This is a genomic window from Oceanobacillus arenosus (assembly GCF_003369575.1).
Taxonomy (GTDB): Bacteria; Bacillota; Bacilli; order Bacillales; family Amphibacillaceae; genus Oceanobacillus; species Oceanobacillus arenosus.
Map to the genome: position 1 here is coordinate 57,672 of NZ_PIOC01000003.1, position 204,147 is coordinate 261,818.

179 protein-coding genes, 6 pseudogenes and 1 riboswitch (1 of these 186 cut by a window edge) are annotated in these 204,147 nt (G+C 37.0%); of the genes and pseudogenes, 51 read left to right on the forward strand and 134 right to left on the reverse strand.

Going from position 1 to position 204,147, the window contains the following annotated elements:
• Both lsrK and CWR48_RS02680 read left to right on the forward strand, forming a co-directional pair.
• On the forward strand, positions 1-378 hold the 3' portion of the coding sequence (gene lsrK / locus CWR48_RS02675; protein WP_115771661.1) for an autoinducer-2 kinase. Its footprint begins 1,170 nt before the window's first position; 378 of the gene's 1,548 nt are visible here — the last part of the coding sequence; the start codon falls outside the window, past its left edge; its stop codon occupies positions 376-378.
• Positions 379-401: 23 nt separating this feature from the next.
• Complete coding sequence (locus CWR48_RS02680) at positions 402-758, forward strand: cupin domain-containing protein (protein WP_115771502.1); 357 nt, start codon at positions 402-404, stop codon at positions 756-758.
• A 281-nt stretch (positions 759-1,039) separates the two neighbouring features.
• Here CWR48_RS02680 and CWR48_RS02685 read toward each other — a convergent pair.
• Positions 1,040-1,690 (reverse strand): annotated as a pseudogene (locus CWR48_RS02685) (FadR/GntR family transcriptional regulator); the annotation flags it as partial.
• Positions 1,691-1,903: 213 nt separating this feature from the next.
• On the opposite strand from CWR48_RS02685, the gene CWR48_RS02690 reads away from it, so the two are divergent.
• From CWR48_RS02690 to moaC, 3 genes are all read left to right on the forward strand, one after another.
• Positions 1,904-2,224, forward strand: coding sequence for a YflT domain-containing protein (locus CWR48_RS02690; RefSeq protein WP_115771504.1), 321 nt, complete (start codon positions 1,904-1,906; stop codon positions 2,222-2,224).
• Between the two features lie 508 nt (positions 2,225-2,732).
• Positions 2,733-3,587: a malate synthase gene (locus tag CWR48_RS02695; protein WP_115771505.1), complete on the forward strand. Its 855-nt coding sequence runs from the start codon at positions 2,733-2,735 to the stop codon at positions 3,585-3,587.
• A gap of 689 nt (positions 3,588-4,276) precedes the next feature.
• On the forward strand, positions 4,277-4,765 hold the full coding sequence (gene moaC, locus CWR48_RS02705) for a cyclic pyranopterin monophosphate synthase MoaC (RefSeq protein WP_115771507.1): 489 nt from the start codon (positions 4,277-4,279) through the stop codon (positions 4,763-4,765).
• A gap of 185 nt (positions 4,766-4,950) precedes the next feature.
• On the opposite strand, the gene CWR48_RS02710 is transcribed toward moaC, so the two are convergent.
• The 6 genes from CWR48_RS02710 to CWR48_RS02735 form a co-directional block, all read right to left on the reverse strand.
• A complete protein-coding gene (locus tag CWR48_RS02710; RefSeq protein WP_115771508.1) occupies positions 4,951-6,288 on the reverse strand; it encodes a 6-phospho-beta-glucosidase in 1,338 nt (445 codons plus the stop codon).
• A gap of 65 nt (positions 6,289-6,353) precedes the next feature.
• Positions 6,354-7,103: a chitin disaccharide deacetylase gene (gene chbG, locus CWR48_RS02715; RefSeq protein ID WP_115771509.1), complete on the reverse strand. Its 750-nt coding sequence runs from the start codon at positions 7,101-7,103 to the stop codon at positions 6,354-6,356.
• A 65-nt stretch (positions 7,104-7,168) separates the two neighbouring features.
• Positions 7,169-8,446 (reverse strand): PTS cellobiose transporter subunit IIC, encoded by a 1,278-nt coding sequence (gene celB / locus CWR48_RS02720; protein WP_115771510.1) that lies wholly within the window; start codon positions 8,444-8,446, stop codon positions 7,169-7,171.
• An 83-nt stretch (positions 8,447-8,529) separates the two neighbouring features.
• The gene (locus tag CWR48_RS02725) at positions 8,530-8,811 is read right to left on the reverse strand and encodes a PTS sugar transporter subunit IIA (protein WP_115771662.1); all 282 of its coding nucleotides are present in this window, start codon (positions 8,809-8,811) and stop codon (positions 8,530-8,532) included.
• Between the two features lie 47 nt (positions 8,812-8,858).
• Positions 8,859-9,188 (reverse strand): PTS sugar transporter subunit IIB, encoded by a 330-nt coding sequence (locus CWR48_RS02730; RefSeq protein WP_115771511.1) that lies wholly within the window; start codon positions 9,186-9,188, stop codon positions 8,859-8,861.
• A 182-nt stretch (positions 9,189-9,370) separates the two neighbouring features.
• On the reverse strand, positions 9,371-11,290 hold the full coding sequence (locus CWR48_RS02735) for a BglG family transcription antiterminator (RefSeq protein ID WP_115771512.1): 1,920 nt from the start codon (positions 11,288-11,290) through the stop codon (positions 9,371-9,373).
• A gap of 475 nt (positions 11,291-11,765) precedes the next feature.
• Here CWR48_RS02735 and CWR48_RS02740 point away from each other — a divergent pair, with 475 nt between their 5' ends.
• Complete coding sequence (locus CWR48_RS02740; protein WP_115771513.1) at positions 11,766-11,966, forward strand: cold-shock protein; 201 nt, start codon at positions 11,766-11,768, stop codon at positions 11,964-11,966.
• Positions 11,967-12,239: 273 nt separating this feature from the next.
• Positions 12,240-12,431: a hypothetical protein gene (locus CWR48_RS02745; protein ID WP_115771514.1), complete on the forward strand. Its 192-nt coding sequence runs from the start codon at positions 12,240-12,242 to the stop codon at positions 12,429-12,431.
• A 190-nt stretch (positions 12,432-12,621) separates the two neighbouring features.
• Here CWR48_RS02745 and ppc read toward each other — a convergent pair whose 3' ends face one another.
• From ppc to CWR48_RS02785, 9 genes are all read right to left on the reverse strand, one after another.
• Positions 12,622-15,372 (reverse strand): phosphoenolpyruvate carboxylase, encoded by a 2,751-nt coding sequence (ppc, locus tag CWR48_RS02750; protein WP_115771515.1) that lies wholly within the window; start codon positions 15,370-15,372, stop codon positions 12,622-12,624.
• Between the two features lie 149 nt (positions 15,373-15,521).
• Positions 15,522-17,093: an IS1182 family transposase gene (locus CWR48_RS02755; protein WP_115771516.1), complete on the reverse strand. Its 1,572-nt coding sequence runs from the start codon at positions 17,091-17,093 to the stop codon at positions 15,522-15,524.
• Between the two features lie 147 nt (positions 17,094-17,240).
• Positions 17,241-18,002, reverse strand: coding sequence for a transposase (locus CWR48_RS02760; RefSeq protein WP_115771517.1), 762 nt, complete (start codon positions 18,000-18,002; stop codon positions 17,241-17,243).
• The gene (locus CWR48_RS02765; protein WP_115771518.1) at positions 18,003-18,275 is read right to left on the reverse strand and encodes a hypothetical protein; all 273 of its coding nucleotides are present in this window, start codon (positions 18,273-18,275) and stop codon (positions 18,003-18,005) included.
• Positions 18,276-18,540: 265 nt separating this feature from the next.
• Positions 18,541-19,146: a glycerol-3-phosphate acyltransferase gene (locus CWR48_RS02770; protein ID WP_115771519.1), complete on the reverse strand. Its 606-nt coding sequence runs from the start codon at positions 19,144-19,146 to the stop codon at positions 18,541-18,543.
• A 243-nt stretch (positions 19,147-19,389) separates the two neighbouring features.
• Positions 19,390-20,031, reverse strand: coding sequence for a PAQR family membrane homeostasis protein TrhA (gene trhA / locus CWR48_RS02775; protein WP_115771520.1), 642 nt, complete (start codon positions 20,029-20,031; stop codon positions 19,390-19,392).
• Positions 20,032-20,248: 217 nt separating this feature from the next.
• The gene (locus tag CWR48_RS20675) at positions 20,249-20,620 is read right to left on the reverse strand and encodes a hypothetical protein (RefSeq protein WP_245976686.1); all 372 of its coding nucleotides are present in this window, start codon (positions 20,618-20,620) and stop codon (positions 20,249-20,251) included.
• A 27-nt stretch (positions 20,621-20,647) separates the two neighbouring features.
• A complete protein-coding gene (locus CWR48_RS02780; protein WP_245976687.1) occupies positions 20,648-21,511 on the reverse strand; it encodes an Rpn family recombination-promoting nuclease/putative transposase in 864 nt (287 codons plus the stop codon).
• A 487-nt stretch (positions 21,512-21,998) separates the two neighbouring features.
• The gene (locus CWR48_RS02785; RefSeq protein ID WP_115771521.1) at positions 21,999-22,391 is read right to left on the reverse strand and encodes a VOC family protein; all 393 of its coding nucleotides are present in this window, start codon (positions 22,389-22,391) and stop codon (positions 21,999-22,001) included.
• Positions 22,392-22,517: 126 nt separating this feature from the next.
• Here CWR48_RS02785 and CWR48_RS02790 point away from each other — a divergent pair, with 126 nt between their 5' ends.
• The 4 genes from CWR48_RS02790 (at position 22,518) to CWR48_RS02810 (ending at position 28,783) form a co-directional block, all read left to right on the forward strand.
• A complete protein-coding gene (locus tag CWR48_RS02790; protein ID WP_211316683.1) occupies positions 22,518-23,588 on the forward strand; it encodes a permease in 1,071 nt (356 codons plus the stop codon).
• A gap of 105 nt (positions 23,589-23,693) precedes the next feature.
• Complete coding sequence (gene selD / locus CWR48_RS02795) at positions 23,694-24,743, forward strand: selenide, water dikinase SelD (RefSeq protein ID WP_115771522.1); 1,050 nt, start codon at positions 23,694-23,696, stop codon at positions 24,741-24,743.
• 85 nt (positions 24,744-24,828) lie between these two features.
• A complete protein-coding gene (gene mnmH, locus CWR48_RS02800; protein WP_115771523.1) occupies positions 24,829-25,878 on the forward strand; it encodes a tRNA 2-selenouridine(34) synthase MnmH in 1,050 nt (349 codons plus the stop codon).
• 367 nt (positions 25,879-26,245) lie between these two features.
• Complete coding sequence (locus tag CWR48_RS02810) at positions 26,246-28,783, forward strand: EAL domain-containing protein (protein ID WP_115771525.1); 2,538 nt, start codon at positions 26,246-26,248, stop codon at positions 28,781-28,783.
• A gap of 1,146 nt (positions 28,784-29,929) precedes the next feature.
• Here the strand turns inward: CWR48_RS02810 and CWR48_RS02815 are convergent.
• The 3 genes from CWR48_RS02815 to CWR48_RS02825 all read right to left on the reverse strand — a co-directional run bounded on the left by CWR48_RS02815 (position 29,930) and on the right by CWR48_RS02825 (position 33,050).
• A complete protein-coding gene (locus CWR48_RS02815) occupies positions 29,930-31,249 on the reverse strand; it encodes an ABC transporter substrate-binding protein (protein ID WP_115771526.1) in 1,320 nt (439 codons plus the stop codon).
• Between the two features lie 41 nt (positions 31,250-31,290).
• Complete coding sequence (locus CWR48_RS02820; protein WP_115771665.1) at positions 31,291-32,079, reverse strand: carbohydrate ABC transporter permease; 789 nt, start codon at positions 32,077-32,079, stop codon at positions 31,291-31,293.
• Positions 32,080-32,150: 71 nt separating this feature from the next.
• Complete coding sequence (locus tag CWR48_RS02825) at positions 32,151-33,050, reverse strand: carbohydrate ABC transporter permease (protein WP_425453866.1); 900 nt, start codon at positions 33,048-33,050, stop codon at positions 32,151-32,153.
• Between the two features lie 255 nt (positions 33,051-33,305).
• Here CWR48_RS02825 and CWR48_RS02830 point away from each other — a divergent pair, with 255 nt between their 5' ends.
• The 4 genes and pseudogenes from CWR48_RS02830 (at position 33,306) to istB (ending at position 36,523) form a co-directional block, all read left to right on the forward strand.
• Positions 33,306-33,941 carry a YesL family protein gene (locus tag CWR48_RS02830; protein ID WP_115771527.1) on the forward strand — a complete coding sequence of 212 codons (636 nt, stop codon included), beginning with the start codon at positions 33,306-33,308 and terminating at the stop codon, positions 33,939-33,941.
• Between the two features lie 343 nt (positions 33,942-34,284).
• Positions 34,285-35,493: an IS21 family transposase gene (istA, locus tag CWR48_RS02835; RefSeq protein ID WP_245976688.1), complete on the forward strand. Its 1,209-nt coding sequence runs from the start codon at positions 34,285-34,287 to the stop codon at positions 35,491-35,493.
• The gene (locus CWR48_RS20680) at positions 35,460-35,789 is read left to right on the forward strand and encodes a hypothetical protein (RefSeq protein ID WP_245976689.1); all 330 of its coding nucleotides are present in this window, start codon (positions 35,460-35,462) and stop codon (positions 35,787-35,789) included. Before istA (CWR48_RS02835) ends, CWR48_RS20680 begins: the two co-directional genes overlap by 34 nt.
• A pseudogene (gene istB, locus CWR48_RS02840) lies at positions 35,779-36,523 on the forward strand (IS21-like element helper ATPase IstB). Before CWR48_RS20680 ends, istB begins: the two are co-directional and overlap by 11 nt.
• Positions 36,524-36,882: 359 nt before the next feature.
• Here istB and CWR48_RS02850 read toward each other — a convergent pair.
• From CWR48_RS02850 to CWR48_RS02935, 18 genes are all read right to left on the reverse strand, one after another.
• Entirely contained in the window at positions 36,883-38,538 is a 1,656-nt protein-coding gene (locus CWR48_RS02850) for a response regulator transcription factor (protein ID WP_115771529.1), read from the reverse strand.
• Positions 38,531-40,351: a sensor histidine kinase gene (locus tag CWR48_RS02855; RefSeq protein ID WP_115771530.1), complete on the reverse strand. Its 1,821-nt coding sequence runs from the start codon at positions 40,349-40,351 to the stop codon at positions 38,531-38,533. Before CWR48_RS02855 ends, CWR48_RS02850 begins: the two co-directional genes overlap by 8 nt.
• 241 nt (positions 40,352-40,592) lie before the next feature.
• Entirely contained in the window at positions 40,593-42,086 is a 1,494-nt protein-coding gene (locus tag CWR48_RS02860) for a sodium:solute symporter family protein (protein WP_115771531.1), read from the reverse strand.
• 29 nt (positions 42,087-42,115) lie between these two features.
• Positions 42,116-43,066 (reverse strand): sugar kinase, encoded by a 951-nt coding sequence (locus tag CWR48_RS02865; protein ID WP_245976690.1) that lies wholly within the window; start codon positions 43,064-43,066, stop codon positions 42,116-42,118.
• Positions 43,059-43,706, reverse strand: a complete 648-nt coding sequence (locus tag CWR48_RS02870) for a bifunctional 4-hydroxy-2-oxoglutarate aldolase/2-dehydro-3-deoxy-phosphogluconate aldolase (protein ID WP_115771533.1) — start codon at positions 43,704-43,706, stop codon at positions 43,059-43,061. The genes CWR48_RS02865 and CWR48_RS02870 overlap by 8 nt, the downstream gene beginning before the upstream one ends.
• Positions 43,707-43,727: 21 nt before the next feature.
• Positions 43,728-44,192: a RidA family protein gene (locus CWR48_RS02875; protein WP_115771534.1), complete on the reverse strand. Its 465-nt coding sequence runs from the start codon at positions 44,190-44,192 to the stop codon at positions 43,728-43,730.
• Positions 44,193-44,210: 18 nt separating this feature from the next.
• On the reverse strand, positions 44,211-45,833 hold the full coding sequence (locus CWR48_RS02880) for an N-acyl-D-amino-acid deacylase family protein (protein ID WP_115771535.1): 1,623 nt from the start codon (positions 45,831-45,833) through the stop codon (positions 44,211-44,213).
• 21 nt (positions 45,834-45,854) lie between these two features.
• The gene (locus CWR48_RS02885) at positions 45,855-46,943 is read right to left on the reverse strand and encodes an alanine racemase (RefSeq protein WP_245976691.1); all 1,089 of its coding nucleotides are present in this window, start codon (positions 46,941-46,943) and stop codon (positions 45,855-45,857) included.
• Positions 46,944-47,012: 69 nt separating this feature from the next.
• Positions 47,013-47,777: an IclR family transcriptional regulator gene (locus tag CWR48_RS02890; RefSeq protein ID WP_211316685.1), complete on the reverse strand. Its 765-nt coding sequence runs from the start codon at positions 47,775-47,777 to the stop codon at positions 47,013-47,015.
• 1,300 nt (positions 47,778-49,077) lie between these two features.
• Positions 49,078-49,275: a hypothetical protein gene (locus CWR48_RS02895; RefSeq protein WP_115771537.1), complete on the reverse strand. Its 198-nt coding sequence runs from the start codon at positions 49,273-49,275 to the stop codon at positions 49,078-49,080.
• Between the two features lie 193 nt (positions 49,276-49,468).
• The gene (locus CWR48_RS02900) at positions 49,469-49,774 is read right to left on the reverse strand and encodes a DUF960 domain-containing protein (RefSeq protein WP_115771538.1); all 306 of its coding nucleotides are present in this window, start codon (positions 49,772-49,774) and stop codon (positions 49,469-49,471) included.
• 13 nt (positions 49,775-49,787) lie between these two features.
• Positions 49,788-50,132 carry a hypothetical protein gene (locus CWR48_RS02905; RefSeq protein ID WP_115771539.1) on the reverse strand — a complete coding sequence of 115 codons (345 nt, stop codon included), beginning with the start codon at positions 50,130-50,132 and terminating at the stop codon, positions 49,788-49,790.
• A 20-nt stretch (positions 50,133-50,152) separates the two neighbouring features.
• Positions 50,153-51,022 carry a tyrosine-type recombinase/integrase gene (locus CWR48_RS02910; protein ID WP_115771540.1) on the reverse strand — a complete coding sequence of 290 codons (870 nt, stop codon included), beginning with the start codon at positions 51,020-51,022 and terminating at the stop codon, positions 50,153-50,155.
• Between the two features lie 397 nt (positions 51,023-51,419).
• Entirely contained in the window at positions 51,420-51,770 is a 351-nt protein-coding gene (locus CWR48_RS02915) for a hypothetical protein (protein ID WP_245976692.1), read from the reverse strand.
• Entirely contained in the window at positions 51,739-52,251 is a 513-nt protein-coding gene (gene radC, locus CWR48_RS02920; protein WP_115771541.1) for a RadC family protein, read from the reverse strand. Before radC ends, CWR48_RS02915 begins: the two co-directional genes overlap by 32 nt.
• Before the next feature lie 148 nt (positions 52,252-52,399).
• Positions 52,400-52,840, reverse strand: coding sequence for a hypothetical protein (locus CWR48_RS02925; protein ID WP_115771542.1), 441 nt, complete (start codon positions 52,838-52,840; stop codon positions 52,400-52,402).
• 142 nt (positions 52,841-52,982) lie between these two features.
• Positions 52,983-53,222, reverse strand: coding sequence for a hypothetical protein (locus CWR48_RS02930; protein ID WP_115771543.1), 240 nt, complete (start codon positions 53,220-53,222; stop codon positions 52,983-52,985).
• 96 nt (positions 53,223-53,318) lie between these two features.
• Positions 53,319-54,689: a flagellin N-terminal helical domain-containing protein gene (locus CWR48_RS02935; RefSeq protein WP_115771544.1), complete on the reverse strand. Its 1,371-nt coding sequence runs from the start codon at positions 54,687-54,689 to the stop codon at positions 53,319-53,321.
• 477 nt (positions 54,690-55,166) lie between these two features.
• Here CWR48_RS02935 and CWR48_RS02940 point away from each other — a divergent pair, with 477 nt between their 5' ends.
• Positions 55,167-57,362 (forward strand): dynamin family protein, encoded by a 2,196-nt coding sequence (locus CWR48_RS02940; RefSeq protein ID WP_115771545.1) that lies wholly within the window; start codon positions 55,167-55,169, stop codon positions 57,360-57,362.
• Between the two features lie 46 nt (positions 57,363-57,408).
• Here CWR48_RS02940 and CWR48_RS02945 read toward each other — a convergent pair whose 3' ends face one another.
• Positions 57,409-57,675 (reverse strand): hypothetical protein, encoded by a 267-nt coding sequence (locus CWR48_RS02945; protein WP_115771546.1) that lies wholly within the window; start codon positions 57,673-57,675, stop codon positions 57,409-57,411.
• Positions 57,676-58,108: 433 nt separating this feature from the next.
• Between CWR48_RS02945 and CWR48_RS02950 the strand changes: the two genes are divergently transcribed.
• The gene (locus CWR48_RS02950) at positions 58,109-58,243 is read left to right on the forward strand and encodes a helix-turn-helix domain-containing protein (RefSeq protein WP_115771547.1); all 135 of its coding nucleotides are present in this window, start codon (positions 58,109-58,111) and stop codon (positions 58,241-58,243) included.
• 284 nt (positions 58,244-58,527) lie between these two features.
• Here CWR48_RS02950 and CWR48_RS02955 read toward each other — a convergent pair whose 3' ends face one another.
• The 7 genes from CWR48_RS02955 to CWR48_RS02980 form a co-directional block, all read right to left on the reverse strand.
• Complete coding sequence (locus CWR48_RS02955) at positions 58,528-58,818, reverse strand: putative quinol monooxygenase (RefSeq protein WP_115771548.1); 291 nt, start codon at positions 58,816-58,818, stop codon at positions 58,528-58,530.
• Between the two features lie 213 nt (positions 58,819-59,031).
• Positions 59,032-60,093: an ABC transporter permease gene (locus tag CWR48_RS02960; protein WP_211316687.1), complete on the reverse strand. Its 1,062-nt coding sequence runs from the start codon at positions 60,091-60,093 to the stop codon at positions 59,032-59,034.
• Complete coding sequence (locus tag CWR48_RS02965) at positions 60,090-61,613, reverse strand: sugar ABC transporter ATP-binding protein (protein WP_115771549.1); 1,524 nt, start codon at positions 61,611-61,613, stop codon at positions 60,090-60,092. The genes CWR48_RS02960 and CWR48_RS02965 overlap by 4 nt, the downstream gene beginning before the upstream one ends.
• A gap of 408 nt (positions 61,614-62,021) precedes the next feature.
• Positions 62,022-62,999: an ABC transporter substrate-binding protein gene (locus tag CWR48_RS02970; protein ID WP_115771550.1), complete on the reverse strand. Its 978-nt coding sequence runs from the start codon at positions 62,997-62,999 to the stop codon at positions 62,022-62,024.
• A 180-nt stretch (positions 63,000-63,179) separates the two neighbouring features.
• Positions 63,180-63,632: a sugar phosphate isomerase/epimerase family protein gene (locus CWR48_RS20685; protein WP_245976693.1), complete on the reverse strand. Its 453-nt coding sequence runs from the start codon at positions 63,630-63,632 to the stop codon at positions 63,180-63,182.
• Entirely contained in the window at positions 63,626-63,985 is a 360-nt protein-coding gene (locus CWR48_RS20690) for a sugar phosphate isomerase/epimerase family protein (RefSeq protein WP_245976694.1), read from the reverse strand. The genes CWR48_RS20685 and CWR48_RS20690 overlap by 7 nt, the downstream gene beginning before the upstream one ends.
• Before the next feature lie 137 nt (positions 63,986-64,122).
• Entirely contained in the window at positions 64,123-65,148 is a 1,026-nt protein-coding gene (locus CWR48_RS02980) for a Gfo/Idh/MocA family protein (RefSeq protein WP_115771551.1), read from the reverse strand.
• Positions 65,149-65,556: 408 nt separating this feature from the next.
• Between CWR48_RS02980 and CWR48_RS20190 the strand changes: the two genes are divergently transcribed.
• The gene (locus tag CWR48_RS20190) at positions 65,557-65,808 is read left to right on the forward strand and encodes a hypothetical protein (protein ID WP_147294855.1); all 252 of its coding nucleotides are present in this window, start codon (positions 65,557-65,559) and stop codon (positions 65,806-65,808) included.
• Between the two features lie 15 nt (positions 65,809-65,823).
• On the opposite strand, the gene CWR48_RS02985 is transcribed toward CWR48_RS20190, so the two are convergent.
• Positions 65,824-66,699 carry a LysR family transcriptional regulator gene (locus CWR48_RS02985; protein WP_115771552.1) on the reverse strand — a complete coding sequence of 292 codons (876 nt, stop codon included), beginning with the start codon at positions 66,697-66,699 and terminating at the stop codon, positions 65,824-65,826.
• A 308-nt stretch (positions 66,700-67,007) separates the two neighbouring features.
• Between CWR48_RS02985 and CWR48_RS02990 the strand changes: the two genes are divergently transcribed.
• Entirely contained in the window at positions 67,008-68,219 is a 1,212-nt protein-coding gene (locus CWR48_RS02990) for an MFS transporter (RefSeq protein WP_115771553.1), read from the forward strand.
• Between the two features lie 253 nt (positions 68,220-68,472).
• Positions 68,473-69,186 carry a toxin regulator gene (locus tag CWR48_RS02995; RefSeq protein WP_115771554.1) on the forward strand — a complete coding sequence of 238 codons (714 nt, stop codon included), beginning with the start codon at positions 68,473-68,475 and terminating at the stop codon, positions 69,184-69,186.
• A gap of 444 nt (positions 69,187-69,630) precedes the next feature.
• Here the strand turns inward: CWR48_RS02995 and CWR48_RS03005 are convergent, their stop codons facing one another.
• From CWR48_RS03005 to CWR48_RS03025, 5 genes are all read right to left on the reverse strand, one after another.
• Positions 69,631-70,767 (reverse strand): Gfo/Idh/MocA family protein, encoded by a 1,137-nt coding sequence (locus CWR48_RS03005; protein WP_115771556.1) that lies wholly within the window; start codon positions 70,765-70,767, stop codon positions 69,631-69,633.
• A 14-nt stretch (positions 70,768-70,781) separates the two neighbouring features.
• Entirely contained in the window at positions 70,782-71,570 is a 789-nt protein-coding gene (locus CWR48_RS03010; RefSeq protein ID WP_115771557.1) for a VOC family protein, read from the reverse strand.
• 21 nt (positions 71,571-71,591) lie between these two features.
• Positions 71,592-72,770: a Gfo/Idh/MocA family protein gene (locus tag CWR48_RS03015; protein ID WP_170140676.1), complete on the reverse strand. Its 1,179-nt coding sequence runs from the start codon at positions 72,768-72,770 to the stop codon at positions 71,592-71,594.
• Between the two features lie 90 nt (positions 72,771-72,860).
• The gene (locus CWR48_RS03020) at positions 72,861-74,261 is read right to left on the reverse strand and encodes an MFS transporter (protein ID WP_115771559.1); all 1,401 of its coding nucleotides are present in this window, start codon (positions 74,259-74,261) and stop codon (positions 72,861-72,863) included.
• Between the two features lie 312 nt (positions 74,262-74,573).
• Positions 74,574-75,323, reverse strand: a complete 750-nt coding sequence (locus CWR48_RS03025) for a helix-turn-helix transcriptional regulator (RefSeq protein ID WP_170140677.1) — start codon at positions 75,321-75,323, stop codon at positions 74,574-74,576.
• Between the two features lie 1,062 nt (positions 75,324-76,385).
• On the opposite strand from CWR48_RS03025, the gene CWR48_RS03030 reads away from it, so the two are divergent.
• A complete protein-coding gene (locus CWR48_RS03030) occupies positions 76,386-77,000 on the forward strand; it encodes an acetate uptake transporter (RefSeq protein ID WP_115771561.1) in 615 nt (204 codons plus the stop codon).
• A gap of 504 nt (positions 77,001-77,504) precedes the next feature.
• Here the strand turns inward: CWR48_RS03030 and CWR48_RS03035 are convergent.
• From CWR48_RS03035 to CWR48_RS03075, 8 genes are all read right to left on the reverse strand, one after another.
• A complete protein-coding gene (locus CWR48_RS03035) occupies positions 77,505-78,140 on the reverse strand; it encodes a helix-turn-helix transcriptional regulator (RefSeq protein ID WP_115771562.1) in 636 nt (211 codons plus the stop codon).
• Positions 78,141-78,347: 207 nt separating this feature from the next.
• A complete protein-coding gene (locus CWR48_RS03040) occupies positions 78,348-80,105 on the reverse strand; it encodes a methyl-accepting chemotaxis protein (RefSeq protein WP_115771563.1) in 1,758 nt (585 codons plus the stop codon).
• A gap of 99 nt (positions 80,106-80,204) precedes the next feature.
• Positions 80,205-80,666 carry a chemotaxis protein CheX gene (locus CWR48_RS03045; RefSeq protein ID WP_115771564.1) on the reverse strand — a complete coding sequence of 154 codons (462 nt, stop codon included), beginning with the start codon at positions 80,664-80,666 and terminating at the stop codon, positions 80,205-80,207.
• 957 nt (positions 80,667-81,623) lie between these two features.
• Entirely contained in the window at positions 81,624-82,307 is a 684-nt protein-coding gene (locus tag CWR48_RS03055) for a dihydrolipoamide acetyltransferase family protein (RefSeq protein ID WP_115771566.1), read from the reverse strand.
• A gap of 12 nt (positions 82,308-82,319) precedes the next feature.
• Positions 82,320-82,565, reverse strand: coding sequence for a biotin/lipoyl-containing protein (locus tag CWR48_RS03060; RefSeq protein WP_115771567.1), 246 nt, complete (start codon positions 82,563-82,565; stop codon positions 82,320-82,322).
• Positions 82,566-82,571: 6 nt separating this feature from the next.
• The gene (locus CWR48_RS03065) at positions 82,572-83,555 is read right to left on the reverse strand and encodes an alpha-ketoacid dehydrogenase subunit beta (protein ID WP_115771568.1); all 984 of its coding nucleotides are present in this window, start codon (positions 83,553-83,555) and stop codon (positions 82,572-82,574) included.
• A 1-nt stretch (position 83,556) separates the two neighbouring features.
• Positions 83,557-84,561 (reverse strand): thiamine pyrophosphate-dependent dehydrogenase E1 component subunit alpha, encoded by a 1,005-nt coding sequence (locus tag CWR48_RS03070; protein ID WP_245976695.1) that lies wholly within the window; start codon positions 84,559-84,561, stop codon positions 83,557-83,559.
• Positions 84,562-85,222: 661 nt separating this feature from the next.
• Positions 85,223-87,385, reverse strand: coding sequence for a glycoside hydrolase family 3 protein (locus CWR48_RS03075; protein WP_115771569.1), 2,163 nt, complete (start codon positions 87,383-87,385; stop codon positions 85,223-85,225).
• Between the two features lie 1,257 nt (positions 87,386-88,642).
• On the opposite strand from CWR48_RS03075, the gene CWR48_RS03080 reads away from it, so the two are divergent.
• The 4 genes from CWR48_RS03080 to CWR48_RS03095 all read left to right on the forward strand — a co-directional run bounded on the left by CWR48_RS03080 (position 88,643) and on the right by CWR48_RS03095 (position 91,016).
• Complete coding sequence (locus CWR48_RS03080; RefSeq protein WP_115771570.1) at positions 88,643-89,209, forward strand: RNA polymerase sigma factor; 567 nt, start codon at positions 88,643-88,645, stop codon at positions 89,207-89,209.
• Positions 89,210-89,948: 739 nt separating this feature from the next.
• Positions 89,949-90,575, forward strand: coding sequence for a sigma-70 family RNA polymerase sigma factor (locus tag CWR48_RS03085; protein WP_170140678.1), 627 nt, complete (start codon positions 89,949-89,951; stop codon positions 90,573-90,575).
• Between the two features lie 4 nt (positions 90,576-90,579).
• Entirely contained in the window at positions 90,580-90,753 is a 174-nt protein-coding gene (locus CWR48_RS03090; protein ID WP_115771572.1) for a YvrJ family protein, read from the forward strand.
• Positions 90,750-91,016 carry a helix-turn-helix domain-containing protein gene (locus CWR48_RS03095; protein WP_115771573.1) on the forward strand — a complete coding sequence of 89 codons (267 nt, stop codon included), beginning with the start codon at positions 90,750-90,752 and terminating at the stop codon, positions 91,014-91,016. The genes CWR48_RS03090 and CWR48_RS03095 overlap by 4 nt, the downstream gene beginning before the upstream one ends.
• Positions 91,017-91,391: 375 nt before the next feature.
• Here the strand turns inward: CWR48_RS03095 and CWR48_RS03100 are convergent, their stop codons facing one another.
• Positions 91,392-92,696, reverse strand: coding sequence for a S8 family serine peptidase (locus tag CWR48_RS03100; RefSeq protein ID WP_115771574.1), 1,305 nt, complete (start codon positions 92,694-92,696; stop codon positions 91,392-91,394).
• Between the two features lie 299 nt (positions 92,697-92,995).
• Here CWR48_RS03100 and CWR48_RS03105 point away from each other — a divergent pair, with 299 nt between their 5' ends.
• Entirely contained in the window at positions 92,996-93,322 is a 327-nt protein-coding gene (locus CWR48_RS03105) for an OsmC family protein (protein ID WP_115771575.1), read from the forward strand.
• 171 nt (positions 93,323-93,493) lie between these two features.
• Here the strand turns inward: CWR48_RS03105 and CWR48_RS03110 are convergent.
• Together CWR48_RS03110 and CWR48_RS03115 are read right to left on the reverse strand one after the other, a co-directional pair.
• Positions 93,494-93,868: pseudogene (locus CWR48_RS03110) on the reverse strand (LacI family DNA-binding transcriptional regulator); the annotation flags it as partial.
• 365 nt (positions 93,869-94,233) lie between these two features.
• Complete coding sequence (locus CWR48_RS03115; RefSeq protein ID WP_115771577.1) at positions 94,234-95,022, reverse strand: uracil-DNA glycosylase family protein; 789 nt, start codon at positions 95,020-95,022, stop codon at positions 94,234-94,236.
• Positions 95,023-95,308: 286 nt separating this feature from the next.
• Positions 95,309-95,413, forward strand: a riboswitch (purine riboswitch).
• 163 nt (positions 95,414-95,576) lie between these two features.
• On the opposite strand from CWR48_RS03115, the gene CWR48_RS03120 reads away from it, so the two are divergent.
• A complete protein-coding gene (locus tag CWR48_RS03120) occupies positions 95,577-96,500 on the forward strand; it encodes a 5'-methylthioadenosine/S-adenosylhomocysteine nucleosidase (RefSeq protein WP_425453864.1) in 924 nt (307 codons plus the stop codon).
• A gap of 46 nt (positions 96,501-96,546) precedes the next feature.
• Here the strand turns inward: CWR48_RS03120 and CWR48_RS20695 are convergent, their stop codons facing one another.
• The 3 genes and pseudogenes from CWR48_RS20695 to CWR48_RS20195 form a co-directional block, all read right to left on the reverse strand.
• On the reverse strand, positions 96,547-96,753 hold the full coding sequence (locus tag CWR48_RS20695) for a hypothetical protein (RefSeq protein ID WP_245976696.1): 207 nt from the start codon (positions 96,751-96,753) through the stop codon (positions 96,547-96,549).
• A gap of 75 nt (positions 96,754-96,828) precedes the next feature.
• Positions 96,829-97,125: pseudogene (locus tag CWR48_RS03130) on the reverse strand (DnaD domain-containing protein); the annotation flags it as partial.
• Positions 97,126-97,244: 119 nt separating this feature from the next.
• Entirely contained in the window at positions 97,245-97,436 is a 192-nt protein-coding gene (locus tag CWR48_RS20195; RefSeq protein WP_147294856.1) for a hypothetical protein, read from the reverse strand.
• 55 nt (positions 97,437-97,491) lie between these two features.
• Between CWR48_RS20195 and CWR48_RS21145 the strand changes: the two genes are divergently transcribed.
• A complete protein-coding gene (locus CWR48_RS21145) occupies positions 97,492-97,851 on the forward strand; it encodes a sunset domain-containing protein (RefSeq protein WP_115771580.1) in 360 nt (119 codons plus the stop codon).
• 355 nt (positions 97,852-98,206) lie between these two features.
• On the opposite strand, the gene CWR48_RS03140 is transcribed toward CWR48_RS21145, so the two are convergent.
• The 4 genes from CWR48_RS03140 to CWR48_RS03155 form a co-directional block, all read right to left on the reverse strand.
• Positions 98,207-98,677, reverse strand: coding sequence for a carbonic anhydrase (locus CWR48_RS03140; RefSeq protein WP_147294857.1), 471 nt, complete (start codon positions 98,675-98,677; stop codon positions 98,207-98,209).
• Between the two features lie 78 nt (positions 98,678-98,755).
• Complete coding sequence (locus tag CWR48_RS03145; protein WP_115771582.1) at positions 98,756-99,121, reverse strand: Na-translocating system protein MpsC family protein; 366 nt, start codon at positions 99,119-99,121, stop codon at positions 98,756-98,758.
• A 236-nt stretch (positions 99,122-99,357) separates the two neighbouring features.
• On the reverse strand, positions 99,358-101,937 hold the full coding sequence (locus tag CWR48_RS03150; RefSeq protein ID WP_115771671.1) for a DUF2309 domain-containing protein: 2,580 nt from the start codon (positions 101,935-101,937) through the stop codon (positions 99,358-99,360).
• Positions 101,938-101,951: 14 nt separating this feature from the next.
• Positions 101,952-103,484 carry an NADH dehydrogenase subunit 5 gene (locus CWR48_RS03155; protein ID WP_115771583.1) on the reverse strand — a complete coding sequence of 511 codons (1,533 nt, stop codon included), beginning with the start codon at positions 103,482-103,484 and terminating at the stop codon, positions 101,952-101,954.
• Between the two features lie 429 nt (positions 103,485-103,913).
• Here CWR48_RS03155 and CWR48_RS03160 point away from each other — a divergent pair, with 429 nt between their 5' ends.
• The gene (locus CWR48_RS03160) at positions 103,914-104,246 is read left to right on the forward strand and encodes a TcaA NTF2-like domain-containing protein (protein WP_425453867.1); all 333 of its coding nucleotides are present in this window, start codon (positions 103,914-103,916) and stop codon (positions 104,244-104,246) included.
• Positions 104,247-104,915: 669 nt separating this feature from the next.
• On the opposite strand, the gene CWR48_RS03165 is transcribed toward CWR48_RS03160, so the two are convergent.
• Complete coding sequence (locus CWR48_RS03165; protein WP_425453868.1) at positions 104,916-109,001, reverse strand: S8 family serine peptidase; 4,086 nt, start codon at positions 108,999-109,001, stop codon at positions 104,916-104,918.
• A 907-nt stretch (positions 109,002-109,908) separates the two neighbouring features.
• Between CWR48_RS03165 and CWR48_RS03170 the strand changes: the two genes are divergently transcribed.
• Genes CWR48_RS03170 through CWR48_RS03175 form a run of 3 tightly spaced genes read left to right on the forward strand, consistent with a single transcriptional unit; the run spans position 109,909 to position 110,483 of the window.
• Entirely contained in the window at positions 109,909-110,115 is a 207-nt protein-coding gene (locus tag CWR48_RS03170; protein ID WP_115771586.1) for a sigma factor, read from the forward strand.
• A gap of 35 nt (positions 110,116-110,150) precedes the next feature.
• Complete coding sequence (locus tag CWR48_RS20285; RefSeq protein ID WP_170140679.1) at positions 110,151-110,321, forward strand: hypothetical protein; 171 nt, start codon at positions 110,151-110,153, stop codon at positions 110,319-110,321.
• A gap of 30 nt (positions 110,322-110,351) precedes the next feature.
• Complete coding sequence (locus CWR48_RS03175) at positions 110,352-110,483, forward strand: sigma factor-like helix-turn-helix DNA-binding protein (protein ID WP_115771587.1); 132 nt, start codon at positions 110,352-110,354, stop codon at positions 110,481-110,483.
• Positions 110,484-110,919: 436 nt separating this feature from the next.
• Here the strand turns inward: CWR48_RS03175 and CWR48_RS03180 are convergent, their stop codons facing one another.
• Genes CWR48_RS03180 through CWR48_RS03195 form a run of 4 tightly spaced genes read right to left on the reverse strand, consistent with a single transcriptional unit; the run spans position 110,920 to position 115,432 of the window.
• Positions 110,920-111,630, reverse strand: a complete 711-nt coding sequence (locus CWR48_RS03180) for a transaldolase (RefSeq protein ID WP_115771588.1) — start codon at positions 111,628-111,630, stop codon at positions 110,920-110,922.
• A 1-nt stretch (position 111,631) separates the two neighbouring features.
• Positions 111,632-113,038, reverse strand: coding sequence for a PTS ascorbate transporter subunit IIC (locus tag CWR48_RS03185; protein ID WP_115771589.1), 1,407 nt, complete (start codon positions 113,036-113,038; stop codon positions 111,632-111,634).
• A gap of 18 nt (positions 113,039-113,056) precedes the next feature.
• Entirely contained in the window at positions 113,057-113,341 is a 285-nt protein-coding gene (locus tag CWR48_RS03190) for a PTS sugar transporter subunit IIB (RefSeq protein WP_115771590.1), read from the reverse strand.
• Positions 113,342-113,359: 18 nt separating this feature from the next.
• Positions 113,360-115,432 (reverse strand): BglG family transcription antiterminator, encoded by a 2,073-nt coding sequence (locus CWR48_RS03195; protein WP_115771591.1) that lies wholly within the window; start codon positions 115,430-115,432, stop codon positions 113,360-113,362.
• A 579-nt stretch (positions 115,433-116,011) separates the two neighbouring features.
• On the opposite strand from CWR48_RS03195, the gene CWR48_RS21250 reads away from it, so the two are divergent.
• The 4 genes from CWR48_RS21250 (at position 116,012) to CWR48_RS03210 (ending at position 119,899) form a co-directional block, all read left to right on the forward strand.
• The gene (locus CWR48_RS21250) at positions 116,012-116,098 is read left to right on the forward strand and encodes a sunset domain-containing protein (protein WP_484213793.1); all 87 of its coding nucleotides are present in this window, start codon (positions 116,012-116,014) and stop codon (positions 116,096-116,098) included.
• A 570-nt stretch (positions 116,099-116,668) separates the two neighbouring features.
• Positions 116,669-117,397 carry a helix-turn-helix transcriptional regulator gene (locus CWR48_RS03200; RefSeq protein ID WP_115771592.1) on the forward strand — a complete coding sequence of 243 codons (729 nt, stop codon included), beginning with the start codon at positions 116,669-116,671 and terminating at the stop codon, positions 117,395-117,397.
• Positions 117,398-117,609: 212 nt separating this feature from the next.
• The gene (locus tag CWR48_RS03205; protein ID WP_115771593.1) at positions 117,610-118,983 is read left to right on the forward strand and encodes an MFS transporter; all 1,374 of its coding nucleotides are present in this window, start codon (positions 117,610-117,612) and stop codon (positions 118,981-118,983) included.
• A gap of 64 nt (positions 118,984-119,047) precedes the next feature.
• Positions 119,048-119,899: a creatininase family protein gene (locus CWR48_RS03210; RefSeq protein ID WP_115771594.1), complete on the forward strand. Its 852-nt coding sequence runs from the start codon at positions 119,048-119,050 to the stop codon at positions 119,897-119,899.
• Positions 119,900-120,337: 438 nt separating this feature from the next.
• Here CWR48_RS03210 and CWR48_RS03215 read toward each other — a convergent pair whose 3' ends face one another.
• From CWR48_RS03215 to CWR48_RS03265, 11 genes are all read right to left on the reverse strand, one after another.
• A complete protein-coding gene (locus CWR48_RS03215) occupies positions 120,338-121,324 on the reverse strand; it encodes a Gfo/Idh/MocA family protein (RefSeq protein WP_115771595.1) in 987 nt (328 codons plus the stop codon).
• Positions 121,324-122,181: a sugar phosphate isomerase/epimerase family protein gene (locus tag CWR48_RS03220; RefSeq protein WP_115771596.1), complete on the reverse strand. Its 858-nt coding sequence runs from the start codon at positions 122,179-122,181 to the stop codon at positions 121,324-121,326. Before CWR48_RS03220 ends, CWR48_RS03215 begins: the two co-directional genes overlap by 1 nt.
• Positions 122,182-122,265: 84 nt before the next feature.
• Positions 122,266-123,237, reverse strand: a complete 972-nt coding sequence (locus CWR48_RS03225; protein ID WP_115771597.1) for a Gfo/Idh/MocA family protein — start codon at positions 123,235-123,237, stop codon at positions 122,266-122,268.
• Positions 123,234-124,247: a Gfo/Idh/MocA family protein gene (locus CWR48_RS03230; protein ID WP_115771598.1), complete on the reverse strand. Its 1,014-nt coding sequence runs from the start codon at positions 124,245-124,247 to the stop codon at positions 123,234-123,236. Before CWR48_RS03230 ends, CWR48_RS03225 begins: the two co-directional genes overlap by 4 nt.
• Positions 124,248-124,266: 19 nt before the next feature.
• Positions 124,267-125,253, reverse strand: a complete 987-nt coding sequence (locus CWR48_RS03235; RefSeq protein ID WP_115771599.1) for an ROK family protein — start codon at positions 125,251-125,253, stop codon at positions 124,267-124,269.
• 40 nt (positions 125,254-125,293) lie between these two features.
• Positions 125,294-126,106: a carbohydrate ABC transporter permease gene (locus CWR48_RS03240; protein ID WP_115771600.1), complete on the reverse strand. Its 813-nt coding sequence runs from the start codon at positions 126,104-126,106 to the stop codon at positions 125,294-125,296.
• Between the two features lie 18 nt (positions 126,107-126,124).
• Positions 126,125-127,066, reverse strand: coding sequence for a carbohydrate ABC transporter permease (locus CWR48_RS03245; RefSeq protein ID WP_245976697.1), 942 nt, complete (start codon positions 127,064-127,066; stop codon positions 126,125-126,127).
• 75 nt (positions 127,067-127,141) lie between these two features.
• On the reverse strand, positions 127,142-128,401 hold the full coding sequence (locus tag CWR48_RS03250; RefSeq protein WP_115771602.1) for an ABC transporter substrate-binding protein: 1,260 nt from the start codon (positions 128,399-128,401) through the stop codon (positions 127,142-127,144).
• Positions 128,402-128,528: 127 nt separating this feature from the next.
• Positions 128,529-129,770 (reverse strand): ROK family transcriptional regulator, encoded by a 1,242-nt coding sequence (locus CWR48_RS03255; RefSeq protein WP_245976698.1) that lies wholly within the window; start codon positions 129,768-129,770, stop codon positions 128,529-128,531.
• A gap of 814 nt (positions 129,771-130,584) precedes the next feature.
• On the reverse strand, positions 130,585-131,541 hold the full coding sequence (locus tag CWR48_RS03260; RefSeq protein ID WP_115771603.1) for a DnaD domain-containing protein: 957 nt from the start codon (positions 131,539-131,541) through the stop codon (positions 130,585-130,587).
• 263 nt (positions 131,542-131,804) lie between these two features.
• Entirely contained in the window at positions 131,805-132,134 is a 330-nt protein-coding gene (locus CWR48_RS03265) for a hypothetical protein (protein ID WP_115771604.1), read from the reverse strand.
• 1,219 nt (positions 132,135-133,353) lie between these two features.
• On the opposite strand from CWR48_RS03265, the gene CWR48_RS03280 reads away from it, so the two are divergent.
• The 3 genes and pseudogenes from CWR48_RS03280 to CWR48_RS03290 all read left to right on the forward strand — a co-directional run.
• Entirely contained in the window at positions 133,354-133,596 is a 243-nt protein-coding gene (locus CWR48_RS03280) for a helix-turn-helix transcriptional regulator (RefSeq protein ID WP_245976707.1), read from the forward strand.
• Positions 133,597-133,685: 89 nt separating this feature from the next.
• The gene (locus CWR48_RS03285) at positions 133,686-134,174 is read left to right on the forward strand and encodes a competence protein ComK (protein WP_115771608.1); all 489 of its coding nucleotides are present in this window, start codon (positions 133,686-133,688) and stop codon (positions 134,172-134,174) included.
• 743 nt (positions 134,175-134,917) lie between these two features.
• A pseudogene (locus CWR48_RS03290) lies at positions 134,918-135,031 on the forward strand (excalibur calcium-binding domain-containing protein); the annotation flags it as partial.
• A gap of 694 nt (positions 135,032-135,725) precedes the next feature.
• On the opposite strand, the gene CWR48_RS03295 reads toward CWR48_RS03290, so the two are convergent.
• Positions 135,726-136,649, reverse strand: a complete 924-nt coding sequence (locus CWR48_RS03295; protein WP_115771609.1) for a J domain-containing protein — start codon at positions 136,647-136,649, stop codon at positions 135,726-135,728.
• Positions 136,650-137,126: 477 nt separating this feature from the next.
• Between CWR48_RS03295 and CWR48_RS03300 the strand changes: the two genes are divergently transcribed.
• Positions 137,127-137,525, forward strand: coding sequence for a hypothetical protein (locus tag CWR48_RS03300; RefSeq protein WP_115771610.1), 399 nt, complete (start codon positions 137,127-137,129; stop codon positions 137,523-137,525).
• A gap of 406 nt (positions 137,526-137,931) precedes the next feature.
• On the opposite strand, the gene CWR48_RS20290 is transcribed toward CWR48_RS03300, so the two are convergent.
• The 32 genes and pseudogenes from CWR48_RS20290 to CWR48_RS03445 form a co-directional block, all read right to left on the reverse strand.
• On the reverse strand, positions 137,932-138,075 hold the full coding sequence (locus tag CWR48_RS20290) for a hypothetical protein (protein WP_211316689.1): 144 nt from the start codon (positions 138,073-138,075) through the stop codon (positions 137,932-137,934).
• A gap of 523 nt (positions 138,076-138,598) precedes the next feature.
• Positions 138,599-138,916 carry a DUF2442 domain-containing protein gene (locus tag CWR48_RS03305; protein WP_115771611.1) on the reverse strand — a complete coding sequence of 106 codons (318 nt, stop codon included), beginning with the start codon at positions 138,914-138,916 and terminating at the stop codon, positions 138,599-138,601.
• Between the two features lie 12 nt (positions 138,917-138,928).
• Positions 138,929-139,195, reverse strand: a complete 267-nt coding sequence (locus CWR48_RS03310; RefSeq protein WP_115771612.1) for a DUF4160 domain-containing protein — start codon at positions 139,193-139,195, stop codon at positions 138,929-138,931.
• A 52-nt stretch (positions 139,196-139,247) separates the two neighbouring features.
• Positions 139,248-139,793 (reverse strand): transposase, encoded by a 546-nt coding sequence (locus CWR48_RS03315; protein WP_115771613.1) that lies wholly within the window; start codon positions 139,791-139,793, stop codon positions 139,248-139,250.
• Entirely contained in the window at positions 139,794-141,329 is a 1,536-nt protein-coding gene (locus tag CWR48_RS03320) for a YifB family Mg chelatase-like AAA ATPase (protein ID WP_115771614.1), read from the reverse strand.
• Between the two features lie 465 nt (positions 141,330-141,794).
• Positions 141,795-142,476 (reverse strand): annotated as a pseudogene (locus CWR48_RS03325) (ATP-binding protein).
• A gap of 1 nt (position 142,477) precedes the next feature.
• Positions 142,478-142,831: a hypothetical protein gene (locus CWR48_RS20700; RefSeq protein ID WP_245976699.1), complete on the reverse strand. Its 354-nt coding sequence runs from the start codon at positions 142,829-142,831 to the stop codon at positions 142,478-142,480.
• A 130-nt stretch (positions 142,832-142,961) separates the two neighbouring features.
• A complete protein-coding gene (istA, locus tag CWR48_RS20705) occupies positions 142,962-143,609 on the reverse strand; it encodes an IS21 family transposase (protein ID WP_245976700.1) in 648 nt (215 codons plus the stop codon).
• Positions 143,610-143,648: 39 nt separating this feature from the next.
• The gene (locus CWR48_RS20970) at positions 143,649-143,783 is read right to left on the reverse strand and encodes a hypothetical protein (RefSeq protein WP_281270236.1); all 135 of its coding nucleotides are present in this window, start codon (positions 143,781-143,783) and stop codon (positions 143,649-143,651) included.
• A gap of 1,409 nt (positions 143,784-145,192) precedes the next feature.
• Complete coding sequence (gene rfbB / locus CWR48_RS03335) at positions 145,193-146,212, reverse strand: dTDP-glucose 4,6-dehydratase (RefSeq protein WP_115771615.1); 1,020 nt, start codon at positions 146,210-146,212, stop codon at positions 145,193-145,195.
• Between the two features lie 39 nt (positions 146,213-146,251).
• On the reverse strand, positions 146,252-147,121 hold the full coding sequence (gene rfbA, locus CWR48_RS03340) for a glucose-1-phosphate thymidylyltransferase RfbA (RefSeq protein WP_115771616.1): 870 nt from the start codon (positions 147,119-147,121) through the stop codon (positions 146,252-146,254).
• Between the two features lie 10 nt (positions 147,122-147,131).
• On the reverse strand, positions 147,132-148,226 hold the full coding sequence (locus CWR48_RS03345; protein ID WP_115771617.1) for a DegT/DnrJ/EryC1/StrS family aminotransferase: 1,095 nt from the start codon (positions 148,224-148,226) through the stop codon (positions 147,132-147,134).
• 2 nt (positions 148,227-148,228) lie between these two features.
• Positions 148,229-148,792, reverse strand: coding sequence for an acyltransferase (locus tag CWR48_RS03350; RefSeq protein WP_115771618.1), 564 nt, complete (start codon positions 148,790-148,792; stop codon positions 148,229-148,231).
• A 94-nt stretch (positions 148,793-148,886) separates the two neighbouring features.
• Positions 148,887-150,338 carry a lipopolysaccharide biosynthesis protein gene (locus tag CWR48_RS03355; protein ID WP_115771619.1) on the reverse strand — a complete coding sequence of 484 codons (1,452 nt, stop codon included), beginning with the start codon at positions 150,336-150,338 and terminating at the stop codon, positions 148,887-148,889.
• Between the two features lie 39 nt (positions 150,339-150,377).
• Complete coding sequence (locus CWR48_RS03360; RefSeq protein WP_115771620.1) at positions 150,378-151,430, reverse strand: TDP-N-acetylfucosamine:lipid II N-acetylfucosaminyltransferase family protein; 1,053 nt, start codon at positions 151,428-151,430, stop codon at positions 150,378-150,380.
• Between the two features lie 56 nt (positions 151,431-151,486).
• A complete protein-coding gene (locus CWR48_RS03365) occupies positions 151,487-152,584 on the reverse strand; it encodes an EpsG family protein (protein WP_170140682.1) in 1,098 nt (365 codons plus the stop codon).
• Positions 152,585-152,775: 191 nt separating this feature from the next.
• On the reverse strand, positions 152,776-153,900 hold the full coding sequence (gene wecB, locus CWR48_RS03370) for a non-hydrolyzing UDP-N-acetylglucosamine 2-epimerase (RefSeq protein WP_115771622.1): 1,125 nt from the start codon (positions 153,898-153,900) through the stop codon (positions 152,776-152,778).
• 3 nt (positions 153,901-153,903) lie between these two features.
• Positions 153,904-155,013, reverse strand: coding sequence for a capsular polysaccharide biosynthesis protein CapF (locus tag CWR48_RS03375; RefSeq protein WP_115771673.1), 1,110 nt, complete (start codon positions 155,011-155,013; stop codon positions 153,904-153,906).
• Between the two features lie 16 nt (positions 155,014-155,029).
• Entirely contained in the window at positions 155,030-156,067 is a 1,038-nt protein-coding gene (locus tag CWR48_RS03380; RefSeq protein ID WP_115771623.1) for a polysaccharide biosynthesis protein, read from the reverse strand.
• A gap of 353 nt (positions 156,068-156,420) precedes the next feature.
• Complete coding sequence (locus CWR48_RS03385; protein ID WP_115771624.1) at positions 156,421-157,632, reverse strand: glycosyltransferase family 4 protein; 1,212 nt, start codon at positions 157,630-157,632, stop codon at positions 156,421-156,423.
• 901 nt (positions 157,633-158,533) lie between these two features.
• A complete protein-coding gene (locus tag CWR48_RS03390) occupies positions 158,534-159,715 on the reverse strand; it encodes a glycosyltransferase (protein WP_170140683.1) in 1,182 nt (393 codons plus the stop codon).
• Position 159,716: 1 nt separating this feature from the next.
• Entirely contained in the window at positions 159,717-160,691 is a 975-nt protein-coding gene (locus tag CWR48_RS03395) for an SDR family oxidoreductase (RefSeq protein WP_115771626.1), read from the reverse strand.
• Positions 160,692-160,693: 2 nt separating this feature from the next.
• Positions 160,694-162,082, reverse strand: coding sequence for a nucleotide sugar dehydrogenase (locus tag CWR48_RS03400; RefSeq protein ID WP_115771627.1), 1,389 nt, complete (start codon positions 162,080-162,082; stop codon positions 160,694-160,696).
• Between the two features lie 15 nt (positions 162,083-162,097).
• Entirely contained in the window at positions 162,098-163,207 is a 1,110-nt protein-coding gene (locus CWR48_RS03405) for a glycosyltransferase family 4 protein (RefSeq protein ID WP_115771628.1), read from the reverse strand.
• Between the two features lie 19 nt (positions 163,208-163,226).
• Entirely contained in the window at positions 163,227-164,180 is a 954-nt protein-coding gene (locus tag CWR48_RS03410) for an SDR family oxidoreductase (RefSeq protein WP_211316690.1), read from the reverse strand.
• On the reverse strand, positions 164,143-164,790 hold the full coding sequence (locus CWR48_RS03415; protein ID WP_115771629.1) for a sugar transferase: 648 nt from the start codon (positions 164,788-164,790) through the stop codon (positions 164,143-164,145). The genes CWR48_RS03410 and CWR48_RS03415 overlap by 38 nt, the downstream gene beginning before the upstream one ends.
• A gap of 17 nt (positions 164,791-164,807) precedes the next feature.
• Positions 164,808-165,332, reverse strand: coding sequence for a PglD-related sugar-binding protein (locus CWR48_RS03420; protein WP_115771630.1), 525 nt, complete (start codon positions 165,330-165,332; stop codon positions 164,808-164,810).
• A gap of 163 nt (positions 165,333-165,495) precedes the next feature.
• Entirely contained in the window at positions 165,496-166,380 is an 885-nt protein-coding gene (gene galU / locus CWR48_RS03425; RefSeq protein ID WP_115771631.1) for a UTP--glucose-1-phosphate uridylyltransferase GalU, read from the reverse strand.
• Between the two features lie 37 nt (positions 166,381-166,417).
• Positions 166,418-168,247: a polysaccharide biosynthesis protein gene (locus tag CWR48_RS03430; RefSeq protein ID WP_115771632.1), complete on the reverse strand. Its 1,830-nt coding sequence runs from the start codon at positions 168,245-168,247 to the stop codon at positions 166,418-166,420.
• 306 nt (positions 168,248-168,553) lie between these two features.
• Entirely contained in the window at positions 168,554-169,324 is a 771-nt protein-coding gene (locus CWR48_RS03435) for a tyrosine-protein phosphatase (RefSeq protein WP_115771633.1), read from the reverse strand.
• Between the two features lie 363 nt (positions 169,325-169,687).
• Positions 169,688-170,395 (reverse strand): CpsD/CapB family tyrosine-protein kinase, encoded by a 708-nt coding sequence (locus CWR48_RS03440; RefSeq protein WP_115771634.1) that lies wholly within the window; start codon positions 170,393-170,395, stop codon positions 169,688-169,690.
• On the reverse strand, positions 170,370-171,134 hold the full coding sequence (locus tag CWR48_RS03445) for a YveK family protein (RefSeq protein WP_115771635.1): 765 nt from the start codon (positions 171,132-171,134) through the stop codon (positions 170,370-170,372). The genes CWR48_RS03440 and CWR48_RS03445 overlap by 26 nt, the downstream gene beginning before the upstream one ends.
• A gap of 426 nt (positions 171,135-171,560) precedes the next feature.
• On the opposite strand from CWR48_RS03445, the gene CWR48_RS03450 reads away from it, so the two are divergent.
• Complete coding sequence (locus CWR48_RS03450; protein ID WP_211316692.1) at positions 171,561-172,631, forward strand: C40 family peptidase; 1,071 nt, start codon at positions 171,561-171,563, stop codon at positions 172,629-172,631.
• Positions 172,632-173,150: 519 nt separating this feature from the next.
• On the opposite strand, the gene CWR48_RS03455 is transcribed toward CWR48_RS03450, so the two are convergent.
• Entirely contained in the window at positions 173,151-174,104 is a 954-nt protein-coding gene (locus CWR48_RS03455) for a nuclease-related domain-containing protein (RefSeq protein ID WP_245976701.1), read from the reverse strand.
• 259 nt (positions 174,105-174,363) lie between these two features.
• Between CWR48_RS03455 and CWR48_RS03460 the strand changes: the two genes are divergently transcribed.
• Complete coding sequence (locus tag CWR48_RS03460; protein ID WP_115771637.1) at positions 174,364-174,672, forward strand: hypothetical protein; 309 nt, start codon at positions 174,364-174,366, stop codon at positions 174,670-174,672.
• 460 nt (positions 174,673-175,132) lie between these two features.
• On the opposite strand, the gene CWR48_RS03465 is transcribed toward CWR48_RS03460, so the two are convergent.
• Positions 175,133-176,047: a DMT family transporter gene (locus CWR48_RS03465; RefSeq protein WP_115771638.1), complete on the reverse strand. Its 915-nt coding sequence runs from the start codon at positions 176,045-176,047 to the stop codon at positions 175,133-175,135.
• A gap of 198 nt (positions 176,048-176,245) precedes the next feature.
• Between CWR48_RS03465 and CWR48_RS03470 the strand changes: the two genes are divergently transcribed.
• Complete coding sequence (locus tag CWR48_RS03470; RefSeq protein ID WP_115771639.1) at positions 176,246-176,638, forward strand: hypothetical protein; 393 nt, start codon at positions 176,246-176,248, stop codon at positions 176,636-176,638.
• A gap of 483 nt (positions 176,639-177,121) precedes the next feature.
• Here the strand turns inward: CWR48_RS03470 and CWR48_RS03480 are convergent, their stop codons facing one another.
• The 3 genes from CWR48_RS03480 to bglX all read right to left on the reverse strand — a co-directional run bounded on the left by CWR48_RS03480 (position 177,122) and on the right by bglX (position 183,597).
• On the reverse strand, positions 177,122-177,877 hold the full coding sequence (locus CWR48_RS03480) for a sugar phosphate isomerase/epimerase family protein (protein ID WP_115771641.1): 756 nt from the start codon (positions 177,875-177,877) through the stop codon (positions 177,122-177,124).
• 216 nt (positions 177,878-178,093) lie between these two features.
• A complete protein-coding gene (locus CWR48_RS03485) occupies positions 178,094-181,417 on the reverse strand; it encodes a GH36-type glycosyl hydrolase domain-containing protein (RefSeq protein WP_115771642.1) in 3,324 nt (1,107 codons plus the stop codon).
• Between the two features lie 14 nt (positions 181,418-181,431).
• Complete coding sequence (bglX, locus tag CWR48_RS03490) at positions 181,432-183,597, reverse strand: beta-glucosidase BglX (protein WP_115771643.1); 2,166 nt, start codon at positions 183,595-183,597, stop codon at positions 181,432-181,434.
• A 373-nt stretch (positions 183,598-183,970) separates the two neighbouring features.
• On the opposite strand from bglX, the gene CWR48_RS03495 reads away from it, so the two are divergent.
• The 7 genes from CWR48_RS03495 to CWR48_RS03525 all read left to right on the forward strand — a co-directional run bounded on the left by CWR48_RS03495 (position 183,971) and on the right by CWR48_RS03525 (position 189,651).
• Positions 183,971-185,221 carry a sugar ABC transporter substrate-binding protein gene (locus tag CWR48_RS03495; protein ID WP_115771676.1) on the forward strand — a complete coding sequence of 417 codons (1,251 nt, stop codon included), beginning with the start codon at positions 183,971-183,973 and terminating at the stop codon, positions 185,219-185,221.
• A 161-nt stretch (positions 185,222-185,382) separates the two neighbouring features.
• Positions 185,383-186,270, forward strand: coding sequence for a carbohydrate ABC transporter permease (locus CWR48_RS03500; RefSeq protein WP_115771644.1), 888 nt, complete (start codon positions 185,383-185,385; stop codon positions 186,268-186,270).
• Between the two features lie 11 nt (positions 186,271-186,281).
• Entirely contained in the window at positions 186,282-187,106 is an 825-nt protein-coding gene (locus CWR48_RS03505; protein ID WP_115771645.1) for a carbohydrate ABC transporter permease, read from the forward strand.
• A gap of 23 nt (positions 187,107-187,129) precedes the next feature.
• Complete coding sequence (locus tag CWR48_RS03510; RefSeq protein WP_115771646.1) at positions 187,130-187,906, forward strand: alpha/beta hydrolase; 777 nt, start codon at positions 187,130-187,132, stop codon at positions 187,904-187,906.
• A gap of 64 nt (positions 187,907-187,970) precedes the next feature.
• Complete coding sequence (locus CWR48_RS03515; RefSeq protein WP_115771647.1) at positions 187,971-188,969, forward strand: LacI family DNA-binding transcriptional regulator; 999 nt, start codon at positions 187,971-187,973, stop codon at positions 188,967-188,969.
• A 71-nt stretch (positions 188,970-189,040) separates the two neighbouring features.
• A complete protein-coding gene (locus CWR48_RS03520) occupies positions 189,041-189,394 on the forward strand; it encodes a hypothetical protein (protein WP_147294859.1) in 354 nt (117 codons plus the stop codon).
• Positions 189,395-189,468: 74 nt separating this feature from the next.
• A complete protein-coding gene (locus CWR48_RS03525; RefSeq protein ID WP_245976702.1) occupies positions 189,469-189,651 on the forward strand; it encodes a hypothetical protein in 183 nt (60 codons plus the stop codon).
• 129 nt (positions 189,652-189,780) lie between these two features.
• Here CWR48_RS03525 and CWR48_RS03530 read toward each other — a convergent pair whose 3' ends face one another.
• From CWR48_RS03530 to CWR48_RS03580, 11 genes are all read right to left on the reverse strand, one after another.
• A complete protein-coding gene (locus CWR48_RS03530; protein ID WP_115771649.1) occupies positions 189,781-190,602 on the reverse strand; it encodes a carbohydrate ABC transporter permease in 822 nt (273 codons plus the stop codon).
• 13 nt (positions 190,603-190,615) lie between these two features.
• A complete protein-coding gene (locus CWR48_RS03535; RefSeq protein WP_115771650.1) occupies positions 190,616-191,944 on the reverse strand; it encodes a carbohydrate ABC transporter permease in 1,329 nt (442 codons plus the stop codon).
• 208 nt (positions 191,945-192,152) lie between these two features.
• Positions 192,153-193,496, reverse strand: a complete 1,344-nt coding sequence (locus CWR48_RS03540; protein ID WP_115771651.1) for an ABC transporter substrate-binding protein — start codon at positions 193,494-193,496, stop codon at positions 192,153-192,155.
• A gap of 230 nt (positions 193,497-193,726) precedes the next feature.
• On the reverse strand, positions 193,727-194,482 hold the full coding sequence (locus tag CWR48_RS03545) for an SDR family oxidoreductase (RefSeq protein WP_115771678.1): 756 nt from the start codon (positions 194,480-194,482) through the stop codon (positions 193,727-193,729).
• Positions 194,483-194,530: 48 nt separating this feature from the next.
• A complete protein-coding gene (locus CWR48_RS03550; RefSeq protein WP_115771652.1) occupies positions 194,531-195,514 on the reverse strand; it encodes a LacI family DNA-binding transcriptional regulator in 984 nt (327 codons plus the stop codon).
• 366 nt (positions 195,515-195,880) lie between these two features.
• Entirely contained in the window at positions 195,881-196,633 is a 753-nt protein-coding gene (locus CWR48_RS03555) for a carbohydrate ABC transporter permease (RefSeq protein WP_425453869.1), read from the reverse strand.
• Positions 196,634-196,701: 68 nt separating this feature from the next.
• Positions 196,702-197,640: a carbohydrate ABC transporter permease gene (locus tag CWR48_RS03560; RefSeq protein ID WP_115771654.1), complete on the reverse strand. Its 939-nt coding sequence runs from the start codon at positions 197,638-197,640 to the stop codon at positions 196,702-196,704.
• Positions 197,641-197,716: 76 nt separating this feature from the next.
• Positions 197,717-199,024, reverse strand: coding sequence for an ABC transporter substrate-binding protein (locus CWR48_RS03565; RefSeq protein WP_245976703.1), 1,308 nt, complete (start codon positions 199,022-199,024; stop codon positions 197,717-197,719).
• Positions 199,025-199,126: 102 nt separating this feature from the next.
• On the reverse strand, positions 199,127-200,548 hold the full coding sequence (locus CWR48_RS03570; RefSeq protein WP_170140685.1) for a response regulator: 1,422 nt from the start codon (positions 200,546-200,548) through the stop codon (positions 199,127-199,129).
• A complete protein-coding gene (locus CWR48_RS03575; RefSeq protein WP_115771656.1) occupies positions 200,529-201,971 on the reverse strand; it encodes a sensor histidine kinase in 1,443 nt (480 codons plus the stop codon). Before CWR48_RS03575 ends, CWR48_RS03570 begins: the two co-directional genes overlap by 20 nt.
• Positions 201,968-202,954, reverse strand: a complete 987-nt coding sequence (locus tag CWR48_RS03580) for a sugar-binding protein (protein ID WP_245976704.1) — start codon at positions 202,952-202,954, stop codon at positions 201,968-201,970. The genes CWR48_RS03575 and CWR48_RS03580 overlap by 4 nt, the downstream gene beginning before the upstream one ends.
• Positions 202,955-203,229: 275 nt before the next feature.
• On the opposite strand from CWR48_RS03580, the gene yidA reads away from it, so the two are divergent.
• Complete coding sequence (yidA, locus tag CWR48_RS03585) at positions 203,230-204,054, forward strand: sugar-phosphatase (RefSeq protein ID WP_115771657.1); 825 nt, start codon at positions 203,230-203,232, stop codon at positions 204,052-204,054.
• The last annotated feature ends 93 nt before the right edge of the window (positions 204,055-204,147 follow it).

A 204,147-nucleotide genomic window follows, 5' to 3' on the forward strand; every position in this document is an offset into this window, starting at 1 on the left:
AAAGGAAATATTGATTTAGTAAGCGATATTACCAATACTTCTCCAGATACCATTATTTTTGCTGGCGGAGCTTCAAATAGTGATTTATGGTGCCAAATCATTGCTGATGTACTAAATAAAACCGTAAAGGTCCCAGTCGTCAAAGAATCCACTGCGTTAGGCGCAGCAATTTGCGCAGGCATTGGTGCCAAGGTTTACGCTAGCTTTGAGGATGCTATTTCTAAAGTTGTTACGTTCGAAAAGCAATATAAGCCAATCAAGGAAAATAATTTAATTTATAACCGCCTATATGAAAAGTGGGAGAAAGTATATAAAAATCAGCTCGATTTAGCTGATAAAGGTCTTACAGAGCATATGTGGCGTGCACCAGGGCTATAGCATATCAAGGGGGAGTGTTAAATATGACCATTATTAACGAAAATGATAAAGAATACAGATTCGGTGACAGCGGACCAAAATATTTACAAAAAGGTCCAAGAATGAATTTCGGTATTGTCGTATTAAAACCAGGGCAAGATTTTAATGCACATTTCCATAATATTATGGAAGAAAACTTCTATATAATGGAAGGAGAACTCGAAATTCATATCGGCGAAGAAATTTTCCATTGCAAAAAAGGTGATTTTATTCACGTTGAACCAAAAAAAGTCCACTACTTAATTAATAGAGGCGATACTGACTTTAAGGCAGCATTCATGTTATCACCTTACAAGGAAAATGATAAGGTTGAGGTGGAGTATAGGCCATATGGGGATTAAGCTGGGGCGGAAATTTCATGGATTGAATTTTTTATGTTGTTGGGATTTCTCACATGAACCTGTTTTAGCAGAGGATCGATTAAAGAGTCAGATTGGCAAATATACCTAAGTATGCTTTAGAACTTACACACTTTTTGACAAACTCCTTTTTCTGCATCATCTTTATTTTCTAACCAGATTAAACAGGGCTTCTCCACCTGAATAGAAGCCCTGTTTAATTTAAATTCAATGAGAACCTGGTACCATATCAATTTCATGTTTGGCTGCATGATTATCCAGTATTTTTTTCTTACATAGCTTAAATGATTATACATCTGCTTAAATGATTCATATGGATCTCTTTTTTTCAATGCTTCATAAATAGCTACGTGATGCTCAACTGTAATATCTGGTTCCCGGTAAGGGATCAAGCTATCCGTTCTTTCATGTGAGACCAAAAGGGAGTCAATCATCCCTTCAACAACTGGATTATTTGCGCTTTGTGCTATTAATCTATGGAATTCTTTATCAATCGAACCATATTCGCTATTTGGATTTTCTCTAATTCGATCAATAGTTTCTTTTAATTTTTCCAATTGTGCATCCGATATCTCTTCTGCCGCCATCGTCACAAGTCCTAACTCTAAAATCATACGCGCTTCAATGATAGCAGGAACATTGTTAATCGATAAAGCAAGCATTACTTTAAATGGACTACTACCAACGCGGTCGTTTACGAAAGTACCCCCTCGAGGTCTTCTAGTGATTATTCCCAATGATTCTAATGAACTAAGTGCCTCACGTAAAACGGGTCTACTTACATCTAACTGTTCCATTAAAGTCATTTCTGCAGGCAGTTTATCTCCAGGGTTCAGTTGTCCACTCATTAATAACTGAACAATTTGTTCTAACACTATATAGTAAATTATCAACAATAATGATATCCTTTGCATTTACAGATAACAACAGGACTATTTACCCGTCCTATCCTCTTGCAGTAATTGGGAATTTATTACTTGATTGAAAAAAGTGACTAGGCACCTATAACAAATTCCCTGCTTTTTTAGTAAGCCAATTTCTCCATGTTTCATTTTTTTACAAAAAGGTTATAGATAACTAAGAACAATGGATAAATATAAACCAACGAATATAGGAGGAATAAATGAATGGAAAATGTATATGTAGTTGAAAATGGTGTACAGGCGAAAGCAAAAATTGAACAATTAGCTGCACTTGGATATACGAAAGATGATATCTATCTTATTGCGCATGACAAAAAGCGTATGGATGACTTATCAGATGAGTTACATGTTAATGAGGTCGGTATTGAAGAAGAAGGTCTTTTTGATAAAATAGCGAATGTCTTCCGTAAACGAGGGGACGAGCTTCGTTCACAGTTCGAAAATCTTGGACTGACTCAGGCTGAAGCTGAGAAATATGAAGAAGAGCTTGATAACGGCCGTGTTGTGGTGATTGGGAAGAAATAGGTGTATGGATTGTAATATAAACTGTGAAAGTAGAGAGCGTACAACTCTTACTTCACAGTTTTTTTCTATGTTTAACTGAACGACATCCAAAAGATTATGATTAAAATCGGAATTTCAGTAACAAAAAATAACAATATATTTTACGTCACAATAAAGTAGTTGTCAATAGTAAATTTGAAATTTTTTCAAAAAAATGTTACAATATTACTACAGATATTTATTAAATCGTATTCCAAATACATTTGGTATCTTTTTGCAGATAGAATATGGATACGGTTTTTTTATCGTTTTATCAGATCAAAGGAACTGATGAAATTGGAAGTCAATGTAACGTGAACTTCAAATGCTGAAGGTCGCCTGTGAAGGGCATCACCTAGATAGGAGATAAGACGCTGTGAAGACTTCAGCTTTAAACTATTAGAGATCTTACCTTGAAATGCAAATGACTGGAGAAACAAAGACTCAAATAGAGTGAACAAGTTAAAGTATTACAGGGAGGACAGGAAAAATGAATCTAATCGATAAAAAGGTAACACACAAGCGCTTTGGTAACGGAAGAGTAGTAAAATATAATGACTCTTTCATAGAAATACATTTCGCAACGGAAAATAAAAAGTTTGTTTTCCCCGATGCATTCGGAGAACACCTAAAGCTGCATGATAAAAGTGCTGCCAATTCACTCGACGAAGTTATACAAAAAATGGAATTAGTACGCAAGAAGGAAGAACAGAAAAAAGAAGAAGAAATAACCCTACAACGTAAAGAACAGCAACGTCACTTGGAATATGAAAAACTAATGAAAAATCATAAACTTCATCCCAAATCACAAATAGTAGTTTGGTGTGACGAAGAAGAACAGAACAGTTTTTTTACAGAGTGGAAGGTTTTTACAGGCGCAATAAAAAGTGGTAATAACAAAGGAAAACCAAAAATTCCTAGCCGCGTGCACCAAAATAGTGCTTGCCTTTTAACCGCAAGAGATTCCAGCATGCCTGAAAAAGACAGACGTATCTTAGGTGTTTATATGGTGAATGAAGATTTTATCGGTAAATTTTGTGAAGATGGATACATTCCTGCTCATTCAGAATACAGACTAAAACTTACTGAACAAGAATCTGATAGGTTTCCTTTTTGGAAATATTATGTTAATGAAAAAACTCCTCATCAAATGACTTGGAATACTGGTAAACACCGTTATTTTGATAATGCGTGGATGGCTCAAATTTTGCTTGATATTGTTTCTTTGAAAAGTGACACACAGGAACAAGAACTGGCACAGAAATTTTTTGAACATTTTTGTAAAATGAATCAAATCCAGGAAGAAGCGTTAGCAAAGCCTAATGGCGCATTAATGCGTATTTAGTCCTCATGGTACGTGGGGACAGGCACCTTGGTCCACCAATAACGTAATCAATAGTGCTTTAAAAAAAACAAATAGATACTAAAATTTGTGTAGAGCTTGTTATATCAATAAACAGCTAGCATATTCGATCCCTACTATCCCCTTCAATATCGGGTCGATGTGACTGATATATAGCTTTATTTTCTTCTAATATTTGAGGCAATTATCAGGTGTTGTTTCAAGTGGTTGACCTGTCCACTACCCTATAATGCGGGAATTACTTAGCACTATGCTAGCACTGACTTTATTCAAGGGTGTGCGAAACGGACTAAAGTATAATAAAAATGACAGCGTGCTATTACACCCTTTCTATGCAATTACATGCTGCATTAAGAGCGGCTAACCTTTCATAGTTTACTTAGCAAAAAGTAACCTATCCTAAACTTTGACAGAGTGGAGGAAGGTTACTTTTTTCATGCTTGCTCCCCGCAAAATACCGTTATATTTGGAAATACGCCGATATTTTATGGAAACACGCTGATATTCGACAAACCCACATGCATTCAACCGAGCTGTCTCATCGCTTATTTCCCATTTTTCCCTATTGCTCCGATATTTCAACTGAGACATTTTACTCCCCCTTAAAATACCTCTATAATTAATGTAGGTACGATCGTTTAAAATGGACGAGCTAAAGAAAGGTGATCAGTTTGGCGGAATTCACGCATTTTAATGAACAGGCTAGAGCAAAAATGGTTGATATTACAGATAAAAAGGAAAGCGCACGTAGAGCAGTTGCCCATTCCAGTGTGCGGATGAGCAAAAATGTTTATGAAAATATTACAAAGCATCAGAATAAGAAGGGAGACGTGCTTGCGGTTGCACAGGTTGCGGGGATTATGGGCGCGAAGCAAACGCCAGCAATCATCCCAATGTGCCATCCTATCCCTTTAGGCGGTGTCAATTTATCTTTTGAATGGAAGATTATTGATGATGAGCATTATGAATTATTAATCGCTGCTGAAGTAAAGACCCTTGGCCATACAGGGGTGGAGATGGAGGCACTTACCGCCGCATCGATTGCAGCATTAACTGTATATGATATGTGCAAGGCTGTCGACAAGGCTATGATTATTGGACCTACCTACTTGCAAGAAAAAAGCGGCGGCAAAAACGGAGATTATATTAGGGAAGATTAATATGATGAATGTTCTTACATGAGGGTTCGGGGTTGCTCGATGTGGCAGCCGAGCCACTCGAACTGGCCCGGACTTCGCTCCAGGACATAGCTCTCCTATAATATGTACAGTAAAAAGACACCTCTAATCCCACAACTGAAATTAAAGATGCCTTTGAGCGCAAAACCTATTATAGAGCTCCTTCTCTATTTCCCATTAATCATAGTTTTCTTAAAAAATTGCGGTAAATAATCCTTATGTGCATCCATCATTTCATCAACGATTTGTTTTGCAATCGTATCAGAAGGTGTGAGTGGATTAATTGTTAATGCAAGAATTGCTGTATTATAATCTCCTGTTACCGCGGCTTCAGCGGATACTCGCTCAAATGTTTTAATTTGCTGAATGAGTCCGCGAATAGGTACTGGCAATTCTCCAACTGTAATCGGTTTCGGTCCATCCTTTGTAATGACACAGCTTATTTCAACAGCTGATTCATCTGGAATGCCTTCGATTGCACCACGATTCATTGTATTTACTGGCTGGATATCACGTTTATCATTATAAATGGAAGTTATCAATCGTACAGCAGCATCAGAGTAATAGGCGCCTCCACGCTCCTCCAATTGAGGTGGTTTAATAGCTAAATCCGGATTCTTATATAATTCAAATAGTTCCTTTTCAAGCTTTTGCACAACTTCAGCACGAGTTCCTTCAGCTTCAGCACTTTCCAAGGCTGCATCAACCATTTTCTGTGATTTGTAATAGTAGCTATGGTATGGGCAAGGTAATAGATTTAATGCCTGTAAAAACTCCGGCTCCCATCCTTGACCTTCAATATTTTTTACAAAACTGCTATTATGTGGATCTGTTAATTTTTCAATGACTTCTTTTTTTACACTGACCCCATCAACGTAAACATCTAAACCATAAACCATGTGATTTAGACCGGCAAAGTCAATGCGTACACGAGAATGATCAACATCTAATAATTTCGCTATCCCCATTTCCATTCCAATAGGAACATTGCAAAGTCCTACTACTTTTTTGATGTTTGAATAGCGCAGTACAGCCTCTGTTATCATCCCCGCAGGATTAGTAAAATTAATTAGCCATGCATTTGGACATAATTCTTCCATTTCTCCGCAAATATCAAGGATAACTGGAATAGTACGCAACCCTTTGAATAATCCACCCGCCCCATTTGTTTCCTGGCCAAGGACACCATATTTTAGAGGAATTCTCTCATCCTTTGCCCGTGCATCAAGCAGACCCACTCGGAATTGGGTTGTGACAAAATCAGCATCTTTTAACGCTTCTCTCCGATCGAGTGTTAAATGGATCTTAATTGGCAATCCCGCTTTTGCAACCATTCGTTTTGCTAAACTTCCGACAATCTCCAGTTTTTCTTTTCCTTCTTCTATATCAACTAACCATAATTCGGACAAAGGAAATTCATCGTATCGTTTAATAAACCCTTCAATGAGTTCCGGTGTGTAGCTGGATCCTCCGCCAATCGTTGCCACTTTTATATTTCTACTCATAATTAGTCCTCCTAGCAAGTTTTATTGATTAACTTAAATCCGCTGACAAAATCGATAATTTATTTTTACACATGTAACGTCTTTTTTAACTCCCTGTATGATACAAGCTCAATACCACGATTCAAAATTTCATGTTGAATCCGCTTATCCGTCAATATTGATAATTCTCTAGCACGTTGTAAGTTGTAGGAACTCCCCGTGAGCACTGGCTCATCAATATAGGCAGGATGTGCCATAATTTCTGTCGTATCAAATTGGTTTAACTTATCTAGTATTTTTATTATTGAATCTATCGTTAGGTCATCACCATAAAAACTTTCTTCAAAATACTCAACGATATTAAAGTGGGATTTCTTTATGTTATTTCTTAAATTACGAATTGGCAGATTGTATTTATTCGCCAATTTTTCCACTATCGGAAACACCTTTTCTTGACTGTGTATATGATGGTGACTATCAAGGTGCGTTGGCGTTAAATCATATGAAAGAAACTTTTCTATCTGACTTGTAAACTCTTTTTCTATATCATTGCTCCCGGCAAAGCTTAACACTTTATCAGATTTGTAAAACTTTCCCTCTGCGTCAATAAGCGAGCCAACATTATCATTAATTGGAAATCCACAATCTAAGACAAGATGAACTCCTACTCCAAGTTCAGGATTTTCTTTAGCAAGTTTTGCAGCATCGTCTGCACCCGGCATATTGGTCATCATTGTCGCCGATGTTACGATGCCATTTTTGTATGTTTCGATAATCCCAAGATTTACACCCTTCGAATAGCCAAAATCATCTGCATTGATAATTAACTTCGTCATATACTCACCCTCCTTTTTCTTTTTTAACTAAAAAGCATTTATAAAAATATTATTTTCTTTCTAAATTAAGAACTTGCTTCCTTTGTTGCTGCTGCTTCCTCTTCTTCAACCCTATGCTGTGCTCTGTCCGTGGATTTTACAAATGGATAGTATATCAATACCGTGACAAGTAATGTAATTACCTGGATTACGGCACCACTTATCTTTCCTCCTGTAGCCAAATAACCACTAATAATTGGTGGCATTGTCCACGGCACAACAATACCGACAGGCTTTGCTACTAAACCTGTAGCCATAGCAACATATGTAATAATCGCAGTTGCCATTGGGGCTAAAACGAAAGGAATGAGCAATTTAAAGTTTAATACGATCGGTAGGCCGAATAAAGCCGGTTCATTAATATTAAAGAGTCCTGGACCCATTGTAATACGTCCCATCGCCTTATTACTTTTTGCTTTCGTGAATAGCCATAAACAGATAACCAAACCAATTGTGGCACCACCGCCACCCATCCAAACAAAATTCATCATAAATTCATTCGTAATAATATTTGGCAGTTGCTCACCTGCTTGAAACGCTATTCGATTCGCATCGGTATTCTGAAGCCAAATAGGTTGAATTACTGGATTAATTGTATTTCCGCCATGGATACCGACAAACCAGAAAATTGAGTTCAATGCAACAATTACTAATGTTCCCCACAAGCTGCTGCCTAAAGCTCCAAGTGGTTTTCCTAACGTGTTGGTCAGCAACGCATGAATGTTTTCAACTCCTGTTAAGGTTAATAACAAATAAATTAAGCCCCAGCTCAATATAACCATGAACCCCGGCAGTAAAGCTGCAAACGATTTTTCTACAGCAACCGGCACACCTTTTGGCATCTTTATTGTGAAATTCTTCTCAACAAAAAACCTGAATATTTCGGTTGATATCAGCCCTACTAGAATTGCGACGAACAAGCCACTGCTTCCAACAAACGTATATGCTATTCCCGATCCTGCCTCTGCTATTAAATCTGGTGTAACAATAATAAAGGAGGATAAAGAAATAACCCCTGCAGCGACTCCATCAACCTCATAATCTTCCGCTAAACTATGCGCAATTCCAAAAGCAGCCACTAAAGCCATCAGTCCAAAGGATCCATTTACAATCTTATTAAAGATCGAGTTTAGACCTATCGATTCAAGCCAATCTGTATAACCCCCAATTGGTAAATTACCAAGGATCAGGAAAACAGATCCAATGATAATAAGAGGCATGGTTAGTAATATCCCATCTCTTAAAGCCCTTAAATGCCGTTGATTACCAATTTGTCCAGCGATCATTTCAATTCTCTCTAACAACTAAATCACCCCATATCTCAGTTTTTTACTTTACCTTTAAAAACTATAAATAATAAAGTTGCCATGTTTTCTAGTGTTTTTGGTTATTTACTTTTATATAACTCAATAAATTCATTTGCCAAATCACAGAATGTCATTGCGTTCATTAAATGATCCTGTGCATGAACCATTAGTAATGTCACTTCCACATTCTCACCGGAAGCTTCTTTCGATAATAAATTTGTTTGTGCATTATGTGCATTTTCTAATTCATTATTTGCTGCCTCCATTTTCCGGTCAGCAGCTTCCATGTCACCTTGTTTTGCCGCCTGTATTCCTTCCATTCCATAACTCTTTGCATTACCACTATGCAGAATCAGACCCATAATGTCCTCGATATTTTTTGGTTCTACCACGGGATATCTTCCTTTCGCTATAAACTTTCTTGCTTTAATTGCAGTGCAGACTCCAATACTTTCGCACCATCCACTTTTCCATAATCCTGCATATCAATGACATCAAGTACAGTATCGGTGTTGGCTAATTTTTTTTCATACTTTGCTTTCATGAAACGCACTTGTGGTCCAAGTAATAAGATATCTACATTTTCTTTAGCAAGGTACTTATTTGCTGCAGTTGAAGACATTGCCTGTATTTCAACTTCAGTTCCTTTTTCCTTTGCCGCTTCCTCCATATTTGTCATCAATAAGCTGGTACTCATTCCAGCTGAACACACTAATAAGATCTTTGTTTTCTCCACCATATATATCTCTCCATTCATCTTGTTTTACAATACATGTTCATCATAAAATGAAAGCGCTTTATTTTATAGTCACGTTTTTTCCGTTAAGCAACGGAAATCCTTGTTTTGATAACATCATATTCCTTATTAACAATTCAAAGGATCGTAAAATAGCCATAAGCCGGTTACTTACTTCTATCGGCTTATGGCTCTATTGGTTCTGTTAGTAATTCAATTACCTCCGCTACGGAGTCACTTTTAACTAACTGTTGCACAGTTGAATTACTCTTTACGAGGGCGACTAATTGTTCGTACATAATTTTTAAATCTTCATCAGTATCCTTATCTATATTTAATAAACAAACAAATTGAACCATGTTTTGATTATTCCAAGGTATAGGTTCTTTTAAGGTACAGATAGTCCAAAATGTTTTATTTGTTTGCGGGATTATCGGGTGTGGAATTGCAATGAAATTACCATAGTAGGTAGAGGACAATTCTTCCCTTTTCAATACTAATTCAGCATAATCCTCAGAAACCAGCTTCTGCTTTCCCAATTCATCACATAAAAATTGAATGACAGATTCACGATCCTTTAATTTTTGATGAATAAAAACTCTTGCTGGATCTATAAGAGTAAATAACGTATCTTTAAAAGTGCTAAACTGATATTTTATTCTCTCAATATCATTATCCTCCAGCAAAAGGTTTGTTGTAATTACTGGAATATTTAAATCCATGCTGACTGAAACCGTGCTTATGACAAAATCAATACCATCTAATGAATAGCGTGATAGTTTATAATGGCTGATAGTGTCAATAATCTCCATTTTATCTTTAAATAATTTTTGTAATTGGTAATATAAAAGTTTGGCGCTTCCCATTCCTGTAGCGCAAACAATTAACACCTTCTTTTTTGATATATCTTCCATTCTTTCAAGCGCTGCACCAATATACGTGGCAATATAGGATATTTCATGCTCACCTATCTTCTTATTAAGGTAATCCTCGATACATTTACTTGCAATAATTGCCCCCTCAAATGCAAATGGATATTTTGTCTTTATCTCGTTCAATAGGGGATTATGAATATTCATGCCATACTTCAACCTATTCATCACTGGACCAAGATGGGTCGACAATCCTTGGATGAATTCCAAATCATAATGGAAATCCCAATCATATACTTCTTTTAACTTTTCAATAATTTTATCTACTATTATACTTATTGTTGCAGATGAAATGCCATCTAATGTATACAGAAGTTTCGTACCTAATAAATGAGCTAAAATGTATTCCGACTCTGATGCAGGGAATTTTAATCCTGTAATGTCCTCCACCTTTTGTATAATATTATCCGCTACGTTTTTTGCAATTATATCATTAGCGGTCATGGAAATATTAAGTGGCTCAACAAAATAACCTTCCTCTATTCGCTTACATGCAATTGTTATATGAGTAGTCAAATTCCCCAATGTAAAATCTGATAATGTAAAATCATAGTTATTTACAGTATCAATGATCGTCTCTTTTATTTTCCTAAATAAATTAGCATCCAGGAAGTGGAAAAAATCCTCCACCTTACTAAATCCATTATTGTTATCCAAAGCCGAATTAGACAGGCATAATCTTTTATTATACTCATCACCTTCTACTTTTTTCCCGTAGTGCGGACGGCTGACATATGATAGATTAAATTGTTTCAGCTTTTTATATACCAACTTCAAATCATTTTTCAACGTAGTGCTTGATACAAAAAGTTCTTCCTGAAGTTTTTCCATCTTAATAAAATTGCCAACAAGTAACAAGCGTTGTAATATGTACCTTACTCTATTATCCTGAGACTCAAAATGATCCGATAATAAATCGTCTTGTTTAAATAACAAAGGAGATTTCTCCTGAAAAAGTAATTCATTGATTACTTTCAGTTGATATCCTTTCCCTCTGATTGAATTAATTTCAATACCGAATGAATTGCATTCATTTTTCATTTTATTGATTTCATTACGGATGGTTCGGTCGCTAACACTTAGATCTCTAGAAATCCACTCAGCTGTGACCGGCTCACTAGATTTAATTAACCGAATGATAATTTCTTTTTGTCGATTTGTAAGCGTTATCACTTTATTCCTCCTACTAACACTTGATAAGCTTCGGACTGCTTCTTATGATCTATTATACGATAAATTTATTTAAAAAGCCTGGAATATTTATTATAATCAGATGACTGTATACTCATACAGCAATCCAGATTCCAGCAGATCAAAAGGTTCAAATAGTAAGAAACAAATTTTTATTAGTGCAGCGAGACATCATGCCTGTCCCTCTATTCTCCGACAAAATATGACAAAATTCGAGGAGTGACTAGGCACCTTAAACACCCGTTAAAATCATTATCCATATTTAACCTGATAAATATTTAAATAAAAGGTATCTTTTTTTCTATCAAGTGTTATAATAAGATTAACTTATTGATGTTCGTTTTAGCAAAACAAGATATATGTAATAACTTTCTAGTGATTATCTTCGTCTTGAATTATTAATCTTGAACCACAAAAAGTAATAAACGTGCTATAAAGCACATGGAGGAATTTTTTTATGAGTAAAGGTACAGTAAAATGGTTTAATGCAGACAAAGGTTTCGGTTTTATCGAAGTTGAAGGTGGAGAAGATGTATTCGTTCATTTCTCAGCAATTCAAGGCGAAGGTTTCAAATCATTAGATGAAGGACAAGTAGTTACTTTTGATATTGAAGAAGGTAACCGCGGACCACAAGCAGCAAACGTTGAAAAAGCGTAAATAAACATTATGAAAGCTCTTCTCATACGAGAGGAGCTTTTTTACTTTTAATTTGTTCCGTAAACACGGAATTTCCTCTGTTAGCATAATTGATTATTGATCACTACTAAAAATCATAAAATTTATTTTTTAGGAGTGCTAAATTGTAGGTAAGTGATCGAGCAATGGTAGTAGAAGCAATTATAAGGAAGTACTTAAGGAAGTAATGCAATTACAAAGTATGAATGCTATACTTACTGAATAATTGGATACAAAAGGGAGTTAAAGTAGCAGATGAAATATTATACATCGCACATGAAAAAACTCGTTATGAACAATGAAGAATTACAAAAAAAGTTAAAAGAGATAATGAAAGAACATGATCTTGAGAAAAGCTTTGCGCTTAAGGCTTTGTACCATGCTGAAGTTGCTTCAGGTGGGAAATATCAGGAGGCATACCGGGAACTTGACTTGCCCAATAAATAAGTAGGTCATATTATCTGTAAACTTTAGTAAAGAATTCTCAATTTTATTGAGAAAGAATTGTATTTTAGAGCCGTCCAATTACACTAAGATTAATTTTTATTATTTTTAGGTTAAAAAAGACCGAGTGTTACTAACACTCGGTCTAAACTATGGAGATTTTTGGGGACGAAGTGCCTGTCCCCATGGTCCATCACCCTACATTAACCAACCCAGCTGCAACTCCATTAATTGTCAACAACACATCGGTCACCAGGTCTTCTGGTGGGTTTTCTGTTTCCCTTAATTTCCGAATCAAATCTACTTGCAGGAAATTAAGTGGATCGACGTATGGATTGCGAAGCTGCACAGACTCTTGTATATTTGGGGAATGGCTGAGTAACGCCTCATTGCCGGAGATTTGCAGTACCGCCTCTTTTGTCCGCTCATATTCATCAACAATATCTCCAAATATCCGTTTTGCAACTTTAGTGTCCTCAACTAATTCTAAATACTCCTTGGCACTAGTCATATCACCTGTAAGCAAGGCCTTTTGTAAATTGTTGATCGTTACTTGGAAGAATGGCCATTCTTTATACATCGTTTGTAGGATTTCTAAATTACCATCTTCCTCCGCAATGAAGGATTGCAAGCCACTGCCTGCTGCATACCAAGCAGGGATCATATGTCTGGATTGTGTCCAGGCAAATACCCAAGGAATCGCGCGCAAATCTTCAAAACGTTGACTGTTTTTCCTGCTCATCGGCCGTGAGCCTATATTTAGTGCATCTAATTCTGTTAGTGGTGTTGCCTGATGGAAATATGTCAGAAAGTCAGGATCGTCAAACACTAGCGATTGATATTTTTTCAAGGCCTTTTCTGACATAGCTTCCATTGCCAATTCCCATTCTGGTTTTCGCAGTTCTACCTTGTCAGGGACACTTGCAACTCGAACACTGGCCTCAAATAACGCGGAGGCTGCCTGCTCCAAGTTTCGATAAGCGATATCTTCGAGTAAATATCTGGAAGAAAGCACTTCTCCCTGTTCTGTGATTTTAACGCCATCTCCTAAAGTCTCCACTGGTTGTGAGAGAATACTCGTATTCAATGAACCGCCTCCACGGCCTAATGATCCACCACGTCCATGGAAAAATTTCAAACGAATCTCGTATTGCCTCGCCATGCGATGGATTTCTTTCTGGGCTTTAAATAGCTCCCAGTTTGCACTTAACGTACCGCCGTCTTTGCTCCCATCCGAATAACCCAGCATGATTTCCTGATGTCCGTCACGTGCTTCGAGCTGTTTTCGATAGACATCTGTTTCAAATAATACTCTCATGATTTCTGGTCCAGCTTTCAAGTCATCGATTGTTTCCAGTAAAGGTGCCACATCAAGATCACTTTCCACTGTTCCATCTGGATATAGACGATAAATTCCCGCTTCTTTAGCAAGTAATAAAACTTCCAGAACGTCACTTGGAGCCTCCGCCATGCTGATTAAATAGACCTCAATCGCACCCTTGCCAAATCTCTCATGGGCACGTTTAATCATTCTAAAAACATCCAGCATCTCCTTAGTCGCTTTAGAATATCGATCATTGGAAAGCAGCAATGGTCTAGGATCGTTCAAGACTTGAATTAATACTGTTTGTTTTTCTGCTTCTGTAAGAGCGGAATAATCATCTGTAACATGAACAGCATTTAAAATTTCATGAATTGCCGCTTCATGTTCTCTGCTATGGTTTCGGATGTCCAATGTTGCTAAATGGAATCCAAACATCTCGACTTGACGGATCAATTTACGAATGGCTTTCAACCTTTTAGTCCTTGGTAAATGTGCCTCTGCACTCGTAAGGATCTCTTTAAGATCTTCCACTAACTCTTCTTTATGTTGATAACCATGGGGAGATTTCCCTGTTGCACGCAGGCGTTTTAGAATCACTTTAAATTTACGGCGGTATACCTCCGACTTGGCACGCCATCCCTCACCCTCTTGTAAATAAGTGTTCTCCTCAACTTCCACCTTATCGATAAATTGTTGATCAATGGATCGACGCTCACTCGATTGGCTAAACCGTTTGAACAGCTCAACAAGGGACGTTTCATATTTCTTCAAAATCAATGCCTGTTGCATTTCTAATGCCTTCCAAGTGATTTCTGGTGTTACATACGGGTTCCCATCCCTGTCCCCACCAATCCAGGAGCCGAAACGGATAAAATTCGGTACATTCCAATCCTTCTCAGAAATTTGTTCCTCTAACTGCATCTCCAATTCCGAAAATATATCTGGCAATGTATCAAATAATGTATGTTCAAAATAATAGAGGCCATTTTTCACTTCATCCAATACTTCTGGTTTCTTATGTCTTAATTCATCGGTATGCCATAAAGCCGTAACCTCATTAAATAAGCTATCTTTTAAAGCAGCTCTTTCCTTCTGAGTGATTAACGGGTTGTCCAATTTTCGTAAGTTTTCCGATATTCTTTTTTGTATTCCCAGAACGGTCCGCTTCGTTGCCTCTGTTGGATGGGCCGTCATGATTAATTCAATGGATAAATCATCCAGCACATTCTGAATCTCATCATCTGTAAGGGAATATTCGCTTACCTTACTAACTGCTTTCTCCAGAGAAAAGGATTGACTTGTTCCCTCCTCAAGTAAATACTGGCGCCTGCGTCTGATGCGGTGATTTTGCTCCGCAACATTAATTAGATGAAAATAGATAGAGAAAGCACGAATCACCTGCTGACGCATCGGCGGTTTTAAATTGCTGATTTCTTTTTTAAGTGCCACATATGTCTCTTTATCGAATTTTTTACGAATGCTTTTTGTCATTTCTCGAATTATTTCGACTTTATCAAATAGCTCTTTACCACCATGGAGGACCAAAATTTCGCCTAAGATGTTGCCAAGCATGTTGACGTCTTTCTGCAATAAGTTATTACTTTCGATAGTTTCTATCATTTAATCCCCTCCTTCGATCTGATTCTACTATTATAGCATTTATACTAATATTTAATAAAGTCTAAAAGTTTCCGGGACACGAGCGGGACGCAGGGACAGGCACCGAGACCACTGAAAAACGCACCTTTTTTTAAGACAAATTTTTAGATTTAAGCACAAGTTTTCTGAAATCTAACATTTCCATCTTTTAATTTCAAAAAAATGACAATAAAATTGAAATGAGACACCTTATTAGAGGATAGTATTGCTGCTATCCTCTTTATGTTAACCGCAAATGCGGTTAATTTGGCTTGTAATTCCATACTTTTTAGATCGTACCCCTTGGCACGATCTAGCCCATGAAAATTCTTCATCTCGCCATTCTTCCATTCCTGACAAGACCTTTTCTTGTATTTTTCTCTAAATTCATCTGACTTTTGTTCCTGACTGTATCCGTAAAATTCTGGGGTGTTGATCCCTATCTCTAAAATTCTACCTACTGTTTTACCCGAGATACATTGCTCCCTTAAAGGGCAATTTCTACAGGTTTCCTTTTCAAAATAATATCTATAGGTTTCCTTTCCACTCTTCCTCTTTTTGTAGACTTTTCTTTCGGTTTTATTTCCCTGTGTGCAAAACCATTCATCAGAATCTTTATTATAACTGTATAAATCTTCATCAATCTTGTATGCCATTTCACTTACTGGTATGTATGGCGTGGCTCCAACTTCTTTTATTTTATCTAGTATCGGTCTTCTAAAATAGGCTTTATCACCATATACTTCACCTATTGTGACGCCGCTTTTCTTGGTTAATTCCAGTAACTCATCAAACTTCTTTCCGTCTACATATGCCCCATCACTAACGTGTACGGCTGTGATAATTCGGTCTTCAGTTGTTATCATAAATTCCGTTTTGTACCCAAAGAAGTGAGAAGTTTTACTTTTATGTCCAACTCTAGCGTCCTGATCCACAATGGAACGAACCCCTTTTTGTTCCATAAATTTAGGGTTCTCTAATATTTCCCTTGCATTATCTATTACTTCCTTTGTTTTTGGGCTGCTTTCTATGTGAATTTTTTCCTCCACTTTAGCGATGGTGCCCTCAAGATAGGACTTCATCACTGCTTTAGCTTCTTTATGATCTTCTATTTCTTTATATTTAGGAATTTCCTGATTTATTTCTACCGGAACTTCCCCGTTTTCTTTCTCCATGGTCTTAAATAGCTTACTTGCTAGACGTTTCATGACTCGTTCTGCCGTACATTTAAATGTATTCGCCTCTGTGTGTGTGCTGTCAATACTTATTCCTGTCCCTTTAATGATGCCTTTCTCTACACATTGGTGGAGAAATTCCGCCATAATTTCATCCATGGTTAAATAAGCTTGCCCATCAACTTTCTTTCCTAATTTATCTTTACGAAATTTTGTTAATAGACTAGGATGAGGTAAATCATCCTCTGGATTAATACCCAAAAAATACATATAAGCCAGGTTTAATGAAGCCTCCTCTATCACTCGTACATCAGATAAATTATAGAGATGCTGTAAAAGTAACAGCTTAACCATGAGCTCAGGTTCTTTAGCTGGCCGACCATATCTATCAGAATATGTTTTTCTTAGCATTTCATTAATAAAACTAAAGTCTAGTTCATCTCTAAGTATCTTCAGCGTATGATTTTCAGGAATTTTATTATATAATATAGAGTAGATGCTTAATTGCATATCTTTGTCTTTGAGCATAAGAATAACCCCCAGTTGGTAATAGTTTCTCGACAATTCTATTATACCAAATTTCGGGGGTTTTTCTTTTTTAAACTTATATTTTTTGAATCTTCAATCGGACTTTTTCAGTGGTCTCGGACAGGCACCTCGACCCAAGTACCTCAGTCAATCAACTCGTTGAATAACACTTCTAGATATTCCTGTTATCCTTGATAGTTGTCGCAGTGACACACCTTCCATCGTTTTAACCCTTGCTAATATTGCATTTCTATTTTCTTTGTCCATTTGCTGGAGGGTACTTTTATCGGGAATTCCTAGTTGAAATAACATTTTCCTTACCTCGTCATCGGATTTTCTAACTTTGATTATATCCTCCAAGCAATGATCATCATTAGGTTGCAGCATATATTCGATATACAAATCAATCGCTTTATTCCTATCCGGCGAAAATAATTGAAGCCCAAAATCGATATCTATCATAGTATCTTGTTGGAAATATTCGTTAATACTCGTCCATTTACTTGCAAAAACGTTATTTGTAAGTCCTGCCTTTACTGGGTTTTGATGAATGTATCGAAGAACTTTTAAAAAATATGCTCCATTCTCCACATTTTCACTCTTATACCTATCCTGGAATAAATGTCCGGAGCGCTCGTATTTCATATTATACCAATATACATAGCTGGAACTAATTCTCTTGATGGCTTCCGAAAGGCTCTCCCCCGTTTCCTTTAATAATAAATGAACATGATTATCCATCAAACAATAACTGTAAATCGAGTAATTACTTATCGATTTATACTTTATTAATGTTTCCAAAAGCCTTCTCTTATCCTCATCATCCTCGAAGATTATTTGTCGATTAATTCCTCTTAGCATGATATGGTAAATCCCGCTCCGGCTCTTCTTCCTTGGTTCCCTTGGCATCTACGCATCACCTCGCGGCGGAATACTCTGTGTAATTACCAATCGCCCTTTTTGCGTAAGAATAGTTTGCACACGCCCCTGGGAACAGCCTCCCATATTGCTCCATTGGTTATGTTCTTCCTTCCACTCAAGTCGGAAATTGGCCTGGCTAGCCTTCTTGTTTTCATTTGTACTTGTACTCCAGAAACTTTTGCTTGTCCAACTGCGCATCCTGTTTTCTTGTTTTCCTGTGAACTCCATACATTCTAGCAATCCCTGAGTTGCAATCGCCACCAATGTCTCCCCCTATTTCAGTTACGTAGATAGGTATAAGTTAATCGAAGCCTAATGCCTTTGTCAAAATCCCAAAATCTAAAAATCGAATGGAATCCAGTGAGCAATTTTCAATTTTATTAAGATGAAAATTGCATTTTAAAGATGATCAATCAAACTAAAATCGATTTTTAATATATTTTTAGGTAAAAAAAAGACCAAGTGTCTCAAAAACACTCAGTCTAAGCCATGGAAATAGTTTGGGTCGAGGTGCCTGTCCCCGCGGTCACCTTTTTGATAATTTTGTTTCTTCTTTATTGATAATTCGTTTAAAGTTATCGATGTGATTTGCGATAAAAAACATCGTTAGCAATACTGCAATATAAACCGGTCCTCTACCATAATAGAAGATTGTATAAATGATGAAAGAAAGATAGGCTGAAAATGTGCCAAAAACGAAATAATTGGTGACAAAAGAGATACATAAAAAAATGATAAATGCCATAATTGCAAATTTCCAATTAAGAAATAGTAAAAAACCTAAGAAGGATGCTGTTCCTTTTCCCCCATTAAAATGAAGCGTTACTGGATAAATATGTCCAAGTAAAACAAACAAAGCATTGACATAAAGTAACAATACTTGTAAGTCAAAATGTATGTCCGCATAAACTAATAATGAAGCTGTAATAACTAAAGATATAATGGCTTTAAATACATCGATAAAAGCGACAAGTACGCCTGATTTCCAACCCAAAAGTATAAAAGTATTTGTGGCACCAGCATTTTTAGAACCACTACTTTTTATATTAAATTGTTTGTATTTACCAATAATTTGGGCACCGTTAATACAACCGAGCAAATAACCGATTAACATAATACTGATAAAAAACATGTTGCTCCTCCCTCTATTTTTGCGAAATAAGATGGTAGTGTTTCACCACTACAAATTTTATTCCGTTTCTCCTGACCCTTTTACATTCATTGTAAATCATATATTCTGTTCATCATTCTGCATAGACCGTCTATTATTTTATATCATTTAATTTGCCGTTAAACTCTATACGCCAATTCATGTCACTAGAGACGAATCCTGTGAAATAATGACAGGAAATAAGTTTCATCCTAGTCTCTTCCGTTAAGGCAATAAATATAGTAAAACACAAAAATAATGACAAATCGTACCAATTAATACAAACAAATGCCAGACAAGATGATGATAACGAAAACCACGCCAAACGTAAAAAATCGCACCAACCGTATATAACAAACCACCAACAACTAGTAATACTACTCCATTAGGATCGAGGTTTTCGATAATTTGCCTCCAGCCGAGTACAACTATCCAGCCCATTAGTACATAGAGTAATGTAGAGGTAAGGAGAAACCTCTTGGTAAAAAATGCCTTGAAGACAATGCCACCAACTGCAATCCCCCAAACGATACCGAACATCGTCCAACCAAGTGTTCCTTGAATCACATGAAAAATAAATGGGGTATATGTTCCAGCAATGAATAAATAGATCGAGGAATGATCGAAAATCTCAAATAAATCCTTTGCCTTTCCTTGGGGAAGGGCGTGAACCATTGTAGAGGAAATGTATAGTAAGAGCATCGTGGTACCAAAAATCGTAAAACTAACAATATGCCAAGCCGTTCCATTTATAGCTGCAGCGGCGATTAATACCACTAAGCCTACTACACTAAATAATGCCCCGATTCCATGCGTAATTGCATTCGCAATTTCTTCACCTTTCGAAAAAACATGTGTATTTGCCACGATTATCATTCCCTATTTCAAATTTACTTTTCAAACTACTTCTGCTCGCTAAGTATACCAGAAAAGAAACGCGGCAGAGACGGAGGGACAGGCACCATGTCCGCAATCCATTTCATTCAATGGTAGACGATGTTGATGTCCCTTTGTCCTTCCTTTTTATTATTTCTTATGTCTTCCTTAATAAAAATTCTTCTAAGGTTGACTAAATAACTGCGTATTAAATGTTCATCTTTTGCTTTACTGATAAAACGTTTTCCTCATTCATTCCTGTTATTTCGACAATATCTCTCACTTCCGTACCACTTTTTAAAAGACTTTGTACGATTTCCTCTAGCTTTTGTTCTAACTCCTTTTCCTTTGCTTCGATTTTCGATTGTTTCTGCTCTACGAGTCGTTCTCTCTGCTCTACTACTTGTTCTTTCTGCTCTACAACCCGTTCTTTCTCCTCTACCTCACTTTCTTTCTGTTCTACAACCCGTTCTTTCTCCTCTACTTCACTTTCTTTCTGCTCTACAACCCGTTCTTTCTCTTCTACTTCACTTTCTTTTTGCCCTATCTCTCTTTTCTTCTTCTCAACCGCTTGCTTCATTAGCTCCAAGTGCCGCTGTGCTGCTTCCTAGTCAATCACTTCTTTCAACCGTGATTCATAGGCAACATATTGTTCATGTGTCATGCTTAGTTCTTCCCATCTGTGAATTGCAGATTTCAACTGTTCATCTTGCATTGCAATTTCCTCCAATTCTCTATAGATATCTTCATAAGCCCTGTGGTTTCTTCCATCGACCATTCCAAGCAAAAGTAGCCATCTTGCTAGCACGTCATTCCAAGGATCTAGTTTATCGTCTTTCCAATCCTTGATTAACTTCGCCATTTCGATAAAATGGAACTCTATCACATTTGTCAATTGAAATTTTTCCTCATCCTCATACAAATGGTATATTGTGTGAAAACGCGTGGTTTCTCCGAATAAATTAAAGTTCATAATATTAATTGCTATAACTGGTCTAAGTTCTTGATATGTCTTCCCTTTTTGCATCGTGCTTCTATATATGCCCGCCCAATAATAAATGGAGCGTTTGACCATATCGTATTTGTTCGTAAACTGAATCTCTACATTAATCTGTTCATCCGCATCTGTAGTAACTAATAAATCCATTCTCGACCGCTTATCACCATCAAATTCTCCGCCAGCTTCAGTATTGGAAAAGGAAATATCCTTAATCCGCTCCCGACCTGTTCGTTGCAAAATTGCATTTAAGAACACGACGGTAATTTCTTTATTCTTTTCATTGCCAAATAATTGTTTAAAGGCATAATCTACTTTCAAATCCATTAGTTTTTCCAGTGGAATTCGCTTCAGAATCTTGGTAATCCGAGTTTTTTCTGAATTGGGTTTAACATATTTGTTAGGTTTTTCCATTATGGTGTCATTTGTAGTATATTCTTGAGGGGTTTCTCTGACAATTTCCTTGAGTGGCATTGCAGCACATCCTTATTGGATTGTGATGTCATACAGGGGTGTATTTCTAAAAATAGTATATCAGAAGAATAAATGAAAACCAAATGTTCCCTAGCAATTACAAACGATAGATAAAGCTACAACTAATACGAATAGTTTAGCAATTGCTGTATTAAAATTGGAAAAGATGATCATCGGCATAGACTAATTTTTCAATTGTGAATTGATCGCTTTTAAAGTTTACTTTTGAGTAGATTTTACAGTTATAACAGTGCCTTGTGATAAAGTGAACCTTCATTCAGTGGGGGTTTTCTTCATCCCCAACTGAATGTTAGTTGAACAGAATCGGGATTTTTACTGGCTGTTGATCCCCCACTTACAATTCTTGATCTTCCTCAAATTTTTGAAGTGGGGGTCTTACAGCCAGTTAATTCGGGATAAAAATCAGGCGCCTTCCTCCTACGAGGACGACGCCTGATTAAGAAGAATATGTAAGTACTTTCCTCTCTTAGCTTCTCATATGTGGGGATTCAGGGTTCATCTCCATAAACTCAATCCAATTTCCATCCGGATCTAATACCCAAAACTGGTAGTTCAAAGCCATTCCTTGGGAAATTTCTACTTCTAAGGGGACTCCACTTTTCTTCAACTGATCCGCCGTTTCTTGGATATCATCTACCTCGAAACAGATATGTTCCGCTCTATCTCTAACACCCTCGGCACCTCCGTAAAATAATTCAATGAAACACCCATCAGCCACTTTCACATAAACAATCCACGGTTCACCACTTGGTTGATTTAATTCAAACGCCTTCTTAAAACCAAGCTTATTACAATAAAAATCCAATGAGCGTTCCATATCTACTACATGAAATCCTTTGTGATTAATTCCTTTAATCATTATCTATTCCTCCTTATACTTTTTCTTCTGCCTCCCTACTATTTTACTCTTTTTATTAACACTATGCCTCCAATCGCTCTCATCTTAATGCATAAAACTTATGATATAATAGAATGTATTTTTATTATGCAGGAGGTTATTATCATAGATACTATTATTAAACAACATTCACAAAAACATAAGAAAATGATTGGCTTTGTTGTTGCATTTATTCTTATAGCGGCTGTTGGATTACTTTATGTAAAATGGTGGCCATATTATAACAAATCCATAACAGCAATAAATACACATTCGATTGGGACTTCCATTTTAGGAGACCTTTCCAGTATAACTCCTTCATGGCAGGCTGCAATCGACTATGCCATTGTATATTTTCAATCTGTATGGAAAGCAGCAGTACTTGGTATTTTATTAGGTTCTTTGGTTCAAGTTTTAATACCTACGCAGTGGCTGTTAAAAGTACTTGGGAAAACAACATTTGGCAGTACGGCAATTGCCGGTATCGCATCGGTTCCTGGCATGATGTGTACTTGCTGTGCAGCACCCTTGGCTGTTGGGCTGCGCAAAAAGAATGTTTCCGTCGGATCAGCACTTGCATTCTGGATCGGGAATCCAATGCTTAATCCAGCAACACTCATTTTTATGACTTTCGTATTATCATGGAAATTCACAGTGATGCGTCTATTATTTGGTATCATTTTAACCTTTGGAGTCAGTTATTTAGCCAATCGGTTTGTAAAAGACACTAAGCCAATCGATATCAATAAGCTGGTTACAGAAATAGAGCCAGAAGGAAGTTTCCTATCAAGATGGTTGAAAAGCTTAGGTACAATGCTTCTTTATATTGTACCTGCATATATCTTGTCTGTTTTACTATTAGGAGCGGGACATGTCTGGTTATTTCCACACCTTGGTGAGTCGACAGCAAATAGTCTGATTGCAATCATTATTTTTGCGATTACCGGAATGCTGTTTGTTATCCCAACTGCTGCTGAGATCCCAATTATCCAGACATTTTTATCTCTAGGACTTGGCGGTGGACCTGCAGCAGCCTTACTGATTACATTGCCTGCAATCAGCCTGCCATCTTTATTAATCGTGTATAAGTCGTTTCCTAAAAAGGTATTACTATTTGTAAGTGCATCGGTAGTAATCCTCGGTATCATAAGTGGTTTAATAGGTAAAATAATTTTTTAATATAGGCAGCCTCGACTAAGTTATTTTCCAGGTTGAAGAAATGCAATTTTCTATCCAGTGTTCTATAATATTTAATATAGAAACAAAAAGAAAGGTCGGATAAAAATGACAGATACTACGAATGTAAAGCTAACATCATACACATCCAAGGGTGGGTGTGGCTGTAAAATCGGACCTGCTGACTTGGCGAAAGTGTTAAGGGAATTACCACCCGCGACTCCAAACCCAAATCTTCTAGTAGGTCTGGAAACAGGCGATGATGCAGGCGTCTATAAACTAACAGATGAACTGGCAATGGTACAGACAGTTGACTTTTTCACACCTATCGTTGATGACCCATATGACTTTGGACAGGTTGCAGCTGCAAATGCGATTAGTGATATTTATGCTATGGGCGGTAAGCCGTTAACAGCTTTAAATATTGTTGCATTCCCAATTCATACATTGGAAAAGCAAGTATTAGCGGAAATTCTTCGCGGTGCGGGTGATAAACTGAAAGAAGCTGGAGTTTCGCTTGTTGGCGGCCACTCAATCGATGACCAAGAGCCTAAATTCGGGTTAGCTGTGACAGGTATTGTCCATCCTGATAAAGTACGGACAAATGCCGGCGCTAAACCTGGCGACAAGCTGATTTTAACAAAACCAATTGGAGTTGGCATCACAACAACCTCCATTAAGCGCGGTATCGTAACGGATGAGGAAATTAAGCGAGTCACAACTGTTATGTCAACGCTGAATAAAACAGCTGCAGAGATGATGGAACCCTTTAATGTACATTCATGTACGGATGTGACTGGATTTGGCTTGCTTGGACATGCTTCGGAAATGGCAAAAGGAAGCAATGCAGGCATTCGCATTTATCAAGAACAAGTTCCAGTACTGCCGAGAGTAAGAGAGCTTGCTGAAGCAGGTGCTGTACCTGGTGGAACGAAGAATAATTTTGCACATCTTCAAGGTGATGTTACCTTCAAACAATCGATGGACCAAATCGATCAATACATTCTCTGTGATGCAGTTACATCCGGTGGGCTTCTGATAGCTATCCCTAATGAAGAAGCTGACGAACTGTTGACCAATCTAAAAAATGCTGGTGTTGAAGCTGCATTAATTGGGGAAGTAACAGAAGAAAACCCTGGCCACATTCATGTTTTATAATATTTAAAAGTACATGTGCAATCAGTAAAAAATCGGCAACCTGCCGATTTTTTACGTTCAGGCAATTTGAAAGGTGGAAAACTGCATGTTTCAGGATATTTCAATCGACGATTTAATCGTATTAAAAAATAAAGGAGAATTAACGGTTATTGATGTCCGTTCTCCGTCTGAATATAAAGATGCTACCATCCCAGGCAGTATCAACATTCCTTTTTTCAATGATGAGGAAAGAGCGGAAGTTGGAACAATTTACAAGCAAGTGAGTCCGCAAGCAGCAAAAGACAGAGGCCTGGAAATCGTTTCTGCCAAATTACCCGATTTCATCAAGAAATTTAGAAAGCTGGAAGGTAATAAAGCTGTATTCTGTTGGCGTGGCGGGATGCGCAGCAGAACTACAGCTACCGTGCTTGCCCTAATGGGAATAAAAGCATTTCGGCTCGATGGCGGCTATCGCAGCTTTCGGCACTGGGTTGTAGACAAGCTGGAAAATACCGAATGGCGGAAAGAAGCAATCGTGTTAAACGGATATACGGGATCGGGCAAGACATTGATATTGCAGCAGCTGCATGAGGCAGGCTATCCTGTTATCGATTTTGAAGGGCTGGCAAATCATAGAGGTTCTAATTTCGGCCAAATCGGATTGGACCCAAACAACCAGAAAAAGTTCGATGGATTGTTGATTGAAGATTTAATCCGGCTAAAAGATTCTTCATATGTCCTTTTTGAAGGTGAAAGCCGGCGAATTGGTAAAGTAGCGCTCCCTAATTTTATTATGGAGATGAAAGATAAGGGGACCCAACTAATTATCGAAATGCCTATTGAAGAAAGAATGATTCATATTCTCGATGATTATCATCCTTGGGAGCATCAAGAGGAGTGTATCGAAGCTTTTGCCCGGGTTAAAAAACGGATTCATACACCAATCGCAGCGCAAATCGAATCCGATTTAAAGTCAGGAAACTTTTCTGAAGCGGTAGGACTTCTGCTTGAATACTACTATGATCCCCTTTATGACCATACAGCAATGCAGATTCCAGCAGATCAAAAAATTCGAATAAAGGCAGATAATATCGACGAAGCAGTTGAATCATTGAAAAAATATCTGGATGTGAAACAGCAAACGAAGCAGATATAGCTGGTGGAGAGCGGGAATGGTAAGGGATTTTTTATTAGTGGTGGTGCTGAGATACTTCAAGGGCAGAGCAAATATGATGCTGCATTAGATAGATTTAACATATGTAGCATTATGAGTTGAGATTTCCGTAATTGGCTCCATCATTGCCTTTTAACGCCCCACTTTTTATTTATTCGCTCCACCTCAATGCTCATACAATTTCCAAGCTGCATACATGTAACTGGGGTCAGACCCTGTAATCCCCCTTGTCCCTTTAGATCTATTTCCCCAATCCCCTTTTTTCCATAATTCGACAAAATATGGTAAAATAGGCCTAATTGATTATTGAGAATTTTATTCGCCAAAAAAATCACGCGGAGGTATCAAATTGCTTGCCAATTTCAATAAAAAGAAAAAATTACAGGCTTATTTAGAGCAAGAAATGCATTCCTACCAAGAAATCTTCGAGAACTCGCCTGACATCCTGCTCTTTGTTGTGGACCTTAAGGGAGTGATTGTAAACGTCCATGGAGGAATTATCCGATTATTGGGCGTGGATGTAGACGAAATCGTCGGAAAAAAATACCGTAGCTATATTTACAAGGAAGACGTTAAGATAGTAAAAGATTATTTTACTAAAGTATGGAATGGAGAAACACTATATGTCAAATATCGAGTTACGAATAAAATAGGCGATATCATTCCTATCGATGTAACACTAACACCTATTCAACTAGAGGATCGTGAAGTCATCGGTTTTTATGGATTAACGCATGATATTTCCACCGAACGACATTTGAAGCAAGAAAATTTAAAGTTACAGGAAAGACTTAAATCAATCATTCATCATGCACACGAAATCATTGGCATCCTAGATTCTGAAGGAAAATTCATCTTTGAGAGCCCATCCATTGAATCTTCTCTTGGTTATAAAGTGGCGGAAATTACGGGGCAGAAAAGTTTTGACTTTGTCCATCCCGACGACTTGCCTACGGTGATGAGAAAGTTTGATGAAATTCTCAATCGACCGAATACCCCGTTTACTATAGAGCTTCGCTTAAGACATAAAATAGGGGAATGGCGCGATTTTACGGTCGTTTGCACCAATTTGCTTGAAAACCCAAATGTAAACGGGATTGTTTGTAACCTCCAAGACATTACGGAAATAAAAAGACAAGCGCTCGAAATTCAGTATATGGCATATCATGATTACTTAACTAAATTACCTAATCGTCGTGCTTTTGAAGACAGGCTGGACCTTGAAAGTCGGCTGGCCAATGTGGACGGACGAAAATTTGCTGTTCTGATTTTCAATTTAGACGGGTTTAAGTTTTTAAATGACACTTTCGGGCATGATATTGGCGATCTGCTATTAATGGAAGTTGCAAGAAAGGTAAATAGTGCACTTCATAACGATATAGAAATGATGGCAAGAATTGGCGGTGATGAGTTTGCTATATTAATGACTAACTTGCACGCTATCGATCATATTGAAAAAATAGCTAAAGCAGTATTACATGTATTTGAGAAATCATTTAAAGTGAAGGATTATCAGCTTTATCTAACAGCAAGTATCGGTATTAGTATTTATCCTGAATCTGGGGAGGACGCAGCTTCTCTCATGAAGAATGCAGGTGTTGCCGTGTATCTCGCAGAAAAAGCAGGTCATAATACATATGAGATTATTTCACCAACCGCAAATGTTGAGACCTACAAATTATTTTCTTTACGAAATGAGCTTCGACATGCGTTTCACAATGATCAATTCCTTGTCTATTATCAACCGATAATGCATGCAGAGACAAATGAAATTGACGCTGTAGAGGCACTCGTTCGTTGGAATCATCCGATTTGGGGAATCGTTTTGCCGAATGAATTTATTCCACTCGCAGAAGAGTCAGGGTTAATCATTGAGATTGGCGAATGGGTATTGAAGACTGCTTGTAAGAAATTGCGGTCTTGGCATGATGCTGGATACATGGTAAAAGCATCTGTTAACCTTTCTTTGATTCAATTTTCACAAATAGATTTGATTGACATAATTACAAGTACTTTACAAGAAAATGACCTCGATCCGAAATGGTTAACGCTTGAGATTACCGAAACCGCGATGTTAGAACAAAAAGAGAAAGTGTTGAAGAAGATTGCTCAAATACGTGCGTTAGGTATCCAAATCTCACTTGATGATTTTGGAGCAGGATTTGCTTCATTTAAAAACTTAAAAGACATCAAACCAGATATCTTGAAAATAGATAAATCCTTAGTGAAGGACATTCCTTCCGAGCAGGACAGTACCGAAATTGTAGCTTCCATTATTCAATTGGCCCATCGGTTGTCCATACAAGTGGTAGCGGAAGGCATTGAAACAAAAGAGCAGAAAGAATTACTATTAAAATTGGAATGCGAGAGAATGCAAGGGTATCTATTTAGTAAACCTGTTTCAGAAGAAAATATCGAGAAAGTATTAGAAAGAACTATAAATACAGAGATAGACCCATTACCTTTCCAAGAGCAAAGAGCCTATTTCCGACTTGATTTACAATATCCGCTGGAAGCACTGATGACCATTTCAGAGTTGAATGGAAAGAAAGTACAATTAGGATACACGAAAGTCTTATTTGAAAATTTAGGTCCAGGTGGATTACGTTTTTTATCAAATATCAAACTTCCCGTAAGTTCGGATATACTAATAAAGTTCCAAACAACCCTTACCGATGAAGACTTAACCTTTTACGGAACAATCGTCCATGAATCAGAGCTAGATGGGTTAAATCGATATGGTGTTGAATTCATTATGGATGAACAAGAAAGGGGAAACCTGATTACAAAGTTCAATCAGCTGCAAGTACAGTTAAAGAAGAGCCCCCTTTTGCCAGGATCCCCATTCGTGACAGAGGATGTGTTTACTTACTTTAAGCAGTTGTAAGTGAATTTACGTAACATAGGATTCTAAATTAGAACTATAATTATATAGGAGAAAATCGTAAATCAACCAGTTATTTCTTGGTTGATTTCTTTTTGGTGCTAGGGAATCGGGAGGAAAATCATAAATGGTTAAAGCCTATCTAATTGAACTGGTTCCAATTTTGGAGAGCACATGAAAAAGTTGGGGTGACCACTCCCCCTTCAAACCGTATGAATAATACTTTTGAGATACAAGATTGTGGTAGTGATCTGATCCAACATTACTTCATTTATTTCCGCAAAACCATCGTTCACAATCTAGTTTGATATTTTCAACTCCATCTTCTATAGTGTCTAACTTTATCTTTAGACTTTGGAGATAGTTATCTATCTCTTGTAATAGTTCTTCCAAAATAACCACCTCAGACGAGCATTATAAACTAAAATGAATAATTATGCATCATCCAACTGATTTATCGTTATATTTTGTAAAACTATAAATGATTCGGACTTTTACTTTTGCTATATCTTTAGTATGTTATTTAGTATTATTTGATTCAATTTCAATAATCTTTGTGCTGTGTATTTGTCCAAATCCATATCCTTGTGATATTGTCTATGCCTATATATTATTTGAAAATAAACGGAGGGACAGGACCATTTCTGCAATCCATTTAGTATTTAATTCAATGGTAGACTGTACCTGTCCCTCTGTCCTTATTAAAACCCCTTCTATTCATTTGCAGTGCGCTGAAAAAAAAGGACAATTGTATTTTCAATCGAATAGAGTAATTCTAATGCACTATTCGAAGTAGTATCATGATAAGCGTCAAAAATGAAATACTGGATTTAGTTGGAGTGAAAGAAGTAGAGATTCCATCTTCACTACTTAGTTGGAAAAAAACGGATATATCTGCAACATAGATTGATAATTTGTTAATCGTAGGAGCACTTTTTTTATGTTTGATCATCGCTGCAGAAAGACAAGTTTGCTCCACCCTTTCCATCTTTTTGACCCATTTCGGACAAGAAATTGATCCATCGCCATAAGAGAGCCACTATCGAATATGATAGTGGCTTAAGATGATTATTGATGTAATCCGTTCCGTTCGTTCCTTCATGGATACTTTTCCATCAATGAATATATTTTAAGAATCTACTTAATATATTACTGATTTGCATTAATAATAGCTTGAACTTTTTCTTTTGCATTTGATAAAGTCGTTTCCAAATCTTGCTCTCCCAACAAGTACAATTCTACCTCAGCATAGTAAGCCTCCTGCGCTTCTGTAATATATGGTTTGGGAACATTTACCTCGGAAGGAAGAGAATTTTCCAGGGTATATAATAGTGACTCTAAATCAACAGCTTCTGGGTTTATAGTATCTGAGACTAAATCTTCGACTACTTCCGTTAAATTAGCTTTGTTCCAAGATGGGAGATTTTTTCCTTGTACTATCATTCCCTCAGTTGTCATCCATCTGATAAATTGATATGCTTCCTCTTTATATTCTGAGTTCTTTGCTATACCAAATATATCACTACCTGTATAGTTGTGGTTTATATCATCTTTCTTATTCTTTGGCCAAGGTGCCCATGCCATGTTCATTTCTGGTGTGAATGCTCCCCATTCAGTAATCATATAACTACCAGTTGGCACCATGCTTACTGATTCTGAGAAAAACTGTTGTCGATAGTCAAGCTTCTGAGAAAGAATTTCCGCCAAAGGCACTGAAGAGCCATCTACTTGTTCCATATCATATCGTAGTTTTAATCCTTCTTCTATCAGAGGGTCATCCATATTAGATGAACCATCTTTATTAAGAATTGAAATGTTTTCAGATTTACCCATTAATTTTGGAACATCATAGATTCCTAGAGATGTATGGAAGTATGATCCATACCTTTTGGAAGCACCTTCTCCTTTTGTTAACTTCTTCGCATAATCTTTATATTCATCCCAAGTCCAATCCGTTGGAACTGGTAATCCTACCTCATCCAAATGATCTTTGTTAAGTAATACTAAACGCGAACTTCGTTTACCTGGTAACCCATAATAGGATCCATCTATTTCGTAACTAGGACTACTATACTCCTCCTGTATATTTAGGTTTTCTTTTTCAATGAAAGAATCTAATGGTGCTACTAAACCTGCCTGCACCCGCTGCATAAGTTCTCTATCATTTGCAAATATAAAAACATCCAATTGTTCACCAGAAGAAGCTAGCAAATCTAATTTTTTCATATAATCAGCAGGATTCAAATTTTCAACTAAAGGTATAGATTCTATATTTACCTCTGGATGTTCTGCTTCATATGTTGCAATAACTTCATCCCAGTTTCCAGCTTCTTCAGTGTACCAGTGATGGAATTTCAAGGTTATCTGATCTCCTGATTCTTCGTTGCTTGCATTTGAAGCATTTGAACATCCCGCTACCAAAAGTAGAAATAAAGTACTTAACAAAAACACCTTCCATTTGCTTTTCATTTCTTTTCCCCCTAACTTATTTAACTTTTAATTTATACATTTTATCCTTTTACTCCACCTAATTGAATACCATCAATAACCTGTTTTTGTCCCAACATAAACACAATCAGCAAAGGTATAATTGCCGAAACGGATGCTGCCATCATTAAAGAATAAATAGATCCGTGTACATCAGCAAACTGAGCAATACCTAATTGTAGTGTGTAAAGCGATTCAGACCGTAAGAAAATTAGTGGGGTCTGATAATCATTCCATGTCCAAATAAATCGTAGAATTGCATAGGTTGCAATTGCAGGTCGGACTAGCGGAAGTGCAATATGAAAAAAAGTTCTAAAATGTCCTGCACCATCAATTTTTGCAGATTCTATTATTTCATTATTGATTCCTAAAAAAAACTGTCTGAGCATAAATGTTCCAAATACACTAAAGCTATTTAATAGTATTAATCCTAGATGTGAATCAAATAAATCTACCCAACTGTAAAATAGAAACTGTGGTACAAGTAATGACTGTGAGGGAATCATATAAGTTGCTAGAACGATTAAAAAAATAATATCTCTCCCTTTAAATTTAATCTTGGCAAAAGCATATGCCGCTAAACTAGAGACGGTTACAGAAGTTAATGTAGTTAATACAGTTACTTTAATTGAATTCCAGTAGTATAATAGAAAGGGTTTTTCGCCAAACCAAACTTCTGAATAATTGGTTATTGCATTCCAGGTATTTGGAATCCAATCAATTGGAAAAGATAATACATCTTCTTCTAATTTAAAGGATGCGGAAATCATCCAAATAAAGGGTGATATAAACACGATGCCACAAACCGCCATAATTACGGTTATAATTAATTTCCTAATGTCAATATTTCTTACATGTTCCAATTACCTTTCCCTCCTTTCAATTAATAGTTAACCCATTTTTTCTGCACAGTCCATTGTAAAAATGTAATTAGCAGGACTAAGACTAACAATATTAAAGCTATTGCTGAAGAGTAACCTGTTTTCAATTCAACAAACGCTTCTTGATAAAGATAAAATACCGGTACAGATGTTGAATTTGCCGGACCTCCATTTGTCAACACAATAATCAAATCGAATACCTTAAAAGTACTAATAAACCCTGTGACTAACAGAAAAAAAGTTGTCGGTGAAACAAGAGGTACTGTGATTTTCCTAAATTTATACCATGATGAAGCCCCGTCCATCTCTGCAGCTTCATAGAGTTCTTTTGGTATATTTTGAAGCCCTGCTAAATAAATAATTAATTGAAATCCAATGTTTGTCCAAATTAAAATTATCATTACGGAAGGAAGTGCATAACTTATATCTGCAATCCAGCCTGGAGGACTTTCTACTCCGAGTGACATTAACAATTGATTAACGGGACCAAAGGTTGGGTGAAACAGGACTTGGAATACAATCGCAATCGCTACCACACTTGAAATATATGGCATAAAATAGATAACCTTAAAAAAGTCTTTAAAATAAACATGGTTATTTATAACGACTGCGAGAATTAAAGATACTAATAGACCAAAAGGAACGACTAAGAGCAAAATAAAGTTGTTTATTAGAGATTTTATAAATATTTCATCATTAAATAATGTCCTGAAATTTTCCATCCCAATAAAATTAAAATCCCCGATCCCCGTTATAAAATTCCAATCAGTAAAACTTAAAAAGATTGTAGCAAGAATTGGAATAATAACTAAAGTGGTAGTCCCAATTAACATAGGCGCTAAAAAAATATAACCAGCTATAGTTTCTCGCCATCCCTCAAATTTAGGTCTTTTATTTCTAATTGGACTTTTATTAGATCCTACGATTGTTACCGTTTTCAATTCCTTGATATCACGTGCTTCTATTACTTCACTTGCTTCTTTTATTTCAATCACCCCTTTTCTTTTCTTTTTACCATTATATTCTTAGTGGTTGCCAGTAACAATGAACTATTTTTACTTAATTGGAAATATTTTTACTTATTAATGAAATTTATTGTTTATAGACATTATTTAAGTGTAGAATCAGAGTATCTACAAGCCTAAGGAGTGAGGAAAATGCCAATCAATAGATTCAGTGCATTTGTTTATAAAATATCAGATTGGATTATGAAATTAGTTCTAGTTAATATATTATGGATTTTACTCTCTTTATTCGGTCTACTCATTTTTGGTTTTTTTCCAGCAACGATTGCTATGTTCTCCGTTATTCGGTCACTAAGTAAGAAAGAAGAAATATCCATTTTTAAAAAATTTTTGTATGTTTATAAACAAGAATTTCTAAATAGTAATCTCATGGGATCTATTATCATATTAGTCACAATCATTTTTTATTTAGATATACGTTTTGTCCAGGAAATAAATAATGAGATTTTCCAGTTATTATACTACCCATTAGTTATTTTAAATTTAATTTTTTATTTAATCGTTTTGTACATCTTTCCAACGTATGTACAATACGACTCAAAAATAATTCAACTCTTTAAAAATGCCTTTCTAATCATGATCATGAACCCACTAATAACTATTGTTATGCTATCAAGTTCCGTTGTCTTATTATTTGCTATAGTTTTCTTTCCTGCAATCATACTATTTTTTAGTGGAAGTATCTTTGCTTTATTTATTATGTCGGCTGCTACTACTGCTTTTGAGAAAGTAGAACAAAAAAAGGTTGAGTTTCATTCAAGAAGTTAAATAAATTCCACCTACTAATGCAGGTGGAATTTATTTTCTGCTTACGAAAGATGTCAGCATTACGTTATCGAAAAATAGTCTTATGTCCATCTGTAACAGGCTATGAAAAACAGTTTTTCCGAATTAATTTTAAGTAGGCATTTACGCAATGCTGGGATTATGAAAGAACTTGGCTTTTCATGCCTTACTATTTTTATGTTTATAGCCATCCAATTGAACCAGTGATGCCATCTTTTTGATCCACCTCTGCCATGAATTTAATCCATTAAAGACAGAACTGATCCACCCTCCTATATAATGAAGGAGCACATTGGTGCAAATTTATTATATAGGAGGTTTTTTTGTGGTTAAGTATCGAGAAATCTTAAGGCTTCATTCACAGGAAGTCACACAAAGGGGGATAGCTTCAAGCTGTGGTCATTCGAGGAACACGATTAGAGAACTAATTCGAAGGGCAGAGGAGAAAAATATTCAGTGGCCATTTGAAAAGGACATGACAGATGTAGACCTACAAATGATTTTATTTCCTGAGAAAAAAATATCTTCCGACCATCATCGGAAACCTGATGGAGAGTATATTCACAAAGAATTGGCGAAATCAGGGGTAACACTATCTCTTTTATGGGACGAGTATTCCTTACAGTGTAGGGAAACTGATGAAATTCCATACAGTTATCGGCAGTTCTGTAGGTTCTACAATGAGTATGCAAGAAAAACAAAAGCAACAATGCATCTTACAAATAACTTAACAGGAGAAGATATTCCTGTTTATATTTTCGTTTCTGCGTTGCCATGTAGTCAATATGCGTATGTGGAAGGTTTTTTATCCATGGATGTAGAGAGTTGGATTACAGCTCATATTCACGCTTTTGAATTTTATGGGGGAGTTACAAGAATTATTGTTCCTGATAATTTAAAGACTGGAGTGACAAAATCGTCCCGTACCGATCCTATTATTAACGTTAGCTACCAAGAGATGGCTGAATATTACCAGACTACAATTATCCCAGCACGTGTACGTCATCCCAAAGACAAACCAAGTGTAGAAGGAAATGTCGGTCATATATCAACTTGGATTATCGCTTCCCTTCGTCACGAGAAATTCTTTTCACTATCAGAGCTAAATAAGGCAATTAAAGAAAAGTTAGATGTGGTAAATACAAAATCTTTTCAGAAGAAAAGTGGGAGTAGACAGGAGACATTTTTAAAAGAAGAAAAATTCGCATTGATGTCCCTGCCTAATTCACCATATGAGATTGCAAGCTGGGCAAAGACAGTTGTCCAGCTTGACTATCATATAAAAATTGATAATAATTATTACTCTGTTCCCTATGATTATATCAAATGTGTGGTAGACGTTCGAGTAACGAGAAATATAATCGAAGCATTTTATAAGAATATACGGATTGCTTCACATAAAAGGTCTACTAGGACGGAAGGAGACTACAATACCCTTCCTGATCACATGCCCAGAGACCATAGAAAGTATGCAGAATTTGATAAGGATTATATTTTAGAGTGGGAGCGACCGCCGGTCCATCCACCTTATTAACGATTGAAAGAATCCTAGAATCTTATTCAGTAGAAAAACAAGGACTAAAGTCCACATATGGATTAATGAAGCTTGCGGATAAATACTCTATCGAGCGCATAGAGAAAGCATGCGAGAGAGTATTCTCTTATACGCCAAGACCAAAGCTAAAAAGTATACAGACAATATTAAAAACAGGACATGATAAATTACCATTAGAAAACAGAGAAAAAGAATCTAGCACACGAAAAAATGATAGCGCATACGGATTCACTCGTGGAGCTGATTATTATGGAGGAAACGATAATGACAACTGATAATACGTTAACGAAGTTAAATGAAATGAGAATGTCTGCGATGGCAGAAACATTTAGAGAGCAATTGAGAAATCCAGAATATCAAGAACTGCCTTTTGAAGATCGATTTGGATTACTGGTTGATATCGAGTGGTCCAGAAGACAAAAACAATAAACTTGATCGCCTAATAAAATCAGCTGAATTACGTGATACACAGGCATGTATCGAGAATATCGAATATCATCCGGATCGAAAGTTGGATAAAACACAAATCTTACGCTTAGCAACTGGTAATTATATTGAAGAGCATCATAACATTATATTAATGGGTGCTTCTGGAAATGGAAAAACGTATTTAGCCTGTGCATTTGGCATCGCTGCATGTCGTCAATTTTATAAAGTGAAATATATTCGATTACCAGACTTATTGGACGAATTGGCAATCGCAAGAGGGGAAGGAACTTACAGAAAGGTTATGAAAAAGTACAAGAACCTAAACTTACTTATCTTAGATGAGTGGCTATTAATTCCGTTAAAAGAGACAGAAGCAAGAGATCTTCTTGAAATTGTAGAAACACGCCATCAGGTAGGGTCAACTATCTTCTGTTCTCAATTTGATCCCCGTGGATGGCATGATAAGATTGGCGAAGGTACACTAGCAGACGCCATTCTGGATCGAATTGTACACGATTCTCATAATATACTTATTGATGGAAAAGTTTCAATGAGAGAACGAAACGGATTGCATCAATAATACTCTTGAGCCACTATCAAAATATGATAGTGGCTCAGTTTTGGCATAAGTGGATCATTTTCTTGTCCGGGTTGGGTCAAAAAGATGGCAAAGGTGAATCTAACCTATGTCCTTCTTCATTTTAAACTATATCAACAAACTTATGAAATTAGATGATTTATATAAATTAGTGCGACCTATCCTTCAAAAGAAGAATGTTTTAGAGTCTATTCAAGTACACCTGTTTATCTTTAAAGGATTCATCTTGCTCTTAAAAGGTGTCGACAAAGTTTCTACTTCTTTTTTCCTAGCTTTATATTTTGACTTATCAGATCCCCATCCTATCATTATAATTCGGTAGGATTTTTTACTATATACGTTTATCGTTTTTTCAAAGCATCTGCTTTACTATCCAAATTAGTTTCTCCATCTAATGCATAAAATTTATATTCGGTCGGGGAAATTCCAAACTGCTTTTTAAACGTCTTAAAAAAATAACTTTTCGAATCGAATCCTAACATCTCAGATATTTCTCCCATGGTTACATTAGAACTATCTATTAACTCTTTTGCTCTTTCCATCTTTGATTTAATGACAAAATCAATAAAATTTTCATTTGTATCTTTTTTATAAAGTCTACTAAAATAACTTGGATGTAAATATAAATAATTAGCTACGTCCTTTAAACTAATCTTTTTGTCCAAATTCATTAAAACATAATTTTGAGCTTTAACAATTTCAGTTCTCCTAGATACCTTATCTATATCCTCTATCTTCTTGATAATCTTTATTAAAGCTGATTTCAGGGTCTCTTCAATTTGAAAGATTGTCTCTGCCTTTGTAATAAAATCTTCCGCTACTGAAATTGAATATTTGGGCTCGAAATTCTGTATGGAGTTGAACTTTAAACTAAGATCCAATAAAAGTTTCAACATCCATTCTCTTACAGTATTTGGATGAAACTTATGTTCATTTATAAATGTTACCCATTTATGAATCGTATTCTCAATACCATAAGTATTTCTCTGAACCATTTGTGTTCGAAGTTCTTCAAAAGCATTTGCGTAATATATGAATATATTTTCAGAAGAATAGCTGAGTTTTTCCAGTTTTACGATTGATGCATCTTCCATATAAAACCTTTGTTCAGCCATGTTTATCATCATTTTTAATTGTTCTCTAATACCTTCAGTAATTTTACACTCATTTCCAACAATACTTGTAATACTTATGTTCATCTTATCTTGTAAACTGTGTAGAATTTCTTTAATAGATTTCGCTACTTCCTGAAAGTGATTATGATTATTTACCATGAAATAAGAATCAGAATAGAAAATAAAAAACATTGATTCCTTATAAAATATGCTAAAGTTTTTTCTAGTTCCTTTAAGCGTATCACTAACAATATTATCGATTCTTAACTTTAATATTTCATCTGAACTATAAACATTTCTAATTTCTTCATACCTGTCAATAAAACAAATGACAGGAATACATATACTGAAATTTATATCTAATCCTATTTCACTTCCCTCCTGTTTCTTCCATATACTTTCTTCGTCCTGCTTATTTTCTAATACCCAATCTAAAAATCTGCTTTTAAGCGTAAGAAGATTTTTCTTTTTTAGAATTTCCATTTGATTTTTCATTTCTTTTTCTCTATCCAGTTTCTCTTTTAATTTAATTAGCAAATTTATAATTTTATCAGATTCCATAGATTCTTTTAAAATATAATCATATGCATCCAGTTTTAGTGCTTGTTGAGCATATGTAAAATCATCATGACAGGATAAAATGACAGAATAAATATTTGGATTAAGTCCTTTAATATGTCGGATTAAATTTATCCCATCCATAATAGGCATTCCAATATCAGTAATTACAAGATCTACCATTTCAGATTTAATGTATGTTAAAGCTTGTTCTCCATCTTGAAATTTTCCGGAAATAGAAAATCCTAATTTTTCCCATGGAACCATTTGTGTTAAATATTCTAATACTAAATAGTCATCGTCTACAAGCATTATTTTATACATTTCTTAACACTCCCTGTATCCTAGGAATATAGAACTTTATCTCAGTTCCCTTATTTTGTTGACTATCAATCTCCATACGGAATTCTTTTCCATAGGTCATTAATAATCTCTGATAAACATTACTTATCCCTATTCCATTAAATGACGCTTTATTTTTACTTTGGCTAATTGCGTTAATACTTGACAGATTTCTTCTAATTTCGTGTAGTTTTCCATCATCTATTCCTTTTCCATTATCTTTAATACTAATTAACATTATGTTCTCTTCTAGCCATGAAGTTATAGTAATGGTTCCACCTTTTTGATTAAACCCATGTATAATAGCGTTTTCAATCAGAGGCTGCAGAAACAACCTTGGTATTTCTAACATTAATGTATCAGAAGCTAAATTACTGGATATTTCAACATGACCATTGCGTCTAAAATTCATTAATTGTACATAATGATCGACAATTTCAATTTCCTCGTATAATGGAATAAATTCGTTATTCCTGTTTATTGTCTTACGTAAAAGCGAAGATAGAGATTGTATTAATCTTGCACTATCCTTATCACCATTCATTGTTATTTTTAGCCGTAGTGAATTCAAAATATTAAATAAAAAATGTGGGTTAATTTGTGCCTGGAGCATCTCCAATTCTGCTTTCCGTTTACTTTTTTCTTCAGCTTTTATTTGAAAAATCATTTCTTCTATCTCATCAAGCATATTATCAAAGGATTGTGCCAATAACTCAATATCTCCTTCTCCTTTAATATTGGAACGAACTTGTAAATTTCCTTGCTCTACTTTATTTGTAACATGCCGAAGCGTACTTATTGGATTAGTTAATTTTCTAACCAAAAATATAAGGATAATTAAGAATATAGAAGAAAAAACAAATAGCATAACTAAAGTAGAACGCGTAATGGTATTTATTCTTCCAACTGTTTCTTTATAAGGAACTAAACTAACTAGATTCCAATCAGCTGATGACAATGGATAACTAACTAAAAAATATTCTATATTTTTGTAATCGACTACATGATAACTAGGCCGGTTATTGTCAACTAGATCTTTATATTGAAATTCCCTCTGAATTTCTTGTTCATTTTGACTGGAAAGAATCATTCCATTAGAATCGATAAGCTTAAATTCTTGTTTCTCATTTGAAACAAATTGATTCAATATATTGCTGATTTCTCTTTCCCCTATACTGATAATGGTATACGCGTTTGTATTACTTGTTAACTTTAGAGACTTTGTAATAGAAATAAAATAAGGATACTGGGCTTTTACTGATTCAATATAACTCGGATGAGTACCAATCCAATTAGTTTTGTAATAGTAGGAATTATCCGATTTATTTATCCACTTTGAATCAAGTAAATTTGTAAAGTCATGATTATTTTTCGGGTAATTCGTGTAAGCGAAACCATTTTCCATAATAATTGTGATATAAAATGGTGATAATAAATAGGTTATATCATCTAAAATATCAGATATTTTAATATACTTCATTTTATTTATATCAGTAACGGTATTATTATTGTTATGAAGGTTTACATTTTCCTTCAAAATTAAATTGATTTTATCATCAAACTGAATAAAATTTGATACATACAATAAATCATCTAAATAATTGGTGATATTTAAATCTAATAATCTTAAAGTATTTTCTATTTCATCGACTGCTCTATTCTCAAGTTCATCTTTTGTATTGAAGTTAGATAATAAAACTGTAATAACTGAGGGTAGGATTACACAGATTACTGCTGATATTATTAAACGCCATCTTAAAGATATGCCTCTATATTTTTTTATAAACCTTTTCATACCTCCAACTCCTTAATCCATGTTTATTAAACTAGAGGAAGGTAATTTTCTATATTTTATCACAATTTTTTATTTTAAAATAATATTGATAAAATAATATATATATGATTCCCTGGATTACTAACAAATACAAAAACGCTCGAAGAAAATGAACTTGATCTCTTCCAGCGTTTCAAGTAATAGTACGATTTAAACTGTTCCTTGTATTTCAATTAAAAAGTGCTTTATTGGACCGCCACTTTTACATAACAACTTGCTTACTATTGTCATTGTTATTTGCTGAAGATTCGTTTGTAACAGCACGTTCTCTTTCTAATATTTCTAGAGCTTCTTCCCTTGATATTTTATTTCTAGGTGTTACTAGACTTACAATTACTCCTAATAATAACGCTCCTATCAAGGATGGGATAATTGGATTCCCCCAATATGCTTTAAGAGCCTCATTAAATAATATCGTAAATGAAATTGCTGATCCACCAATGATACATGCAATTCCTCCTTGCCATGTTGCGCGAGGCCAAAACTTTCCAAGGATAGTTGCTACAAATAGCCCTGACATCACTGTTGAGACAAAGTTAGAAATATAGTCGATGATACTAGATGAACCAATTGTAAATAAAAACGCAATTAATAATGTTAGCACCAATCCAATTCTTGAATATTTTACCAAATTTTCTTTTTTAGGATTTTTCCCCATGAATACAGGATACACATCCTCTAGTAATATAGCTACACCTGCAATGTAATCAGAGCTTCCTGATGACATAGTTGCACTTAATCCTGCTGTTAAAATTATTGCTCCAATCCAAACTGGGAAAACTTCTGTAGCTAAATATGGAAATGCATACCCTGATTCTAACTCAGGGTTCATTATATGTGCTGACATCCCTATAACTGAGGGGAAAAATGAAAATATTGCGAACAATATACCTGATATCAGGAATCCTTTTTTGACGACGGATATACTCGAACTTGAATAAATTCGATGACGATATGAAGGTGTTGCTAAAACTCCGACAGCGATGACTATTGCTAAAGATAGGGCTGGAATTATACCCATTATGTCAACACCTAGAAATGATACCATTTCTGTAGGTAATTGATTACTAATTTCTGAGAACCCCCCGATTTTTGTAACTGCAAGGATAGTTAGAAAGATAAAACCGAGGAATAAAATAACTCCCTGTATTGTGTCTGTAACGACAACAGCCATATAACCACCTATGATTGTAAAGATTGCGAATCCGCAAGCAGTCAGGATTTTAGAAATAGTAGGGTCTAAACCAGTTATCCATGTTAAATATAAACTTCCTCCTAAAATATGAGCACCAAGCCAACCTATTGAGGCAACATATAATAAAATGGCCGTAAGTCCTTTAACAAGTTTATTAGCACCGTAATAAAAACTCATTTCCTCTGAATATGTTACGAAATTATACTTACGGACATCTGCGAAAAGGTAGAGCAGTAAGAACATACCAATGGAACCACCTACTCCATATAGAGCACCTGCCCAACCGTTACTATACGCGAATCCAACAGCTCCCATACTCGAGCCAGTTCCAACTAATGTAGCTACCGAAGTTCCAACTAATAATGGTAAGGATAACCCTCTTCCCCCCATTAAGAAATCTTCACCATTTTTTACTTTTCGAGATACGGCAATTCCAATTAATACAAGCATTAATATAAAAGATATGAATACTCCCAAATATATCCCCTGATTTTGAATCACATTAAATCACTCCTTTGTATTAATTAACTTTATCTACTCTTTACAGGTGTATTTTCTATCATTTTCAATGAAGGTAATGTTTCCCAGTCACCTTTTTCTTGGATGACTATAGAACCAAGCTTATTTCCCCTTGATAACGCTACCATTAATGAGAAATTAGTAGGATCGTCAGCAACAATTGAAAGGAACCCTGTTGCAAATGCATCACCAGCACCAACTGTATCAACTATGTTATTCGTTTTCTCACCTGGTACCATATAAGCATCCCCCTCTTTGCTCATTCCAAATGCCCCTTCTTCCCCTAGTTTTATTGCAACTGTCGCTGGACCCATGCTAATAAATTCCTTTGCTAACTGTTCAACAGGTTTGTCCCCGAGTAAAAACTTTGCTTCTTCTATACCAGGTAAGAAAATATCACTTAATGGAACTAGACTTAATAATGCTTCCCTTGAATTTTCTTCTGTCCACAATTTATGGCGAATATTGGGGTCAAAAGAAATAGTTAATCCAAGTGACTTAGCAACCTTCATACACTCTCTAGTAAACGACAATGTATTGATTCCTAGAGCCGGAGTTATTCCACTCATATGAAGTATCCGGGAATCTTCAAACCAGTCCTTTTTCACATGTTTTGGTTCCCATTTACTAGATGCAGAACCCTTCCTGTAATAAAAGACTTCTGGGTCACCAAACCGATTCATATCCTTAAAAAATACAGAGGTAAAATCAGATTCATCTCGTATTACTTTTGATAGATCAATATTTTCACTTGTTAATGTAGAGATAACCATATCACCAAAAGGATCTTTACCAAGTCTTCCAATCCATCGAGTATTTTTACCTAAACGGGATAACCCAATGGCTACATTGGATTCAGCACCAGCGATAGTCTTTGAAAACAAAGAGGTATACTTTAATGGTCTATTTTCAAATGGATAAAACAAAACCATTGTTTCGCCAATTGTTACAATATCAATCATGGAGGAGTCCCCCATAGGTAATGGTTTTTACAAACTGCTCGGCCAATTTTTCCAAATCCTCAAATTTATTATTTTCTATCAATTTTAGTTGTACCAATTGACCCCCTACACCTATAGCATCCGCTCCAGCTTCAAAGTATGTTTCTAAGTTCTCTATATTTATTCCACCTGTAGCAATAATTGGTATATTATCTAATGGAGCTTTTATATCCTTAATATACTGAGGCCCTAGCGTTCCGGCTGGATAGAGTTTAACTGCTTTTGCACCTGCATTCCAAGCATTTACCATTTCAGTTGGTGTCATTACCCCCGGCCAAACATCAATATTGTGTTTGTTTGCATAACTTATTACTGATGTATCAAGATTAGGAGAAATCAAAAATTGTGCCCCAGCTTCTACAGCCTCTTCAGCCATTTCCTTATTTAATACTGTTCCTGCACCTATAAATACATCATCTTGATCGTAAATATTTCTAATCTGATAAATAGATTCCAAAGCCTTTTCACTATTCATCGTTATTTCTAATAGTTTAATCCCCCCATCAGTGAGTGCTTGAGCAGTAGGTATAACTTTACTTGATGGTACATTTCTTAATATTGCGATAATTTTTTCTTCTAATAGCGTATCAAATAAATTCAAAGCGCTCCCTCCTTAAGGATTTTAGTTTTCTATTTCCACAATCATTTCAATTTCAACTGGCGTATTAAAAGGTAATTCATTTGATGAAATTGCCGATCTTGCATGTCTTCCCTTTCCTCCAAATACTTGTACTAGCAGTTCAGATGCACCATTAATAACATATGGTTGTTCAACAAATCCGTCTGCAGAATTCACAAATGCTAGTAATTTTACAACTTGTTTTACTCTATCGAGATCTCCTAGCTCACTTTTTAAAACACTTAACAAATTTATCATAACTTGTCGAGAAGCTACGTATCCTTCTTCTAAAGTTAAATCGCTTCCAACTTTACCCTTATAAATTAATTCGCCATTTTTTCGACAATCATTACCTGATGTGAAAAGTAAATTATTTACAATCTTTGCAGGTACATATTCTGCAGCTGGTTGCGGTGGATTATCTAATGTAATTCCTAACTCTTCCAATCTCTTTTCTATTTTACTCATTTTTTATTCCTCCTCTTATTAATGATGTAGTCTATGTTTTACACAGCTACATGACAGTCGACTTGTTTTAATCATCTCTCCATTAGATGTCTTTAAATTAACTTTATTCTCAATTGCTTTTACTCCATTTATAAATACATTTGAAATTCCATTCGGGTATTGTATTGGATTTTCAAAGGTTGCTAAGTCATTGATAGTTTCTTGATTAAATATAGTAATATCTGCTTTATAACCCGGAATAAGCAGTCCTCTCTTGCCTAACTTAAATCGTTGTACAGGAAATGACGTTACTTTTCTTACTGCTTGTTCTAATGTTAATGTTTTCATTTCTTTTACATATTTAGAGAATAGTCTTGGAAAGGAACCATACGTCCGAGGATGTGGATTACCAACCTCACAGCCCAAACTATCGGAGATTATAAGTGAATAATCCCATTTTATAACCTTTTCTACATCTTTACTTAACATATGATAATACACAATAGATACATTTCCTTCTTCTTCAAGCAGTAAATCTAATGCTGTATCAATTGGATCATTTCCAGTAATGTTACTAATATCTAAAATGCTCATTCCCTCAATTTGCGGATTATTTGAAGCATTAGATACCACTACATTATTCCATCCGGTCGATACTACAAGATTATCCCAATCCTCTTGTTCTTCACTAACCTCTTCTTTAATTCGCTCTCTTAACGTTTTGTCACGTATACGTTCGATACAAGCTTGAATCCCTCCCTCCAATGACCAAGGGGGTAATAGCGTAGTTAACGAGGTAGAGCCGGCGTCATAAGGATAGACATCACAGGTAATATCCATTCCTCTTGCTCTTGCATCTTCAATAATAGAAATTGCTTCAAATACACCGCCCCAGTTTCTCTTCCCTGCTGCTTTTAAATGACTGACCTGCAGGGAAACTCCACTTCTTTCCGCAATCCAAATTACTTCTTCAATTGAAGGTATGAGGTTATTTCCTTCCCCCCTAATGTGGGTTGCTAATATACCATCATGTTTTGGTAAGACACTACAAAGTTCTGCAATTTCCTCCTTTGTGGCATATCTTCCAGGTGAGTATAGCAAACCAATAGATAATCCTATCGCACCAGTCTGCATACCTTCTTCTAAAATACTTTTCATTTTGGCCATTTCTTCTTTAGTTGGTGGGCGATTTTCAAAACCCATGACCGCTATTCGTAAAGCACCATGTGCAACATATGTTGCTATGTTTTCTGATATACTAGACTTATTTATAGTCTCTATATATTCTCCCACCGTTGTCCAAGGCCACTCCCAATCTGTATTTCCTATAATTGGTTCGACATATTCCTTTAATAGTGAACCATTTTCCTTATAAAATGGAGCTGGTGCTAACCCGCAGTTTCCTACCACTTCACTAGTTACTCCCTGCTGTAACTTAATATCAAAATGCGGATCTTTTAAGACTAATAAATCTGAATGAGAGTGACCATCTATAAATCCTGGAGATACAATTTGTCCTTTAGCATCAACAACTTCTCTGGATTCAATATCGAACGTTCCTATGTGTGTAATAACTCCATCTTTAATACCTACGCTTCCAAAAAACCACGGATTTCCAGTTCCATCAACTATACGCCCATTTTTAATTATAGTATCAAGCATAGTATTTACCCCTAACTCTCTTTATTGTAATTTTCCGCGAGCCAGTACCTCATAACGTTCAAATGTATTATCTTTTTCCTTCATAAAAATGAAATTGTGTAAATTAATAGTAGTACAAATGTGGTTAGGAATTATTTCTAAGGTATCTCCGACTTCAATAGGTGAATCACCTTCAATGTGGAGCATACCATGTTCCTCTGTAAGCCTTTCCAAAATAATGTTAGGATGACCGACAACTTTACCAAAACCTTTTAAGTAAATAGGGGCTTGATTTGGTTGAACATCTGTAGCAAAGGTTTTGCTCCCACCATCAATAATGGCTCTATTTTTTGTTGGTCTGCTTATTACAGTTACTTTAACAACCGCTGCACATTCTTCTTCGGTACAACATCCATACTTTTCTTGCATTGCATCATAAAACACATAGGTTCCAGGTCTTATTTCTGTGACACCTGGGACTGTTGCAGCTGAGGCAGATGTTGAGGTGGATCCTACACTAACATCATCAATTGATAATCCAGCTTTTCTTAATTGATCAGCCAACTTTACCATCATTTCCCCTTCTTCAATTCCCGCCTCAACAAAATTGAGAGTTGGACTTCCATTGAGGACTGGCCCCCTGAAAGTATATATGCCGGATATTTCTAAGTTTCTATATGTTGAAATTTCTTTAGCTATATCTTTCACATTTTCATAAGGAATACCAGTTCTTTCTAAACCTGAATCCACCTCTAATCTAATTTCCAACGTAATGTTATTTTCCACTGCTAATTCTGACAATCTCTTTGCCCCTACCAAACTATCAACACCTAATATGAGTTTCACTCTTTTACTAAGTTCAATAGCCTTCTGAATTTTTTCTTTGGTTACTATTGGATAAGCAATAAAGATATTTTGAATGCCATTGTCTGCCATTACCTCTGCTTCACTAATCTTTGCTACTGTAATTCCAATCGCCCCTGATGCGAGTTGTTCTTTAGCAATATAAGGCAGTTTATGTGTTTTAATATGAGGGCGAATATTTACCTTATTTTCTCTTGCAATTCCACTCATACTCCGAATGTTTTTTAGAAGTTTAGTTTTATCAATAATTACCGCAGGCGTATCCAATTAGATCTCTCCCTTATTTTTAATTGTTCGTGTATATGAACATTGCTCATAAGATAGTGTTTAAAAACTTCAGTAAAGTTGATGTACTTTGTATCCAAATCTTCTTGATAATTCCATTGCAGCATTTATTAAATGAACGGAATACTCTTTAGCATTCTCTTCCTGCATACGAGTTACTAATCCCGCTACACTTATTGCTGCAATTGGCTGATTCAAATGATCATAAATTGGAGCTGCTATACAATATACATCTTCCTCTCTCTCCCGATTATCTACCGCATATCCTCTTTTCCTTGTTTGACTAATATTTTCCATTAAACTATTAAAACTATTAATACTATTATCATTGACTGGCTTAAACTTAATATCTCTCGTTATTTCTGTAACCATTTCATCAGGATAAGCCGCTAAGATTGCTTTACCCAAACCTGTTAAGTACATGGGAAGTCGAGTTCCAAGAGAAGCCGTTGTTCGGATTGATGATAATCCCTCAACCTTATCCAAATATATTATTTCCTCTTTTGATGGAACAGCTAAAAACGAGGTTTCTCCTGTGAGTTTTACAAGTTTCTCTAAATATGGGCGTGTATCCTTAATTAAATCGGTATTGTTTAGATAAGATGTACCTACCTCGAATAGCTTAATTCCTGGCTTGTATTTTTTTACATTTTCGTCAAATTCTAGGAATCCTTTAATAACCATGGTTTCAAGTATTTCATATATACTACTTTTCGGAGCACTTAACTCCTGACTTACCGTGGAAACAGAAATAGGTTCATTTACAGTTGCAAAAAGTGATAATATATCCATCACACGCGATGCTGTTTTATTCATTTTCAAGACATTCACCTCTGTTTTGTTCGTATATGTGAACGTTGTTCGCATTTTTATTTGACTTTATCTTATATTATTTTTAAAATACTGTCAATTAGTTTTTTGACTTTTATTTTAATTCAATTTAAATATCTAAACTTAAAAAGATGGCTAATGCTTGATTTGATTCAGACGATGTGAACTCGAAATTTATTTAAATCTTATAATTAGTAGTATTTTAATTAATCTTATACCAGTGGATCAATAACCCTTTACAATATACTTAGAGATTATATTATGTATTTTCTTGTCACATTTTGTCATTTCTATCAACTTGTAGAGGGATATTGTGGTCATACAGCAGTAATTGCGCAGTAAGGAACATGTAGAATCAATGGCTCTCTTCCAGGATGGTCAGATAGGCTTGATCAATTGAATCAAAAAGGGATATATTGTGGTTTCCACAGCTAGTGATGTTGTACATATATTTTTAATACCAGATTACGTGTAGCTTTCAATCATTTAGCTCATCCTTATTTCTTAAAAATATTAAATCTAGTATTATAACTAGATTAATTAGAAAGGACCCTAGCAAAGCCAGGATCCCTCTCAAATCTAATATTATTGTAATAACTGTAAAACACCTTGTGGTTGTTGGTTGGCTTGCTTCGCCACTATGTCTTTCGAGCATAGAATAGACTATATCTTCACCCTTATAACTTTGTAAGGGGCTGGGCACTTCGAATGATGAACGTTTCATCACCCTACGAATCTCATTGCCATGGCATTCGCTTTAGGCAGTGCATTCTAGTCGTTGAACCTTCGCCAGGTTTTCACCACAGACGCTTGGCTGCTGATTATCCATTGTTTCATTGTTTTGTTTTTCAAACCATCACGTCTGCCGTTTCCAGCTACGTTGTGGTACAAAACACTTTAGTAAGTTCCAGCAATTCACCCAGTTATGATCTAACCCGTTACCAGATTAGACGCCCTTCCATCAAATTACTGAAGAAGTTGTAATACGCCTTAAGGCATTTGCTGGGATTAAGCTAACATAGATTGTGCCGCTTGTGAAAGGATGTTGTTCTTAGCGGTGTGCTTCTGACCGTAGCATTCTGACGGGAATCCCACCGCTGTATGTTACGACCTTGCTTGGTCGCACTTACAGGCACCCAAACCTAGTTTCAAATAAATCCCACCTAAAATGTAGACGGGATTTATTTGAATCTTAACTCAACAAGACTTCCTAATTTAGCAATTTAACGCTTTAATGCCGTGGGGGTCTGACCCCAGCATTCTAGATGAATGGTTGGGGTTTTTCTCAGATGACTCCATGCTTTTCCAAAAGATCGGAAACTGCTCTGTTGACAAATTTCTTGACACTAATTCCATTGCTTTTCAACCACATAACTTTCTCGTAAAGTTCTGGTTCTAAATAAGTTGTGATTCGTTTGCTTGTCTTCTTATTAGCTTGTTTCAACAATGCTTGCATTTCCTTTGGCACCGTTTCATTTTCCATTTTGTTTGCTCCTTCATTTCTTCCCTAATTAATTGTTTACAATGAAGTAGCTTTTTTAAGAGATAACTTTGTCTACTCAACTCCTACTTCCGTTTCACAATAATCGCCAACACTACTTCTGTCACTCCTATTAAAATCTCCTTAATGAGTTCCTTATTATGCTCTTGCATCCTATTCATTCCATCCTTTCTTACTAGTAATCCGATGGAAAAAGCATCATCTGATTCTTCCCATCATCGATGCACCACACTTTTTCTGTGATTGGATTGGTACTTTTTAGTGTAATACTCCATTTCTGTTCCCGTTCTGGCACTTCTTGACGATGAACAATCATTTGCTTTCCGTCTAGCACGCTTAGTTCAAACACCTGGAGATAGTCTAGTTTCGACCCTTGGCTTTTCAATTCATCGATTAAGTGCCACAAGAGTAGCTGGATTTCAATATGCAGTTCATCGGCAATTGCTCTAGTCATATATCGCTTACCTGTAGATTCAAACATGCTGGACCTCCTATTAATTTGCTAGCCATGTTTCGATTATTTCCGTGAACGTACCTTTGAGAAAATACACGATATTCATCTGATGGTCTTGCATGATACCAATGCGATAGTACTCCTTTTCTACTTCAATAAATTCAACTTGCTCAATCAGACCGAACAACCAATGTTTGTCATCAGATTCATTCAAATGGTACAAACAGGCATGGGTAGGCAATGAGAAAGTATCCAATGTTTTACCTTCTCCCTCAGCTTCGAACATGCCTACAAATTGTTGCTTGATTTCTTCTATATATAAAGCAGGTAAATTTTCTGTTTGCTTTAATGCTTTTATATCTGCGAAGGTTTGAATACGCCTCATTTCTTTGCATCCTCCCTTTATTAGAGTTTTTCTACTGCTTCTTTCTTTTCTTCTCTCGTTGTTTGAATATAGAATTTAGTAGTAATATTCACTGAATAATGACCTGCGAGCTTACTTACTGTGATGAGATCGACTCCTTTCTTGATGAGTCTGGTGCAAAAGGTGTGACGAAACAGGTGCGGGTGCAATAGGAAACCGATTTCTTTTGAAATATTTGCCAACCACCCCCGAACGGCATCTCGATGCATCTTTTTCCCGCGCTGACTCAGAAGCAAATACGGGCTGTCGCTGAAAACAGACTCGGAACGCTCTTCCTTGCGATAGGTCTGAATCAAACGTAGGACATCTTCCCGAAGCCCGATTTCTCGGTGCTTTCCGCCTTTTCCAACGACTTGAAGTGTACTAGTCAACGTGTCAATGTCTGCCAACTTTATTCCTACTAATTCACTCACTCGAACACCTGTGTAGAGCAATAGGTACACAATCAATTTATTTCTTTGGCTCACTTTGCTTTGATTTTCTACAAAGAATAAGACTTGTTCCACCTGTTCATCGGATAATGCAGTTACTTCCCCTTCACTACCAGCAGCAATAAGTATCCGATCTCGTTTCAATTGGATATACGATTCATCTACTATTCCTTTGGTTCGTAGAAAATCGTTGTAAACTTTCAGGCTATTTACCTTCTTATTGATCGTGGAAACAGCATAGTTCTGCTTTATCAGATATTCTTTGTATCGTACAAATGAAAAACGAGATAGGACTGTTTGGTCGTTTGACCGTTTCTGCAAGTAGCTTTGGAATCCTTTGATGTCTGTTACATAGGACTCAATCGTTTTTGGGGCTTTTCCTTCTTCTAATAGCCATTGGGCAAATGATTCTATTTCCATTGGTGATACCTCTCCTATCCTTGTAAAATGGCATGAAAAATAGCCATTGACTCTACTTAGACGTCAATAGCTGTTTGAAAACTTTCCTTATATTTAATCTTCCTATTTTTCCTGGGTATTGCCTTTGCGTGTTTCTGTATCTTTTCAGAAGGATATCTCTCCAAACACGAAAAGGGCTATTGATGTTTAATATTACACACCAATAGCCCTTTTATTTTTCTAGCTTATTCATTTTTCAACCCACCTATCTCAGCTCACGACAGTTATATAATAATGACGTGAGTATTTTCTTGTGAAAAGCATCTTGCTTCTATGTCAGTATTCACTTTTATGAAATTGCATCATACCATCATTAGTAATGTCGTGAGATTACTTGAAGTATTGTCATGAGTTTCTGTTAATCTACGTATATTTCGTATGCAATTGCTTTTCCATCTTTAAGCCAAATTTCATACAATAGTATTCTTGTATTTTCTTCGATTACGATTCCAGCAATCCATTGTTTATCCTTTTGATCCACATACAAATAAGATTGTAAGAGCAACGGATTTGGCAACTGTTTCAGGTGTTCAACTGGAATAAGTGAATCATCGATGTCCTCATGGGTGAATCGATGAGCTTCATAGCTTACATTTTCTCTTGGGACAATCATCTGAAATAACTTTTTCATCCTATCTATAAACCATCTTTCATCATATACACTGTTGCCCTCATTATTAGATGTACCCTTGTTCTTTAAGTGAAACAAAGCTATCATCTCCCATCACGATATGGTCTAATAGTTCAATCCCCATCACATTGCCTGCTTCCTTCAATCTACGTGTAACCTGGATATCCTCTTGACTAGGATCTGCCTGTCCCGACGGATGATTATGCCCGACTAAAATTGAAGCTGCATTTGATAGAATAGCTGGCTTCATCACTTCCCTCGGATGAACAAGGCTTGCATTTAAACTACCAATATGACAGATATTAATGGATGTCGGCTGATTCTTCGTATCTAAGCAGATGACAATAAAGTACTCCCGATCAACATCGCCTAGGAATTTCTTCAACAAATCATACCCATCTTCTGGACTACAAACTGAGCGATTCTTGTACAACATACTCGATTCCTTCACTAATCTTAGACTAACGATATCTACTCGTTTTGCAGGCTTTCGCTTCCCTTCCACCTCCCTCACTTGCAACAATTCAAGTTGTTCTTCATTTGATTCGTACTTTTTCATACAATTTTCCTCCCCAAATTAAAATAACCCTAATTCCACAATGGGAATTAGGGCTATATAGTTGATTCGGGATTATAATATATATTTACTACTTTATTTAAAACTGTTGTAAATAAAGTAAACTCGTTTTGATATCTCGATATATTGCTTATTGAATTAATAATGGCAACAATTCTTCCATCAATCTCTTAATATCTTCACTTGCTTCATTAAATAAATTCGACTTTTCCTCATGAGCTTTTTGAGATGACTGCTCCTGTACAGAACTCAAATCCTCTTCATTGTATGATGCTGGATTCTTGTTTGTCAGGTCAATAGCATAATTTTGTTCATTAAACATAACTAAATTATTAATAGGTGAATCCTCTTCAATTAAATTTAATACTTCCTCTATAAGACGAGAACCTTCTAACAAGTCACTAAGTTCATGAATAATATCGAGAAATTCGTCAAATAATTTTGAAGATATATAAGGATCATGATTCAGAAATTTATCTTCAGGTAATGGAAAGTCCGCGATTGAGTAAAAGCCTTCTTCTAATTTTTCATATACATCTTGTAATTTTGATAGAGCACTATAAAGCGCCATAAAATCATCTCCTAAGCGATAAGTTATTCCTAGTTCAACAGATAAAGAAAGGCGTATCTAATGATGATATTATCCAACATAGACAGTTACAACAGTTGAACCGTTTCCCACCTAACATCAAGGAAACATATATCGATTTCCTTTAATGCACAACACCTTTCAATTGCTTTTCTAATGATTGAATTTCACTTTTCAGTTCATTCAATTGAAAATTCAGCCTCTCAATTTCAAACGAAGTAAGTTCATCTTCACGAGCATATTCAGCTATCTTTTTCATTTCATGTAGTTTCACTTCTATTTTTTCTAAAATAGAATCCCGTTCCCTACACCAGTGGAGCTGTTCTTCAAGTAACTTTTTATACTCTTGTTGTTTTTTTGTCAATGGTATCTCCCAAATTAAGAATTAGTATCTAGTATTTGTAAATGTTGTTAAAGAAAAGGACCCTAGTAAAACTAGAGTCCCGATACAAATCTATAATTATTGAAGTAATTGTAAAACACCTTGTGGTTGTTGGTTAGCTTGAGCAAGCATTGATTGTGCCGCTTGTGAAAGGATGTTGTTCTTAGTGAATTCCATCATTTCTTTCGCCATATCAACGTCACGGATACGGGATTCTGCAGCAGTTAAGTTCTCTGCAGATGTACCTAGGTTATTGATAGTATGATCTAAACGGTTTTGATATGCACCAAGTTTGGAACGTTCTGCTGATACCGTTTCAATTGCATTATTAATAGTTTCGATTGAATTACTTGCATTTGATGCATTTGAAACATCGATATTACTGATACCCAAAGCCCCTGCACGCATATCCTGAATAGAAACACTCATTGTTTGGCCTTTGTTCGCACCAATCTGAAATTCCAGGCTATTATCTGCAATAGTTAACTCAAATGTATCATCATCTGCTGTACCCGATGTATCTATAACAGTACCATCTAAGGCACCACCTTGAAGTGTTACAACGCCACCTTTTTTATCATCCTCTATTACTGCAGTAACACCTGCTGGTAGATTTGTTGAAACACTAGCATTAACTCCAGCACTTTCAGCTCCTACAGCTGCAGCTGCTGTACCTGTCGCTGTTAAGGTATAACCAGAACCATAATCATTGGCTTCAAAAGTTATACCAGTACCAGATACAGTAGCGGTAAATCCAATTTCTGCTGATTTCTTATTTATAGCCGCTGCCATGTCTGCTGCACTCGTACCTTTTGCAAAAGTAAAATCAACATCATTTAAGATAAGGTTTGTTTCTCCAGCATTTGTAACAGCTCCAGCAATATCAGCACCTACTGCAACAGTAGTTTTAGTTGCTGCTGTATCTACAGTAATATCTGAATACGTACCACTTATCGCAAGCTCTCCTGTTTTTTGTACTGCCACTAAGTTACCTGTAGCAGTTGAATCCGTATTCAAAGCGTTCTTACCAGATTCGCCGTTTAATACTTTTTTAGTATTAAATTCTGTATTGTTACCAATACGATCAACCTCTTCTATTAACTGATTGATTTCCTTTTGAATCTCTCCACGGTCTGAATCATTTAAAGTATCATTAGTTGCTTGAACTGACAATTCACGCATACGTTGAAGGATATCATGTGTTTCGTTTAAAGCACCTTCAGCAGTTTGTATCAATGAATTTGCATCCTGTGCATTTGTAGAAGCTTGTTCCAACCCACGAATCTGCCCACGCATTTTCTCAGAAATTGCTAGACCTGCTGCATCGTCCTTTGCACCATTGATACGAAGACCTGAAGAAAGTTTCTCCAATGAATTTGCTGTTGCGTTTTGGTTTGCTCCTAATTGGCGATGTGCGTTAAGAGCAGAAATATTGTGATTGATAATCATTTTTCCTTACCTCCATGTAAGTGTATTTTATTTTTTGCAGGTCACATCCTTGTGTCCCACATCTATAACAACTCTAATTTAGAGTTATTAACAAATTGTCGTGCAGCTCTCCTAAGAGAATTTTGTAATCTTTCTGAGAATACACTAATAAATCTATGTAACCCTCAGACTTATTGAAAATCTCTCACCATCCAGATTGGTAATACATTACTTATATCGGCAGATTTCGATAATGTTTAACGTTTTTTAGAAATTATTTAGTAGATTATTTATTATCATGTTCCAACAAGTAGTTCAAGAAACCGAGCATTAATTTATTAACAGCGTCTCTTCCCTTTAAATATATATAACGGTAATTTTTCTACATTTTCAAAAATAACCCTTGACTTCCTCACAAATTCTCCTTAAATTTAATATAGTGGAAACAACTAAATGTTTTCCGTTTATTAATTCCCAAAACCCACAGGAGGTAATACAATGGAATTTGACTTAAGACACTTCAGAGAAGAAATTTTACATCAATCACAAACGGAATTTGCTAATCTAATGGAAAAATCTCAAAATACAATCTCTAGATGGGAGAAAGAACCAAAAAGTATAACGCTTGATATCCTTGATGAAATAGCTCGGAAAACGGGATATTCTGTTATTGATTTACTAAATATCGAGAATGTTGTCCGGAAACCTTGGAAATGTGATAGTTCTAAAGCAAAAGGTCTTGCTGATTTAAAACAAGAACTCTTGCAATATGTAGCTAGATTAAAAAATCAAAATAGGAACGTGAAAACACAAAGCTTAAATTATGATAATTACTTAACTAAATTGAGAAACATCTATCGTAATACTTTAAATAGAATACATAAACCAACCATTGCCTTTTTAGGTAATAGCGATGTAGGAAAGTCTACATTAATTAATTCGATTATTGGACATGACGTGCTACCAGCTGGATGGACACCAATTACTTCTTTATCTATCTATGTAAAGCATATAGAAGATAAACCTACTTGGTTAGGCGATGATTCAGCAATTGTAGTTTCCAGCCCAATTGAAGGAAAGCCAATTAAAGTTGATTGGTTGTCGGATGAAAAATATTATCAGGAAAGTCGTATCGAATCAGGGAGCAATGCGATATTAGAAAAGTACGGTAGCCGTGAAGGCAAAATGTATCAAGATAAATATATGGATGCTGAGGCTGCAGTGGTCTATGTAGATGCACCAATATTGAAACTTTGTACGTTATTAGATTTACCGGGATTTGGAACATCCGATGATGTAAGAGATGACTTAAAAGCATCAGAAGGAAAAGAAAATGCCGATATCTATGTTTACATGTCATTGGCAAATGCATTTATGCGTGGAACAGATATTACCTACCTTAAAGATATATTGGATCGAATGATACCATTTGAAAATGGGAAAAATGGCTTAGAACCTTTGGCGAATCTCTTTGTCGTTGCAAGTCAAGCACATGTTGTGTCATCCGAACCGAGCGAAGAACTAAATAAAATTCTCCTTAATGGTGCAGACCGGATGAATAGAGTATTACCAGAAAACTATTGGGAAGGCAGGTCTATATACACTGGAGTCGATTATTATCAAAAAATGCTTGTTGAACGTTTCTTTACATTCTCACGTGATAGTAAAGCCTTGTCTAGTGAATTCATGACAGCATTAATTGGTTTGTTAGAAACTTGGCCTACTAAGTTACATGAGGAAATTTCAGATGAATTAGATCAAACAACGAACATATTTAATGAGGAATTAGAAAGTGAAATTATATCGCTTCGGTCCTTTCGTGAAAATAAAGAAAAGGCAGTAGAATATTATGAAGAGCTAAAAAGTGAAAAACAAGCTGTTTACAAGAAAAGTGAGGAATTTGTTCATAACTTAGAAGAAAAGCTAAATTTGTATAAGAGGCAATCCATCGTAGATTTTAAAGAAGCATATGACAAAACCATGAATGAAGACTCCATCGTTTCTATTATTGATCGGAAAGATTTTAAAAATCGCAAGAAAGATAAAGAAGAATTGCAAAATTACTTGAATAACACGTTGAAACAAAAATTGGACAATATTTGTCACCAATATGCCAATGAATTGTCCAACTATCTGAATGATCAACTTGAGAAGTTAAATGTTGCTTCATTTAATGGTCGGGGAAACTTTGACTTCAAGCGAGCCTTCGTTTCAACTCTAGCAGGTCTATCAACATATGGTGCATTAACCGCATATGTAGGAACTCTTGGCAATTTGGGTGGTTACATTCTAGTAACAAAAGCTGTAGGAGTTTTATCCACTTTAGGAATTTCTGTTGGTGGCGGAGCAGCTGCAACCACCTTTGTTGCTGCTATCGGGGGGCCGATTACGATAATAATCGGAGTGGCAGTTCTCACAGGCTTAGCAGCTGCCGTATTAACCGGTAGAAATTGGAAGAGTAAATATGCAGAACGGACAGTTAAGGCATATAAAGATAGTAATGTCAGAGATAGTTATTCCGATGCATTAGAAAATTGGTGGCATGAAACAGAAAAAGCCGTCGATAAAGATAGAATGACAGCAAATTATGAAGCTCAACTTGCTGAAGCAAAAGAGAAAGCCAATTATAATGAAGAAGAATGCTTGGACTTAGAAAATGCATTAACTCTTTTGAAGGGCCATTTATATAACTAGGTAGACGTAGGACCGAGGGGACAGGCACCTCGGTCCTATTGCCCTACTAATCCTGAACCGGGAAACCTGTCCCCACGATCCGTTTCCCTCGAGGCATGTCAATTAAATGCATTCGGATTGAATAATTGAAGTAAGTTGAAAGCATGCCTTCATATGGTTGGAATTTTTTGTAAGCAATCCATAACATATACAATCTAGTAACATAAAAATCCTGATCAAGGTCATCCATATGTAGCTTGTAAATATGATACTGAATTCTCCTCTCATTTTGTTCATACATTTCCTCAAATGATACAAAATCTACCCTTTCCATTGTTCTCCTCATTTCTATAAAGTGATATTTATCTTGAAACCCCATTCAGTAAGGTTTTACCGCCCAGTAACCACCTTTAGGCAATGTAACAATGCATTCAATTTCTATTGATTTAGCTTCCAACGCTGCAACTGCGAATTTCCTGTAATTTCTTTTCTCTTGGTGGAAAATTTGTTTGAAGGCTTCTTTAAGTGTATTTGTAAATGAAGTCGGTTAAAGTTTTGTGGATGAAATTATTAATATGCTTTTTGACCCATGTCTATTCTACTATATATAGAATGATAATAGTGTGATTATTCGTTTTATTGAACATACATATTGTGTGTTTTTCGTTTTATTAATCACTTAATAATAAAAAGCACACGTTTTGTATGCTTTTAATATTTAACACACATTTTGTGTTAAATTCTCCCGAAATGGGGAGGTTTTGATAATGGAAAGCTTTGGAAGACGATTAGAAAATCTACGAGAAAAAAATGGCTATTCAAAAAAAGAAGTCAGCATTAAACTTGGTTATTCTGAAAATACTTATGGAAACTATGAAAGGGGGATAGAAATCCAACACTAGAGACCATCAGAGAAATCGCGGACTTATACCATGTATAAACTGACTATCTTCTCCGCGGCGAAGAATATCATGTGCTTGATGAATCTATAACGAACTACGAGAAGGTACATAACCTCCTCAACTTATTTAAGAAATCTGGAATTAACAACCCATATATTTTACAGCTTGAAAAATGGCCCATCTTGAATGAAGCAGATTTTAAACTACTTACCGATCATTTTGAAACGGTTGTCCACAATGCTAAGTTGAGAAAATAAAAGGGACAACACTGTCCCTTAATGTTTCTAATATTTCACTTCTCTATAAAGGTTGATTTCTGTACTTTCTCGTAGTTCACGAAGTTTTGGAACAATGTTCAAGACGTGTTCGCTTTTATTGTGTTGATTTAACGCCTCTTCATCTACCCATTCTTCAATATTTGTAAGGATAGATGAATCATTGATATCCTCATTTAGAGTGTACATGATACATCCCTTTTCTTTTCTAGTTTCTTTCACAACTTCTCTAGCTAAATTTAAATATTCTTCAATATCTACACCTGGTTTTAATTTTGCCTTACAAACAACTCTAATCATTTTATTAGCCCCTTTTCTATTTTTTCATATAGTCTCACATTGAATCTTATAATCCCATCAAGCCCTTTCTATTCCGATGAGCTCTTAATATTACTTTACCATATATCAATACATTAACTGCAAATAATAAGAGGCCAATGGAAATATCCCATTAACCTCCTACTCGCCTCACCTTGGATAGCACATCTGTCCTTCCATGCCTATATCCATTCTTCAAACACTTTTCTCTTTCCTCTGCAACAACACCGCAACAATTACAATTATCCCTTTGAATGCCTCTCTTAAGTATGGTGGTACTCCGAATAGGTTTAGTAGGTTATTCATTACTGCAATAATAAGCATTCCGTATACAGTTCCAAGGATAAATCCTCGTCCACCAAGCATATTGGTTCCACCGACAACGGCTGCTGCAATGGCGTCCATTTCCATTCCTCTTCCGGCGTTGGAAAAGTCCATGGAGCCGATCCGTGACACTTGAATTATAGCCGCAATCGAAACAAGAAGTCCCATCAATGCATATACACGAAGCTTCACTTTATTTACATTAATACCAGAAAGCTTTGCGGCTCTTTCATTTGATCCAACCGCAATAATTTGTCTTCCAAAAGTCGTTCGCTTCGACACATAATACAGAATAGCAGCAATGACAGCCCAATAGAAGATTGGCATAATCATTAAATTTCCAATTTTAAAGCTAGATATCTGTAAAAATTCCATTGGTACGGAAGTGTTGTACCCTTGCGCAAAATGCTGCGTCACACTTCTAAATATCATCATCGCGCCTAATGTTACGATAAATGGCGGAACATTCCCCTTTGTAATGGTCACACCAATAAGTGCACCTAATAAATACCCTAATCCGATCACTAGAATAATAGTAAGAATGATGGCAGGAACTCCGGATATACCGATTGCACCTAGAATTCCTGCACTTCCTGTATCCATGAGATACATTGCAAATGCCCCAGTAATAACCAACGTGGAACCGACGGCCAAGTCAATTCCCCCTGTCATAATGACAAAGGTCATACCTAATGCAACAATTCCGACACCAGCGTTGTTGCGTAGAATATTAATCCAGTTACTTGTCCAAGACTGGAACCATTCACCAACGGAATTATAATCAAATCCTAATGTCAAGGTTTGTAAAATAACCATAATTATAAGGGCAATTAAAATACTAAATAAGGGGTCGTTTGACCATTTATATTTAAAGCCTTCTATAAATGTTTTCTTTTCTTTTATAGGGGGGGTATTCTCCAACTCAGGTTTCATAATGGCTGTCCACTCCTCTCCAAGTCAAGCTCTCCACCAGTAGCCAGGCTCATAATAGAGTGCTCATTCATCATTTTATCTTGAACCTCACCCTGAATAACCCCGTGATACATGACTAGTGCTCGGTCACATACGCGGATAATTTCCTGTGCTTCACTGGATAGTACAATGATGGCAATATTCTCTTCCGCAAGTTTTAAAATGATATCGTAAATATCTTCTTTCGCACCCACATCAACACCCTGCGTGGGATTATCTAAGATTAGGATTTTGGGATTAGAAGCTAACCATTTCGCCAGGACAACCTTCTGCTGGTTTCCTCCAGAAAGACTTGTAATGCTATCCGTAAGCACACCCATCTTTAATCTTAACGAACCCCGCTGCTCCTCAAATTTCTGCCAATGCTTATCCGTGTTAATAACCCCACGCTTTGAAAACATCGGCCATGTAACAATTGAGGCATTCTCAATAATATTCATATCCTTAATAATTCCATTCTCTTTTCGGTTTCGAGGAAGATATGCAATTCCTTCCTTAAGAGCCTGGTATGTACTCTTAATTTTTACTTCCGTGCCGTTTAAGTAAATTTTTCCAGATGGAAGTTTTTCCGCACCAAAGATTGCCTGAAAAAGCTCGCTCCGACCATCTCCAAGAAGACCAGTCACACCAACAATTTCACCCATTTTAATGGAAAAGTTAATATCTCGGAAATTCTTCTGATCGGTCAGTCCTTCCACTCTTAATACTTCTTCCCCAATTTCTTCCTCTACTTCTCTCTCTCTTCTTAATGACTCTGTTCTCACGTCGTAACCTACCATATAACTGGCCAAATCCTTTGTTGTAACCTCGCTTACATTTCCCTCCGCTGCCAAATTGCCATCCCGAAGCACGAGGTATCGATTGCAAATCTGCATAACCTCATTTAATTTATGGGAGATAAAAATAATCCCAACATTATGCTCTTTCATCGTTTCCATCATCTTAAAAACCCGCTTAATCTCGGAATCGGTTAACGATGTGGTGGGCTCATCCATAATTATGATTGATGCATTCGTCATCATCGCTCGACAGATTTCAACAATTTGTTTATAGGATGAATCTAGATCACGAACCATTTTTCCAGGGTCCAAATCCACATTCATTCGTTCAAACATATCTGCCGTTTTATCATGCATTTGCTTTAGGTCAAGGCTTCCTCGCTTCGTTTTAATTTCCCGACCGAGGAACATATTTTCATAAATAGGTAGATCATTGATTAAATTCAGTTCCTGATGAATAAATGCAATTCCTGCTTCTAGTGACTGTGCAGGTATTTCGAAGCTTACCTTTTTGCCATCCACTAAAATCGCGCCTGAATCCATTTGATGAACGCCACCGAGAATATTCATTAATGTAGATTTACCTGCTCCATTTTCTCCGAGCAATGCGCAGATCTCACCGCCCTGGATAGAAAAGGACACATCTTTGATAACATCATTACTGCCAAAAGACTTTCGTATATTCTCCATCTCAATTTTCATGTAATCACATCCATACTTTGTAATAGAGCGCCTTGTTTAGGAAATCGAGTTATAAAGTGAAACTTCATTAAGTGGGGGTAATATCCACCCCCACTTAATGTTAGTTGAACAGAATCGGGATTTTATCTTGCTGTTGATCCCCCCACTTACAATTCTTGATTTTTCTCGAATTCTTTTCGTTAAGGGTCTTACAGCAAGTTAATTCGGGAGAAATAAATTACATTAGAAAAGAAGAGGCTAGAGCACCAGCCATAACCCCTCTTTTTCATCATGATTCTTTGACATTGCTTAACTTTTAATGGCTATTGCACAAATGCGTTACCAGTTCAGGCAACTTTGGGTTTATACCGTTCAACTTGGCACTAAGAAGTAGGAATTCGCGAACCACCCCATGCGCCACCTCCCAGTTTAGTACGGTGATCCTTCATCCAGGAATTCTTCATGGTTGTCTCGGTCTACTACTGTTGTTGGGATAATGGTTTCTGCATCTACTTCTTCGCCTTCTAGTAAATCAACGGCAATATCGACTGCATCTTTAACCATAGCTGGGCTGTATAGTGCAGATTGAATCCAGATATCTTCGTTTTCTGGCATCATTTTGAAGTATTCTTGCATACCGCCACCGCCAGTCACGACTTGAATGTCCGTTCTTCCTGCTTCACTTATTGCTTGAAGAGCGCCAATTGACGTTTCATCATCCAATGAATATACGGCATCAATATGATCCATACTTGTTAAAATATCAGCAAAGTCTGTCAAGCCATCTTCTCTTGTAAATTGTGTAGCATAAGTATGAAGGGTCATGTCTGGTGCAATTTCTGCCATCGTGTCAACAAAGCCACTCGTTCGCAACTCAGAAACAGAACCGGATGATGGTACTTCCAAGATTACAACTTCACCTTCCGTACCAATCTTATCTACAACATACTTAGCCCCTTGAACTCCCATATCGTAGTTGTCACCTGCAACTCGGTACACGCCGTCGACATCAATAGCGATATCAAAGTTTACAACTTCAATTCCTTCATCCAACGCATGTTGAATGGGAACCTCCATCCCTTCCCATTGTGGGAATGCAACAATCGCTTCTGCCCCCCAAGTAATTAAGTCATCCAGCTGTGAAGTCATTTCGGCAGCATTGGTACTTGTATAAATTTGGTATTCTATTTTATCGGATAATTCTTTCGCACGAGATTCTGCATGATAGGCAACCGCTGCAACCCAACCATGTGTAACAGCTGGTGCCAGAATACCAACTTTGTACTTATCACCGGAATCACTTTCTCCACCACCCCCACCAGAAGTGTCATCCGAACCACTACATGCAGCCAACACCAGAACCATAGCCAATACAAGGAAAACAAATAGTTTATCAAGCTTTTTCAATCAAAAAACCCCCTTATTTTTTAACAGTCAATTTTAACAAAATCATGAAACCATAGTTAGATTTTCTCTCCAATCAGTATGAGCGCTTTCATTCCATTATTATTACAGAACCTGTACTTCACGCCCTGTTTTTAACGATGTTTCAATGTTTTGGAGTAATTTGATTATGTATCTACTTTCTCAACCGAGTATGCTCTTAAGATAGTTGAAGGATCTTTTCACAGATTTGTTTACTTCGCTTAGACCACTGGGACCATCTGGTGTAAATTCAATTTCCACACTAATCGGACCCTTATAATCCCTACTCTCAAGGATGTTAAAAATTCGATTGAAATCGAGATTTCCATCACCAATCGCTGGAAAATTCCATTTGTGATTAGCCCCTAGCTTATCTTTTAAATGGATAAATTCAATATCATTCACACAAATCTCTAAGTCTTCATACGGTAGAATGTCTCCGTATAAGATAACATTGGCGGTATCATAATTAATCTTGACTCGGTTGTTTAAGACCTGGACTAGTTTTTTCAATGAAAGACCAGTTGCAAAATTATTACCATGTGTCTCCAGTGTTAGTGTTTTCCCCATCTCCTCACACTTTATAAGAACAGGCTCTAAATTCTTTGCTAACACCTTTTCATCTTCAATAACATCGGAATCATTATGCGCATCACCTGTTGCGGTAAAACATATTGGCAATCAAAAAAAGTAGCTAAATCGATGCTTTTGATTAAGTTAGTGATTCCTTCTTCTCTCATGAGATTACTATGTGAACCAATTCCAACACAGGTCATCCCATATTCGTTTAGTAAAATTTTAATCTCTTGTAGCTCATCTTCTGACATATCTGGTAAAACATGTGCCGTATGACCCTTCACGGCAGCTAACTCAATTTGAGTAAATCCAGCCTCATTGGCCCCTTTCACAGCATCCTCTAAGGAAAAACCATGATAGGTATTCGAATTGATCGCAAGCTGATGAAACATGCCAAACCTCCCATCCAATTTGTAAGGGATTACAGAAAATAGGAATTCTATTTGAAATCGTCTACGGTAATTATTAGAATCCGTAACTAGTATCTTAAAAGGAAACCATCTAAAAAATTATTAAGAATATTAATTCGTTACTTTGTCCCTAATACTTCAATGCCAAGCATTTTTTCCACTACTTTCAAAGATGCAATGGCCTCGCTACTTGTTACAGGAGGCAACTTGTCATTTATAATACAATCAATAAAAGCATCGATAACACCTGTACTTGTTTGATTGTCATTCGTTTGGATTGATTCCAATTCGTAGGTAATCTTAGAACCATCGTTCATTTCAATAATGAGCTGCGAATCATCTTGATGATAGATTTTGATAATACCCTTTTGGCAGTAGATGGTCGTAGAATTATCTTCTTTCCCGTAATAGGTCCAGGAAAAGGATGCTGTTCCCAATCGGCCTTTCCTCGTTTTTAATATAGAAACGACATTGTCACAAACCTCAATCGGTTTTCCACGCACATCTACCTTATCAAGCGTACCATGAAAAGTATGCAGATCCTCAATTTGGTCATCTAATAAGTAATGGATTAAATCAATTTTATGAATGCCCAAATCACCGGCAACGCCAAAGGGCGAGCGCTCCTTGTTAAAGAACCAGGTAGCATTCGATTTTGTAACTCCCCAACCTTCTGGGCCTTGATGACCGAAAGTTGTCTTAAAAGTGAGCACTTCACCGAGCTCTTTCTTTTCTAGAATTTCCTTTGCTTTTTGGTGCACTTTTGTAAAACGTTGATTATGGTCAACCATTAATTTCTTCCCCGATTTTCGTTCTGCCCGGGCGATTTCCTCCGCATGCTTCACACTCATCGCTATTGGCTTTTCACATAAAACGTGCTTCCCACTTAACAGTGCTTTTGATGTATAGATATGATGCGCCTCATTAGAGGAACAATCACTAATGGCAACAATGGTCGGGTCCATTAACAAATCTTCCAGCTTTTCAGCCACACGCCCGCCAAATTCTGCTGCTAGGCTTTGTGCTCTCTCGATATTTCGATCATAAAAGACGATTTGATCGACAAAAGGATTGGCTTTATACTCTGGGGCATGACGATATCGGGTAATCGATCCACATCCGATAATTCCTACATTAAACCCCATAACGTAAACCTCCTTTCTATGTGATTCCTACTTTCAATATAAAGTGAAACTTCATTCAGTGGGGGTCTTATTGCCCGTTACATGCGGGATAAAAGTAAAATTTAATTGTAAACGATTACATTTATTATTATAAAAGGCGGTGAATTCTTTGTCAATTTAATTTTTTGATAATTTTAAAAATGGGAGTTTTCCTTATTATTTGGTTTAATATATATGCAGGGTTATTACGAAAAATGACGAACAATGGAAAACGATATCAAAGAAGCCCAAAAAAGTATGCAAATTGGAACCATACATGCTTGGGTGATAGGGCTCTAACGAGATTCTGTACTCTACCTTAGAATTATGCGCTCCAATTACAGGCGGACAAAGGGACAGGCACCTCATCTCTATCGTTGAGCTAGGCTGATGCTGTCGCTCGATTCGGAGCTTCGGCCGCTCGACTCTCATGTGCTGTCGCTCGATTTAGAGCTTCCGTCGCTCGACTTTCCTGTGCTGTCGCTCGATTTAGTGCTTCGGCCGCTCGACTTTCATGTGCTGTCGCTCGATTCGGAGCTTCGGCCGCTCGACTTTCATGTGCTGTCGCTCGATTTGTGCTTTGGCCGCTCGACTTTCATGTGCTGTCGCTCAACACTCCATTCTCCCGCCATCAAAAAATAATCAAACTCCCCTCTCCTAATCAAACAATTCCTTTGTTATTTCAATAAACAACTGAACGGCACGAGATGCCCCCTTTAATGAGGGCAAGCCTAGGGCAATATGTCTGTAATAATCCTTTGTTTCTATTGGCCGAATGTTCGCCTTGGGATAGGAAAGATTTTTCAATGAGAGCTCAGGCAGGATCAGCACCCCTAATCCTTCTTTTATCATCCCTAATGATGTGTTGAGATTAGAGGTGTTGTATTTCTCGTTTATAGAAATGTTTTGTTTCCTCATTAAGTCGATAATATTTGCCTCATATCCCCCATTCGATATGATCAGGGGCTCGTTTTCTAAATCTGAAAGACGTACCTCTTTTTGCTTTAGCAAGCGATGGCCATCAGGTAGCATCACAAGATAGCGATCCTTTACAAGTGGAATCGTATGTAACTCGCGGCACGGAAGAACAACAAAACCGATATCAATTTCCCGAGATGTTAACCATTCGATGATTTCCTCTTGCGAACCCTCTTTAAAAGTCAGCGACACATTCGGCCGTTTTTGTTGAAAGGTTTTAATAATTTTTGGTAAAAAGTGTGCTGTTACGCTAGGAAAGGTGGCAATTCGAATGGTTCCAGCGACAATTCCTTTTTCTGAAGAAACCTCTTGGTTCATTTTTTCAAGGCTAAGCAAAATATTTCTTATTTGGAATAGAACACGTTTTCCAATATCCGTTACGATTAATTCTTTTCCTCGTTCCCGAACTAATAGAGTAACTCCTAATTCTGATTCCAATGATGAAATCGCATGGCTGACTGCTGGCTGCGACATATGCAATTCTTTAGCCGCTTTTGTAAAACTTCCTTCATCAATAACCTTTACAAAGATTTCAAATTGAGTAATGGTCGGCATAACTAATTACTTATCTCCTTCATAAATAACATCTATTTTATTTATTAGTAACAGTATTGTATCATAAAGGTTATGCCAATTATATGTTCGTAGTAATTTATCCCGCATGTAACGGGGAGTAAGGCCCTCACCTTAAAAGTCGAGGATGCAAGAAGTTTAAGTGAGACAAACTCCCCGTAAATGCCCGATTCTGTTCAACTAACAATCAGTGGGGGATGGAACCCCCCCACTGATTGAAGTTTCACTTTATTAAAAGTTGCTACAACCCTTATTAGTATGGGCAAAAATAAAAAGGAGTGGTTAGAAAAGTGACACGACCAAAGTTATGGACAAAAGACTTTATTATGGTTTGTTTAACAAACTTATTTCTTAGTATGAACTTTTATTTACTCATGGTTATTTTCTCTGAATATGCAGTAAAGAAGTTTGATGCACCTGCAAGTCTGGCAGGACTTGCTTCAAGTATTTTTATTCTCGGAACCCTCTGTTCCCGCCCGTTAGCTGGGAAATATCTTGATGTCATCGGCAGAAGAAAACTGCTGTACTCATCGATCGCTGTGTTTATCGTAACGACGCTTCTTTACTTAGTAATCAACAATTTAGCGCTATTATTAGTGAACCGTTTTATTCATGGTGCAGCATTAGGAGTTGCCGCTACAGTTATAGCCACCGTTATGACAAGCTCGATTCCACGCGAGCGAGGTGGCGAAGGAATTGGTTATTTTTCTATGAGTGTGACCATTGCTACAGCAGTTGGTCCATTTCTCGCTTTACTAATTGTTCAGCATTCAGGCTATAACATGGCCTTTTTAATGTGCGTCTTTTTCGCCGTTATTGGAATGGTACTCGCGTTAGCTTTGAAGGTAGATAATGTAAAAATATCGAAAGAGCAAGCGGAGAGCTTAAAAGGATTTAGACTTAGTGATTTCTTTGAATTTAGTGGCATTTCCATGGCGATATTGATGGTTATATTAGGATTTGCTTATTCAAGTGTAATGACATTTATATCTTCCTATGCAAATGAAGTGAATTTGACAGAAGCCGCAAGTTTCTTCTTTCTCGTATATGCTGTGTTCCTGTTAGCATCCAGACCCTTTACAGGAAAACGGTTTGATATAAAAGGGGAAAATTCAGTTGTTTATCCATGTATGTTTTTATTTTTAATCGGATTACTTATCCTTAGTCAAGCCCAGCATGGCATCATTCTTTTACTATCAGGAGCTTTGATTGGGATTGGATATGGTACCACAATGTCTTGCATTCAAACCATTATGGTTAAGAAAGCACCGCCACATCGCATCGGCTTAGCGAATTCAACTTTCTTTGTTTCATTTGATTTAGGTATGGGTGTTGGGCCATTCGTATTAGGATCTGTGCTTCCGGCATTAGGCTTTAAAGGAATGTACGTAAGCATGGCTGTGCTTGTTCTCCTTTGTATTATTTATTACTTCTTAGCACACGGAAAAAAAGTCAAGCTTTTGCAAAAGAGTGTACAAACCGAACAGCAAACTGTCGAATGATAGAAGGTAAATTTAAGAACATTCTTAGAAAGGCTGTCTAAACAAGTGGGTCATCCGCTTCTTAGACAGTCTTTTTCTTTTTTCAATATAGAGCTAATTTTAATAGTTCTATATACCTTACAATTAAGATATTTTTAGTTCTAATTAAATACAAGTATTTCCAAGTTGATACTATAATCCTACATTTCCATATAATTTTATAGTATAATAGTCATGGTATTTATTACTAATATTACTAAGGAGAGAAAATAAATTGACATTTAGTTGGAAAAGTAAAAAACTATGGGTACTTGTAATTGTTATTATATTATTATTTATATTCTTAATAAGTACTACAAGCACAGCGAAACAGAAGGATACAGAGATTGATTCAAAGAACGAGGAATTAACTGATTTAAAAAAGGAACTAAAAGAGAATGAAAAAACAATTGCTGACATGGACTCTAAAATAGTGACATTAGAGGAAAGGGTGGCTGAGGCTAAGCCTTGGTTCGACTTGTCAGAGAAAGAACAACAAAGAAAAATAGAGGAAGAAAAGGCTAAAGAAGAGGCAGAAAAGGCTGCTGCTCAAGCAGAAGCAAAGAAAAAGGAAGAAGAGGAAGCTAAGAAGATAGCAGAAGCTGAGAAAAAGGCAGAAGAAGAAGCTAAAAAGGGATATGAAACAGGAATTACTTTTGATCAACTAGCTAGAACTCCTGATGATTATATCGGTAAAAAAGTTAAATTCTATGGTAAAGTAGTACAAGTTATTGAAGATGATATTTCAACGCAAATACGATTTGCAGTGGATGATAATTATGATACTATCCTATTAGGTGAATTTGACTCAAGTATTGTGGAATCTAGAATTCTAGAAGATGACTACATTACAATTATGGGCTTATCAGGTGGATTAATATCTTACGAATCTACAATGGGCGGGAACATCACGATTCCAAGTGTACTTATTGAGAAAGTGGAGCAATAGAATACTTATAATATGGAATGTATGAGGAAAAGGACGAGATCTGTCTTTTTCCTCATTTTGATTACTGTGAATGGATTTTACTTATCTGGTGTGAGTTTAGAATGTTGCAATGGAGAGATTCATAGTACTGCACTTATTAAATCTAAAATATAATAGGATGCCATCGGGGGACCGAGGGATAGATACCATAACCGCAATACATTTAATTCAATGGTAGATAATGTACCCGTACCTTTGTCCTGTCCCCCTTTTTATCCACTCTATTCGACAAAAGGAGCTAAAACCACTTGGAGGTAAATCTGTCGCTCTTTCAAACTGCGTAGTAGGGGTCTGACCCCAAAATCCTTTTTTCAGACAAGCACCTAGCTCTAAAGTAAATTCCCCATAAAAAAACTGCACCAACAATTGTTCGATCGTGTCCATCAATTGGAGGTGCAGTTCACCCTATACGTTTATTTGAGTTTTCGAGTTGTTTATCTGTTTTTGCAAATGTTCGTGGAATAAATCCTCGTCTATCGGCAGATTTACCCAATTATCCGTCCATGTTGATAATAGCATAGAATTGGAAAGCATGAGACTCTTAATTCCCTCTTCTCCAGAAGCAATTAGCTCTGTCCCATTCGCAATGGCATCAACCCAATTCGTAATGATGCCATCCCAATTATGTGCGTCCGTATCACCTTCAACTGGAATATCAATTTTTCTAATTTCCGGCTGATCAAAGCTGTTGCCCTTGAAGGTTTTGCTAAATTCTGACGCCGGCACACTCAATCGCCAAAGAGTGATTTTGCCATCCTCTACTACAATTTTTCCAAGGTCACCATTTATTTCCAATCGATTCGTTCCCGGGGCTTCTCCTGTTGACGTTACAAAAAGCCCTGTCGCCCCATTTTCATATTCCACATAGGCCGTTACGTCATCTTCCACTTCAATATTATGGTATTTACCGAATTTGCAAAAAGCTCGTACCCGTTTCGGCATCATTCCGATCACCCATTGCCAAAGGTCTAGCTGATGGGGATCCTGATTGATAAGTACCCCACCCCCTTCACCTGCCCATGTAGCACGCCAGCCTGCGGAATCATAGTAGCTTTGTGCACGGAACCAATTCGTGATGATCCAAGTGGTTCTTGTGATTTCACCCAGTTCTCCGGAGGAAATTAACTCCCTTAACTTGATAAACAAAGGGTTTAATCGTTGATTGAACATCATACTAAACACTTTCCCAGAAGCAACAGCTGCTTCGTTCATGAGACGTACTTCCTTCGTATAAACCCCTGCAGGCTTCTCAACTAATACATGTAAATCATGTTTGAATGCTTGGATCGCAATTTCAGTATGGAAAGGATGCGGCGTAGCAATGATAACGCCATCAATCATATTCGAATTAAAAAATTGTTCTTCATCTGTAAATAGCTTGACATTCTCACCTAAATTCTCTTTCACCCATTGCTCCTTATCCTGATTTCTATCATATACCGCCGTCAACTCTGCTCCCGGTATAGCATTATTTGCTAAACTAACTGCATGCCTACAACCAATAAATCCAAGTCCAATTATCCCAATGCGCACCTTATTCATCTTGTAATACCTCCTTAAATTTCCTGTAAATTCTTACGGTCCACTAATTCGATTTTTTCCCCGTCCGGACCGCTAAATTTCGCAGTCAGTCCACCACCGAACGCAGCTGTTTTCGGGTAATCAGGATCAAATTCAACGCCTTGTTTTGTCAGTTTCTCTGTCATGGCATTCACATCATCAACTCGAAGCGCGATGTGTAAAATACGATCTCCTTCAACCTTTGACTTTCCTAAATGCATCAATTCTAGATTCTCCAATCCCTTATGAAGATGGGAGAAGGTTACATCGTAATCTTCCACATACTTACGGCTTAAAGAATTCATGGAAATATGCTGCGTATAAAATTGTTCAGATGCTTCTAAGTCATCCGCTAGAATCGAAATATGGTCAAAGTCTCGGATGTCCCCATCTACTATAGTAGGAATACGTAATGTACTTTCCCGTTCAATCAGCTCTACTTTAACGCCACTAGGATCTGCTACAAAACAAATTTTTCCATTTCCGGATGCAGCCTTTTTAGGTGCCTCTATAGAACTGTAACCTGCTTGAATAAGCCTTTGGTAATCCTCATCAATACTGTCTGACATAAACGCAACATGCTCATAGCCGAATTTTGGCGCCTTATCTCCCAAATCGACAATCTCTATCATTCCATTTGCAATTTGTAAATACACCAACCGGACAGGAACTCCTGGTACGGAATAATCAAATACATTCTTAGCACCCAAATACTTTTCGTAAAAATCAACTGTCTTTTCGGCATCCCGCACAAACATTCCTACATGATTAAGTTCATAGATCATAATCTTTATCTCTCCCTTATATTAACTATTTATTTTTGAAAAAACCTCAATTCTGCTCCCTGAGGCAGCAGATAGATAAGAAGAATAAATCACTTCCACCACTTCACGTGCTAATGGAAGTCCGGATAGTGGTTCTCTATCCTCTACGATACATTCCATAAAATCCTGTATTTCGTGATGATATCCCTTTTCCCATTCATCATCAATACTCGCATAATTCCAACCTGCTTTGGTCGCTAATTTTTCTGTAATAAATTCATTTCCGAATACATTCTCGTCTGGCGCATACGTCATAAGAGAATCGTTCTGGTTCATATTGCATTTGAGTACGGAGTTAGAAGTGTGAATTTCAACGACATTTTTTACTCCTCCCAGTACTTCGAAAGAGGCCGTGACAATTGCTTTTGTTCCATCTGTAAATGTCAATATGCTGCTCGCCCAGGTTTCGACATCGACCCAATCTGCTACTAACCATGGGTCCAAGTTATTTCTCATAAATCCAAGTTCCGTTGAAACGGATTTAACGTGAATAGGTACACCATATTTTCGCTTTCCCTCTTCATGCTTCAGGTGAATCGCAGCTGCTACCGGGTGTGCCCCCAAAAGGAGTAATGAACCCCCTCCAGAAGTTTCCACTCTCTTCGATGCTTTCGCATGCGAACCGCTGTGACTTTGCTCAGCCCGAATATCAAGGATCGTGCCTCCCGATTCCCATAACAACCGCTTAGCTTTAGAGATAACAGGTGCATACACCCAGTTTTCAGCATACATAAACTTAACCTCGTTTTCCCCCACTGCTCGAAAAACGTCATCAGATGATTTCATTACCTCTTGTAGAGCGCGAACCGCATATGCCTCATCACTAACATTTGATTGACTTGGTTTTTCAAAGAATCCTGTCAACGGCTTTTCACAAATAATATGTTTTTTAGAGCGTGCCGCAGCGATAGCTAGTGTTGCATGCTGATGATTCGGAACACACAAGTCTACAACATCGATATCAGGATTGGCTAATAATTCTTCCACACTTTGGTATACTTGTGGAATGTTATGTTCAGCAGCAAATTTTACTGCATTTTCCTGATTATGTGACGTAACGGCAATAACTTGAACATCAATTCCACGTACTTGCTTGTACGACTTCATATGGAACGCAGCTGCAAACCCACTTCCAATCATTCCAACTCGAACTTTTTTCATGGAATCTTTCGCCCCCTCCTTTTCCACCATAGTAAATCAGTATTGAATTTAATCTAACGCATACCACCATTCATGAATACATTGCGATCATCATATGGCGTCAACACTCTCGTCGGATTGTTTCAATACTGAATCCCTTCTCTCCCCAAGAGTTTTATACATTTCATCAGTCTTTTTATTATTTAGGTTAAAAATCAATCCAACACCAATAAGAATAAATACAAATGCAATTATCGGCACTAAGATATAAATTCTTACGATATTTTCAGCTACTTCTACTGTTTGTGATTGTGCTCCTGTTACAAATCCTGCTAGTCCAAGTCCATAGCTAGATATAGCAGCACCAAACCCCATTCCTAATTTTCTAGAGAAAGAGTATATAGAATACAAAGTTCCATCATAACGTTTTCCAGATTGAAGTTCTGTATAATCCAAACAGTCCGTTACTAATGCCCAAACCATCATTGTAAATACGAATGAACCAATAGTCGCGATATTGTACAATGCAATGAAAACGTAAACATTTTCGGCGAAAAAGAATAAAAGTGAACTTGTTGCTATTAAGCTAAATGCAGCAGAGATAATGACTAATTTCTTTTTTCCAAACTTTGCTACAAGTTTTGGAACACAGGCAAATAATATCAGCGTAATTATGATACTGGCAACCGAGTTAATTCCAAAGGCACCTGGCATTTTATAATATTCCGCAAAAACAATTGCGGCAAATTGGCTTGCACCACCAAGGATTGCTAGTGCTCCGATTGAAGCAACCATTATCCCAATTAAGGGTCTATTTTTCATTGCTGCTTTTAATGCATCCTTTAACTTATAATCAGACTTTGCACCATCAGGCTTATCATCACGAATACGTTCTATCGTTAATGTGGTTAGTCCTTTATAAGATAAAAGAGAAAATGCAGCAAATACAATCGCTACTATAAGGAAAGCACCAGGTATTACATTTCTATCCGAATCGTAAACAAATAATGGGACAAAGGCAAGAAATCCAAACGCAACTATATACCCACCAAGTGCACGAGCTCGCGATAGTTTTGTACGTTCAATAGGGTCATCCGAAATAACTGCAGCAAGAGATCCATAAGGAATGGAGTCAGCAGTGTAAGCAATTCCAAAAAAGATATAAACAGCAACAACCCAGATATGAATTAAAGTTGAATTCAAGTTAGATACATCAACAAACGATAGTATCAGAGAAGCAGCCAATAACCATTTTGAAATACTAATATACGGAAGAAACTTATCACCGCTTTTACCAATTTTCCAACGGTCTGGAATTGTCCCCATAATTACATCGGTAAAAGCATCGAAAATACGAGCCACCAAAAATAACGTACCCATAAAATAAGGGCTGACACCTAATACATAAATGCAAAAGACTAGGAAAAATGCACCAATATATTGGTTAACCAAACCTCCACCGATATCTCCTAACATATAACCAATTTGATCTCTAGCACCAAACTTTTTCACGACCACCCCTCCAATTAATTTAAAGATAAGTTGATAAACTCCTTTAATGCTTTTAAAGCTAGGGGTACTTTCTTCCCTCCCTTTTGTGAACCGCTTTCATATCGATTGAAACTTCTATACTAAATAAAACTTGTTGTTAGGTTAGAATTGTAAGCGCTTTATTTAGTACCTAAATATAGTATACAATGTTAACAAAAAAGGTTTTATAATATAATTGCGTTCTTTTTAATGGAAACTTGCACATTTCTTTTTCCAAAGAAAAAAGCACATAAACAAACTTATGCGCTTAAAATTTTTCCTTTTGGGTAAAAATTAGTTATTCTTTTTTATCCTTTTAAATTCTACCGGAGTTATTCCTTCTATCTTTTTGAAAAGTGTAGAAAAATATTGGGAATTTCTAAAGCCAACCATAATCGAAATGTCAGTCATTGAAAGATTGGAGGATACCATTAGTTCTTTAGCTTTTTCTATTCTTTTATGATTTCGGTATTTACTAATGGTTGTTCCCTTTTCTTTTTTAAACTCACGCATTAAATGAGAAGGGTTAATATGTAATTCCCATGCTATTCCTTCAATTGAAATTTCCTCAGCAAAATTCAGCTCTAAATATTTTTCAGCCCTCTCTACTATGCTTAGGTTTTCACTTCTTGTTATTCGGATTGTTGGGTCAGTATATTCTTCTAGCATTTTCAAATGAATTTCTTCGAATTGAGAGCTGTTCTCTGCTTGTTCAATCATAATAGCATATTTTTCAGAAATTAAGTGGGTTTGAAATGGACTTAATCCTCCGTTTTCAGCTTCACAGCTGTATAGTGTATTAAGCGATAATATAATATTTTTATAGGCACGAACCTTATTTTCGACTCTTTTAAGAATGTTTAATTCATCTTTACCCAGTATTTCAAACATCAATTGCCCTTTTTCCTTTACGGTATCCAAATCACCTTGCTGTATACCACGCTGTAACTCTCTCCTTATTTTATGTTGAAATCTAATAAATTCAGGTGTAAGATCTTTAGAATTTAACTGTGCTTCTGGATTAGTATGACTCTGGACTTCCATCTCAAATTCACCTTCCATGATTTGCTTTATTTAACCATCTTCGAATCAATATGTAACTGTGGTATTCATAATTACTTTTCAAAAGGTTCAATATCTTATAAGCATCAAATAGCATCCACTTGCTCTTAGAATCTGTTGTAAATTTTCTTCTTTTTCTGGACAAAGTAGATTCTCCTCGCCAGTTATCTATTATTCTACATGCCCTCAATTTTATTGTCCAACTAAGTTGGAATGCGTATGAGAAATATCAGCCAGATAAAGGTCCACTTTCCACATTCTTCAACTTCACGATTCGCCACCGCATGGTTTACTAGAGCTATCCTGCTAGACAAAAAACAGACTCAATTGAGCCTGTTTTTTGTCTAATATTTATTTTGCGATAGTACCACCGTCAATAACTAGTTCCGACTCTGTCATAAAGTGAAACTTCATTAAGTGGGGGTCTTACAGCCAGTTAATTCGGGATAAAACGAGACTCCTCGGATGCCAAGAATAAAACACGTAAGCAATATCAATAGGATCCGCCATGAATCCTAACGGTATCGTTTTTTGCATCGCCTTTACAAAGTCTTAATCGACTGATTTCAACATAGGTGTTACGAACGGCACCAGGGGGAAGAGAGTTTACACGAATATATCATATTCCGCTACGTTTGTTGCTGTTACTTTTAATAATGCACGGGTAGCACCTTTTGAGGTTTGATATGCTGCGATAGAAGAAATACTAATGAAGAACTACTACCATTTTTTTCATTTCAAATTTATTGGGGTCTGACACCCAGCAATCACTGGTTTTAACTTTACCTTACAAACAACTCTAATCATTTAATTAGCCCCTTTTCTATTATTTAATATAGACCCACATTGAAACTTATTTGCTGCTGTCCCATCAAGCCCTTTCTATTCCGATGAACTCTTAATATTACTTTACCATATATCAATGCATTAACTGCAAATAATCACATGCTCTGTCCTACCCATATTATCGAATTCTCCTAGACAAACAAGATAATCTTATGTATCTTTATAAAGGCATATCATCTAGGAGGAAATAGACATTATATGAACAATCAAAATCATACTTCAATAAAAATTTTGGCAGCTGATCCATCTGCCTTGGGGCTGTTTGGTTTAGCAATGGTTACACTTGTAGCCTCATCGCAAAAATTAGGATGGACAGAGGGTACGGCTTTAATATTGCCGTGGGCTTTCTTTTTAGGTGGCCTTGCACAAATAATTGCAGGCTTATTAGATTCGAAGCATAATAATGTATTTGGTGCAACCGCATTTACTGCATATGGACTGTTTTGGTTCGGTGTTGGAACAACGTGGATGATACAAATGGGTGCTTTCGGTGAGACCTTGCTTGCAAACGCGGATTCGAAACAGCTCGGTGTTGCATTTGTCGGTTACTTAATCTTCAGCTTGTTTATGACGGTCGGTGCAATGGAAACGCACAAAGTACTATTTTTTATTTTCGTGTGCATTGATTTCTTATTTATCGGATTGTCCTTAAGTTCATTTAATATCATGTACGAGTTTTCACATATGCTTACCGCAATCGCTGAATTGCTCGTTGCTTTGTTTTCATTTTATGGTGCAGCTGCATCCCTATTAAACACACATTTCGGGAAAGTGACATTACCAGTAGGAAAACCATTCGGCATATTTAAGTAAAAAACACCTTCCCGTCTCTGTTAGTTTTTAAATATGGTGATTGCCATTATAAAAATCCATTTCCTGAAGTATTACACTCTATTTTTTGCTTATTATTTGCACGCAAAAAGAGGCTAACTGCTTAAAATCCAAGATAGCCAGAAAATCTGTAAGAATGGTATACTGGTAGCAAGGTAAAAAAATTACGTTAAATCCTAAGAGTTGTTTCTTATCCTTTCAAATAGTATGCCCTTGTCTGTTATTTATTTGAATTCAAAGGCAGAAGTTAATAATTGCAGTTGATTGGAAGTATTAAACTTTCATATCAGTAAAAAGAACTATATCTTAACACATTATACAAAAATGGTAATTTTGAGTGTTTTAAAATAAATAGAAAAATTCAAATATTTTTACCCAATGATTAAAAAAGCCAGTAGATAGGGAACGATCATGTTCCTTATCTACTAGCTTATCTTCTTGTCACCTTAAGTTAGATACTGAATTTGAAATATGGTGAAATTAATATCATCTTAATATATAGCCATTCTTGATAGCCAGCACGATAGCACCTGTTCGATCATTTACCTTTAATTTTCGTAATAGAGATGATACATGGTTTTTAACAGTTGCTTCAGATATGAAAAAATGAGACCCAATATCCTTGTTGCTATATCCTTTTGAAATTTCCTCCAACACTTCCCACTCACGATTGGTTAACACCCCTTTTGGTCTATAGGGTACCGGATGTAGTAGGTTCAAAAACTCCTGATGAAGCACTCTGATTAGCTTAGGATGAACATATATGTCGCCGTTTTCAATGAGATTAATTGCTGAAATGATATCATCAATTTCCATATCTGATAGAAAGTAACCATCTACTTCTAATTTGAATAGTTCCGTTAATTGCATTTCATCCGTTTTGGAAAGAATTAACCCAATTTTAACGTTAGAATTCGAGTAATATTCTATCAACTTATGTACATCAATATTGTTAGTGATTTCTATTAGTACAAGAGCACTTTCTGATCTATATTTTTCATTATATAAATAGCTAATCATTGATGGCTCTATTAGTGTTATTTTGTAGTTAAGTAATTTATTCCTTATTATTCTTCTATCTTTCTGTGTTTCCTGTTCTTTAATAATTGTTAACGTACTCAAAACGGTCCATCCCCTATGTAACAGTATTTCTAATTATATAAAATGGAAAAAAAGGTAATATCTGACATGGATTTTTCCACAACAATTTATCTTACATCTATCAAATACAAAATTCAATGCAGAACCACAAGCGGTCCACAGGGACAGGCAGAGGCCACTGAAAAAAGCACCTTTTTTCAGTGGCCTCGCCTGTCCCCTTGTCCATAACTACAGTTTAAATACCCTTACCAATCCATTCAACTCTTCTGCTAATTTTGCAAGTTGTTCCGAACTTCCAGCTACCTCTTCCATAATGCTGCTTGTCTGCTCGGAAGATGCTGATGTTTCTTCAATTCCTGCAGCAGACTCTTCAGATATGGATGCAATCTCTTCTATGGATCCATTCATCTCTTGTGCATTAGCAGCAAGTTCAGATAAGTTTTCTGATATAGCTGTAATACTATTTACCATTTCTGTTACAGCTTCACTTATATTGCCAAAAGTCTTACCAGTAGTTTCTATTTGTGCCGTTCCTAATTGAACCTCTTTATATCCACCTTGTAATGAATCTGTTACTAGGTTCGTTTCTCTTTGGATATTTGTAACAATGTCTGTTATGTCGGTTACTGAATCAGATACCTTTTCCGCTAGTTTTCGTACCTCATCAGCCACAACAGCAAATCCTTTTCCATGTTCACCAGCCCTTGCAGCTTCAATTGCAGCATTTAGTGAAAGAAGGTTTGTTTGATCGGCAACATCTTTAATAACCGTTACTAAATTAGAAATTTCCTCCGACTGTTTATCTAAACCTTGTACCTTTTGTACAGACTCTTGTACGATTTGATCGATTCTTTCCATTTGTTGAATGGATTTATTCATCAACTCTGAACCATCTTTTGTCATGCTTAAGACAATCTTCGAATTATCTCCTATACGTTCCCCATTTTCATTTGCCTCTTGTACTTTCGTAGTAAACGAACTCATAACAGATGCTAAATCAGTTGTGCTATTTGCCTGCGTCTCAGAACCAGCTGCTAATTCCTGCATGGTTGATGCAACTTGTTCGGATCCAGATTTAACTTCATTCGCTGATTGCGTCAATTCTTCACTTTGACTATTAAGCGTCTCTGAAGTATTGGAAACATTCAAGATGACTTTCTTCAAGTTACCTTGCAGAAGATTCAATGCATCTCCAAGTTGAGCCGTTTCATCTTTGGTTTTGATATGAATTTCATTTTGGGTTAAATCACCATGTGCAAGATGGCCCATATGTTCGGTTACCATTTTAATTGGTTTAGAAATTTTGTTAGCAAATAACCAAACAATTAGTATACCAACAAGTAATGTAATTCCAGCTACAATTAGGATTATGTTTAATAATTCACTTGCTGGTTGATTAAATTCCATCATATAAGTACCAGCGCTGACTACCCAATCCCATTCGGGAAAATAACTAGAATAAACACCTTTTTCTGCTATTTGGTTTTTATTATTAGGGAGAGGGTATTCATAGAATGTAAATCCTCCACCACTCATTCCTTTGTCAATATACTCTTGCACGAATTTATTTCCCTTTGAATCTACAAGTTCCCAGGAATTATCCCCTTCATTACTAGGATTAACAACAGAAAGTCCATCACTTGCATTAACAAATATGTACCCATTTCCACCAAGGTCAATATTTGGATTAATTGGACGTGTTCCATCTTCATTCTTCTCGCCTAACACTATTTTCCTTACATTTTCTTGCGCTTCTTCCAATGGCATATTCCCTTTTTCAACCTCTACATTATATGCTTCGATTATTTCAAGGGTAAATTCTACACTGTTTTTTAAATTCTTTTTACCAACTTCATCCAAACTAGTTTTGCTATATTGATAGCTAACAATTCCTATTATCAACATTGGTACAATCAATAGAAGAATCGATATGCAAATAAGTTTTGCTTTGATGGATGAATTAATTTTAAGTGATTTAAATTTCATTATGTTAACACCTTTCCTCAGTGGTTTATGAATCTATTTTTTTGGTATTCTTATAGAACTTTATCCAATCCTTCTTTAATTCTTTCTGCTGTTGATTTATCAATTAAGTAGTAAATAGATATCCATTCCACCGATATTATCGAACTCGGCAGTCATTTGAATCGCTCTTTCATAACCTGATAATGTAGTGTTCCCCTGTAAAATTGTTGGGGCCGTTATATCTGTTTGAATGCCATTCTCTACTATGGTGGTGGATATTCTACCTGCAAGCATATTGCCTAATTCACCACTAAATGATGATAGCATTTCACCCTCTATAGGCATGCCAAACATCGCTTCTCCAATAGTACTAAAAACAACTGCATCACCAGTTAAAATTAAACTGCCCTTTATATCTCCTGTGACTCCAATCAATACTCCAAATTGAAGCTTTAAGCGCTTGCCTAATAAATGTGGTTCACTCATTTGATAATTAATCGGTACTATCGACTTTAAGGATTCAGATGTTCCATTCAATACATCTGTAATGGTTCTGTTTCTTTCATTAATCGCTATAGTCAATTTATAGACTCCTTCTTTTATTATTTCAATCAACTTTTATCCGTATTTATTTCGTAATTCAGCAAAATTAGTACCTCGACTACTGACACTAAACAGCGTTTTCGCAGGATATTAATTAAGCCAAAAGAACTGGTATATATTACCTAACTTAACTTATATCGGTTTCTTTTTTTGGCATTCAAGCGAATAATGAAATGAAGTAATATTATAATTATTGAATCCGTATGCATAGCCTTTATGATAAAATAGGCTCTCACCCATAAGTGGCAAAGGGACCGCCTGGACTGACACCAGGATTTAATATACCTAAACAAGGAATGAAAAAAGCACTCGGACGATGAATCTCTTAGCATAATAAAAAATCCGCTACTCATGATTAGAGTGACGGACACGCAATTAAAGCTATTCTACGATGGAAAGTATTTATATTGAGTGGATGCACTCTTTTGCAATCTACTCTTTTTTCAGCTCAAAGTTTTCTGGGACCATTAGTTCCCATCTATTTCGTGATCGTTCTAATACACCTTCAACTTGAACAACGTTACCATCCCTGTGTGTATCACACGCTATTTTATAATGTTCAGTATCTAATGGAACATTAACCTTAATATTTTTATTATTGCTTCTGCTGAAATAATAATTTCTTCTGACTAAGGATTTATTGATTACAGCCATCCGATTGAACCAGTTGCGCCATCTTTTTGATCCACCTTTGCCATGAATTAGGCAGGAGTAACTTTATCTCTTTTATGGGACGAGCATCCCTAGATGACTATGGGGTCTAACACCGGAATTTTATTTCAAAAAGTAACAAAGATCATCGCCTTGTCGAATAGAAGGGTTTAGTCTGTCCTTACGAGGAGGAAATAACGGATCAAAGGATTAAGCCGCTCGTTCCAAATAATCATACTGGAACGAACGGCTCTTTTAACCTAAGCAAACGAAACTATTAGCAACCTATCCTTTAGATCCCATCAGACTCTCTGGACGATGAAGAATTGTTTCCAATTCCTGTAAAAACGCTGCACCTGGTGCTCCATCGACAGCCCTGTGGTCGATTGTCAGCGATAAATGTATTACGGGAACAATTTGTACATTATCATCTACAACTCTTGGTAATTTTTGAATTCTACCAATACCAAGTAATGCTACTTGTGGCTGATTTAATATTGGTGTAAATCCATCAATTGGATACATTCCTAAATTGGAGATGGTAAACGTCCCAGAAGTGACTTCCTCTGCTGTTACTTCCCCTGAAAACGTACGACTTATTAAATCCTTTCTATCGTCCGCCAATTTTTCAATGCTCTTTTGTTCAGTATTTTGGATTACAGGTACCATTAATCCATCTTCTAGTGCAACTGCCAAACCAATATTGGTGTTCGACCATTGCTGAATCGAATTATCAATCATTGTTGCATTCAACGCCGGATGTTTTTTAAGTGCCATTGAAGATGCCTTTACAAAAAGATCTGTATAAGATACACTTTGCTTTTGCTTAAATGCTACTAGTTCAGGAATTTCAATTGTTGAATGCAGTGTTAATTGAGCAGTTGTGGCTAAACTTTCATGCATTCTTCTTGCAATTGTTTTGCGCATTCCTTTTACTTTAATTGTCTTCGGCTGAATGGCTTCATTCATATTATCCCACCACTATTCTCTAGTTTCGATTGTCGCAATAACATCTCCTACATCGACTGTTTCGTCTTCCTCTTTTTCCAAGGTTTTAACGGTACCTGATGCCGGTGCTGTTACGGTAAAAGATGCTTTTGCTGCATCTACTTCAACTATTTCCTGGCCTTTTTCTACTGCATCCCCTACTTCAACTAGCCATTCGACAATATCCCCATCCGTCATACTTGCTCCTTGTTGAGGAAGTTTTACTTCAACCAGTTTCATATTCCATCACCCATTCTGTTTTTGTTTAATAAGGCTTAAAATCGTGCTCTGAATTTGATCCTTACCTGGTAAAACAGACATTTCAATTACTTTACTGTAAGGAACTGGAACTTGCGGACGTGTAACGCGTTTAATTGGTGCTTTTAATGATTCAAATGCTTCGTCTGCCACAATGGCTGCAACTTCGGAAGCAAAGCTGCAAAACCGGTACCCATCATCGACAACAACAAGATGACCTGTTTTTTCAACTGATTTCAAAATGGTATCCGTATCAAGTGGGAATAGTGTACGTGGATCAACTACTTCCACAGATATTCCTTCTTTTTCAAGGTTTTTAGCGACTTTAACCGCCTCGTTTACAAGGTGACCAACCGCAACGACGGTAACATCTGTACCTTCATGTTTAATATCTGCCTCACCAAGAGGGATTGTGTATTCTTCATCCGGTACCTCGCCACGTACTCCATAACAAGCACCTGGTTCATAAATAACCACTGGGTCATCTTCACGAATGGCTTGTTTAATTAACCCTTTCGCATCATATGGAGTTGCTGGAACGACAACCTTCATACCCATGTGAATAAGTTGGGCATACGTGCTATCGGAGTGCTGAGCAGCCATCCCTCCACCACCGCCTGATGCCACGATTCGAACCGTTAGCGGTATATTGACTTGTCCACCTGTCATATATCTCAATTTTCCAGCCTGATTAACAAGTTGCTCCATCGTCAAATATTGCAATGAGTTAATATCATTCTCGATGATTGGTCTTAATCCGGCCATTGCTGCTCCTACACCAAGACCAGTATAACCAAGCTCTGATAAAGGAGTATCAATAACACGTTTTTTACCATAATCTTTAACCATACCAACAGTTGTCCCACTCATTCCAGCCTCAACATCTAATCCCATCACAAAGACATTTGGATCTCTGTCCATTTCTTCCCTCATTGCAGCCTCGACAGCTTGGATGTATCTGATTTTAGCCATGTTAAGCCCATCCTTTCACTGGCATCGTTTTGTGTTCAACTGCATAAGCATCCTCAAGAGCTGCTTCTAATGTTGGACGTGGTGACTCTTTCATAAACACAACCCCATCTTCAATAATTTCATGGACTTTTGCTTCCATTTCAGCAAATTCAACTTCATCTACACCTTCTTCAACCAAATGCCTTTTCAACCTTTCAATCGGATCATTTTGGCGATGGCTTTCGATTTCTTCATCCGTACGATATGGTTTTTTCAGTACATGAGGTTCTCCTGCAAAGTGACCGAAGTATCGATATGTCTTACATTCAATTAATGTTGGTCCCTCACCATTTCGTGCGCGCTGAACCGCTTCCTTTGCTGCTTCCCTTACAGCAAAAACATCCATTCCATCTACAACGATGCTAGGTATTCCATAGCCTTTTCCCCGTTCAGCAATATTTTCGACACTTGTACTATCTTTAGCATTAAAGCTCACAGCGTATTGGTTATTTTCACAAACAAAAATGAGTGGAAGCTTCCAAATGGCAGCCATGTTCATCGATTCATGTACTGCACCTTCATTTGAAGCACCTTCACCAAAGTAAGTAATCGTTACATTGTCATTTCCTTTAAAGTTATTTGCAAATGCAGCTCCTAAAGCAATCGGAACACCTTGCCCAACCATGCCATTCGTTCCATAAATTCCAAGATCAAGAGATGTGATATGCATGGATCCACCTTTGCCTTTACAATAGCCCGTTGTTCGCCCACCTAATTCAGCCATCATGAGATTAACATCCCCACCCTTAGCCAGTACATGACCGTGACCACGATGATTACTCGTGATTGCATCATCTTTTCTAATGACTGAAGATATTCCTACAGCAACAGCTTCTTGACCAATATATTGATGGACTTCCCCCGTTACTTCCCCTTCATCAACAAGTGTAGCCGCCCGTTCATCAAAACGACGAATCATTAACATACCCTCAAGCAAATTCCTTTTTTCCTCTAGAGATAATGTCAATTTCCTTCCACTCCCTTTTACTGAATTTTTTTCGTCATACGAGACGTATAGAATAGAATATGAAGTTGTCCAAAACCTGGTATCATTCTTTATTCAATGTCGCCCTCAATAATAAGAATATGGTAGATTAGTAGAATATATGCCTACTTCTTATTAGATTATTTCGTATGAGGAAGGACCACAGGGACAGGCACCATGTCCTATGTCACTTTAGGCATATAAACAATGATGTTGCGTAGTGCTGGTCCTGGCACCAGGATTTAATATACCTAACACCGAACGTAAAAAAGCATGAGAACCGCACCCATGCTTCATCTTATTTACCGATTTCTATTTGTAATCTTTTTATTGTTTCCTCTGGTAGATTGGTGGCCTCCTGAACTTTTTCTAATGACACATCAAGTCTAATTAGATTCTTGACAACTTTTATCATCGCCTTTTTTGTTGCTTTGTCTTCAATTTCCTTCTAATAAGTAATCATTAATCCACCAACCTGTCCGCACGTCCTTATGGAGCATATCTTACAAATAATTCTGCTCCACCTCATTAGCACTTACACAGTCCATTTCAGATGACGCTCCTTCTACCAGTGAAACGGCTGAAATCAGGGATAGAAGTGCAACCGCAAATAAAAAAAGTACAGGGGACAGCCCCCGTACCTTTAATTCGCTGCTTGTTTTGGTTTTCCAGGTTTTCCTTTGCCCTTCTCATATGAAAGGCCGAAATCATAACCGTAAGCATCGCCATGTTTATTTACATAAACATAGGATGGATCTTCATCGTAACCAGGAACATCCCCTGCTTCGTTTTCAACAGCTTCCATATTTGCTGGAATTGTAAATGGCATTTTACCTGTTGGATTATATTTACCACGGATAACATCCACAACAGCCTCTGGTTTTACATTAAAGGTGCTTAATACAGCTGCTGCATTTGGCTCAATATCTTCAATAAGCCATGGGCTTGTCATGTTTATTGCAAGAATTGTTGGAACCGCATCTTGAATTGCATTGATTCGGTCAATATCATGAATTCCTGTTTCTGGTCCTACTTTAATTTTTGGAGAAGCAGTCGATGTACTAGGTCTCACCCATACAAAAGCATGTGTTGCTTCATCAATATTATCTGTAATTTTAATCGACTTATCGTATTCTCTTATAGTCTTTTTAAGTCCGTTTGTAATGTTTTCAGAATTATTTGCTGCGAAAACCTCTACATAAAGCTTCACATCTTTGATTTCTTTATTTTCCAAAGGTAATAGATTATCATCGTTTCGTAATAGAACAACAGATTGACGATGAGCTTGGTCTACTTTCTTCTGTGTCTTTTTATCGTTTACTACTTTACTTGCTTTCTTAGGATCTACATAAGGATCTTCAAATAAACCAAGTTGCATCATTTCTGTTAATAGACGATTGATAGATACATTCACACTTGCCTCTTCTACTAATCCATTATTTACTGCATTGATTAGGTAAGTTGGATCTGCTTCACCTGAGAAAATGTCTACTCCCGCATTAATGCCATATGCAATTCTTTCTTCCCTAGTTAAATCCTCTACACCCCAAGGCATGGACGTCGTAATACCGGTGTCTGTATTGATATATCCTTTAAATCCTAACTCTCCACGCAAATAGTCAGTAATAAGCGCTCGATTGTATGCAAATCCAACTTCTTCAAATTGTTCTGTTTCACTATACCATGGTAATCCTTGATCAACACTAAACTCATTACTCGGATATGCATAATAAGGCATAATAGACGCAGTTCCAGCTTCTATAGCTGCCAGAAATGGCGGAATATGATATTTTTCAAGACTTCCCTCTGTTGGATATGGATTGAAGTTACCATTTAAATAATGTGGGTCCTTTCCATCATCTCGAGCACCACCACCAGGGAAATGCTTCGTAGTTAGAGAAACACTATTTTTACTAAGATTATCACCTTGGTACCCTTTTACAACGGCATATATCATATCTGCCGCTAGGTCTGGATGTTCACCAAATGTTCCACTTGTTCTTCCCCAAAGTGGGTCTGTGATCACATCAGCCATATACATATAACCCTTATGAATACCTGTAGCTCTCCATTCCTTTGCTGCATTTTCTGCAAATTCTTTTACCATTTTCGTATCACGGGATGCCGCAAGACCCAATTCTCCTGGCCAGGCGGAGAATACTCCCGAAGACTCCGAGAATCCGAAAGCTAAATTATCATTTATATGATTACGTGGATTCGAAGTTATTACAGCTGGAATCCCTAATCTTGAACTTTCTGCAACTTCCTGAATTTGATTTAACCAACCTGCAAGTTCATCAGCTGGTGGATTTTCGCGTAAGATAAAGTGACGCAAATTACGATCTAATATTCCTTCCGAAGTACCAGACGCATCAAGAACAGGTTCATCAAATTCATAGTTTGGATCACCGGGTTGTGCCCAATTATTCGTCTTTGACCATACGTCCGATTCACATAATTTATCGTACTGTTCATTGTATTCCGTACAGCTTGCTCTATCAGCACTATAATGAGAGGAAATAAACATTAATCCAGCCTTTTCCTCCAAAGTCATTTTAGAAATTAAGTCATCCACACGTTCTTCGACAGGTAATCTCCAGTCTTCATATGAATCTAATTCTCCATTACCATTTAAATCTCTATATTTATTCCCATTGATTTCTAAAATATCATGTATTCTAGATTCTACTGCTGGCGGATTCTTTACTTTCTTGTCTGCAGCAAATACTGGCTGCAGTGCAAATGGAATGGCTAAAATGAATACTAATAATAAAAACAATACTTTTCTCATACGTTTTTTCTTCATCTTAATCTTTACCTCCTCAAACTGATTTATTTTAAGCGCTTACAAAATGAACAACCAATTACAGCATCCACCTCCAATGCCATTTTTCCTAATTTGTTCACTGAACAAACTAAGAATATAGTACAAGTATATCACAAAAGAAATCGATCACAATATAATTTTCCAATAATTATAAAAATAGAGAATAGTATCTATTTTTATAATAACAGTCGCACTGAAGTAGGTAATTGGTTATATGAATGGATATACGGAAGAAGGGGACAGAGGGATAGGCATCTGAAGTGCACCCTCCTTTTAACTTAAACTTTGTGTGCTGACATTGGAATCCACTTTACTTGAGCCTAGTCTTCAAAAAAAAAATCACACTGTGCCCGTCCTCTTCTTCTCTTTTGTTTTACTTTCGTTTCTGTTTAAGTATGTTCCACAATTGGTCCAGTCATTAGTCTACGAATTGGTCCAGAGATGGTCCGGATTTTGGTCCGCCGATTGGTCCGGTCTGGTAGAGAAACCAGCGCTGCATATGACTTTATAAGTTTATCGTTCTCTCCAACCTAATGGATGCCTGCAAACTTTCGTGTACATTAATTTTCTAATCAGGTGCTCGCCCTCTTACTTCCATGCTATCGCTTATGAACCCACACATTACCAACAATGCACCTATATCCAACTGCGCCGCTTTGATAATCTACCACAATTTGGCGAATTCTGTCTGCCGGCCGGATGATGCATCATCCAAGTGAGCCAAAATAAGTATTCACCCAAAATCATGTAATCGATTAATTGCTTTCATCGCAACCCCTCCACCTTTTCTGCACTTTTCTAACTGCCAATGAGAAACCAATCTTACAAATAATCCGTAAATGACAAAACGAATTCAACCGCCATTCTTTCCCGCCAATATTTTTCCACCTATATACTAAAGATCCTTTCATAGCTACAATCGAAATAAGAGGGTAAAAGGTGGTGTTTTCAGTTGAATTGGATTTCGGTTTCCTAGAGGGCAGGGCCACTACTCAAAATTTCCTCAACAGTAGAATGATAAGCGATCGTCCGTGCTCTTTTTACACATCATAATAATACATTCTCAAATTGTCCTTTACATACAGGAACGAATGTTCTATATTGAATTTATAATGATTTGCGATTTAACATATTTACTGTCGATTTTTATTTTTATTTCAGTTTTCCACACCCCCTTTTTACAATTTGCTTCGATTGTAGGTATAAAGAAGTTTATTTATGAGGAGTGACATGTTCATGGAAAAAAACACGTTTACATTTGAAGAGATTTTTGAGCAGAATGAACGCAGAATTCATTACTACCTTCACAAATTAAAGATCCGGGATCCGCATCAGGAATTTTATCAGGAAGGAATGATTGCAATGTGGAATGCGTATGAGAAATATCAGCCAGACAAAGGTCCACTTTCAACATTCTTCAACTTTACGATTCGCCACCACTTAATTGATATTGTTCGCAAAGATAGTAGAAGACAAGAAATGGAGGTACTGGCGCCAAAAGAAGAGGACACCGCATTTGAAGCGGAAGTGTATCATAAGGCAAGTACTCCCGTTTCACCTGGGATAAATACTACCGAGCATATCCCCAGTGATCTGGAGTTATGGCTCCGTGTAAAGGAACTACTCACTGAAAAGCAATGGAAATGGGTGCAGTACTATATTATTGAGGATATGTCATTAAAAGATATTGCAGCGCAGGAAGGTGTTTCGATCGAAGCAGTAAAAAGCTGGGCCAAGGAGGCAAAAAGGAGGCTGCGGAATGTGGAGTTTGAGAAGATATTAGTGGAGGGAGAGTATCTGTAGAGTCTGGGTAGAGAAAATGATTTTCTTTTGGTTAAGATATGGAATTGATTACTCCCCGTAAAGTATCGGTCGATTTCTATAAGTGTAATTCTAGTTCTTGTTGCGTTAATTTACTCAACTTGATTTCTTCCTAAAATGATCTATTTTACTTGAACATCCCTATAAATAGGAAGGTATTCTGCACAACAAAATATAACAGCCTAGTTATTCTTTACATAAGAATGGCTAGGTTTTCTTAATTATTTAATTTCAATCATTGATAGAAGTAACGATAGAACCGTAGATTTATAATTTCAAGAAAGTTGCAATATAAACCGATTTTCCTTATCCATCTTAATTTTATTATCTAGAACTAAGCTACTTATGATTTTCTACGAGTAGATACATCCATTGCTAAGGACTGCCTTTTCTATCTAATGGATTGTAAAATTTTCAGGCACCATAGGCGCAGTTACTTCTACTTACTTGTCCAGTAAATAAGCTGTTTTTATCTCTTTTTCATATTCCCTCCGTATATACCTTTGTTATCCAGTATGTTTAGCTTAGTTACATTTTCCTAACTTCACTTAAAAGGATCATTAAATGTCCCGAATAACTACTAAGTCGACAAGATATTCAATATTTGGAATATATTGATATATTCAGAAATACCAATTATAATATATGATAATAATGTTCCTTAAGGTTGTATCATCGCTATTAATTTTGCCTTTATTAAATAGAAAGGAGGGAAAATTTGGTGAAAAAAAATACAAGCCCTGATGCTCAACAATGTGAATACGAGTGGGCCAAAAAGTTTGTTGATGAAAATCAGTTGATTTTTCAAAACAAACTAATCCGATCATTTTTACTGAAGAAGAAAAATTGTTATCTTTTGGATCAGTCCATCCGTTACTCAACATCAGACACGAATAAGGCCTTGGATAAGGCATTCAAGGACCATCTTGCTGAGATAAGATTAATTAGTCAATTATCTAATGATTTGGGGAGGCATGCCATTCGTTATGATCAGAAATTTAACTTGTATAGAAAGTGGCAATCACTAATTTTAGACCAACCAGTTCAAATTGATGCGGCAAACACCACATCGAAAGTGGATCGTATTGCAGATGTTAATGCTACATCTGTTGATGAGGAAGCATTAGAAAATGATCAACATTTGGAAAGTAAAATTGAAAATCCTGTTCTTTATCATGCTATTCGTTCCCTCACACCAAGACAGAAGTATATTTTAGAAGCATCGTATCTTTTTAATATGACAGATACAGAAATAGCTACTAAAGAAGGTGTCTCCCAACAAACCATTTCAAAAACAAGAAAAAAAGCGTTAAGTAACCTCAAAAAACAACTATTAACCGAGGAGTGAAAATATGAATGAGATTTCTGTTCTTTCTGATGTTATTCAATTAATGGAAAATGTCGGATTCCCGGTAGTAGTAACTTTAATTTTATTAATCCGTTATGAATTTAGAATGGAACGTTTAGAAAAACTTTCAAAGAAGTTATCGGATACTATTAATGAATTAAGGAGGGATATTTCATGACTCGACTCATTGAATTAATGAAAAAGGTTCAAAAACATCATGATATCGAATCATTGGAAACTGTTCTTAATTTATTTGAGCCTAAAATTAGAGCCTCTTTAAAGCAAACTTCCCCTCAAGAACAAGACGACTTATATCAGGAACTTAAAATCAAAGTAATAGAGATAGTAAGAAAATATGACTACAGTAACACTTATGGTTTTTGGGAATTCACAGATAAACTAAAAGAACAAAACTCCTTGGAGTATACTGAATCAAAGTAACATCCTAAAAAACCGTATAAATTTTACTTTCTTTTAAGAAAAGGAATATACTACTATTCTTTTAATAAAAATTAATTTATTCATTTTTGACTATGCAGTACAGCTGTTTCCTTACTTTAGGAAACGGCTACATATTACTAGAGAAAACGAGTTTAAATCACCTTCGACTCCCTCCACTTCTTCAAGTGGGGGGAGAAAGCCACCTAATGCCTCTCTTTATTTTACTTGCTGTATTTGTATCTTAATGTTGTACAAGCACTCACTTATCACCTTCTACAAATTTCATCCCGTCAATAAAAATCTTGGGAAAATCACTCCAACTAAAAAAATCACCATAAGAAAAGGGAGAACCTTTTGTTCTCCCTTTTCTTGAACTTAGCTTTCCACTGCTTCGGTTGGCATTTGCAGCTGATAATTTTTTGCCATCTCCACGGCACTTACTGCTTCAAGATATCCCCATATATCATCAAGTGTTGGATGGGAACTCGTTTGTAGGATGCTCTTTATATCATTTGGACTGAGATTAGGATTGGCTTCCAGCATAAGAGCAATGATTCCGGCACAAATTGGCGTTGCCATAGAAGTACCGGACAATTGGATATAATTGTCATCGATAATCATCTCTGGTAATTGTGATTCAATTGCCGACCCTGGAGCTAACAAGGAGATAATATTTGTACCTGGTGCATAAATATCCGGCTTTATCAACGAATCAATTGTAGGACCTCTACTCGAATAATCTGCTATAAGATCATCTGTACGATCTAACGTGTTCAGATCATCAGCCGATCCAACCGTTATGATAAAAGGATTAATTGCCGGGGTACTAATCGTTGCTGCAGCAGGACCACTATTCCCAGCAGCAGTACATACAACAATTCCCTGATGCCACGCCTTTTGTGCAGCTAATGACAATGGATCATCCCTGAAAGATTCATAGGCAGGGGCTCCGAGCGAAAGGGAGATTATCCGTATATTATGCTCTTCTTTATGATCCATACACCATTCCAGACCTTCAATAATCGTTGATAGTCTACCACTGCCTTGTTCATCTAAAACCTTTAATCCAATGATAGAAGCTTCTAGTGCTGGACCAGTATACTTTCCATTGGAGAGATTTCCATTTCCAGCTGCATCACCAGCACAATGTGTTCCGTGCCCATTATCATCATACGGTTCAGTTTTCCCATTTATAAAATCATGAAAAGCTATAATTCTATTTGTTGGAGTTGTTAAGTCTTCATGTAGATGGATACCTGTATCGATTACTGCAATCGTAACGCCTTTTCCAGTTAAATTAAGCTGCTCTCGCACTTTGACAGCCCCTATTTGCTCAGAGGCAATATCTAGAAAGGAAGTTACTATCCGGTCGTAAAAAATCCGATCTACTGCTTCATGGTCTTTAATCTGTTTGATTGTATCAGGTGTTAAATGGCCCTTCACACCATTTATACTGTGTAGTTCTTTACTAAGTTTGTTATGGGAGTCAAAATTACATGCTTTTAGGAGATCGTCTTTTTTGTCTTGGTCACAAGTCTTTTTCAAATAAACGATAATGGGGATTTCAGTGTTGCTAGATACACTCGGGTTTACTTTTCTAGAATTCCGTAATTGTTCCACTAAGCCAGGGTCTAGTTTACCTTCAGTAGCTTCAAACCATACTTTTTTTCGATTACTCATTTTACTCCTCCTTTTATAATAATCTATCTCACTCAATAGACTATCAATTAAAAATAATTAAACAATCCAACAATATAACTATTTCAAGGGTGAACCAAAGTTTTTTGTGAACCCTTCTCTATACTGGGAAGGGATTAAATTTATAAAAAAACTAAATGAGAATGGAAGAAATTTTAAACGCCTATTACCACAGTTAGTGCGACAACGCTTTTAAAAGAAAGTGTATTAGTGGAAGTAGAAGCTAGAGGACACAAGGTTATTATAGATGAACAAGAGAATTAGGTGGTACAGAAAATGGGATGAATCCAGTAGAGCTACTACTTTCTTCTTTAGGTGCATGCCAGTCTATCGGTACTAGAACTTATGCTAAAAAATTTGAGATTAATATTCAAAACTTTTGGGTTGAATTAGAGGGTGATATTGATTTGGATGGATTCCTTGGCAAATCAGATGTACGGCCAAGTTTCTCTGATATTAGAAAGTTCCATATAGAAACAGATGCCTCTGAAGAGAAGGTCCAAAAATACAAGGAATTTATTGAAGCTCATTGCCCTGTTGGGGATACAATCGCAAATCAGTTTAATTTAGTCTCTTCAAAGGTAGTAGTTGAAAATCCTGATATATAGAATTTGAATAGATAGTTCTAAAAAAGTTCAGTCCTCTACCACTAATACGCTTAGCTCTATAGACGAATTATTTCATGATTAGAAAACTTATAAAAAGAAAAAAATCCGAACGAGTTCAAATTCTAATTAAAGAATTTGAACTCGTTCGGAAAGCATCTCACTATGAGCCCCATTAATCGAAGCAACAATACCGACGACATTATGTTGTACAAACGTCTCAATGTAATCTATTTCCTGTTCCAGATACTCATCTGTATTCCCAATTAATAAACTGTAACCTTTTTCTCGGAGATAGTCCTCTACTCCCCTAGACAATTGTGGGAAAAATGGGTTCGTTATGTCAGGAAGTATTAAACCAATTAATTTAGACTTTTTCTTGTAAAGCGATCTTGCTATTTCATTCGGTTTATAATTTAATTTCTGCATCGCATGCAATACTTTTTTTCTTGTATCCTCATGCGCATATCCGCTATTATTCAATACTCGAGATACCGTCGCAGCTGAAACTCCAGCCTTTTTTGCAACATCTCGAATCTTTGCCGACAAAATTCGATTGTGGGATTTATTTGGTGAATAACTCTTTTATTGCAAAAGGTGTCGCTCCTTGGATTTTATCGAATGTTAAAAGTTGATGGGGATAGGTAATTTCCACATTTGTTTTCCCTGCTTAGCTCAATATAGTAGAAGTCTACAACTGAGGCATTAACATTAAACTACCATCTGCTATAACAGGTGGTAGTTTATTAATGGAATTACATCTTGTCCTTTATTTAGACTACTTGATGAAATGCATGACTGTAAATTATTTGCTAACCTAAATGTGCACATGCTTGGCGCTTCTTAAAAATAGACCAAATGTTTGTTTAAGACATGGAATTATAGGGAACGCGGTGCCTGTCCCCTCGTCCCTCTCAAATGCGAGGCAGGGAACCAAATTCAAGATTTCTACTCTTACTCTTCTTAAAATAAGCTTCCAATTGCTCAATCATAGAATCCTTGTTTTCACTAAATTGTTTATGTCGATGGCCATTGCCTCCTGATGGATGAGGAAAACCATTAAGAATTGAATTGGATTCAATATAATTACTCTCAGCAAGGTAATTTAATACTTTGGATACATTAACCCCCAGCGGAATTATTAACGGATTATCCATTGATTTTAGCTCTGCTGCAAAGTAATTAATAACATATTTTTTGAGCAGTTCTGTTTTTAACATATTTGGAGTCGAACCACTGTAATTCTTCCCTCTATAGAAAACCGGATAAGGGAGTAATGATGTGGTTTGCACCAAGTTGCTCGCTGTAGAAAAAAGCTCATTTGTTGATAAAAGGCCTAAATGTTTATGTAATTGTAATTCATCCAACATCATAATAAGATTTTTTCTCATTGGACCTTGGAAACTTGAATTATTTTTTACTTCCCTTAGGATTTCTTCATTATCTGTTAATTGATCTTTAGCATTAATGACAGTTGAATAGGATTGTTTCATTTGAAAAAGTCCGGGGGTAATGCCAACAATCACTACTTTCGCTTGTTCATTAACATATTCAAAAGGTGCGTAATATATTTCCAGCGGTTTTTTCTCATCTTTCTCCAGTAAAAATGCCTCGCTTAACAATACATCATCCTCCAATGGAGTTGACAGCGAAAAAATTTGCTCTTTATACATATTGAATTTTGAATAGCCTGCAATACTCATTTATATATATCCTCCGTTACAGAATTATTGATTTTTCTATAAGACTAATCATACCATAACGCACAAGGGCTTAAGTGGTATCCAGCCTAACTATCCCAAACATCCCTATTGTAAATACGCAGCAGCCTTCATCCCAATAAAGTATGATTTTTAAACTAATTCAATAGTTTTTTTAGAATAAATCATACTTTTTGTCCATAAACACGAACAATTATAACCATAAATCGAATTAATGTTCATTTTCTATTGATTATCTATTATTTCTTTGTTATATTATCAAAGTATTAATTAATAAAATAGCATTACTCGTATATTCTCGGTAATATGGTCTGAGCGTCTCTACCTGGTTCCCAATAAAAAGAACCAGACTACGGGTTGAAGTATTAGGATGGTTGTTTTTCAATGAAAGCAATTCTCACCTAATGATAATTTAGCATCTGCTTTATTCGCATGCTTTGACTTTGTAGGTCTGGAAGGTAGAAAACATTCTACATATTCTTGACCTTTTTATTATGAGAAAAATGAGTGTATGAAACACCTGGGAGGAAAACAGAATGAAAGAAGCGGTTTTAAAAAGAAAGAATCGAAAAAAAGTACCTTTTACTGTATTCATTATTGGACTATTATTATTCGTGATGGCAGGATGCGGTTCTGCTGCTAAGTCTGAAAGTACATCAGGAGATAAACCGACAACAGCAGAGGAAATTTCACAACGACCTATAATTGTTCAAGGACCAATGCCAATAGAGGCTGAGGAATTTGCAGGAAGATTAGAAAATGTGAAAGAAGAAACATCCGGCAATTTTGTATTTTACATTGGAACTTTAGAGGATTATCCGGTTATTGTTACTAAAACCGGAAAGGGAATGGAAAACGCTGCAGCTGCTACAGCAATAGCTATAGAAAAATACAATCCAATTGCGATCATCAATCAAGGTACATCTGGTGGTCATGACCCTGATTTAAATGTATTTGATATCGTATTAGGTGAGAGAACAATTAATATTGGTGCATTAAAAACAGGTCAAAGAGAAAAAAATGAAGGAATTGCTCCAACAGAATGGATACCGATGGACTTAATGGCTTCAGAAGGAAGTGCTGGGGAAGATCCAAATGCTGAGAAAGCCCGTTACTACGAAGGTGACAAGGACCTGCTAGCTGCTGCCAATGCAGTTAAAGACACCTATACAAAAGGTAAAATTGTCGAAGGAACAATTGGTTCTGCCGATTTTTGGAATAATGAATTAGACCGTATCAATTGGTTCCATACTAACTTTGGTACATCTGTTGAAGAAATGGAAGGCGCGGCAGTAGCACAAATCGCTGAAGCCTATGATGTACCATTCCTCGGTATAAGAGTACTATCCAATAACAAAGTTAATGGCGGGGAATACAATCCAAATACAGCAGCAGCCAATCAAGAATATGTATATGAAGTAGTTAAGCAATACATATCTACTTTACCGAACGAAAAATAATTGAAATAATACTGCGAAAAAAACGAACAAATTCTATTTCTAGTTGTTAAACTGACCCCCTAAAGTTGGACAGTAAAAAAAAGTCTAACCTGGGGGTTTTATATTGGTAAGAATATATTCCCGCCATCAACTCACCCAGCTCCCGCTTCATCTCCTCCAAATCCAAAAATTCTTTCCTATCCTCCGCCCGATTTACTGAAGACAACTGTTCATGCTTCTGCTCCCTGAACCACTCCGGAACAACCTCATCCACACGAGTCCTCCCACGTGGAGAACTCCTCTTCTTCCGCCCCTGCTGATTTCGAAATGCCACCTCCTCAGCCATAGCATTTTCAACTGTCTTGAATCCCTTCTTTACCCAAGCCTGTAAAATGCTTTTAAAATAACTCCAACTAGGCTTATTGCGCTACAATGCACGTTTCATCGCCTCTATAACGAGGGATTCACCAATATCATCTACCCACTGCAACAGCGATTCTGCCACGTATGGGCTAACCAATCCAATATTTTCTTGATAAAACGAGATTGCATCTGCAGCCTCAGCTGTTTTGTCTTGTTTCTTTTTATTTTCATTTTGTTTATGTTTAATTAATGTGCCCGTATTGGAGTCTATTTGCTGGTTCACAGGCTGGTCTTGAAGTTGGTTCGAAGTATGGTTCTGTGGCTAGGTCTCGAGGTGGCCCATAGCTCGGCCCTTTCCACTAGTCTGGGGATTATCAGTTGCTTGCTCTAGCGCTTGTGCATTTATGTAACCCGTATGATAATCGTCATCGTTCGCCAACTGTACCATCCGGTAAAGTGGGCCTGATTATTCGGCCTGGATTTATAATCAATATATCCCTTCTCCGTAAGTTCTGTCCGTGCACGTTTGAAGGAGCTCTCCTTTAATCCAGATTTCAATCGTAATACGGTTGCAGCAACCGTGAATTGCTCCACCCATCTTGCCTAGTTATTCATGTGCATCAGCATATGCCACAGTGTAAAGGAAGCTTTGCAGAAAAGTGTTGATTCCATTGAAGATGAAAAAGAAACCTTCATAGTTCAAATTGATCAATTAGAAAACGAAAAGACGGCATTGCAAAAGGAAGTAGACGAGCTAGAAAAAACTGCTAGCATTGCCGCTACAACAACAACTACGCAAAGTGAGGCAGCAAAGGTTAGTAGTAATAGTACAAGTTCTAGTAGTGCCCCAGATACTTCTCAAAGCACTGGAGAGTGTGATATCAAGGGTAGTGTTAATGGAATTTATCATGTTCCGGGAAGTAGGTATTATAATCAGACGAAGAATGTTGTTCAGTGGTTCTGTTCTACTGGTGAGACCGAGGGGGCAGGGTATAGGGCGCCAAAGTAGGATAAAGAGTGTTTACTAGATAATAAAGTGATAGTTATTCGTTCGAGGAGGAGTGACTATCACTTGTTGTATATCAATTAAGCAACAGCGCATGACATGGAGGGATAGGAATGAACTATGTCCGAAATCCATATGATTCAATGAGGACGAGGTGCCTGTCCCTGTGGTCCTTTTTGGGTGGAAAAAATGATTTTCTTTTGGTTTAAGATATGGACAGAGCGACGGTTCTCTGTCCTAAATTATTCCCCATTGGTAGTGGAGACGAGGTGCCTGTCCCTGTGGTTCTTTCAGAGTTTAGGCTGCCAAACTGACATTTAAAAGACTTTCCCATAAGTACTTTTTCAAAAACAAATCTTTAAATATCTCTATTTAAAAGGAGTTTGCTGTTCTTTTTATCAGGATAAAGTTTATTAACGACTACTTCAGATGGCATCAATGGATGTTCTCGAATAATCTTAGTATTACTTTCTATTTTATTATCTAGTGATTTACCTATTAACCATTCACTTATATCGTTTTCGCTAGATTTTGTTATCTCGGTTGAATCAAATGCTTTTATTTTCTGTTGCAGTTCTTTGTTCTGAGATAGGCTGCTATATATGTTATTTGTGTATTCTATGTCGTCCTCAGCTACATAGATTTCCTGAACCCCTTCCAGATACACCGAAATCAGGATATCCTTCATTAAATCATCGAATGGATGTAATATTTCCGGATGGAATCGTTGTAAAATAATGATATTCTTCGGATCAATATGTTTGATTTCTTTTTTGATAAGCTGTTCCATTTCAGGATTCGTTCCAATTACAAATAACATTTTCTTCATTTCGTTAATTTCCAAAATAATCACCTCTAAATCTAATTGTTTTGACGTTTATAAGCTCCATTTGATAAAAACATCAAGTCAGGATAATTTGCTTTGTAAATCTTCTTTCAGTTTAAATACCATTACTCGTTCTCCTGTCTTTGTGCTTATATCAGTATAGAAACTTAACACTTCTATTCCTGTATGTGTGAATACAATTTCTTTTATTTGGTCTATACCGGATTCCACCAAACTATTTCGGTACTCTTTCACGGACAATAATTTCGTATTATCATCACATAGTGAATACTCTGCTTCGGTTAAAATCCCTTGTAATGACACAATTATCATGTCTCTTAAAATATCCGTTTTAACAGCAATGGACCCACGCCCAAGGAAAGTTTTTTCCCATTGTGTTAACGATTTACTGATTTCTGCTTCTATTGACCCTTTTGAGTTATTCATCCTATTTCCCTACTCTCTAATGTCTTCCTAGTTCCGCATTTATTCATTTGATAATTCCTACGTAAATTACATGATTAAAGTTTACCCCGAATTAACTTGCTGTAAGACCCTTAACGAAAAAAGTTCGAGAAAAGTTAAGATTTGTAAGTGGAGATCAACAGCAAGTCAAAATCCCGATTCTGTTCAACTAACATTCAGTGGGGGATGAAGAACCCCCTACTGAATGAAGTTTCACTTTATGACCAGCTCTCCCAGTTTCCATCTGGATCAATAGATGCAAGCCTAATCCAGCCATTTTGAACTTTTTGCTGGAATTCGGGAGTTTGATCCAACAATCTTTTGATATATTCTTTTGGTGCTTGAATAACCACTAATAAACGCAAGGGTTCGTGGTAGATCTCTGTATCGGACCACATCACAGACTGCCAAGGCAGTCCGGTTAAAAGATCACTGCTGTTTCCCTGCATGACTCCAATACCAGCTGTTACGGTTTGAGTCGTTTTATTTCCACTGCCATAATAATCAGGTGCCACCGTAGAAGCATAATACTGCAGGTTGATCCATTGGCAAACCGTTGCTGGCCCTTTGATAATATTAGTTAGTATATCCCCTCTACTGTCTTTTTCCCAATTATAATTTTGAAGAAAAACTCTTCCCTCTAGATTGGTTCCTTTTGTAAGTTCACGTTTCCCAATAATAAACGCAGCATTACGGGCCAATCCCCATTCTGGTCGAACCTCACTCCAATCTTCACTGCGACGCATCGCTTCGTCCCTTGGGGTGGAATGCGAATCGATGCTTGGTAATTTAGGAATTCGTTTCGCATTTGCCTTCTCGCTAACTTTTGGCAAAATAGTTTGGATCTGATCAAAAGCTTTTTTCGCATGATTCGAAAGCTCTGGAACGTAAAGCCAGCGTATTTCATCAAGTGAAGTAATGTGCTCCGCTGCTGCAAACACCGTATCTTCTGGAATCGAAATACCATCTTTTCTTAAGTTTTGCCTTACCATTGGAAGATTACATAACGTTGCCAATACCCGAGCATTGAATCCGCTTGAAGCACCACCACAAGCGCCACAGTCCAGTGATGATGCATATGGATTATTAATACTATGACTTCCATGGCCACAAATTACCACCAATGGGGCAAAGCGCTCTGTAAGTCCCATTGTTTCCAAGGCTGTACGCACATAGTACACTTTCTCCTCATCAGTAAATCCAATGGGCAGCTCATCACCGGAGTGGTGTTCATGATCTAGTGTGAACTCGGTCTCAGGTTTACTTAACCCTTTTTCTCTCAAACGTTGCAGGGCATAGCCAGTACGTCGTGGCAAAAAACTGCGTGCTAATGTTTGCAGCGTAAGCCATGGACCACTAATTTCTGGGAGCATTAAGCTGGATAGCAAATTATGCTTCATCACTTGAAAGGTGGAGTTTGACAATCCAGCAGCTTGTTTCCGCCTAAGATACGGATTTAATTCGGACTCTGGTAGTGTTTCTTTTACCTTTAATTTTGGCTGATTCATTACAGGCAAAGAGTTATGGCTGTGGTTACTGCCAAGTTTACAGGTTTCCATTGGCAATCCAAAAAATCCCGCCGTCCCAAATGTTTCAAAAGCACCTGCTTTTTCAAGCTCATTCCTGAAAGGCTCAGAACGTACATCAAGACAAAATGCCAATTGTGCTATCGTATCAGCTTCGTTATTTTGTCCTTCCTGATTTGTTATAACCTTCTCTTTTAAATTCGTTTCATACGTTTTCTCCCAGGCTTCAAGCCAAATCTTATGTTGGACAATCTCATCAAACCGATAAGCGAGTGTTAACCGCGCTTTTTGTTCAGTAAACGAAATCTGTGACCATTCGTTTAATGGCATATCCCCCCAATCGGCCCATGATACAAGGAGTGTTTCAAGTAGTGCTTCATTCTCCTCATTTGGTAAAGGAAGGGATGGCTTGATTAAAATACATTCCATTGTTATTCGGACGGCCAGATATTGCATAAGCAACGATTTATGATTTTTTGCTTTTTGGGAATGCCAAAGCATCATGCCTGCCCATCCTGGTAAAGCAAGTAAATGTGCTTCCAGATAGCCTTTTATATCCGAGTTAGGAACTTCTAGTATTTCCAATGCTTGCACCAACGCTTGATCCGCCTCTTTAGGCAACCCTTTCAGCTTTTTACGAATAGAACGATTCAAGGCGGGATCTTTTGGTACAAGTTTTCTCCATGCTTGATAGAAGCCTTCTTCACGAAGAGGCATGGACCACACTGCTTGTGACTCATCTAAGAACAACTTACACCACTTGATCATATGACGGTCCAGTTCATCCGCTATCCTACTGTCGCCTAACTTTTCTAAGACTTGAGAATAGGCACGAACTGAATGGTTGCTGGCAATCTGTGGTAACCAGTTGCTCAGTCTTTTACTCAAGGTTTTCCATTCCGTTCTATTTAAAGCTTTCGAAGGCTTCTTTTCTTGTAAAAGAAGGGACCAGCAGTATCGCTCTTGAACATCCTGTGGAATATCAAGAGATTGGCCATGAAGCCATTGCCCAAGAATTTCCCCAAGGAAGTTTAAATTAATCTCACCTTGGTTCCGGGCTGTATGTATCATGGAATCACTTGGCATAATATTGATATTAGATAAATCCTTCAGGAAACGAGCTGTCTTTTCAAACGATTGGTTTTCCAGCCCGTCCCAAGGATTTCGTGCGGCAAACGTATGGATTGGACCATATGGAGCAATCACTTTACTCGCTGATTCAACCACTTTATTTATATCAAACTTAATACTTTCATAGACCTGTGCGTTCATTTCAAGTGTACTCTTCAACTGAATGGACCCCCTTTAGATAGAAAACGCGTCAAATAGTTAGGATGATTTTCCACCATTTTGTCGTTCGGTTCACCTAATCGTACGAGCCATAGATACATTATGGCGTATCCTTTTGACGTACGATGATGAGCGAACCACATACCGATTACACTGCCAGCTAATAATACCAACAGAAGCAAAATACTCCATGGAGTGATTGGTTGGGTAGTTAGATGAATGACTCCTCCTAATAAATCACCGAACGTTTTATGGATGATAATGAATAGGAATGCTGTAACCATGAATACGGATATACCGACAATGCGTCCAACGTGGCCATTTCTATAACTAACGAGTTGATTCCAAGCTAATGTCAGGGACCAGCCTAAAATAACGGCACTTATTAAGTGATATCCTCCTTCTGGAGAGGTTAGCCAATAGCCAATTCCTGCCAGTACACCTAAAACAACACCCATCAATAACCCGCTAACATTCAGTTTCTCTTTTCGAAAGGCTGGTTCGTGATAAGAAATGGCACTCCCGGCCTTTAAGAATAAAGTAGATTTGAAAAAACCATGTAATACAGCATGTGTAATCGCGGCTGAATAAGCACCTAATGCACATTGAATCAGCATAAATCCCATTTGCGCAATCGTTGAACCAACTAGCTGTCTTTTATAATCAACCTGAACGAGCATTATTCCTGTTCCTATTAGGACAGAAATACTAGAAAGGATCAATAAAATTACCTGTGCAACATTTCCATCAAACAATGGTGCGAAAAGTGTTAATAAAATCCCACCAGCATTCACGATTCCAGCATGCATCACAGCGGAAATTGGAGTTGGTGTTACAACTGAATTTAACAACCAGCGCTGGAATGGCCACTGGGCTGCCGGAATGATTACCGATGCAATTAAAAGCAGGTTGATCCCAAGTTTTTCCCATGAAGCTAGTTGGGAAAGATTGCCTTCCGTTAGTGCAATGGATAACTGCCAGGTACCAGTAGCCTGTGTTACCCAGAGGATTGCCACAAATAAGAAAAGCCAGCTAAGTGCTAATACACGTCCACTTAATCGTGCAGCTTTTCTAGTAACCTCCCAATCTCGGTTCAGTTTAATAAGTATTGTCAATCCCAAAAGTGTCATACCCCAAAAGGCAAGCAATAAACGTAAATCATTACTAATCCAGGCAAGCGAATCTGCAATTGTTGTTAGGGTAAGCAACATAAAATACAGTCGATACCTGCGATCACCAAGTAAATAATTTATCGAATATCGCTGGACAATGAGACCAATTGTCAGAACAAAGAATACTATAAGCCAAGATAGTCCATCAAAACGCCAAGGTCCTAAAATCACTCCCTCATTGTTTATAAAAAGCCCAATGAAAGCAATTATTGGTGGTAAAGCAAGAATACCTATATGAAATTTTATATATTTTAAAGGAACCTTTGGGTGCAACAGGAATATGGCACTAATGATAGCAAGTAATAATGATATAAAAAATGCAATCTGATGTATTGGAAAATCTAATAAGTCTAGCATTTTATTGTCCTCCGTTAATATAGTTTCAATAGGATAAACAAAAAAAGCCGACAATTTTAGCATACATAGTTTAAAAAACCATATATGGTGTAAAATTGTCGGCTTACTTTTAACTAACCTATATCCAAGTTTTTAAAAGTCTACCTATATAAAATTGAATGTAATATTTTTACATATTAAATAAAACCATTAATCTAGTAAACTTTCTTTTTCATTTAACCAAGTATTCGGTTGGCCTTACGCTAAAGAAATGTTATAAATAAAATAATACCCATTTTCTTTCATTCTGTCAATAATTGGTTCGGTGCCAGTGACAACTTTACTGCAACGAAAACATTGGAAGGTTCGTAGCAATTATATAAGGCTTCAAAGAGTTCTGGATCAGTAAAAAGTGAAGCTAAAGCATCAAGTACAGCATCAATCAGTGACATTGAGGAAGTTACATTATATTATATTTATAAACTGGTCGAAGCTATTAATGCAAATGATTACGAGATTGTCCGTCCATATATTAAGGATGGAAGTGCACTAAATGATATGCAAGAAGAACTCGTTGATCGATTAAATGAATGTGGAATGACACAAAAGGTAATTGACGCCTCCATATTCAACATAGAAGAAAAAGATAATCAATGGATCGTAACAACGAATGAAACTATCAAGCTAATTTATAAAAGCGGCGAAGAAGAAACAAAGGGTTATTCTTGGGATTACACAGTCGAGCAAAGCGAAGATGGTACTGTTCTAGTAGATATGGAATAAGGAAAGTGAATAATCGTGACCATCCGTCAGAGTGGGTGGTCACGATTTTTGTATCCGTTATACTCGATTACTTCCGGAAATTCCCGTTAAATCTTCGTATTATACTGATCCAGGGGTACTCGAAGCAAGGTCACTGGATTAAATAGTATTGAATATTTATATGTTTTATAATGCTCACGAAAGTTACAGTTTGTGGAACTTTATGAGATTTCAAGAATGAAGATATTGTTTGAAAAGCAGGGGGAATTGGACCCATAGTATTCCTTCTTACTTATATTTGGCAAGATAACAGAAGGTTTATTAAATATCAGTTACGTTACAATTTAACCCATTTGTTGATTTACTGAATTCAGAGTATTAGCTGATTTTGATGGTAGAATATCACTATTACCTTGATTAATTGGACTACTAATTTCATATCTGTTACTGTAGGCCTATCTGTACTCTGTTCCAACTATAAATCAATTTAATTCAAACCATCTTTCAAATTTAGAGTTCCACACCCTTTTAAATAGTGTCTATTTGTTCATTGTGGTCGTCGTATATTCTTCCACATCCACTCATGTAAAATCTGATTCACATTCCACATAAACAAACCACACCCCGAATTGTTAATCCCCCTAACAATTGAAGGTGCAGTTCCCTAAACTCTATTTCTACATTATTACCCTACCACGGCAACAGCTTTCTTAACGCATTCTCAACATCTTTATTTACAGCCACTTCTCCACCAAAGATGGATAGGCTATCAGCTTTTTGTTTCTTAATATAGTTTGATAGTGTAGCTGGAACTTGGTTATGAACGAGTAAGATTGTACTGTCATCCTTCGCTGCAAGTACTGCTCCAGTCAATGCATCCGCATAGTTTTTACCTGTTGCTACATACAAGTGCTTGCTTGCTACTCCGAAATATTCAGAGATTGCAATATTTGTGTCATAGCGGCTGTGACCACTTAATCGAGTAGTTTTCGGAAGCTGTTTTTCAACATTCTTCGATACTGCAACTTCTCCACCAACTACAATTGTTTCCTTTGCACCAAGCTGTTTGATTTTAGCTTTGGTTGCATCTGGAAGCTTATTCGATTGTGTTAATAGAATTGGCAGACCATTCTTCGCAGCATGTGATGCTACCGACAATGCATCTGGGAAATCCATTCCATTTGCTACTACTACTTTACTAGTGCCCTTAGGTGCTACTTCAGCAGCAATTAATGCAGCTGTATCGAATCGTGAATGCCCAGAAATCCGTCGTACGTTAAGCCCAGATTTTTCCAGCGCATTTGAAACATTCTTACTTACAGCTACCTCTCCACCTAAAATCACGATATTTTTAGCACCGAGCCTCTTAATCTCTGTGAGTGTATTATCCCAGAGTTTATTACCAGGTGTCATTAGAATTGGAGCTTCTAACTTATGCGCAAGTGGTACACCTGCTAATGCATCGGCAAAATTATCTCCACGTGTGACAATTACCGTATTTGCAGATGTCCAGCCCCGCTCGCTAATTTCGATTGCTGTGTCATATCTGGAATACCCAGATATACGATCTAGCTGTGCTTGAACAACTACTTTCGTCACTTGACTCACATTTCCCGCTTTATCTGTCGCTGTTACAACTATTTCCATACCTGCTGTTTGCTTGGCAATTTTTATTTCAAATGTGCCATCCGCTTTTGCAGTCGCAGTTCCAATTTCTTTCCCGGATACTTTCGCTATAACTGTTGAACCGGATTCTGCTTTCCCTGTTAGTACCGTTGATTGATCAGTTACCACATCAACTACTGGGGCTTTTGGTACTGTTTTATCCGCTACAACCACTTTCGCCGCCTGACTCACATTTCCTGCTTTATCTGTCGCTGTTACTGTTATTTCATTTTTACCATTTTTAAGTGTGATTGATTTTGAATAATGTCCATTTGATACAGTTGCTGCCTGACCATTTACTTTAACAGAATCGAGATGATCGTCTGAAACAATTCCTCCAATCGTCACTGTTTCCTTATTCGTTTCAAAACCATCTTGAGGATTGTCGATTGTTAATACAGGTGCATGTGTATCCAATGTAATGTTAACTGGTGCTGAGTTAATTTTGTTTGATACTGCTTTAATTTCATTTTGTCCTTCTTTTAGCTTCGTTGGAATAGAAAAATTACCATTTCCATCAGCCATCGCAGTCTCAGCCTTTACACCATTATTCATTAATTGAACGGTTGCTCCAGCACTTGTCTTTCCCTTAACTGTTATATCTGCCTTATTTGTTAATAGTCCATCTGCTGGAGAAGTAATAACGGATGGTGCTTCTGATTCATAATCGATACGTACACGAATCATTGCATTTCCTTCTTCAATCGGAGTCGATACGAAATCTCCTCCTAAGTAATCATACGTTCTTCCCCAATTATAGCCATTGTCATCTATTGCTAATCCAGGCGCATTTTCAAAAGGCGATGTTTGCACATATACCATATAAAAATCGCCGTCTACTTTAATATTCTGATCCCGTAAATCAACAACTGTCCATTCAGCTGAACTTCTTTTTGCTGTTGCGTTGATTGGACCAGCAAGCTTTTTACCTGGGAATCCATTTGGACCTGTCGCATCCCATACTTCCACCGCAAATGCTGTACCACCTGGGTATGGCCAGTAGGAGTCATAGAATTGGAAAACACCTTCTGTTATAATTGCCGAATCTTTACCCGGTGCCAATGACATTTTCACTGCCCAGCCGTTTCCTGCATCATAGAATGCACGAGCATCTTCAATTGTTCCATCATCATAACCGATTTCTCCACCTGGTACAGTGTAAACTGGCTCAAGCTCAACATTTAATTCTCTATTTCCTTTAATTGAAACTTTTATCTCCTGATCATGGAATCCAGGTGCCATTACTTTTAATGTGTATGTGCCATCATATCCAGTAAGGCTATATTTACCATTGGCATCCGTTTGAATTGGTTCGACGTTTGCATCTTCCACAAGTAGAAGGGTTGCACCTTCTATTGCTTCATCCGTTCTCTGGTTTGTTACTTTTCCAGAAACCGTTCCCTTTGGATTCTCTGCTAATGCGAAATTTGCCTTAACCGTTTGATTCTTTTCAATTGTTACTGATTGTGCTTTCGATTGATATCCATAAGCCTCTGCCATAACAGTATATTTTCCTGGTTTATGTGGCAAAGAATAGGTTCCATCAGCTGGATTCGTATTTACAGAACTGCCAGTTTCAACGACGTTAATCGTTGCACTTAAAGGTTGAGCGTTATTGCCTTCTTTTGTTACTTTTCCTTCAATTTTGCTATAATTTACAGCCACTTTAGAAACTGCTTCAAATGCGTTAATTAGTCCGTATCCAAATCCATTATTTGGTGAATTCGGATATACTGCATTTGTTAATGGTGTTGCTGTATCCTTGATAGCCTGTTCAATTTCATCAACGCTTAGCCTATTATCAGCGGATAATATTAACGCTACGACACCCGATACGGCAGGACCTGCCATCGATGTCCCATTCCATCCGCTTTCATATCTCCCGCCAGGTACAGATGATCTAATATTTACTCCTGGGGCCGATATATCTGGTTTGATTTCATCATATGGTGCGGGGCCAGTTGATGAAAAGGATGCTAAATTATTATTGTAGTCAACTGCTCCGGTTGCAAATGATTCCGGATAGTTTGCAGGTACAGCAATCGTTCCAGGTCCTTCATTACCAGCTGAGAACTCTGGAAAAATCCCTGCTGCTCTCCATGCAATAACAGCTTCCCGGTACCACTCATTAAATCCTGCACTGCCGCTCCATGAATTATTCACAATGTCTGGAGCCTTACTTACATCCCCTCCTGGAGCCAATACCCACTCGGCAGCCCGTAAAGCTTCTGTTGAAGACCCTGAACCATTAACATTCAGCATTTTCACACCAATCCACTGTGCACCAGGTGCTACTCCAATCTTGTTCGATCCGTCTGGCTCACTGCCTAGAATTGTTCCAGTCACATGTGTTCCATGTTGGTTATCGTCATATGGTACAGACCTGCCTGCAGTTGCATCATACCAGCTGTATCTGTGGTCAACATCTCCTGTTTCTGGATTGTATCCGCGATATTTTCCTTTTAATGCTGGATGATTCCAGTCAACACCAGAATCAAGAACAGCAACAACGACACCTGAACCATCAATTCCCATATTCCAAACATCTGGGGCACCAACGTGTGACACATTCTGTTCAACCCCATCGCTATTCGCAATTGAAGCTACCGACTCTACTTTATCAACGGAATTCAATTGAATGCGTTCATTCGGTAAGATTGCTTCAACTTCTTCAAAGCTTGCTACTTTTTCTGCAACCTCTTTCGTCGCTAAAACTGCTATCCCATTTACAATATGAAAAGATTGAATATCTTCCGCATTCCCTTTTTCAACTTCCTGTTCAAGATATTCATTTACATTCTGCTGCGATTTCTGTGCAGTTGCTTTTAATTCAGAAATGACGGCAGAACGCTGTGCATATTCCTGTTTAAATGCAGATAAACTTGCTTTTTTTGCACTTTCTTTTGCTTCTTTGGCAACCTTTTGTGCGTCTGCCTTTTCCTTAAATTTAATGATAAAGGATACTTTATTATTATCCTCGAATACACTTGCTAACTGCTTACTTACTTTTGCTTCTACTACCTCTTTGTTATCATTTAACGAAGAATATAATTCACTGGTTGATTGTGATTGTGCGTGTACCAAACCAGGTGTGATTAATGAAAATATCATTAAAAATGATAACAAGATACTATATGTACGTATACTCCATTGTTTAAGCTTTGCTTTACTCAACTTTATTCCCCCTGCTCTTATTTGTTGTAAACTTCAATAAAAACTAAATCCCCCGTTCATGTGAATCATGTAATTTTTTGGCAATCATGATTATGTACCTCGAATTCTAACTCTATCGAATACAAAAAGAATTGATAGAGTTACTGAATAACTTGAAGTAATCTTTTTAACCTTATTGGATTTTTATAAAAAATTACAATAATATCATACTATATATCTATCTTTTTAGAAATATATACTACTTAAGAATTACTTTTTCTTTAAATTGGAATTATTAGATTAGAGGGTAGATCGAGTGTTGAATTGTAATATTTACCTAATAATGTCGGTAAAAGTTAAATATCTTGACGGTCTGTAATGATTTTAGTCAGGAAACCCACAGTCAAATTAGTTCGAGGGTATTTTCCTTCCTATACTAAAAGCCTTTTTATAGATACAATCGAAATAACAGAGATGAAAAAGGCTATTTTAGGCTGGTTCGGATTTTAATTTATATAGAATACAAATCTGCTATTCTTTATATTTTCTTTCATTTGAAGGTCAAGCGATTTGTCCATGGTCTTTTCCCACTAAATAAAGAAATACCCACATTTATCCTTCACAAAGTAGAACAAATGTCTCGTATTTAACTTATAAAATTTTTGTTTTAACAAGTTTTATGTCGATTTTTAATTAAAGTTTCTTATTTTACACCCCCTTTTGTAATTTGCTTCGACTGTAAGTATAAAGAAGTTCATTTAGCAGGTAGAGAAGTATATATACTTCCTCACCGCAACTTTATACCTAGTGCTGCCACCTAAACATCATTACAACAACTAAGCTTTCTTAAAAGGAGTGACTATTAATGACAAAAAATACGTTTACCTTTGAAGATTTTTTCCAGCAGAATGAGCGCAGAATTCATTACTACCTTCACAAATTAAACATCCGAGATCCACATCAGGAATTTTTCCAAGAGAGAATGATCGCAATGTGGAATGCATACGAAAACTACGAGCCAGATAAAGGTCCACTATCCACCTACTTCAACTTCACGATTCGCATCGCTTAATTGATCTTATTTGAAAAGAAAATAGAAGACTGGAAATGTTGCAGCTTCCCCAGCACGAGGAAGAAGCTGCAGTTGAAGCAGAAGTGTATCATAAGACAAACGCTTCTAGCTTACATGAGCGAAATACTTCCGTGCAAAACACCAATGATCTGGATAACCATGATCATTGGCAGCTCGTAAAGGCACTACTATCTGAAAAACAATGAAAATGGGTGCAGTACTATATTATTGGAGAGATGTCGTTGAAAGAAATTGCTCAGCAAGAGGGTGTTTCTTATGAAGCAGTGAAGAGCTGGGCGAAAGAGGCGAGGAAGCGGCTGCGGAGGGTGGATTGGGGGAAGTTGTTGGCTGAGGGAGAGTGTCCTTAGGGATTGGGTGTAGTTTAAATTGACCGGTGGGTTCTCTCTCTATCCCTAATATCCCACCAATGATTGCTACTAACCATTTATAAAAGTATAAAGACCTTACCTAACGAAAATAGCTGCTAGAAACTTAAACGAGCTGTTTCTAGCAGTTATTTTCAAAATGAAAATCTTACGTAATTTCTCGCTTTATTAATGAGACTGAGACAACGATATGAATCTTTTCTCTTCCTTCTTCTTTATTTATTAAATACAGGAGAGTTAATTCTGCTTGATATCCTTTATAGCTCATTTGAGCACTTTTTAACATGTAATAAAATATTTGAATCTCTTCAATCAAGATTATACGAAACTTTAACCTTAGAAAAAGTACAGTTATTTTGTATCCAGAAAAGGAAATCCAATCACATCAACTTAAGTGACTGGATTTCTTTATAGAAGATTATATGATAGAAAACCCTAATTCTTTACTATCTTTACTAAACATTTGAACCGTTTCTAAAGAAATTTGCTCCAAACTTTTCCCTACATTTGGTAATTTATTCAATATTTCCGGTGTGCATGTAATAATGTCACATTCACATTCTTCTGCCTGGAAAATATTTAACAATTCTCTCGAACTAGCCCATAATAATTCAGTTCCTTTTTTTTGTTTACAAACTTGTGCAGCTTCTTTCATAAGAGGGATAGGATCTATTCCAGAATCTGCAATTCTACCTGCAAAGACCGAAACAATATTGTTTGTACCCTCAGCAAATACAGATACAGTTTCCCTAACTTGTTCTATTGTTAAAATTGCGGTAACATTAAGCGAAATTCCCTGTTCTGACAAACTTTGTATTAAAGGAAGGGATGATTCTCCAATTGAATTACTAATCGGGATTTTCACATAAACATTTTCTCCCCAACTGGCAATCTTTTCAGCTTCCTTCTTCATAATTTCGAAGTCATCCGAAAAAACCTCAAATGATATTGGCATATCCGGAATTTGATTAATTGCCTGTTTAGCAAACGTTTCATACTCTGTGATACCTGCTTTTTTCATTAAACTTGGGTTTGTAGTGAAGCCCTTTATCGTTCCTCTCTCGTATACATCAACCATTTCTTCAATAACTGCACCATCTGCATATAATTTAACTCGTAAATTTTCCATATTAAGCTCCCTTTACTTTTGAATTTTCTTCGGCTTCAGTAGTATAATTATTTAATGCTGCTGATTTAGTTTTTACAAAGTTAGGAATAACGAGTGCTAATAGAACGATAAGCAATATTGCATAGATACCAGCCATATTTAGTGCGTTACCTGCTTGGCCTATTAAAATTCCAAGCACTGTAAAGTCGAAATCACCAAAGGTTGTGTTAGCAAATCCTAACTCTCCTAACACTGGAAGCAACATGGCAGGTAGGAATGTTATCGCTAAACCGTTTACAAAAGAGCCAATGATTGCTCCTCTCCTTCCACCTGTCGCATTTCCGTATATTCCAGCAGTGGCACCACAGAAAAAGTGTGGAACAAGACCTGGAATGATTAGTACTCCACCTGCAAACCCGAGGACAAGCATCCCTATCACACCACCAATAAAACTACAGACAAAACCGATGATTACTGCTGTTTGTGCATAGGTGAAAAATACAGCACAGTCAACAGCCGGAACAGCATTTGGAATAATCTTTGTTGCAATTCCCTGAAATGCTGGTATTAGATCTGCTAGAATCATACGAACCCCAGCGTAAACAATAGCAACCCCAACTGCAAATTTCAAACCAGCCATTGCAGCAAATAAGAATGGTGAAGTTCCATTAGATAATGTCGATACGAATTCCGGTCCAGCAACAATTGCTGATATTACATAGAAGAAAATCATAGTAATTGCAGTTGCAATCGTTGTGTTTCTTAAGAAACTCCATTTTTCTGGTATATCGATATTCTCTGTATTATCACTTGGGTTACCCACCTTGGACCCTACCCAGGCTGATAAATAGTAACCTAGACTTCCAAAGTGTCCCATAGCAACTTCATCACCATCAGTAACCTTTAATGTGTACTTTTGCCCTATTGCAGGTGAAATTGCACTCCAAGCACCAAGTAAGAACCCTCCTATGATAATAAGTTGAGCACCCTCTAAACCAGTTGCTCCTAATACTGCAGAAAGTAAACATGCCATAAAGAAACTATGATGTCCCGTTAAAAAGACATATTTATATTTTGTAAAGCGAGCAATAACAATGTTTAAAACTAATCCAAGAACTAGAATTGACATTGTTTCCACACCCAAAAGCTCTTGGGCTGCAGCTACAACTGCTTCATTATTAGGGACGACTCCTTGTATATTAAAACCATGTTCTATCATTAGCCCAAGTGGAGCTAAATTTTCAACGATAAAAGCTGCTCCAGCACTTAACATGATATAACCGAGTATCGGACCTAACGTACCCGTTAATATTTTATGTCCAGGGCTTTTCAATGCAACTAAACCAACTAATGACATAAGACCAATTAGAAGAGCTGGCTCTGATAAAATGTCTTTTAAAAATTCTAAAGTTCCCGTTAAAAACTCCATTTAACATTTCCCCCTTATTTATTTCTGACTTGCCGCTTCTTTTAACGTTTCTAATACATCTTCCTGTATTTTTTTCTTATTAATATAACTACGGACAACCGCCACTTTCTGCTTTTCGTCAAATTGCGAAGCCAATTCTTTAACAGTTACGATTAGATCACATTTTTGACCTAAAGCAGCATTGAAATCCGAAGACTCTATTGATGCACGAATTCCATTTTCTCTACAAATTTCTTCAACCTTCATTTTTAACATGAGACTACTGCCTATCCCATTTCCACAAACTGTTATTATACTTAGCATGAAAATTCCTCCTCTATCTTAATGACTAAATTCTTCTATAAATGGAATAATCTCTTCCTTACTGTTAACCCCTATTATTTGATTAACAATTGATTCATCTTCAAGTAATTCAGACAACTGACTAAGTGCTTTTAGATGCATTTCATTATCTATCGCTGCAATAACAAAAATTAAATTTACATCTTTTTCTTTATCTTCTTTTGAAAAAGGAACAGGATTATTTATCTTTAAGAGACTCATGCCAATTTTATTAACACCATCTTCTGGACGTGCATGAGGAATGGCCACTTTTGGCGCTAATACAATGTAAGGTCCAATATTTTCGACATTTTCAATCATAGCATCAACGTATTTTTCCTCAATTGATTTGTTATTCAATAACGGCTTAGCGGCAACTCTAATTGCTTCATGCCAATCATTCACTGCTTCCGTCAGCTGAATTGTTTCACTAGTTAGTAAATCATTTAACATTGGCTTAATCCTCCCCAAATCTTTGACGGTCGATCCCGTTAAAATATCATTTACTGCCTGATATAATGCTTTTTCATTATGAATTGTTGTAAACTGCTTTATTGCTTTCATGAGTTCATTTACTTTTGGTAATTGCAAATGTTTTTGATATAGCAAAATATTGACTTCCTGAATAATTTTTGATTTGTCTAACGCAGTTAAAATCGGTGAAACGATAATCAATGGTTTATCTGTCTTAATTGTTATGGTAGAAATAATAAAATCGATTTCCATTTCCGAAGTATTTTGATACTCACGCGGTGATGTAACTTTAACAACCTCTACTTCGGGGATTAAATTTTCCATTTGTTTTTTGAGCATATAAGAAGTGCTTACACCATTCGGACATATGATGATACACCTTTTTCTCCTATATTTTAGTCCCTGATTTTTTATAAAGGCACCAAAATGAACTGTAATATACCCAATTTCATCCTCTGTTATTGGGACCATTAATAGTTCCTCAAGTCGATTTAATGATTTCTTTACTAATACAAATAAATCAAAATACTCCTGCTTTATTTTCTCTAAATGGGGATTCGTGATAGGTATATTGAATTTCATCCGGTAATAAGCCGGCTTCAAATGCAAAAATAAAGCTATTTTCGCATCATCACTATTTGTAAAAGTGACACAAGCCAGTTTCTCAAAATCGGATATTATTTGATCAATAATGCTATATAAATCACTACTGTCATCATTGGTAAACATTCTCTCATGATAACTCGTATTGAGACCCAATAAATGCATAGATAAATAATAGATTTCGTCGTTAGGAACAGGGAATGATAAATTTTTCATCAACTTCTGTGAAGCAAGATAGGCATCTGAATTTCTAAGTGCATTTATTATTTCACTGGAAAGTAAGCAACCATTGCCATTCTGCATTCTAAAAGTTAGGAAAAGAAAGAAGATGGTTAACTCCAATAACTGATTATCAACAAATGAAACATCTAAATCTCTTTCGGCTTCGATCATCATGGAATAAGTAGTTTTATAGATACTTTGAAATTCGCCTGCACCACTCTGGTCATCATATACTTGCTCTAGTAATTGAACACCATTTGGAAGTTGAAGAATATGCGAAACATACTTAAAAGCAACTGAACGAATATTAACCTCATTTCCTGATAGATTGTATCCATCTTGACGGTTGTAAGTAAGTTCAATATCATTCGTATCAATTTCCTCTTTTAAAAGCTGTATATCGGATAAAACTGTATTCCTGCTCATTTTTATTAAGTTAGTAAAATGGTTAACTGAGAGATAATCATTTTTGGCAAAAATCTTTATAAAAATGAGCCTTATTCTATCGTCCTGGGATGGTAAATAGCTGAACATATCTACCTCAGGGAGCAATTCATAGATCTTTGATCGTACTTCTGGGTTCACAACTATACCCTGTTCACGAACATTTTCTATAGTAGGGAGATTATTACTATCCAACCAGTCATTAATTTTTTCGAGGTCGTAACTAACTTGTCTTCTTGTACAATTAAGTTTCGTAATGAGCTGATTAATTGTAATGATTCTGTTGGATAAAATAACATTTAGTAAATTAGCGGCCCGCTGGTTTAACATTACTTTATTCCCCCTTAGTTACATTATATGTTTTTTTATCAATGATAGCGCTTTCTATTAAACCTATTTTCGTAACCTTACTTGAACAAAATTGGGTTCAACATGTTTAGTAACTAGAAATTTGAACAAATAATATCTAGTCCTCACTTATAACCAGACATTAACTGAAAAAATTTTATATTAATTATAAAGTAATAATGAAGAATTGCAATCAGAATTTGATGAACTACACACACGATTGACGGGCTGAATAACCAGATTACAACGGCTATTAAAGAAAAAGGAAACTTTGCAGAAAAATTTCAATTCCATTGAAGTTGAAATTGAAACGTTCGTAGTTCAAATTAAATAATTAGAAGACGATATAACAGCACTACAAAAGGAAGGAGATGAACTTGAAAAAACTACTAGCGGTGCTGCTGCAACTAAACCTCAGAGCGAAAAGCAAGCGTTAGTAGTAATTATAAAAATATTAGGAATTCTAGTAGTAGTAGTACAGAGAGCCCAGCTTCGAAATCTATCACAAGTTCGAGTGCCAGTAGTACCCCTGACACTACTCAAAGCACTGCTGAATATGATATTAAGGGTAGTGTCAATGGGATTTTTCATGTTCCTGGGAGCAGATATTATAATCAGACAAAGACTGTTGCTCAGTGGTTCTGTTAAACTGATGATGCCGAGGGAGCTGGGTATAGGGCTTCCAATTAAGAAGATATATAAGTAAGAAGGCTCTAAAGTCTAATTAATTGGGAGTGTAAACTAAACTGTGTAAGTAAGAGAGCGTACGGCTCTTACTTCGCAGTCTATTTTTTTATTGTTAGAATAAATATATAACGATTGGGAGGTTATTCTATTGACTAAGTCAAAGCGAGATCAGAAGTCAGCTGAACTAGCGAAACCAATTCTAGAAAACTACCAACCAGAGAATCAATGGGATTAACTCTCATTAATTCTTGCAGCTTTTAGCTATTATTACTTATCGCTTTAAATTGGTAAGAATAGGCATTAGCAATTCCGACTACTTCTAAAACATCTTTGATAAACTAATTGCAAATGAAAAACCCCACAGCTTATTAATATATTAATCTTTAGGAGTTTTCGTTCATTTGTAGGCCGCATGTTCCACATCTACCTTCATTGTAAAATCATTGCTTTATCGCCTTAAGGCGGTAAAGGTCTGACCCATTGACACAAAAGTCACGAAGATACGGGTAATAATAGAAGGAGAATCCATCTATGGAAGTGAATAGCAGCTCCATGAATCAAAGAATTGAACGAGATCATCAAATTAGAGAAGCTTTTCTTCAAGCAATCCTAACTTGTGATACAAATGAAATTGACTATTATAAGCAGGAAATATTGAAGGTCTTGAAAAATGATACCTTGAATATTTTTAAACGCGTACCTGGGAACATGCTCCGTTCCTATAAAAATTTCCTGCTATCACATAATACCCTTTATAGTTATAGTGCTGAAAAAGGGGGGCTCAGCGCTGCGAAGTCCCACTTTATTTCGGAAAAATATGCAATTATGATTGAGCATACCGACCAAATTTCTAAACTTGATATGATTCATCTGAACATGATTGATGAATATGGAGACCCCTCCATTCGTTATGACAAAATAACTAATCCAAGTATTGCGGATAAAGCTATTCATTATATTGAGACAAACTTTGCTGAAGAGTTTCTGATTGAAGAGATGGCACATGATTTACACGTCCACCCATCCCACCTCATGCGTTCATTTAAGAAAGAGAAAGGGACTACAATTAGCCATTGGCGAAATCAAAAGCGAATTAAAGAAGCAAAGGGACTTCTTATTCATTCAAATCTTTCGATGACAGATATTGCCATTATGGTTGGATTTAATAACTCTCAGTATTTTTCTAAAATATTTAAGAAAGAAGAAGGAGTTACGCCTAAAGCCTTCAGGAAAGCACATTCAAACAGTTTGGAGGAATAGGTTGTTTTGCGTCTTGATTTCCTTTTTAATATAAAAATGCAATCTTAGTATAAAAATAGGATATTTTAGAACAAAACTATTGTAAGCATTTACATTAAAATAATCATATACCGTGATTTAAACGCTTTCATATTTCTAGCATATTACTTTGTATACAAAACAAAGAAATAACACGCATAGATAGAAGAAGTCTATTAACAGGAGGGGTTAAGATGAAACAGAGAAAGTTTGGTGTACGAGACCAGGTTGGCTACGCTTTAGGAGATATTGGAGGTAGCTTTGTTAATTTATATATAGGAGGTTTCTTTCTATTATTTGCAACCTCTGTATTAGGGGTAAGCCCATACTTCATGGGGACATTATTTTTAGTAGCCAGGATCTTTGATGCGTTTACCGATGTTATTATGGGAACCATTCCAGACCGCTTTAAAATCGGGAAAAGTGGGGACAAGTTCTTACCATATATTAAAATATCCAAATGGTTCTTAGCGGCATCAGTATTGTTAGCGTTTGCTGATGTATCAAGTTGGAGTTCAGCGGCGACACATGTTTGGGTAGTATTTGTTTACTTATTTTACGGCATTGCTTATACTGCTGATTCGATTCCTTATGGATCACTTGCAGCGGTTATTACGCAAGATCCAATTGAACGTACAAAATTATCGCGTGCACGTGCAGTTGGCGGGATGATTGTTGGAATTGGGGCCCTCTCTTTCGTGCCAATGTTTATCTATGATAGTAATGGAGCAATTATTTCTGATGCATTCTTCATTATCTCGATTATCTTTGCAATTTGTTCATTGTTTGCATACACAGGTCTGGTGAAGCTTTCAACGGAACGTGTGAGAGATGACAATCCAACAGGTAAGAAAATAGACTATAAATTTAAAGACGCTTTAACAGCAGCAATGAAAAACAGACAATTAATCGGGATGATGGTTGCTTCTGTTGGTTCGTTAATTGTTATCAATGGAGTAAACCAATTGGCCCCTATTGTATTTGCAGAGTACTTCGGCAGTCCAAGTGCCTTTGCGATTAACTCGTTCGTACAAATGGGGATTACGTTAATCTTATTCCTTATCATACCAAAATTAGTAAAATCATTTGGAAAGCGTAATCTAGTGATTGTAACATCGGTATTTAGTATCATTTCAATGGCATTCCTCACCTTGATGACAATTGAAAACGTTTATCTTTATATTGCGGTCTATAATATTGGAATGATAGCGAACAGTGTCTTTGTTATGATTGTATGGGCACTTGTAGCAGATGCTATGGATTATACCGAGTTGCAAACTGGAAAACGGTATGACGGAACGCTTTTTTCGATTTATTCCTTCTCCCGTAAATTCGGTATGGGGATTGGATCTGCATTAGGTAGTTATTCCCTTGGTTGGGTAGGATATGCTACTGGAGCTGCTTCACAATCACAACAAGTAGCAGAAGGAGTTCTTCGTATGTATAATGGCTTGCCAATTATCGCATTTGCATTAATGTTGATCGGTTTATTGTTCATCTTTAACTTAAACGGTAAGAAGACAAATGCGATGTATGAAGAGCTAGAATTAAGAAGAAAAGTATCATAATTCATTTACTGGAGGAATCTACTACTTGGATTCCTCTAGTATCAATTAGATAGGAGAGATAAACATGCGTACAAGATTTTTATCAAAACTAACAAATGGGGAAGTAGAAGAGTATCTAGATAGAAATGATCTTATCTTTGTTCCAGTCGGCGTAACAGAAACGCATGGCGCATTGCCACTAGATTCAGAAACGGTTCTGGCAGAAGCGTTTGCACTAAAAATGGCGGAGGCTGCGGATGGATTAGTTCTTCACAATCTCCCATATTTCTTTGCAGGGGCAACTCCTACTGGGCGTGGGACAGTACAAATGACAACAAGAGACGGTGCAGCATACTTAGATCGAATTGCACAGTCATTACTTAATCAAGGATTCAGACGACAAGTTTATGTTACTTTACATGGACCTGCATATTTAACAATTAGTCCAATGATTCGCGACTTTTTCGACCGTACCAAAGCACCTATTCTTTATATGGACTTAATGGTGACGATTGGTACCTTGAAAGATTTATCGTTTAACTTCTTTGAGAAGTTCAATGATATGGCAATAGGCTCGTATGATATTTTAGGTAGATTGGAAGATGTTCCACTTAACGTACCTGAGTCCAATTCTGTTAGCTATGATGTGGAAAAAGTAATGAAGGCAAATGCGGACAATCCAGCATCGCTCCTTGGAAAATATGCGTTGCAATCAGGTGCGGTTGGCTATTATTTTGACCATGCTTCCGACCACTTATATACGCCACAACTGAAAACAGCAGATGAACGTAATTACTATGCCAAATCTGGTGTCGCTGCAATCAATGAAATTATCAAGGGGTTAGATGTGGCTACGGTTGTTAAACAATTGAGCGATTTGGATGAATATACGCAAAATGTTAGTATGAAGCGATATGGGGAATGGCTTCCGAAATAATGCTTAAGGGACGGTGAATAATACCGTTCCTTTTTATTAGCTACTTCTATCATAGACAGTGAGTGTAGTGAGGGTCTGACCCCAGTTCTTCAAAAGAAAAAGCAATTAAATTTGCAGAAGAACCCCTAGATAATGACAATCTTGTGTTCAGTATCGTTGGTGAGATTCATAAAGATTCTGATGGTCAAGTTTTTTATTCATCGAAAGCACAAAGTCAATATTTAATTGATAACGGCGGAAGTGGTACAGTCGGATTTTATTATGTATATCAAAATGGAGACGTTGTCGAGTCAGAACCGAGATAGACATAATGTAATAGCACCCCTATAATCAGTATATCAAAGCGTAGTACTTAACGTTCATAAAGTTAAGTACTACGCTTTTTTAGATTTTTTTAATTACAACATATATTTAGTGATATGTGCACACGAAGAAGCATTATGAGTTTTCTTTAGCGTGATCTTTTAATCTAATTACTTTTTCTTTCTTCTGAGATTCATTGGTCAAAAGCGTAACTCTCAGAGTTTCAAGACCATTTTCATAGTCTGATAGAATAAGGTCTTTATTATTCGTACGAACCGCTTCAATAAAAGCATTATCTTGTCCTTTATAAAAATCTACTTTTGAACGATAAGTTATGATACCGTCTTCCTCTACAATGGTCAAGTCGGCTCCATCAAAGGACAGGCGGAATTTATCACCAAGCAGTTCTACCCCCATACGATGATCTGTTTGAATAAAAGAAGCATCAAGATGGCCTACTGCTCCAGATTCCATTAAAAAGTTTACTGATGTCACATCCGGGATATCAATATTTGGAATTCCTTTAGACACAAGCAGATTCATATTTGCATGCACTTTTGCAATGTCTCCTGCCAGGAATCGGATGAAATCAACGATATGTGTCGCTTGCTCGACCAGCTGCCCTCCTGATTTTTTCTTCTCTCTATACCACGGAGTACTTACAAAGGATGTGAGATAATGCCCCCGGATCATAGCAATTCTTTTATCCTTTAGATATTCTTTTGCTATCTTAACGGTATCTATATACCTCAGACAATAGCCTGTTGCACAAAGCACACCTGCGTCTCTTATGACCTTTAGCTTCCTTTCAACAGTGGCCATCTCAAGCCCAATCGGCTTCTCCACCATTAAATGGATGCCAAGCTGGGCTGCTTTTTCTTCTATATCACCATGTGCGAAAGGAGGGACACAAATAAAAAGCGCATGCAGCTTCTCTTCCTTAAGCATAAGATCTGCATCTGTATAATGAGCAGCACCGTATGTTTCACCTGCACGAATTGCACTGTCTTCAATAATATCGCAAACTGCTGCAATGGTCGCATTTTCATTAGCTGCTATATTTTTCATGTGGATAGAAGCTACTCCACCAACACCTACAAAACCAACTTTTACCTTTTGCATCACTTTGTGACCCCATCTTTGCTCAAATATTCTTTACCATACTTTATTACTCTTTCCATATGATTTGCCGTATCAAAGGCCAGTGAACCAGGATCAATAAGATGTGGGCTCAGTTCAGCTGTAATCGTATCGTCATATCCTATTTCTACCAGCGCTTTGTATACTTTCTTCCAATTAACATCACCCGCCAATAAAGGTACAAAACCAGTAATGTTACCGACAGCAGCGCTGAAGTCTTTTACATGCACCTTCTTAATCCGTTTGCCTAATATCCAAATCCATTGTTCCGGGTAGCCAAACTGCAGTACATTTCCAACATCGAAATATGCACCCACATAATCGGAATTCAGCTCATCGATATACCGTGCCATTTCAAGAGGGGATAATAAAAATTTGTTCCAGACATTTTCTATGCCGATATGCACACGATTCTCTTCCGCGAAAGGTATAATTTTCTTTAATACTTCCTGGCTGCGGTTATAACAGTCGACATATGTAGTATTTTCATCCACTACACCAGGGACAACAAGGATTGTATCCACATTCATTACTGCTGCCAATTCAATTTGTTTCTCCACTATTTTTCTCCCTTGCTCCCGTACATTCTCACTTGAATCAGAAAGAGGGGATTCCCATAATAATGAGGTGGAAAGACTTCGTAATTTCAAATGGTATGATGATGCAAGCTTGACAATCGCCTTAGCCTCTTCTGCTGTTGTATTCATCGTCAAACCAACATCACCATCAGGATTCAAATTTAGTTCAACAGCATGAAATCCTGCATCACGGCTGTATTCAAATACCTTTTCAAGCGAAGTTCCTTCTGGATAGCACCACTGATTAATTCCTTTTAACATAAACATTCACTCCTTAATAAGGTACCTTTAACTTTAATTATTATACGAAATAAACCAACAAGGAGACCGAAGCCTCCTTGCCATTTAATTCACTTTTACTGGTTCCTGCTTCTTAGATGACTCATATGCAGCAATAGCTACAGATAAAGCTTTTAGCCCGTCTTCACCAGTAATGGAAGGTGTTTTTCCTTCGCGTACACTGGTGATAAAATCTTCAACCAAAGCCTTATCCATGTCGTCACCCCAGAAATTCCACCGTGCACCATCTTTATTATAAACATTTACTTTTTGCTCAAATGCGTCAACAGTAAGCGTTCCACTAGTTCCAACAATCTCCAGTGTTACATCTCCCCAGGTAGGATAGTTTTCATTTCTTGACCAGCTGCAGTCCAATGTTGCAAACATATTATTATCAAATTCCATCGTCAGCAGCCCGCAGTCATCGATATCATAATCCGAAATCAGGTTTCCGACTTCTGCATACACTTCTTTTACTTCAGCGCCAGTGTACCAGCGAATAATGTCGACTACATGGACCGTATGATCGATTACTGCTCCTCCGCCGGATTTTGCTGGGTCAACAAACCATCCCCCAGGATTTGTACCGCGGTTTGTGCCCTTGACTGCTACAATATTCCCTAGCTGTCCGCTTTCGATTATCTGCTTCGCCTTAACAACTGGTGTGTTAAATCTGACAGGGAATGCTGTCTGCAATATCACATTCTGTTCCTTACATACATCAATGATTTTCTTGGCATCTTCAATTGTATGTGCCAATGGTTTTTCACACAAAATATGTTTGCCTTTTTTTGCTGCAGCAACTACATGCTCATAGTGTCTGCTGTTCTCAGAGCTGATGATTACTGCGTCAATCGGTTGATCCAGTAGATCTTCATAATCTTGAAAGTATTCTGTATTGAACTGGGAAGAAACCTTTTTCCCACGTTCTTCATTCTCATCCGCTATTCCAGCAATTTCTACTCCATCCAATTGAGTTAATGCATCTGCATAACTGAACGCATGGCTATGCGCAAAACTTATCATTCCGATTTTCATTGGACAGCCTCCTTTTCCATCGTCCCTTGTAATACGACGGCTTTTCCTGTTTCAATCGATTCAAGTGCGGCAAGTGAGATTTCCATTGCTTTATATGCATCTTCTGCAGATACAATCGGTTTAGTATCTGTGTTAATGCAGTTAATGAAGTGCTGCAGTTCTGTGAAATATGGATTGTTTTTCATAGGGCTTTCAGGAACAGCAACCCCTCCGCTTGATACAGATTCTTTCTTGCTTGCTACAACTGGAGCAACTTTCGCACTATCATATTCGATAATGCCTTCCTTGCCAGCTATTTCAAATCTTGTTGAGAATCCTTGATGTGCCCAAGTCCCCTCCACATGTGCAATTGCCCCGCTCTCAAAGCGCAATGTGACTAACGCATATTCAAGTTTTTCAAAAACTCTGGTTCTGCTGCTTTTTGCATAAACACGTTCTACTTCTCCGAAACACCATCTTAAGAAATCAAAATCATGGATGATCATATCTAAAACCAGTCCACCGCTACTATTGAAATCTGAGTACCAGTCATTGGAGGCAATTGGAAAACCTCCGCCCCTAGTCGTGCGGATAACTGCCGGATTTCCTATTTTCCCTTCATCAACAACTTGCTTCGCCCTTACATATTCCGGGAAAAACCTGACCACATGACCGACGAATAATTTTACTCCTTTATCTTGGCAATAATGAATCATATCTCTCGCATCTGAAAGCGATCGTGCTAACGGTTTCTCACAGATGACATGTCGATTTTCATCAGCTGCCTTCATGACATATTCTTTATGTACCGGTGTCGGCACACAAACAGATACCACATCGATTGACATAAGGTTTCCTACTGCTTCTTCATATGTTTGGAATGCTTTTGTCCCTAATTTTTCTGCCAAGTCCCTTGCTTTAGCCAAATTAGTATCTACAATACCCACCAATGTTACATCTTCCATTTTCACATAGGCAGCTGCATGGGTACTTCCCATTGTCCCTGCCCCGATAACTAGCGTATTTAGCATGGTCAACTCTCCTTATAATTTATTTATTCATTGTCAGTTGCTCTTCTCTATTCAGATAGAACAGACCTGTAGCACCGATCACACCTGCTTTGTTGCCAAGTACTGACTTTTTGATTTCAACCTTTTCAACCATTTTTGCTATTCCATATTTAGCAACCGTTTCTTTTATGGAAGGTAGAATAAACGCAGACATATTCATAACTCCGCCGCCAAAAACAACGGCTTCCGTGTTGAATAAATGTATCAGACTGACCACTCCCATTCCTAAATATTCTCCCGCCTCCTTCAGCAATTGAATAGAAAATACATCACCTTGTTTTGCAGCTGTGGCGACTTCTTTGTTCGTGACAACCAAACCTTTTTCAATAATAGGAAGCAAGCTGCTGGTTTCACCGTTTTTTAGAAGCTGGTTCGCTCGCATATTAATTGCACTGCCTGATGCGTATTTTTCTAAACAGCCTCTGTTTCCGCATTCACATAATATACCGTCATGACTGATGGTAATATGCCCGAATTCTCCAGCACTGTCATTAATTCCTGTCATTAATTGCCCATTGCTGATAATGCCTGAACCAACACCAGTACTGACAGTAATATAAATAACATTTTGTTTTCCCTTACCAGCACCCCATATCCATTCTCCAATAGCTGCTGCGTTTGCATCATTAGAGAGTTTGACCGGTAATTGAAAATTGCCTTCCAGTATGGTTCCAATCGGGAAATTTTCCAGCCCAATATTTTTCGCATAATGGATAATTTTTTGTTCGGAATCAATAATTCCAGCGCTCGCTACGCCAATACCCATAATTCTGCTTCTGTCAGCTACTGTTTCTGCTAGCAGGCTGTTTATGGCAAATATAATGTTGGCAGTTGTATCACTTTGTTTCCCAGTGGATGTCTTACACTCAAATTCACCAAGTATTTCTCCCTCTCTGGATATAAGGGCTGCAAGTATTTTTGTTCCTCCTAAATCCAGCCCAATAGCTAAATCCTTTGATTCTTCCATCTAATTCCTCTCCCCTAAAACATATGCAGTTATTTTTCTTTTACCTTCTGACTCCCTGCAGTGCGATACCAGTAACAAGATGTTTTTGCAGGAAGATAAACATGATAAGCATTGGAATCGTAGACATTACCGCACCAGCCATAAGCAATGGATAGTCAGTTGAGTATTGCCCCTGAAAAGCCGCTATTCCAACAGACAATACCCGCATATCCTCTGAGCTTGTCATGATAAGCGGCCATAAAAAGTCATTCCATGACGCGAGGATGGTGAAGATTCCCAGTGCAATCAACGCAGGAGTTGCATTAGGAAGGATTATCCTCCAGTAGATGCCGAAAAATGAGCAGCCATCCATTGTGGCAGCTTCATCCAGCTCTTTCGGAATGCCCATAAAGAACTGTCTCAATAGAAATACTCCGAAAGCACTGAACATTCCCGGGACGATTAACGCATAGAAAGTATCAATCCATCCAAGCTGCGTCAAAATGCCATAGTTTGGAATTAAGATAACCTGCATTGGAACCATCAAAACAGACAGAATCAAAATGAAAATCGTGTTCTTTCCCGGAAAGTTCATCCTAGCAAAAGCAAATGCCGCCAGCGAACATAAAAATAACTGAACCAGAGTCCGACCTAAAGTCAAGAATATCGTATTCGCATAATATTTTAAAAAATCTACACTTGCGAAGACATTAAGATAGTTTTCAAACTTGAACTCCTCTGGGAAAATCGTCGGAGGTACTTGCATGGTTTCTGAAAATGATTTCAGAGACGTTAGGATCATCCATATGAATGGGACAATCATGATAACAGCACCGACGATCAGCAACATATGATTGGCTAGTTTTGTTTTCATCTTTGATCACCCTCCATTTTAACCATCATAATGAACCCACTTCTTTTGTAAAACAAACTGAACAATCGTGATTGCTAAGATTGCTATGAACAATAAGAATGCCTGCGCAGATGCTATCCCCATTTGTGAATATTCAAAACCATACTCATAAACAGCATATACAACCGTTCGCAATGGTTCCAGCAGTGCAGTACTGTCGCCAATCATGATGAAAATAAGGTCAAACACCTGCAGGGAACTAATCATACCTGTGATGAAGACGAAGAATAATGTTGGTGTAATCAATGGCAATGTAATGCTGAAAAATTGTCTAACTTTTGTGGCACCATCAATTTGTGCGGCTTCATAATATGTTTTTGAAACACCTTGAAGACCAGCAAGAATCAAAATGACATTATTTCCGACAGTCATCCAGACATATACTAGAATTACTGAAAACAGTGCAATATTTGGGTCAAACAACCAAGAAGGCTGAGGAAGATTAAAAACTCCCAATACATAATTAATTAATCCGTAATCTGTATTGTAAAGCCACTTCCAAACCATTCCGACAGCAACAGGCATCGTTACAACTGGAAGGAAATACAAGGTTCGGTAAAAAACCATTCCTTTAATTTTTTGGTTGAGCATTATAGCTATAACTGTCGCAAAACCAGCAGATAATGGTACTGATACTGCGGTGAATATGAGTGTATTCATTATTGCACGGATAAATGACGAATCCTGAAACAATGTGATGACATTTTCCAGTCCGACGTATGTAGGTGCAGTCATCCCATCCCATCTTGTAAATGATAATAGAAAGGATGCAACTGCAGGAAACATATAAAATGTAGCAAGCCCTAAGAGTGTTGGTGCAATGAATAAATAGGCCCAGAGTGCTTCACGACTGAACTTTTTCTTTTTACTTTTGACTATTGTATTACTTTTACTTTTATTTGAAACGGTTACAGTACTCAAGTCTACCTCTCCTTCCATAAAAGTATGGAGTGTCTTTCCCTTTACTAAAGGGAAAGAGCATTCTCAAACAATTTATCAATCACTGTTCTCTTCTTCTAAAATCTTATTCATACCTTCTGCAATTCGGTCCAAAGCTTCATCAATCGAAGTGCCTTCCAGGAATGCACTTTGGACTTCTTTCGTTTCAATATCCTGCCATTCTGTCGTACGCTCTGAGATTGGGTATGCTACACCACCATTTTCCTGTGCATTAAGGAAAACTTGTAGATCCAATGATGGAACTGAGTCCAGCCAGATTTCACCAGTGCTTTGCATTGCAGGGATAGAGAAGCCTGACTCTGCAATATCTGTATTTGCTTGTTCACTTGTAAGACTCTTCATTAAATCCCAAGCCAAATCTTCATTTTCCACTTTGTCGTTCATTGCCCAGCCAATTCCATGTACAATAGATGCTTCCTGCTTTCCTTTCGGCAAAGGGGCAACTGCTAATTTATCTCCTAATGCTTCGTGGAGTTCCGGAGTATTAACTGAAATTGCTGGAAGCATTGCAAGCTTGTTAGACATGAACAGCTGCTTGGATTCTGTTTCAATCTGATTCTGTGTAGAAGGGGAAATTCCCTTGTCAATCAAATTCTTTAGAAATGCAAAGGCTTCTTTAGCCTCAGGAGAATCGAAGCCTGATTTCGTTTTGTCTTCACTAATAACATAACCACCAGCCTGATGAATTAAGTTATAATACCCTTGTTGGTTTACCGTTGTATGTGCAGCATAGCCGAATACACCTTCATCCGGATTTGTCAGTTTTGCACCCTCGGTTTCAATATCTTCCCAAGTCCATGATTCATCAGGATAATCTATACCTGCATCGTCAAATAATTGCTTGTTGTAATAAAGACCGACGGAATCTGTGAAATAAGGAGCTGCATATAGTTCTTCTTCCATTGAGTAAAGATCTACTACAGCTGGAAGATAAGCATCTTTATTAAACTCCTCATCTTCTTTGATGAATGGTTCTAAGCTTTTGATCAACCCGTCTGTGGAGTATTTGTAAAAATTCGGACCGTTCATCCAAAATACGTCAGGACCACTTCCCCCGCCTAAGCTTGTCTTCAACTTAGTCCAATAGTTAGCATAAGGAGTATACGTTACTTTAACTTCAACATCTGGATGCTTCTCTTTAAATGCTTCAATAGAAGCGTTCACTGTGCTCTTTACGTTTTCATCCCAAAGTGCAACTTCCAGCACTTGTTTATTAGAACCTGAACTACTGCTGCTGCACGCTGCCAGAAAAATTGCCAGCATGATGATAAAAACACCTGATACTAATTTTTTCATAATGACCTCCTGATAAATGTTGGATTTTATTTCTTAGTGAATTCTGTGATGTGGTAATAACCTGATCTGGCCGGGTTGTTGCTATTCTTTTAATATCCACATCACCTCCTAATGATTTTTCATTGGACTACATCATCTGAAACTTGAACTTACCATGAAGTATTACTGCCGCAGCACCAAGCAATTCAAACTCAGAACCAAGGGATGTGCTCTGAATATTAACTTGATCCCTGAGAGTAGGTATCACTTTACGCACTACTTTTTCATTAATAGCATCCAAAAATAATGGGTTATCCTGGACAATTTCTCCACTCAAAATAATTACTTCCGGATTAAAAAAGTGAATCGTATTTGTAATAGCAATCGATAAATAATTCAAAATATCTTCCATGATTTCCCATGCTAAATCATCCTGCCGATTGACAGCCTCTACGAATATATCTGGCTTTAACCTGGTCAAATCCCCCGACACCATTTCTTTTATAACTGTATCCCTGTTTTGCGATATGATAGCGGTTACAATTCTAGAATAAATTGCAGGCCAATTGACGTAATTCTCCAGACAGCCCCTATTTCCGCAGCTGCATTTTAGTCCGCCATCTACTATTGTCGTATGCCCCATCTCACCAGAGCTGCCAAGGAACCCCCGATAAATGGAACCATTCACCATCATCCCGGAACCCACACCTTCACCAATCGTTATATAAAGGATGTCTTTATATTTACTGAATAGGCCAAAGTAATTTTCTGCCAAAACAAATGCATTGGCATCGTTATCGAGAAATACAGGAAGGTTTGTTTTCTCCTCTATTAATTTCTTTAAAGGAATTCCGTAGAGATTCAGCTTCGTATTATATGTAATCACTCCATTTTCAGCGTCCACAATACCTGGTGAAATAATGGAAATTCCCTGACAATAATCTAAATCGGCTTTTTGCATCAGAAATTGATCTACTACATCTAAAATGAGTTCAATGATCTCATGTCCTTTCAGCTGGTTAGTAGGATGGACTACCTTCTTCAGTATCTTCCCCTCCAGATTCATGTCAGCAATTCTGATGTAAGAGTTTGTAATAGATACTCCAATAATAGAATGGGTATCCGGATTAAACCGGAGCAAGACCGGTTTTCTTCCACCACTTGAAGTTCCTACACCATCTTCGTAAACAAGACCTTCACTGATTATTTCAGAAACAGCTGAAGTTACTGTTGTAGGGCTAATATTTATTAATTTTGCGATTTCACTTCTGGAGATCGGTCCATTTTTTCGGATTGTATCTAAAATGATTGATCTATTTAATTCCTGAATCAGCTTTAAATCTCCGGTTCTTTGTTTTAGCATCATGTAACCTCTCTCTGGTTCTTTCACTTTCTTTCTCCAGTGGTTTTATTAAGTTTGTTCAATAATCCTTCGCAACGAAGTAAAACCGACTTCGCTTCATAGAATTTAGGCAATTTTTTATGTAAATCAACTGCCAAGATGATGAAATAATAATATTTATACCTAGACTTTTTCGAATCACCTTGATAAGCATAATAGTTTAATTATTTTGTTTTGTAAACCCTTTCTTTAGAAAAAGTTAAAATTTTTCAAATTTTCGTCTTAGTCAACTGTCCACTTTATTTTTGCAGCCATATTCCCCTCTTACATGGTTACTATTTCACTAAGGGAACAATTAACAATTAAAACTCAACCATATCACAGTTAATTTCTACTCCAAATGTGTGATTTAATAATTCGCTTTCATATATTAACGAACTGACCGAAACTAATAAACCCGCCAAGCCATTACAGCTCAGCGGGTAATAAAATTATTATCACAGATTGCTGGAATATTTATCATTGATTGTGTCCTCTTTTTTCTACACTATTCGGCAAAAGGCGCTAAAATCCTTCTTTTACCTAGATATACTTAATCCAGTTAATCAGTCATTTGCGCCAACTGCTGATCTATTGAATTCAAAGCATCATCTTTTTGTTCCAGCAATATCACTATGACCTTGGTTGTTTTAACCACTAAGTGTGAATCCGCTACTGTAGGCCTATCTGTACTCTGTTCCAACTGTTAATCAATTGAATTCAGACTATTTATTAAAACTAGGAGATTACTCCATTTTAATAACCCCTGCATTAATCATCTTCTAGTACCTTCTCATAGAATCCGCTATTTTTGCTCAATCTCCTACCTCACCGCCATCATCTCCCTCAACTCCCGCTTCATCTCCTCCAAATCCAAAAACCCATTCTTCCCTTCCTCCGCCAGACTTCCCACAATCAACTGCTCATTCCCACGCTTCCGCTCCTCAAACCACTCCGGAACAATCTCATCCCTACCTTGCCTTCCCGATGCAGATCCCCACTCCTTCTTCCGCTGCCCCCGTTGATTCCGAAACGCCACATCCTCAGCCATTGCATCATCAACCGTCACAATTCCTTTCTTCACCCATGCCTGTAAAATGCTTTTAACATAACCCCAACTAGGCTTGTTTCGCTCCAATGCACGTTTCATTGCCTCTATAACCAGAGCTTCACCAATATCACGCACCCATTGCAACAGCGATTCCGCCACGTATGGGCTAACCAAGCCAATATTATCTTGATAAAACGCAATTGTATCTTCAGCTGCAACTACTTCATCTTGTTTCTGTTTATTTTCTTTTTGTTTAAGTTTAATTAATGTGCCCATATTTGGGCTCGCCTGCTGGTCCGCAAACGGCTTCTGAGGTTGGTCCGGAGTTTGGTTTTTAGGATGGTTCTCGTGGTGGTCCATTACTCGGTCTCCTTGATTAGTCTGAGGCTCTTCCACCAGTTGATCCACAATTAGATCATTTATATAACCCGCATGATAACCCTCATCATTCGCCATCTGCACCATCCGATAAACTGGTGCTTGATTATTCGGGCGCGACTTATAATCAATATATCCCTTCTCCTTCAACTCTATCCGAGCGCGCTTGAAGGAGCTTTCCTTTAATCCAGATTTCAAACGTAATACGGTTGCAGCAACAGTGAATTGCTCCACCCATCTTGCTTTGTTATTCATATGCATTAGCGTATGCCATAGGGTGACTGCCGATGCAGATAGAGGTTCCATTTCAATTCGATCATAAAATGCGTTGATTTCTTTAATGTAATTCATCGTTCAAACCCTTTCTTTTTATAAAATTTGTCCATTCATTCTAGTCAATCTTATGAAGCTAGTACTCTTGTTAAAATTACCACTTGGGATATTCACTTCTAAAGTGGGGTAAAGTTAATCGCTCGCCTAGATAGGTACTCCTTTTCTGTGCCTCACTTCCGGATTATGCGCTCTAATTAACATTTAAGCGCTCCGTTACGCCGCCTGAGAGCTCCTACTTCCTACTTGAACGCTGCTCCTCCCCCACTCCTGAATGCTCCAACTCAATCCTCCAACTTCTCCCCCCGCAACTCAATCAACCGCTCCCGAATCACATAATTAAAATATGTAGCAAGCAGCCCCCTATTCGGCTCATATTTCTTATAGGCAATCCACATCGCAGATAATCCTTCCATATAATACTTCCAATCAGTATCATAGATGCCAAGCTTCTGCATGTGGTAATGCATTCGATTCTCATTCTGTTTGAAAAACGCCTCGAAGGTTTGCTCCATATCCTTTTCCTTCGCACTCTCCTGGCTCTTCTTCTCACCCGGCACCCCAGAATTTGCTTCCACAACCCTACGCCTATCCTGCTCATCACGATACTCCATACTCTAGCCCCTCCTATTCATTTTCTGCCCGATAAAATAGATCTTCATTAACAATGGACAAATTTATCATATGGAAATACGACGAAATTATCATCCAGACCAACTTGAAGCTCAAAGGCTAAAACACCATTTCTATCAAGAATTCACTTTCAAAATTCCAAAATCACCATCAAAAATCAAATTTTCAACTAATAAACGAAATGTTAGGCATATTTCCAAAGTCTTACGAACAACCAAATCCATAAAAAAGCAGTAAACAGTCCTAAGCAAAGGATCTATTTACTGCCAGCATCTTCCTATTAACGATGATTCCCCCACAATATCCGCCCAAACAAAAGAATCGTGTAAATGTTAGCGATTCCATTTTTTCCATTCAGAAAACCTTTAACCATTAGTACCGTAAAAAGTCTACCCCGCCTACAATGTAGACACACGCCCGAGCTAGCCTATGGAGAATTTCACCCATTTTTCTCATAGAGGCGAACGGGAGCGTTTCCCTTCATTCGCTTCCTGTTCTTCAATTATAGATATCATTCACATCCCCCGACCTCACCGACAAAAACGCATACTTTTTCACAAACCCAGCATATGTTCCAATATCTTTTATTGGATAAATCCATTGCTCATCCACGCAGGTAGCATGTATGACTGTATTGCATATGTCTAGATTCACAATATCCTTTTTCCTGAAGAAACGACTGCATTTTGGACATCTTATCATTTCCATTTGTCTCGATCATCCTTTATTCCGAATTAACTTGCTGTAAGACCCTTAACGAAAAGAATTCGAGAAAAAATCAAGAATCGTAAGTAGCGGATCAACAGCAAGTAAAATCCCAATTTTGTTCAACTTTATTAGAATCATAGCCTCGAAATTGATATTCCCTACAAATATACCCCATTTGATTACAGCATTTACATAACACGATCCCTTCAGAAAGATTATATGAAAAATCATCTTTCATTTCCTATACCTAACTTCCCGCATATCCATCTAATATTAGATTTTCTATCAAGAATAATGTCGGGTTTTCACGAAAATATGACTGAAAACCCTGTTTTCGATATTTTTCTTAAAGTTAGCACATATTTACTATCGATTTCAAACTATTATATCTTAATATTCAGATTTAATAAGCATTTGGGTGGCATTCGACGGTGTAACTCCTTTTTCCTGAACTTGATAATGATTGAAAAAGGATGAATTCAAGTGAATGAAATGAATAGAAGTAGAATGTTCAAAGTAATGGGTGAAAACATAAGAAACCATCGGATGAAACAACTTCAAACAATTGAAGAACTAGCAGAAAAGGCTAATCTAGATGATAAAAACCTAGGGGAGATTGAACGTGGTAAAGGTTTTCATATTTCTACTTGCTATCAGATATCAAGAGCACTAGGTATTACTGTAGAAGACATATTTGCTGGGGTCGATGAAGTCCTTACTACCGATGATGAGTAAGATAATAACCCTTCTTATAGAGTAAAATAACTGGTTGTTCTCATTATACAAAAAGAATCCATGACCCCTTAAAGGAGTACTGAGTTAAGATGCAAAGTATTTTATCAGAGTATACCATTACCGACAGGACAATGGCATTGCTCCCTGCCAAGCATCATGAATACGATACGATCGTGTTCGAGCAGAACAATAAGCTATATGTTAAGAAAACACCAATGCAGCTAATTAAGCAGGCATGTCTCGAACATTATTCTACCTATGAGGGAAGACGAGAGGCAGTGAAGCATCATACTGGATTTAGACGGAAGATTCCACTCCCGATAAATCCAGAACAATGCCTCTATGCTTTTCCCACACATTCTACTACTGATTACGAATGTTGCTGGATATTCTATCATCATGTTCTTTACATAAAAGCCTTTCAAAGCGATACGAATCCTAATATTAAATCAATGAATACTTTCAAAGACTTTCAACAAGTTCCAATTAATGTTTCAAGTTACATATTACATAAGCAAATGCAACGAACATTAACGATTATAGGCAGGAATTATATTCGTGTAAATAACTTAACATAATCGAGCGAATCAAAATAATCCTAGATTAAACGCTCCTAAGATTCGTATATTGCAAAAATATACTTAACCATTGATTCTACTTTAGAGGTATCAACGGTGAATATAAATATGTGTCAGCCTATTTTCAATATAAGGGGGAAATAACAAATGATTTTTATCGAATTGTTAGGCTTCATTGCTATTATTTTTTCGCTTTTCTATCTCGCTTTTCACTTTATAAAAAAAGGAAAAGACAAAGAAAGAAGGCTTTCCAAGAAAATGTTTTATCCTACTTTAATCGGCGGCCTCGTCGTGCTCATTTTTGGATCCATTTTATACGATACAAGTTTTGAAGCTCAACTAGCTGATAGTGTAGAACAAAATGAAAGCCTGACCGCTGATAATGATACGTTGAAATCAGAAAATCAAGAACTCACACAAGACGTTTCAGATCTTGAATCTGATATAGAAGAAATGACGACAAAGGTTACGGAATATGAAGGCAAAGTAGAATCACTAGAAGAAGAAAAAGCCGCATTTAACACAGAAGAGGACTCATTGAACGAAGAAATTGCTGCTTTAACAGAAACCAATACCAATCTAGAAGACGAAGTGGCTAGTCTAGAATCAAATCTGGAATCCACGGAAGCAAAATTAGCAAGCGCAGAAGCAAACATCGGGCGTACAAGCGAGAGTAGTTCTACTAGTGGTAACTCAACTCTGGATCAAGTTCAAGCGACCAGGCTACATCAAGCCCGAATGTATATTATGCAAATTGCACAGCAGCAAGAGCTGCTGGAGCTGCTCCTGTTCGGATTGGTGATCCTGGTTATGCTAGTCATTTGGACAGGGATGGCGATGGGGTTGGCTGTGAGTAGGTTTTTAGTATATATTTAATAGCTTGCTTAAATGGATTTATATTAGACTGGCTTTACTCGTGCGGTAGGACGAACCGTTTATCGTAAAGCAGTATTTTATTTGATAACTTAGAGAGAGCATCGTTAGATTTCCGCTTATAGATCTTTCTATAAATAAATTTAAAAGGGGACAATGTTATTTCCAAAACCCTGATGTATCAAATGTATGGAAGATATCATTTTTATAAAAATAGAAGCTGCAAGTATCAATGGATCTAACTCTCAGTGATACTTACAGCATCTTAATATTATACTTTATCGCTTTAAAGTGGTAGAAGACAGGCATCAGCATTTCTGATTACTTCCTCTTACTGTTGCTGCCCTTTCTGAGCAAGACGGACCGATTCTCATTTTGCTCTTATTCGAATTGATATGGTTTAATAAAGTTACACCTATAACCTGGTACAGGAATTAGCCGCTTTCAGTTTCGAAAAACACAAGAACTTGTTGATTTTTTAGTAAGACTTCTGGAGATGAGTGATTTGGAGATGTTGATGGTTTTGAATCTCTTGCCCGGCGCCAACAATTCCAGAAGAATGTCGCGGACTAAATAGAACTAAATGAAGTTTATACAAAAGCCCATCTACAATTGCAGGCAGACTTTTGTGTATGCTTACTAATATGGAGCAAATTCATCGTCGCTCTATTTTCACAACTAACTTGCAAAATACTGCTGTAAATTGTCGTATGCCATGTTTATTTTTTTCATCTGGTCTTCTGTATTATGGTGTAAATCTGGGTGATATTTTCTTGCTAGGGTGCGATATTGTTTTCTGATTATGGCAATGTCTGTCGTATCATTAGGTAGTTCCAAAATGGAAAGCCATTCCTCTACTTCATAAATATGACTTTTCGCTAAATAATTATTGTTCAATAAGTAGTTACTAATTTTGTTTATAACGATATCTCTAAACCGTTTATATGTATCCTCAAAATTATATTTATAGTCTTTTGCGACTGTAATATAGTCTTCTTCAAATTCGATTATTACCTTATTTCGTGTAAGCATATTAAAGGCAATTACATCTATCAATATCCCACTTATTGTATCATACGTTATTTGCCTAATTGGATAGTTTTCAAGCTGTACCATGATAAAGCAAACAGTTCTGCTGACATGAATGTCGTTTATACTTATGGATTGAATGGATTCAATGAAATCTCCATTATAATCTACTGGTTTATAAAGATCGCCATTTATATGAAATATCGCAGGCACAATGCGTTTATCTTTAGAGATTACTAATCTAATAGAAACCTTTGTATTCTCATCCTTAAATTCTAGAGTACCATCATAAAAAGAGTAAAAATATCTTTCAGTTAAAATATCATACGATTTCATAGGGCCCTTTATACGAAGTCTTGTTTCTGGATTATAAAATCCTCTATCGAACGTCCCATCGCAATCATAATCTATACCATCCAGATAGGATTGAAAATCATCATTGGAATGGTTATTATTACTAGAACGATTACTACGTTCATTTTCATTATTACTGCCTTGACTTTGACCTGATTGATTATCGGATATATAACCGACAATAATAAACACAAGTAATAAAATAATAAAAAAACTCATTTAGGCTCCACCTCTCCTCAAAGTAGAAATTTTATAACCAATATAAGTAAATATACCTATTATTATAATGGTAACTATGATATTATCAATATAAAATTATTAAAATAGAGGAATATTTTGCCTGTCTGAATAAAATTAATTGTAGAAAATTAATTTTATTCATAGATAAATAATGAAAAGATACATGAGGGGAAGTTATTTTATTGAAAATAAATGCAGTAAACCAAATGTTAAATATTATCTTTGCACCTTTAATTTTATGGATTTACCATATATCTTTAATAGGACATCGAAAACTAATACAAATTGGATCTACTGATGGTATATTTGTTATTTGTTCCCATGTATTTTGGGGATCATTATTTATTCAATATATCTACCCTAATTCAGTTTTTCTGTCTGAATATAACTTCTGGACAGTTAACTTTAATTTTTGTATCTAATGCTGTTTTACTACTCATTTTAGGAAACCGTTATATGAATGAATATGCCAAAAGAAGGAAACAAGATTTCTGGAATAATGTAAAGAAAACCTCTAAAGAAAATGACCAAAAAGAGCAATCAATTGGCGAAGCAATAAGAGATACTTCTTTTATTTTGGACTCAGCCATATTAAGTTTCATATTCCTATTCATTGGTCTTGGCTTGCTGCTTACTCCCATAATAATTTTATTCCTTAATCTTTCAACTGATTCTGAATTGACCATTGCGCCCATGATAATAATGCTGTTAATAGGCATCCTTATCTTGCTAATTACATATTCAAAAACAAAAAAACTTGAAGATCAAGACAATTTTAATAAAGCTTCTTATGACCATCATGCTAGTAAAAAGCCATTTTTACTAATTAAAATATTTATGGACTTATTTAAATAACTTGACTCTAGCAACAAAAACATCATCATATTTTGCTGAATATGACGATGTTTTTGTTATGTTTTCACGTAAAAGGAATGGCACCCCACTTTTGTGGTATTGATAGTAAACAGACCATGATAACTCAGAGAGAGCATCGTTAAATTTTCTCTTATAGATCTTTCCATAAATAAATTTAATAAGGACAAGGTTTTCTCCAAAATCCTAATGTATCAAATGTATAGAAAATATTATCTTTTTAAAAATAGAAGCTGCAAGAATCAATAGGACTACTCTCATCGATACTTACAGCTTCTAAATATTACACTTTATCGCTTTATTATTGTATTATACAAGTCAAAACGTAGTGGGGGTCTGACCCATTGGCCTTACGTGATGTCATTTAATTCTCCTCTACTTCGAATAACTAATAACTCTCACTTAGTTCCTTACTAACTGTCAATTCTTTAATTAATTTCTGAATTAATTCTTCTGCAGTTTGAATTTTGTTGCTTTCTGTATCATCAATCATTTGCTTTAAGACTTTAGTGTATTTCTCTTGCTCTCCCAAGTTCATTGCCACCTTTGAATATTCTCTACTAATCACATTATCTAATTATATAGTACTATATCATGGGAATGAATATATCGCCGTCGAATATTGTCAAATTTCCCATTTTTATTGCAAATTATTTAGTGTGCTTTTTCAAAGTTACCAAAAGAAAATAGTATCTATTATAAGAATGCAACGTTATTATTTGAGTAATCTTCTGAACGTCAACGTGAATTACAAAGGAATGGACACTTCGAAAAATAAATATAGAAAAGTGTACGAATGCTAGGTTACCAAGGATGCTTTAATCTAGAATGAATACAACGTTTCAACAATAACTGATAATTAACAACCAACAACTAATTAACTTTAGCACATTAACGTAGTGGTATTAGGTATCAGAATATTAAACGAACGTTCGTTATAAACCGATCGTTTTTGAATAAAAAAATATCCGTTCGTAAAAGTGCGCTTTAACGAACGGTTTATCACTGGTTCAGAAATTTTCGCTGATGCTATTTCCTGACACAATGTTCAAGGTTCATACTATTTCTCGCTCAATAAAATCAGAGAAATCGCTATTATCTTTGACAGCGTTAATAAGGTTTTTAACGTGCACAACATCCACACCATTTTGATATAAGTTATCTGGATCAAGCTCCAATTCGCCTGGCCAGGATACGGTTTGTAATTCTTTATCTACAAAAACTTTTTCAAAAAAGGTCTGATCTTTTAGATTTTCTAATACACCTTTCATGATAGGGTTAATATTCGTAAATTTACGAGTTTGATCATCAAATTCAATTAATAACCAACCTTTTAGGCCTGGTACAACACTAACTTTACTCACTAAAGCCATTACTTACACCTCCTAATATAGAGGGGGAATTTTATTTGGCCTGCGTTTAGCCATACAGTCATCCCACACTTTAATAATATCACTTCTATTTATCTCAAGCCATTTAAAAACATCTTTTTCCTTCGAACTTGGTAAAGGCACGTTTCCCTTCAAATATGTACCACCATAAATATCTATCCTTGTATTTATTTCATTATATATGATATGAAAATGCGGTGGATTATGATCATTATAATATATTACAAACGTCATACCACCAAATTGACTTATTCTGGGCAATTTGTTCACCACCTTAGAGTTTGGTCAAATGACACTAAAATAAATCACATTCTTAGTTTCTTACGGTCTCTCCCTCGACAAACATCCGATATTTCTCCTTCACCGGCTCTGAAAAATAAGATAATATCTTCTTTGTTGTCACATGCGGATTACCTTCTCCTGTCACATATGCTCCGTAACTGCTCCAGCGATAGTCTTTAGGAAAACTCACCATTTCCGCTTCGACTGGATTCAAATGGATATACCTGCTCACTTCCAGTTGATAGTCTTTCGTTTCGATGATCTCTGCTCCGTAGCGACCTTGAAAAACATGTCCTACTAGTCGGTGGCGTTTATTGAAATTCAGTGCATATCTTGAGTTCAACATTTTCATAATATGTCTGATATGATGATTGGTGGTTTCCAATTGAAGATGAATATGGTTTGTCATGAGACAGTAGGCGTGAAGGTGAAAGGGATAATAGAAACGGGTTTCTTCCAGTAATTCTAAATAAACTTTTCGGTCAATATCATCATAGAAGATAGCGGATCTGCGGTTTCCGCGGCTAGTAATATGATACATGGCACCTGGGTACCATATGCGCAGTTTCCTAGACAATTATCTCACCATTCCTTTCTTTGCGTTTCCTGTTTGTACACGTCTCATCGTTACTGCTTCCCAAATAGCTTCATTCGTTATATTTTCCTCCCCACTTAAATCAGATATGGTACGTGCCAAACGGAGTATTTTCATCTGTACCCTTGTACTCCAATTATACTTACTCGTCCATTGTTGCATCATTTTCTCTTGTTCATCATTTAATTCCGTACAAGCAAGCAGCCTTTCATTTGCCACGATTGCATTCGTAACTTCGCTTCCGAAGCGCTTATATTGCCTTTCCCTTGCTGCAATAACACGTTCGCGAATAACTTTAGATGTTTCATTTGTTTCAGTTGACTCACTGTCGAGTGAAACGGTGTCCAACTTAAGTAAAATATCCATTCGATCCTGAATGGGACCGGATACCCGATTGCTATACGCGGTAATCTGCTTTGGTGTGCATGTACAATAAAAATGTCGAGAGCCTAAATAACCACACGGACAAGGATTCATCGCACCAAGCAGTAGAAATTGCGCCGGATACGTGACAGTCGAGGCAGCACGACTAATCATAACGACTCCTGTTTCCATCGGTTGCCTAAGCATGTCCAAGGTTCGCTTTGGAAATTCTGCCATTTCATCAAGAAAGAGTACACCACGATGGGCAAGCGATACTTCCCCTGGTTTCGGATTGGCGCCACCGCCAATTAACGAAACAGCGGATGCTGAATGATGCGGATCACGGAATGGTGGGGTAAGGAAATCTACTTTTGTCACACCAGCCAACTGATAAATACTCATCACCTCAAACCGACCCTCCTGTTTTAAAGCAGGCAGTATCGATGGAAATGTTTCTGCAAGCAGACTTTTCCCACATCCTGGCGGCCCAGTCATTAAAACATTATGACCGCGCGCTGCAGAAATTTCGAGTGCACGTTTCGCTTGTTTGTGTCCAAGTACATGTTGGAAATCTTTGTCATATGTGGGGGTTATTTCTTCTGTGGAATCTGAGGATGAAAAAAATGAAGTAGAAAAGGCAGTTAATTGACCCGAAAATGAATCGATAACTTCTTGAAGCGTTTCTGCAAAACGAAACTCAATTCCTTCTATGGACTGTAAAGGAAAGTCAGGCATCGGAGGTAAATATAAAATCTTTATCTTTTCCTTCTTCGCAGCAACAACTGCAGGCAGCATTCCAGCTACAGGTTTAATCGAACCATCCAATGACAAGACACCTAAAAATGCAGCATCAGCAGGAATTGCATGCCGAATCTCCCCTGCTTCTTTCATGATACCGATTGCCATCGCCAAATCAAATATCGGACTGTTTTTCTTCTGCTCTGCTGGAGACAAATTAATGATAATCTTTTTATCTGGAATCTGACAATCATTTGCATATAAAGCTGCCATCACGCGATCCTTTGACTCCTTGACAGACGCATCCGGTAAACCAACAATACTAACCCCCTCCACTCCAGGAATCAACTGAACCTCAACTTGAACACGATACCCCTCCATCCCCTTCAAACCGATACTTGTTACAACAGTTGCCATCACTTCACATCCTTTAACCTGAATTAATTTATTGTTAGATAAAAGATAAGCCATTTTCAGAGCGAAGTCAAGAACATAAGTTCGTAATAAGAGAATAAGAAAAGTAATTATCAGAGATAATTTTGTATTAAAATGAAGATATCTAGAAATTGCAAAGGATCAAAATGAAAAAATAAACGAATAAGGTTATAGTGAATTTCAATTTTAACTTTTTTAAATCATTCAGAAACCACTATGTCAAGCCAAATCATATATAAGTTGATACATGAAAAACCATCCTTTTGTTCAGTTTCCAAAGGATGGTTCAAACTAGTATGAATACAACATTTAAATAATAACCTACAATTAACAATCAACCACTGTGCACTTTAGCACATTAATGTAGTGGGGGTCTGACACCAAATTCCTTAAAAGGTTAGAAGATTGCAATGAAAAAGTTAGAACTTTGCCAGCCCTTATATTTTATTATGATTGTTGGTTCGAAAGCGCATGTGTGAAGCGATAACTATCTCCAGTAAAGCTTAAAATGTGTGCGTGGTGAATCACCCGATCCACTAATGCAGCTGTCAAACGTGCATCTGCAAATATTCTATTCCATTGACTAAATTCTAAATTGGATGTAATCATATCAATTGGAATAATAATTCAGCGCCTTCCATGCTGAATGGGACATATCCCATCTCGTCTAAAATAACCATATCTACTTTTTTAAACCTGTTGCGTAAGGATTGGAACCTTCCTTCTCTCCAAGACTTTTCAAGTAGTTCCACCAAATCAGCCACTCGGTAGAAACGAACTTCATATCCATTTCTACTGTTACGAGATGAGACTTCCCAGTCCCAGGTGCGCCTGCTAAAATTAGATTCTCTTTTTTATCGATAAAATATAGAGATTCGAGACTTTCTTTATCCAATTGTGGTGGAAAACGTATATGTTCACTCCATTGATACCCATCTAATTCTTTCTCATTCATGAATTTCTCCTTTTTGATTAGACGCTCTCCTTTAGCTACCTCTCTATGTTCTAATTCCTGTTGTAATAGGGCTACGATTTACTGCTCGGGATTCTCGAAGGAAACCTGCTCATATATATCTGCGACATATGCTAAACGCAACGATTTACATTTCTCTCTAATCAAATTAGACATGCTATACTTCCTCTCCTTTCAACGAATGATTTAATGGTCGGAGGGAGTCATAGATACTCCAATTGACATTATAAGGACGTGCAATCGAATCATGAAATGATTCATTTCCATTTTCTTTTTTATCTACTGATAACAGTTCATAGAAGCGCTCATCTATTTTTTGCATACTATATTTTATTATTAAACTCATTAACCAATCGACACGTTCTTTTCTGAGTTTCATTGACTCACTATTCAAATGATGGGCGATTCTTCCTGGAAGATGTGGGAAGTATCGAGAATAGGTAATTGATCTTGGTTTCCTCATCCAATTTTTCAAAATGGATTGCCATGGGATTTCTCTCGAGCGATTCATATATGGTCTCGGTCCCTTAGAAAGTACTTCTCCTTGCGGAGAGACACTTTAAAATCATCCCAGTACTTAATTACATACAATTGTGTATAGTGATAACTATTCGGTATGTGGATTTCCTTTCCATCAATCTTTACCTCACCATATTTATTAGCTGAAGCCATTGTTTTATTAAATACTGGATATTCTGTTTAGGTAATGCGAGACCATATTTCTTTTCTTCCTCTATTAAATCAGCGATAATAATTTCCTTTTTATAATGCCGCCTTAAATGATCATCCTGACAATGTTTCAACAGTAGATCACGTAAGTGAGTTATATCCTGAACAACGGGAGACGGCGTAAAGAAATTATATCGAACGTAACCAACCTTGTTTTCTACATGTCCTTTTTCGTTTCCCTTCCTAGGATTACAGGCCTGTGGTTCAAATCCATAGTGATTCGCAAAGCGTTGAAAATCCTCTGTAAAAATGGTCTCCTGACCACGACCTCTAGCCTTTACAACCGCAGCTGATAGATTATCTAACCATAGTTTCCTCGGAACAAAACCGGCTTGGGCAAAAAGTATTTTAATACCTTCCAAAAAGCACTCCTGATTTTCTGCTGGTAACGGTGTTACGAAGCCCCCATTACTGAAGGGCAAGCTCAATATCAAACAATGGATATCTTTTACTTTCCCATCTTGCACAACTTCTGTAACTCCAAAATCTATCTGTGCTTCAGCCGGGGGATGTGTTAGCCTATCAAATTCTTCTTTTATTGTGTCAGCTCCATCTATCATTCTATCTTTCCAATCAGCGATAAAGTTACAAACAGTTCGCTAAGAACCTAAGAACCCTAATTGTTGTAATTGTTCAAATATATTCTTATTGTTCCTTCGCAATTTCTTTTTAAGTGCTTGATTCTCCATTAGCCAGTCGGATACAATTTCTCCCCACTTTTCTTCATACATCATACCCTTTTTAACAGGTGTTATTTCCTCGGGTAATTGATCTTCATCCGCGTGTTTCTTAACGGTTTTCCAAGCAAAACCGGTTCGTTTTACTATTTATTATTACGTAAATTTTTGATATGATTAATTTCAGGCATTGCTAGCATCCTTTCACTTACCTCCACCATTGATTGTTTAGTCACTATTAACGGTAGGGTATTTCGTTAGGGCTGGCATGCCTTTTTATTTGTACAACCTTCTAACATTTGGGTTGCAATACTCTGTACTTTTATTATGCATTATACAACTATCCAATAAAACAGCTAAAGTCACTTAAAGAGTTAGCTGAGATAGCTAATCTAGATAAGAGAAATCTAAGGTATATTAAGCTTGGTGATAAAGGTTTTCATATTGTTTCTTGTTATAGGATATCACGAGCACTTGGTGTTAATATGGAAAACATATTTACTGGGTAAATAAAGAGCTGTCTACCAATGACAAATAAAGGAATAATTTTTCTTACAGAGCTTTTCCCATATCCTCAGGGTCCCACATAAGCATGTGATGGAACAGAAAAAAGTAGACCTATTTTGAATTGTTATGGCCATCGGTACTACGAAGAAAACAAAGGAATTTACACGATCCTATTCCAGCTTTTCTAGGTGTTATATCATTCGACGACACAATAAAAGCACTGACAGGGATTCTTTCTGTCATTATTGTCGAAAAGGGGCACGATTAACCATGATCTCTATCTCCTTTCTTCTATCCCTTCACCGTATCATCTGGTAGACCAACAATATTCACACCCTCCCTCTGGTAGCAATTGAACTTTCACTTGAGTATAATAGGCCATTCCTTTTAAACCAATAGACCGTACAATCGTTGCCACCCTTTATCGCTTTTTTATATAAGATAATGTATTAGAAAAGGAAAAACAGAACCCACGTTCGTTTATTCCGCTATTTTAATCCGAAGTTTTATTGTGGGGAGGATCTTACCTTGGCATTCCCTGGAACGATAATTCTTTTAACATCGCCATAAAATTTGAAGGCATAATGTGAATTGGAGCTGTTCCCAACAATCCCCTATTCTCTTCTTGCCATTTTAAGAGAATAGAGATATTGAATTTCTATACAGACCAGCACATCAGCCCTTCTAATTTGAGTTTTCGAAGCTCAATCCTTCAACTTGCTTGACTTTCGGCTATTACCAACTTACGCTTAAATACTTGAATCATCACTGGCCTTCAAGACCCGCTACGAGCGAATGGCTAGTTCTTGAGCGGCAAATAACCCACTATATGTTGCGCTCCATGTTCATCACATAGTCTTACCCCATAGATCTCTGTTCGTAGACTGTAGATTTAATGGTGTTTTTCCTTAAATGTATTTTTCTGTTAATTTCCCAAAAAATTCTTTTCAAAATAACACTTAAACGTTATATTGCTTCTCAAAATAATTCTGATAATCACCGCTAATAATTCGCTCCCACCATTCTTTATTATCAAGATACCACTGTATAGTTTGAGCTATTCCAGTTTCAAACGTATATGTTGGCTTCCAACCTAATTGCTCTAACTTAGTTGGATCAATAGCATATCGCTTATCATGCCCTAAACGATCTTTAACAAATTCAATTAAGTCTTCTGACTTACCTAATGCACTAATAATCGTTTTAACCACTTCTAAATTTGTTCGTTCATTATGTCCACCCACATTATAAACTTCACCATTTCCCCCCTCATGCATCACTAAATCAATTGCAGCACAATGGTCAAGAACATGTAACCAATCACGTATGTTTTTCCCATCCCCGTATACAGGAACCTTTTCATCATTTAACACTCGTGAGATTGTTAATGGTATTAGTTTTTCTGGAAAATGATATGGTCCATAGTTATTGGAACAACGAGTGATGTTAACTGGTAAACCATATGTTTCATGATATGAACGAACTAATAAATCTGAAGAGGCTTTACTTGCACTGTATGGGCTATTCGGCTGTAGTGGTGTATCTTCTGTGAAAAAATTTGTAGGATCAAAATCTAATTCTCCATATACTTCATCTGTAGATACATGAACAAACTTATCTATATCAATTTGTTTGGATGCATCTAGTAATACTTGAGTCCCTAAAACATTTGTCCGAACGAATACCTCCGGATCAGTAATGGAGCGGTCCACATGGCTTTCCGCAGCGAAGTGAACAACAAAATCAAAATTTTCCTTTTCAAACAAAGAATTTACAGCTTCACGGTCAACAATATCTACTTTTATGAAATGGTAATTTTCTTTTGACTCAATACTACTATGTTTCGTTAAATCGCCAGCATAAGTTAATAGATCCAAATTATAGATATCATATTCAGGGTATTTATCCACCATGTACTGAACAAAGTTACCGCCTATAAAGCCTGATCCACCAGTAACTAGTACTTTCTTATTTGACATTTATTTCACCTCTAATTTTATCTTATTCTTATTTTAACCCTAGATATTATTTGCAACATCTAATAAATATTTGCCGTAAGCGGTTTTTAATAAAGGTTGTGCTAAGTCTATTAATTGTTCTTTAGTAATATACTCTTTTCTATAAGCAATTTCTTCAATACATGCTATGTATAGTCCTTGTCGTTTTTGAATTGCTTCTACAAAGTTTGATGCCTCTAACAATGACTCATGAACACCTGTATCTAGCCAGGCTAGTCCACGACCTAAAATCTCTACCTTTAAGCGACCTTTTTTTAAGTAGTGATTAATAACTGAAGTAATCTCTTTCTCACCACGTTCAGATGGTTTAACATTTTTTGCAATCGCAACTACTTCATTGTCAAAGAAATATAATCCTGGTACGGCAAATGAAGATTTGGGATTCTCTGGTTTTTCTTCAATTGAAATAGCATTATTATTTTCATCAACTTCAACTACACCGTAAGCACGTGGATCATTGACATAGCATCCAAAAATGATACCACCTTCTTGTAAAGTTGCTGCTCTTTTTAACCTATTTCCGAAATCCGAGCCATAAAAAATATTATCACCTAGAACTAAAGCCACTGATGAATCTCCAATAAAATCTTCACCTATTACAAATGCTTCAGCTAAGCCATTGGGTTCCTCTTGTATCGCAAATTCTAATTTCATACCTAACTTACTTCCGTCCCCTAATAATTCCTGAAATACCACTATATCTCTAGGTGTAGAAATTATTAATATTTCCTTAATTCCCGCAAGCATTAATACTGATAACGGATAATAGATCATAGGTTTATCATAAACCGGTAATATTTGTTTTGATACTGCTTTTGTCAATGGATAAAGCCTTGTCCCGGAACCCCCAGCCAAAATAATTCCTTTCATGGTATACCTCCTACTTTTTTATGATTTCGCAGATTCTTTCAACTTCTTCCAAAGATAGATCCGAAAATAAAGGTAATGTTAATACTCTATCGGCTATATAACTTGCAATCGGTGTTTCTTGAATCTTAAAGGAATCCTGATAGCAAATAAACTCACTAGTTAATGGATAAAAATATTTCCTTGCATATATATTCTCATTACTAAGTTTCTCTAACACTACGTCTCTGTTATATTTGTAATCATCAAATACTACAGGAAAGTATGCATAATTGCTATTAATCCCGTCTTGTGGTTCGGAGAGTTTAATTCCTTTAATATCACCTAATAGTTCAATATATTTCTTAAAAACCTTTTTTCTTTTTTCTATTTCTTCATCCACATAATTAAGATTACATAGTCCCATAGCCGCTTGGAATTCATTCATTTTAGCATTACCAGCGACATAGTCAATTGATCCTTGACTGGTGATACCAAAGTTCTTAAGTACGTTTAAAGTATCTTTTAAGTCAGAATCTTTGAAGGCTATTGCTCCACCTTCAATTGTATTAAAGACTTTTGTGGCATGAAAACTAAACATAGAAGCATCTCCATAATTTGCAACGCTTTCTCCATTAACAGTAACTCCAAAAGCATGTGCTGCATCATAAATAACTTTGAGATTATGTTTTTTTGCAATTCTTTCTATCTCATTTACATTGCAAATATTACCGTAAACATGTACAGGAATAATTGCAGAAGTCTTCTCCGTTATCAATTCTTCAATAGATTCTGTTTGTATTGTGTAATCTTCAGGATTGATATCACAGAATACTGGTGTTAGCCCTTTTCTGACAATAGCATGTGTTGTAGATGCAAAAGTAAATGGAGTGGTAATTACCTCACCAGTTAATTCAAGAGCCTCAATAGCTATTTCTAATGCTAAATGTCCGTTGGTAAACAAAGACACATTAGGAACCATTAAATAATCTCTTAGTTGTTTTTCTAATTGGTTATGTTTTATCCCCATGTTAGTCAACCAATGGCTATCCCATAAATCTCTTATTTCTTCAATATACTCCTCAAACATTGGCATGGATGAGCGAGTAACTTGTATTGGATTTTTCATTATTATAAGAGCTCCTTCTTAAATTTTTCTTCCAAGAGAAGTAAGTTTTTACTTCTTTCTTTAATTTTTCTAAATGGGATACCTGCATTAATACTCCAAGGCTCCGAACTTTTATTAATAAGGGTCATTGCACCAAATGAACTTCCTTCTCTCAATCTCACTCCTGGTAAAATTACAGACCCCGCCCCTATTATTACATGCTTTTCAATTATAACTTTTTCACTTTGGATATTTTTATATTTATCTGGAATCATGGGATTAGTCATTGTTTCACCGGAATAATCATCACTTATTGAATATATCGCTATTTTAGAGGATATGTTTGCATAATCACTAATTTCTATACCATTTTCCCCGCCATATAGAGCAGTATGAGCCGCAATATGAATATAATTTCCAATGGTAATTTTTCCACTTAGAATACAGAAATCGTCGATTCGAACATTGTCTCCAATTATCATATTATTGGCCCCATAGATTGATGCTTTTTTACTTATGAAGACATTATCTCCTAGATATGCAAATCGTAATTCATTTAATTCAGCATAAGTATAAAAACTGTTCAATTTTATCATTCCTTTATAATGTTTTTCGCTTTAGTTTAACCGAAAAATTAATGGTATTATCAGTTCATATTTTACTAGATAACCTAAAAATTAACTAATTTTTCCTTTTGAGAATTTCCTTTGCCGTACTAATTAGATAATTATAACATTCAAGTCTAAATAGTTTCGCTAACCCAATGTAAATAATTACTCCAAAAAATATTTGTAATAACAGAGTTAACAAAGTCCCTAGTTCAAAAAACTTAATAATATATACTAATATCCCCATCACTAAAGATAAAATTAAAGATGGAACTATGTCTTTGAATTGCTCAGGAATAGAATAATTAATTATCTTAGAATTCGGAAAAGCATTAATAAAAGTTGATATTATACTAGTAATTAAAACTCCTATAGCGATCGCGTAGACGCCAAATGGTATACTTATTCCTAAAATTATCAAACCAACGATTTTTTTAATAATTTCTAGCTTTAAAAATACATCGCTACGTCCAAGTGCATTAACAGCTTGCAAATTAGCTGTATGAATTGGCCATAATGCGAAAGAGACACAAAAAATCTGTAGAAATGGAACTGCTGGTAACCATTTATCTGTCAATACAATTTTAATTAACGGCTCAGCAGCAATAGCCATTCCAACCATCATTGGAAAAACTATAAAAGAACTTGTAACTACAGATCTTCTAACAATAACCTTGAATTTCTTTTTGTTATCCTGATAAGATGACAAAGTTGGAAGCATTACTGATTGAATAGATCCATCTATATTACTAACAATGAGTTTTGGAAATTGTTCTCCTCTATTATAAAATCCTAATGTTGCAGAATCATACATTCTTCCAACAAATAAACTTTGTAAGTTTTTGTATAGTATATCTATTAAATTGGAAACTAATAGTTTCCAACCAAATGAAAAAAGACTTTTAACTCTTTCTATTGAGAAAGTTAATTTTGGACGCCAATTAACTGTAAACCATAAAATTACCATTATAGATAACTGATTTGATAATTGTTGTCCTACTAAAGCCCAAACACCATAATTATTATATGCCATTCCTATGCCCACTATAGCAGAAATAATAACGGCCCCCAAACTACTAGTAAATAATTTTTTGAATTGCATATTTCTAGAAATAACTGCAATTTGTATAGAATTGAATGCTCCAAAGAAGAGGATGATCGATAAAACTCTAAGAACAGAAGTTAATTCTGTTTCCCCAAAAAAAGAAGCTATAAATGGTGCAGTAAAAAAAAGAATTATATATAATATACCTGCCACCAATAAACTTAAATAGAAGACTGAAGAAAAATCAACTTCATCTGCATCTTTTTTTTGAATAAGTGCCATATTAAATCCACTTTGAACAAAAATTCCAGCAATAGAAATAAAAATTGTTACTAGTACAATTAAACCAAATTCTTCTGGTAAAAGAATACGAGCTAGCACAATAGTCACAATAAATTGAATCCCTTGTGTTCCACCTCGCTCTAATAGTTTCCATAAAAGAGAAGTAATAACATCTTTTTTTGTTACTTCATGTCCCATTCAATAAACTTCCTTTTGAGCAATATATTATTTTTCGTTCTAATCATTAAAAATTGGTTCCCAAATACTTACAAAATAATCTTCACTAAAAACTTTAGTAATTTTCTTTTGATTGTTTACACCAGTTGAATATGCGAATTCGTTAAAATTAAACTTTTCAATTGCCAAGAAATCATTCATTTCAATATTAAACTTTTCTTTAAAATGTAGCCACATTGACGTATCAGATCTAATAAAAACCTTTTTATTCAAATACAAAAGTGCATAGATATTCCCTAATGCTTGCTGCCTGTCATTATTGAAGATTGCAATATCAATATTATTAAGATAATTGCTATATTCTTTTGAAGGTAGAAATTCGGTTAAAGGAATAAACTTATCCCCAAAGATTCTTTTCCCTTCCTCAATTATTAAATTTACATAAGTTTTATTTCCGGCATATGATAAGGGTACATAAATAATTATGTTTTTTTCTCTAAAACGTGCTAATTTGTTTAACGCTTCAAGATGATTATTTGTTGGATCTGCAGAATTTCCAATCTGTATAATCAGTTGCTCTTTTTTTCTTTCACTTAGTGGAAGGGTGTCTAAATTTTTTTTTGATATTGGAGTTATATAAGCTCCATGATGATACATTCCCTTTACACCATACCATTTTTTTGCGAGATCATAGTCTCCCTTAACTAGAGTCACTATGTGTCCAAATCTTTTAATTATAAATGCTCTTAAAAATTCCTTTGATTTGGCCTTTATGCTTTCACGTGCTTTATTATAGTCATATAAGTCTTTACCCCAAATAATCCAATAACATTTTTTTAGTAACCATGGCTGTAAAAATAATATTACCATAATCTTCGGACTAAATAGGCTATGTAAAAATATCCGATCAGCTTGATTCAAATATCTTAATAATAGTATAAAATCGAAAGGTTGGCTGTAAAAGTATTTAGTATTTTTAGATTTGCTTTCAATTACAGTATTTAAAGTTGGAATAACTGCGAACTGATGTTGTTTTAAATTAAAGTATTTATTTACGAAGTTTATATAGGGTTCAGTAAACTTATCATTATTTAAAATGTGAAGGTTTTTCATGATTTTCTCCCTTAAAGTGTATTAAACGTTACCTAAATCTAATAATATTTAGCTTATCAATATATAATAAGAACTATATTATAGGCAATTAAATAGTATATAAATAAAAGAAATACGTATATCTGATTTCTTTGCTTAGAATAACTAATTATATAATACATTAAGAGAAAGTTACCAATAGATAAAAGAAAGTCCATACGATAACCCGCAATTAATGATCCAGTTGACATAAGAAAGACCGATATTAAAGTCCCCATGATTTGTGCTTTTAACAAAATAGAAATAAAATTATCTTTCACATTCATTAATAATTTCAAACCAAAAAGGGCAATTAAAATATTTAACACCACTGGCATAATCATCATGAAATTAAGTAAAGTATCTTTAATTATATTTTCTGATGAAAACTCGCTACTGACATAAAGTTGTGCTTTTTCAATAAATGCAAATTCGCTATCTGTAAAAATAGGTATGCCATTTGAAAGTGCACCTTTTAATAATGTCCCAGATAGAAATGCCACAATTAAAAAAAAGAGATATCTTTTAGTGGTCCACTTAATTTTAAAGAATGGCAAGATAGCGAAAATAACTAAACTAGAATAGTGAAAAATACTTGCCAATCCAACATTTAATAAAGTGCGCAATTTTTTCCTTTGTGCAATTGCTAATAATGCAGATAAATATAGTGCAGCAGCAAAAAAGTGCCTTATTATATCCATTGGTCCTTTAAGAAGGTATGCAAGAAGAAATAAAGTATAAATTAATAAAATGTTCTTTATTTCCGCTTTATTCACAACATAAATTATAAGAAAGATTGGAATCAAAAAAAACACAAAAAACATAGCTCGATAATCTAATGATAACGACTTTAATATTGAAATTATTAACAAAAAACCAGGTTCATATCGAGAACTAAATAATTCTAAAAAACTATATTGTGAAAAATTTATTATGTCCTGGTTTATAAATATTCGCTGATAAGAAGTCGTATCTGTACCAATTGATCGAATAGAAGCAATTATTGACAAGGGTAATAGGCTAACAATCACAATTGAATATTTTACATATTTATTAAAATGTGATTCAAAGGGTACTAACAAGGCTATTAATATAATAATAGAAATTATTACTAGATAGTTAACTTCTGTGGTCAAACAAACACCTTCTTCAAATAAAAATATATGTATAAAGTGAGTAATTCGTTATTAGTTTATAATTGGAGTAACTACTCCCTTCTACATATAGAAAACCATTGAATATTCTTACTTATATTAAAAATTCCTTTGTAAGTATTCTTATGGTTTTAGAGGTAGTGGTAATTGTGATACGGTTAATATTCACACTATTATAATTTCCAGACTACTCTGTTCACATAATCGGTATATGATAAAATAATTCTTAAGACTTTTTCTGAAACATTAGGCATACTGTAGTCTCGAACTAACCTTAAAGTTTTACTTTCCTGAGATTCCAAAACTTCTAGTCCCTGTAATATTCTTTCCTTTCCTAATCCAACCATCATAACTGCAGCTTCTTCCATGGCTTCTGGTCTTTCATGGGCTTGTCTTATATTAAGCGCTCTAAATCCAAGAATAGAAGATTCTTCACTAATCGTTCCACTGTCACTAAGAACTGCTTTCGCTTTTATTTGAAGTTTCACATAATCATTAAACCCTAAAGGTTTCATAGTTTTAACTAATTGATTGAACTTTATTCCTTTAGCTTCAATCATTTTTCTAGTTCTAGGATGTGTACTTATAATAATTGGCAGATTATACTTCTCAGCAATTGCGTTTAAACTATCAACTAAATCTAAAAAGTTAGTATCTGAATTAATATTTTCCTCTCTATGAGCTGATACTACAAAGTAGTTTCCTTCTTCTAATCCTAACCTATCTAATACAACTGATTTCTCTATATCATCTTTTCTAGAGTTTAGAACCTCGAACATAGGGCTTCCTGTTTTAATCACTCTATCAGATGGGAGTCCTTCTCTAAGAAGATATTCTCTTGCAATATCACTATAGGTCAAGTTGATATCAGCTGTATGATCAACAATTTTTCTATTTGTTTCTTCCGGTACTCTTTGATCAAAACAACGATTACCGGCTTCCATATGGAATATAGGGATATGTTTTCTCTTTGCTGCAATGGCACATAAACAGCTATTTGTATCACCAAGTACTAAAATAGCATCTGGTTTTACTTCTTCCATAATAGGATCTATTTTAATTAAAATATTCCCAATAGTTTCTACTGCTGTTCCCGTAGCTGCGTTAAGAAAATAATCTGGTTTTTTCAATTTAAAATCCTTAAAGAATACTTCATTTAATTCGTAATCATAATTTTGCCCTGTATGAACAAGAATATGTTCAATAGCATTTGATGCATCTAATTTATTTATTACAGCTGATAGTCTTATTATCTCTGGTCTTGTACCAACTACCGTCATGACATTTAACTTCTTCATTAATTATACCTCCACGAAATAAGTATCTGGCTTTTCTGGATCAAAGCATTCATTTGCCCACATTACAGTTACGAGGTCATTTTCTCCTATATTTACAATAGAGTGTGTATATCCAGTAGGAATATCGACAACCTGTAATTTTCCACCACTTACTCTATATTCGGAGATTTCTTCTGAATCTATCTTTCTAAAGCGAATCAGACCTTCTCCACTTACAACTAAGAATTTTTCATTTTTAGTATGATGCCAATGGTTTCCTTTAGTAATTCCAGGTTTTGAGACATTTATAGAAACTTGCCCTCTTTCAGCAGTTCTCATAAATTCTGTAAATGAACCTCTATGGTCAGTATTCATTTTAAGGTCATAAGAAAACTTATCTTCTGGTAAGAAGCTTAAATAAGTACTATAAAGTTTCTTAGTTAGAGCATCTTCCATATCAGGAATACTTAAATCCGTTCTGCTTTTTTTGAAGCTTTTTATTAAATCTGCAAGCTCTCCAAGTTTAATATTATGTGTCACGGGAACAAAACAATATTGTTCTGTTCTCGTTGGTTCTCCCACTAGGGCACTCATAAACTCCTCTAATACATCATCTATATAACAAAGGTTTAGTTCTGCATCTGGGTTATTTACTTGGATATCTAAATCTCTAGCTATATTATGACAATATGTAGCTACTACAGTATTATAGTTTGGTTTACTCCACTTACCAAATAAGTTTGGCAGACGGTATACATATACTTTTGAGCCCGATTCCTTGGAATAATCAAATAACAAATCCTCCCCAGCCTTCTTACTTTGTCCATAAGGATTATTTCTTTCAGCTTGAATTGAGGAAGTAATAAGAACAGGAGCATTATTGTTATGTTTCTTTAATAGTTCTAGTAAATGTGCAGTTAAATCAAAATTATCTCTCATAAATTCAGCTTCATCTTTTGGTCTATTGACTCCAGCTAAATGAAAGACAAAATCACATTCTTTTGTATAATCTTCAAGTAATGAAGAATCGCTTTCTCTAGTAAACGTCAATATTTCATGGTAACCTTTATTTTCCAGTTCAACGATGAGATTTTTCCCTACAAATCCATTTGCACCTGTAACAAGAATTTTCATCAGTCCATCCCACCTTTTAATTAATTGTGTGATTCTTTTCATTCCATTCTTTTAATTCCTTTTGCACATATTCTAATTCAATTAATTTTCGTTTAATTTGTTCAACAGTTAGAATTTCTGTATTATCCGAATTATACTCTTCTACTGAGGTGAGATTTTCATCGCCATCTGCAAAATACTTATCATAGTTAAGGTCTCTTTGATCTGCAGGAACTCTATAGAAACCTGGTAAGTCTTCTGCCTTTACATATTCTTCTTTTGTAAGAAGTGTTTCGTAACGTTTTTCTCCATGACGAGTGCCAATGATTTTAATTTCATTCTCAGCATTAAATAGTTCTTTAACGGCTTGTGCTAGGTCACCAATTGTACTAGCTGGCGATTTTTGAACCATGATATCTCCTGCAGCAGCATTTTCGAAAGCAAATACTACTAATTCAACTGCCTCTTCTAGACTCATAAGAAATCTTGTCATATTTGGATCAGTAACAGTTAAAGGTTTTCCATTTTTAATTTGTTCAATAAATAATGGAATAACTGATCCACGTGAAGCCATAACATTTCCGTATCTCGTCCCACAAATAAGTGTCTTATCTGGATTAACTGTTTTTGATTTAGCAACAAATACTTTCTCCATCATTGCTTTTGAAATTCCCATTGCATTTATTGGATAGGCGGCCTTATCTGTAGAAAGACAAATCACCTTTTTCACACCATATTCTATTGCTGCAGTTAATACATTATCTGTGCCATTGATATTTGTTTTTACAGCCTCCATCGGAAAAAACTCACAAGAAGGTACTTGTTTTAGTGCTGCTGCATGAAATATGTAGTCAACGCCGTGCATCGCATTTTTCACACTTGCAAGATCTCTTACGTTACCAAGATAAAATTTGATTTTATCGTTGTTATATTTTCTTCTCATATCATCTTGTTTTTTTTCATCACGAGAAAATATACGGATCTCATTTATATCTGTATCAAGGAATCTTTCCATTACTGCATTACCAAAAGAACCTGTTCCACCAGTTATAAGCAAAGTTTTATTATTAAACATAGAAACATCTCCCTTTTTAGGTCCTTGATATAATAGAAATTTTACTTTAGTATTTCAGTCTAAATCTATGTTCCTTCAATAGCTGATAATTTGTTTGACTTAATTTTACTGATATCACTCTAATATCATTCTTCAAAGGTGAAATTACATCTAGACTGAAGAAAAATTCTATTTATACAAACTAGCATTATAAAAATCATATTTTTCTATTAAAAACTTAATCATACTTAGTTAATAGCGAGTAATCCATATTTTTCAGATTTAAATTATCTCTCATACCAAACCTACTTTTTCATAAACATCAATAATAAATAGTTTCACCGTGGATTACCTTTTTACACAAATTAATCTATCTATAATAAATCGTTAATTTCTTTTAACAATGCAGTCATTGCATATTCTTTTGTATGGTTTTTAATTGTGCATTGATAATTGGAAAGACCTAATTCTTCAAGATATTGTTTATTGTTTTTTAATTTTAAAATTTTCCAAGCCAACTCTCTTGAATTATTGGGTTGAAAAGTTAATCCATTTACTCCATTTTGTACAAATTCACTTATGTGAGGATAGTCAGCTATAATAACTGGCTTTTTTTGTACTCCAATTTCGAAAACTGGTCTTGCTTGATGTGGTTGCTTCATTGGAAGAATTAATATGTCACTTGCTCCAAAAGCTTTTGAAATGTTAGGTTGAACACCTATAAATTCAACTTTTTTTTCTAGTCCATTTTGAATAATGTATTGCTTAATAGATTTCGAAAATAAAATAGACTTTCTATGTTTAACTATATTAGGTAATGACTTATAACTTTGATATTGAATATCCCCCAAGTCTTTACCAGCTATAATTAGCTTAATATCTTCATTTTTCAGATGCTTCATAGCTCTTAGAGCGATATCAATACCCTTTAATTCGTTTATCCCACCGACAAATAATACATTAAAATAATTAGAAGAAATATTAAACTTCTCACATGCCGCAACTTTTCCTAACTCATCTTTATAATTATTAATTTCCAAGACATTTTTTGAAACGACTTTCCTAGCCTTTTTTAATCCAGATTCTTGTAAATCATAATTAGAGATAAATGATACTAAACTAAAGTCCTCTAACATATCTTTCATGAATCTATTCATATTACTTTTTGGATTACCAAGAATTGTTTCTCTAACAAAACAAACCGATTTTACGTTATTTTTTTTAAAAAGTTTCCCCATCCAACACAGAACCTTTGAATTAACAATTACTAGATCCGGCTTTTCCTTTCTAATTATTCTATTCCAGTAATTTATCTGAAATATCGAATGTAGTGCATGGTACCAAAATCGAGGTTTAAATAAGTTATTGCCTCCACTATAATAAGTTAGTTTACCTAATCTAAATGGAAATACTTTCGGGTTTAACCCCTTATCTTTTAGAAAATTCAAAAATTCAGGCGGATCATCGGTAATATAACCAACAACCTCGTATTTCTCCTCTAATACCTTCCAAATATTATAAAAGCTTACGCTTGCTCCTCCTATTAATCCAGAGTGATGTATCATTAATATTTTTTTTTTCTTCAAAATTTATCCCTACTCCCAAAATAATTTATAGATATCAATGCCTAAGCTACCTCCTGGTATGGAAATTAGAAATTAAAGGAGTGGAAAAAATAACACATGAACTTTTGCAGCAATTTGTAAATCTCTTTTTTACCCCATGTATAATATCAAGGGTAAGAATTGTGTTATGAAACATAAAGTAGTATGTTATTCTTCCAATAATGACCATTTTTAAAGCCAAAGAATAACAAAATATGAATTCTCCATTGTGTTTCTTTTCAATTCCTTTTGGCCAAAAAAGCAAATACGTTATCCATGGATGTCCTTCTTAAAGGTCATCAAAAAAAGTAATAACTAAGGGATTTACACTAATATTTGGTTCTATATCTAAGTACTTACGCTTAGATAACTTTCAGGACTAATGTACGTTATCAGCAAGAATATTCATTTTCTAAATAAGAAAAGTACACAAGTAATACCGTTAACGATAAAGCCTTGTTTCTAATAAGGAAAACTACCAAAAATATTATCACAGAGTTATAAAAGAATACTTGACTATAGCAAGAGTAAGAAAAGGCGAATTTTTATTTTGAGTTAGATAAATAAAAGCAAATGTAGGTAACTATATAGCTATCGTCTGTCTTAAACACGGCATAGTCATAGTAAATAAACCAAGGGTAACAAATAATTATTTTATTTCTCCAGAATTTGAAATAATTTAGAAATGGCAAATATAACAATAAAAGTAATAATAACTCCATAGATTGGCACCAACTGTTACATTTCTTAGCACAATAACTAAGAACAACACCAGCAATAAGAATATAAACTGTCCTAGACCCAAGTTTTTTTTACAGAGCTCCTGACAAACCCCAATATAAAATTAAACCTATATATCCATACAACTTTACCACCAAAATCTCTATAATATATATCGAAAATCATCTATCCAATTTTCCGGATCAAAAGTCTTTTCTTTTAAACAATACTCTTTCATTTCCCTTTTACTTTCTTTATCTATTGAAAGTATCTTAAAGAAAATATCCTCATCACGATTTTCCTTTTTTATATCTATGAAAAAACCGTTTTTCCCTTCTACTAGATAATCGACAAGATCACTTGTTTTAGTAGTTATTACTGGGACACCTAAACTGATACTCTCAGCAAACTTTGTAGGAAAACCTGCCATTGTTGTTCTATTTTCATCTCTAATTAATATAGAAAAATCTGCATTAGATATAATATTTTGCACCTCTCTATTAGTACGTCTCCCGTGAAAGAAAATATAGTTTTCCATCTTCTCAATAATAAAAGTATCCTCTGGTAAAACCTCTATATATTGTTTTTTTGTAATTCCATATATATCAAATCTAAACTTGATCCCTTTTTTATAAGATTGGTATAATAATTTTATTGCAATATCCAATCTATCTTTTGCTGAATTTCTTTTCTTCAATCGTTTTCCTAGCCTAAATGGGACTCCTGCATAAATTAGTTTGGTGACTTCATTTTCTATATATTTTGATTTGCTTTGTTTCTTTCTACTAACAATAGTTGGAATAACAATAGCAGGTTTATTCTTGTAGTAATTACGCAAATATTTGCTTACAACAATTAATGAATCTACTCTATTGTTTATAATTTTCATACGTAGTGCAGTGTCAAAATATTTTAAAATACGAAATGCAATATTCCCCTCACTCTTTCCATACCATTCAGTACAATCAGATATTATCTTAATTTTATTTTTTCTACAATATTTCCTTATTTTTTCAAATGCAAGGGATTGGTAATTATAGCAAATTACCGCCTCAATATTATTATACATTTCAACAACCTTTAAAAAGTGATCTATACTTACTAAATGATTAAACCATTGCTTGTTTGATCTAGGATATGGTACTTGGTAAGATGTAAATCCTTCTATTTCCTGCCGTGTATTTATTATATTTTTACTAGTATTGATATCCTTGTCAATTCCAATAAATACTATAGAGTATCCTAGTTTTCTTAATAGCTTTGCGTTTGACATTACTCTATGCGCCGCTGCATTCTTATCAGGTAGTTCAAATCCGCCAATATAAATTATGGTGCCTTTAGACATATTAAAGATTCTCCTTATACCACTCAATTGCTGCTGCAATTCCTCTTTCAAAACTCCATGTCGGTTCATATTTAAGCATTTCTTTCGCCTTACTAATATCAGCATTACTGTGCTTGATATCCCCTTTACGATTAGGCCCGAAAATTGGTTCGATATCTTTTCCTAATGCATTACATAAAATATCATACATATCGATTAGATATTTCCTACCACCATAAGCAATATTATAGGCCTGTCCTGAGGCTTCATGAGATGCCAAACATGCCTTCAAGTTAGCTTCAATTACATTTTCAATATATGTAAAATCCCGACTTTGCTTACCATCTCCATTGATAGTTGGTTGCTCATCATTTAATAGTTGTTTAATAAACTTTGGAATAACTGCTGCATAGGCGCCCTCAGGATTTTGCCTTCTACCAAATACGTTGAAATAACGTAGCCCATAAGTATCAAGACCGTATAATTTGGTATATAATTTTCCATATTCCTCGTCTACCCTTTTTGTTAGAGCATAAGGTGACAATAGATTACCTTCTCTACCTTCTTGCTTAGGAAGATTAGGCTCGTCACCATAAACAGATGAACTTGAAGCATAAACGAATTTCTTCACACCACTTTGTCTAGCAGCTTCCATCATGTTTAATGTTCCTTTGATATTTACCTCTTCATAAAACAAAGGCATTTCAATACTTCTTGGAACGCTACCCCAAGCTGCTTGATTTAATACGTAATCGACACCTTCACAAGCCTTCATGCATGTGTCTAAATCACGAATATCTCCTTCTATAAATTCATAATTAGGATTATCTATAAACTCTTCAACATTTTCCCTTTTTCCAGTTGAAAGATTATCTAACCCTTTAACTTTATAACCAAGTTTAAGTATAGCTTCTACCAAATTAGAACCAATAAAACCTGCCGATCCAGTAACTAGGAATTTACTTCCAACTGGAAATGTAATATTTTCATATCCCATTATTATAACCTCCAATATGCCAATCCAGCATCCTCTGCTTCTTTTCTATTAAACATCCCTTTAAGATCAATCAGTACATTATCTTTTCTTTCGCTTTCAGTCACTTTTTCAAAGTCAATTGTTGCAGCTACCTCTTTCATAGCATCTACATTATTACTTTCTGTTGATTTAAACATCTTTTTAACATCTTCCAGTTGAATTGCTCTAAACTCGTTGTGCGGAACAGCAAAGATAGCTGCATCAATTTCTTTTATATCTTCCACTTCACTTAGGTAAATTCCATAATTACGCCTTAAATCTTCTTTATCAGCTGTAGGATCTACTACCTTTACTTCTACACCATACTCTTCTAATTCTTTAATCACATCTACTACTTTTGTATTTCGAACATCTGGAGTATTTTCTTTAAATGTAACACCAAAGAGAGCTACTTTTGCACCATTTATTTGTTTATTTGTCTTGATCATTTGTTTTACAGTATTCTCAGCTACATATTTACCCATATCATCATTTATCTTTCTTCCTGAAAGAATGATTTGCGAATGATACCCCATTTGTTCAGCTTTGTACGTTAGGTAGTATGGATCTACCCCTATACAATGACCACCAACTAGTCCAGGTGAAAAGTTAAGGAAGTTCCATTTTGTTCCAGCTGCTTCAAGTACTGCTTTTGTATCAATTCCCATTTTATTAAATATAATGGATAGCTCATTCATAAACGCAATGTTAATATCACGTTGAGAATTTTCAATAACCTTTGCAGCTTCAGCGACTCTGATGGTTTCTGCCTTATAGACACCAGCTTCAACAACTAATTCATATACTTTTGAAATAATATCTAAAGCTTCATCGTCCTGACCAGATACAACCTTTGTTATTGTCTCAAGTCTATGAACTTTATCACCAGGATTTATTCTTTCAGGTGAATAGCCAACTTTAAAGTCTACGCCACACTTCAGTCCTGACTCCTTTTCTAAAATTGGAACACAGATGTCTTCAGTTACACCGGGATATACTGTAGATTCAAAAACAACTATCGATCCTTTTGTTAAGTTTTTACCTAGAGTTCGACTCGCAGATTCCACTGGTGTTAAATCAGGTGTATGATCATCTCTAACTGGCGTAGGTACTGCCACAATATGAAACTTAGCTTCCTTAAGTTTTGATTCATCCGAAGTGAATTGAACTGTTGTATTCTTGATTATCTCATTTCCAACTTCTTTTGTTGGATCTATTCCATTTTTATAAAGTTCGATTTTCTGTTTATTTATATCAAATCCAATTACGTCAACTTTTTTAGCAAAAGCAACTGCAATCGGCATACCAACATAACCTAGTCCTACTAATGAAATTTTCTCTTGTCTATTAACAATCTGCTCATATAAATTCATATCAAAATCTCCTCTTTATATTAATCCCATTATCTGCATAATAGATTTATTGATAATATTTACATCATATTTTTCTCTTGCAATTCTTGCACTTTCTTTGCCCATGTCTATACGTAGTTCATTACTAGAAATCAATTCTTCCATCCTAATGGTCAATCCTTGTATATCTTTTACTTTTACCAAAAAACCATTTAACTTGTCAGTAACTGTCTCTCTACAACCGGGCGCGTCACTCGTAATAATTGACCTTCCCATTGCCATAGCTTCTAGTACAGTTTTAGGGGTACCTTCATGATAAGATGGCAATACGAAAGTACTACATTGTGATATAAAAGGTCTAACATCACTTTGCTCACCAAAATACTCAATGACTCCGCTGTTTATATAAGGTTGCAATTCGTCTGACCTAAGAGCAGAAGGATTACTATCATACGGCCCTACTAGTAAGCAACGAGCCTCTGGATATTTAGCTTTAACATCTTTACAAGCTTCCAAATACTCCATTATTCCTTTATCTTTAATTAGTCTTCCGATAAAAAGAAAAGATGGACTCGAAGGTAAAGGGGTTGGTTTAAACTTTTCAAGATTGACTCCAGATCCATCAATAATTGCAGTTTTATCTTCTTTTATTAGACCATTTGATATAAATTCACATTTATCATCCTGATTCTGAAAAATCACCTTTTTGCTACATTTACAAGCAAGTCGATATTCTATTTTCATTATTGTCTTTACTATTTTATTTTTAAAACCATCTCCCCTAAATATCGAACCCAGTCCTGCAATCAAAGAATAAACCTCAGAAATACTATTTAATTTTGCAGCTATACTCCCATAAACAACCGTTTTAGCTTGATACGCAAATATTTTATCAGGTTTTTCCTTTTTCATAAACTTATATAGAGTTCTAAATGTCTTTAAATCTTTTAATGGATTGACACCATTTCGATCAACGTTTAGCTGTCTATAATCAATATTATGTTCCTTAAATTGACTTTTCCAGTTTTCTTCTGGCTCGGATCCAAGTGCAATAACTGTATGGCCTTCTTTTATAAAGTCCTTCATCATATCCATACGAAACCAAAACAATGATGATGTATGGCTTGAAAGTATAGCTATTTTCATTTTATTACTCCTACTCATATTAACTATTTTGGTGTTTTTCTATATACTCCTGAACTTCTATTTGTATTCCTTTTTCAAAAGTCATAGGGCTATAACCGAAATCAATAGTCGCTTCTTTGTGGGAGTAATTTCTGTCCTCTCCCATTCTTTGGACTTTCTCTATGTAATCAACTTTTCCTAACGAAAGAGCTTTTATTACTTTTGCCATCACAACACCTAAGCCTATTGGGACATTTAAGAATACTGTTTTTTTATTTAATTCCTTGCTTATTATCTTGTAAGCATCGATCATTTTTAATGGCTTTTCCCCTGATAAATCATAGTTTTTTCCATTTGTTTCTTTTGGTGACATTAATACAGTGAAAAATGCCTTTCCTAGATCTCTAGCATTTACTGGTTGAATCAAACTGTTTCCACCATTAATAACAGGCATAATTCTAAGTTTATCTACCAATTTAATAAACTTGCTCATATTTCTATCACAGAGATCACCATAAATCATAGAGGGTCTCACAATTGTTATCTCTAAAGAATTTTTAGAGTCACTTTTTAGTTCATTTATTTCTTGCTCTATTTTCTTATAACCTTCAGATGCATGTTTGAATTCTGAATAGATTCCTGTAGTATGCACTAATATCGCTCTTTTTACATTTCTTTTAATAGCAGCCCTTACTATCAGTGATGAGTGATGAATATTATAGATATGCAATACCGTTTTAACTCCATCCATCGCTTTATCAATAAATTCCACATCATCTAAATCCCCAACAACTTTTTCTATATTTAGTCCACTGTTGTCTAATAGTGAAGTATTAGAAGTATTCCTTACAATGCACCGAATTGGCCCTTCATATTTATTATTAATAAGTTCCTGTAAGAAGTATTTCCCTGTATGACCAGTGATTCCTGTGACTAAAAGCATTTCAACACCTCTACTACTGTTTATATTTTCCTGAAGAAGAACGCGGTTCATTGGTACCTGCTATTTCCTTTTTTGCACTAGTTCCACCTTCGACAACTCCATCACTTTTTAAGACACTAATTACAGTCCCAAAGAAACATTTAGTGTCCATCCAAAAACTTATCTTTTCAACATATTCCCCGTCTAACTTTGCCTTTATTTCAATAGGAAGTTCATCTCTACCATTAATCTGCGCCCACCCAGTCAAGCCAGGCGGAACATTATTTGCGCCAAATTTATCACGTTCGTCAATTAAATCGAACTGATTCCATAATGCCGGTCTTGGTCCAATAATGCTCATTTGACCAACAAAGATATTCCAAATCTGTGGAAGTTCATCAAGTGATGTCTTTCTCAAGAACTTGCCCATTTTGGTAATATATTGATCGGGGTTCCCCAATAAATGGGTAGGAGTGTCTTTAGGTGTATCAATTCTCATAGTCCGGAATTTCAATATATTGAAATGCGACTTATTAAGTCCGACACGCTTTTGCTTAAATAACACTGGACCTTTTGAATCGAGTTTAATAGCAATAATAAGAATTAAAAAAACAGGTGATAATACAATAATTCCAATTAATGAAAGAATGATATCTATCAATCTCTTTATTCTCATGTACATTCTTTTCACACTCCAACCTAGAAACTGTATTGCTCTAATTTCTTTTCATTAGAATAAATCATTCCTGCATCTAACTTCGCTTTTCTTTCTACACTGGAATTTGCCATAACAATTGCTCCTGAATTTATATGGGATCCCTCACCAATGTAACTATCGTGGTCTACTAATGCACCAATACTAATAATAGATACCATCTTTACTATTGAATTATTATTAATAACTGCTTTTGGACATACTATAGAACCTATTTCCACACTTGCAGAAGGGCTTATATAAGCAGTAGGATGGATCAATACTGGCACTTGGTAGCCGACATCTATTAAACTATTTATCCAATTCATTCTTTGTTCATTGTTACCAAAAGCAACAAAACCATATGGATAATTTTTTGTGTGTTTCTTGTAATCTTCACATTTGCCAATAGCTAATTGGGAGTTATCATCTAGGAAATCAATATTATTAAAACAACCTAATACTTCTGCTGTTTCCTTAACTACTCTTCCGTGACCACCGGCGCCCAATATAAGTAAATTATTATTCAAGTTATTCAACTCCAATTTATACTTCACGTACTTATTTATAGTTTAGTACTTAAGCAAAGGAAGTGGGGGGAAGCTGTCACGTTAATCAGGGACTAATTAAAATCATACCTTTCCAGCAAAGCTAAGTATTCCAAGGAGTTGAAAACTTTCGCTCAACAATCTACTATTTCACTTGTAATTTTGCCTGTTCAATTGTTTCTTCCAAGTATTTGAGTAATTCTTCCTTAATCTCCTCATTTTCCAACGCCATATCCACGGTAGTCTTAACAAATCCTAATTTCTCCCCAACATCATATCGCTTACCTTCAAAATCATAAGCATACACTCTTTGAGTAGAATTCAACTTCTGAATTGCATCCGTCAACTGAATCTCTCCACCAGCACCAGTTTCTTGATTCTCTAGGTACTCAAAAATCTCTGGAGTAAGAATATAACGCCCCATAATGGCTAAATTAGACGGAGCAGTACCTTGTTCAGGCTTCTCGACAAAATTACTAACCTGATAACGTCTACCTTCAATCGTACTTGGGTCAATAATTCCGTAGCGATGTGTTTCTTCGCTTGGTACTTGTTGCACACCAATCACCGATGACTCCGTTTCCTCATACTGCTCAATCAATTGCTTTAGACAAGGCTTTTCTGCTTGGACAATATCATCACCAAGTAGTACTGCAAATGGTTCATCACCAATAAATTTACGCGCACACCAAACGGCATGTCCTAACCCTTTTGGCTCTTTTTGGCGAATATAGTGAATTTCAACTTTCGACGATTGATTAATCTTATCAAGTAATTCAAATTTTCCCTTTGCTCTTAAATTTTCTTCTAATTCAAAGTTTTTGTCAAAATGGTCTTCAATTGCACGTTTTCCTTTACCAGTAACGATAATAATATCTTCAATTCCAGATTCAATTGCTTCTTCCACAATATATTCAATCGTTGGTCGATCAACAATTGGTAACATCTCTTTTGGCATTGCTTTTGTTGCTGGCAAAAAGCGCGTTCCCAAACCAGCCGCAGGAATAATTGCCTTTTTTATAGTCTTCATTAATATCCCCCCCAATAATAGTTATTTAGTACCTAAATTATGAACCGTGAACTGATAATAATGTTCTTTCCATATAAACAATTCCCATCAAAGCTTCTTTAAGTTGAACTGCGTCATACCTCTCAAAACTATCAATCAGGTTAATAATCAACGCTGAATCAACTTCAACTGTCCTACCAACATAAATCTTCTCATAAACCTCACCTGGTAGGACCTCATTCTCATTCAACAGTTCTTCAAACATCTTCTCACCAGGTCGAATTCCACTATATTTAATTGGAATCTCATCTTCCGTATATCCTGATAGTTTTATAAGATTCTTGGCTAGGTCAGCAATTTTCACTGGTTCACCCATATCAAGTACAAATATTTCTCCACCCTTTGCAAGCGTTCCGGCCTGAATAACCAATCTAGATGCTTCTGGAATCGTCATAAAGTAGCGCGTCATATCTGGATGGGTTACCGTAACAGGTCCACCTTTTTCAATTTGCTTCTTAAACAATGGAATAACACTACCACGACTACCAAGCACATTACCAAATCGAACAGCGACAAATTTCGTCTTGCTTCTACTTGCCAAGTCCTGAACAACCATCTCAGCAACACGTTTTGTTGCCCCCATCACGTTCGTCGGGTTCACAGCTTTATCGGTCGACACCATAACAAACGTTTTTACACCAAATGCATCTGCAGCTTCTGCGACATTTCTTGTACCGATAATATTGTTTTTTACTGCTTCATGTGGATTATATTCCATTAACGGTACATGCTTATGTGCTGCGGCATGATAAATAATTGCCGGTTTATGCTTATCGACAATCCCAAATATCCGATCACGATCTTGAACATCGCCGATAATTGGCATAATTTCTGTTTCTGTGTCACCGTATTTTTGTTTCAATTCCATATCAATGGAATAAATGCTATATTCCCCGTGTCCTACTAGTAATATTTTCCTAGGTGAGAAACGCATCAGCTGACGACAGATTTCTGATCCAATCGATCCACCTGCACCAGTTACCATTACCGTATTTCCTGTCACATAATCGGATATTGCATCGATATCGAGTTTTACAGGTTCACGCCCGAGTAAATCCTCAACCTCAACATTTTTCAGATTGCTGACCGATACTTTTCCAGTCATTAAATCCTCAATTTTCGGAATCATTTGCACTTTTGCATTCGTCTTATTACATTCTGTGACAATTTTCTCTAATGCTCCATTATGTAAAGAAGGAATTGCAATAACGATATGGTCTATTTTCATTTTTTCGACTATTTGTGGGATATCTTTCACCATTCCAACAACAGAAAGATTATATAATTGCATTTTTTGTTTGGAAAGATCATCATCGACAAACGCCACTGGCAATAGCTCATCATTGTTATGATCATTTTGCAGCTGTCTAGCAATCATTGCCCCAGCCGAACCTGCACCAACAATTAAAGTGCGTTTTTGATCTATTGGATTTTTAATATAGTGATCACGGAAGATTCGCCATATGAAGCGCGAGCCACCTATTAGTAAAATATGAAGTAGCCATGTCACAAGTAATGCACGACTATATACAGAGAAACCATTTATGAGGTATTGTACAATTCCAGCAGAGATAATCGAAAGTGTTACTGCTTTAACAATTGCAACCAATTCTCCCACACTTGCATACGCCCAAACCTTGTTGTACAGCTTGTAAACAAAAGCAAAAATATGATGAAAGATTAATAGTGCTACTGCGCTGATGATTAATGCATCTGTTTGAAGCATATCTACTTGTGGATAGACAATCCATGATGCAATAAAGATTGCTGTACTAACAATCAGAGAATCTAGTAAAATTAATAATGTTAATCTTCTTCGGTAACTCAAGTTTTTCGCTCCTTTCTGGCGTATCTAGTATTTTTTATTATGTATTATTAAGAATAACTTCATCTAGCTGAAAGGAATATTCTGCATACAGCTTTACATCACTTTTATAAAAAAGTCATATCTTGTCTTTTCCTAAAGCCAATTCTTGTAAATACACAATAGCATTCGCACGATTGCGAATGTTTAGCTACCCGCCCCCGACTGTACGCCTTAAAGTGTATTCTTTTCCACTATGAATACACTTTAAGACGTACAATTTAATGTACATATCTTCAACCATGATTAGATACCTAGTAGGGATAAGGTTTAAAATAGTCCTAAAAACTTTTTCTTTTTCTTTCTAATAGACGACGGTTCAAATCGATTCACATTTTGATTGTCGATTAGCAGTTGACTATTCTCCATAAACATGTAGAAATAATCCGTTCCAAATTCACTTTTCACTTCACGAAGTGCTTCTTGCATAACAAATCCGCGCGACGTCGTATTATGTGCATCTGAAGCAATAAAATGTGTCTGATTTGCCTCAATTAACTGATGGGAGAAGGTTTGAATGTTCTTCCCAAACTTTCCTATGATACTCGCTGCCGTAACTTGAGTTAAGGCACCATTTCTAACAAACTCATACAGCTTGTTTGGATGCTCAATCAGTTCTTGATTTCGCTCTGGATGAACAATAATCGGTGTATAGCCGGCTACTTGAAGATCAAATAGCATTTGACTCGAATAGCGTGGGACATGTGCAGATGGGAATTCAACAAATAGATATTTCGTATCATTTAATGATAGTAATTCGCCGTTATTGATATCCTCTACCATATCCCCGTTAATTCTCGTTTCTTGACCTGGTAATACATGAAGCGGAATATCTTCTCTTACCAATAATTCATTTAATATAGCTACATCTTGAATAATACTTCCTCGTTTATTATCATACTTGCCGTTTCTATGGTGAGGGGTTGCAATTATAGTAGTTATACCCTGTGATACGGCCTTTCTCGCCATATCAAGGCTATCCTCTTCAGTCTGTGCCCCATCATCGATGCCAGGCAGAATATGCGAATGGATATCTATCATAATACATACTTCCTCTCTTTTTTACTTTACTCGTATTCTATTATGATATGGTTGATAATCAAACATATTATAACAGAATACGGGCAGTTATTCACTTATACACATGTTAAATTTCATTACTAATTTATGGCATGCTCTTTTAAGTCAATAATAAGTAGATAATTGATCGAATGGTGTATTTTTAGTTTGAAAACTTAGTTACCACCATGCCTTTCCGTGACAGTCTTAGTTGCACTTATGTAGTAAGAGAGTTGTTATACTTTCTTACCTACTAAAATAACTTTCTATCTTGTTATTCCCCACTTAAAACGTACATAAAAGAAAACCCCCTAAGTAAAGCTTTGCAAGGGGGTTATTATTATCCTAGTTATTGCCGTAGTAATAGTAATAGTTCGACGAAGATTTCTCACGTCCATTTAGTACGGTACCTAGTAATTTCGCCTTTGCTGGTTCAAGCGCTTCTTTTGCTTTCTTCGCCGCTTCGAGATCGGTATGTTTACTACGAACAACTAAAATAGAACCATCCACAATATTCGCCAAAATTTGCGCATCTGTTACAGCCAATACTGGTGGTGTATCAAAAATAACGACATCGTACGTCTTCTTTGCATCTATTAAAAAGTTTTCCATTTTTTTTGATGCTAATAATTCCGCTGGGTTCGGTGGAATTGGTCCACATGAAATAACATCGAGATTCTCTACATTTGTTCGATTTACTGTCTCATCGATTGTATGCTCCCCTACAAGAATATTACTTAAACCCCGTAAATTATCTAAGCGGAACGTATAATGTACGGTTGGTTTTCTTAAGTCTGCATCAATAAGTAATACTCTCTTACCAGTTTGTGCATAAACAACCGCTAGATTGGCAACGGTTGTCGACTTCCCTTCTGCTGGACCAGATGAAGTAACAAGTAGTGAATTAATCTCATTATCAACAGAAGAGAATTGAACATTCGTACGGATTGTGCGATATTGCTCAGAGATAGGAGATTTTGGATTCATTTGTGTTATTAAATGCCTGAATTTATTTGTCGTATTGCCTTTAGATTGTTTTCCTTTGCGCGCCATCTATTCCACTCCTTCTCATTTGTTTCGATTGGAACGAAAATTGATTTTCTTGTACATCTTCGTCACTAACTCTAGAAATCACTCCAAGTACAGGTAAGCCGAGTTTCTTCTCTACGTCATCTTCAGTTGTGATTGAGTTATCTAGGTATTCAAGTAAGAATGCTAGTCCAACACCAACCATGATTCCTAGAACTATTGCTATTGCAATGTTTAAAATTGGATTCGGTGCAACTGGTTTCGGATTTGGACTTAATTGAGCTACTGTTAATATATTGACGTTATTCACATTCATAAGTTCTGGAATTTCATTTTGGAAGATTCCGACCGTTGAGTTCGCAATTTTCACTGCTTGTGCAGGATCTTCATCTGTCGCTGTAACTGTCACGACTTGAGAATTCTCAGCGCTGGAAACAGCAATTTTTTCACTTAGTGTTCCAACTGAGTATTCGAGATTTAATTCTTCAATAACTTTATCTAAAATAGCGGGTGTTTTTATGATGACATTATAAGTATTGATTAATTGCAGGTCTGTTTGGATATTTCCTGTATTTAATTGTGCATTAGGATCTTGTATCTCCTGGTTAACGATAAATTGTGAACTTGCTTCATATGTCGGTGTCAAGACAAAATAGCTGATCACCGCAGCAATAATCGCAGCACCAAGTGTAAGAGCTGAGATAAGTAGGAGACGCTTCTTAATTACCTCGAATATCTCTTTCAAGGATATTGTTTCTTCCATGATGTTGTAACCTCCGGATTCATTGTTATTCTTCTGAAAGCACCAAACAATTAAACTCGTTCACTACTTCAGATTACATTATGGAATTATAACATAATAGTTTATGAATGTGGTGGTGAATTTTGTAAGTCTTTGTACATTTGTAAGAAAATAAGGTGAATTAAATTGATAGGATACTAGATAGGGTATTGAGTTTTCTATAGGTGAAAAGTTGTGTTTTTATTGAATTAACACACTTATCCCATGATTAATTTTTGTATTTGTAGGTACGGTTCTTAGAAACTATGAATCCCTTATATTGGTTACATTACAAATATATTACAAATTATCCAATCATCTATCATAAAACTACTGGAAAGGATATAATAGTTTATAATTTGCAAATCTTATAGACTATATGACAATATATTTAGGGGGACTTTTACATTGGCCAACAAGAAAGTTATGATGTCGGTTACTGCAAGTGCGGCAATTGCAGCAGCAATCTTCAGTGCAGAAGAAGCAGAAGCAGCTTCATATAAGGTACAGAGTGGGGATTCATTATGGTCCATCGCCCAGAAACATCAAACATCCGTTTCTAACTTAAAATCAGTGAATAAATTAACATCTGATGTAATTTTTCCTAATCAAGTATTGGAAACAGGCATGAATGCTGTTACACAGCCCAAGAAGTCAAATCCAGGCACATCGACACCTACTACAAATCAAACTACATATACAGTAAAAGCTGGTGACACACTTAGCGGTATCGCCTCAAAACATAAAATTACACTATCCAACTTGATGAGCTGGAACGGATTAAACACAACATTGATCTATCCTGGAAATGTGTTAAAGGTAAGTAATTCAGGAAATAGTAGTACGCCAACTACGCCTTCTCAACCACAAACACCAGCAAAGACTCCGGCGGACAATGGCAGCGGCACAGTTTACACAGTTAAATCTGGCGACACACTTTCACGCATTGGCTCACAATATGGTGTAAGTGTTGCTAACTTGAAACAATGGAACGGACTTTCTTCAGATTTAATATATATCGGACAGAAGCTAAGCATCGGCGCAGGCAATAGTGGCAGCGCACCTGCAAAAACACCAGCTGTCGAAACACCTAAATCACCACAAGCTGATGTCGGCTACAATGTGGACAATCTTATCAGCACAGCAAAAAGCTTTAATGGCACGAAATACGTATGGGGCGGCTCTTCGCCAGCAGGATTCGACTGCAGCGGATTCATCTACTACGTATACAAACAAGCAGGCATGAACATCAGCCGCACATCCGCAGCAGGATTCTTTGATCGCTCATACTATGTAAACTCACCACAAGCAGGAGACCTTGTATTCTTCTCAGGAACATATAAAGCAGGCATCTCCCACATGGGAATTTACTTAGGAAACGACCAATTCATCCATGCAGGATCTGATGGAGTGGAGATTACGAGTGTAAGTAACTCTTATTGGAAGAGTCATTTTGATAGTTATAAGCGGTTTTATTAAATTGTAGTTAATTAATGAAGATAGCACTCCAGCTTCGCTGGAGTGCTATCTTTTTTTGGTTTGGGTGCGGGGGATTGCCCGATTTCGCATGGGATCGCTCGATTTAGCTCGGACGTCGCTCGATTCAGTGCGGGACTCGCTCGATTTAGCCCGTGACTCACTCGATTCGGCGCGGGCCTCGCTCGATTTAGCTCGGGATCGCTCGATTTTGCGTGGGACTCACTCGATTCGGCTCGGGGCTCGCTCGATTTCGCCCGGGACTCGCTCGGTTTGGCTCGGGCATCGCTCGATTTTGCTGGAGCCTCGCTCGATTTTGCCCGTGCATCGCTCGATTTCGCCCGGGACTCACTCGATTCGGCTCGGGGATCGCTCGATTTCGCCCGGGACTCGCTCGGTTTGGCTCGGGCATCGCTCGATTTTGCTGGAGCCTCGCTCGATTCAGCTCGGGCTTCGCTCGATTTGGCGCGGGGATCGCTCGATCCACCCCTGCTCCATTCTCATATCATTAGCATGTTAAAATTACATCTCTTTCCTCTCCCACCATCTTCTCTTACTATTAAAAAATAAATTAGAGCTTTTCAATATTCGCGTTGCAGTGTTCCTGGAATCTAATTTTAACCATTGCATGCATTCCGTATTTGTAATCCACGGCTTGATCAGTAGGAAGTAATCTTCTAATGCGGCTTTATGTGCTGCGGCATATTTCTTTTGACATTTATGACATATCCAACCGCTATGAACTCGCTCGATACCAAGCGATCCACACTCTGGACATTGTACCCCTGTCAATAAATTACTAGGTGTTATTTTGTGTTGCGCAAAAATGTCCAAATCAAATTCCGTACATTCCTTCATTATCATGTAGCCAATTTTCTGATGTTGTACTTTTTCACTTGCAGCTAATCGTTCCTCAATTTCCATTATTTTCTTAGGAATCATTGCTGCATGTGCAACTATTTCAGCAACTTCCTGCTGATTGCCAATTACTTTGATAATCGTACTTGGTTCACTAATTGCGACGAAATAATAAATTGGAAGGTTTGGGGAGGAATGATCGTGTAGCCAGTTTTGGAGTTTGTCATGTTGGAGTTCAACCTGTGTGATGGGGTAAGCAAATCCAGTTTCTTTTTCACCATCATGGCGAATCAATTGTTTGAGGATATGATCGAAAGTAATGGTGCCATGGTAATTTTTAGCTTCGACAATATAAATTGCATGTGGGGATATGATAAGATCATCCATCTGAAAAGTCTGTCCGTCCGCTCCTAAACAAACGTCCTGGAGAATCGTATACTTTTGGGCAAGCCCGCTAAGATAATATCCAACCCTAATCTCACCTTTATAGCCTCTCATACGCCGATTGAATTCCTGATTTGCATCCAGCCAAGTGGGGGAATTAATCATTAATCGCGGTAACAATGCTTCGTATTTTTTTAATAGAAGTGGCTTTGCTAGTTTTTTTACGATCATCATTTGGCTCCTTTTTTTAGATTAATAGATATCTCCTGAACATTGTATAACAAGTCGCCTCAAAATTCAAAATAGGTAAATTTAATTTTAAATGAATAATTATCTTTAAAAACACGATTACTAGTTCAATTATTAATTTTCATTAAAATCTATGGTATGCAAAAAGGAAAAATAGCGGTATTTTTACTATTTTTCTAAAAATAATGTCAAATTATGTACCGATGATTCCGTGTTATAATGGAACCACAAGGAGGTGATTGAAATGGAAAAGGAAGATCAGATTATTGGGATGTTGGGGCAAATATTAGGAAAGCTAGATGAACACAGTCAAAAGCTTGATAACCACAGTACCCAACTAGAAGAACATGGACAAATCCTATCTGCACTCCGTACAGGTCAAGAGCATTTAAAAGCAGAAATTGATGGGATGAAATTGTCCAATGCTAAGGAATTTGGTGGTTTAAAAGAAGAAATGAGTATTCTATCAACAAATCAAGAACTATTGCGCAATGATACATGGGAAAATAAAGTTGACATACACCGAATACAAAAAACAATGGGCATGAAATAGAATGTAGCGTTCATGCACAATCCACAGTAACCTTCATAGAATCTTTCTACTAAAAAACTACATCTTACAACTACACGAAACAAAGTAATCACCTTTAGAAGAGATGATTACTTTATTTTTCTTAACAGTTATTTTCTTAATTAATAATTATATGTTATACGGATTTAGCTTTAGAGCTGTTCTCGCTCGATTTGGCTGGAGCACCGCTCGGTTTTGCATTCCTCCCGCTCGATTCAGAAGGCGCGTCGCTCGGTTTAGCTTCCCTCTCGCTTGATTCAGCCCCGGCGTCGCTCGGTTTAGCTTTCCTCCCGCTCGATTCAGCCCCGGCGTCGCTCGGTTTAGCTTTCCTCCCGCTCGATTCAGCCTAGGCGCCGCTCGATTCCAACCGGTTCTCGCTCGAATCCCGCTTGGCTTCTCATTAGAATTTGCTGGCTATTCATTAATTAATGAATAGATTTCATCAATCTTTCCCACTATTTATCGCAATAATCCCTACTGCAACGAGCGCAATCGCACCGACAATATACAGGTTAATACTCTCACCAGGGATAAACATCGCGGACAATAACGCTCCGGATACGGGAGTGATAAATTTATAAATGGCAATTTCACCGGCTTTATTATATTTCAAAATCGAGTACCAGAGTGCGAATGCGACAGCTGATAGGAGTGCGGAGTAGATGAATAGTCCCCAGCCTAGAGGCGTGAAGCTCATTGCATTTTCGCCTAGCTGCGGCAGACCGATGAGAAGCATTACTGCTGCACCGATGGACAGCTGCCAGCCGGTTAATGTGAATGGGTGGATTCCGACGGCGAGTTCCTTCGCCATGATCGTTGCGATGGCGGCTGCTACTGCGGATAGAATCATGAATCCTTCCCCATTTAACTGGAAGCTTAACTCAAGTCCTTGTCCCCAGTTTGCTACGATAATCCCCGCAAATCCAGCAATTAGTCCAATCGCCTTTTTCCAGTTCATTCGATCATTTTTATAGAAGAAGTGGGCTAAGATTACAACAAAAAATGTGCCCGCGGAGGATAGGATTGCCCCCTGCATTCCCGTTACATTCGCAAGTCCGTTATAAAAGAAGTAATATTGCACGGTCGTTTGGAAGATTCCTAATAAAATTAATACTGGAATTTGCCTGCGTGTGACGAGTAGGCGTTTTGGGTTCGTTATGACAAGGCCTGCCAAAATAATAATTCCCGCCAGGAGGAAACGCATCCCCGCTAATACCATTTTTGCAACCGTGTCATCCGGTGCCATTTGTAATTCCTCATAGCTTATTTTCAGAACAGGAAATGCACTGCCCCATAATATCGAACAAAAAATGGCAATTAAAATAACTGTCCATTTTTTCTCATAAATACTTTTCAAAACATGTCAGCTCCTAAACTATTTCATACGACGTAAATTGCAATACGCCAAAGGAGATTATACTATATTTATTGATTAGGACCAAATGAAGCGAACCTTCATCCTACGAGGACTTCCTTATATATCAAATATTTCCCTTGTAATAATCCTCTCCACCTAACAATAAAATTTATAAACAAGCTTTTTTGGAGGGATATTATGAGCAGTGCTAAGCTGATTACGGCTGAAATGATTGCCAGGTACCATGACCTTAATAAACTGAAGAAAGAAATCGATTCGGAAATGAGTCAATTAAAGAAACAATTTCACGCCTATTTCGACGCACAAGTGGGAGCCAACACAAAAGGGGAAGTCACGGATGGTGGCTTCAAGCTGCAACGACAAATTCGGAAGGTTGAGAAATTCGCGGACGACCTGACCGTTGCAAGATTAGAAGAGTTGAATATGAATGAACTAATTTATATTGAAAAGAAAGCCGATGACGAGAAAATCAACGCAGCCATTAGTCTTGGCCTGTTGAGTGAAGAAGATATTAGCGATTGCCGAGTGAGTAGCTTTTCCGGGGTGATATCAGTGAGGGAGATAGTTTAGGCTGGAGGGTGTGGGCTGTCGCTCGATTTCGGGCGGGCGTCGCTCGATTTGGCTCAGGGGTCGCTCGATTTAGCCCGGGTCTCGCTCGTTTTAGGCCACGCATCGCTCGATTTGGCTCGAACCTCGCTCGATTTGCCCGAGCCCCATTCGATTCAGCTCGGGCTGTCGCTCGACCTGGCGCGGGGCTCGCTCGATTTGGCGCGGGCGTCGCTCGACCTGGCGCGGGGCTCGCTCGATTTGGCGCGGGCGTCGCTCGTTTCGGCTCAAGGGTCGCTCGATTTACCTTGGGCATCGCTCGATTCACCCCACGCATCGCTCGTTCCCGCCCACGCCCCACTCGGCCGGCATTTCAAGCTAAAATATCCCCCTATAACTAAAACAAATAGTCTAGATACATCGCTGCATCTAGACTATGAATCACAATAATTACATTTTCACTCGAAATCCCTCTGTTTGTGCGGTAATTCTTCCTTTATTGCCACATTACCTTTTTCCAATATTTCTAATTGCCTTCACGTTTTCAGCGGCGCTTTCAAGTGGATCTTTCGTAAAATGTTCCTGTTCAACAATGAACCATTTGACACCAACTTCATTTCCTTTTTTCATATAGGTAGCTAGCGGTAGTGTGCCTGTTCCAAGTTCGGTGGATATTGGTTGTGCGTCTACTATTTTCATATCCTTAATATGCAATGATACACACCGGTCCGCATACTTCTCAATAACCGCTATTGGATCATGTCCTGCATAGGAAGCCCAAAAGCAATCCAATTCCATTTTCAGATAGTTGGCGTCAGTATTTTCGTATAGGATATCAAAGCCTGTTTTACTGTCAAATCGCTCAAACTCAAAGTCATGGTTATGATAGCCTAGTGAAAACCCAGCCGCACGCACTTTCTGGCCGATGCCATTCAGCAGTTCCGCTGTTCGTTTGTAATCATCAACTGTTGTTCTTCTATTTTCTTGCAAATACGGAACGATAAGGAGATCATTCCCAATTGTTTCATGATATTTCAATGTTTCATCAAGCTGATTTTCCAGTAGTTCCAGCTGAACATGAGCACCGGCAGCTTTAATGCCTGCTTCCGCCATTGTCTCCTTAACCTCTTCGGCAGAATAGTTCCCGAAGCCAGCAAACTGTGCCCCTGTATAGCCCATTTCAGCTACTTTTCTTATCAACTGTAACAAATCCTGTTCAGCAGCATCTTTAATTGACCAAAACTGTAACCCAACATTTTCCATATTAACTCCCCCAATCGTATATTTTTATCCCGTATGTAACGGCTAGTAAGACCTCCACTGAATGAAGTTTCACTTTACTATTAATAGAGTAATTCGCTACAAGTCTTTAAATCCCTTTTTCATTGAGCGGGTGCCTGTCACTTCCCGAATTTTGTCGAATCCCCCCTCACATTAATGGAGAGGAAATCATTTTCGCAGGCACTCTAACGTACACCCCTACATATAAATCTCTATTCTATTACCCTCTTTTTCCAATCGTTGTTCCAATTCTTTCGCCGCGATGATGAATCCTCCATCTCGATATGGATTGGATGTTGTTTCAGTTGCTATTTCAGCACCATTGATAACGATTTGCCTTTTCTCTCCAGTTAAATGATAGATGAATGTCACGGGATAATTCATAAATGTATATGCAAATTCTAATCCATCTAAATCGTTTGGCAATATCGGATCGATCACTAAGTTTCCTAAATGCCTGCGAATTCCTAAGGCATTTGAGATTAGTTGATTCATATAAATTCCTGGGCCGCTTGAATAAATACGCCAGCCGCCTTTGACTGCAACAGACCCATCACGTAATTTATCAAACTGTTCCTGTGCCTCATAACGCGTATTAAATTTACCATCGGAACTACTAAAATATGCATTGCTTTGGCGGATTTCTGCATTTGGAACAGCCTCTTGAATACGTATCGGATTAATGACTTCTAGTCCTTTCCATACTTCATCGGCATTTCCCATTTTTGCCATTGCTTCAACAAAACGAATATGTGCATGCACATATTGCAGGCCGACTTCTCTTCCGAAGTTTGCTGCTTGTTCTGCACGTTTGAAGTGGGTACTTATTCCACCAGCATAATTGGCAGGGCGATTCATTAGACGAACCCCGTCCGGGAAATATAGATGGTCTTTAATAATTTGCAGATGATGTTTCGCCTGTTCTTTGGTAAAGAGCTCACTAATAATACTTTGCTGCATTGGCAATAATCGATATTGAATTCCTGTTTTTTCATCTGTTGGGTGCAGCATAAATTCTATATTATCCGTACTCTCCATATAAACGAATCCTGGAATAACGTCTGATGAAAGAATATAGTGATTAAAGTCCGCTTTAATATTGTCCGCAATTTGCTTCAGCTCTGAAGCTACTTTTTCATCAGCCCCAGTTAATAGGCTTGCCATTTTATTCATTGCTTCATATGTTAATGCGACCGTCCAGCTGCTGATCATATATTTCTTAAGATTTGCATTTGCAGGCTGCAGCGTATCATCCCAATCCCCATCACCATATGCAGACAATGCAGTATGATGGAGAAAATGTTCTTTAATATAGGCAATTTCCTTTTTTATATGATCGAGTAGGGTTGCTTTCTCTTCCGTAAAATTGAAACTCTCATGATCTGTATATGGTAGCATTTCTTCTAAAATGGTGAAATCCTGTGTTGCTTCCAGATAGTCACTGATTAGTTTAAGCGGCCAGACGATGATGTCTCCATGGCTGTCAGCCTGCTGCACATTGTTGTATTGATCAAACATAAACCATTGTGGCCAGTTTCCGTTATGTTCATATTGATGTGTGAACACGGTTTTAATAATTTCCCGGACCGTTTCATCATGGCCGGTAGCCATAAAGTACTCTGCTGGGCCTTGACTGACATCACGTGTTCCCCATGCAGCACCACTATATTGCTCGAGTCCGTGTGGTACCGAGAAATGCACCAGCATATTATGCGTATACCACCAGGCAATTGCATTTACTTTATTAAGGCTTCCTGGATCAGAAGTACCCGCTAATGTAAATCCTTGCATCACATTGCGGTAGTATTCACGGTAACGTTCAATCTCCTGTTGCGAATCTTTCTGTTCAACGGAACTGAAATCGTTATAAAGAGAACCTTGAATGGTTAAGGACCATTTGGGTGTTTCCGCAATGTCTAACACAACTAATGAAGCTGGGTTATGTGCTACCTGTTGCGCATTGTCAATTTTCATTTGCGCTCCATTAATCTCCATACGGTAGGCTAGGTCAGGATATGTGTCTGCACTGTCCGCATGTGCATCCGCTGTGAAGGTGATGCTGTTTTCATTTACTTTAAAACCGAATGGCACTTTGTATTCCTCATTGTTCATCGTTATCTGATTTGTAAGCCTGTAGCGGTAGGATTTTCCTTTTTCAGAGGAAACATGTAAATGAATCTCTGGTGTATCAACGGTTGTGAAATTCGTAATGATTAACACATCATCTTCCAGTTTGTAATACCAGCGCGCATAATTAAACCCCATCTCAAACATAGAAGCCATCGTTAGCAGATGATATTTATCCTCTATTTCAATATAAATGCGCTGTCCCGATGTTTTCATCACATTTAATGGATTTCTGGCGTTTGTCATCACCTTATTCATATTCGTATTGCCAATCGATATTTGTGCATTGAATAAGCCATACATGTAACTATTCGTTGTTATTGTATCTTCCCTTACATGATGATTGTTTCCGCTCATTAAAATATGCCCATGTGACCGTTCGACGAAATCTTCTTTTTTCTTTAAAGCCACATGTTCGTATGTATTTGTAAAAAAGGAAAGCAATGCTCGATCATGACGTTCTTCCAATAAACGCTCCGGAAAGCGTGCATTTATTTCTTCTTCCGTAAATTCCAGCGCTTGAAGTACCTGCCTTACGTTTTCAGGACTTTGAACTTTTTCAATCGTTTCACCAACGGCAGCCGGACTATCCTTTACCCCAATCCAAGCTTCCTCTAGTTCACTTGCAAATTCCACTTCTGTAACTTTCGATGGATGATCTTCTTTAAACATGCCATAAAAGACAAACCGTTCACTAACACGAAGCGTTACTTTATCAGATTGCAGGGCAATATAGGCAAACTCATATTGATAGATTTCATTCGCCAGTGTTGGTTGTGTTAGCGCCTCAGGCTGATTGGTCGATTTATAGGATAATCCGTAAAACTGCAACCCATCTGTAGCGTAACCAATCGTTTTTCCTAATGCACCTTGCTGCAAATACGGGAATTTCCCTTGCTGTGGCTGATTCTGTCTTGTGCAAACAACATACCCATGATGCTCATTTTCAAATACATTATGATCTAGATACTGTGAGATATATGCTTCGTTTGATCTAACTGCCGCTTTATCAGCAAGCCCCAAATCTTGTGTGTACATAATATCTACTTCTACATCGTTCCCTTCAAGCTCAATGTCCCAGAACCAAATGCCTTTATCTGATAACCGAAACGTAACCGTATATGCTACATTATCAGTAGTACCCGCGAAAATAATGTTCGAATCACTTTTGGATATACTGCTGTTCGATTGTGCACCAAGTAATGGAACAGCTTTGATACCATTTGCTGTATAAACACGTAAATATAGATTGTTCAAGGATCCATCAATCGTATTTGATAGCCATTGATTAATCATTGTGTTATGATGACTGATTTCATAAATATCGCCACTGTTCAAAAAGGTGAATTGCAAATCACCTTTTTGAATGTGGATTTTCTTATTATTCGAATCCATTTATCGAATCCTCCTTATTTTTCTAATCGGAAAGGTACTGACTGAACATCGCTGCTATTTGTCCCAATAAAAGCAATAAACTCCCCATTATCACTCGTAAATGTTAAATCCTTATGGTGATAACGCAACTGTTCTTCTGTCAATGTAAAAGAGATTTCCTTTTCTTCGCCTGGTTTAAGTGAAACTTTCTCGAAACCTTTCAATTCTTTTAATGGGCGGACAATTTCTCCAGAGATATCGCGAATGTAAAGCTGCACAACTTCATCACCTGCTACATCACCAGTATTTTTAACAGAGACACTTATTTTCAGTGGTTCGTCAAGGGTCATGACATCATGTGATAGCTTCATTTCACTGTAGCTGAATGTTGTATAACTTAGCCCAAAGCCAAATGGGAAAAGCGGTTCATTCGGTATATCCAAATACTGTGATACATACCGTTCTCTAACATCTGGCGCAACTTGTGGACGACCAGTATTAAATTGATTGTAGTAAACAGGTACTTGACCAACGGAATACGGAAAGGACATCGATAATTTCCCAGAAGGATTCGCCACTCCAAATAATAAATCTGCAATAGCTGCTCCACCCTCTGTCCCAGGGAACCATGCTTCAAGTACTGCATCCACTTTGTCAACAACACCATGTAAATCAAGCGGGCGACCATTGAAGATGACAGCGACAGTCGGTTTATTTAACGCTGCAATTTTTTCAACTAAGTCTAATTGAATTTGCGGTAGCTTAATATTGGATCGCGATCCACCTTCACCACTCATATCGGAACTCTCCCCAAGTGCAAGAACAATGACATCTGCCTGATTCGCAATTTCCAGTGCATGATGAAGCTCTAATTCTGTTCCATTTTCTATCGCACAGCCCTCAGCAATAAGAAGGTTTTCTCCATCTAGTTGCATTCTCATTCCATCACTTAATGTGATTGCATCTTCTTTAGAACCGAGCGCCGACCAGGATCCAAGAATATCCTTGTTACCTGCGAATGGACCAATTAGCGCAATTTTTTGCTCCTTTTTAAGTGGTAGAGCCGATCCATTTTTTAATAAAACACAAGATTTTGTAGCAAGCTCTCTTGCGGTTTGTCGGTGCGAATCACTTAGAATAACTTCCTTTTCCAATTGTTCATCTGCTCCGCGATATGGATTCTCAAACAATCCCAATTTTTCCTTTAATTTCAAAACACGGAGGACAGACTCATTTATCAGTTCCACATCAATCACGCCTTCTTCAACTAAGGCTTGTAAATGATTAACATAGGCTGATGACATCATTTCGATATCTACACTCGCATTGATTGCTTTAAAGGCCGCTTCCCTATCATCTTCTGCAACACCATGGAAAATCAGTTCTCTTACCGCATTCCAGTCAGAAATAACCACACCATCAAACTTCCATTCCCCACGAAGCAAATCACGCATTAGCTCTTTGTTCCCTGTTGCTGGAATTCCATCAATCGTATTGAAGGATGTCATCACCAGTTCACTGCCCGCGTCGATTGCTGCCTTATATGCAGGTAAATACGTTTCTCTTAGTTCACGTTCCGACATGTTTACCGTGTTATATTCACGACCGCCTTCAGGTACCCCATACGCCGCAAAGTGTTTAACGGTAGCAGCTACACGGGTTAGATCATTTTTCAAGTCCTTGCCCTGATAGCCCTTCACTTGCGCTTTAGCAAATTCACCATTTAAATAGGCATCTTCACCGGTAGATTCCATTACTCTTCCCCATCTTGGGTCCCTTACAATGTCAACCATTGGTGCAAACGTTACCTGCAGACCTGAAACTGCTGCTTCAATTGCCGCAATCGCTGCACTCTCCTCAGCTAATTTCAGATCCCAGGAGCTGCCAATTGCTAATGGAATAGGAAAAATGGTTCGATAGCCATGAATTACATCTGCCATAAATAGTAATGGAATCCCCAATCGATTCTTATCTAGATGTTGTCGTTGAATCTCTTTAATTTCCGCTGCTCCAGTAGTACCGAGGACAGAACCAGCATTCTCAATCATCGCTTCTGTAATTCCCATTTCTTCCATTGGTCCAGTAATCTCACCACTGGTCGAGGACCCTTTCATAAACGAACCGACAACCTGTGTCAACTGTGCGGCTTTTTCTTCCAATGTCATTTGATTTAATAGATCTTCAAGAAAGTTGTCTGTCATTATAATTCCCCCGTAATAAATTATCGTATCTCAAAAATATGTTGCAAGCGATTTCAGTTTAAACTATAATACATTTATAGAAACGTTTCAACAAATATTTTATATTTATTTTTTTAAGCATTTATCATTGAAAGTCTGAAGTTTGTGCTATATGTCACTTCATATATAGTACTTTACAATAAAATAATATTTCTAAAAAATAATTCTTGAAACCGATTTCAAAATGTAATATAATGATTTCTATTGAAACGTTTCACTAATTACATACGGGAGTGATGAATGATTATTATTAGCTCTGGAAGATGCTAGACTTTCTATGATGTATGTCATTTTTACCGATATTTATCCAACAATTTTATTAATAAGGGGTGTAATGATGAAAAAGAAAAAATTAGGTTGGCTGTCAGCAATATTATTTAGTGGGGCACTCATTTTAGGTGCATGTTCGGATGATAGTTCAGGAGATGAAGGAACAGATAGCACATCATCTGGTGATGATACGATTCAAGTTTGGACAATGTCTGCAGATTTCGATAAATTTGTCGCAGAATTTGAAGATGAAAGTGGAATAAATGTAGAAGTTCAAACAATCCCTTGGGGAAATGTCCACGATAAATTATTAACAGCTGTTGCTTCTGGTAAAGGTCCCGATGTAATTCAAATTGGTACGACATGGGTTGCGGAATTCGCTGAAGCTGGTACTTTTCTCGATTTGACAGACCATATCGCGGATTATCCTAACTTAAATCCGGATAACTTCTTTGATGCCGCAGTAGAATCAACGCAATATAACGGACAAACGGTTGGTATCCCATGGTATGTTGACACCCGTCTATTATTCTATCGCACCGATTTATTAGCAGAGGCCGGATATCCTGAAGGACCAGAAACTTGGGATGATTTTCTTGATGCTGCAACACAGTTAACCGCACGTGGGGATGACCAATATGGCGTGGATATTTCACAGGGCGATCCACAGTTTCCATTTATGCTAGCTTGGGAGCGTGGATTTAAATACGATGAAGCCAAAGGATCAGCCAATTTCGAAGATCCTGCCTTTGTAGATGCTGTTAAATTGCATAATCAATTCTTTAAAGACGATTTAGCACAACTGACGGAAGGAAAGGAATTGTATCAAGCATTCAGTGACGGTTCAAAACCGATGTTCTTCAGTGGTCCATGGGAAATTAATTCGATTAACACACAAATTCCTGAATTGGAAGGAAAATGGGATGTACATGTAATGCCTAAAGCTGAAAACAATAATTCCATGATCGGCGGATCACACTTAGGTATTTTCCATAACTCAGATAATGTGGAAGGTTCACTCAAATTTATCGACTGGATGGCGGATCCTGAAACACAAATCAAATGGTTTGAAAATATTAAAGAACTACCAGCGAACACGACTGCATGGGAAAATCCAGTACTAGCAGATGATCCAATGATCGCTACTTTTGGTGAACAACTTGAATCAACACAAGCTGTTCCGGTAATACCAGAATTTGAAAAATTAGCGCAAGAATTAATTAAAACACTGGAACAAATAAATCATGGTGGAGCTGACATCGACGCTTCACTGGCAGATTTCCGTTCAGAAGCTGCACGTATACTTGGTGAATAGGATGAATGGAAGGTGGGTGCAGTTATCCTGCACTTCCACCTTCCTTTTCACTTCAAGATCCAGTGCTTCAGCGTTAGCGGCACTTCCCTCACGTCCTTGTGGGGCACAGTCGAGCGGGCACTCGCGCTTTTGTTCTTCAGAAACCTAAAGAGGTGAAAACAATGGATAAATTCAAACAAAATATAGCTCCATATCTATTTATCGCTCCAGCTATCATCGTGTTACTATTATTTGCTATATTACCGATTCTTATTGCTTTTGGAATCAGTTTTACAGACATGAACTTGTTAGGGTTAGCTGACTGGGCAAACATTAATTTTATTGGATTCGACAACTTTGCTAGATTATTTCAAGACAAAGCTTTTATACAGGCAATCGGCAATACATTTTATTACGTGATTATCGGTGTCCCGCTGGCAGTATTAGCATCATTTCTTGTTGCACTAGCTTTAAGCTACGTAAGTAATTGGCTATCGTCTGTTTTCCGGGTTGTTTTCTATATGCCATCGATAACAAATATTGTTGCGATCGCTGTTGTTTGGGGATTTTTATATAACAAAGAATATGGTTTATTTAATTACATGCTTAGTTTAATTAACGTGGATGCCATTTCATGGTTAGACAACCCAGCAATTGCCAAGCTTTCCTTAATTATGCTGGCCGTTTGGAAGAGTACTGGGGTTAGCATGCTTATCTTCCTAGCAGCATTGCAGTCCATTCCAAAATCCTATTACGAAGCAGCAGATATCGATGGAGCGAATGGCTGGCAAAAACTGATTAACATAACACTGCCTTCCATGAGTTTTGCAACCTTCTTTGTTATCGTTACAACATTAATTGGCTGGCTGCAGTTTTTCGAGGAACCATTTGTCATGACAGAGGGTGGACCGCTTGGCAGTACGACTTCCATGGCGCTCTTCATCTATCAGGAAGGTTTCCAATATAGTGAATTTGGTTACGGGGCAGCAGCATCCTTTGTCTTGTTTATCATTATTATATTAGTCACCGTTTTGCAGTTCAAATTAAGAAAATCAGAAGACAAATCGTGAGGTGAAAATAGATGCATCAAAAACTAGGTTACAACAGAATAATCGTTAACACGTTGTTATTTATTGGTGGTTTGATCATAGCACTTCCATTCGTCTGGATGATTCTTAGCTCATTCAAAACAGACAGGGAAGTATTAAATATTCCACCGACACTATTACCGGAACACTTTACATTTCAAAACTTTATTGACCTGTTTGTAAATATGAATTTCGGTACGTATTTAGTCAATACATTAGTCATTGTCTTCTTTTCCATGTTTGGTTTATTGTTAAACACAATGGCTGGGTATGGTTTTGGGAAATTCAAATTCCGTGGTAGAGAACCCTTGTTTATCCTTGTGCTCCTTACCATGATGATACCAGGTCAGGTAACAATGATTCCAACTTACCTGATTCTAAATGAACTGGGATTAACAAACACCATGACCGGGATTGTTTTACCAGGGTTAATCTCTGCGTTTAATATTTTTCTTATTAGACAATTCATGTCGACCATTCCGGATGGGCTACTTGAGGCGGCCCGATTGGATGGGGCTGGAGAATTTTATATTTTCTTCCGATTAATCTTACCGTTATCTAAACCGATTTTAGCAATTCAAATTATCTTGACTTTCATCGGCGCATGGAACAGCTTCTTATGGCCATTAATTGTCGCCAACGATGAATCACTATATACATTATCAATTGGGTTGGCACTTCTCCAAGATCAGAACGTAACCAATTATGGATTGCAAATGGCTGGTGCTACATTTATGGTTGTACCTATTTTAATTATTTTTATTATTTTCCAGAAGTATATTATTGAAGGATTTAATGTATCTGGTATTAAAGAATAATAGAATGGATTGGGGTGAGGGAATTGGCACTTATTCAATGTGAATTTTCTTCGGAAGTATTATCAAAAAGTATGGCGATGAATGTGATTCTGCCACAAAAGTCCTTTAATCAAGGTGTGAGAAAGGATAAGTATCCAACATTGTTTCTTCTTCATGGGTTTAGTGATAATCATACGATCTGGGCTAGAAATACTTCAATCGAACGGCATGTATCTGATCTGGATCTTGCGGTTGTCATGCCTGCAGCCGATAATAGCTTCTATACAAACATGAGAGACGGCGGGGATTATTGGACATTTCTTACCGAGGAACTTCCATTTGTCGCCCGCTCCCTGTTTCCTCTCTCTGACAAAAGAGAAGATACCTTTGTTGCAGGCAATTCGATGGGTGGATATGGGGCATTAAAGTGGGGATTAAATAAACCCGATCAAATCGCTGCAGTTGCCACCCTTTCCGGTGTGACAGATATGGTCTATCATCTGGAAAATATACGCAATGAGGCTGGGGACAAAAACAGTTCCTTATCACTTGTTTTTGGCGATGAGGATATTCGAAATACAGCTAGTGATATGTTATGGAAATTAAACCAAATTGGAAATACTGATACTGAAAGGCCAATGCTTTATCAAGCATGTGGTACAGAAGATTTTTTATATGAACATAATCAACGATTTTTTAAAGTGTGTAAAGATACGAGCTTTGATCTAACAACGGACTTTGGCCCAGGAGATCATGATTGGAAATATTGGGACAAGCAAATACAACATGTGCTGCAATGGTTGCCTATTCGAAAAGATTAGGTGACAATATTAGGCAGGGCAATGTAAATGATCATAGAAAATAGTGATCATGGAGGTAATTTAAATGGCAACCATTAAAGATGTCGCAAAACGAGCTGGCGTCGCACTATCCACTGCTTCCTATGCATTAAATAACAATCCAAAAATAAGCCCAGCTACAAGGAAAAAAGTAGAGGAAGCTGCAAAAGAATTAAACTATAAGAAAAATGGGATTGCTTCCGATTTAAAACGAGCAAACACCAATACAATTGCACTTATATTGAGTGACTTATCAGGACCATTCTACTCTGATTTAATTCAAGGTGTCCAGGATATCACAACCGCGAATGGCTATGACTTAATCGCTTGTAATTCCATCGGCGGTGAGCAATCTACTGCTGTAAAGTTTTTAAAAGAAAAGCGAGTCGATGGCGCCATTATTTTAGCTTATAATATTAGCGATGAAATTGCAGTAGAATCTGCTAGACAAGGATTTCCTATTGTTGTATTAGATAGAACATTAGATAATGAATTTATTTACCGTGTACATGTGGACAATGAACAAGGCGCATATACCGCAACAGAATTTTTAATTAAACATGGTCATAATGAAATCGCCTATATCAGCGGGCCCTCCATTTCATATGACAATCAAAGGAGATTTCAAGGTTACCTAAATGCTCTGAAAGACTCTAAAATCGACTATCAGCCGAAATGGCAGATCCCAGGAGACTTTACCAGAGAGGGCGGTTACCGTGCCACCAAATTATTAATTGCACAAGGAAATCTGCCACAGGCTATATTTTATGCAAATGATGAGATGGCAATTGGCGGAATGCAGGCTTTAAAGGAAAATAACATCGGTATACCGAATGACATTTCCATTATCGGATATGATGATATTGAACTAACTGAATTTGTCTCACCACCCCTCACCACTATTAGACAACCTAAATATGAAGCCGGTGCATTGTCTGTCCATTTGATTTTCCGAATACTCTCGGGTGAAACTGTCGAGCATAATTACAATTTACCTACCCAACTGGTGGAACGTGGATCAGTGAAGCATAAGGAGGTTAATTAAGCGTTTTTGAGTAATTTTTGATTAGTTATTGGGTGTTAGGAGGGAGTCCTCGCTCGGTTTGGCGCTGGGGGGTGCTCGGTTTACTGCGGGTGTCGCTCGATTTGGGTTGGGACTCGCTCGATTTGGGCCGGGGCTCGCTCGATTTCAGCCGGGGATCGCTCGGTTTCAGGCGGGCCTCGCTCGATTTGGACCGGGCGCCGCTCGATTTCAGTCGGGCCTCGCTCGGTTTGGATCGGGCGCCGCTCGATTTCAGCCGGGGATCGCTCGGTTTGGACCCGGCGCCGCTCGATTTCAGACGGGCCTCGCTCGATTCCGCACGGGCGCCGCTCGATTTCAGTCGGGCCTCGCTCGTTTCTGCACGGGCGCCGCTCGATTCGGCTCGGCGTAATAGAGAGTGGCTGTCTCTCCCCGAATTACTTTTTTAAAATGACGTTTAACTTTTACATAATATAACCGTATAATGTTATAATTAAATTGAAAAAATTTGAGGGTGATAATTATGCTAAAAGATGAAATCAAGAAGCTGATTGACCACTTGCCAAATGATTGTTCCATAGAAGATATACAGTATACTTTATATGTCCGTTCTAAAATAGAAAAAGGAATAGAAGATCTTGAAAATGGAAATATTGTTTCTCAGGAAGAAATGAAAAAGAGATTCGATAAATGGCTAAGCCAGTAGTTTTGTCAAATTTTGACGAATGCTTCCGTCCGAGCACAAGCCAGTCCAGAAAAAATATTCATTAAATCCTATACCAAAAGGCAGGTTAACCATCAACCTGCCTTCATCTTTTCCCCTTAATTCCCCACACTATTCCTTCACCGATCCAGACGTCAATCCAGACACAATCCTCCGCTGGAATAGCAGAACAATCAAGACAATCGGGATTGTCACAATGACAGTCGCTGCAGATATGTCACCCCATGGGACCGAGAATTCACTTTGGAACATCGATATTCCAACTGGGACCGTTCGCCACATGTCATCACTATTAATCGTCAGGGCGAATAAATACTCATTCCAGGCTGCGATAAATACTAGAATTCCAGTTGTGAATACACCTGGTGCAGCAAGCGGAAAGATAATTTTTCGGAACGTTTGAAATGGTGTTGCCCCATCGAGCTTTGCTGACTCTTCCAATTCAAATGGGATTTTTTGAAAGAATGTCGATAAAATCCAAATTGCTAATGGTAGACTGATTGTTATATATGGAATGACCAGTCCTAAATAGCTGTTGCGCAGACCAAGATCTGTTACTAAATTAAACATTGGCGAGATAATTGCGATTTGCGGAAACATGGACGATGCTAGGACGATTCCTAGAATGAGCCCTTTTCCTCGAATCGGCAATCTTGTAACAGCATATGCAGTTAGTGATGCAAATGCTAATGAAAGGACTGTCGTTATTCCCGAAACGACGAAGCTATTTAACATATAACGGAGTAGTGGCCGATTCGTTAATGCCGCCTCGTATGAGTCAAGCGATGGGTTAGTCGTGAACCATCTAAAGGTCGAGAATATTTCACTCGGTGGCTTGATCGATGTTAGGAACACCCAGATGAATGGAAACATCACTAAAAAGACAAATAATATTAAAAATAGGTAGAAACCAATACCCGCTCGTTTGTTCATTTCATAACCCTCCTCATTTCGTCCGACCTGCGAATAAATCCGAACCAATGAATTTCACATAAATAAAACTAATGATTGCAACACATAGGAATACAATTACGGATAGAACCGAACCTTCGCCAAAATTTTGCTGTGCGAATAGGGTTTTATACGCGTACACGGAGATGGACTCTGTCGCATTCGCCGGTCCCCCGCCTGTTAATACATAGATAAGGTCGAACACACGGAAGGCGTCTAATGTTCTAAATAATAAAGCAACCAAGATCGATGATTTAAGCAGTGGCAGCGTGATGCTCCAAAACTGTTGGATTTTATTCGCACCATCGACATCCGATGCCTCATATAAAGATTGCGGAATCGTTTGTAATCCAGCCAGCAGTAAGAGTGACATATATGGCGTTGTTTTCCAAACATCGGCAAAAATGATCGAAAACATCGAGCCCTGCGATGTTGACAGTAACCAAGATGCATTCGGAATAATGTTCCACGCCTCTAAGTAATGCCCGACAATCCCAGACTGGCCATCATATAAGAATCCCCACATCATCGCGGCAACTGCTGTCGGTATTGCCCAAGGAATAAGTACTGACGCACGGATAATTCCCCTGCCACTGAATGTACGATTGATCAGTAGCGCGATTGCCAAACCAAGCACTAGTTCAAGTGCGACAGATATAACGGTGAAAAAAGTCGTATTGCCGATCGATTTCCACATCCGCTGATCCTTGAAATACTTCCCATAATTAGCAAATCCGATGAAGTTCGATTTCAAAATCGTTTTCCCTGTTGCACCGAGTAAGTCAGCGGATTGCAGGAATTTTTGACTGCTTGCTTCATCATCAATAGATTCAGAGATTGCCGTCAAGCTCTGCTGATAGGATTCGAGTGCACCGCGATAATCTGCTGCGAAGTCATTATCCACTTTCGTATACTTTAATTCCGAATCTTTAATAGGTGTAAAATTCATCAGCAGCTCATCGACTTTTTCTACCTTCCCTTTAATTTCTTCGTCGCTAATCAATGTTGCATGATAGGATTCGACTCCATGCTTTATCTCCAAGATCGTCTCCTTCGCTTCCTCACTCTCTGCTGTCGACACCAAATTATCGAGCTGTCTATCAATATAGAAGTGATTATCGACATAGCGTTCGAGGTCGATGTTTGCGCTCATCATTAACTGCGAACGAGCTGGGTCATTCAAGCGATAATCAAACAAGCTATTCCAAAAAGATTGGGTTACCGGCCACAAGACAACAATAAAAACGAGAATAAGGGACGGCAGCACCATCGCATATCCGAGCTGCTTTTCACTCAACTGAAAGCCTCGCTTCTTCTTTTTCATCGAAACACCCCTTTCGTATGATTACGGTAGTAGAAAATTTTAGATGATATTTATCCTGCATGTAATGGGCAATAAAACCCTCTTTTATAAGGATTGAAGAAGGTAATTCGGGATAAAATCCCCCGTGAATTAAAGTTTTACTTTATGTAAGGAAAAACAAGATGGGAGTTCCCACCCATCTTGTTCTCAGAATCAATCGCTTAGCCGATTATTCATTCATTGCTGCTTCAATCTTTGTTTGCATATTGGTTGCTGCTTCCTGTGCCGTTTGGTCACCAGTTAACACCTTCGAAATTTCGATTTGCATCACATCAGAAACAACTGGATAAATTGGCGTTACCGGTCGTGATACAGCACTTTCTAAAACAGCCGCAAAATCTGGATTTGCAAATAACTCACTCGCTTCTTTTACTTCTGCATCATCATAAAGTGCCTTCAATGTTGGTGCACGTCCACCGCTTACTGCAGTAATCTTTTGTCCCTCTTCACCAGAAATAAATTTAACGAATTCCCATGCTTCATCTGGATGCTCAGAATAGCGATTAATCATCGTCATCCAGCCACCTAATGCAGCAGCATTACCTGCATCCCCTGCCGGAAGTGTTGTGATTGCAACATTGCCAACAATCTTTGATTTTTCCTCATCATTAGATGATGACTGCATGTATGGCCAGTTACGTGCAAATACGGATTTTCCTTCTACAAATGCATTTTCCGTATCAATCTCTTGGAAATTAAGAATATTTCCTGGTACGAAGTCAGATCCAACTACCTCCGCCATTTTTTCAATTGCCTTCACTGTCTCTGGACTGTCAACGACAACATTGTTATCCTCATCGATTACTTGTCCACCGTATGAAGCAATGAATTCAATCGCATTCGTAATTAATCCCTCATACTGCGCGGCCTGCATAATGTACCCAAACTCTGTGCCCTCTTGCCCCTTCAAGGCATTCGCCTGCTCAATTAATTCATCCCATGTTGCCGGTGGCGTTTCCACAATATCTGTTCGATAATAAAATACACCTGCATCCGTATATTGTGGCATTGCCCATTGTCTACCATCAAAATTGGCAGCTGCTACCGTGCCAGGGAAATATGTATCCATATCAATCCCATCACGCTCAATTAGACGGTCGAGCTCTAATGCATAATTTGCTTGGGCAAACTCCGCTGGCCAAATGACATCTGCATTAAACACATCGATTTCCGTACTTTGCGAACTGAAAGCAGTTACATATTGATCATGGGATTGCCCCGTATCTGCCGGCATTTCACGCGATTCTATTTTAATATTTGGAAACTTTTTCTCAAATGCTTCAATCACCATATCCGTCCCTGGAGTAGTATCGACTCCACGCGCATATACGATTGTGACCTGTTCTTTATCTTCTCCTTCATCTGTTGCATTATCTTGCTCTTCTGCGGTTGTATCCGGTTCATCTTTCTTATCCTCTTCTGTTGACGATGGACTATCACTCGAACATGCAACTAAAAACAGTGCCAAAGCAATAAAAAACAAACTAAACAATGCGTTTCTCCACAACTTCATTTCATTGCCCCCTTTGATTTATAATCGTTTTCATCATCCATTAATGAAAACGATTACATTCATAATTTTCATTATACGGGAAAAATGGATGTTGTCAATAAAATTTCGAAGCTCGATTCTGGCGTGTGCGTCGCTCGACTTGGCGCGGGCTTCGCTCGATTTCGTGCGGCGGAGGTGACTGTCAATTCACGAACTTTGTCGAATAATGTCGGTGGAATACTTCAAATGCATTACTTCCTCAGAAAACCTCCTTCTGAATTTATCACTTGTCCAGTAATCCATTCGGCCTCACTACTTGCTAGAAATGCAACGAGCCGGGCTGCGTCATCTGGAACGCCAATCCGTCCCAGCAAAAATTTTGGTAATAGCTCTTGCTTAATCGATTCGGACATCCATCCAGAATCCGTTGGCCCTGGATTCACCGCGTTAACCGTAATCCCTAACGGTGCAAGCTCTGCTGATAATGAAAGTGTGAATGCAGAAATGGCGCCCTTCGTGGCAACATATGCCAGCTCCTCAATCATTGGCCCCTGGCCTTGGCCGGATGTCAGATTAATAATTCTGCCAGAGGTTTTAGCTGCATTCTGAAATCTTCGGGCAAATTCAACGCTAAGTAAAAATGAACTTCTCATATTCACTGTATAATGATCATCTAGTATTTTGGCATCTAGATTTCGATAGCCATCTCTTAGAGAATGTGCGGCATTATTCACGACTATTGTCGGTAGCCCCAATTGTGCCTCGGTAGCATCTAATATTTTCATAGCTGCGTCTGGTTCCGCTAAATCAATCTCTAAAAAACTAGACTGGACACCGAAAGCGCATAATTCCTTTTGAAATTGGACCGCCCACTCTTCATCGGACTGCCAATAGGTAAAAAATATATTTGTACCATTTGATGCTAGCTTGCGGCAGATTGCAGCGCCAATGCCATTATGATGGCTAACCCCAGTGATGATTGCTACTTGATCTAATAACTTTCGAATAAGGAACACCTCTTTATTTTATCGGTTTAATGTTAATATGAAATTCCATTACGTGGAATTACGAATGATTAATTCATGATCTAAAATGATACTTTCTACTTTTTTTCCTTTTATTTTATTGATAATCATCTTTGCCGAGATGCTGCCCATCGCGTACATTGGCTGTGCCACCGTCGTTAAAGTTGGAAATGTCATGTTGGAGAAGCTAATTTTGTCAAAGCCGATAATTGCGATATCATCAGGAATTCGCAATCCTCGAGAAAGAATCTCTTTCATCGCCCCAATTGCCAGAATATCAGACACTGCAAAAATTGCAGTTGGCAGATTTTTAACGTTTAAAAGTGATCGCATTGCTTGTTGTCCATATTCAAACCCTAGTTTTCCAGTATGATAAATCCAGCTCGTTTCAATCGGCAGCCCTGCTTCCATCAACGCCTTTTCATAGCCCCGGCGGCGTTCACGGGCATAGAGAAATCTCTCATCCGAATTAATTAGGGCAATTTTTCTCTGCCCAAGCTTAATTAAGTGTTTCACCGCTTGATAGGCCGCTAGCTCATTATCAATCGTGACGTAGGAAATGTTCCCAGCCTCATCAAATTCACTACACTGCACAACTGGATGCATCCTAGCGAGTTCAATTAAATTCTCACGATTAATCGTTGGATCCATAATGATAATTCCATCTGCCAACCGATTTCGAATCAAATTAAAGTATATCGCCTCTCTCTCCGGATTCGAATCCGTTTCGCAAAGTAAAATATTATACCCCTGCTCAATCGCAGTATCTTCAATGCCATTAATAATCTCCGTGTAAAACGGGTTAGAAATACTAGGAATTAATACAAGAAGCAATCTACTTTCCGAATTTCTTAAATTCCGGGCAAGCACATTCGGCTCGAAATGTAACTCCCGAATCGCTTGTTCCACTTTATTTCTCGTCTTTTCCGAAACATTCTTACGATTATTTATTACCCTTGAAACTGTTGCAACCGAGACCCCCGCCATTTTGGCAACCTCCAAGATATTCGCCAATCCATCCCCTACCTTTCTCCACAACCATTCAATGTAAACGATTACATCAATCGTATTGTGTTGCAAATTATTTGTCAATAGGTATTGTGGAGGGGACGCTGCTCGACTTTGGGTGGGGGTCGCTCGATTTCGCCCGGGCATCGCTCGATTCTGCTCGGGCATCGCTCGATTTCACGCAGGCGTCGCTCGATTCTGCTCGCGCTTGCTCGATTTCGCGCAGGCGTCGCTCGATTTCGTGCGGGCCTGGAAGCTTGTCAACTTTACAAGCTTCCCTGGTGGTGATTTTTTTTGAAATTTACTACTGCTCAAAACATTTAGGGATGATTGTACGATTACCTTCAAAAAGAAGCACACCACTCATAAAACCTAACCCTTCACAGACCCTGCCAACAACCCTCGCACGAAATACTTCCCTAAGAAAACATACACGAGCATCGTTGGTAACGCTGCGATCATCGCTCCAGCCATCTGCACATTCCACTGGACAATTTGACTTCCCGATAGATTTTGTAATGCTACCATGATTGGCTGGTTATCGGACGTCGTAATTGTCACGGCAAATAAGAATTCATTCCAAATATTTGTAAACTGCCAGATCGCGACGACAACAAATCCGGTAATTGATAATGGAACAATTAGGTGCCTAAATATACCGAGGAAATTGGCGCCATCGATTTTTGCCGCTTCAATCATTTCATCGGGAATATTTGCATAGAAGTTGCGGAACATCAACGTTGTAATTGGCAAACCATAGACGACATGTACGAGAATTAGTCCTGGAATCGTATTGTACATATCAATCGTTCGTAAAAATTGAATTAATGGGATTAAAATACTTTGATATGGAATAAACATGCCAAATAAAATAAACAGAAAGAGTGTGTTTGCACCCCTGAAACGCCATTTTGACAGGACATAGCCATTCATTGCGCCTAATAATGCCGATAATATCGTTGCCGGAACGACCAAATAAATGCTATTTAGGACATTTGGCGCAAGCTTTGTGAATGCTTGTGAATAGGAGCTAAAATCGATTGTGGACGGCAATGCCCACATATTTTCCAACGATACCTCGTCGAGCGGCTTGATACTTGTGACAATAATGACGTAAATCGGCATGATGAAGAGGACTGCAAATAGAATTAGGATAACATATTTGATGAACTTCCCAACTGGAAATGACGCCATTATTGATCACCCTTTCGACTGCTCCATAAATATGGAACAATAAATACTGCAACAAGGAGCAACATGATTATCGCAATGGCAGCACCATTTGCATAATAGTTTCCTCTAAACGTCGTTTCGAACATATACACACCCGGGACGTCCGTAACAAAGTTTGCCCCTGAGCCTGTCATCGCATAAATCAGGTCAAATATTTTGAGCGAAATATGTGCCATAATAATAATGACACTCATCGTAATTGGTGCAAGCATCGGCAGTACGACCTTCCAGTACACCTGAAATTCTGTCGCCCCATCCATTCGAGCTGCTTCCCTGAGTTCATCGGGAATGCCCCGAAGTCCTGCTAAATACATCGCTAACGAGAACCCCGTCATCTGCCAGACTGCAGCGATAACAACGGAAATAATTGCAACAGGCAACCCGAATTCAATACTCCCCCACTCGAAGCCTGCAAGAATATTTGTGTCCGTATACCATTTTGGCTGAATACCAAAGACACTTAAGAACTGATTAAAGCCTGTTGATGGATTCAGCAGCCATTGCCATACTACCCCTGTCACGACGAATGATAACGCCATTGGGAATAAGAAAATATTGCGGAAAATACTTTCCCCTTTGAGCTTCTGATCGATTAGAATCGCTAAGCCCATGCCGATTACAATGACGGCACCGATGAATAATATCGTAAAAAATAGTGTGTTTCGTAAATCAGCCTGAAAACGGAAATCTTGAAAGAGATAAAGGTAGTTTTTCAATCCTGCAAAAGAAAAATCTGGAATAAGAGAATTATAATTACTTAAGGAAACATATCCTGTCCAGCCAATAAATCCATAGACAAACACGAGAATTAATATAATCGAAGGAATCAGGAATGCAATTGCCGTCCACTGATCCTTGGATATTTTTCGCTTCGTTTTTATCTGTACGTCATTCGCCATCGTAATCCCTCCATCTGAGGATGATTCCTAATATGAAGAGGCTGCCCGTTATTTAGGCAGCCTGCTTACCTTAGCCTTACATTTCTGGTGCTGCACTTACCAATGCTTGAATGAAATTATCGACGTCTCGTTGCGTTACGAAAATATTGACTGCTTGATTCGTTTTCGTCAAGAATCCTTCCGATGCTGCGGAACCATGTGCAAGGCTCGGTACTAATCTCGAATTCTTGAAGTCTTCCATTGTATCCTTCCCATACTGATCATATTTTTCCGGATCTGCATCAATTCTTGCCGGGATCGAACCTTTCAATGGGTTAAACGCATCCTGCCCCTCAACAGAAGCAAGTACTTTCAAGAATTCCTTCACATCATCTGGATTATCAATTCCTTTTGGTAAGCCAAATGTGTCGGTAATAATTTGGAAATCTCCCACTGTATCTGGGAATGCAAAGTAACCAAAGTCAACATTTGTTTCCAAGCCTAAATCATTGGCAAAATACCCTTTAGCCCAATCACCCATATTCAACATTGCCGCTTCGCCATTTGCTACAAGCTGCGCGGAATCCTGCCAGTTACGGGAAGCATGATCTTCATTCACATAATCGAGAATTTTTCCGAATTTCTCTGCTGCATCAACTACCCGTGAATCATCAAAGCCAATTTCACCTGCAAACAACTTCTTATAATCATCCGGTCCTAATGAGCCTAACAGCACATTTTCGAAAATTTGCGTCGCTGTCCATGACTCTTTATCTCCGAGTGCGATTGGAACAACTCCTGCATCCTGTAATTTATCTGCCACTGCGAAGAATTCATCCATTGTTGTTGGTACGTCGATTCCATTGTCCTTAAATACTTGCATATTATAGAAGAAAACATTTCCACGGTGAATATTTACTGGTATCGAATAAATATTACCGTCGCTGCTTACTAGATCAATTAACTCCTCTGGGAATTTATCCATCCAACCGTTTTCTTCATAAAAATCATTCAATGGTTCCATTTTATCCGCGGCAACCCAGCTCTTATTCAGCTCTTCTCCACCATGAACCTGGAACGTTGAAGGAGGATCATTCCCCTGCATTCTTGTCGCTAGAACCGCTTTTGCATTCGTCCCAGCTCCACCAGATACCGCTGCATTATCGATCGTAATGTCAGGATTTTTCTCCTCGAATAAATCAATCAATGCAAGTAGTCCATCCTCTTCCCCAGCACCTGTCCACCAGCTGAAGATCTCCACTTCCCCTGTTGAACCGCCACCGCTATCATCCTTGCTTGCATCATCGGTAGCCTCATCTGCATCCCCTGACGAATCGGAGCTACATGCAGTGATTAATAGTGCAAGTAACATGAAGGTAAAAAGTGCCAATAATTTCTTCTTCACTAGGTATTCCCCCTTTGTGTTTGATACCGCTTTCATATTAAATTATAAAGGACTTAACGCCTATTTATCCGAACCATTACCTGTAATTTTTTACGTTTTCCTTCACTTTTTTAAGATTGTCTGTTGAAACTGCTTCGGTGATTCCCGATAATGCTTTTTAAACACACGACTAAAATAATTCGGATCCTTGTAGCCGACCATGAAGCTAATTTCCTTTAATGAGTAGGTATTTTCTTCAATCAAGCCTTTTGCCTTCTGCATCCGGATCATTGTCAAATACTCAATAAAGTTCATCCCGAATGCTTGCTTAAACATATTGGAAAAATAATTGGCGCTTAAATTCACAGAAGCTGCAACATTTTCTAATGTAATCGCCTCTTGGAAGTGTGCATGTATAAATTTTTTTGCCTGCTCGATAATCGATTTCGACTGATAAAATTCCTTCATTTTGCTGCAGCATAAGTGTAAGAAAGTATGCCAATCCTGATTCGTTTGCATTGAGGAAAAGGCAATGGATGGCGGTACAATATTGCGGATTACGAGCCCATTTTTTAATCGCATATACAACTCCTCTTTATTGTCAGGGCTGAGCTTTCTCTGATATTTTTGAAACATTTGGATTGCTTCCTCCTGCTGTCCTTTTTCAACGATTGCTTCCATTCGGGAGATCACATCATCATCAATTTGTTGAATTTTTTCCGCTGGTAAAAATCCAACTCTGCGTTTTCCATCTGCCGCGAGCTGCACGCTTGCCTCATATGCTTCCACATAGGATTTCGGTAGTTCCTCGAGAAGGATTGCTGGTGAACCAATGCCAATGTAGACGGAATCCCCGATTTTCCGCTGCAACCTTATTGCCAGCTGCAATACATCCGTACGGTGAAGCACTTCCGATGCTACCAAACAAACAACGACAACGTCCTCCACTTGGCGAGCAATAAATCGGTAGGTTGCTTCTTTTTCCAGTCCTTCTTCTACTGCTGATTTCCCTGCACGCTTCACAACGAAAAAGCAAGCGCTTTGTATTTCAGGGAACAACGCTTTTAACGTGATTATTGTCGAATCCTGAAGTGGCGCATGCATTAGCTCCGTAATTAATCGTTCCTGTCTTAGCTCAAGCGTCTGTATTCTTTCTAGCTGCCTGATTTTCTCTGCTTCAATCTCTTTTTGCACCCGTAAAATCGCCTTCACGATTTCCTCCTTCTTCCCTGGTTTTAAAATATAATCCTTGATGCCAAAGCGCATTGCTTCCTTTGCATAATCGAAGGAATCATATGCAGATACTAGAATGAATTTGATTACGGGATTTCCCGCGTTAATTTTTTCAATTGCCTCTAGTCCGTTGATCCCTGGCATTCGGATATCCATGAAAATAACGTCTGGGCTAGTGGCTGCAGCTAATTCAATTGCTTTCCTGCCATTTTCCGCTTCACCAACAACTTCGATAGCAGGAAAGTTTTCCTCGATAAATTTCCGCATTGCTTTTCGCTCAATAAATTCGTCTTCAGCTAATAGGATTCGCATTATTGTCCCTCTTTTTCGGTATTCGTAAGCGGATGGTCGTTCCTTCTTCATGTGCAGATTCAATTTCCACTAACTTTTGCATTTGATAATGGAGCTGAAGCCGGCGGATGACATTTGTTAGACCAATTCCGGTTGAATGGCCGACATGTGCCTCCGCTTCTGTAGATAGGGATAATATGCTTGCGACCTTTTCCTTCGCCATGCCAACACCATCATCTTGCACTTCAATGATAATCTGATGTTCTGTTTGATAGATTTCTAATGTAATGGTTCCGCCCTCTTCCTTTTCCTCGATTCCGTGAATAAAGGCATTCTCCACTAATGGCTGCAAGGTTAAACGGGGAATTTCGATATCCAAACAGGATGGATCAATTTTCAGCTCAAATTGAATCCGCTCGGAAAAGCGCACTTTTTGAATATGAAAATAATCCCTCACAATCGAAACCTCATCCCTTAGGGGTACAAGCTTATCGATTTGTCCCAAGCTATGGCGCAGCAGCATTGCAACCGAATTAATCAATCCAGATGTCGTCTTTGCATCCTCTAAATATGCCATTTTCGAGATAATGTTCAACGTATTAAAAAGGAAATGTGGGTTAATTTGATTTTGCAAATGCTTCAATTCCATCTCCTTTAACAGCTGGTCAAGCTCCGACTGGTCCTTGATTTCACTCACCAGCTCATGAATATTTGTCCGCATATTATTAAAGGTGTCACCAAGCAATTTCAATTCATCATTCGACTTAATTGCAATCTCCTCTCCAAGTAAATCACCTTGCGAAACCTCCTGCGCCGCATGGGATAATTGGGAGATTGGCTTCGTAATCCCTTTTGAAAACCATAACGCAAAAAAGATTGCTAATAGGATCGTCGAAATGAAAAGAAAAATAATGAACAGGAAAAAGCTTTCATTCCGCTTTTGCAACTCCTGATAAAACAACTGGTAATCGGTTAATTCCATATCGAGTATTTCCAGCGCAGACTCCTGGATATAGGTGGCAGCAATCCTTGTCTCCTCAAGGTGTAACGTATAATTTTCAATGTCATCCTTCAACACAAAGCCAACTGTCAGCTCTGTTTCATAAATAAACGTTTCGATGATATTGAGATAATTTTTAATTTCAATATCATTTGCATTTGTAAAAGAGTTGGCTAACCGGTCCTTTTCCGCTTGTAGTACTCTTTTTGTGATAAAATATTCATTTTCGCTGCTTGGATTGCGGTCCATCACAATATTCATTGTATGGTCATAGAGCTCGGAGGATTTTTGCGAGATGGCATTTAATAATAAAAATCGACCAAAGCTGTCCTCATACTCCTTCATTAACTGATTCGAACTAATAAAAATCGATATTGCCGTAATTTGAAATAGAAAGACAAAAACAAAGAAATAGACAACTAGTTTTCCACGAATCGTTCTCATCTTGTTTCCCCACTAGACTGTTGTACATCGTTCTTCTCTAATATTCTCGTCTCCGTAAAAAATTCGTTATCTAATAACACTTGTTCCTGCAGTTCAATCATTACCTTGACCGATTTTTTGCCCATTTCTACTGGGTACTGTGCAATTGTCGCATCGATTTTATTACTGCGAATCAGATCAAGCGTCCTCGGCAGTACATCAAAGGCAGTAATGTACACCTCTTTATTTGGCGCAATTTCCTCGAGCCCCGTCACCATGCCAATCCCGTCGAGGGAACTTGTTCCGACAAGTACATTAATCTCCGGATGCTCCTTCAAAAGTTCATAAGTAGCCTTAGTCGCACCAATCCGGGTAATATTCGATTCCAACGTCGCAACGATTTGGATACGAGGATGGGGCGCTATCTCCTCCTTTAACCCTTCTATCCGCTGTTGTTGATTAATCGCGTCCAACCTTCCTGTCACGATACCGACATACTGCTCCCCCGTTGTATTTTCAATGATCGTCCTTCCTGTAAGCTGCCCCGCATAGTAGTTATCTGTTCCAACATATGCATTCCGCTCACTGCTTTTCACATCGGTGTCAATCGTAATCACCGGTATGCCTCGTTCAATCGATTTATGGACAAGATCAACAAAGCGCTGGCCCTCAATCCCCTGCGTAATAATTCCATCCACCTTTGCAGCTATGAGCCGGTCAAATAATCGGAGCAATTGCTCATTATCCGCCCGTTTTGGTGCCACATATTCTAGGAAAATATTATTCTCTTCAGCAGCCTCCCTCGCCCCCTGCTCGATTAAACGCCAATAATCATTCTCTGTCTCTTCGGCTATGAGTGCGAAGTGATAGGTGTAGTTATCTGGGATGGACGCTTCGTTTTTAATGTAGAATGTTTTGTAGCCATAGTAGAGCATGGCTGTGAAGCTTGTTAGGAAAATGATGATGGATATGGTGTAAAAAACTCGCTTTGGAGTGGTAGACAATTTGGTCACCTTCTTTCGTGATAGCGCTTTCTGTTTATTTTATCATGAAGTGGGAGGTGGGGGTAGTGATTGACGTGGTTGGTTTGGCGTGGGCGTTGGGCTCGATTTCGTGCGGGCGTCGCTCGATTCGGCTCGGGCCTCGCTCGAATTTCTCTCACAACATTCATTTAGACTGCCTGATATTTACAGACTTCTCTAGCAATCTCTAACTATTAAATGATAAATCACCGCCGATGTCGTATAATGAATCTATCAGATAAGAATGGAGAATATATATGTATAAATTAATTGCAATTGATATAGATGGAACCCTGTTAAATGACAACCAAGAGGTACTAGAAGATGTAAAAATGACATTAGACGATGCAAAAAGACAAGGCATTAAGATTGTCCTTTGCTCTGGACGCCCGATTGACGGCATGCGAAACTATATTGAAGCACTCAATTTAGATGAAGATGGCGATTATGCCATTGCATATAATGGTGCGTTCGTACAAGATACGCACACAAACGACGTTGTAGCTCAATTATCACTAGGACATGATGATTTAGTGAAGTTGTACGATCTTAGTATCGAACTAAATACGCCAATGCATTTCTTTGACATAAATGGCCTTTATACGCCAAACACTGATATTAGTGAATATACGATAGTAGAATCCTATATAAATAAAATTCCATTAGGTTATCGTCCAGTGAGCGAAGTCCCAACAAATCTATCAATACCAAAAATCATGTTTATTGATAATCCGGCTAATTTAAATCAAACAATAGAAGCACTTCCAAAGAACCTATATGAAAAGTACACGATTGTTCAAAGCTCCCCATATTTCCTTGAATTTGTTCATCCAGAAGCAAGCAAAGGAAATGCTGTTAAAAGATTAGCAGAACAGCTTGGAATTAAACAAGAGGAGGTTATGGCTATCGGTGATAATGGAAATGATTTATCGATGATCAAGTACGCAGGATGTGGCGTAGCAATGGGTAATGCTATTCCAGAAATCAAAGCAGCAGCTGATTTCCAAACACGAACGAATAATGAGAGCGGCGTTGCGTATGCGATTAAGAAGTTGGCACTGGAGCCTTTGGGTGTACTGTAAATAGTGCCTGTAGTCAAGCCCCCTAAAAATAGACAATAAAAAATTCGACATCTAGGCACACTTTTTGTATTCTAAATAATATGATTTTGGAGA

What these genes read in the sequence shown, in the direction of transcription:
- CWR48_RS02680 (WP_115771502.1), top strand. Translation starts at nt 402, where the DNA reads ATGACCATTATTAACGAAAATGATAAAGAATACAGATTCGGTGACAGC.
- CWR48_RS02690 (WP_115771504.1), top strand. Translation starts at nt 1,904, where the DNA reads ATGGAAAATGTATATGTAGTTGAAAATGGTGTACAGGCGAAAGCAAAA.
- CWR48_RS02695 (WP_115771505.1), top strand. Translation starts at nt 2,733, where the DNA reads ATGAATCTAATCGATAAAAAGGTAACACACAAGCGCTTTGGTAACGGA.
- CWR48_RS02710 (WP_115771508.1), bottom strand. Translation starts at nt 6,288, where the DNA reads ATGAGTAGAAATATAAAAGTGGCAACGATTGGCGGAGGATCCAGCTAC.
- chbG (WP_115771509.1), bottom strand. Translation starts at nt 7,103, where the DNA reads ATGACGAAGTTAATTATCAATGCAGATGATTTTGGCTATTCGAAGGGT.
- CWR48_RS02725 (WP_115771662.1), bottom strand. Translation starts at nt 8,811, where the DNA reads ATGGGTCTGATTCTGCATAGTGGTAATGCAAAGAGTTATGGAATGGAA.
- CWR48_RS02730 (WP_115771511.1), bottom strand. Translation starts at nt 9,188, where the DNA reads ATGGTGGAGAAAACAAAGATCTTATTAGTGTGTTCAGCTGGAATGAGT.
- CWR48_RS02740 (WP_115771513.1), top strand. Translation starts at nt 11,766, where the DNA reads ATGAGTAAAGGTACAGTAAAATGGTTTAATGCAGACAAAGGTTTCGGT.
- CWR48_RS02745 (WP_115771514.1), top strand. Translation starts at nt 12,240, where the DNA reads ATGAAATATTATACATCGCACATGAAAAAACTCGTTATGAACAATGAA.
- ppc (WP_115771515.1), bottom strand. Translation starts at nt 15,372, where the DNA reads ATGATAGAAACTATCGAAAGTAATAACTTATTGCAGAAAGACGTCAAC.
- CWR48_RS02755 (WP_115771516.1), bottom strand. Translation starts at nt 17,093, where the DNA reads ATGCTCAAAGACAAAGATATGCAATTAAGCATCTACTCTATATTATAT.
- CWR48_RS02760 (WP_115771517.1), bottom strand. Translation starts at nt 18,002, where the DNA reads ATGCCAAGGGAACCAAGGAAGAAGAGCCGGAGCGGGATTTACCATATC.
- CWR48_RS02770 (WP_115771519.1), bottom strand. Translation starts at nt 19,146, where the DNA reads ATGTTTTTTATCAGTATTATGTTAATCGGTTATTTGCTCGGTTGTATT.
- CWR48_RS20675 (WP_245976686.1), bottom strand. Translation starts at nt 20,620, where the DNA reads ATGAAGCAAGCGGTTGAGAAGAAGAAAAGAGAGATAGGGCAAAAAGAA.
- CWR48_RS02780 (WP_245976687.1), bottom strand. Translation starts at nt 21,511, where the DNA reads ATGCCACTCAAGGAAATTGTCAGAGAAACCCCTCAAGAATATACTACA.
- CWR48_RS02785 (WP_115771521.1), bottom strand. Translation starts at nt 22,391, where the DNA reads ATGATTAAAGGAATTAATCACAAAGGATTTCATGTAGTAGATATGGAA.
- CWR48_RS02790 (WP_211316683.1), top strand. Translation starts at nt 22,518, where the DNA reads ATGCAGGAGGTTATTATCATAGATACTATTATTAAACAACATTCACAA.
- selD (WP_115771522.1), top strand. Translation starts at nt 23,694, where the DNA reads ATGACAGATACTACGAATGTAAAGCTAACATCATACACATCCAAGGGT.
- mnmH (WP_115771523.1), top strand. Translation starts at nt 24,829, where the DNA reads ATGTTTCAGGATATTTCAATCGACGATTTAATCGTATTAAAAAATAAA.
- CWR48_RS02815 (WP_115771526.1), bottom strand. Translation starts at nt 31,249, where the DNA reads ATGAAAAGCAAATGGAAGGTGTTTTTGTTAAGTACTTTATTTCTACTT.
- CWR48_RS02820 (WP_115771665.1), bottom strand. Translation starts at nt 32,079, where the DNA reads ATGGCGGTTTGTGGCATCGTGTTTATATCACCCTTTATTTGGATGATT.
- CWR48_RS02830 (WP_115771527.1), top strand. Translation starts at nt 33,306, where the DNA reads ATGCCAATCAATAGATTCAGTGCATTTGTTTATAAAATATCAGATTGG.
- CWR48_RS02850 (WP_115771529.1), bottom strand. Translation starts at nt 38,538, where the DNA reads ATGTATAAAATAATGCTTGTAGACGATGACTATTTAGTATTAGAATAT.
- CWR48_RS02855 (WP_115771530.1), bottom strand. Translation starts at nt 40,351, where the DNA reads ATGAAAAGGTTTATAAAAAAATATAGAGGCATATCTTTAAGATGGCGT.
- CWR48_RS02865 (WP_245976690.1), bottom strand. Translation starts at nt 43,066, where the DNA reads ATGATTGATATTGTAACAATTGGCGAAACAATGGTTTTGTTTTATCCA.
- CWR48_RS02875 (WP_115771534.1), bottom strand. Translation starts at nt 44,192, where the DNA reads ATGAGTAAAATAGAAAAGAGATTGGAAGAGTTAGGAATTACATTAGAT.
- CWR48_RS02880 (WP_115771535.1), bottom strand. Translation starts at nt 45,833, where the DNA reads ATGCTTGATACTATAATTAAAAATGGGCGTATAGTTGATGGAACTGGA.
- CWR48_RS02890 (WP_211316685.1), bottom strand. Translation starts at nt 47,777, where the DNA reads ATGAATAAAACAGCATCGCGTGTGATGGATATATTATCACTTTTTGCA.
- CWR48_RS02895 (WP_115771537.1), bottom strand. Translation starts at nt 49,275, where the DNA reads ATGGAAAATGAAACGGTGCCAAAGGAAATGCAAGCATTGTTGAAACAA.
- CWR48_RS02900 (WP_115771538.1), bottom strand. Translation starts at nt 49,774, where the DNA reads ATGTTTGAATCTACAGGTAAGCGATATATGACTAGAGCAATTGCCGAT.
- CWR48_RS02905 (WP_115771539.1), bottom strand. Translation starts at nt 50,132, where the DNA reads ATGAGGCGTATTCAAACCTTCGCAGATATAAAAGCATTAAAGCAAACA.
- CWR48_RS02910 (WP_115771540.1), bottom strand. Translation starts at nt 51,022, where the DNA reads ATGGAAATAGAATCATTTGCCCAATGGCTATTAGAAGAAGGAAAAGCC.
- radC (WP_115771541.1), bottom strand. Translation starts at nt 52,251, where the DNA reads ATGAAAAAGTACGAATCAAATGAAGAACAACTTGAATTGTTGCAAGTG.
- CWR48_RS02925 (WP_115771542.1), bottom strand. Translation starts at nt 52,840, where the DNA reads ATGGCGCTTTATAGTGCTCTATCAAAATTACAAGATGTATATGAAAAA.
- CWR48_RS02935 (WP_115771544.1), bottom strand. Translation starts at nt 54,689, where the DNA reads ATGATTATCAATCACAATATTTCTGCTCTTAACGCACATCGCCAATTA.
- CWR48_RS02940 (WP_115771545.1), top strand. Translation starts at nt 55,167, where the DNA reads ATGGAATTTGACTTAAGACACTTCAGAGAAGAAATTTTACATCAATCA.
- CWR48_RS02945 (WP_115771546.1), bottom strand. Translation starts at nt 57,675, where the DNA reads ATGGAAAGGGTAGATTTTGTATCATTTGAGGAAATGTATGAACAAAAT.
- CWR48_RS02950 (WP_115771547.1), top strand. Translation starts at nt 58,109, where the DNA reads ATGGAAAGCTTTGGAAGACGATTAGAAAATCTACGAGAAAAAAATGGC.
- CWR48_RS02955 (WP_115771548.1), bottom strand. Translation starts at nt 58,818, where the DNA reads ATGATTAGAGTTGTTTGTAAGGCAAAATTAAAACCAGGTGTAGATATT.
- CWR48_RS02960 (WP_211316687.1), bottom strand. Translation starts at nt 60,093, where the DNA reads ATGAAACCTGAGTTGGAGAATACCCCCCCTATAAAAGAAAAGAAAACA.
- CWR48_RS02965 (WP_115771549.1), bottom strand. Translation starts at nt 61,613, where the DNA reads ATGAAAATTGAGATGGAGAATATACGAAAGTCTTTTGGCAGTAATGAT.
- CWR48_RS20690 (WP_245976694.1), bottom strand. Translation starts at nt 63,985, where the DNA reads ATGTTTCATCAGCTTGCGATCAATTCGAATACCTATCATGGTTTTTCC.
- CWR48_RS02980 (WP_115771551.1), bottom strand. Translation starts at nt 65,148, where the DNA reads ATGGGGTTTAATGTAGGAATTATCGGATGTGGATCGATTACCCGATAT.
- CWR48_RS20190 (WP_147294855.1), top strand. Translation starts at nt 65,557, where the DNA reads ATGCTGTCGCTCGATTCGGAGCTTCGGCCGCTCGACTCTCATGTGCTG.
- CWR48_RS02985 (WP_115771552.1), bottom strand. Translation starts at nt 66,699, where the DNA reads ATGCCGACCATTACTCAATTTGAAATCTTTGTAAAGGTTATTGATGAA.
- CWR48_RS03005 (WP_115771556.1), bottom strand. Translation starts at nt 70,767, where the DNA reads ATGAATAAGGTGCGCATTGGGATAATTGGACTTGGATTTATTGGTTGT.
- CWR48_RS03010 (WP_115771557.1), bottom strand. Translation starts at nt 71,570, where the DNA reads ATGATCTATGAACTTAATCATGTAGGAATGTTTGTGCGGGATGCCGAA.
- CWR48_RS03015 (WP_170140676.1), bottom strand. Translation starts at nt 72,770, where the DNA reads ATGAAAAAAGTTCGAGTTGGAATGATTGGAAGTGGGTTTGCAGCTGCG.
- CWR48_RS03025 (WP_170140677.1), bottom strand. Translation starts at nt 75,323, where the DNA reads ATGGAAGTCCAGAGTCATACTAATCCAGAAGCACAGTTAAATTCTAAA.
- CWR48_RS03030 (WP_115771561.1), top strand. Translation starts at nt 76,386, where the DNA reads ATGAACAATCAAAATCATACTTCAATAAAAATTTTGGCAGCTGATCCA.
- CWR48_RS03040 (WP_115771563.1), bottom strand. Translation starts at nt 80,105, where the DNA reads ATGAAATTTAAATCACTTAAAATTAATTCATCCATCAAAGCAAAACTT.
- CWR48_RS03055 (WP_115771566.1), bottom strand. Translation starts at nt 82,307, where the DNA reads ATGAATGAAGCCATTCAGCCGAAGACAATTAAAGTAAAAGGAATGCGC.
- CWR48_RS03060 (WP_115771567.1), bottom strand. Translation starts at nt 82,565, where the DNA reads ATGAAACTGGTTGAAGTAAAACTTCCTCAACAAGGAGCAAGTATGACG.
- CWR48_RS03065 (WP_115771568.1), bottom strand. Translation starts at nt 83,555, where the DNA reads ATGGCTAAAATCAGATACATCCAAGCTGTCGAGGCTGCAATGAGGGAA.
- CWR48_RS03075 (WP_115771569.1), bottom strand. Translation starts at nt 87,385, where the DNA reads ATGAAGAAAAAACGTATGAGAAAAGTATTGTTTTTATTATTAGTATTC.
- CWR48_RS03080 (WP_115771570.1), top strand. Translation starts at nt 88,643, where the DNA reads ATGGAAAAAAACACGTTTACATTTGAAGAGATTTTTGAGCAGAATGAA.
- CWR48_RS03090 (WP_115771572.1), top strand. Translation starts at nt 90,580, where the DNA reads ATGAATGAGATTTCTGTTCTTTCTGATGTTATTCAATTAATGGAAAAT.
- CWR48_RS03095 (WP_115771573.1), top strand. Translation starts at nt 90,750, where the DNA reads ATGACTCGACTCATTGAATTAATGAAAAAGGTTCAAAAACATCATGAT.
- CWR48_RS03100 (WP_115771574.1), bottom strand. Translation starts at nt 92,696, where the DNA reads ATGAGTAATCGAAAAAAAGTATGGTTTGAAGCTACTGAAGGTAAACTA.
- CWR48_RS03105 (WP_115771575.1), top strand. Translation starts at nt 92,996, where the DNA reads ATGAATCCAGTAGAGCTACTACTTTCTTCTTTAGGTGCATGCCAGTCT.
- CWR48_RS03115 (WP_115771577.1), bottom strand. Translation starts at nt 95,022, where the DNA reads ATGAGTATTGCAGGCTATTCAAAATTCAATATGTATAAAGAGCAAATT.
- CWR48_RS03120 (WP_425453864.1), top strand. Translation starts at nt 95,577, where the DNA reads ATGAAAGAAGCGGTTTTAAAAAGAAAGAATCGAAAAAAAGTACCTTTT.
- CWR48_RS03140 (WP_147294857.1), bottom strand. Translation starts at nt 98,677, where the DNA reads ATGAAGAAAATGTTATTTGTAATTGGAACGAATCCTGAAATGGAACAG.
- CWR48_RS03145 (WP_115771582.1), bottom strand. Translation starts at nt 99,121, where the DNA reads ATGAATAACTCAAAAGGGTCAATAGAAGCAGAAATCAGTAAATCGTTA.
- CWR48_RS03150 (WP_115771671.1), bottom strand. Translation starts at nt 101,937, where the DNA reads ATGAACGCACAGGTCTATGAAAGTATTAAGTTTGATATAAATAAAGTG.
- CWR48_RS03155 (WP_115771583.1), bottom strand. Translation starts at nt 103,484, where the DNA reads ATGCTAGACTTATTAGATTTTCCAATACATCAGATTGCATTTTTTATA.
- CWR48_RS03165 (WP_425453868.1), bottom strand. Translation starts at nt 109,001, where the DNA reads ATGATATTTTCATTAATCACACCTGGTTTGGTACACGCACAATCACAA.
- CWR48_RS03170 (WP_115771586.1), top strand. Translation starts at nt 109,909, where the DNA reads ATGACAAAAAATACGTTTACCTTTGAAGATTTTTTCCAGCAGAATGAG.
- CWR48_RS20285 (WP_170140679.1), top strand. Translation starts at nt 110,151, where the DNA reads ATGTTGCAGCTTCCCCAGCACGAGGAAGAAGCTGCAGTTGAAGCAGAA.
- CWR48_RS03175 (WP_115771587.1), top strand. Translation starts at nt 110,352, where the DNA reads ATGTCGTTGAAAGAAATTGCTCAGCAAGAGGGTGTTTCTTATGAAGCA.
- CWR48_RS03180 (WP_115771588.1), bottom strand. Translation starts at nt 111,630, where the DNA reads ATGGAAAATTTACGAGTTAAATTATATGCAGATGGTGCAGTTATTGAA.
- CWR48_RS03185 (WP_115771589.1), bottom strand. Translation starts at nt 113,038, where the DNA reads ATGGAGTTTTTAACGGGAACTTTAGAATTTTTAAAAGACATTTTATCA.
- CWR48_RS03190 (WP_115771590.1), bottom strand. Translation starts at nt 113,341, where the DNA reads ATGCTAAGTATAATAACAGTTTGTGGAAATGGGATAGGCAGTAGTCTC.
- CWR48_RS03195 (WP_115771591.1), bottom strand. Translation starts at nt 115,432, where the DNA reads ATGTTAAACCAGCGGGCCGCTAATTTACTAAATGTTATTTTATCCAAC.
- CWR48_RS03200 (WP_115771592.1), top strand. Translation starts at nt 116,669, where the DNA reads ATGGAAGTGAATAGCAGCTCCATGAATCAAAGAATTGAACGAGATCAT.
- CWR48_RS03205 (WP_115771593.1), top strand. Translation starts at nt 117,610, where the DNA reads ATGAAACAGAGAAAGTTTGGTGTACGAGACCAGGTTGGCTACGCTTTA.
- CWR48_RS03210 (WP_115771594.1), top strand. Translation starts at nt 119,048, where the DNA reads ATGCGTACAAGATTTTTATCAAAACTAACAAATGGGGAAGTAGAAGAG.
- CWR48_RS03215 (WP_115771595.1), bottom strand. Translation starts at nt 121,324, where the DNA reads ATGCAAAAGGTAAAAGTTGGTTTTGTAGGTGTTGGTGGAGTAGCTTCT.
- CWR48_RS03220 (WP_115771596.1), bottom strand. Translation starts at nt 122,181, where the DNA reads ATGTTAAAAGGAATTAATCAGTGGTGCTATCCAGAAGGAACTTCGCTT.
- CWR48_RS03225 (WP_115771597.1), bottom strand. Translation starts at nt 123,237, where the DNA reads ATGAAAATCGGAATGATAAGTTTTGCGCATAGCCATGCGTTCAGTTAT.
- CWR48_RS03230 (WP_115771598.1), bottom strand. Translation starts at nt 124,247, where the DNA reads ATGCTAAATACGCTAGTTATCGGGGCAGGGACAATGGGAAGTACCCAT.
- CWR48_RS03235 (WP_115771599.1), bottom strand. Translation starts at nt 125,253, where the DNA reads ATGGAAGAATCAAAGGATTTAGCTATTGGGCTGGATTTAGGAGGAACA.
- CWR48_RS03240 (WP_115771600.1), bottom strand. Translation starts at nt 126,106, where the DNA reads ATGAAAACAAAACTAGCCAATCATATGTTGCTGATCGTCGGTGCTGTT.
- CWR48_RS03250 (WP_115771602.1), bottom strand. Translation starts at nt 128,401, where the DNA reads ATGAAAAAATTAGTATCAGGTGTTTTTATCATCATGCTGGCAATTTTT.
- CWR48_RS03260 (WP_115771603.1), bottom strand. Translation starts at nt 131,541, where the DNA reads ATGAATTACATTAAAGAAATCAACGCATTTTATGATCGAATTGAAATG.
- CWR48_RS03265 (WP_115771604.1), bottom strand. Translation starts at nt 132,134, where the DNA reads ATGGAGTATCGTGATGAGCAGGATAGGCGTAGGGTTGTGGAAGCAAAT.
- CWR48_RS03280 (WP_245976707.1), top strand. Translation starts at nt 133,354, where the DNA reads ATGAATAGAAGTAGAATGTTCAAAGTAATGGGTGAAAACATAAGAAAC.
- CWR48_RS03285 (WP_115771608.1), top strand. Translation starts at nt 133,686, where the DNA reads ATGCAAAGTATTTTATCAGAGTATACCATTACCGACAGGACAATGGCA.
- CWR48_RS03295 (WP_115771609.1), bottom strand. Translation starts at nt 136,649, where the DNA reads ATGAGTTTTTTTATTATTTTATTACTTGTGTTTATTATTGTCGGTTAT.
- CWR48_RS03300 (WP_115771610.1), top strand. Translation starts at nt 137,127, where the DNA reads ATGAATGAATATGCCAAAAGAAGGAAACAAGATTTCTGGAATAATGTA.
- CWR48_RS03305 (WP_115771611.1), bottom strand. Translation starts at nt 138,916, where the DNA reads ATGGCTTTAGTGAGTAAAGTTAGTGTTGTACCAGGCCTAAAAGGTTGG.
- CWR48_RS03320 (WP_115771614.1), bottom strand. Translation starts at nt 141,329, where the DNA reads ATGGCAACTGTTGTAACAAGTATCGGTTTGAAGGGGATGGAGGGGTAT.
- CWR48_RS20700 (WP_245976699.1), bottom strand. Translation starts at nt 142,831, where the DNA reads ATGAATCGCTCGAGAGAAATCCCATGGCAATCCATTTTGAAAAATTGG.
- istA (WP_245976700.1), bottom strand. Translation starts at nt 143,609, where the DNA reads ATGATAGATGGAGCTGACACAATAAAAGAAGAATTTGATAGGCTAACA.
- CWR48_RS20970 (WP_281270236.1), bottom strand. Translation starts at nt 143,783, where the DNA reads ATGATGTATGAAGAAAAGTGGGGAGAAATTGTATCCGACTGGCTAATG.
- rfbB (WP_115771615.1), bottom strand. Translation starts at nt 146,212, where the DNA reads ATGTCAAATAAGAAAGTACTAGTTACTGGTGGATCAGGCTTTATAGGC.
- rfbA (WP_115771616.1), bottom strand. Translation starts at nt 147,121, where the DNA reads ATGAAAGGAATTATTTTGGCTGGGGGTTCCGGGACAAGGCTTTATCCA.
- CWR48_RS03345 (WP_115771617.1), bottom strand. Translation starts at nt 148,226, where the DNA reads ATGAAAAATCCAATACAAGTTACTCGCTCATCCATGCCAATGTTTGAG.
- CWR48_RS03355 (WP_115771619.1), bottom strand. Translation starts at nt 150,338, where the DNA reads ATGGGACATGAAGTAACAAAAAAAGATGTTATTACTTCTCTTTTATGG.
- CWR48_RS03360 (WP_115771620.1), bottom strand. Translation starts at nt 151,430, where the DNA reads ATGAAAAACCTTCACATTTTAAATAATGATAAGTTTACTGAACCCTAT.
- wecB (WP_115771622.1), bottom strand. Translation starts at nt 153,900, where the DNA reads ATGAAGAAGTTAAATGTCATGACGGTAGTTGGTACAAGACCAGAGATA.
- CWR48_RS03375 (WP_115771673.1), bottom strand. Translation starts at nt 155,013, where the DNA reads ATGAAAATTCTTGTTACAGGTGCAAATGGATTTGTAGGGAAAAATCTC.
- CWR48_RS03380 (WP_115771623.1), bottom strand. Translation starts at nt 156,067, where the DNA reads ATGTTTAATAATAAAACTTTGCTTATAACTGGTGGAACAGGTTCTTTT.
- CWR48_RS03390 (WP_170140683.1), bottom strand. Translation starts at nt 159,715, where the DNA reads ATGTCTAAAGGCACCATAATTTATATTGGCGGATTTGAACTACCTGAT.
- CWR48_RS03395 (WP_115771626.1), bottom strand. Translation starts at nt 160,691, where the DNA reads ATGGGATATGAAAATATTACATTTCCAGTTGGAAGTAAATTCCTAGTT.
- CWR48_RS03400 (WP_115771627.1), bottom strand. Translation starts at nt 162,082, where the DNA reads ATGAATTTATATGAGCAGATTGTTAATAGACAAGAGAAAATTTCATTA.
- CWR48_RS03405 (WP_115771628.1), bottom strand. Translation starts at nt 163,207, where the DNA reads ATGAAAATAGCTATACTTTCAAGCCATACATCATCATTGTTTTGGTTT.
- CWR48_RS03410 (WP_211316690.1), bottom strand. Translation starts at nt 164,180, where the DNA reads ATGAACCGCGTTCTTCTTCAGGAAAATATAAACAGTAGTAGAGGTGTT.
- CWR48_RS03415 (WP_115771629.1), bottom strand. Translation starts at nt 164,790, where the DNA reads ATGTACATGAGAATAAAGAGATTGATAGATATCATTCTTTCATTAATT.
- galU (WP_115771631.1), bottom strand. Translation starts at nt 166,380, where the DNA reads ATGAAGACTATAAAAAAGGCAATTATTCCTGCGGCTGGTTTGGGAACG.
- CWR48_RS03435 (WP_115771633.1), bottom strand. Translation starts at nt 169,324, where the DNA reads ATGATAGATATCCATTCGCATATTCTGCCTGGCATCGATGATGGGGCA.
- CWR48_RS03440 (WP_115771634.1), bottom strand. Translation starts at nt 170,395, where the DNA reads ATGGCGCGCAAAGGAAAACAATCTAAAGGCAATACGACAAATAAATTC.
- CWR48_RS03445 (WP_115771635.1), bottom strand. Translation starts at nt 171,134, where the DNA reads ATGGAAGAAACAATATCCTTGAAAGAGATATTCGAGGTAATTAAGAAG.
- CWR48_RS03455 (WP_245976701.1), bottom strand. Translation starts at nt 174,104, where the DNA reads ATGATGATCGTAAAAAAACTAGCAAAGCCACTTCTATTAAAAAAATAC.
- CWR48_RS03460 (WP_115771637.1), top strand. Translation starts at nt 174,364, where the DNA reads ATGGAAAAGGAAGATCAGATTATTGGGATGTTGGGGCAAATATTAGGA.
- CWR48_RS03470 (WP_115771639.1), top strand. Translation starts at nt 176,246, where the DNA reads ATGAGCAGTGCTAAGCTGATTACGGCTGAAATGATTGCCAGGTACCAT.
- CWR48_RS03480 (WP_115771641.1), bottom strand. Translation starts at nt 177,877, where the DNA reads ATGGAAAATGTTGGGTTACAGTTTTGGTCAATTAAAGATGCTGCTGAA.
- CWR48_RS03485 (WP_115771642.1), bottom strand. Translation starts at nt 181,417, where the DNA reads ATGGATTCGAATAATAAGAAAATCCACATTCAAAAAGGTGATTTGCAA.
- bglX (WP_115771643.1), bottom strand. Translation starts at nt 183,597, where the DNA reads ATGACAGACAACTTTCTTGAAGATCTATTAAATCAAATGACATTGGAA.
- CWR48_RS03495 (WP_115771676.1), top strand. Translation starts at nt 183,971, where the DNA reads ATGATGAAAAAGAAAAAATTAGGTTGGCTGTCAGCAATATTATTTAGT.
- CWR48_RS03500 (WP_115771644.1), top strand. Translation starts at nt 185,383, where the DNA reads ATGGATAAATTCAAACAAAATATAGCTCCATATCTATTTATCGCTCCA.
- CWR48_RS03505 (WP_115771645.1), top strand. Translation starts at nt 186,282, where the DNA reads ATGCATCAAAAACTAGGTTACAACAGAATAATCGTTAACACGTTGTTA.
- CWR48_RS03515 (WP_115771647.1), top strand. Translation starts at nt 187,971, where the DNA reads ATGGCAACCATTAAAGATGTCGCAAAACGAGCTGGCGTCGCACTATCC.
- CWR48_RS03525 (WP_245976702.1), top strand. Translation starts at nt 189,469, where the DNA reads ATGCTAAAAGATGAAATCAAGAAGCTGATTGACCACTTGCCAAATGAT.
- CWR48_RS03530 (WP_115771649.1), bottom strand. Translation starts at nt 190,602, where the DNA reads ATGAACAAACGAGCGGGTATTGGTTTCTACCTATTTTTAATATTATTT.
- CWR48_RS03535 (WP_115771650.1), bottom strand. Translation starts at nt 191,944, where the DNA reads ATGAAAAAGAAGAAGCGAGGCTTTCAGTTGAGTGAAAAGCAGCTCGGA.
- CWR48_RS03540 (WP_115771651.1), bottom strand. Translation starts at nt 193,496, where the DNA reads ATGAAGTTGTGGAGAAACGCATTGTTTAGTTTGTTTTTTATTGCTTTG.
- CWR48_RS03555 (WP_425453869.1), bottom strand. Translation starts at nt 196,633, where the DNA reads ATGCCGATTTACGTCATTATTGTCACAAGTATCAAGCCGCTCGACGAG.
- CWR48_RS03560 (WP_115771654.1), bottom strand. Translation starts at nt 197,640, where the DNA reads ATGGCGAATGACGTACAGATAAAAACGAAGCGAAAAATATCCAAGGAT.
- CWR48_RS03570 (WP_170140685.1), bottom strand. Translation starts at nt 200,548, where the DNA reads ATGCGAATCCTATTAGCTGAAGACGAATTTATTGAGCGAAAAGCAATG.
- CWR48_RS03575 (WP_115771656.1), bottom strand. Translation starts at nt 201,971, where the DNA reads ATGAGAACGATTCGTGGAAAACTAGTTGTCTATTTCTTTGTTTTTGTC.
- yidA (WP_115771657.1), top strand. Translation starts at nt 203,230, where the DNA reads ATGTATAAATTAATTGCAATTGATATAGATGGAACCCTGTTAAATGAC.